General features: G+C 64.4%; 214 protein-coding genes and 1 tRNA gene (2 of these 215 only partly in view). 96 read left to right on the top strand and 119 right to left on the bottom strand.

Features of this window, described 5'->3' with window-relative positions; genetic code table 11:
• The 5 genes from H535_RS0103915 to tkt all read right to left on the bottom strand — a co-directional run.
• A protein-coding gene (locus H535_RS0103915; RefSeq protein WP_026818512.1) for a glucose-6-phosphate dehydrogenase assembly protein OpcA crosses the window boundary here: on the bottom strand, window positions 1–229 show its 5' end (the start). It extends 701 nt beyond the left edge of the window; the window shows 229 of its 930 coding nt (coding positions 1–229); it begins with the start codon at window positions 227–229; its stop codon lies beyond the left edge, outside the window.
• Window positions 226–1,770 (bottom strand): glucose-6-phosphate dehydrogenase, encoded by a 1,545-nt coding sequence (gene zwf, locus H535_RS0103910; RefSeq protein WP_026818511.1) that lies wholly within the window; start codon window positions 1,768–1,770, stop codon window positions 226–228. The genes H535_RS0103915 and zwf overlap by 4 nt, the downstream gene beginning before the upstream one ends.
• 4 nt (window positions 1,771–1,774) lie before the next feature.
• Window positions 1,775–3,400 carry a glucose-6-phosphate isomerase gene (locus tag H535_RS0103905; RefSeq protein ID WP_026818510.1) on the bottom strand — a complete coding sequence of 542 codons (1,626 nt, stop codon included), beginning with the start codon at window positions 3,398–3,400 and terminating at the stop codon, window positions 1,775–1,777.
• A 74-nt stretch (window positions 3,401–3,474) separates the two neighbouring features.
• The gene (gene tal, locus H535_RS0103900) at window positions 3,475–4,605 is read right to left on the bottom strand and encodes a transaldolase (protein ID WP_026818509.1); all 1,131 of its coding nucleotides are present in this window, start codon (window positions 4,603–4,605) and stop codon (window positions 3,475–3,477) included.
• Between the two features lie 28 nt (window positions 4,606–4,633).
• Window positions 4,634–6,847, bottom strand: coding sequence for a transketolase (tkt, locus tag H535_RS23340; protein WP_051298468.1), 2,214 nt, complete (start codon window positions 6,845–6,847; stop codon window positions 4,634–4,636).
• Window positions 6,848–7,072: 225 nt separating this feature from the next.
• On the opposite strand from tkt, the gene H535_RS0103890 reads away from it, so the two are divergent.
• A complete protein-coding gene (locus tag H535_RS0103890) occupies window positions 7,073–8,023 on the top strand; it encodes a heme o synthase (RefSeq protein ID WP_026818508.1) in 951 nt (316 codons plus the stop codon).
• 45 nt (window positions 8,024–8,068) lie between these two features.
• Complete coding sequence (locus H535_RS0103885) at window positions 8,069–8,956, top strand: dihydrodipicolinate synthase family protein (protein ID WP_026818507.1); 888 nt, start codon at window positions 8,069–8,071, stop codon at window positions 8,954–8,956.
• On the opposite strand, the gene H535_RS23335 is transcribed toward H535_RS0103885, so the two are convergent.
• From H535_RS23335 to H535_RS0103870, 3 genes are read right to left on the bottom strand one after another with little or no spacing between them, the layout of a single operon-like run.
• Window positions 8,953–9,957, bottom strand: a complete 1,005-nt coding sequence (locus H535_RS23335) for a COX15/CtaA family protein (protein ID WP_051298466.1) — start codon at window positions 9,955–9,957, stop codon at window positions 8,953–8,955. The two genes, H535_RS0103885 and H535_RS23335, sit on opposite strands and share 4 nt — an antisense overlap.
• A gap of 3 nt (window positions 9,958–9,960) precedes the next feature.
• The gene (locus H535_RS0103875; RefSeq protein ID WP_425387257.1) at window positions 9,961–10,656 is read right to left on the bottom strand and encodes an ABC transporter permease; all 696 of its coding nucleotides are present in this window, start codon (window positions 10,654–10,656) and stop codon (window positions 9,961–9,963) included.
• A gap of 53 nt (window positions 10,657–10,709) precedes the next feature.
• Entirely contained in the window at window positions 10,710–11,675 is a 966-nt protein-coding gene (locus tag H535_RS0103870) for an ABC transporter ATP-binding protein (protein WP_026818505.1), read from the bottom strand.
• Between the two features lie 155 nt (window positions 11,676–11,830).
• Here H535_RS0103870 and H535_RS23330 point away from each other — a divergent pair, with 155 nt between their 5' ends.
• From H535_RS23330 to H535_RS0103840, 6 genes are all read left to right on the top strand, one after another.
• A complete protein-coding gene (locus H535_RS23330) occupies window positions 11,831–12,562 on the top strand; it encodes a helix-turn-helix transcriptional regulator (RefSeq protein WP_081416423.1) in 732 nt (243 codons plus the stop codon).
• Between the two features lie 32 nt (window positions 12,563–12,594).
• On the top strand, window positions 12,595–14,058 hold the full coding sequence (sufB, locus tag H535_RS0103860) for a Fe-S cluster assembly protein SufB (protein ID WP_026818504.1): 1,464 nt from the start codon (window positions 12,595–12,597) through the stop codon (window positions 14,056–14,058).
• Window positions 14,058–15,329 carry a Fe-S cluster assembly protein SufD gene (sufD, locus tag H535_RS23325; RefSeq protein WP_035768222.1) on the top strand — a complete coding sequence of 424 codons (1,272 nt, stop codon included), beginning with the start codon at window positions 14,058–14,060 and terminating at the stop codon, window positions 15,327–15,329. Before sufB ends, sufD begins: the two co-directional genes overlap by 1 nt.
• On the top strand, window positions 15,329–15,718 hold the full coding sequence (locus tag H535_RS23320; protein ID WP_051298461.1) for a non-heme iron oxygenase ferredoxin subunit: 390 nt from the start codon (window positions 15,329–15,331) through the stop codon (window positions 15,716–15,718). Before sufD ends, H535_RS23320 begins: the two co-directional genes overlap by 1 nt.
• 5 nt (window positions 15,719–15,723) lie before the next feature.
• Window positions 15,724–16,491, top strand: a complete 768-nt coding sequence (sufC, locus tag H535_RS0103845; protein WP_026818503.1) for a Fe-S cluster assembly ATPase SufC — start codon at window positions 15,724–15,726, stop codon at window positions 16,489–16,491.
• A 62-nt stretch (window positions 16,492–16,553) separates the two neighbouring features.
• A complete protein-coding gene (locus H535_RS0103840; protein WP_026818502.1) occupies window positions 16,554–16,880 on the top strand; it encodes a metal-sulfur cluster assembly factor in 327 nt (108 codons plus the stop codon).
• Between the two features lie 292 nt (window positions 16,881–17,172).
• Here H535_RS0103840 and H535_RS23315 read toward each other — a convergent pair whose 3' ends face one another.
• The 3 genes from H535_RS23315 to H535_RS23310 are packed head-to-tail and all read right to left on the bottom strand — an operon-like array spanning window position 17,173 to window position 19,211.
• Window positions 17,173–17,850: an energy-coupling factor transporter transmembrane component T family protein gene (locus H535_RS23315; protein ID WP_051298459.1), complete on the bottom strand. Its 678-nt coding sequence runs from the start codon at window positions 17,848–17,850 to the stop codon at window positions 17,173–17,175.
• Window positions 17,850–18,557, bottom strand: a complete 708-nt coding sequence (locus H535_RS0103830; protein ID WP_026818501.1) for an energy-coupling factor ABC transporter ATP-binding protein — start codon at window positions 18,555–18,557, stop codon at window positions 17,850–17,852. The genes H535_RS23315 and H535_RS0103830 overlap by 1 nt, the downstream gene beginning before the upstream one ends.
• Before the next feature lie 6 nt (window positions 18,558–18,563).
• Window positions 18,564–19,211: a biotin transporter BioY gene (locus H535_RS23310; RefSeq protein ID WP_051298457.1), complete on the bottom strand. Its 648-nt coding sequence runs from the start codon at window positions 19,209–19,211 to the stop codon at window positions 18,564–18,566.
• 249 nt (window positions 19,212–19,460) lie between these two features.
• Here H535_RS23310 and abc-f point away from each other — a divergent pair, with 249 nt between their 5' ends.
• The gene (gene abc-f / locus H535_RS0103820; protein ID WP_026818500.1) at window positions 19,461–21,059 is read left to right on the top strand and encodes a ribosomal protection-like ABC-F family protein; all 1,599 of its coding nucleotides are present in this window, start codon (window positions 19,461–19,463) and stop codon (window positions 21,057–21,059) included.
• A 23-nt stretch (window positions 21,060–21,082) separates the two neighbouring features.
• Here abc-f and H535_RS0103815 read toward each other — a convergent pair whose 3' ends face one another.
• From H535_RS0103815 to H535_RS27575, 3 genes are read right to left on the bottom strand one after another with little or no spacing between them, the layout of a single operon-like run.
• A complete protein-coding gene (locus tag H535_RS0103815; protein WP_026818499.1) occupies window positions 21,083–21,901 on the bottom strand; it encodes an SURF1 family cytochrome oxidase biogenesis protein in 819 nt (272 codons plus the stop codon).
• Window positions 21,902–21,910: 9 nt separating this feature from the next.
• Window positions 21,911–22,156, bottom strand: a complete 246-nt coding sequence (locus H535_RS0103810) for a hypothetical protein (protein WP_026818498.1) — start codon at window positions 22,154–22,156, stop codon at window positions 21,911–21,913.
• Window positions 22,153–22,647 carry a DUF3099 domain-containing protein gene (locus tag H535_RS27575; RefSeq protein ID WP_051298455.1) on the bottom strand — a complete coding sequence of 165 codons (495 nt, stop codon included), beginning with the start codon at window positions 22,645–22,647 and terminating at the stop codon, window positions 22,153–22,155. Before H535_RS27575 ends, H535_RS0103810 begins: the two co-directional genes overlap by 4 nt.
• A 138-nt stretch (window positions 22,648–22,785) precedes the next feature.
• Between H535_RS27575 and fabG the strand changes: the two genes are divergently transcribed.
• From fabG to H535_RS0103790, 3 genes are all read left to right on the top strand, one after another.
• A complete protein-coding gene (gene fabG / locus H535_RS0103800; RefSeq protein ID WP_026818497.1) occupies window positions 22,786–23,520 on the top strand; it encodes a 3-oxoacyl-ACP reductase FabG in 735 nt (244 codons plus the stop codon).
• Between the two features lie 71 nt (window positions 23,521–23,591).
• Window positions 23,592–24,335 carry an SDR family oxidoreductase gene (locus H535_RS0103795; RefSeq protein WP_026818496.1) on the top strand — a complete coding sequence of 248 codons (744 nt, stop codon included), beginning with the start codon at window positions 23,592–23,594 and terminating at the stop codon, window positions 24,333–24,335.
• A 34-nt stretch (window positions 24,336–24,369) separates the two neighbouring features.
• Entirely contained in the window at window positions 24,370–25,296 is a 927-nt protein-coding gene (locus H535_RS0103790; protein WP_026818495.1) for an ROK family protein, read from the top strand.
• Window positions 25,297–25,374: 78 nt separating this feature from the next.
• On the opposite strand, the gene serB is transcribed toward H535_RS0103790, so the two are convergent.
• Complete coding sequence (serB, locus tag H535_RS0103785; protein WP_026818494.1) at window positions 25,375–26,292, bottom strand: phosphoserine phosphatase SerB; 918 nt, start codon at window positions 26,290–26,292, stop codon at window positions 25,375–25,377.
• Between the two features lie 67 nt (window positions 26,293–26,359).
• On the opposite strand from serB, the gene H535_RS23300 reads away from it, so the two are divergent.
• The 6 genes from H535_RS23300 (at window position 26,360) to H535_RS23295 (ending at window position 31,948) form a co-directional block, all read left to right on the top strand.
• The gene (locus H535_RS23300) at window positions 26,360–27,193 is read left to right on the top strand and encodes an ABC transporter ATP-binding protein (protein WP_051298453.1); all 834 of its coding nucleotides are present in this window, start codon (window positions 26,360–26,362) and stop codon (window positions 27,191–27,193) included.
• A gap of 76 nt (window positions 27,194–27,269) precedes the next feature.
• The gene (locus tag H535_RS0103775) at window positions 27,270–28,070 is read left to right on the top strand and encodes a sulfite exporter TauE/SafE family protein (protein ID WP_026818493.1); all 801 of its coding nucleotides are present in this window, start codon (window positions 27,270–27,272) and stop codon (window positions 28,068–28,070) included.
• A gap of 6 nt (window positions 28,071–28,076) precedes the next feature.
• A complete protein-coding gene (locus H535_RS0103770) occupies window positions 28,077–28,889 on the top strand; it encodes a TrmH family RNA methyltransferase (protein WP_026818492.1) in 813 nt (270 codons plus the stop codon).
• Window positions 28,890–29,033: 144 nt separating this feature from the next.
• Window positions 29,034–29,291, top strand: a complete 258-nt coding sequence (locus H535_RS0103765) for a type B 50S ribosomal protein L31 (RefSeq protein ID WP_026818491.1) — start codon at window positions 29,034–29,036, stop codon at window positions 29,289–29,291.
• Between the two features lie 115 nt (window positions 29,292–29,406).
• Window positions 29,407–30,465 (top strand): lipoate-protein ligase LplAB, encoded by a 1,059-nt coding sequence (gene lplAB, locus H535_RS0103760; protein ID WP_483771127.1) that lies wholly within the window; start codon window positions 29,407–29,409, stop codon window positions 30,463–30,465.
• 136 nt (window positions 30,466–30,601) lie between these two features.
• Window positions 30,602–31,948, top strand: a complete 1,347-nt coding sequence (locus H535_RS23295; protein WP_081416422.1) for an HNH endonuclease — start codon at window positions 30,602–30,604, stop codon at window positions 31,946–31,948.
• Window positions 31,949–31,956: 8 nt separating this feature from the next.
• Here H535_RS23295 and pepN read toward each other — a convergent pair whose 3' ends face one another.
• Both pepN and H535_RS0103745 read right to left on the bottom strand, forming a co-directional pair.
• Window positions 31,957–34,596, bottom strand: coding sequence for an aminopeptidase N (gene pepN, locus H535_RS0103750; protein ID WP_026818489.1), 2,640 nt, complete (start codon window positions 34,594–34,596; stop codon window positions 31,957–31,959).
• Window positions 34,597–34,605: 9 nt separating this feature from the next.
• Window positions 34,606–35,598 (bottom strand): YeiH family protein, encoded by a 993-nt coding sequence (locus H535_RS0103745; RefSeq protein ID WP_026818488.1) that lies wholly within the window; start codon window positions 35,596–35,598, stop codon window positions 34,606–34,608.
• Between the two features lie 108 nt (window positions 35,599–35,706).
• Here H535_RS0103745 and H535_RS0103740 point away from each other — a divergent pair, with 108 nt between their 5' ends.
• Genes H535_RS0103740 through H535_RS0103730 form a run of 3 tightly spaced genes read left to right on the top strand, consistent with a single transcriptional unit; the run spans window position 35,707 to window position 39,090 of the window.
• On the top strand, window positions 35,707–37,257 hold the full coding sequence (locus H535_RS0103740) for a circularly permuted type 2 ATP-grasp protein (protein ID WP_026818487.1): 1,551 nt from the start codon (window positions 35,707–35,709) through the stop codon (window positions 37,255–37,257).
• Window positions 37,258–37,315: 58 nt separating this feature from the next.
• Window positions 37,316–38,242 (top strand): alpha-E domain-containing protein, encoded by a 927-nt coding sequence (locus tag H535_RS0103735; RefSeq protein WP_026818486.1) that lies wholly within the window; start codon window positions 37,316–37,318, stop codon window positions 38,240–38,242.
• Entirely contained in the window at window positions 38,239–39,090 is an 852-nt protein-coding gene (locus H535_RS0103730) for a transglutaminase family protein (RefSeq protein ID WP_026818485.1), read from the top strand. The genes H535_RS0103735 and H535_RS0103730 overlap by 4 nt, the downstream gene beginning before the upstream one ends.
• Window positions 39,091–39,134: 44 nt before the next feature.
• Here H535_RS0103730 and glgC read toward each other — a convergent pair whose 3' ends face one another.
• On the bottom strand, window positions 39,135–40,379 hold the full coding sequence (gene glgC / locus H535_RS23290; RefSeq protein WP_035768218.1) for a glucose-1-phosphate adenylyltransferase: 1,245 nt from the start codon (window positions 40,377–40,379) through the stop codon (window positions 39,135–39,137).
• A gap of 93 nt (window positions 40,380–40,472) precedes the next feature.
• Here glgC and glgA point away from each other — a divergent pair, with 93 nt between their 5' ends.
• Window positions 40,473–41,678 carry a glycogen synthase gene (gene glgA / locus H535_RS0103720; RefSeq protein ID WP_026818484.1) on the top strand — a complete coding sequence of 402 codons (1,206 nt, stop codon included), beginning with the start codon at window positions 40,473–40,475 and terminating at the stop codon, window positions 41,676–41,678.
• 35 nt (window positions 41,679–41,713) lie between these two features.
• Here glgA and H535_RS0103715 read toward each other — a convergent pair whose 3' ends face one another.
• On the bottom strand, window positions 41,714–42,232 hold the full coding sequence (locus H535_RS0103715; protein ID WP_026818483.1) for a VOC family protein: 519 nt from the start codon (window positions 42,230–42,232) through the stop codon (window positions 41,714–41,716).
• 40 nt (window positions 42,233–42,272) lie between these two features.
• On the opposite strand from H535_RS0103715, the gene H535_RS23285 reads away from it, so the two are divergent.
• Window positions 42,273–42,713: a helix-turn-helix domain-containing protein gene (locus H535_RS23285; RefSeq protein WP_051298451.1), complete on the top strand. Its 441-nt coding sequence runs from the start codon at window positions 42,273–42,275 to the stop codon at window positions 42,711–42,713.
• 36 nt (window positions 42,714–42,749) lie between these two features.
• On the opposite strand, the gene H535_RS0103705 is transcribed toward H535_RS23285, so the two are convergent.
• Window positions 42,750–44,897, bottom strand: coding sequence for an acyl-CoA dehydrogenase family protein (locus tag H535_RS0103705; protein ID WP_026818482.1), 2,148 nt, complete (start codon window positions 44,895–44,897; stop codon window positions 42,750–42,752).
• Window positions 44,894–45,616, bottom strand: coding sequence for a TetR/AcrR family transcriptional regulator (locus tag H535_RS23280; RefSeq protein WP_211236515.1), 723 nt, complete (start codon window positions 45,614–45,616; stop codon window positions 44,894–44,896). Before H535_RS23280 ends, H535_RS0103705 begins: the two co-directional genes overlap by 4 nt.
• A 68-nt stretch (window positions 45,617–45,684) precedes the next feature.
• On the opposite strand from H535_RS23280, the gene H535_RS0103695 reads away from it, so the two are divergent.
• From H535_RS0103695 to H535_RS0103675, 5 genes are all read left to right on the top strand, one after another.
• Window positions 45,685–47,025, top strand: coding sequence for an acetyl-CoA C-acetyltransferase (locus H535_RS0103695; RefSeq protein WP_026818481.1), 1,341 nt, complete (start codon window positions 45,685–45,687; stop codon window positions 47,023–47,025).
• A gap of 8 nt (window positions 47,026–47,033) precedes the next feature.
• A complete protein-coding gene (locus H535_RS0103690; RefSeq protein ID WP_026818480.1) occupies window positions 47,034–48,374 on the top strand; it encodes a 3-oxoacyl-ACP reductase in 1,341 nt (446 codons plus the stop codon).
• Window positions 48,371–49,288 carry a MaoC family dehydratase gene (locus H535_RS0103685; protein ID WP_026818479.1) on the top strand — a complete coding sequence of 306 codons (918 nt, stop codon included), beginning with the start codon at window positions 48,371–48,373 and terminating at the stop codon, window positions 49,286–49,288. The genes H535_RS0103690 and H535_RS0103685 overlap by 4 nt, the downstream gene beginning before the upstream one ends.
• 182 nt (window positions 49,289–49,470) lie before the next feature.
• Complete coding sequence (locus tag H535_RS0103680; protein ID WP_245580144.1) at window positions 49,471–50,445, top strand: trypsin-like serine peptidase; 975 nt, start codon at window positions 49,471–49,473, stop codon at window positions 50,443–50,445.
• 82 nt (window positions 50,446–50,527) lie between these two features.
• Complete coding sequence (locus H535_RS0103675) at window positions 50,528–51,097, top strand: RDD family protein (protein WP_162144849.1); 570 nt, start codon at window positions 50,528–50,530, stop codon at window positions 51,095–51,097.
• Between the two features lie 400 nt (window positions 51,098–51,497).
• Here H535_RS0103675 and H535_RS28875 read toward each other — a convergent pair whose 3' ends face one another.
• A complete protein-coding gene (locus H535_RS28875; protein WP_155838522.1) occupies window positions 51,498–52,022 on the bottom strand; it encodes a hypothetical protein in 525 nt (174 codons plus the stop codon).
• A 149-nt stretch (window positions 52,023–52,171) separates the two neighbouring features.
• Window positions 52,172–52,257 (bottom strand) — tRNA-Leu (locus H535_RS0103660).
• A gap of 170 nt (window positions 52,258–52,427) precedes the next feature.
• Here H535_RS0103660 and H535_RS0103655 point away from each other — a divergent pair.
• Window positions 52,428–53,732 carry a M20/M25/M40 family metallo-hydrolase gene (locus H535_RS0103655; protein ID WP_026818475.1) on the top strand — a complete coding sequence of 435 codons (1,305 nt, stop codon included), beginning with the start codon at window positions 52,428–52,430 and terminating at the stop codon, window positions 53,730–53,732.
• Window positions 53,733–53,768: 36 nt separating this feature from the next.
• On the top strand, window positions 53,769–54,929 hold the full coding sequence (locus H535_RS0103650; protein ID WP_425387255.1) for an acyl-CoA dehydrogenase family protein: 1,161 nt from the start codon (window positions 53,769–53,771) through the stop codon (window positions 54,927–54,929).
• A gap of 79 nt (window positions 54,930–55,008) precedes the next feature.
• On the opposite strand, the gene H535_RS0103645 is transcribed toward H535_RS0103650, so the two are convergent.
• The gene (locus H535_RS0103645; protein ID WP_026818473.1) at window positions 55,009–55,242 is read right to left on the bottom strand and encodes a DUF5703 family protein; all 234 of its coding nucleotides are present in this window, start codon (window positions 55,240–55,242) and stop codon (window positions 55,009–55,011) included.
• A 113-nt stretch (window positions 55,243–55,355) separates the two neighbouring features.
• Complete coding sequence (locus H535_RS0103640) at window positions 55,356–56,210, bottom strand: metal-dependent hydrolase (protein ID WP_026818472.1); 855 nt, start codon at window positions 56,208–56,210, stop codon at window positions 55,356–55,358.
• A gap of 49 nt (window positions 56,211–56,259) precedes the next feature.
• Here H535_RS0103640 and H535_RS0103635 point away from each other — a divergent pair, with 49 nt between their 5' ends.
• Window positions 56,260–56,535, top strand: coding sequence for a hypothetical protein (locus H535_RS0103635; protein WP_026818471.1), 276 nt, complete (start codon window positions 56,260–56,262; stop codon window positions 56,533–56,535).
• Between the two features lie 18 nt (window positions 56,536–56,553).
• Here the strand turns inward: H535_RS0103635 and H535_RS0103630 are convergent, their stop codons facing one another.
• A complete protein-coding gene (locus tag H535_RS0103630) occupies window positions 56,554–57,492 on the bottom strand; it encodes an aldo/keto reductase (protein ID WP_026818470.1) in 939 nt (312 codons plus the stop codon).
• A gap of 92 nt (window positions 57,493–57,584) precedes the next feature.
• On the opposite strand from H535_RS0103630, the gene H535_RS0103625 reads away from it, so the two are divergent.
• Together H535_RS0103625 and mshC are read left to right on the top strand one after the other, a co-directional pair.
• Window positions 57,585–58,409 (top strand): undecaprenyl-diphosphate phosphatase, encoded by an 825-nt coding sequence (locus H535_RS0103625; protein ID WP_026818469.1) that lies wholly within the window; start codon window positions 57,585–57,587, stop codon window positions 58,407–58,409.
• A gap of 46 nt (window positions 58,410–58,455) precedes the next feature.
• A complete protein-coding gene (mshC, locus tag H535_RS0103620; protein WP_026818468.1) occupies window positions 58,456–59,766 on the top strand; it encodes a cysteine--1-D-myo-inosityl 2-amino-2-deoxy-alpha-D-glucopyranoside ligase in 1,311 nt (436 codons plus the stop codon).
• Between the two features lie 39 nt (window positions 59,767–59,805).
• Here the strand turns inward: mshC and H535_RS0103615 are convergent, their stop codons facing one another.
• On the bottom strand, window positions 59,806–60,636 hold the full coding sequence (locus tag H535_RS0103615; RefSeq protein ID WP_245580155.1) for a proteasome assembly chaperone family protein: 831 nt from the start codon (window positions 60,634–60,636) through the stop codon (window positions 59,806–59,808).
• A gap of 185 nt (window positions 60,637–60,821) precedes the next feature.
• On the opposite strand from H535_RS0103615, the gene H535_RS28870 reads away from it, so the two are divergent.
• From H535_RS28870 to H535_RS0103525, 18 genes are all read left to right on the top strand, one after another.
• The gene (locus tag H535_RS28870; RefSeq protein ID WP_051298446.1) at window positions 60,822–61,553 is read left to right on the top strand and encodes an HAD family hydrolase; all 732 of its coding nucleotides are present in this window, start codon (window positions 60,822–60,824) and stop codon (window positions 61,551–61,553) included.
• Window positions 61,554–62,726 carry a site-2 protease family protein gene (locus H535_RS28865; RefSeq protein WP_026818465.1) on the top strand — a complete coding sequence of 391 codons (1,173 nt, stop codon included), beginning with the start codon at window positions 61,554–61,556 and terminating at the stop codon, window positions 62,724–62,726. It abuts the gene before it with no gap.
• A 25-nt stretch (window positions 62,727–62,751) separates the two neighbouring features.
• Window positions 62,752–63,780, top strand: coding sequence for a tRNA (adenine-N1)-methyltransferase (locus tag H535_RS23275; protein WP_051298521.1), 1,029 nt, complete (start codon window positions 62,752–62,754; stop codon window positions 63,778–63,780).
• A gap of 282 nt (window positions 63,781–64,062) precedes the next feature.
• Window positions 64,063–65,802, top strand: coding sequence for a proteasome ATPase (arc, locus tag H535_RS0103595; RefSeq protein WP_026818464.1), 1,740 nt, complete (start codon window positions 64,063–64,065; stop codon window positions 65,800–65,802).
• A 28-nt stretch (window positions 65,803–65,830) separates the two neighbouring features.
• Entirely contained in the window at window positions 65,831–67,417 is a 1,587-nt protein-coding gene (dop, locus tag H535_RS23270) for a depupylase/deamidase Dop (RefSeq protein ID WP_035768215.1), read from the top strand.
• Between the two features lie 68 nt (window positions 67,418–67,485).
• Window positions 67,486–67,692 carry a ubiquitin-like protein Pup gene (locus tag H535_RS0103585; RefSeq protein ID WP_026818463.1) on the top strand — a complete coding sequence of 69 codons (207 nt, stop codon included), beginning with the start codon at window positions 67,486–67,488 and terminating at the stop codon, window positions 67,690–67,692.
• A 5-nt stretch (window positions 67,693–67,697) separates the two neighbouring features.
• Complete coding sequence (gene prcB, locus H535_RS0103580) at window positions 67,698–68,519, top strand: proteasome subunit beta (RefSeq protein ID WP_026818462.1); 822 nt, start codon at window positions 67,698–67,700, stop codon at window positions 68,517–68,519.
• A 3-nt stretch (window positions 68,520–68,522) separates the two neighbouring features.
• Window positions 68,523–69,266, top strand: a complete 744-nt coding sequence (prcA, locus tag H535_RS0103575; RefSeq protein ID WP_026818461.1) for a proteasome subunit alpha — start codon at window positions 68,523–68,525, stop codon at window positions 69,264–69,266.
• On the top strand, window positions 69,267–70,628 hold the full coding sequence (gene pafA / locus H535_RS0103570; protein ID WP_026818460.1) for a Pup--protein ligase: 1,362 nt from the start codon (window positions 69,267–69,269) through the stop codon (window positions 70,626–70,628). It abuts the gene before it with no gap.
• Between the two features lie 110 nt (window positions 70,629–70,738).
• A complete protein-coding gene (locus H535_RS0103565; RefSeq protein ID WP_026818459.1) occupies window positions 70,739–71,638 on the top strand; it encodes an FKBP-type peptidyl-prolyl cis-trans isomerase in 900 nt (299 codons plus the stop codon).
• Between the two features lie 44 nt (window positions 71,639–71,682).
• Window positions 71,683–72,078 (top strand): FKBP-type peptidyl-prolyl cis-trans isomerase, encoded by a 396-nt coding sequence (locus H535_RS0103560; protein WP_026818458.1) that lies wholly within the window; start codon window positions 71,683–71,685, stop codon window positions 72,076–72,078.
• A gap of 17 nt (window positions 72,079–72,095) precedes the next feature.
• Window positions 72,096–74,096 (top strand): helix-turn-helix transcriptional regulator, encoded by a 2,001-nt coding sequence (locus H535_RS0103555; RefSeq protein WP_026818457.1) that lies wholly within the window; start codon window positions 72,096–72,098, stop codon window positions 74,094–74,096.
• 37 nt (window positions 74,097–74,133) lie between these two features.
• The gene (locus H535_RS0103550) at window positions 74,134–74,493 is read left to right on the top strand and encodes a hypothetical protein (protein ID WP_026818456.1); all 360 of its coding nucleotides are present in this window, start codon (window positions 74,134–74,136) and stop codon (window positions 74,491–74,493) included.
• A gap of 51 nt (window positions 74,494–74,544) precedes the next feature.
• On the top strand, window positions 74,545–74,835 hold the full coding sequence (gene tatA / locus H535_RS0103545) for a Sec-independent protein translocase subunit TatA (RefSeq protein ID WP_026818455.1): 291 nt from the start codon (window positions 74,545–74,547) through the stop codon (window positions 74,833–74,835).
• A 5-nt stretch (window positions 74,836–74,840) separates the two neighbouring features.
• Window positions 74,841–75,683 carry a twin-arginine translocase subunit TatC gene (tatC, locus tag H535_RS0103540; RefSeq protein ID WP_035768213.1) on the top strand — a complete coding sequence of 281 codons (843 nt, stop codon included), beginning with the start codon at window positions 74,841–74,843 and terminating at the stop codon, window positions 75,681–75,683.
• Between the two features lie 61 nt (window positions 75,684–75,744).
• Window positions 75,745–78,558 (top strand): DEAD/DEAH box helicase, encoded by a 2,814-nt coding sequence (locus tag H535_RS0103535; protein WP_026818453.1) that lies wholly within the window; start codon window positions 75,745–75,747, stop codon window positions 78,556–78,558.
• A gap of 42 nt (window positions 78,559–78,600) precedes the next feature.
• Window positions 78,601–80,277 (top strand): amidohydrolase, encoded by a 1,677-nt coding sequence (locus H535_RS0103530; protein ID WP_051298444.1) that lies wholly within the window; start codon window positions 78,601–78,603, stop codon window positions 80,275–80,277.
• Window positions 80,278–80,671: 394 nt separating this feature from the next.
• Complete coding sequence (locus H535_RS0103525; protein WP_026818451.1) at window positions 80,672–81,427, top strand: polyprenol monophosphomannose synthase; 756 nt, start codon at window positions 80,672–80,674, stop codon at window positions 81,425–81,427.
• 50 nt (window positions 81,428–81,477) lie between these two features.
• On the opposite strand, the gene H535_RS0103520 is transcribed toward H535_RS0103525, so the two are convergent.
• The 3 genes from H535_RS0103520 to H535_RS0103510 all read right to left on the bottom strand — a co-directional run bounded on the left by H535_RS0103520 (window position 81,478) and on the right by H535_RS0103510 (window position 83,446).
• The gene (locus H535_RS0103520; RefSeq protein ID WP_026818450.1) at window positions 81,478–81,825 is read right to left on the bottom strand and encodes an RNA polymerase-binding protein RbpA; all 348 of its coding nucleotides are present in this window, start codon (window positions 81,823–81,825) and stop codon (window positions 81,478–81,480) included.
• A 201-nt stretch (window positions 81,826–82,026) separates the two neighbouring features.
• Window positions 82,027–82,929 carry an SPFH domain-containing protein gene (locus H535_RS23265; RefSeq protein ID WP_035768211.1) on the bottom strand — a complete coding sequence of 301 codons (903 nt, stop codon included), beginning with the start codon at window positions 82,927–82,929 and terminating at the stop codon, window positions 82,027–82,029.
• A gap of 46 nt (window positions 82,930–82,975) precedes the next feature.
• On the bottom strand, window positions 82,976–83,446 hold the full coding sequence (locus H535_RS0103510; RefSeq protein WP_026818449.1) for an NfeD family protein: 471 nt from the start codon (window positions 83,444–83,446) through the stop codon (window positions 82,976–82,978).
• A gap of 157 nt (window positions 83,447–83,603) precedes the next feature.
• On the opposite strand from H535_RS0103510, the gene yczE reads away from it, so the two are divergent.
• Window positions 83,604–84,239, top strand: coding sequence for a membrane protein YczE (gene yczE, locus H535_RS23260; RefSeq protein ID WP_051298442.1), 636 nt, complete (start codon window positions 83,604–83,606; stop codon window positions 84,237–84,239).
• 10 nt (window positions 84,240–84,249) lie between these two features.
• Here the strand turns inward: yczE and H535_RS0103500 are convergent, their stop codons facing one another.
• Window positions 84,250–85,104 carry a methyltransferase domain-containing protein gene (locus H535_RS0103500; RefSeq protein WP_026818448.1) on the bottom strand — a complete coding sequence of 285 codons (855 nt, stop codon included), beginning with the start codon at window positions 85,102–85,104 and terminating at the stop codon, window positions 84,250–84,252.
• Window positions 85,105–85,191: 87 nt separating this feature from the next.
• Between H535_RS0103500 and H535_RS0103495 the strand changes: the two genes are divergently transcribed.
• The 8 genes from H535_RS0103495 to betT all read left to right on the top strand — a co-directional run bounded on the left by H535_RS0103495 (window position 85,192) and on the right by betT (window position 94,925).
• Window positions 85,192–87,222 (top strand): S9 family peptidase, encoded by a 2,031-nt coding sequence (locus tag H535_RS0103495; protein WP_026818447.1) that lies wholly within the window; start codon window positions 85,192–85,194, stop codon window positions 87,220–87,222.
• Between the two features lie 28 nt (window positions 87,223–87,250).
• Window positions 87,251–87,715, top strand: a complete 465-nt coding sequence (locus H535_RS0103490; RefSeq protein WP_026818446.1) for a hypothetical protein — start codon at window positions 87,251–87,253, stop codon at window positions 87,713–87,715.
• Between the two features lie 80 nt (window positions 87,716–87,795).
• Window positions 87,796–88,038, top strand: coding sequence for a DUF2630 family protein (locus H535_RS0103485; protein WP_026818445.1), 243 nt, complete (start codon window positions 87,796–87,798; stop codon window positions 88,036–88,038).
• Window positions 88,039–88,208: 170 nt separating this feature from the next.
• Entirely contained in the window at window positions 88,209–90,611 is a 2,403-nt protein-coding gene (locus H535_RS0103475) for an ATP-binding cassette domain-containing protein (RefSeq protein ID WP_026818444.1), read from the top strand.
• Window positions 90,612–90,730: 119 nt separating this feature from the next.
• A complete protein-coding gene (locus tag H535_RS0103470; protein WP_026818443.1) occupies window positions 90,731–91,192 on the top strand; it encodes a VOC family protein in 462 nt (153 codons plus the stop codon).
• Window positions 91,193–91,222: 30 nt separating this feature from the next.
• On the top strand, window positions 91,223–91,693 hold the full coding sequence (locus H535_RS0103465) for a GNAT family N-acetyltransferase (RefSeq protein WP_026818442.1): 471 nt from the start codon (window positions 91,223–91,225) through the stop codon (window positions 91,691–91,693).
• A gap of 536 nt (window positions 91,694–92,229) precedes the next feature.
• Window positions 92,230–92,628 carry a DUF4260 family protein gene (locus tag H535_RS0103455; protein ID WP_026818440.1) on the top strand — a complete coding sequence of 133 codons (399 nt, stop codon included), beginning with the start codon at window positions 92,230–92,232 and terminating at the stop codon, window positions 92,626–92,628.
• A 269-nt stretch (window positions 92,629–92,897) separates the two neighbouring features.
• A complete protein-coding gene (gene betT, locus H535_RS0103450) occupies window positions 92,898–94,925 on the top strand; it encodes a choline BCCT transporter BetT (RefSeq protein WP_026818439.1) in 2,028 nt (675 codons plus the stop codon).
• A 119-nt stretch (window positions 94,926–95,044) separates the two neighbouring features.
• On the opposite strand, the gene H535_RS0103445 is transcribed toward betT, so the two are convergent.
• Window positions 95,045–95,728 carry an endonuclease/exonuclease/phosphatase family protein gene (locus tag H535_RS0103445; protein WP_026818438.1) on the bottom strand — a complete coding sequence of 228 codons (684 nt, stop codon included), beginning with the start codon at window positions 95,726–95,728 and terminating at the stop codon, window positions 95,045–95,047.
• Between the two features lie 141 nt (window positions 95,729–95,869).
• Here H535_RS0103445 and H535_RS0103440 point away from each other — a divergent pair, with 141 nt between their 5' ends.
• A complete protein-coding gene (locus H535_RS0103440; RefSeq protein ID WP_026818437.1) occupies window positions 95,870–96,331 on the top strand; it encodes a DUF3817 domain-containing protein in 462 nt (153 codons plus the stop codon).
• A gap of 65 nt (window positions 96,332–96,396) precedes the next feature.
• Window positions 96,397–97,653 (top strand): alanine racemase, encoded by a 1,257-nt coding sequence (locus H535_RS0103435; protein ID WP_026818436.1) that lies wholly within the window; start codon window positions 96,397–96,399, stop codon window positions 97,651–97,653.
• 24 nt (window positions 97,654–97,677) lie between these two features.
• Here H535_RS0103435 and H535_RS0103430 read toward each other — a convergent pair whose 3' ends face one another.
• Together H535_RS0103430 and H535_RS0103425 are read right to left on the bottom strand one after the other, a co-directional pair.
• Window positions 97,678–98,208 carry a hypothetical protein gene (locus tag H535_RS0103430; protein WP_026818435.1) on the bottom strand — a complete coding sequence of 177 codons (531 nt, stop codon included), beginning with the start codon at window positions 98,206–98,208 and terminating at the stop codon, window positions 97,678–97,680.
• On the bottom strand, window positions 98,205–98,777 hold the full coding sequence (locus H535_RS0103425; RefSeq protein ID WP_245580143.1) for a SatD family protein: 573 nt from the start codon (window positions 98,775–98,777) through the stop codon (window positions 98,205–98,207). Before H535_RS0103425 ends, H535_RS0103430 begins: the two co-directional genes overlap by 4 nt.
• 170 nt (window positions 98,778–98,947) lie before the next feature.
• Here H535_RS0103425 and H535_RS0103420 point away from each other — a divergent pair, with 170 nt between their 5' ends.
• Together H535_RS0103420 and H535_RS0103415 are read left to right on the top strand one after the other, a co-directional pair.
• Entirely contained in the window at window positions 98,948–99,325 is a 378-nt protein-coding gene (locus tag H535_RS0103420; RefSeq protein WP_035768208.1) for a DUF3054 domain-containing protein, read from the top strand.
• A 64-nt stretch (window positions 99,326–99,389) separates the two neighbouring features.
• Window positions 99,390–99,671: an Lrp/AsnC family transcriptional regulator gene (locus H535_RS0103415; protein WP_026818432.1), complete on the top strand. Its 282-nt coding sequence runs from the start codon at window positions 99,390–99,392 to the stop codon at window positions 99,669–99,671.
• Between the two features lie 29 nt (window positions 99,672–99,700).
• Here the strand turns inward: H535_RS0103415 and trpD are convergent, their stop codons facing one another.
• Window positions 99,701–100,759, bottom strand: coding sequence for an anthranilate phosphoribosyltransferase (trpD, locus tag H535_RS0103410; RefSeq protein WP_026818431.1), 1,059 nt, complete (start codon window positions 100,757–100,759; stop codon window positions 99,701–99,703).
• 161 nt (window positions 100,760–100,920) lie between these two features.
• Here trpD and ctaE point away from each other — a divergent pair, with 161 nt between their 5' ends.
• The 4 genes from ctaE (at window position 100,921) to qcrB (ending at window position 105,203) form a co-directional block, all read left to right on the top strand.
• Entirely contained in the window at window positions 100,921–101,559 is a 639-nt protein-coding gene (gene ctaE / locus H535_RS0103405) for an aa3-type cytochrome oxidase subunit III (RefSeq protein WP_026818430.1), read from the top strand.
• 87 nt (window positions 101,560–101,646) lie between these two features.
• Window positions 101,647–102,438, top strand: coding sequence for a cytochrome bc1 complex diheme cytochrome c subunit (qcrC, locus tag H535_RS0103400; protein WP_026818429.1), 792 nt, complete (start codon window positions 101,647–101,649; stop codon window positions 102,436–102,438).
• An 87-nt stretch (window positions 102,439–102,525) separates the two neighbouring features.
• A complete protein-coding gene (qcrA, locus tag H535_RS0103395; protein WP_026818428.1) occupies window positions 102,526–103,551 on the top strand; it encodes a cytochrome bc1 complex Rieske iron-sulfur subunit in 1,026 nt (341 codons plus the stop codon).
• The gene (gene qcrB, locus H535_RS0103390) at window positions 103,548–105,203 is read left to right on the top strand and encodes a cytochrome bc1 complex cytochrome b subunit (RefSeq protein WP_026818427.1); all 1,656 of its coding nucleotides are present in this window, start codon (window positions 103,548–103,550) and stop codon (window positions 105,201–105,203) included. Before qcrA ends, qcrB begins: the two co-directional genes overlap by 4 nt.
• An 83-nt stretch (window positions 105,204–105,286) precedes the next feature.
• Here qcrB and H535_RS0103385 read toward each other — a convergent pair whose 3' ends face one another.
• Window positions 105,287–106,123, bottom strand: coding sequence for a GntR family transcriptional regulator (locus H535_RS0103385; protein WP_425387254.1), 837 nt, complete (start codon window positions 106,121–106,123; stop codon window positions 105,287–105,289).
• A 128-nt stretch (window positions 106,124–106,251) separates the two neighbouring features.
• Here H535_RS0103385 and H535_RS27570 point away from each other — a divergent pair, with 128 nt between their 5' ends.
• Window positions 106,252–106,554, top strand: a complete 303-nt coding sequence (locus H535_RS27570) for an HPr family phosphocarrier protein (RefSeq protein WP_026818425.1) — start codon at window positions 106,252–106,254, stop codon at window positions 106,552–106,554.
• 41 nt (window positions 106,555–106,595) lie between these two features.
• Here the strand turns inward: H535_RS27570 and H535_RS0103375 are convergent, their stop codons facing one another.
• The 5 genes from H535_RS0103375 to H535_RS0103355 all read right to left on the bottom strand — a co-directional run bounded on the left by H535_RS0103375 (window position 106,596) and on the right by H535_RS0103355 (window position 111,680).
• Window positions 106,596–106,997: a cytochrome c oxidase subunit 4 gene (locus H535_RS0103375; protein ID WP_026818424.1), complete on the bottom strand. Its 402-nt coding sequence runs from the start codon at window positions 106,995–106,997 to the stop codon at window positions 106,596–106,598.
• The gene (ctaD, locus tag H535_RS0103370) at window positions 106,994–108,724 is read right to left on the bottom strand and encodes an aa3-type cytochrome oxidase subunit I (RefSeq protein ID WP_026818423.1); all 1,731 of its coding nucleotides are present in this window, start codon (window positions 108,722–108,724) and stop codon (window positions 106,994–106,996) included. Before ctaD ends, H535_RS0103375 begins: the two co-directional genes overlap by 4 nt.
• A 9-nt stretch (window positions 108,725–108,733) precedes the next feature.
• Entirely contained in the window at window positions 108,734–109,579 is an 846-nt protein-coding gene (gene ctaC, locus H535_RS0103365; protein WP_026818422.1) for an aa3-type cytochrome oxidase subunit II, read from the bottom strand.
• Window positions 109,580–109,756: 177 nt separating this feature from the next.
• Window positions 109,757–110,131 carry a HesB/IscA family protein gene (locus tag H535_RS0103360; RefSeq protein ID WP_026818421.1) on the bottom strand — a complete coding sequence of 125 codons (375 nt, stop codon included), beginning with the start codon at window positions 110,129–110,131 and terminating at the stop codon, window positions 109,757–109,759.
• A gap of 133 nt (window positions 110,132–110,264) precedes the next feature.
• Complete coding sequence (locus H535_RS0103355) at window positions 110,265–111,680, bottom strand: dipeptidase (RefSeq protein WP_051298517.1); 1,416 nt, start codon at window positions 111,678–111,680, stop codon at window positions 110,265–110,267.
• Window positions 111,681–111,803: 123 nt separating this feature from the next.
• Between H535_RS0103355 and H535_RS0103350 the strand changes: the two genes are divergently transcribed.
• A complete protein-coding gene (locus tag H535_RS0103350) occupies window positions 111,804–112,364 on the top strand; it encodes a DUF3043 domain-containing protein (RefSeq protein ID WP_081416418.1) in 561 nt (186 codons plus the stop codon).
• Here the strand turns inward: H535_RS0103350 and H535_RS0103345 are convergent.
• Window positions 112,354–113,430 (bottom strand): quinone-dependent dihydroorotate dehydrogenase, encoded by a 1,077-nt coding sequence (locus H535_RS0103345; RefSeq protein ID WP_026818418.1) that lies wholly within the window; start codon window positions 113,428–113,430, stop codon window positions 112,354–112,356. The genes H535_RS0103350 and H535_RS0103345 overlap by 11 nt on opposite strands.
• A 67-nt stretch (window positions 113,431–113,497) precedes the next feature.
• On the opposite strand from H535_RS0103345, the gene H535_RS23250 reads away from it, so the two are divergent.
• Complete coding sequence (locus tag H535_RS23250) at window positions 113,498–114,517, top strand: alpha/beta hydrolase (protein ID WP_035768205.1); 1,020 nt, start codon at window positions 113,498–113,500, stop codon at window positions 114,515–114,517.
• On the opposite strand, the gene H535_RS23245 is transcribed toward H535_RS23250, so the two are convergent.
• From H535_RS23245 to leuA, 3 genes are read right to left on the bottom strand one after another with little or no spacing between them, the layout of a single operon-like run.
• Window positions 114,493–115,320 (bottom strand): isoprenyl transferase, encoded by an 828-nt coding sequence (locus tag H535_RS23245; protein WP_035768203.1) that lies wholly within the window; start codon window positions 115,318–115,320, stop codon window positions 114,493–114,495. The two genes, H535_RS23250 and H535_RS23245, sit on opposite strands and share 25 nt — an antisense overlap.
• Complete coding sequence (recO, locus tag H535_RS0103330) at window positions 115,317–116,069, bottom strand: DNA repair protein RecO (RefSeq protein WP_026818417.1); 753 nt, start codon at window positions 116,067–116,069, stop codon at window positions 115,317–115,319. The genes H535_RS23245 and recO overlap by 4 nt, the downstream gene beginning before the upstream one ends.
• A gap of 12 nt (window positions 116,070–116,081) precedes the next feature.
• Window positions 116,082–117,824 carry a 2-isopropylmalate synthase gene (leuA, locus tag H535_RS0103325; RefSeq protein ID WP_026818416.1) on the bottom strand — a complete coding sequence of 581 codons (1,743 nt, stop codon included), beginning with the start codon at window positions 117,822–117,824 and terminating at the stop codon, window positions 116,082–116,084.
• Window positions 117,825–118,022: 198 nt separating this feature from the next.
• Here leuA and H535_RS0103320 point away from each other — a divergent pair, with 198 nt between their 5' ends.
• Complete coding sequence (locus H535_RS0103320) at window positions 118,023–119,972, top strand: M13 family metallopeptidase (RefSeq protein WP_026818415.1); 1,950 nt, start codon at window positions 118,023–118,025, stop codon at window positions 119,970–119,972.
• A 528-nt stretch (window positions 119,973–120,500) separates the two neighbouring features.
• Here the strand turns inward: H535_RS0103320 and era are convergent.
• From era to H535_RS23235, 4 genes are read right to left on the bottom strand one after another with little or no spacing between them, the layout of a single operon-like run.
• Window positions 120,501–121,442: a GTPase Era gene (era, locus tag H535_RS0103315; RefSeq protein ID WP_026818414.1), complete on the bottom strand. Its 942-nt coding sequence runs from the start codon at window positions 121,440–121,442 to the stop codon at window positions 120,501–120,503.
• On the bottom strand, window positions 121,439–122,749 hold the full coding sequence (locus H535_RS23240; protein WP_051298438.1) for a hemolysin family protein: 1,311 nt from the start codon (window positions 122,747–122,749) through the stop codon (window positions 121,439–121,441). The genes era and H535_RS23240 overlap by 4 nt, the downstream gene beginning before the upstream one ends.
• Window positions 122,746–123,219, bottom strand: a complete 474-nt coding sequence (gene ybeY, locus H535_RS0103305) for an rRNA maturation RNase YbeY (RefSeq protein WP_026818413.1) — start codon at window positions 123,217–123,219, stop codon at window positions 122,746–122,748. Before ybeY ends, H535_RS23240 begins: the two co-directional genes overlap by 4 nt.
• Window positions 123,220–123,224: 5 nt before the next feature.
• Entirely contained in the window at window positions 123,225–124,280 is a 1,056-nt protein-coding gene (locus H535_RS23235; protein WP_051298435.1) for a PhoH family protein, read from the bottom strand.
• Window positions 124,281–124,609: 329 nt separating this feature from the next.
• On the opposite strand from H535_RS23235, the gene H535_RS23230 reads away from it, so the two are divergent.
• Window positions 124,610–125,578, top strand: a complete 969-nt coding sequence (locus H535_RS23230; protein ID WP_051298433.1) for a GerMN domain-containing protein — start codon at window positions 124,610–124,612, stop codon at window positions 125,576–125,578.
• Here the strand turns inward: H535_RS23230 and H535_RS0103290 are convergent.
• The 3 genes from H535_RS0103290 to hrcA all read right to left on the bottom strand — a co-directional run bounded on the left by H535_RS0103290 (window position 125,550) and on the right by hrcA (window position 128,539).
• A complete protein-coding gene (locus H535_RS0103290) occupies window positions 125,550–126,311 on the bottom strand; it encodes a 16S rRNA (uracil(1498)-N(3))-methyltransferase (protein WP_026818412.1) in 762 nt (253 codons plus the stop codon). The two genes, H535_RS23230 and H535_RS0103290, sit on opposite strands and share 29 nt — an antisense overlap.
• A gap of 1 nt (window position 126,312) precedes the next feature.
• On the bottom strand, window positions 126,313–127,446 hold the full coding sequence (gene dnaJ / locus H535_RS0103285) for a molecular chaperone DnaJ (RefSeq protein ID WP_026818411.1): 1,134 nt from the start codon (window positions 127,444–127,446) through the stop codon (window positions 126,313–126,315).
• Window positions 127,447–127,525: 79 nt separating this feature from the next.
• Window positions 127,526–128,539 carry a heat-inducible transcriptional repressor HrcA gene (hrcA, locus tag H535_RS0103280; protein ID WP_026818410.1) on the bottom strand — a complete coding sequence of 338 codons (1,014 nt, stop codon included), beginning with the start codon at window positions 128,537–128,539 and terminating at the stop codon, window positions 127,526–127,528.
• Window positions 128,540–128,741: 202 nt separating this feature from the next.
• On the opposite strand from hrcA, the gene H535_RS0103275 reads away from it, so the two are divergent.
• Both H535_RS0103275 and H535_RS23225 read left to right on the top strand, forming a co-directional pair.
• Entirely contained in the window at window positions 128,742–129,623 is an 882-nt protein-coding gene (locus tag H535_RS0103275; RefSeq protein WP_026818409.1) for a DUF3097 family protein, read from the top strand.
• Window positions 129,624–129,874: 251 nt separating this feature from the next.
• The gene (locus tag H535_RS23225; RefSeq protein ID WP_051298431.1) at window positions 129,875–130,228 is read left to right on the top strand and encodes a DUF4870 domain-containing protein; all 354 of its coding nucleotides are present in this window, start codon (window positions 129,875–129,877) and stop codon (window positions 130,226–130,228) included.
• Between the two features lie 66 nt (window positions 130,229–130,294).
• Here H535_RS23225 and hemW read toward each other — a convergent pair whose 3' ends face one another.
• Window positions 130,295–131,524 carry a radical SAM family heme chaperone HemW gene (hemW, locus tag H535_RS0103265; RefSeq protein ID WP_026818408.1) on the bottom strand — a complete coding sequence of 410 codons (1,230 nt, stop codon included), beginning with the start codon at window positions 131,522–131,524 and terminating at the stop codon, window positions 130,295–130,297.
• Between the two features lie 31 nt (window positions 131,525–131,555).
• Complete coding sequence (gene lepA / locus H535_RS0103260; protein WP_026818407.1) at window positions 131,556–133,409, bottom strand: translation elongation factor 4; 1,854 nt, start codon at window positions 133,407–133,409, stop codon at window positions 131,556–131,558.
• A gap of 270 nt (window positions 133,410–133,679) precedes the next feature.
• Here lepA and rpsT point away from each other — a divergent pair, with 270 nt between their 5' ends.
• Complete coding sequence (rpsT, locus tag H535_RS0103255) at window positions 133,680–133,940, top strand: 30S ribosomal protein S20 (RefSeq protein ID WP_026818406.1); 261 nt, start codon at window positions 133,680–133,682, stop codon at window positions 133,938–133,940.
• Between the two features lie 129 nt (window positions 133,941–134,069).
• Here the strand turns inward: rpsT and holA are convergent, their stop codons facing one another.
• The 5 genes from holA to leuS all read right to left on the bottom strand — a co-directional run bounded on the left by holA (window position 134,070) and on the right by leuS (window position 142,279).
• Window positions 134,070–135,092: a DNA polymerase III subunit delta gene (gene holA, locus H535_RS0103250; RefSeq protein WP_026818405.1), complete on the bottom strand. Its 1,023-nt coding sequence runs from the start codon at window positions 135,090–135,092 to the stop codon at window positions 134,070–134,072.
• Window positions 135,093–135,146: 54 nt separating this feature from the next.
• On the bottom strand, window positions 135,147–137,789 hold the full coding sequence (locus H535_RS0103245) for a ComEC/Rec2 family competence protein (protein ID WP_162144848.1): 2,643 nt from the start codon (window positions 137,787–137,789) through the stop codon (window positions 135,147–135,149).
• A gap of 19 nt (window positions 137,790–137,808) precedes the next feature.
• Window positions 137,809–138,744: a ComEA family DNA-binding protein gene (locus tag H535_RS27565; RefSeq protein WP_051298430.1), complete on the bottom strand. Its 936-nt coding sequence runs from the start codon at window positions 138,742–138,744 to the stop codon at window positions 137,809–137,811.
• A gap of 67 nt (window positions 138,745–138,811) precedes the next feature.
• Window positions 138,812–139,711 (bottom strand): DegV family protein, encoded by a 900-nt coding sequence (locus H535_RS23215; RefSeq protein WP_162144847.1) that lies wholly within the window; start codon window positions 139,709–139,711, stop codon window positions 138,812–138,814.
• Window positions 139,712–139,780: 69 nt separating this feature from the next.
• Entirely contained in the window at window positions 139,781–142,279 is a 2,499-nt protein-coding gene (leuS, locus tag H535_RS0103230) for a leucine--tRNA ligase (RefSeq protein ID WP_026818403.1), read from the bottom strand.
• A 219-nt stretch (window positions 142,280–142,498) separates the two neighbouring features.
• Between leuS and H535_RS0103225 the strand changes: the two genes are divergently transcribed.
• A complete protein-coding gene (locus H535_RS0103225; protein ID WP_026818402.1) occupies window positions 142,499–146,017 on the top strand; it encodes a proline dehydrogenase family protein in 3,519 nt (1,172 codons plus the stop codon).
• A gap of 82 nt (window positions 146,018–146,099) precedes the next feature.
• Here H535_RS0103225 and glpK read toward each other — a convergent pair whose 3' ends face one another.
• From glpK to H535_RS0103210, 3 genes are all read right to left on the bottom strand, one after another.
• Entirely contained in the window at window positions 146,100–147,620 is a 1,521-nt protein-coding gene (gene glpK, locus H535_RS0103220; protein ID WP_026818401.1) for a glycerol kinase GlpK, read from the bottom strand.
• A gap of 99 nt (window positions 147,621–147,719) precedes the next feature.
• Complete coding sequence (locus H535_RS0103215; protein WP_026818400.1) at window positions 147,720–148,466, bottom strand: MIP/aquaporin family protein; 747 nt, start codon at window positions 148,464–148,466, stop codon at window positions 147,720–147,722.
• A gap of 89 nt (window positions 148,467–148,555) precedes the next feature.
• Window positions 148,556–150,361: a glycerol-3-phosphate dehydrogenase/oxidase gene (locus H535_RS0103210; protein ID WP_081416415.1), complete on the bottom strand. Its 1,806-nt coding sequence runs from the start codon at window positions 150,359–150,361 to the stop codon at window positions 148,556–148,558.
• A gap of 190 nt (window positions 150,362–150,551) precedes the next feature.
• Here H535_RS0103210 and H535_RS0103205 point away from each other — a divergent pair, with 190 nt between their 5' ends.
• From H535_RS0103205 to H535_RS0103180, 5 genes are all read left to right on the top strand, one after another.
• Window positions 150,552–151,475 carry a sugar-binding transcriptional regulator gene (locus tag H535_RS0103205; RefSeq protein WP_051298515.1) on the top strand — a complete coding sequence of 308 codons (924 nt, stop codon included), beginning with the start codon at window positions 150,552–150,554 and terminating at the stop codon, window positions 151,473–151,475.
• Between the two features lie 10 nt (window positions 151,476–151,485).
• Complete coding sequence (locus H535_RS0103200; protein WP_026818397.1) at window positions 151,486–152,328, top strand: aldo/keto reductase; 843 nt, start codon at window positions 151,486–151,488, stop codon at window positions 152,326–152,328.
• Window positions 152,328–153,248, top strand: coding sequence for an alpha/beta fold hydrolase (locus H535_RS0103195; protein ID WP_051298425.1), 921 nt, complete (start codon window positions 152,328–152,330; stop codon window positions 153,246–153,248). Before H535_RS0103200 ends, H535_RS0103195 begins: the two co-directional genes overlap by 1 nt.
• Window positions 153,245–154,327 (top strand): glycosyltransferase family 4 protein, encoded by a 1,083-nt coding sequence (locus tag H535_RS0103190; protein ID WP_026818395.1) that lies wholly within the window; start codon window positions 153,245–153,247, stop codon window positions 154,325–154,327. Before H535_RS0103195 ends, H535_RS0103190 begins: the two co-directional genes overlap by 4 nt.
• 359 nt (window positions 154,328–154,686) lie before the next feature.
• Window positions 154,687–156,540 (top strand): DUF222 domain-containing protein, encoded by a 1,854-nt coding sequence (locus tag H535_RS0103180; protein ID WP_155838514.1) that lies wholly within the window; start codon window positions 154,687–154,689, stop codon window positions 156,538–156,540.
• Window positions 156,541–156,628: 88 nt separating this feature from the next.
• On the opposite strand, the gene H535_RS0103175 is transcribed toward H535_RS0103180, so the two are convergent.
• From H535_RS0103175 to rpsD, 25 genes are all read right to left on the bottom strand, one after another.
• Entirely contained in the window at window positions 156,629–158,764 is a 2,136-nt protein-coding gene (locus tag H535_RS0103175; protein WP_051298424.1) for a primosomal protein N', read from the bottom strand.
• A 41-nt stretch (window positions 158,765–158,805) separates the two neighbouring features.
• Entirely contained in the window at window positions 158,806–160,011 is a 1,206-nt protein-coding gene (gene metK, locus H535_RS0103170; RefSeq protein WP_026818392.1) for a methionine adenosyltransferase, read from the bottom strand.
• 63 nt (window positions 160,012–160,074) lie between these two features.
• Entirely contained in the window at window positions 160,075–161,316 is a 1,242-nt protein-coding gene (coaBC, locus tag H535_RS0103165; RefSeq protein WP_026818391.1) for a bifunctional phosphopantothenoylcysteine decarboxylase/phosphopantothenate--cysteine ligase CoaBC, read from the bottom strand.
• Window positions 161,317–161,348: 32 nt separating this feature from the next.
• Window positions 161,349–161,627 carry a DNA-directed RNA polymerase subunit omega gene (rpoZ, locus tag H535_RS0103160; RefSeq protein WP_026818390.1) on the bottom strand — a complete coding sequence of 93 codons (279 nt, stop codon included), beginning with the start codon at window positions 161,625–161,627 and terminating at the stop codon, window positions 161,349–161,351.
• A gap of 48 nt (window positions 161,628–161,675) precedes the next feature.
• Entirely contained in the window at window positions 161,676–162,260 is a 585-nt protein-coding gene (gmk, locus tag H535_RS0103155) for a guanylate kinase (protein WP_026818389.1), read from the bottom strand.
• Between the two features lies 1 nt (window position 162,261).
• Window positions 162,262–162,579 carry an integration host factor, actinobacterial type gene (mihF, locus tag H535_RS0103150; protein ID WP_026818388.1) on the bottom strand — a complete coding sequence of 106 codons (318 nt, stop codon included), beginning with the start codon at window positions 162,577–162,579 and terminating at the stop codon, window positions 162,262–162,264.
• Window positions 162,580–162,782: 203 nt separating this feature from the next.
• Window positions 162,783–163,634 carry an orotidine-5'-phosphate decarboxylase gene (gene pyrF, locus H535_RS0103145; RefSeq protein ID WP_026818387.1) on the bottom strand — a complete coding sequence of 284 codons (852 nt, stop codon included), beginning with the start codon at window positions 163,632–163,634 and terminating at the stop codon, window positions 162,783–162,785.
• Window positions 163,631–166,942 carry a carbamoyl-phosphate synthase large subunit gene (carB, locus tag H535_RS0103140; protein WP_026818386.1) on the bottom strand — a complete coding sequence of 1,104 codons (3,312 nt, stop codon included), beginning with the start codon at window positions 166,940–166,942 and terminating at the stop codon, window positions 163,631–163,633. The genes pyrF and carB overlap by 4 nt, the downstream gene beginning before the upstream one ends.
• Complete coding sequence (carA, locus tag H535_RS23210; protein ID WP_035768193.1) at window positions 166,935–168,167, bottom strand: glutamine-hydrolyzing carbamoyl-phosphate synthase small subunit; 1,233 nt, start codon at window positions 168,165–168,167, stop codon at window positions 166,935–166,937. The genes carB and carA overlap by 8 nt, the downstream gene beginning before the upstream one ends.
• On the bottom strand, window positions 168,164–168,694 hold the full coding sequence (locus H535_RS23205) for a PH-like domain-containing protein (protein WP_051298423.1): 531 nt from the start codon (window positions 168,692–168,694) through the stop codon (window positions 168,164–168,166). The genes carA and H535_RS23205 overlap by 4 nt, the downstream gene beginning before the upstream one ends.
• The gene (locus H535_RS0103125; protein WP_026818385.1) at window positions 168,682–170,013 is read right to left on the bottom strand and encodes a dihydroorotase; all 1,332 of its coding nucleotides are present in this window, start codon (window positions 170,011–170,013) and stop codon (window positions 168,682–168,684) included. Before H535_RS0103125 ends, H535_RS23205 begins: the two co-directional genes overlap by 13 nt.
• Window positions 170,010–171,017: an aspartate carbamoyltransferase catalytic subunit gene (locus H535_RS0103120; protein WP_026818384.1), complete on the bottom strand. Its 1,008-nt coding sequence runs from the start codon at window positions 171,015–171,017 to the stop codon at window positions 170,010–170,012. The genes H535_RS0103125 and H535_RS0103120 overlap by 4 nt, the downstream gene beginning before the upstream one ends.
• Window positions 171,014–171,598 (bottom strand): bifunctional pyr operon transcriptional regulator/uracil phosphoribosyltransferase PyrR, encoded by a 585-nt coding sequence (pyrR, locus tag H535_RS0103115; RefSeq protein ID WP_026818383.1) that lies wholly within the window; start codon window positions 171,596–171,598, stop codon window positions 171,014–171,016. Before pyrR ends, H535_RS0103120 begins: the two co-directional genes overlap by 4 nt.
• A gap of 63 nt (window positions 171,599–171,661) precedes the next feature.
• Entirely contained in the window at window positions 171,662–172,072 is a 411-nt protein-coding gene (gene nusB / locus H535_RS0103110) for a transcription antitermination factor NusB (RefSeq protein WP_026818382.1), read from the bottom strand.
• On the bottom strand, window positions 172,069–172,632 hold the full coding sequence (gene efp, locus H535_RS0103105) for an elongation factor P (RefSeq protein ID WP_026818381.1): 564 nt from the start codon (window positions 172,630–172,632) through the stop codon (window positions 172,069–172,071). The genes nusB and efp overlap by 4 nt, the downstream gene beginning before the upstream one ends.
• Before the next feature lie 157 nt (window positions 172,633–172,789).
• A complete protein-coding gene (aroB, locus tag H535_RS0103100; protein ID WP_026818380.1) occupies window positions 172,790–173,881 on the bottom strand; it encodes a 3-dehydroquinate synthase in 1,092 nt (363 codons plus the stop codon).
• A complete protein-coding gene (locus H535_RS0103095) occupies window positions 173,878–174,411 on the bottom strand; it encodes a shikimate kinase (RefSeq protein WP_035768191.1) in 534 nt (177 codons plus the stop codon). Before H535_RS0103095 ends, aroB begins: the two co-directional genes overlap by 4 nt.
• Window positions 174,408–175,610: a chorismate synthase gene (gene aroC, locus H535_RS0103090; protein ID WP_026818379.1), complete on the bottom strand. Its 1,203-nt coding sequence runs from the start codon at window positions 175,608–175,610 to the stop codon at window positions 174,408–174,410. The genes H535_RS0103095 and aroC overlap by 4 nt, the downstream gene beginning before the upstream one ends.
• Before the next feature lie 5 nt (window positions 175,611–175,615).
• On the bottom strand, window positions 175,616–176,542 hold the full coding sequence (locus H535_RS0103085; RefSeq protein WP_026818378.1) for a shikimate dehydrogenase family protein: 927 nt from the start codon (window positions 176,540–176,542) through the stop codon (window positions 175,616–175,618).
• Window positions 176,543–176,545: 3 nt separating this feature from the next.
• Window positions 176,546–177,760, bottom strand: coding sequence for an endolytic transglycosylase MltG (mltG, locus tag H535_RS0103080; RefSeq protein ID WP_026818377.1), 1,215 nt, complete (start codon window positions 177,758–177,760; stop codon window positions 176,546–176,548).
• Window positions 177,757–178,347, bottom strand: a complete 591-nt coding sequence (gene ruvX / locus H535_RS23200) for a Holliday junction resolvase RuvX (RefSeq protein ID WP_051298422.1) — start codon at window positions 178,345–178,347, stop codon at window positions 177,757–177,759. The genes mltG and ruvX overlap by 4 nt, the downstream gene beginning before the upstream one ends.
• A gap of 2 nt (window positions 178,348–178,349) precedes the next feature.
• Complete coding sequence (gene alaS / locus H535_RS0103070; RefSeq protein WP_026818376.1) at window positions 178,350–181,043, bottom strand: alanine--tRNA ligase; 2,694 nt, start codon at window positions 181,041–181,043, stop codon at window positions 178,350–178,352.
• A gap of 92 nt (window positions 181,044–181,135) precedes the next feature.
• Window positions 181,136–181,375, bottom strand: coding sequence for a hypothetical protein (locus tag H535_RS0103065; RefSeq protein ID WP_026818375.1), 240 nt, complete (start codon window positions 181,373–181,375; stop codon window positions 181,136–181,138).
• Window positions 181,376–181,422: 47 nt separating this feature from the next.
• Window positions 181,423–181,797, bottom strand: a complete 375-nt coding sequence (locus tag H535_RS0103060) for a DUF948 domain-containing protein (RefSeq protein WP_026818374.1) — start codon at window positions 181,795–181,797, stop codon at window positions 181,423–181,425.
• A 159-nt stretch (window positions 181,798–181,956) separates the two neighbouring features.
• On the bottom strand, window positions 181,957–182,583 hold the full coding sequence (gene rpsD, locus H535_RS0103055) for a 30S ribosomal protein S4 (protein WP_026818373.1): 627 nt from the start codon (window positions 182,581–182,583) through the stop codon (window positions 181,957–181,959).
• A gap of 309 nt (window positions 182,584–182,892) precedes the next feature.
• Between rpsD and H535_RS0103050 the strand changes: the two genes are divergently transcribed.
• Window positions 182,893–183,756, top strand: a complete 864-nt coding sequence (locus tag H535_RS0103050) for a hypothetical protein (protein WP_155838512.1) — start codon at window positions 182,893–182,895, stop codon at window positions 183,754–183,756.
• Window positions 183,757–183,801: 45 nt separating this feature from the next.
• Here the strand turns inward: H535_RS0103050 and H535_RS0103045 are convergent, their stop codons facing one another.
• The 9 genes from H535_RS0103045 to H535_RS30250 form a co-directional block, all read right to left on the bottom strand.
• A complete protein-coding gene (locus tag H535_RS0103045) occupies window positions 183,802–185,253 on the bottom strand; it encodes a replication-associated recombination protein A (RefSeq protein ID WP_026818371.1) in 1,452 nt (483 codons plus the stop codon).
• 62 nt (window positions 185,254–185,315) lie between these two features.
• On the bottom strand, window positions 185,316–186,452 hold the full coding sequence (locus H535_RS0103040; protein WP_026818370.1) for an FAD-dependent oxidoreductase: 1,137 nt from the start codon (window positions 186,450–186,452) through the stop codon (window positions 185,316–185,318).
• A 1-nt stretch (window position 186,453) separates the two neighbouring features.
• Complete coding sequence (locus H535_RS23195) at window positions 186,454–187,230, bottom strand: class I SAM-dependent methyltransferase (protein WP_081416412.1); 777 nt, start codon at window positions 187,228–187,230, stop codon at window positions 186,454–186,456.
• Window positions 187,230–188,366 (bottom strand): type III polyketide synthase, encoded by a 1,137-nt coding sequence (locus H535_RS0103030; protein ID WP_425387252.1) that lies wholly within the window; start codon window positions 188,364–188,366, stop codon window positions 187,230–187,232. The genes H535_RS23195 and H535_RS0103030 overlap by 1 nt, the downstream gene beginning before the upstream one ends.
• 89 nt (window positions 188,367–188,455) lie before the next feature.
• Complete coding sequence (locus H535_RS0103025; RefSeq protein ID WP_026818368.1) at window positions 188,456–188,977, bottom strand: PaaI family thioesterase; 522 nt, start codon at window positions 188,975–188,977, stop codon at window positions 188,456–188,458.
• A gap of 40 nt (window positions 188,978–189,017) precedes the next feature.
• Entirely contained in the window at window positions 189,018–189,203 is a 186-nt protein-coding gene (locus H535_RS0103020; RefSeq protein WP_026818367.1) for a hypothetical protein, read from the bottom strand.
• A gap of 76 nt (window positions 189,204–189,279) precedes the next feature.
• Window positions 189,280–189,414 (bottom strand): hypothetical protein, encoded by a 135-nt coding sequence (locus tag H535_RS30160; RefSeq protein WP_281171214.1) that lies wholly within the window; start codon window positions 189,412–189,414, stop codon window positions 189,280–189,282.
• Window positions 189,411–189,587 carry a hypothetical protein gene (locus tag H535_RS28860; protein WP_211236514.1) on the bottom strand — a complete coding sequence of 59 codons (177 nt, stop codon included), beginning with the start codon at window positions 189,585–189,587 and terminating at the stop codon, window positions 189,411–189,413. The genes H535_RS30160 and H535_RS28860 overlap by 4 nt, the downstream gene beginning before the upstream one ends.
• Window positions 189,588–189,596: 9 nt before the next feature.
• Window positions 189,597–191,495, bottom strand: coding sequence for an alpha/beta fold hydrolase (locus tag H535_RS30250; RefSeq protein WP_342667710.1), 1,899 nt, complete (start codon window positions 191,493–191,495; stop codon window positions 189,597–189,599).
• 90 nt (window positions 191,496–191,585) lie between these two features.
• Between H535_RS30250 and H535_RS0102995 the strand changes: the two genes are divergently transcribed.
• From H535_RS0102995 to H535_RS0102985, 3 genes are all read left to right on the top strand, one after another.
• A complete protein-coding gene (locus H535_RS0102995) occupies window positions 191,586–192,005 on the top strand; it encodes a winged helix-turn-helix transcriptional regulator (protein ID WP_026818366.1) in 420 nt (139 codons plus the stop codon).
• A 421-nt stretch (window positions 192,006–192,426) separates the two neighbouring features.
• Window positions 192,427–193,056 carry an MBL fold metallo-hydrolase gene (locus tag H535_RS23180; protein WP_081416411.1) on the top strand — a complete coding sequence of 210 codons (630 nt, stop codon included), beginning with the start codon at window positions 192,427–192,429 and terminating at the stop codon, window positions 193,054–193,056.
• Between the two features lie 87 nt (window positions 193,057–193,143).
• Complete coding sequence (locus H535_RS0102985) at window positions 193,144–193,572, top strand: GNAT family N-acetyltransferase (protein ID WP_035768188.1); 429 nt, start codon at window positions 193,144–193,146, stop codon at window positions 193,570–193,572.
• 39 nt (window positions 193,573–193,611) lie between these two features.
• On the opposite strand, the gene aspS is transcribed toward H535_RS0102985, so the two are convergent.
• Window positions 193,612–195,411, bottom strand: a complete 1,800-nt coding sequence (gene aspS, locus H535_RS0102980) for an aspartate--tRNA ligase (RefSeq protein ID WP_026818364.1) — start codon at window positions 195,409–195,411, stop codon at window positions 193,612–193,614.
• Between the two features lie 99 nt (window positions 195,412–195,510).
• Between aspS and H535_RS0102975 the strand changes: the two genes are divergently transcribed.
• A complete protein-coding gene (locus tag H535_RS0102975) occupies window positions 195,511–196,749 on the top strand; it encodes an APC family permease (RefSeq protein WP_035768186.1) in 1,239 nt (412 codons plus the stop codon).
• Between the two features lie 61 nt (window positions 196,750–196,810).
• Here the strand turns inward: H535_RS0102975 and hisS are convergent, their stop codons facing one another.
• Entirely contained in the window at window positions 196,811–198,187 is a 1,377-nt protein-coding gene (gene hisS, locus H535_RS0102970; RefSeq protein WP_026818362.1) for a histidine--tRNA ligase, read from the bottom strand.
• 246 nt (window positions 198,188–198,433) lie between these two features.
• Here hisS and H535_RS0102965 point away from each other — a divergent pair, with 246 nt between their 5' ends.
• The 3 genes from H535_RS0102965 to H535_RS27560 all read left to right on the top strand — a co-directional run bounded on the left by H535_RS0102965 (window position 198,434) and on the right by H535_RS27560 (window position 201,642).
• Window positions 198,434–199,279 carry a peptidylprolyl isomerase gene (locus tag H535_RS0102965; RefSeq protein ID WP_051298508.1) on the top strand — a complete coding sequence of 282 codons (846 nt, stop codon included), beginning with the start codon at window positions 198,434–198,436 and terminating at the stop codon, window positions 199,277–199,279.
• A 56-nt stretch (window positions 199,280–199,335) separates the two neighbouring features.
• Window positions 199,336–200,871, top strand: coding sequence for a DUF349 domain-containing protein (locus tag H535_RS0102960; RefSeq protein ID WP_026818360.1), 1,536 nt, complete (start codon window positions 199,336–199,338; stop codon window positions 200,869–200,871).
• 96 nt (window positions 200,872–200,967) lie between these two features.
• Window positions 200,968–201,642, top strand: a complete 675-nt coding sequence (locus H535_RS27560; RefSeq protein WP_051298421.1) for a hypothetical protein — start codon at window positions 200,968–200,970, stop codon at window positions 201,640–201,642.
• Here H535_RS27560 and H535_RS23170 read toward each other — a convergent pair.
• From H535_RS23170 to pdxT, 9 genes are all read right to left on the bottom strand, one after another.
• Window positions 201,611–204,019, bottom strand: coding sequence for a RelA/SpoT family protein (locus H535_RS23170; protein WP_081416410.1), 2,409 nt, complete (start codon window positions 204,017–204,019; stop codon window positions 201,611–201,613). The two genes, H535_RS27560 and H535_RS23170, sit on opposite strands and share 32 nt — an antisense overlap.
• Before the next feature lie 204 nt (window positions 204,020–204,223).
• Window positions 204,224–205,237: a protein translocase subunit SecF gene (gene secF, locus H535_RS0102945; RefSeq protein WP_026818359.1), complete on the bottom strand. Its 1,014-nt coding sequence runs from the start codon at window positions 205,235–205,237 to the stop codon at window positions 204,224–204,226.
• Window positions 205,237–206,967, bottom strand: a complete 1,731-nt coding sequence (gene secD / locus H535_RS0102940) for a protein translocase subunit SecD (RefSeq protein ID WP_026818358.1) — start codon at window positions 206,965–206,967, stop codon at window positions 205,237–205,239. Before secD ends, secF begins: the two co-directional genes overlap by 1 nt.
• Before the next feature lie 5 nt (window positions 206,968–206,972).
• A complete protein-coding gene (gene yajC / locus H535_RS0102935) occupies window positions 206,973–207,473 on the bottom strand; it encodes a preprotein translocase subunit YajC (RefSeq protein ID WP_026818357.1) in 501 nt (166 codons plus the stop codon).
• Window positions 207,474–207,610: 137 nt separating this feature from the next.
• On the bottom strand, window positions 207,611–208,726 hold the full coding sequence (gene ruvB, locus H535_RS0102930) for a Holliday junction branch migration DNA helicase RuvB (RefSeq protein ID WP_026818356.1): 1,116 nt from the start codon (window positions 208,724–208,726) through the stop codon (window positions 207,611–207,613).
• On the bottom strand, window positions 208,723–209,388 hold the full coding sequence (gene ruvA, locus H535_RS23165; protein WP_051298504.1) for a Holliday junction branch migration protein RuvA: 666 nt from the start codon (window positions 209,386–209,388) through the stop codon (window positions 208,723–208,725). The genes ruvB and ruvA overlap by 4 nt, the downstream gene beginning before the upstream one ends.
• A 128-nt stretch (window positions 209,389–209,516) precedes the next feature.
• On the bottom strand, window positions 209,517–210,170 hold the full coding sequence (gene ruvC / locus H535_RS23160; protein ID WP_051298420.1) for a crossover junction endodeoxyribonuclease RuvC: 654 nt from the start codon (window positions 210,168–210,170) through the stop codon (window positions 209,517–209,519).
• Between the two features lie 7 nt (window positions 210,171–210,177).
• Window positions 210,178–210,936 (bottom strand): YebC/PmpR family DNA-binding transcriptional regulator, encoded by a 759-nt coding sequence (locus tag H535_RS0102915; protein ID WP_026818355.1) that lies wholly within the window; start codon window positions 210,934–210,936, stop codon window positions 210,178–210,180.
• Window positions 210,937–210,940: 4 nt separating this feature from the next.
• A complete protein-coding gene (gene pdxT / locus H535_RS0102910; RefSeq protein WP_026818354.1) occupies window positions 210,941–211,696 on the bottom strand; it encodes a pyridoxal 5'-phosphate synthase glutaminase subunit PdxT in 756 nt (251 codons plus the stop codon).
• Between the two features lie 98 nt (window positions 211,697–211,794).
• Between pdxT and asnB the strand changes: the two genes are divergently transcribed.
• The 4 genes from asnB to H535_RS0102890 all read left to right on the top strand — a co-directional run bounded on the left by asnB (window position 211,795) and on the right by H535_RS0102890 (window position 216,202).
• A complete protein-coding gene (gene asnB, locus H535_RS0102905) occupies window positions 211,795–214,455 on the top strand; it encodes an asparagine synthase (glutamine-hydrolyzing) (RefSeq protein ID WP_026818353.1) in 2,661 nt (886 codons plus the stop codon).
• 88 nt (window positions 214,456–214,543) lie between these two features.
• Window positions 214,544–215,227: a class I SAM-dependent methyltransferase gene (locus tag H535_RS23155; protein WP_035768181.1), complete on the top strand. Its 684-nt coding sequence runs from the start codon at window positions 214,544–214,546 to the stop codon at window positions 215,225–215,227.
• Between the two features lie 285 nt (window positions 215,228–215,512).
• Window positions 215,513–215,791 (top strand): type II toxin-antitoxin system Phd/YefM family antitoxin, encoded by a 279-nt coding sequence (locus tag H535_RS0102895; protein ID WP_026818352.1) that lies wholly within the window; start codon window positions 215,513–215,515, stop codon window positions 215,789–215,791.
• A gap of 3 nt (window positions 215,792–215,794) precedes the next feature.
• On the top strand, window positions 215,795–216,202 hold the full coding sequence (locus tag H535_RS0102890) for a type II toxin-antitoxin system VapC family toxin (RefSeq protein ID WP_026818351.1): 408 nt from the start codon (window positions 215,795–215,797) through the stop codon (window positions 216,200–216,202).
• 283 nt (window positions 216,203–216,485) lie between these two features.
• Here H535_RS0102890 and pdxS read toward each other — a convergent pair whose 3' ends face one another.
• Window positions 216,486–217,400: a pyridoxal 5'-phosphate synthase lyase subunit PdxS gene (gene pdxS, locus H535_RS0102885; RefSeq protein ID WP_026818350.1), complete on the bottom strand. Its 915-nt coding sequence runs from the start codon at window positions 217,398–217,400 to the stop codon at window positions 216,486–216,488.
• Between the two features lie 111 nt (window positions 217,401–217,511).
• Complete coding sequence (locus tag H535_RS0102880; protein WP_026818349.1) at window positions 217,512–218,198, bottom strand: winged helix-turn-helix transcriptional regulator; 687 nt, start codon at window positions 218,196–218,198, stop codon at window positions 217,512–217,514.
• A 162-nt stretch (window positions 218,199–218,360) separates the two neighbouring features.
• Here H535_RS0102880 and H535_RS0102875 point away from each other — a divergent pair, with 162 nt between their 5' ends.
• Entirely contained in the window at window positions 218,361–219,413 is a 1,053-nt protein-coding gene (locus tag H535_RS0102875) for a class I SAM-dependent methyltransferase (protein ID WP_162144846.1), read from the top strand.
• Window positions 219,414–219,432: 19 nt separating this feature from the next.
• Here the strand turns inward: H535_RS0102875 and pgsA are convergent, their stop codons facing one another.
• The 3 genes from pgsA to thrS are packed head-to-tail and all read right to left on the bottom strand — an operon-like array spanning window position 219,433 to window position 222,707.
• Window positions 219,433–220,056: a phosphatidylinositol phosphate synthase gene (gene pgsA / locus H535_RS0102870; protein WP_026818347.1), complete on the bottom strand. Its 624-nt coding sequence runs from the start codon at window positions 220,054–220,056 to the stop codon at window positions 219,433–219,435.
• Window positions 220,057–220,068: 12 nt separating this feature from the next.
• Complete coding sequence (locus H535_RS0102865) at window positions 220,069–220,635, bottom strand: HIT family protein (protein WP_026818346.1); 567 nt, start codon at window positions 220,633–220,635, stop codon at window positions 220,069–220,071.
• 35 nt (window positions 220,636–220,670) lie between these two features.
• Window positions 220,671–222,707 carry a threonine--tRNA ligase gene (thrS, locus tag H535_RS0102860; protein WP_026818345.1) on the bottom strand — a complete coding sequence of 679 codons (2,037 nt, stop codon included), beginning with the start codon at window positions 222,705–222,707 and terminating at the stop codon, window positions 220,671–220,673.
• Between the two features lie 376 nt (window positions 222,708–223,083).
• Between thrS and H535_RS0102855 the strand changes: the two genes are divergently transcribed.
• The gene (locus tag H535_RS0102855) at window positions 223,084–223,458 is read left to right on the top strand and encodes a type II toxin-antitoxin system VapC family toxin (RefSeq protein WP_026818344.1); all 375 of its coding nucleotides are present in this window, start codon (window positions 223,084–223,086) and stop codon (window positions 223,456–223,458) included.
• A 187-nt stretch (window positions 223,459–223,645) separates the two neighbouring features.
• Here the strand turns inward: H535_RS0102855 and H535_RS0102850 are convergent, their stop codons facing one another.
• From H535_RS0102850 to H535_RS23150, 7 genes are all read right to left on the bottom strand, one after another.
• Complete coding sequence (locus tag H535_RS0102850) at window positions 223,646–224,002, bottom strand: HepT-like ribonuclease domain-containing protein (protein WP_026818343.1); 357 nt, start codon at window positions 224,000–224,002, stop codon at window positions 223,646–223,648.
• Window positions 223,992–224,297: a nucleotidyltransferase family protein gene (locus H535_RS0102845; protein ID WP_211236513.1), complete on the bottom strand. Its 306-nt coding sequence runs from the start codon at window positions 224,295–224,297 to the stop codon at window positions 223,992–223,994. The genes H535_RS0102850 and H535_RS0102845 overlap by 11 nt, the downstream gene beginning before the upstream one ends.
• 99 nt (window positions 224,298–224,396) lie before the next feature.
• A complete protein-coding gene (locus H535_RS0102840) occupies window positions 224,397–225,338 on the bottom strand; it encodes a cytochrome b/b6 domain-containing protein (protein ID WP_026818341.1) in 942 nt (313 codons plus the stop codon).
• Between the two features lie 48 nt (window positions 225,339–225,386).
• Window positions 225,387–226,373, bottom strand: coding sequence for an electron transfer flavoprotein subunit alpha/FixB family protein (locus tag H535_RS0102835; RefSeq protein WP_026818340.1), 987 nt, complete (start codon window positions 226,371–226,373; stop codon window positions 225,387–225,389).
• On the bottom strand, window positions 226,370–227,134 hold the full coding sequence (locus tag H535_RS0102830; protein ID WP_026818339.1) for an electron transfer flavoprotein subunit beta/FixA family protein: 765 nt from the start codon (window positions 227,132–227,134) through the stop codon (window positions 226,370–226,372). Before H535_RS0102830 ends, H535_RS0102835 begins: the two co-directional genes overlap by 4 nt.
• Window positions 227,135–227,136: 2 nt before the next feature.
• On the bottom strand, window positions 227,137–229,653 hold the full coding sequence (locus H535_RS0102825) for a GcvT family protein (protein WP_026818338.1): 2,517 nt from the start codon (window positions 229,651–229,653) through the stop codon (window positions 227,137–227,139).
• A 150-nt stretch (window positions 229,654–229,803) separates the two neighbouring features.
• Window positions 229,804–230,686, bottom strand: the 3' portion of a protein-coding gene (locus tag H535_RS23150; protein ID WP_051298419.1) for a DNA polymerase III subunit alpha. It continues 2,630 nt past the right edge of the window; 883 of the gene's 3,513 nt are visible here — the last part of the coding sequence; its start codon lies off the right edge, out of view; its stop codon occupies window positions 229,804–229,806.

Below are 230,686 nucleotides of genomic sequence, written 5' to 3'. Positions count from 1 at the left end.
TGAGGACAGTTCCACCGTCCGGGTCGCCGGCGGCGAGCACGATGATCCGGCAGGGGTGCTCGCGGCTGGCGGCGTTCGCCGCCTCGATGGCATCTTCCTCGTGGCCCGAGCGGGTGATGACCACCAGGGTCAGCACGCGTCCCAAGGCGACAACGCCTCCGACGTCCCGCATGGTCATGATTTCCTTGGACACCTGCGAGGTGGTGGTGTCCGGCAGATCCACAATCACGGGCGCCTCCAGCTCCGGCCGTCGCGGGCCAGCAATTCCGCGGCAGCCGGTGGCCCCCAGCTGCCCGGGTCGTACGGTTGGGGTTGTTCGCCGCGCCGGCTCCAGTAATCCTCGAATGGGTCGAGGATCTTCCAGGACAGCTCGACCTCCTGATGGCGGGGAAAGAGCGGCGGTTCGCCGAGCAGCACGTCCAGGATCAACCGTTCGTAGGCTTCGGGGCTGGACTCGGTGAAGGCGTGGCCGTAGCCGAAGTCCATGGTGACGTCGCGGACTTCCATCTGGGTGCCGGGAACTTTCGACCCGAACCGGATGGTGGCACCTTCGTCGGGCTGGACGCGGATGACGACGGCGTTCTGCCCGAAGTCGTCATTCGAACCGTGGTGCCCGAAGATCATGTTCGGTGCCCGCTTGAAGACCACGGCGATCTCGGTGACGCGGCGGCCCAGTCGCTTGCCGGTGCGCAGGTAGAATGGCACGCCGCTCCAGCGCCGGGTGTTGATGTCCAGTCGGATCGCCGCGTAAGTCTCGGTGATGGACGAGTCAGGAATATCCGCCTCGTCCAAATAGCCCGCGACCTCTTCGCCACCCTGCCAGCCGCCGGAGTACTGGCCCAGCACCGAATGGGCCCCGAGATCGTCGGGAACTTCGACGGCGGCCAGGATCTTCTCTTTCTCGGCCCGCAGGTTATCGGCATCGAACGAAATCGGCTCTTCCATCGCCGTCAGTGCCAGCAATTGCAGCAGATGGTTCTGGATGACATCGCGGGCCGCGCCCACGCCGTCGTAATATCCGGCGCGGCCGCCGATGCCGATGTCCTCGGCCATGGTGATCTGCACATGGTCGACATAGTTGGAGTTCCACAACGGTTCGAAGAGCTGATTGGCGAACCTCAGTGCCAGGATATTCTGCACGGTCTCTTTGCCCAGATAGTGGTCGATCCGGAAGACCGCGTCCGGGGGAAAGACCGATTCGACAATATCGTTGAGTTCGCGGGCGGATTCCAGATCGTGGCCAAAGGGCTTCTCAATGACCACCCGGCGCCAGTTGCCGTCGTCGGCCGCGGCCAGACCATGCCGGGAGAGCTGCTGGCATACTTGTTCGAACTTGTCCGGCGGAATCGACAGGTAGAACGCATGATTGCCGCCGGTGCCGCGGTGCTCGTCCAGCTCCGCGATGGTCTTCTTCAGCTGTTCGAAGGCATCGTCGTCGTCGAAGGCGCCCTGGACGAACCGGATGCCTTCGGCCAGCTGGTTCCAGACATCCTCGCTGAACGGCGTCCGCGCATATTGCTGCACCGCGTGCTTGACCTCTGCCGCAAAATCCTCTTCGCTCCAATTGCGGCGGGCGAAACCCACCAGGGCAAAGCTGGGCGGCAGCAGACCGCGGTTGGCCAAGTCGTAAACGGCCGGCATCAGCTTTTTGCGTGCGAGGTCGCCGGTCACGCCAAAGAGCACCATCGACGACGGCCCGGCAATTCGGCTCAACCGCCGGTCACGCGGGTCGCGCAGGGGGTTTCGGGCAGCGGATTCCACGGAGGCCATCGGGCTACTGACCGATGCCGTGGTTGAGGAAGGACACCATATCCTTCAGCTGTGTCACTCCCGCTTCGCGGTCGGCCAGGTGTAATTGGAGCACCGGCCGGCCGTGCCCGGCCAGCACCTGGGCGTCGCCGGCGGCCTGGGCGGAGATCAGCTGCCCGAAGCTGAAGGGACGGTCGGGGATCGGTACGTCCAGTTCAGATGCCGCGGTGACCTGCAGGAACACGCCCACGGCGGGGCCGCCCTTGTGGAATTGCCCGGTCGAGTGCAGGAACCGCGGCCCCCATCCGAATGTCACAGGGCGTCCGCTGATGCGGGCCAGCGGGTCGCGGATTTCCTCCAGCGGCGCCCACGCGATCCGGTCGAAGTACGCCTGCACGCTCAGGTAGCCGTCGGCCGGCAGCTGTTCGATGAGTGCGCGGAGCGCGTCGTCGAGGCTGCTGGAGTTCCCCAGCCACGACGTGGCGCCGCGAACCTGGATCGCGCCGTCCACGAAGGCGGCAGCTGATTGTTCCGGGCGGGACTCGAGCAGGCCCCGTGCCGCTTCCTTGGCCGCCTCGACGTCGGGCTGGTCGAAGGGGTTAATGCCCAGCAGCCGACCGGCCACGGCAGTGGCATATTCCCACGCCAGCAGCTGGCTTCCCAGGCTCCCCGCCACGGCGATCTCATTATCGTTGAGCTCCACCGCCGTATCGGCCGCCACGAGGCGGACGACAAGCATGTCAGGTGCCTGCCACGAGGTTTCCGGGGCGTCGGGGCCCGCCACCACCGGCAGCAGTCCGGTGCCGAATTTGCCCGTGGATTCGGCAATCAGCTGCTCTGCCCAGTCCGCGAAGCCGACGATAGACGAGCCTTCATCGACGATGACGATCTTGTTCCGCAGCGGATCAGTGCCCGCCAGCGCAGCGCCGAGCACCAGCCCGATATTGTCCGACGCATCATCGCGGAGCACCTCCGATGCTTCCTCGGCATCATCGAGCAAGGCTTCGATATCGACGCCGGCCAGGCCGGAAGGCACCAGGCCGAAAGCCGTCAGCGCCGAATACCGGCCGCCGACGTTGGGATCGGCATTAAACACTTCCCGGTATCCGGCTTTGCGCGATGCCTCGTCCATCGGGGACCCCGGATCGGTGACAACAATGATCCGCCTGCCGGCGTCGATACCGGCTTCGGTGAACGTCTGCTCGAAGATCCGTCGCAGCGAGTCGGTTTCAAGGGTTGAGCCGGACTTCGACGAGACGACGACAGCCGTTTCGGCCAACCGGTCTTCCAAGGCGGCACGGACTTGTTCGGGATCTGTACTGTCCAGCACGGTCAATTCCACGCCCGCTGTGGCGGTGATCACCTCCGGCGCCAGTGACGAACCGCCCATTCCGGCCAGCGCAATCCGGGTAATCCCTTCCGCGGCGAGCTCTTCGCGCAGCTGCAGGATCCTCGGCACCAGCGGCCGGGAAGTGTCGGCCAGTTCCACCCATCCGAGGCGCTTGGCCGCCTCGGCTTCGGCATCAGGTCCCCACAAGGTTGGATCCTGGGCCGTGATCCGGGAGGCTGCCTGATCGGCCACCAGGGCACCAATATGCCGATCGATGCCGTGCTGCGCCGCGGAAGCGGCCATGATGGAAAGCGAACTCATGCTGGCTGTTCTCCTGCTGGTTGTGGGTCGTACGGTGCCGAACGCGCCGGGGGAGGCCCCCGGCGCGCGGGGACTCAGCGCCGGGCGTTATCCAAGGCCTGCTGCACGGTCTCCAGCAGCTCGGTCCAACTCTTGACGAACTTGTCCACGCCCTCGGTTTCCAGCTGCCCGACGACGTCGTTGTAGTCGACGCCGATCTTTTGCAGCTGATCCAGCACATTGTTGGCCTCTGTATAGGTGCCGGTGATGGTGTCACCGGTGACCTCGGCATGGTCGGCCGCAGCTTCCAACGTCTTCTCCGGCATGGTGTTGACCACGTTCGGGGCAACGAGTCCGGTCACGTACATGGTGTCGGGGTAGTCCGGATTCTTCACGCCGGTGGACGCCCACAACGGCCGCTGGGGCTTGGCACCCGCATCGGCGAGCGTCTTCCAGCGTTCGGTGCTGAACTGCTCCTCGTAGATCTGGTAGGCCAGCCGGGCGTTGGCGATGCCCGCCTTGCCGCGCAGCGCCTTGGCGTCGTCGGTGCCAATGGCGTCGAGGCGCTTGTCCACCTCGGCGTCGACACGGGATACGAAGAACGAGGCGACCGAATGGATCTTGCTCAGGTCCTTGCCGGCCTCCTTGGCGCGTTCCAGCCCGACCATGAAGGCGTTGATCACTTCGCGGTAGCGCTGCAGGGAAAAGATCAGCGTGACATTGACGCTGATCCCCTCGGCCAGGGTGGCGGAAATCGGCTCCAGACCGGCTTCGGTGGCCGGAATCTTGATATGGGCATTGCCCCGGTTCACCTTCTGCGCCAGCTGCTGTGCCATCGCGGTGGTCTTGGCAGCATCATTGGCCAGCCGCGGATCCACTTCAATGGAGACGCGGCCGTCGACGCCGTCCGTGCGTTTGGCGACGGGAGCGAACAGGTCGCACGCATCAGTGACATCGGCAGTGGTGATCTCGAAGACAGCGCTCTCGACGTCGGCGCCCGAAGCGGCCAGCTGCGACACCTGATCGGCGTAGGACTCGCCGTCGGACAATGCCGCAGCGAAGATGCTGGGGTTGGTGGTGACTCCGACGACGTTGCGCTCGTCGACCAGCTGCTGCAGGTTCCCCGAGGTGAGACGTTCGCGTGACAGGTCATCGAGCCAGATGGAAACGCCCGCGTCCGCCAATGCGCTGGTGGGGCGGGACTGGGAATTGGTTGTCTGTGTCATGAGATTCTCCTTCGTCTTCGTGACGTGGCTACGGCAGGTCGCCGGTGGTCGAAGCTGCGTGTCCGGAGGCTGCACCGGATGAGTGGTTCAACGGCAGGTCGCCGGACTGTACGGCCTGCAACGACTCACGGGCCGCCGCCACCACTGCCTCGGAGGTGATTCCGAATTCGCGGAACAAGGTCTTGTAGTCGGCTGAGGCTCCGAAGTGCTCAAGCGATACGGCCCGGCCGGCGTCCCCGATCAGGTCCCGCCAGCTTTGGGCGATCCCGGCCTCCACGGAGACCCGGGCGCGCACGCTGGAGGGGAGCACGGTTTCGCGGTACTGCTCATCCTGCTTGTCGAACCACTCAACGCACGGCATGGAAACCACCCTGGTTGCCACACCGGCGGCCTGCAGCTCCTCGCGGGCCTGCACGGCGAGCTGGACCTCGGAACCGGTCCCGATCAGGATGACCTCCGGCCGTCCGCCGTCGGCTTCGGCGAGCACATAGCCGCCGCGGGCAACACCCTCGGCCGAGGCGAACGTATTGCCCGAAGCCTCGCCGGTTCCCCGCTCGAAGGTGGGGATGTTCTGCCGCGTCAGCACAATACCGGCGGGGTTCTCCGTGTTTTCCAGGATGGTCCGCCAGGCAACGGCAACCTCGTTCGGATCACCCGGGCGGACCACGTCCAGCCCCGGGATAGCCCGCAGCGAGGACAGCTGCTCCACCGGCTGGTGGGTCGGACCGTCTTCACCCAGCCCGATCGAGTCATGGGTCCACACGTAGACAGCCGGAACGCCCATCAGGGCACCCAGCCGGATGGCGGGCCGCTGGTAGTCGCTGAAGATCAGGAACGTGCCGGCGAAGGCACGGGTGCCGGCGTGCATGGCGATGCCATTGACGATGGCGGCCGCGGCGTGCTCGCGGATGCCGAAGTGCAGCACGCGCCCGTACGGGTTCCCCGGGAACATGTCCGTCTGCTTGGACGCCGGCACGAACGACGGGGAGCCTTCGATGGTGGTGTTGTTGGACTCGGCCAGGTCAGCCGAACCGCCCCACAGCTCCGGCAGCACCGGCCCGATGGAATTGAGCACCTTACCGGAAGCCTTCCGGGTGGACAAGTCCTCTCCGGCTGGGAAAACGGGCAATTGATCCGTCCAGCCTTCGGGCAGCTGCTGTGCGGCCATGCGCTGCAGCAGCTTGGCTTCCTGGGGGTTGGTTTCCTTCCAGGCGGAGAAATCCTTCTCCCATTCGGCGCGTTCTTCCTTGCCCCGCGTCACCACCTGGCGGGCATGGTCGAGCACTTCGGCGTCGACCTGGAAATGCTGCTCAGGATCAAAGCCGAGGTGCTGTTTGACGGCCGCCACCTCGTCGGCGCCCAGCGCCGACCCGTGGATCTTGCCGGTGTTCTGCTTGGTCGGGGCGGGCCAGCCGATGATGGTGCGCAAGGCAATGATCGAGGGCTTGGTGGTTTCTTCCTTGGCCGCCTTCAACGCCGAATACAGGGCCGTGAGGTCTTCGGCGTAGTCGCCGGTCCTGGTCCAATCCACCCGCTGCACGTGCCAGCCGTACGCCTCGTAGCGCTTCAGCACATCTTCCGAGAAGGAAATTTCGGTATCGTCCTCGATCGAAATGTGGTTCTGGTCGTAGAGCACCACCAGATTGCCCAGTTCCTGGTGGCCGGCCAGCGAGGATGCCTCGGAGGTAACACCTTCCTGCAGGTCGCCGTCGGAGGCAATCACATAAATGGTGTGATCGAACGGGCTGGCACCCACAGGCGCCTCGGGGTCCATCAGGCCACGCGTCCGCCGCGCCGAATATGCGAATCCGACCGAGGTCGCCAGGCCCTGTCCCAACGGCCCGGTGGTGATCTCGACGCCGGTGGTGTGACGGTATTCCGGGTGGCCGGGAGTCTGCGACCCCCAGGTGCGGAACTGCTCGAGGTCCTCCACTTCCAGTCCGTAGCCGGACAGGAACAATTGGATATACAGCGTCAGCGAAGTATGTCCGGGGGAGAGGACGAAGCGGTCACGACCCGTCCAATCGGGATCCGAAGGGTCGTGCCGCATGAACTTCTGAAAGATCATGTAGGCGGCCGGAGCAAGGCTCATCGCCGTGCCGGGGTGTCCGTTGCCGACCTTCTCCACGGCGTCGGCCGCCAATACCCGCACGGTATCGACTGCCCGCTGATCAAGGTCGCTCCAGTTCAGTTGCTCTTCCAGATATAGCACGTTTCTACGGCCCCTCTCGTGAATGGACATATTCGCTCGCCTACAACCTTAGTCCTAAACGGATCTGCAGATCCTGTTCATGTCGTCGGGAGTGGTTTCCCGCGCACGGGCGGAATTGTTCTACGGAGCGTAGTAGTATGGTTGCGGAAGGCAGCACAATGGCCGGATTCCGCCACCGCAGCAGGTAGGATTGGAATGAGTGGAGGTGCGTCTTCCTCTCGAAGAAGTGACCGGCGAAGAACAGAGTGATGTCCCGTGCGAACCCAGCATGCGCCTGCAGTTGCCGCTTCTGTGGGCGGCAAAACGGGCTTCAAGGGTAAGGCCAAGGCTTATCTGGCCTTAACCAAACCACGGGTGATCGAGCTGTTGCTGGTGACCACGTTACCCACCATGATCTTCGCCCAACAGGGCTTCCCGGACCCGCTGTTGATCATCGCCACCTTGATCGGTGGCTCCTTCGCTGCGGGCAGCGCCGGGGCATTCAATTGTTACATCGACCGCGATATCGACAAGCTGATGAAGCGGACGGACAAGCGCCCGCTGGTTACGGGCGAACTGACGGAGCGGGAAGCGTTCGTCTTCGCCTGGATACTCGGGCTGGCCTCCGTGCTCATCCTGTGGGTCGGCGCCAATCCACTGACCGCCGGGCTGGGGGCGGGTGCCATCTTCCTGTATGTCGTGGTCTATTCGCTGATCCTGAAGCGCCGGACGTCGCAGAATATTGTGTGGGGCGGCGCCGCCGGGTGCATGCCCGTGCTGATCGCCTGGGCCGCCGTGACCAATACCGTGGAATGGCCCGCGTTCATCCTGTTCATGGTGATATTCCTCTGGACGCCGCCGCATTACTGGCCGCTGTCCATGCGTTACAGCGAGGATTACCGGAATGCGGATGTTCCAATGCTGGGCGCCGTCGCCGGCGCCAGGGTGGTTTCCGTGCAGATCGTGCTGTACGCATGGGCCATGGTGGCCTGCTCGCTGTTGCTGGTTCCGGTCGGGGGAGCCGGCTGGACCTACACGGTCGTCGCGGCCCTGGCCGGTTTCTGGTTCCTCTATGAGTCGCACCGGCTGCACCGGCAGGCCCAGCGGGGCACAACCACCGGCAAATCGGTGATGAAAGTCTTCCACGGGTCCATCAGCTACTTGACGCTGCTGTTCCTGGCGTTGGCCGTTGATCCCTTCATCGGTCCGGCGCTGTTCCAGGCCTGACACAGGTCTGACCCAAGCCTGCCACAAGCCGGATAGCATGGCCGGATGGACTTCACCGGCGTCGTCGCTTATCCGATCACCCCGTTTGCCGCCGATGGCGCGGTTAACTACGCCGAACTGAGGCGAATGACCAGTTCGCTGGTTGCTTCCGGCGTCGACTCGATCACCGTACTGGGCAGTTCGGGCAGTTTCGCCTACCTTGACCGGACGGAACGTGCCGGGGTGGTCGCAACCGCCGTGGAAGAAGCCGCTGGAACAGACAAGCAGGTGTCCGTCTACGCCGGTGTCAGCGCGGTGGGCACCCGGGAGATCCTGACCTTCGCCGCGGATGCCGAAGATGCCGGCGCTGCCGGGCTGGTCGTCTCCGCTGTCTCATATGTGCCGCTGATGGCCGAGGAAGTCGCGGCCCAGACGCGGACGCTTGCGGGCCGCACCGAGTTGCCAATCTGCCTGTATAACAATCCCGGCACCACCCAATTCGATTTCCCCGTTGAACTGGTCGGGGAGTTGTCCACACTGTCCAACGTTGTTGCGCTGAAAGATCCCGCCGGCACGCCTGAGACTTTCATGGCGCGTGCCGCCGCTGTACAGGAGACAACGTCGGAGGGCTTCGCCCATGGGATCAGCGGCGACCCGGCCATCGTGGATAACGCCGTTGCCGCCGATGCCTGGCATTCCGGGGCTGCCGCGCTGCTTCCCGAGCTGTACCTGACACTGCGGGCTGCCCTGGTCTCAGGCGACAATGCCGGCTTTGCTGCCTGCCGCGAAATCCTGACACCGGTGATTCACACACTTGCCGCCCAGCGCGAACTGAGCAGTCTGCACTCGCTGGCCCGGGCCTGTGGCTGGGACGCCGGTGACCCACGGCTTCCGCTGCTGCCGGTTCCGGGAAGTCAGCAGCGCGACCTGGCGCGGCTGATCGATCACGTCTAGCGGCTCAGGCGCGCCGTGCTGGACGACGGCTGCGTTTCAACCGGCGGAAGACCGCGGCCCAGGCCCTTGTCGATGGCATTGGTCGCGGCGCACACCAGCAGCGATGCTCCCAGCATGTGCAGCGCCACAAGCATGACCGGCAACCCGGTGAAGTGCTGGATGTAACCCACCATGCCTTGCAACAGGACGACGACGGCGAGCATCACCATGGCCTGCCGCAGCTGGCGGTGGTGATGCCTGCGGTAGACGAGAATAAGGGCCGCCGCCGTGGCGGCCACCAGCAGATATACCGGTGCGACATGTATCCGGGTCATCAATTCCGGATCGAGCCCGTTGCGCGGAGCGTCTGCATCACCGGCGTGGGGGCCGGACCCGGTGACGATAACACCGAGCATCACGGTTATGGCAGTGAGCACACCGATGGCAACGAGCACCTGCCGCACCGTCGTGGAGGCGCGGGTTGGACCATGGCCGTCGCCGGTGCCGGCCGGCATCGGGCGGGCACGGTTGACCAACAGAGTGGCCAAGGCAATCAGCGTCATGGAGACGATGAAGTGCCAGCCCACGACCCAAGGGTTCAACTGGGTCAGCACAGTGATTCCACCAATCAAAGCCTGCGCCGGAATGCCCGCCAGCAGTGCGATGGACAGGAAGAACAGGTCACGGCGTTGACGCCGGAACCGCCATACCGCCAGCAGCATGGCAAAGGCGATGAACGTCAGCACGAACGTCAAGGTCCGGTTGCCGAATTCAATGATCCCGTGAATGCCCATTTCCGGTGTATTAATCAGCGACTCGGCGGTGCACTGCGGCCACGTCGGGCAGCCCAGCCCGGACGCAGTCAGCCGAACGGCCCCACCAGTGACAACAATCAGCACCTGTGACACGAGCGAGGCAATTGCCAGTCCGCGCACGGTGCGCGTGACGCCTCCGGGCAGCCGGGCGGCCAGTGAACGGAGACCGGTTGCTTCGCCATTGCGGCCAGAGGAATGATCAGACATCGTTTAACTCCATTTGAACCATCGGACGGCCGCCACCCCGGAAAGCACTGTCCAACCGGCCAGCACCAGGAAGGCAGTGAAATTGAACTGTCCGGCAAGCAGGGCACTGCGCAGCGCCTCGCCCAACGCCCCGGACGGGAGCAATTGGACGAGCCCGGCCAATTGGCCGGGCAGGGCTTCGGGCGGGATCACGATCCCGCCGCCGGCCGCCAGCAGGATCCACAACAGGTTGGTGATGGCAAGGGTCGCTTCGGGCCGGACGGTTCCGGCCACCAACAGTCCCAGGGCAGTGAACGCCGCCGCCCCAAGGGCCAGCAGCAGTATAGCCACCGCAATCCCGGCCGGAGACGGGCTCCACCCCATCAGGAGTGCAACAGCGCTGATCACCAGCACCTGCAGGCCCAGCACCACGGCCACTGCCACGGCTTTGCCGGCAATCAGCCCGGTGCGGCCAAGCGGGGTGGTGGACAAGAACCGGAGCACGCCGTAGCGGCGGTCGAATCCGGTGGCGATGCCCTGGCCGGTGAATGCCGTGGACATCGCGCACAAAGCCAGCACTCCGGGTGTGGCAATATCCACCCGGCCGGTCCCCGGTGAGGTGAGCGGATCCAGTAGCGGAGTGACTGCCAGGCCGACAAGGGCCAGCAGGGGCAGCACAATGGCCAGGATCAGCTGCTCGCCATTGCGCAGCATGCACATGGTTTCGTAGCCGCCTTGCAGCGCGATCCGCCGCGCCAGGGGTGCCGGCGCGCTCACGGAAGTTCCTTCCCGGATACCTCGAGGAAGACATCCTCCAGGCTTCTGGGAGACAGCTGCAACGCCGTCGGCATGACCCCGGCGGCATCCCATGCCTGCGCCAGCACCGCGAGGTCGGCCGCCGCCAGCGGTCCGGTGACGGTATAGCTGCCGGGCCGGGTCTCCACGGCGGACAAATGGCCTGGCACTATCGACGCCACATCGAGTCCCGGCACTGCCTCGAAGGTCAGCACCCGTCCCGATTCGGTCGGACGGGTGGCATTGATCAAATCCGGAACGGTGCCGTGCGTGACTGTCCTGCCGGCGTCGACAATGTATACGTAGTCGGCCAGTCGCTGGGCGTCGTCGAGCAGGTGGGTGGTGAGGACAATTCCCAGCCCCTCATCCCGCAGCTCCCGGACCAGGTCGAAGACGATCGCCCGTGACTGGGGATCCAAACCGGCAGAGGGCTCATCCAGGAACAGCACTTCGGGATCACCGGCCAAGGCCGCAGCCATCGCCAACCGCTGCTTCTGTCCTCCGGAGAGCCGGCGGACCGGCGTGCCGGCGAAACTGCCGATACCGAGCCGGGCCACAAGTGCGTCGATATCGGCCGGCCGGCTGTACATGCCGGCAATGTGGCGCAGCAGGGCAAGCGGCCGGGCCGCCGGCGGGAGTCCGCCATCCTGGAGCATCACCCCGACGCGGGCCCGGAGGCTCGATGTCGCCCGTGCCGGATCCTCGCCCAGCAGGCTCACGGTGCCCCCGTCCCGGGACAGCAATCCCTGGGCGCATTCGATGGTGGTGGTCTTTCCTGCTCCATTGGCGCCCAGCAGGGCCGTCACCTGTCCGCGGTATGCTTGAAGGGCGACGCCGTCGAGCACTCGCACCATTTTGCCTTCCAGCGAAGGCAACGGTCCGAAATCCTTAACCAGCCCGTCGATGTTCAGACAGGGCGGATCGGAGCGGTTGGAACGGAGCACCCAACCATTCTACGTGACGTAGTACGGCCTGGCATTCCGGGTGCAGGTCCCGTGCGGCCACGGTTTTCCGGCGTGGTTTCGGGAGTGAGGACTTGAGGGCCCGGCGAAGGGTTGCCTTACTGGAACCGGGAATGAAATTACGTCATGATTGTGTTGTGTATTCCGTGAGTGATTCTTCGTCCGGGCCGTCGACCGCCCGGGAAGCAGAGGAACGCACCAGGGACAAAGTCCTCGGTGCGGTACTGGAACACGGCCCGGTGAGTGCAGCAGCACTGGGGGAGACGCTGGGATTCACCCCTGCAGCCGTGCGCCGGCACCTCGACGCGCTGTCCCGCGACGAAATGATCGAAGTGAAGCTGGTGAGCAAGGCCACCGGCGCCGGGCGCCCATCGCGCCGCTACGTGCTGACCAAACGTGGCCAGCAGCACCTGGGAGACGATTATCTGGACATCGCGCGGCAAGCACTGACTGAACTGACCAGGCAAGCGGGTCCGGCCGCCGTCGAGGAATTCGCGCGGCGCCGCTACGCAGATATGGAAGAGCGGTACCGGCCGGCTGTCGAGGCTGCCGGCACCGACGTCGAAGCCCGGACCGAAGCCCTCGCCGAGGCCCTGTCCAAGGATGGCTTCTCTGCCTCCTCCGCCTCCGTTCCGGCACCGGCGCACAGCAGCTCCGTGGAAGGGTTGGGGAGTGTGCAATTGTGCCAGGGGCACTGCCCGGTGCAGGACCTGGCCGCCGAGTTTCCGGTCTTCTGCGACGCGGAGACCGAAGTTTTTGCCCGCTTGATCGGCGTCGATGTGCGGCGGTTGTCCACATTGGCCAGCGGGGGACATGTTTGTACGACCCATGTTCCTACGGGTCGGGCAAGTACCAAGCCAGCGCGGTAAGCGTTGGTCAACCACCGAAGAGGAAGGCCGTAATGACGGAACAAACAGTTCGTGACACTGATACGTCCAGTCCAGTCATTAGCGACATTCTGGAGAAGAACCCGGAGCTCGAGGGCATCGGCAGCTACGAGTACGGCTGGTCGGATTCCGACGCAGCCGGAGCCGCAGCGCGCCGAGGGGTTGACAATGAAGTCGTGCGTGACATTTCGGCCAAGAAGGATGAGCCGGAATGGATGCTGAAGATGCGCCTGAAGGGGTTGAAATACTTTGACCGCAAGCCGATGCCCACCTGGGGCGCCGACTTGTCCGGCATCGACTTCGACAACATCAAGTACTTCGTTCGCTCCACTGAGCGGCAGGCGCAGAGCTGGGAAGACCTCCCCGAAGACATCCGCAATACGTACGAAAAGCTTGGCATCCCCGAAGCGGAGCGCAGCCGGCTGGTGGCCGGTGTCGCCGCACAGTACGAATCCGAGGTCGTCTACCACCAGATCCGTGAAGACCTGGAGGCGCAGGGCGTCATCTTCATGGACACGGACACGGCGCTGCGGGAACACCCGGAGATCTTCGAAGAGTACTTCGGCACCGTCATTCCCGTGGGCGACAACAAGTTTGCTTCGCTCAACTCGGCCGTATGGTCGGGCGGCTCGTTCGTCTACGTGCCCAAGGGCGTCCACGTCGAGATTCCGCTGCAGGCCTACTTCCGGATTAACACCGAGAACATGGGCCAGTTCGAGCGGACCCTGATCATCGCCGACGAGGGCTCCTACGTGCACTACATCGAAGGCTGCACGGCGCCGATCTACACCTCGGATTCCCTGCACTCGGCGGTGGTGGAGATCATCTGCAAGAAGAACTCCCGCGTCCGCTACACCACCATCCAGAACTGGTCGAACAACGTGTACAACCTGGTGACCAAGCGTGCCATCGCGCACGAAGGCGCCACCATGGAATGGATCGACGGCAACATCGGCTCCAAGGTGACCCAGAAGTACCCGGCCGTCTACCTGACCGGCGAGCATGCCAAGGGCGAGACCCTCTCCGTTGCTTTCGCCGGCGAGGGCCAGCACCAGGACACCGGTTCCAAGATGGTGCACATTGCTCCGAACACCAAGTCCTCCATCATCTCCAAGTCGGTGGCCCGCGGCGGTGGCCGTGCCGCCTACCGCGGACTGGTCCAGGTGCGTGAAGGCGCCGAACACTCGGCGAACACCGTGCGGTGTGACGCCCTGCTCGTGGACACCATCTCCCGTTCGGACACATACCCGTACGTGGACATCCGCGAAGACGACGTCACCATGGGCCACGAGGCCACGGTGTCGCGGGTGAGCGAAGAGCAGCTGTTCTACCTGCAGTCGCGCGGATTGCCCGAAGACGAGGCTATGGCGATGATTGTCCGCGGCTTCATCGAGCCGATCGCGCGTGAGCTGCCGATGGAATACGCGCTCGAGCTGAACCGTCTCATTGAACTCCAAATGGAAGGAGCCGTCGGTTAATGACTAACGACGCAGCGCAATCTGTAGCGGATCGAACATCTGCGCCGGGCCCAGCCATTGCCGGCATGAGCGAGGAAGGGGAGAACCTTTCCCCTGACAACGTCACCCCCGAGCAGCACGGGGCGAAGGCACATTCACACGGCGGTGGTGAAGGTGTTGCCGACAGCTCCCGCGCCGGGCGGCTGACCTCGTATAACCTGGAGGACTTCGCGCCGCTGACCGGCCGCGAAGAGGACTGGCGGTTCACCCCGTTGAACCGTTTGGCCGGGCTGCACACCGACGAGCTGACCGGCGCCGCGCCGACGGTCACCGTCGACGGCGGCGAGGCGGTGCGGGTCGAGACAGTCGGCCGTGACGATGCACGCATCGGCGTCGCGGCCATTCCCGACGACCGGGTCTCGGCATCGGCCTGGGCTTCCTTCACGGAAGCGACAGTTGTCACGATTCCGACCGAGTGCGAGCTCGACTCTGAAGTGACAGTCACGCTGACCGGTGCCGGCAAGGAACCGGCCGCATCGCATGTGGTGATCCAGGCGGAGAAGTTCTCCAAGTCCGTCGTCGTGCTGGACCACCGCGGTTCGGCCGTGCTGGCGGAGAACGTGGAGTTCGATGTCCAGGACGGCGCCCAGCTGACCGTGGTGACCATCCAGGACTGGGACGACGAGACTGTCCATGCCAGCGCCCAGCAGGCGAAAATCGGTCGGGACGCCAAGTTCAAGCACGTCACGATCAGCCTCGGCGGGGACCTGGTCCGCGTCACGCCGTCATCCCGCTTCGCTGCCCCCGGCGGTGACGTCGAAATGTACGGCCTGTATTTCGCCGACGCCGGACAGCACTTTGAACAGCGGCTGTTCGTCGACCACGCCGTCCCCAACTGCAAGTCCCGCGTTTCCTACAAGGGCGCACTGCAGGGCAAGGACGCACGCACCGTCTGGGTCGGCGACGTCCTGATCCGCGCCGCAGCCGAAGGCACCGACACATACGAAGTAAACCGCAATCTGGTGCTGTCCGACGGCGCCCGGGCGGACTCCGTGCCCAACCTCGAGATCGAAACCGGATTGATCGAGGGGGCTGGCCACGCCAGCACCACGGGTCGGTTCGACGACGAGCAGTTGTTCTACCTGCAGTCCCGGGGCATCCCCGAGGACGTTGCCCGCCGGCTGGTGGTGCGCGGATTCCTGAATGAAATCATTCAGCAGATCCGCGTCCCGGCAGTGGAAGAGCGCATGCAGGAGGCGATCGAACGCGAACTCGAGGCGGGCGACTACTGATGCCTGCCGGTGAGTTGGTGTGCCAGGAACAGGACCTCGAGGTCAACGCCGCCCTGCGCGTGTTGGTGAAGGGATATCCGGTGGCAGTTGTGCGCGACTCCGACGGTGAAATCCACGCCCTGGGCGACACCTGTTCACACGCGGACATATCCCTGGCGGAAGGCGACGTCGAGGATTGCTCGATTGAGTGCTGGGGCCACGGCAGCCAGTTCGATTTGCGCACCGGCGACCCGCTGAGCCCACCGGCCTTCGAACCGGTGCCGGTCTTCGGACTCGCAATCGAGGATTCGAACGTCTACGTCGACATCACAACGGTCACTAATGGGGCCAAAGCCCCGGACGAAGCTTTACTGGAAAAAGCCGCTGCACGCAGCGCGAAGGAGCAATAAGACAAATGTCTACTCTTGAAATCAAAGATCTGCACGTCAGCATCGAGACGGAGCAGGGCACCAAGCCGATCCTCAAGGGCGTGGACCTCACCGTGAACACCGGTGAGACGCACGCCATCATGGGACCCAACGGCTCGGGCAAATCGACCCTCGCCTCCACCATCGCCGGCCACCCGCGGTACATCGTGGAACGGGGCTCCATCACCCTGGACGGCGAAGACGTGCTGGCCATGACCGTGGACGAGAGGGCCCGCGCCGGTCTCTTCCTCGCCATGCAGTATCCGGTGGAAGTTCCGGGCGTGACTATGACCAATTTCCTCCGTTCAGCCAAGACAGCGCTCGACGGCGAAGCACCCAAGCTGCGCACCTGGACGAAGGACGTGAAGTCCGCGATGTCGCAGCTGCGCATCGAGGAAGACTTTGCTTCCCGGAACGTGAACGAAGGCTTCTCCGGTGGTGAGAAGAAGCGGATCGAGATCCTGCAGATGGAACTCTTCAAGCCCCGTTTCGCCGTACTGGACGAGACCGACTCCGGCCTCGACGTCGATGCCCTCAAGGTGGTTTCCGAAGGCGTCAACCGCGCCCAGGACACCGGCACCATGGGCACTATGCTGATCACCCACTACACGCGGATTCTGCGCCATATCAAGCCGGACTTCGTGCACGTCTTCGTGGACGGCCGGATTGCTGAAGAAGGCGGTCCGGAGCTGGCCGACCGGCTCGAGGAAGAGGGCTATGACCGCTTTGCTGCCACAGAGACGGCAACGGCGTAGCATTAAGGTATCCACCATCGACCTGGGGTCCAGCGTTACTGGAGCCGGACCAGGAGGACAAAATGGCTGAAGTACAGGCACAGACCAGCATTGAGGATGCCGAAGAGGCCCTCAAAGACGTGATCGACCCCGAACTGGGCGTCAATGTCGTCGACCTCGGCTTGCTCTACGGACTGGCTTACGGCGACGACGGCGCCCTGCTGATCGACATGACGTTGACGACGGCGGCCTGTCCGCTGCAGGACGTCCTCGAGGAGCAGATCGCACAGTGCCTGGATGGCATTGTCGATGATTGGCGCCTGAACTGGGTCTGGATGCCGCCGTGGGGCCCTGAGCGGATCACCGAAGACGGACGCGACCAGATGCGCGCCCTCGGCTTCAATATCTAACACAGCAAACGCCAGCTGAGGCCGGTGTCCCGTCGTGGGGCACCGGCCTCAGTTGTGCCCGGGCCCTGCTCCGTCTGGATAAGATCTCTGTCGAGTGGTCAGTACCTGCCTTTTTGCGGTGGGGTGCCCCGTCGAACGGTCATAAAGTGCCGCAATGGTGGGTGTCTTGGCGGCAGATATCGTCCAAGTGGCTCAGGGTACGGAAGATAGTGACCAACGGGCGCCGGGGCTCAGCCATCCCGGGAAAGATCACCTGCCATGATGCGCCGGAGAGTTCAACGGGGAGGCCGACTCAGTTTTGTCCTCCTGGCTTGCCCGGGTGCACCGCCTGGTCTGGTTCCGGCCCGGAACCGGTCTTCTCGCCCAGGCCGCGCGCTGCCAAGGCTTCACCAGTATGCTTCGCGTAGGCCACGGCGTTGATGACCACGGGGACCAGCAGCGCCCTGGGGCTGCGCTCCAATCCGCGGGCCCTGGCCGCATCCCTGACATCCGATACTGAACCGAGCAGGTACGGAATGCTGCGGATCATCAGCGAGAGGGTCAGCCCGAAGCGTTCCGGGTCAGCACCGAGGAGCCGGAACGGCTTCGCAGCGGAGACCATGCCATCCAGCAGCCGCTGACCCGGCGTCGTCAGCGGAATCAGCCTGGCCGCCAGCACACAGCTGAGAATGTTCAACACGACGACGGCGGCAACCACCGGATCGTGCAACCACCACTGGTAGGCGCCCAGCACCAGCAGCACTGGAGCCATGGTCAGCACCGGGCGCAACGCGGTCGTGAGTTTGAGCCCGGCCAGCAGGCACGTGCTGATCACGCCCAGCAGCACGACGGCGGTTACCGGCAGTTGCTGCACGGTCAGCACCAGAGCCGAGGCGAGCACGACGCCGGTGAACTTCAGCCACAACGGGGCACGATGCACCGGTGAGTCTCCCGGTGTGTAGCTGCCCAGCAGGTGCGCGTGCCCGGCCATCAGCGCGGCACTTCCGCGGTGGCCAACTGCCGGTAGAAGGAAACGGCTTCGCCGGGTGCGCCGTCGAACACCACCATTCCTTGATCGACCACCAGCACCCGGTCGGCGTCGGCGGCGAGTTCAAGGTCGTGGGTGGAGACAATCACCTGTTGGGGCAGGCCGGCAAGCAACCGGCCGATCTTGTCGCGGTTGCGAAGGTCCAGCAAAGTGGTGGGTTCATCGGCCACCAGGATTTCCGGGTCGACTGCCAGCACCGTAGCCAGCGCCAGCAGCTGGCGTTCCCCGCCGGACAGATCGTAAATGCTTTGTTCGGCCAGGGGCAGCAGCGAGAACCTCTCAAGCACCTGCTCCGCCACGGTGCGCCGCTGCGACCGGTGGGTGTGTGCACGCAGCGACAACTCGACATCCTCGAGCACCGTCGGCATCACCAGTTGGGACAGCGGGTCGGTAAAGACGAACCCCACCAGCCGGCGCACCTTGCCACCCTTGGCGGCGGTGCCGAGGTTGTTGACCAGCACCTGGCCCGAGGTCGGAGTGACAAGTCCATTGATCAGCCGCAGCAGGGTGGACTTGCCCGACCCGTTGGAACCGATGATGGCGATGCGCCGCTCGGTCAGTTCAAGGTTGATGCCGGTGAGCAGTGGTTTGCGGTCCTGTCCGGGCACAGGAACCGATACGTCCACCCGGTCGAATACTACGGAAGACACGCGGGTTTATCGGTCCAACAGCCGGGGAAAGGCTTTATGGACGCTGACGCCTACCGCCGCGGCGATCAGGTTCTTGGCGATATCACCGGGAAGGAACACGATGTCGGCCATCAGTGCCGCCCCCGGATCAAGGTTCAGGTTGAGCATCATTCCGGCGATTCCCAGCGGGTGGATGACCAGGATTGAACCGGCCGCACAGGCGAGGAACAGCAACAGGTACTGCAGTCGCCGGGCACGCCGGATCGCCACCGTTGACAGCCAGCCCGCGAGGGCGGCGGCAAGCGGGAACGCCAGCAGATAGCCCGCCGTCGGGCCCGCCAGTACGCCCAGTCCGCCGCTGAAGCCGCTGAAGATGGGAAGGCCGGCCAGTCCGGCGGCTACGTACAGGCCGATGGCCGCTGCACCCCGGCCGGGGCCGAGGACAACACCGGTGAGCATGACCGCCAATGTCTGCAAGGTAACTGGAACACCTGCGGCACCCACGGGAATCGCCGGGATCAGGGCAAAGGCAGCCGTCAGCGCCGCGAAGACGGCGATCAGGGACAGATCCGTGGCATTCCAGGAGCGCCGCGAAGTCCTCGCATGCGGCTGTTCCGGAGCGGCGGTGGAGCGCTCGGCGGAGGACGGACGGTGCCGTTGTCCTGATTGTGGCATGGGGATTCCTCGCTGTCGTGGCTGTCATGAGCTGCCGTGAATCAACAATGACCTGACGGTTTCACATCGACAATAGCGCTCTCCGGCGAGTGTTCAATTGTGGGAGTGCCACAAATCGTAGTCTCATCCGGTGGTCGAGCTTGTCGAGACGCGTTTGCCCGCTGGGCAGTGGCCGGTAGAATGGAAAGGTTGTTCATCGCGCCGCGGTGATGGCGTTCCACCCTATCCAATCTCCCGAAAGGTTGTGCCGTGATATCCGTCTCCAATCTCGAGTTGCGCGCAGGCGCACGATTGCTGATGGACGGCGTGTCGTTCCGGATCGACAAAGGCGACAAAATCGGACTGGTCGGACGCAACGGTGCCGGGAAGACCACTTTAACCCGGGTCCTCGCCGGACAGGGAACTCCCGCCGCCGGTGAGGTGGTCAGCAACGGAGATATCGGCTACCTGCCGCAGGACCCGCGCACGGGCGACCTCGAACAATTGGCACGGGATCGCATCCTGTCGGCCCGCGACCTGGACACCGCAACCCGGAAGCTGCGACAGGCTGAGGCCGAGATGGCCAGCGACGATCCGGCGGTGCGGGACAAGGCGATGGGCCGGTATAACCGTATTGAAAGCGAGTTCCTCAGCAGCGGCGGCTACGCAGCCGAAGCCGAGGCCGGCGCTATCGCCTCCAACCTCGCGCTGCCTGAACGGATCCTGGAGCAGCCTTTGAAGACCCTCTCGGGTGGGCAGCGCCGGCGGGTGGAACTAGCCCGTATCCTGTTCTCCGGCGCAGACACCATGCTGCTGGACGAGCCGACCAACCACCTGGACGCCGACTCCATTGTCTGGCTGCGCGAGTTCCTCAAGCAACACACCGGTGGACTGATCGTGATCAGCCACGATGTGGAGCTGATGGAGAGCACCGTGAACAAGGTGTTCTATCTCGACGCCAACCGCTCCGTCATCGACATTTACAACATGAACTGGAAGCGCTACCAGCAGCAGCGCGAGACCGACGAGCGCGCGCGGCGCCGGGAGCGGGCCAACGCGGAGAAGAAGGCCGGAGTCTTGATGGACCAGGCCAACAAGATGCGGGCCAAGGCAACGAAGGCTGTGGCCGCACAGAACATGGCCAAACGTGCCGACCGCATGCTGGCCGGGCTGGAGGAAGTACGGGCGACCGACCGGGTCGCCGCCCTGCGCTTCCCGGAGCCGGCACCGTGCGGCAAAGTTCCGATGACGGCGGACGATTTGAGCAAGTCGTACGGTTCGCTGGAAATCTTCACCGACGTCGACCTGGCGGTGGATCGTGGTTCCAGAGTTGTAATTCTGGGCCTCAACGGAGCGGGCAAGACCACGCTGCTGCGGATGCTGGCGGGCGTCGAACAGCCCGATACCGGCGAGGTGAAAGCCGGCCACGGCCTGAAGATCGGCTACTACGCCCAGGAACATGAGACCCTCGATACTGGCCGGACAGTGCTGGAGAACATGCGCACCTCGGCACCTGATATGAACGACACCGAGGTCCGCAATATCCTCGGCTCTTTCCTGTTTTCCGGCGACGACGTCGACAAGCCGGCCGGCGTGCTCTCCGGCGGAGAGAAAACCCGGCTGGCCCTGGCCACTGTCGTCGCATCGTCGGCGAACGTGCTGCTCCTCGACGAGCCGACGAACAACCTGGACCCGGCAAGCCGCGACGAAATCCTCGGCGCCCTGCGCCGGTACACCGGCGCCGTGGTGCTGGTGTCCCACGATGAAGGTGCCGTGGAGGCGCTGAACCCCGAACGCGTGGTGCTGCTGCCTGACGGAGTCGAGGATCTATGGGGCGACGAATACCAGGAACTCGTCTCGCTCGCCTAGCCTGTGCCGCGGATTGATTGTGGCTAGTGGTATCCCTGCGCGTCCAGCAGTGCGTCCTCTTCGTCTTCTTCCGTAGGTTTCTTCCGGGCCTTGGGCGGCGCGTCCGCCAGTTCGGGGGTGTTCAGCCGCGCCTGCTGCCGTGCCGCATAGCCGTATCCGACAAACACCAGCACGCCGAAGGCGAACCATTGCATGGAGTAGGACAGGTGCGGGCCGGTGTCGATATTCGGCCGTCCCAGCGGAGCGGGCCTGGTAGCGGCAGCCGGATCCTCGGACGCCATCAATCCATAGGCACTGGTGTAGACCGGGTAATCCAGAATCTTTTCGTAGGCGTCCAGATTGATTGACGCCAGCTGGCCCTTCGGCGCTCCGCGGTCCAGCTCCGGCTCCGCGGGCTTGAGGCGGACGGTCACTTCGACCGTTCCTTCGGCGGGTTGGGGAACGACGTCGGGATAGCCGGTGCGCTCATTGCCGATCGGCAGCCAGCCACGATTGACGACGACGGCCGAACCATTGTCCAGCCGCAGCGGCACCAGCACTTCGTACCCGGGCCGCCCGTCGAGAGGGCGGTTCCGGACCACCCGCTGGTGCTCGGCGTCGTACGTGCCTTCCAGCGTGACAGGTGTCCACTCCATCGCCGGGTCGAAGTCCTTGAAGTACGTGCGGGCCTGCTCAAAGCTGAGCGGCTCGGCGTCGTAATTGCCCTCGACTTTTTCGACTTCGGCGACGGCCTGGTTGCGGCGGTCGAATTGCCACATGCCCAGTGCGGCGCACGTCAAGGCCGCGACAATCGCCAGCGCAAACCATCCCAGCCATTTGGGAGTGAAGAGGAAGCGGTACACCGGAAGCTGCTACCTTTCCCCGTCGTTCAGGGGCAAGGTTTCTTTCCAAAGTCCGCGCTGCGTCAGGAATTCCTGCAGCCAGCCGGCATGTTCATCGCAGGCCACCCAGATCTTGCGGCGATCCGGTGTATGGATTTTGGGGTTGTTCCACAGCAGTTGCCATTCGGCCTCGGCCCGGCACGCTTTCCGCGAACAGATCGTCCGGTCCGGTCCCGTTGCTTCCGGTCCGCCGGACAAGGAGTCGAGAATGCTCATGATGTATGCCGGTGCTCCTGCCTGTCGCCGTATGAATGTGTCCCGCCGGTGCCCGAGGGTTCATCCTCGTCCACCACTTCACCGGGGACAACTCCGTCCTGCCCGCCGGTATAGGCGCTGTCCGCGCCGGCGTGTTCGTCCCCGGCGGGTGTCCCGTCGTCGGCGTCGGCACTGCCGGCACCGGTGCCCTCGACTTCGCGTGCCGGCGGGCCATCCAGCAGCGAGTCGCTGTGCTGCAGCTTGCTGGTGTCACTGCCGCCGTTGGCAATAATGACTGCGAAATAGGGCAACACAATGGCACCGACGATGAAGGCCCACTGCAGCCATCCGCTGACCACGAAGACCAGGATCAGGCAGACCACGCGGATGCCCATCGACACCGAGTACTTGATCATCCGGCTGCGCATCTCGTCCGTATGGGCGGTTCTGGCGTCGGTGATGTTGTGGACCGTCTCGGCTGATCCGGTCTTGCCATGTGGGTGCTTGCTCATCACGCTCCAAAGGGGACTTTTTAATTCTCTCACTGCCGGCGTCGTAGTTAAAGTCGCCGACGGCGGTGCGGGTGAATACACAGGAGCCGGGCCGCTAGGATTTTGGGGACACACGTTTTCCAACCGGAGGTACTTCGCATGCAGGACGGTCAGCAGGACAACGCAAACACGGGCCGCAGTGTCCTGGTCACCGGCGGGAACCGCGGCATTGGCCTGGCGATCGCCACCGCATTTGCCGAAGCCGGGGACAAGGTGGCCATCACCTACCGCAGCGGCGAAGTGCCCGAAGGGCTGCTCGGGGTCAAGGCTGATGTCACCGACTCCGCGTCCATCGATGCTGCGTTCACCGAAGTCGAACAACAGCATGGTCCGGTGGAGGTGCTGGTGGCCAACGCCGGTATCAACCGGGACACGCTGCTGCTGCGAATGAGCGAAGACGACTTCGCGGACGTGCTCGATACCAATCTCACCGGTGCCTTCCGGGTGATTAAGCGCGCCAGCAAGGGAATGATCCGGCTCAAGCGCGGCAGGGTAGTGCTGGTCTCTTCGGTGGTGGGCCTCTATGGCTCGCCCGGGCAGATCAACTACGCGGCGTCCAAATCGGGAATGGTCGGTATGGCTCGGTCGCTGACGCGGGAACTGGGTTCGCGGGGGATCACTGCCAACGTCGTGGCCCCCGGGTTCATTAACACTGAAATGACCGCGGAGCTGCCCGAGGAAACACAAAAGAACTATCTGTCTTCCATCCCCGCCGGCCGCTTTGCCGAAACGGACGAAGTGGCAAAAGTGATCCGCTGGGTGGCCAGCGACGAGGCTGCCTACATTTCCGGTGCTGTGATTCCGGTCGACGGCGGGCTCGGAATGGGCCACTGACGAAGCCGCGTGCCATCTACGTACAGTTACGGTGGCCACGTATACTTTCCACACGATACAGAAGGGCTCAGATGGGCAAGCTTGAAGGCAAAACAGCAATAGTCACCGGTTCCTCCCGGGGGATCGGCGCCGAGGTCGCCACCCTGCTGGCAGGCGAAGGCGCTGCCGTCGTCGTCAATTACCGGCAAAAGGCACCCCGGGCCAACAAAGTCGTGTCCGGCATCGAGGAGGCCGGAGGCCGGGCCGCTGCCGTGGCCGGAGACCTGACAACCCCTGAAGGTGTCAACGACCTCGTCCATTGCGCGCTGGACAACTTCGGCGGCCTCGACGTGCTGGTCCTCAACGCTTCGGGCGGGATGGAAGGCGGCATGGAAGAGGACTACGCCCTCAAACTGAACCGTGATGCCCAGGTCGATACGCTCAACGCAGCGGTGGAGCATATGCCGGCCGGGTCCCGGGTGGTATTTGTCACCAGCCATCAGTCGCACTTCATCCACACCGTTCCCACCATGGCGGAATACGAGCCGGTGGCCAAGAGCAAGCGGGCCGGTGAGGATGCCCTGCGCCAGATGCTTCCTGCCTTGGAGGAGAAGGGGATCTCGCTGGTCGTAGTGTCCGGCGACATGATCGAAGGAACCGTCACCTCCAAGCTGCTTGACCGCTCGAGCCCTGGCGCCATCGAAGCACGCCGGGCAGAGGCGGGGCGGCTCTACTCCGTCGAAGAGTTCGCCGCGGAAGTGGCCAAGGCTGTTACCGCCGACGTCGAGTCCGGCCATACCGAGTACGTCGGCGGAGCTGACTACTTCACCAAGTAAGCGGCCCGGACAATGACTTACGGCGGGAGAGTGTATGGCAACTGATGCAACAGGCGCACCGGCGTCATCAGTGCTGGAAATAGGCGGCACCCACGTCACGGCCGCCGTCGTCGAACATACCAATTGGACGGTCAAACCCGACTCGCTGTTCCGGCTGCCGCTGCAGGCCGCGGGAAGTGCCGGGGAACTGGTGGACGCCATGGAGCGGGCCGCATCCGGATCGGGCGACGCCGGCGCGGGCGGGCTGACCGTGGCGATCCCGGGTCCGTTCGATTACGAGCGGGGCGTAGGCGAATACCGGGACGTCGGTAAATTCGAAAGCCTGGCCGGCTTCGACCTCCGCACGGAACTGTCGGACAGGCTGAATCTGGACGGCAACTCGATTGCATTCATCAACGACGCTGAGGCGTTCGGCATCGGCGAATATGCCCTTGGTGCCGCCAGCGGATACCGGCGCGCCGTATGTATCACCCTGGGCACCGGTGTCGGATCAGTGTTCCTGGACAATGGCCTGCCGGTCAGGACCGGCACGGAGGTGCCTCCCCATGGGACAGCCCACCGTCTCGAGTACCGCGGCCGCCCGCTGGAAGAGACCGTGTCCCGCCGGGCCGTCCGCGCCGCCTATACGGCTGCAGTCAGCCCGGACCGCAAGGACGGCGATGCGGATGTGCACGAAATCGCATCCCTGGCACACAGCGGCGACCCGACGGCGGTGCGGGTGCTGGAGACGGCATTCGCCGGCCTGGGCGAGGCGCTGGGCGCATACGTTCACGCGTTCGGCGCGGGCGTGCTGGTGGTCGGTGGATCCGTGGCTCGTTCCTGGGATCTGGTGGCGCCGGCCCTGCGGAGCGGGTTGGTCGAAGCTGTACCGGAACTGCGCAGCCTGCCGGTCCGTGCTGCCCGCCATCCCGAACTGGCCCCGCTGTCAGGCGCCGCGTTCTGGTCAGCGCACCGGAGCTGACCTGCTCCGGTGACCCTGTGGTGCCGCGGTGCCGCGGTGCCGCGGTGCTGCGGCCGGGCGGGCACCTCGGCGGACCTGTCAGGCGTATTCGACGCCGGCCAGCGCCACTGCGGCGTCCAGCTGCGGGATGTTGATCTGGGCGTCTGCGGCGAGCCGCAGCGACTGTTTCGCGTTGTAGGCGATGCCGAACCCGGATGTTGCAAGCATGTCCACATCGTTGGCTCCATCGCCGACCGCCACCGTGGCATCCAGGGGAACGGATGCTTCGTGAGCCCAGCGACGCAGAGCGGCGGCCTTCGCCGCCCGGTCGGTGACCGGTCCCAACACCTTCCCGGTGAGCCGGCCGCCGTCGACCTCGAGCAGATTCGCCTGACGGTAATCGATCCGCAGGTCGTCGGCCAGGGGCTCAAGGATTTGGCTGAAACCTCCCGAGACCACTGCGACAGGGTGCCCGGCAGTGGAGAAGGAATGGATCAGGGTCTCTGCGCCAGGGGAGAGCCGGACCGCCCGCCGGACGTCGTCGATCACGGAGACCGGCAGCCCCTCCAAGGTCGCCACCCGCGCATAGAGGCTCTCGGTGAAATCGAGTTCGCCACGCATCGCCGATTCCGTCACTGCGGCGACCTCGGCCCCGACCCCGGCGTGATCGGCCAGCAGCTCGATCACTTCCTGCTGGATCAAGGTCGAATCGACGTCCATGATCAGCAGCTTCCGCCGCGCCCGCCGCAGCGCCGACGGCACGACGGCGGTAAACAGCCCGTCGACTACCTCCCCGTCCGCCGGGCCCGGCCAGCTCAGTTGCTCCACGGCCCGGCGCAGGTCCGGGGCGCCGCCGTCGTATGTGAGGTCGAGGACCCGCACATGATACTCGTCACGGTGCTGCATGGTCTCATGGTGCAAGGTGGCGCCGCGGGTGGCGAGCACCTCATCGATGGCCCCGATGTACGCGGCGGGAAGTGACGGCCCGAAGCTGATGGCACTGAACTGTTCGCTCATAGAAACCTCATGCTACCCGCCGTGGCGTTTGGCCAATCCGTCGGCTCGTAGCTTAGTGTCTAATCATATGAGTGACGTTCTCGAAATGGCTTCTGTCAGTGTGCAGCGCGGGTCGAAAACGCTGCTGGATAGTATCGACTGGCAGGTCGCCGAAGGCGAACGCTGGGTTATTCTGGGACCGAACGGCGCGGGTAAGACCACCCTGCTGCAAATCGCCGGAGCCCGTGTGCACCCCACCACAGGCGTCGCGGGCATCCTGGAAGAAGTCATGGGCGCAGTTGACGTCTTTGAGCTCCGGCCCCGGATCGGGCTGGCTTCGGCCTCGTTGACGTCCCAGATTCCCTCCCACGAATCCGTGCTCAACGTCATTGTCACCGCCGCCTACGGAGTCACCGGCCGGTGGCGGGAGAAATACGACCAGATGGACGAATCCCGCGCACGTCAACTGGCAGCGGGCTGGGGAGTGGCCGGATTGATCAATCGTCCCTTCGGCTCACTGAGCGAAGGGGAGCGGAAGCGAGTGCAGATCGCCCGCGCCTTGATGACCGACCCTGAACTGCTGCTGCTGGATGAACCGGCCGCGGGACTCGACCTGGGCGGGCGCGAGGACTTGCTGCAGCGGCTGGGCACCTTGGCCAAAGACGAAGAGGCGCCGGCCATGGTGCTGGTGACTCATCATCTGGAAGAAGTGCCGGCCGGATTCACTCACGCGATGCTGCTGCGGGAGGGAGCGATCGTGGCCGCGGGACCGCTGGACGACGTGCTGACCAGCCGGAACCTCACCGAAACCTTCTCGCTGCCGCTGCACATCCACAAAGATAACGGGCGCTTCACCGCAACTGCCGCCGTCGAAACCGCCTCAGCCGACGTGCGCGATACGCCCGGCCCTTCCGGGCGCTAAGCGGCCGGCGCGATACCTGATGGAGATTCCAGGCGACTTCTTTGCCTCCATAGCGGCGGCTTTCGGCGAATCCGGCCTGGACTTGCTGCGCGCAGGCATCGTGCTGCTCGCCGGGCTGTGGGCGGGCACCATCAACACGATCGTCGGCTCCGGCACGCTGGTCACCTTCCCGGTGCTGGTCACCCTGGGGTATGCGCCGGTGGTGGCAACCATCAGCAACGCCATGGGCCTGATCGCCGGCAGCGCCGCCGGCTCCTGGGGCTACCGCCGCGAGCTAAAGGGGCTGGGCCCAACGCTGGCACGGCTGCTGCCGCTATCGATTGCCGGCGGCATTGCCGGGGCGGCGCTGCTGCTGAACCTGCCGCCGACGGTGTTCGAGTCCGTGGCTCCGTTCCTGATCGTCATCGCCCTGGGTTTCGTCGTCCTCCAGCCCAAGCTGCAGCGCGCGGTACGCGCCCGGACGGAGAAGCGGGCAGCAGCCGGAACCGTGCCGCTCAGAAGCAGCGAACATCCGCTGGCGCTGTTCCTGTTGGTCTTCTTCGCCGGGGTCTACGGCGGCTATTTCGTCGCGGCCCAAGGCATCCTGCTCGTCGGCATCCTGGGCGTGTTCCTCTCCGGCACTATGCAGAACGCCAACGCCATGAAGAACATCCTGGTGCTCGCGGTGAACACCATCGCGGCCATCTCCTACATGATCTTCGCCTTCGACCAGATTGTCTGGCCGGTGGTGGCGCTGATCGCCATCAGCTCACTGGTGGGCGGCTTCCTCGGGGCCAAAGTCGGCCGCAGGCTCCCGCCGCTGCTGCTGCGCTCGATCATCGTGGCGCTCGGACTCGTGGCCCTGGTGGTCATGGTCGCGAACCTGGTCAACGGATAACCGCCGATGAACATCCACCACCTCGACACGGCCGCCGATCCACGGGTGAGCGACTACACGCAGCTGAAAGACGTCAAACTGCGCACCCGGCGTGAACCGGCCGAGGGGATGTACATCGCCGAGAGTTCGAAGGTGCTGCGCCGCGCCCTGGAGGCCGGTCACGAGCCACGCTCGTTCTTCCTGGCGGAGAAGTGGTTGGACGGCCTCAGCGACATTATGGAGCAGTATCCCGAGGTGCCGGTCTATGTCGGTTCCGAAGAGGTGCTGGAGGAGATTACCGGCTTCCACCTGCACCGGGGTGCGCTGGCGGCGATGAATCGGCCGGCGCCGCTCGACCTTGGCCAGGTGCTGTCCACGTCACGGCGGGTGGCGGTGCTTGAGGACATTGTCGACCACACCAACGTGGGGGCCATCTTCCGGTCGGCCGCCGCACTCGACGTCGACGCCGTGCTGATCAGTCCGCGCTGCGCGGATCCGCTCTACCGCCGCAGCATCCGGGTCAGCATGGGCACCGTCTTCCAGATCCCGTGGGTGCGGTTGCAGCAGTGGCCCGCGGACGTGGAGCTGTTGGGCCTTCATGGCTTCACGACGGCTGCACTCGCCCTGACGGCTGACTCGCGGAGCGTGGAGGATGTCGGGGCGGCCAATTATGACAAACTCGCGCTGGTGCTGGGCACCGAGGGCGACGGTCTGCGCCGACCCACCGTTGCCGCGGCGGATCTGGCCGTGCGGATCCCGATGAGCGGTGGAGTGGACTCGCTCAACGTGGCTGCGGCCAGTGCGGTTGCCTTCTGGGAGTGCAGGTTCCGCACGCAATAACTGCAGCCGGCCGACGTCGTGCTTTGCAGTTTTCGCCTTAGACGGTGGTAAGCGTTAGACTGAATTGCTGGTCATCGTGACCACTTCTTTTAACTTCCGCAAACAGTGCCTGGCAAAATCCAGGCAGCTACAGAAGGTATTACTGTGAAGACTGATATCCACCCCAAGTACGAAGCCGTCGTTTTCCGCGACCTGGCATCCGGAACCTCCTTCCTGACCCGTTCGACGGTCGGTTCTGACAAGACTGTCGAATGGGAAGACGGCAACACCTACCCGGTGATCGAGGTGGAGATCTCCTCTGAGTCACACCCCTTCTACACCGGTAAGCAGCGCATCCTGGACAGCGCAGGCCGTGTCGAGCGGTTCAACCAGCGCTTCAAGGGTTTCGGCGCCAAGAAGTAACCTCCCTTCATCGCAGAACAGGTCCGGGACTATGCTCCCGGGCCTGTTTTTTGGGTTCATGGCCCGCCACACCGTAGGTTTGCGATAACAACCGGATTTGGAGAGGACGGAATCTGTGGAACACAGGCACGGTGAGTATAAGGTCCACGGCGGCAAGATGGTTGTCGCCGACTTCAATATCGTCGACGACCGGCTGGCCGACGTCTCACTCAGCGGCGACTTCTTCCTCGAACCGGACAGCGCACTGGCGGATATCAACGCCGCCCTGACCGGGCTTCCGGTGGATGCCTCCGCCAAGGAGATCACAGCCGCTGTCGAATCCTCCCTGGCCTCTGACGTGTCAATGCTCGGCTTCTCGCCCTCAGCTGTGTCTGTGGCGGTCCGCCGCGCGCTGGCCAGGGCCACCGCATGGTCGGACCACCAGTGGGAAGTGATCCGACCACAGGCGCTGTCCACGGAGGTCAATGTGGCCCTGGACGAGGTGCTGACCGAAGAAGTCGGCGCCGGGCGGCGCAACCCGGCGCTGCGGATCTGGGAATGGAGGGAACCTGCCGTGGTGATCGGCAGCTTCCAGTCACTGAGGAACGAAGTCGACCCCGAAGGTGCCCGGCGCCACGGGGTCAAGATCGTGCGGCGGATCAGCGGCGGGGGAGCGATGTTCATGGAGGGCGGCAACTGCATCACCTATTCGCTGTACCTGCCGCAAACGCTGGTCGACGGGCTCAGCTTTGTGGATTCGTACCCGTTCCTGGACACCTGGGTGATGGCGTCCCTGGAGGAAATGGGCATCAAGGCCTGGTACCAGCCGCTCAATGACATCGCCACCGACGCCGGCAAGATCGGCGGCGCCGCACAGAAGCGGCTGGGCAGCGGAGGCATGGTCCACCATGTCACCATGTCCTACGACATCGACGCGGACAAGATGGTCGAAGTGTTGCGCATCGGTCAGGAAAAGCTCTCCGACAAAGGAACCACCAGCGCCAAGAAGCGGGTGGACCCGCTGCGCCGCCAGACCGGCATGAGCCGCGAGCAGATTATCGACACCATGATCAATACCTTCACCGCACGGTATGGCGCCGCCGAATCCACTGTCACCTCCGACGAGATGGCACGGGCCACCGAACGGGTGGGGACCAAGTTCGGGACCGAGGAGTGGCTGGCCAGGGTGCCGTAAGGCCCCGCTGACATGCCGCCGGGTCTGCTGGGCGTCGGTCGACGACTTGTCCTCCACAGCGGCCCAGCAAGCCGTCACAGTCCACATAGCGTTCTCCGGAGCTGCAACGCCGCGACCACCCCCATAGCGTTGACGTATGACCAGCCCGCCAGCGTCGAATGCCGATCAGGCCGAACTCCTTGACCTTTCCGTCCAGGACCTTTGTGCTTGGACCACGAGGCTGGCCGGCCTGGAATCCGCGTCGGACGCCGACACCATCGAATGCATCCGCGCCCTCGAAGAGATGAAATCCGCTGCTGCGGCGGCACAAGCCCGCATGTCCGCTGTCTTTGACGTAAGCCAACGGCGGCTGCAGGCAGAGCACGGAATGCCGGAGGGATATCGGGGCAAAGGCGTCGGCGCGCAACTCGCCCTGGCCCGGCGGGAATCTCCATCCCGCGGCGCCCGGTTCCTGAAGCTATCGACAACGCTGGTCCATGAAATGCCCCATTCACTGGCGGCCATGTCAGCCGGCAGAATCTCCGAATGGCGTGCCACCCTGCTGGCCAGGGAGACCGAATGTCTGAGTAAAGAACACCGTGCGGCAGTTGATCAGGAACTGGCTGCTGACGCCGAAACGCTGTCGGGCCTGAGCGACCGGCGGCTCATCGGCCTGGCGCGCAGGGCTGCGAACCGGCTCGAGCCTGCCTCCATGGCGGCCCGGGCCGTCAAGGCGGCCAACGAACGCAGCGTGACGTGCCGGCCCGCTCCCGACTCCATGTGTTACCTGACCGCGCTGGTTCCGGTGGCCCAGGGTGTGGCGGCCCTTGCGGCACTCTCCCGCGTTGCGGACGGTGCCAACACCGGCGGCGAGGAGCGTGGCCGAGGCCAAATCATGGCCGACACCCTCGTCGAACGCATTACCGGACAGGAAACTGCGTCCGCAGTGCCAGTACAGGTGCAACTGGTGATGACCGACCGCACGTTGCTGGCCGGCGACTCCGAACCTGCCATGCTGCCCGGCTATGGCGTCGTGTCAGGTGAAACTGCCCGGGGACTGACGCGCGCTGCACCCGGCGATGGCAAAACCTGGATCCGGCGCCTGTACACTGCGCCGGGCGACGGTGCCCTAGTGGCGATGGATTCGAGCGCACGCGCCTTTCCCGCCGGTATGGCCCGTTTCATCAGCACCCGGGACCAACTCTGCTCCACGCCATGGTGCGATGCTCCCATTCGCCACGTCGACCACATCGTTCCGAAGGCCGCCGGCGGTCCTACCAGCGACATGAACGGCCGTGGCCAATGCGCAGCCTGCAACTATGCCAAGGAAGCTCCAGGGTGGAGAGTGAGCCCCGACGAGAGGGCAGGACCCGATGGCCGTGCCGCGCAGCTCAGGCGGGTGCTGGCCCAGCCGCACGGGACAACGACGACAACCCCTACAGGGCACACCTATGTGCACACAACACTTCCACCGCCTGGCGCCCCGGGGCCGCGCGCCGGTTGAGAGCCTGATCAGGAACGGCTGGCAGTCGCTGCCGGTGTGGTGGCTGCCGATTTGGCCTGGGCAGCCAAGGCCCGCAACAGGTGATCGCGTTGTTCAATGACGATGCGACGCAGTGCCGCCGGCGCGTCGCCGTGATCCCGCAGCCACGCCTCGGCCTTCACTGCCACGGGATGGCTGGCCGGTGGGGTACTTCCTTGGTCCTGGCCGGAGGGGAAGAGCCCGCGCACGATTCGGCTGGCAAGTTCGATGCTCTTGGTCTGCCACACATCTTCAATGACGTCGAAGTAGCTGGCGGTGTAGGGATCGAGCAGGTGCCGCGGTCCCTGGTTGAAACCGTCAATGGTGGCACTCAGCAGCTCATTGGAGAGTTCATTGCCGTGTACGGCCTGGTTCCACGCCTCGCGTTTGACGCTTTCGAACGGCCTCGCTGCCATGGCGCTGGTGAAGCCGGCGCGTCCGGATGCCGTGTTGTCTGCCTCCAGTTCTTCGAGCAGCAAGGCCTCGGTAGTGCGGCCGTTGGCCGTCAGGGCCTGAAGGAATTTCCATCTCAGTTCAGGATCGAGTACTAGTCCGTCGATTGTGGCATCGGCGGAGAGGAGCTGCGCGAAGTACTCGGAATGACTGTCCGTGCTGCGGCCAAGTGCCGCGGCGGCGCGCGCCCAGGCCAGCTGTTGATCGCTACCGGCAGGCGCCAGCTGCATCTGCTCGACGACGGCTGCCATATGGCGGTCGCGTACTTCGTCCCTGGCTTCCACGCTGGTGTAGCGTTCGATGGCGGTACGGGCATTGAGCAGCAGGTTCTGTGTCACCCCGACATCTGTTTCGGCCGGTGCATGACGTTCAACAGCGGAGACATAGTCCTGCGCCGGCAGTACTGAGTCGCGTGCCATGTTCCACAGCCCGGACCAGCACAGCGCGCGTGCCAGGACGTCGTCGATGTCGCTGAGGTGTCCGCTGATAGTGGCCAGCGACACATCGTCAAAACGGACCTTGGCGTACGTGAGATCTTCGTCATTGACCAACAGCAGAGCCGGTCGCCTGGTGCCCGTGAGCTCACTAACCGGCGTTGTAGCGCCTGAAATGTCCGCCTCTGCGGAGTCTGTCCGGATCAGCCGATCGCCGTCGAAGTTGTAGCAGCCGAGCTTCAAGCGGTGTGGCCGTGGCTGCTGTTGCCCGCTGACCGGGTCAACGGCGTCCTGCGCCACTGTCACTTCTTGCACGACGCCGTCGTGCTCTTTCACCTTCGCTTCCAGCGTGGAGATGCCCGAGGTCTGCAGCCATTGCCGCGACCATTCGGTCAGGTCCCGGCCGGAGGAGGCGCTGAGCGCATCCAGCAGGTCGTTTAGCGATGTGTTGCCGAAGGCATGATCGGCGAAGTACTGCCGCGATCCGGCGATGAAGGATTCGAAGCCGACATACGCCACCAGCTGCTTGAGCACAGAGGCACCTTTGGCGTACGTAATGCCGTCGAAGTTCTGCTTGGCCGCTTCCAAATCCGTGATGTCGGCGACGATGGGGTGGGTGGTCGGTAATTGGTCCTGCAGATAGGCCCAGGCCTTGCGGCCGTTGGCGAAGCTGACCCAGGCGCTGTCCCACTCGGTGGCTTCTGCCACGGCCAGGGTGCCCATGTAGTCGGCGAACGATTCCTTCAGCCACAGATCATCCCACCAGAACATGGTGACCAGGTCGCCGAACCACATGTGCGCCATCTCGTGCATGATGGTGGTGGCACGGCCTTGGTATTGGGCGTCGGTGGCACGGGAACGGAAGATGTAGGCCTCGGTGAAGGTGACCAGCCCCGGGTTCTCCATAGCGCCAAGGTTGTATTCGGGCACGAAGGCCTGATCGTACTTGCCGAACGGGTAGGGGACACCGAACAGGTCGTGGAAGAAATCGAGCCCGCGCTTGGTCAGGTCGAAGATATTGTCTGTATCGAAGGAATCCGCCAATGAGGAGCGGCTGAAGACCGTCAGGGGGATGTCCAGCGTGGTGCCATCAGGCAGCTCCCGGCTCCACGCGTCGTCGGCGCTGAAGTAGGGGCCTGCCAGCACGGTGGTGATGTAGGTGGAGATCGGTTCCGTTTCCGCGAAGTCCCACCGGCTCAGACCGTTCACGGACGTCAGCTTCGTGCGCTGGGCCAAGGCGCCGTTGGAGGCCGTGGTCCAGTCGTCGGGAGCGATGACGTGGAAGCTGTAGCGCCCCTTCAAATCCGGCTGTTCGAAGTTGGCGAAGACCCGGCGTGCGTCAGCGGGTTCGTACTGCGTGTAGAGGTAGGTTCTGCCGTCGGCCGGATCGACGAAGCGGTGCATTCCTTCCCCGCTTCGGCTGTACAGTCCCGTGGCGGTGACAGTGACCTGGTTCTCGGCGGCGAGGTTCTCCAAGGCGATGCGACCGTCGGAGACGACTTCGTCGAGGTCCTGGGCCCGCCCGTTGAGCATGACGCTGTGCACACCGGCGCCGATGAAATCCAGGAAAGTTCCGGCGCCCGGCTCACCGCAGGTGAAGGTAATGATGCTCTGGGTGGTGAACCCGGCTGCGTCCGGATCCGGCGCTGTCCGCAGGTCGAGGGAGATATCGTAGCTCTGCACTGAAATCAGCTGGGAGCGGCGGGCGGCTTCGTTACGACTAAGGTTATGCACGGCCGCCATTTAACCACGTCACCCGCCAATGATGAGGATCAGCGCATAACCGAGCGCGGCGATCAGCAGCCATGAAAGCATCGCGGTACCCATCGCCTTGCCGCCCTGGGTGAGCAACTGTCGCACCCGGACAGCGCTGCCCAGCCCAAAGAGTGCAGCGGCCAGCAGCACGTCACGGACGAGGCCGGCAACGTCGAGCACCTCGGGACCGACGAGTCCGAAGGACCGGATGGCCACCATGGCGATGAAACCGGCCACGAACAACGGAATGATGGGCGGTTTCTTCCCGTGCTCGTTCCGCGGGGTCAGCGCCGCGACGGCCGTCACCATCGGAGCCAGCAGCAGCACCCGGGTCAGCTTGATCAGTATGGCCGCCGCCAGCGCAGCAGGGCCGGCCGTTTGGGCCGTGGCCACCACCTGGCCGACGTCGTGCACGGAGGCTCCGACCCACCGGCCGAAGGCAATGGGCTGAAGGCCGAGCGGTTGCATCAGCAGCGGCAGCACCGCGATGGCAAGAGTGCCGCACAGGGTGACCAAGGCGATTGGCACCACCGTGTCCTGCTGACGGGTACCGCGGGCATTGCTCATCGCTCCCACGGCCGAGGCGCCACAGATGGAAAAACCGGCCGCCATGAGCAGCGGTTGGTCTCCAGGCAGCCGGAAGGCCCTGCCGATCCCGTACGTTCCGGCGAAGGACAGCAGCACGACCCCGGCGATAGCCGCGAAAGTCTCCCAGCCGAGGTGGAGCACGTCCATCACGCTGAGTTTGAGTCCGAGCAGCACGACGCCGGCACGCATCATGTGTTTTCCCGCATAGGACAGCCCGGGTTGCAGCCTTCCGCCGGCCGCGACATGTCCGCCGGGAAGATTCGCGGCCAGGATGCCAAGCACGACGGCGGTTGTCATCACCGGCAGCGCGGGAATCAGGAAGTGGAGCAGGAAGGACAGCGCCGCTGCCGCCGCGCAGGCCAGCAGGCCGGGCCAGATGCTTCTCACCCCACCACTGTCCATGATCAGGGATGGATTTATCCAGTCGGGGGAGGCCCCTTATGCTCGCCGTGTTCCCCATCGTGGGGCTTCAGGATGTGTTCGACCGCCCATCCATGGCACGCTGAATGCATGTCCGACCTTTTCGAAGACTACTCAATGGCTGCGGAACTGACCGGGGCCTATGATGAGATGTTCGCCCCGGGACAGATTCCCCGGCACGCCTACGCACAGATTGCCGGGGCGCTGGAAGAACTGACTCTCACCGACGTCACCGCCCGCGCCGACTCCATGGCGCGGACATTCCTGGACCGTGGCGTCACCTTTGATTATGCGGGAGAGGAACGGCCGTTCCCGATCGATATCGTGCCGCGGATTATTTCCGGCGAGGACTGGGACATCGTCGAACGAGGCGTGAAACAACGGGTACGGGCCCTGGAGGCCTTCCTTGACGACGTGTACGGCAACATGAAAGTGGTCGCAGACGGGGTCATCCCCCGGCGGTTGATCACCTCAAGTGCGCACTTCCATCGCGAGGTGTCGGGTTTCGACCCGGTTGCCGGGGCCAGGGTGATGATTTCGGGCATCGACCTGATCCGAGACGCCAATGGCACGTTCCGGGTGCTGGAAGACAATGTCCGGGTGCCCAGCGGGGTGTCGTATGTGTTGGAGAACAGGCGGGCCATGGCCAAGGGATTGCCGGAGGCATTCGGCCAGCAACGCGTCCGGCCGGTGGAGGAGTACCCACGACGGTTGCTCTCCGCCCTGCGGAAGTCGGCTCCGCCCAGTGTGGAGGATCCAACAGTAGTGGTGCTCACCCCCGGGGTGTACAACAGCGCCTACTTTGAACACACGCTGCTGGCAGGTCTGATGGGCGTGGAACTGGTGGAGGGCCGCGACCTGATCTGCCGCGGGAACCGTGTGTATATGCGGACCACGGCCGGTGAGCAGCGCGTCGACGTGATCTATAAGCGCATTGACGACGAGTTCCTGGATCCGCTGCAGTTCCGTTCCGACTCGATGCTCGGCTGCCCCGGTATTGTCAATGCGGCCCGGGCCGGCGGGGTGACAGTGACCAATGCCGTGGGTAACGGGGTCGCCGATGACAAACTGGTGTACAGCTACGTTCCGGACCTGATCCGTTATTACCTGGACGAGGAACCGGTGATCGATAACGTGGATACCTACCGGCTGGAGGATGAGCAGTCCCGTGAATATGTGCTGGCTCATCTGGATGAACTGGTCGTCAAACCGGTCGGCGGGTCCGGCGGCAAGGGACTGGTGATCGGCCCGGACGCGTCCAAAGAGGAGCTGGAAGCGTTGCGGGCCAAGGTGTTGGCCGAGCCCCGCGAATGGATCGCCCAACCGGTGCTGCAGCTGTCCACTGTCCCGACGATGTCCGGTGACAAGTTCGCGCCACGCCATGTGGATTTGCGGCCTTTTGCCATCAACGACGGCGACGACGTCTACGTGCTGCCCGGTGGCCTGACCAGGGTGGCGTTGAAAGAAGGGTCGCTGATCGTCAATTCCAGCCAGGGCGGTGGTTCCAAAGACACCTGGGTTCTGGCTGACGGCGTTCCGGGGCCGGTGCAGCAGGGACAAAAACATGTGGCCGAACGGGCCAGCGGGCGGTCCACCGACAGCGACTGGCAAAACCAGCAGGCGGAGACGGAGCAGCAATGATCATCGAGCAACACAGCACCGGACGAGCCGGACATATGCCGGAAGGGGAGGTGGGAACATGCTGAGCCGCATCGCCGAATCGCTGTTCTGGATCGGCCGGTATGTGGAACGGGCCGACGGAACGGCCCGGATTCTGGACGTCCACTTGGAGCGGCTGAACCAGATGCCCTCCGATGAACAGCACATCATGTCCCGGGATCTGCTGGCCGTGATGGGCAACCGTCCCGACAATGAGGAATTCGACGTCAACGATCTGCTGCACGCACTCGCCTACGACAGGTCCAGTCCAACGTCGATCTCCGGTTCCCTGGGCGCTGCCAGGGAGAACGCCCGTCGTGCCCGGGAGACCGTGTCTTCGGCCCTGTGGGAGTGCCTGAACACCACCTGGTACGGATTGAACCAGCACCGCAAGGACGTGGTGGGAACCTACCGGTTCTGCAACTGGGTGCTGGAGCGCACCGCGATGGTCACCGGACTGGCGGACACGACGGTCAGCCATGACGAGGGCTGGCAGTTTTTGGTGCTGGGCCGCAGCCTGGAACGGGCGGATATGACGGCCAGGATGCTCTCGACCCAGAATGTGATGTCCTCGTCGATGTCCTGGGTGAATATGCTCCGGTGCGCCGGTGCCTACGAATCGTTCCTGCGCACCCGCCAGGCGGCGTTCGGGGATGACCATGCTGCTGAATTCCTGCTGCTGGACCGTCTGTTCCCCCGCTCCATTGTCTACGCCCTCAGCGACGCGGAGTCCTGCCTGGCAAGCCTTGAACCCACGTACCAGCGGGTGGGCTTTGGCAATGACGCCCGGCGGGTGGTCGGCCAGGCGCGGACGTTCCTCGAGTTCCACCAGACCGATGACCTGCTGTCCGAGCTGCCTGAACACATGGAGCGGGTGCAGAAGGCCACCGCACAGGCGTCGGACGCCATTTCCCGCAAATACTTCTCACAGGCAGAGGATCTGTCCTGGGTAGGTGAGCTTTCATGACCAGACTGCGCATAGTCCACCGCACCGGCTACGACTACGCCAACCGGGTGTCGATGTCCTACAACGAGGCGCGGATGACGCCGCTGACGGACCAGAACCAGGTGGTGCTGGAGTCATACCTGCAGATCAAGCCCACCCACGCCGTGGTGGGCAATTACCGGGATTACTGGGGCACCAGGGTGACGACGTTCGACATGCAGTTCCCCCATGAAATGCTCGACGTTTCGGCCACGACGACGGTGGAGGTTTCCCGCAGCGACCCGGCCGTGACCGAAGAGGCATTGCTGGACTGGGAGCAGTTGCATTCCGACGAGGTGGCTGACTCGTTCGCCGACTGGCTGCCGCAGACCCGGCTGAGCCACACCGGCGAGGAGGTGCAGCAAAAGGCCCGGGACGTGGTGGCCGGGAAGAATCCTTATGAAGCGGCGCATGCGGTGTTTGGGTGGCTCCGCGAAGAGATGGACTACGTGCAGGGGGTCACCGGCGTGCATTCGAATGCCGAGGAAGCCTGGGCTGAACGCAAGGGCGTGTGCCAGGACCTGGCCCACTTGGCCATCGGGGTGTTGCGTGGTCTGGGCATTCCCGCACAGTATGTGTCCGGGTACCTGCACCCGCGGCCCAGCGCCGGCATCGGGGAGACGGTCAAGGGCGAATCTCACGCTTGGATTGAATGGTACGACGGCGAGTGGCGGGGCTGGGACCCGACCAACGGAGGTCCGGTGGGTGACTTCCATGTGTCAATCGCACGTGGCCGCGATTATCGGGATGTGCCGCCGTTGAAGGGCATCCTCTCGGGCGGCGGCGGTTCCCAGCCGCATGTGTCGGTGGAAGTCACCCGGCTGGCGTAGCCCCGTTCCTGACCATGGCCCCTGAGGCGCCTGGTCCGCTGGTGCTATGCCTCGTCGGGAAACCGCTCACCCTTGCTCAGCACCGTCAGGCCCGAATCGGTGACCTTGAAGCCCCGCCGCCTGTCCAGATCCGGATCCACGCCAACCGTGGCCCCTGCCGGCACGTGGACATTCTTGTCCAGGATGGCACGCTTGACGATGGCGCCTTCGCCGATGGAAACGTTGTCCAACAGCACCGAGCCGTAGACCTGGGCGTGGTCGGCGACGAAGACGTCGGTGGAGAGCACCGATGAATCCACCGAGCCGCCGGAAATCACGACGCCGTCGGAGACGATGGAATCGACGGCATTTCCCTGGGTGCTCCGGCCGTGCACCAGTTTGGCCGGCGGCGAGATGCTTTGCCGGGTGTAGATCGGCCACTGCAGGTTGTACAGATTGAAGACAGGCAGCGCGGAAATCAGGTCCATGTGGGCCTCGTAGTAGGAGTCGATGGTGCCCACGTCCCGCCAGTACTGCCGGTCCCGCTCGGCCGTGCCGGGAATGTCGTTGTCAGTGAAGTCGTAGACCGCGGCGTCGTTGCGCTGCACAAAGTGGGGGATGATGTCGCCGCCCATGTCGTGGTTCGTCTCCAGCCGCTCTGCATCGTACTGCAGGGCTTCGACCAGGGCGTCTGCGTTGAACACGTAGTTTCCCATTGAGGCCAAAAACTGCGTCGGATCATCCGGTAATCCGGGCGTGCTCTCCGGCTTCTCCACGAAGGCGCTGATCCGTTTCTGGTCACTCGGGTCGACTTCGATGACGCCGAACTGGTTGACCAGCTCCCGCGGCTGCCGTACGGCTGCCACGCTCGCGGAGGCGCCGCTGGCGATATGATGTTCGACCATCTGGTCGAAATCCATCCGGTACACGTGATCGGCCCCGACGACGACGACAATGTCCGGTTGCGCATCCTGGATCAGGTTCATCGACTGGAAGATGGCGTCTGCGCTACCTTGGAACCAGTTCTTCCCGATGCGTTGCTGGGCTGGTACCGAGGCAATGTAGTTCTGCAGCTGGATGGACATCCGCCAGGTCTCGGAAATGTGCCGGTCCAGGCTGTGCGACTTGTATTGGGTCAAAACCACGATTTGCCGGTACCCCGAATTGACCAGGTTTGAGAGGGCGAAGTCGATCAGCCGGTAGCTGCCGGCGAAGGGGACCGCAGGTTTGGCCCGGTCTGCCGTCAAGGGCATCAGGCGCTTGCCCTCGCCGCCGGCCAGCACAATCGCCAGTACCTTCTTTTTCGCCATCTCAGTACCCCCTGGGCTGTTTGCAGCCGGCCGTTCAGCCTGCCAGTGCCTTCACACTAGGCCAGACGCGGCGTTTGCACTACCTTTGGGAGGGTGCGCGTAGATATTGTGACTAAAGAATTTCCGCCTCAGATCTATGGAGGTGCCGGCGTCCATGTGGCCGAATTGAGCCGCGTGCTGGCCGGGCGGATGGAACTTCGTGTGCACTGTTTTGGCGGCGCACGCGAGGCTGACTATCACGGAGCGCAGGTTTCGAACTATGAAGTCCCGGCCGATATCGCGGGCGCGAATTCCGCGGTGCAGACCTTGGGCGTGGACGTGAAGATGCTGCCCGGGATCGCCGGCGCCGACGTGGTCCACTCGCACACCTGGTATGCCAATATGGCCGGGCACCTGGCATCGTTGCTGCACGGTATCCCGCACGTACTCAGCGCGCACAGCCTGGAACCGCTGCGCCCGTGGAAAGCTGAACAGCTCGCCGGCGGTTACGCGCTGTCCTCCTGGGCGGAAAGAACGGCTTATGAAGGGGCGGCGGCGGTCATCGCCGTATCGGCCGGCATGCGGAACGACATTCTGCGTTGCTACCCCCAAGTCGACCCGGGCAAGGTCCATGTCATCCATAACGGCATTGATGTCGAACGGTGGCAGCCTGCAGCCAACGACGACGCGGACGGTGCCATGCGCGCACTCGGCGTCGACCCGGACCGGCCGAGCGTGGCCTTCGTCGGCCGCGTTACCCGGCAGAAGGGAGTTCCCTACCTGCTCAAGGCCGCGATTTCGCTTCCGCCGGAGGTCCAGCTGGTGCTGTGTGTCGGGGCGGCCGACACCCCGGAACTCGCTGACGAGGTCAACGCGCTGATCACCCGGCTCCAGGCTGAACGTGACGGGGTCGTTGTGGTTGAACGGATGCTGCCCCGTGACGAACTGATCCAGGTGCTCAGCAGCGCCACCGTCTTTGCCTGCCCTTCGATCTACGAGCCGCTGGGCATCGTGAATCTGGAAGCTATGGCGTGCGGCACCGCAGTGGTGGCCAGCGCCACCGGCGGTATCCCGGAGGTCGTCGTCGACGGCGAAACGGGAGCCTTGGTTCCGCTGCAGCAGGAATCCGATGGAACCGGAACTCCGATCGACGAGGAGAAATTCGTGGCCGACTTCGCCGCGGCGCTGAGCAGGGTGGTTGCAGACCCGGAGGCAGCCGCGCGGATGGGTGAAGCCGGCCGCCGCCGGGTCGAAGAACACTTCTCCTGGTCGACTATCGCGGAGTCGACTGAACAGGTATACGAGTCAGTGCGCGCCTGAACCCGTACGACGAACCCGTATCATCCGACCGGAGATCACGCCATAGAGGCCGCCCACTCGGCGACGCGCCGGGAGCTTTCCTCGTCGGACAGGTCCTCAACCCGGGTCATCACCGACCAGCGCACCCCAAAGGGATCGCGGATGCTGCCGAACCGGTCGCCGGAAACGAACGTCGTCACCTCTTCCCGGACCGTGGCACCGGCTGCGACAGCACGTTCGGTCACCGCGTCGACGTTGGGCACATACAGCCCCATCGAGTAGCAATCGTCATCGCCGGCCGGTGGACCGAGCAGGTGGAAGGCGGGGTTCGTCTCGCCGACCTGCAAGCGTCCGTTGCCGAAGTCGAGGGTTGCATGGACAACAACAGGAGACCCGTCAGGGCCGGGCATGTCCGTGCGGTCAGTGACGTCGGTGTCGAAGACGTTGCTGTAGAAGTCCAGTGCATCCGCGGCGCCTGTGACGGCGATAAACGGTGTCAGGGCAGTAAATCCATGGGGCGTGCCATCGGTGGTGTGGATTCCGCTTGCGGCTTGGACGATGTCGTTGGTGTTCATTGACGTCACGCCGCACTGCTGGACGGGAAGGTCCGGATTGATGATCCGGACCTGCATCGGTCGGTTGCCGAAGCCATGGCCGTCGGGGATCGCCAGGGGGGCATCGGGGCTGCTGGCGGATTACGTGCGCACCCGTGCGGCTAAGGTCGCCCGGGAAGCGGTCACGGAAGGCATGATCGCCAATGAGCTGGTGGATCTCATCGACGCGGATCCGGACATCCGCTCGGTGGGCGACCTGGCGGCGCGGCTGCATGTGTCGCAGCGGAGTGTTCAACGGCTCGCCGCCCGGTACGTTGGCATGTCACCGGTGTTGTTGCTCCGTCGGCGCCGACTGCAGGATGCAGCCGAACGGGTGCGGGCAGATCCTGCCGCGGACCTGGGCGCGCTGGCCTCCCGGCTGGGCTTCGCGGACCAGGCGCACCTGACGCGGGAATTCCGCACGGTCGTCGGATTCACGCCCCGGCGCTATCCCGGTGCGTGAGGCCCGGTGTGTGAGGCGGCGTCGAGCCTGTCCGCCCTAAGCCTTCTTGCGCGGGGCCTTCTTGTTGATCTTCTTGCCGGCGGCCTTCACCCGCTCGATTAATACCTTCTCGTCGATGGGTGCATGACCGCTGGCCCGCTCGGCCCTGAGGTGTTCCATCGCCTCCTGCTGGCGCTGTGCCTCTTCGCCGCTGGCAATCGGTGCCCGCAGATGCTGCTGGTCGTATCCGAAGGCATCCACCAGGTCGAGGGCGTGGGGACGCAACCGCGCTAACAGCCGGTTGATGTAGTCTCCCAGTGTCCTGGCGCGCTGATTCGAAAGACGCCCGTTCATCAGGTACCAGGACAGGTTGCGCTCAATCAGGCTCAGCCCGAAAAGGTCGCGCAGCCAGGTCAGCACCTGGCGCGTGCCGGGATCGGAAATCCCGTGCAGGGCGGTGGTGAATGCCTCCCACTGCAGCAGTTCTCCATGGGCGACGGCGGTTTCAATCAGTTCGTGCTGCTGGGTGTTGACTAGCTTCGCCGCCTCCGCGGTCGACATCCGGCTGGCCGGCTTCAGCTCACCGGCGATGCCGGCGATCATGGTCTCCACCCGGTCGGTCAGCAGCGAGCGCTGGGTCTCCTCGTCGCGCAGGGCGACGGCGGAGCGGCGTTCGTCGCCGCTGTCGGCGACGGCCTGCACCGCCCGGCGCAGGCCGGTCCGGTGCAGGGTCAGGTCGGCGGCCTGGTCCGCCACGAAACGGGCCATGATGCCAAAGTCGACGTTCTTGAACTCCTTGGCGTAGTCGGCGAGCAGGCGCTTGGCCACCAACTGCAGCAATACTGTGTTGTCACCCTCGAACGTGGCATAGACGTCCAGGTCCGCCCGCAGCGAGGTGAGCCGGTTTTCGGTCATGAACCCCGCCCCGCCGCAGGCTTCGCGGCTGGTTTGCAGGGTGTCCAGCGCATGCCACGTGGACAATGATTTCAAGGCCGCCGCGAGGGTTTCCAGGTCTTCGCGGTCTTCGTCGGAATCGTGGCGGCCGGAAAAGACGTCGTCGAACTTCTCCAGCAGCTCTTCGTGGGCGAACGCCGCTGCATAGGTTTCCGCCAGCCGGGGCAGCAGTCGGCGTTGATGGCGCTGGTAGTCCAGGATGACCTCTTCGGTGGTGTCCGAGGAAGCGTTGAACTGCCTGCGCTCCGAGCCGTATTGGATGGCGATCTTCAGCCCCACCTTGCTGGCTGCCACGGCCGCTCCGTCCAACGAAACCCGCCCCTGCACCAGGGTTCCCAGCATGGTGAAGAAGCGCCGCCCCGGGGTGGATATGGGGGAGGTGTAGGTCCCGTCGGAATCCACGTCGCCGTAGCGATTGAGCAGATTGGTGCGGGGGATGCGCACGTTGGTGAAGTGCAGCCGACCGTTGTCGATGCCGTTCAGACCGCCCTTGAACCCGTCATCTTCGCCGCCGACGCCGTCGAGGAAGGCGTTCGCCTCGTCGCGCAGCGGCACGTAAAACGCGTGGACACCGTGGTCGACGCCCTTGGTGATCAGCTGGGCGAAGACGACGGCGGCAACCCCATCGAGCGCGGCGTTGCCGATGTACTCTTTCCAGGCCGCCCGGAACGGGGTATTGATGACGAACTCGTCGGTGTCCGGATCGTAGGTTGCCGTGGTGGCGACGCTGGCGACATCGGAGCCATGGCCGGTCTCAGTCATGGCGAAGCATCCCGGGATCTCCATATTCATGATTCCGGGCAGCCATTTGCGGTGGTGTTCTTCATTGCCCAGATGCAGCACGGCTGACCCGAAGAGCCCCCATTGCACTCCCGCCTTGATCTGCAGCGACGGGTCGGCGACGACCAACTCCTCGAACCCGGCGATGTTCCCGCCATTGTCGTCGCTGCCGCCCAGGGATTTCGGGAAGGCCCGGTGCACTGCCTTGTTTTCCACCAGGTAGTGCAGCTGTCCCAGTACCCGCTTGCGGTGATCCGCCAGCGACTGTCCTTCAATCCGGTGTGTTTCATCACGGCCCACGAGTTCACGTGCCGTGCGGCGGACCTCCGCCCAACGGCCCAGCACGGCCTCGCCCAGTACCGCAACGTCCACGGACGGGCTGCTGTCGTCGTCGTACATGGTGTCCAGGCCGGCATGGTTGCTGTTGCCGGTGGTCTTCCTTGCGGAAGTAGCCTGACTGGCTTGACTCATTGACTCTCAGTTCCTCTGTTGTCTGACCGGCTTGGGATGCCGGTGTCTTGGGAGTTGTTGGAGATGCCGGCGAAGAGCCAGCGGGTGATGTTCTCGGCCATGTCTTCGCGGCCGGGCTTGTCCGGACCGTCAGCGGTGCCCAGCCATAATTCCCCGGCTGCCCGTACATGTCCGATGGCGGCGGTGGGCCAATACGCCAGCGTGGTCTGCAGGTAGGCGGCCGGCTGGTTTTGCAAGTAGGTGCGCATCGGCTCCTCCATCATTTGGCGGATGGAGGCGAAGAAATGGCTCATAGTTCCAGAAACCGGGGAGCCGGACGGATTGGAGAGGGCGTCGACGCCGTCGGTCCGGGTGACGAATGCATACACGTGCGGTGAGGTCTCGGCCATCTGCAGATAGGCCGACACCATGGCGTGCAGGCCCTCGCGGGGAGTGTCTGCGGCCCGGGCGGCGGCCACCAGTTTCTCCTGCATCTGGCCGATCACCAGCTCGCCCATGGCCTGCTGCAGTCCGGCCTTGTCGCCGAAATAGCGGTAGAAGACTGATTTTGAGGTCCCGGCCGAGGACGCGATCTCTTCCATGGATGCGCCGGGGCCCAGGCGATGGATGGCCTTCCGGGCCGACTTGATCAGGGCGGTGCGTCGCCTGCTGCGGTGGGCGTTCCAGCGCGAGGACCGGCCGTCCTCCGCGCTGTCCACGACGGGTGCGGAATTCTTCACGATACCCAGCGTATCAGGTACGCTGGGTATCGATAATATTCTTCACATCTCTTTTGAGGAGAGAATTAATGGCCAATCCCGAGCATCCGACGGAACCATCCACTCCTGCGGGAGGGGCAGGCACCGCCGCCCCGCGCAAAGCGGTGGTGATTGGTGGCAACCGGATTCCCTTTGCCCGCACGGGCGGAGCATATGCCCACTCGTCGAATCAGGACATGCTGACTTCTGCCCTGGACGGGCTGGTGGCCCGATTTGGATTGCAGCACGAGCGGATCGGTGAGGTGGCTGCCGGCGCCGTCCTCAAGCACTCGCGTGATTTCAATCTGACCCGCGAGGCCGTGCTGGGCTCGGCGCTGGCCGGGGACACGCCCGCTTACGATATCCAGCAGGCCTGCGCCACGGGGCTGGAGACGGTGGTCTCGATGGTGAACAAGATCAAGCTGGGCCAGATCGAATCGGCCATTGCCGGGGGAGTGGACACCGCCTCGGACGCGCCCATTGCGGTCAGCGAAGGGCTGCGCCAAGTGCTGTTGAACCTGTCCCGTGCCAAGACCATGAAGGACAAACTAACCGCTGCCGCCAAATTGCGTCCGAAGGATCTGGCACCCGAAGCTCCCACCACCGGTGAACCCCGAACGGGCCTGTCCATGGGGGAGCACCAGGCGTTGACCACGGCGCATTGGAACATCACCCGCGAAGCGCAGGACGAGCTTGCCATGGCCAGCCACCGGAATTTGGCCGCGGCCTATGAACGCGGATTCTTCGATGACCTGATCACCCCGTACCGGGGGTTGGCCAAGGACTCCAACATGCGGGCAGACAGCTCCATGGAGAAACTGGCCAAGCTGTCTCCGGTATTCGGCCGGAGCCTGGACCAACCGGCCACCATGACGGCCGGCAACTCCACTCCGTTGACCGATGGAGCTTCAACCGTGTTGTTGGGTTCCGAGGACTATGCCCGCGGCCACGACCTTCCGATCCTGGCCGACGTCGTCGATGCCGAAGCTGCCGCCGTCGACTTTGTGCACGGCAAGGAGGGGCTGCTGATGGCGCCGGTCTACGCAGCGCCCCGGTTGTTGGCACGCAATGGATTGAAGCTGGAGGATTTCGACTTCTACGAGATCCATGAGGCCTTTGCCGGCACCGTTCTCAGCGCCATCGCCGCATGGGAAGACGAGGAATTCTGTCGCACCCGGTTGGGCCTCGATGGCGCACTGGGCACTATCGACCGCAGCAAACTCAATGTCAATGGTTCTTCGCTGGCCGCCGGCCATCCGTTCGCGGCCACCGGCGGGCGGATTGTCGCCAGCCTGGCGAAGACATTGCACGAAGCCGGATCAGGGCGCGGGCTGATTTCGATTTGCGCCGCCGGCGGCCAGGGCGTCGTCGCTATTTTGGAAGCACGTTAGGGGAGGCAGTGGCAGATAAATACCTGAATCTGGTCAATTCGGCCCTCGGCAAGACGGCGGCGAAGAAGCTGGGGCTGCCCCGGCCGGCCCATTTGCGCCGTTACCAGCCCGGCGCGCCGCTGGTGCCCGGGCCGGTGCTGGTGGTCGGCGCCGGTGCCGGGGCCGACGCGGCGGCAACCACCGTGCTCGATTGGGGTCTGGACGTACGGCGTCACGCGGATCCCCGGGGGAAGTACGGCGCGGTGATCCTGGCCCTCGATGAGGTGGCGCATCCCGACGACCTGTCGGGCCCGGTGCTGGAAGCGGCCGCCGCGTTGAAGCGTCTGCGGCCCGGCGGCCGGATGGTCACCATTTCCCGTCCGGCCGAAGCTGAAAATGATCCCGCCACCGCAGCCGCACGGCAAGGAGTGGATGGGCTGCTGCGCTCCATCGCCCATGAATTGCGTGGAGGGGCCACCGGCAATGGCATTCTGCTGGGACCGGATGCCGCCCCGTCGTCGTCAAGCGTGGCCGGCGCCCTCCACTTCCTGCTGTCCGGACGCAGCGCGTATGTCGATGGCCAATTCCTCCGGGTCGACGGTGACGGAGCCACCATCCCGGCAGACTGGGACAAGCCGCTGTCCGGCAAGGTCGCCGTGGTCACCGGCGCCGCGCAGGGGATCGGCGCGGCCATCGCCAGGACCTTGCGCCGTGACGGAGCCGACGTCGTCGTCGTCGATATTCCCCCGGCGGGTGAATCGCTGGCCGAGGTGGCCAATGCGGTCCAGGGAACTGCGCTGCAGCTGGATATCACCGCCGACGACGCCGGCCGGCGGATCCTGGATCACGCGCTGGGCCGTCACGGCCGCCTCGACATCATGGTCCACAACGCGGGAATCACCCGCGACAAGCTGCTGGCCAACATGGATGAGTCCCGCTGGACGTCGGTGCTTCAGGTCAATATAGCGGCGCAGCTGCGGATCAACGAACAACTGCTCGGTTCCGGACAGCTCTCCGAGGCACCCCGGATTGTCTCGCTGGCTTCGACCAGCGGTATTGCCGGCAACCGCGGGCAGACCAACTATGCGGCCTCCAAGGCCGGAATCATCGGCATGGTCCGTGCCAGCGCCGGCCAGCTCGCCGACAGCGGCGGGACAATCAACGCCGTCGCACCGGGCTTTATTGAAACGGCGATGACCGCACGCATGCCAATGGCGACCCGCCAGGTGGCCCGCAGGCTGAGCAGCCTGCAGCAGGGCGGACGCCCGGGGGATGTGGCCGAAACCGTGGCGTTCCTGGCCAGCGACGCCGCCGGAGGGATTTCCGGGCAAGTGGTGCGGGTCTGCGGACAGAACATGGTGGGAGCATGAACACAATGAAGCTGGACCACGTGCCGTCGCTGCCCGGTCTCTACGGTACGGCGGTCGCTGCCGCCGCGCGGGACCGGGTGTTTAGGAAGCAGGCGGCCGAGCAGCTGCCATGGGTGCGGCATGAAGTTGACCGGGTGCCCGTCGATGTGGGCGAGCTGACGCGGTACCAGCACCTGCTGGGCGAGCCGGCCCGGGATTGCCTCCCGTCAGGATTCATTCATGCGCTGGCGTTCCCCGTTGCTATGAGCGTGATGACTGCCGACGATTTTCCGCTGCCGTTGCTGGGGATGATCCATCTGCGCAACCAGGTGGAGCATTACCGGACGGTGCTGTTCAGCGAGCGGCTCGACATTTCCGCATGGCCGCGGAATATGGCCGCCCACCGGTCGGGAACCCAGGTGGAGATGGTTGTGGAGGTCAGGTCCTCCGCCGAGCTCGTGTGGCGCGGTGTCTCGACGTACCTGGCCAAGGGAGTGCATCTTCCGGGGCTGGACGAAGCGCCGGAGGAGAACCCGCCGCGGAGCGGGTTCGCCCCGCCGGTGCCCACCGCGAAATGGCGGCTGGGGGCGGATACCGGTCGTGCCTACGCGGCAGTATCCGGCGATTTCAACCCGATCCACCTCAGTGCAATCACAGCCAAGGCGCTGGGGATGCGCGCCTCCATTGCCCATGGCATGTACCTCGCCTCCCGGGCGCTCGCGACTGCGCGTCCCGAGGGGGTGGAAGCCTTCAGCTGGGACATAGACTTCGCCGCACCGGTGTTCCTGCCGGCCACAGTTGCGCTGTCGGTACGGGGTCCTGAGGGGACACGGCATGGGGGCACGGGTGCGGGCAGCGGCACGGAGTATGTGGGATGGAATCCGCGGTCGGGACGGAAGCACTTCTCCGGATCGGTGACGCCGCTGCCTCATTAGGAAACGACAGAGAATGCCATACGTGCCCCGTTTTGTCTATAACGAATGGATAAATTGGAATAGATTACGGCAAATTCGTATTTCCTGGTGGCGCGTTTGCGGCATTGCGTGCTAGTCCTTTCAAGGGTCGAATTTATCGACAGTACGATTTCATCCATGAAAGAGGGACAAAATCCATGACTATGAGAGGGTCTGCAATAGCCGCATCGGCAATGATGGCGACGGCGTTGCTCGGTGGGGCGGCCGCGGCTCAAGCGGACAACTCCACTGCGTGGAGCAATGGCGCTTCCAAGGAGCAGGTCGAGAGCGAGTCATCGGTATCGTCCTACTGGACCGAAAATCGAATGGAGGATGCCAAGCCCGGCAGCACACTGATGCCCGATGGCAGGGAAGTGGGTATCGGCAACGATCCGGTGGCCGGAATCCCCACCACGATCAAGGGCCAGCAGGCGGAGCGTGATGCGAACCCCGGGGCGAAGACGGAGCCTGTGCAGCAGCACGCGGCTGCCGAAAACCCGGTGTCACACATTGGAAAGGTGTTCTTCACCCTGGGCGGTGCAGACTATGTCTGCTCGGCCAACTCGGTGGTGTCGGACAACGAGAACACGGTCGCCACCGCTGGCCATTGCCTGAAGGACGGCGCGGGTGCGTGGGCCAGCAAGTTTGCCTTTGTTCCCGCGTACCAGAACGGCGAGGCGCCCTACGGAGTGTGGGCCGCGACGGCACTCTACGCAACCTCGCAGTGGGAACGGTCCGGCAATATCAGCTACGACACCGGCTTTGCCGTGGTCTCCAATCCGAACGGAAGCGCAAGCTTGAGCGACACAGTGGGGGCTTCAGGAGTTGCCTTTAACCAGCCCCGCGGACTGGAGTACAAGGCGTTTGGCTACCCCGCCGGTCCTCCATATAACGGTGCCTATCTATACTCGTGCTCGGGAACAGCAATTCAGGATTCATTCGGTCAGTCCCAATCGCAGGGCATCCCGTGCGATATGACCGGTGGATCCTCCGGCGGACCATGGTTTATCGGCTCCAGCTCGACCGGTGTGCAGAACTCGGTGAACAGTTTCGGTTACTCCACCGTTCCGAACACCATGTTCGGGCCGTATTGGGGTGCGTCAATTCAGGATGCGTATTCCCGCGCGTCCAATTCCTGAACAAGGAAACTTGCGAAAGAGCGACGGGAAATAGAGCGGATACACTCCCGCATGCGCCATGTGCGGCGGCTATAGTTTCCCCATGGATGAACTTGCGGCGGACCGGGTGAAGGCCTATGCGCGGGACTGTATCGGCTACGCAGCGATCACCGCCGGCACCGTGCCTCTTGGGATCGTCGCCCATGCCAGAGGGTGGGGACGAAGGCGTGGATTTGTGATGGCTATGAGCGCGGTGCCCCCGGCAGTGGCGACGCTGTTCGCAACCTGGCAAGAGAGGGAACACGGGGCCACCAGGGGCAAGCGGCACTATGATCTGGTTGTGCTCGATCGAAGCCTAGCTCCGGCCGGGTATGGCCGACTGCTCCTTCGCAATACGGTCAAGATCGGTCTTCCATGGCAGCTTGGTCACGTCGTTGCCGTCGGTGCCGCCTTCGGCGGTTTCGAGGACAGGGACCGGCTGACGTGGTCCGCTGCCCTCGTCACCTATCCGTTGATCGGGGCGATAATGGCCAGTGTCCTCTTCGGGAAGGGCCGGGCGCTTCCCGACCGGCTGGCCGGCACACAGGTTGCCAAAAGCCCCGTGCAGGGCATTAGACGATCACTCGTCGGATCGCCGTGGCGGCGGAAATCACCGCCGGGTGCTCCAGCGTAAGTGCCTCGGGCTCGCCGGCCGATTGAAGTCTGTTGGTATTCCAGAACCCAAAACTGGCCCACTGTGGGTCATAGTACGACCATCAGGACAGCCCGTCATGGCCGGTCGCATCCCGGATCCCGCTGGCCCACTGTTGGGTGAAGGACCGGCCTTCACAGTTCCCCCCAGTGGCGGTGAAAGGAACTTCCAGAATCGCAGGTGTCCAGTGCGCGAATCGTCCGAGCGCTTCGGCAACGGCCCCTTCGGCGGAGTCTCCCAGGTAGAGGACGAGGTATTCATGCTGCGGTGCGGATCGTCTATTCGTCCGGCGCCCTGGCGGGGCCAGGTAAACATTGGATGCCCGTTTAGTAGCTGGATCGGTTGCAGCAGGCTTCCAGTTGAATACGCGCCAAAACTCCATTTATGCGAAAGCGCCTTGTTCGTAGGCCTTCATGGCTTCAATGACGGGGCCGGCCCCTTCGATCCGATACACGTCGATGGGCCGGGCGTTCAAGAACGGATCGTGCCCATTGAGCCATAGTGCGGCCTGCCCCGCTGTAAAAACGGTCAGCAACTGGCCGAGCATGGAATCCAGGTCAGCAAGCGGGGCGCGATTTTCCTCCGAGGGAGCCTCACTTCCTGTCGCCCAGCGGCTTGGCCGGTCGTTGCTTACCCCCAACAGGCCCGCAACCGTATTGTTACCCGGCACCTCGATAACACGGCGGGTAACTGCATCCGGAGAGTATTGGGACGACTGCTCGAGGGATTTGATAGGCAGCGTTGTTACGCCTTTCCGCGTTGATCGGAACCCGCGCTTCGCTCCTACCGTCGAAGCTGGTTTGGGCATCAGGACCCTGCCGTTTCGCACTGTCGCGCGGACCTTGCGGCCACCAGGCACGAGAACTTCGACTTCTTCCTGATCGCCCTTGTGTCTATTCAGTCCCATGCCCCAACAGTATGCGTTGGGAAGTTCTGCCTACACTACGATACGCCCGCTTGGGCTAAGCACTTGGGTTTCCGGCCGCCGGCTGCCGGGCACAACCGGGGGATGAAGAAAACCCCGGAAAATCCTTGGATTCCCGGGGTTCTCCTGTGTGCGCGAGGGGGGACTTGAACCCCCACCCTCTAATACGAGGACTAGCACCTCAAGCTAGCGCGTCTGCCTATTCCGCCACCCGCGCAGGTGGTCTTTCCCGCCGTCGTTCATTGCCCGACGCGAAGAAAGCAGCGAGAAAAACAATACCATGATCGACGCCGAAGTTCTGAATCCTCGGCGCCCTTCGGGCATCGACGGCGAAGGGATGGATAAGGTGGGGTATTCAGGCCATTTCAACGCAGCGAGGAGTCAGTCGTGAACCCTGCCACCGCCGAAGACGAAGTGACGCGCATTTGCCAGGATTTGATCCGGATCGACACCTCGAATTTCGGGGACGGGTCGGGGCCCGGCGAACGTGTTGCGGCCGAATACGCAGCGGCTCTGATGGAGGAAGCCGGACTCACGGCGCAGATTTTCGAGTCTGAACCCGGCCGCGCGTCCGTGGTGGCGCGGATGGAGGGCCAGGACTCATCGGCAGATGCGCTGGTGGTGCACGGTCACCTGGACGTGGTTCCTGCGATGAAGGAGGACTGGGCACGTGATCCGTTCGGGGCCGAGGAGGCCGACGGGCTGATCTGGGGTCGTGGCGCCGTCGATATGAAGGACATGGACGCGATGATCCTCTCTGTCCTCCGCGCCTTCGCCCGCACCGGCCGGAAGCCGAAACGCGACCTGATTTTCGCTTTCTTCGCCGACGAGGAGGCAGGCGGCAAGTACGGCGCCTCCTGGCTGGTGGACAACCACCCCGAGCTGTTCGAAGGAGCCACTGAAGCCATCTCCGAGGTCGGCGGGTTCTCGGCACAGATCGGCGGACAGCGGGCGTACCTGCTGCAGACTGCGGAGAAAGGGATTTCCTGGCTTCGTCTCACCGCCCACGGCCGGGCCGGCCATGGCTCACAGATCACCACCGACAATGCCATCACTAAGCTGGCGCGTGCAGTCACCAGGATCGGCGACTACCAGTGGCCGATCGAGCTGACGGCGACCACGCGGCAGTTCCTGGACAGCGTGACCGAGATGACCGGCGTCGAATTCGACCCGGATAATCCGGACAAGCTGCTTGCTGAACTGGGGAATGTCTCCCGCTTTGTCGGTGCCACACTGCAGAACACCGCCAACCCGTCGGTGCTCAAGGGTGGTTACAAGCACAACGTGATCCCGGGAACGGCCGAGGCACTGGTGGATTCGAGGACACTTCCCGGACAGGACCAGCAGGTGCTGGAGATCATCCAGGAGTTGGCCGGCGACGGCGTCGACGTCAGCTACGACCATAAGGACGTCCCGCTGGAGGTTCCCTTCTCCGGCAACCTGGTCGACTCGATGGTCGATGCGCTGCATTCTCAGGATCCGGGGGCCAAGGTGCTTCCGTACACGCTGTCGGGAGGTACCGACAACAAGTCCCTGAGCCGGCTGGGGATCACCGGGTACGGCTTCGCGCCCCTGCAGTTACCGCCGGAGCTGGACTTTACCGGCATGTTCCACGGTGTCGACGAACGGGTTCCGGTCGAATCCTTGAAATTCGGCACCAGGGTCCTGGACCGGTTGTTGAGTACGTATTAGAACCGCCGAAGGCGACGTAGCGGAAAGGACGCGCCCATGACGATTTCCGTCGATGAATTGCTGCCCGATGAATTGCTCGACACCATTCGCGGCAGGGCTGCCGGCTACGACGAAAGCAACGGGTTCTGCCACGAGGATATTCGCGACCTTGCCCGTGCCGGGTATTTGAAGATGTTCACGCCGGCCGACGACGGCGGGCTTGGATACGGGCTCGAGCAGGTTGCGGCGGCGCAGACCCGGTTGGCCACGGCGGCGCCGGCCACCGCATTGGCAGTGAACATGCATCTGGTGTGGAACGGCGTGGCCCATGCGCTCAAGTCCCGGGGCGATTCGAGCCTGGACTACGTGCTGGCCGAAGCGGCCGCCGGGGAGATCTTTGGCTTCGGCATCTCGGAACCGGGAAACGACTCGGTGCTGTTCGATTCGAAAACCACGGCGGAGCCCACCGGCGATGGCGGCTACCGGTTCACTGGCACCAAGATTTTCACCAGCCTGTCCCCGGTCTGGACCCGGCTCGGCGTATTCGGCAAGGACACCACCGGCGGGGAGGAGTCGCTGGTCTACGGATTCGTGGACCGCGCTGCGGCCGGCTACACGATCAAGGATGACTGGAACACGCTCGGCATGCGGGCCAGCCAGTCCTGCACGACCGTGCTGGAAGGGGCCGAGGTTCCGGCCGACCGCGTGTTTCGGAAAATGCCGGTGGGGCCGAATCCCGACGCGTTGGTCTTCGCCATTTTCGCCACGTTCGAGACGCTGCTGGCCGCCGTCTATACCGGCATCGGCCGGCGCGCGCTGGATATTGCGGTTGATGCCGCCCACCGCCGGACGTCGGCGAAGCATGACGGGCGCAGCTACGCCCAGGACCCCGATGTCCGGCGCAAGGTGGCCGCAGCGGCCATGGCACTGGAGGCGGTGCAGGCCCATGTTTCGACGACGGCCTCCCAGGTTGACGCACTGACCGACCATGGCCAGTGGTGGTTCCCGAAGCTGGTGTCGGTGAAGGTGCACGCCACCGAACAGGCGCGGGACATTGTTGATACGGCCATCCGGGTGGCCGGCGGTGGCAGTTATTTCCGTGGCAGTGAACTGGAGCGGTTGTACCGGGACGTGCTCGCCGGCAGTTTCCACCCCTCCAATGAAGACTCAGCGCATGCCACGGTGGCGAATGCGTGGCTCGGGCCGGTCGAAGACTGACACGCCCCGGGCGGATGTGTACCGGCGGCATCGTGTCAGCCGGCGGCATCGTGCGGCCGCCGTTGCGTCGTCGCCCCGGCTAAGCCGTGCGGGCGACCTTCATCACCTTGCGCCGCAACCAGTAGCGCCGTGCGCCACCGGTATAGATCACGGTCCGGGTTAGTTCCCATTTGCCGTATTCAGCATGCTCCGTCAGCCGCTGGCGGGCCTCCCGCAGAGGTTCCACCGGGCTGACCGTCAGCACCAGGTACTCGAACTGGCGCGCGTAGTCACGCTCGCGCTTTAACGAACCTGACTGAAATTGTTCCCTCACATTCCCCGCCGTTCCCAGCACTTCCTGTGCATTGCCAACAAGGGCGTCACCGCCTCGATTTTTTGGGACTCTACCTCAGATCCGAGCTTAATGCATCGGCCTCACCGGCGTGGCTACCAGCCGCTTAAGGCCGCCAACGTGGTGAAACTTTCCTGTCCGATGTGGACCAGGGACGCTCCGACTCCCGCGACGGCGTAGAGGCCAACAGGCACCAGCAGCGCCCACTCGCGGAGGGAACCGGCGTTGCCGAGTACAGGTATGGCCAGGTAGCCGTTGGGCCTGAAGATCCGGTTGACCAGCGGAAGAGCGGCGATGGCCGCCGGGGGCTTGACCCTGGCGGGCCAGAGCAGGTTGCAGCCGCCGGTGGTCAGCATATCCCCGAGGATGTGGACGACGACGCCGGCGGCCATGGCCAGCGGAAACCAGAAGCGCTGCTCTGGGGCGAACAGGGCGATGAACACTCCAAGGCTCAGACCTACCGTCCACGGTGATGCGCGCATCCGGTCCGGAATGATTTTCAGCGCCTTGGCGGCGAACGCAATCAGCAGCACCGATAACAAGCCGGCGCCGGGATAAACAACGCCCAGCCCGGGGACATGGACTGTCCACAGTCCTGCGGCAAGCGCCGCGGCGGTAAACGCGATGAGGCCAATGATCGAGTGGCTGCCGTGACGATGTCCCCCACTGATGGTTCCGATACCGGCGCACAGCAGGTTGGACAGCGGCGGCAGCGAGTGGGCGATGGACGCGTTGTGGTGGTCGGCGTCCGGGACCAGCGCGGCCCCGGCAGTGACCAGGGCACCGGTAACGACGCCGAGGTCGCTCACCTCCAGCAGGCCAAAGCCCAGCGGTATGGTCCCGCCGGGCGGCAGCAGCTGTGCCGCCCAGGGCGCAGGATCTATTTCAATCCGAGTGGTCAGCGCAACCCAGGCGGCAGCGCCGCAGGCCGCGTGGTGTGCTCCCATCATGGCGGGCAAGTCCTTTCGGCGAAGGTGGAATCAGGCTATCGTCTACTACATGAGCATTGATCCGCGTGTCGCGCTCCAGTCCTTGACGTCGGCGTTGGAAGAGCACCTGGCGGCGGCCACGAGCCGCCGGTCGGATGCTGATCCAGCCGTGGAATCAGCGTATATCGCCATTGCCGATGCTTTTGAGGCCTACGAGGAAGCGCTCTACGACGCTTACAGCGAAGTCACGCCGCTGGTGATTTATGACGACGATGATGATGACGACGAAGACGGCCCGGACGACGACCTGGGCGAAGAAGACGACCTCGAAGTCGTCCGGAACTAGAGGGTTCAGCCCGGCAGTTTAGTCCGGCAGGGCTGAGACTTCGTCGAGCACTTCGGCGATCTGCTCCGGCAGTGCGCCGGTGTTGGCCGAAACCGCCTCCTTGAGTTGCGCGGGCGTGCGGGCACCTACGACCGCCGCCGCGAGTGTGCGTTGTTGCAACAGCCAGGCGAGGGCAACCTCCATCGGCTGCCGGTCCAGTCCCCGGGCCGCCGTGAGTAATGCCTCAGTCACCCGTTCGGGCCTTCCGGCCAGGTACGGGGCGACGTACTCGGCCAGTCGGTCGCTGGCTGCTCTCGATCCCGTGGGCACGCTGCTGCGGTATTTGCCGGTCAGCACGCCGCGGCCAAGGGGCCCCCATGCCAGCGTGCCAACTCCAAGGGCTTCCGTGGCCGGCACGACCTCCCGTTCCACCGCGCGGCGCACGAGCGAATACTCCGTCTGATTGGCCACCAGGGGAACATTCGACAACGACACCGCGCGTGCCAGTTGCCACCCGTTGTGGTTGGAGACGCCCGCGTAACGCGTCCTGCCGGTGGCCACTGCCAGCTCGAGTGCGGAGAGGGTTTCCTCCAGCGGGACGTGCGGATCCCAGGTGTGTGCCAGCCACAGGTCCAGATGGTCGGTGCCGAGCCTCGCCAGTGTCGCATCGAGCGAGTCCAGCATGGCGCGGCGGGACAGATCCACCTGCCGGGCGCCGTTATGGCGCGAGATCCCTGCCTTGGACACGATGACGACGTCGGGCCGGGCCACCACGTCGCCGAGCATGGAACCAAGGATTGCCTCGCTGCGGCCATCCGAGTAGCCGGCAGCGGTGTCGATCAGTGTGCCGCCGGCTTCCAGGAACGTCTTGAGCGAGTCGGCCGCGGCCTCCTCGTCTGTTTCCTGCCCCCAGGACATGGTTCCCAGGCCGAGTTCGGAGACCTGCAGTCCGCTCGTGCCTACGTATCTTTGCTGCATAGCTGCAAGCCTACGGTGTTTTTAGCCACTTCCGCTTCAGCAGGCGGCCACGTTGTTCACACTGGTTACCGGTAGTGCCTTAGTGTCTGTATGTGACTTGGATTGAAGCGGCCATACTTGGCTTAGTACAGGGACTGACCGAATTCCTGCCCATCTCCTCGAGTGCGCATCTGCGGGTGCTTGGTGAATTCCTGCCCAGCGGAAAGGACCCGGGAGCGGCCTTTACCGCCATCACGCAGTTGGGCACCGAAACCGCCGTCGTGGTCTATTTCTGGCGCGATATCGTGCGCATCATCAAGTCCTGGTTCGGGTCGCTGCGCGGAACTGTGCCGCGCAGCGACCCGGACGCCCGCATGGGCTGGCTGGTGATCATCGGCAGCGTGCCGATTGGCGTGCTGGGACTGGTGTTCCATGATGCGATTGAGACGACGCTGCGCACGATGTGGCTCACGGCGACCATGCTGGTGGTGTTTGGCGTCTTCCTGGGCATTGCCGACAAGGTGGCCAGGCACCAGCGGAGCCTGGACCAGCTGACCTATAAGCATGGCATCCTGTACGGGCTGGCCCAGGCGATGGCGCTGATTCCGGGGGTTTCCCGTTCCGGCGGGACCATTACCGCCGGTCTGCTGATGGGATACACCCGGCAGGCGGCCGCGCGGTACGCCTTCCTGCTGGCCATTCCGGCTGTGTTCGCCAGCGGCTTCTATCAGCTGGCCACCAATTTCGATGACCTGGGGCCCTTTGGGCTGGGCGAGACGGCGTTGGCCACTGTCATCGCCTTCATTGTGGGATTCGTCATTATCGGCTGGTTCCTGCGCTACGTCTCCACGCGCAGCTATATGGTTTTCGTCTGGTATCGCATTGCATTGGGCCTGGTGATCTACTTGATGCTCGGTTTCAATGTGATCAACGCCTGACGCAATAGTTCGAGCATGGGAGAGGCGAGCCATTAGGGTTGAGGCTGTGATCTCTTGGAATTCTCCGACGCCGCCTGCCCTGCCCGGACAAGGCGGTGCCGCCAGCCTTTTCGATACCACCCGTTCCGCCGTCGTCCCGGTGTCCACGCAGGGGACCGCCAGCTTGTACGTCTGCGGGATCACTCCATACGACGCGACCCACATGGGGCATGCGGCCACCTACGTGGCCTTTGACCTGCTCAACCGGTTATGGGTCGACGCGGGACTGCGGGTGCAGTACGTGCAGAACGTCACCGACATTGACGATCCCCTGCTGGATCGTGCCAACGAGCTGGGCGTGGACTGGGAGGAGCTGGCCGCCGGGCAGACCGATCTGTTCCGCCGGGATATGGCGGCATTGAACGTGCTGCCGCCTGACTACTTCGTGGGCGCGGTGGAGTCGATTGAATGGCTCGTGCCCGCCGTCGAGCAGCTGGTGGAGGACGGGCTGGCCTACCCGGTGCACGGCGAAGGCGGCGAGCCCGACGGCGACATCTACTTTTCGGTTGACGCCGCCGGCGCTGAGCCGGCCAACAGCACTGGAGCCTGGTGGCTCGGCCAGATCAGCGGGTTGAGCAGTGAACAGATGATGCCGCTGTTCGGCGAGCGTGGCGGCGACCCCGGCCGGGGCGGCAAACGCAACGCCCTGGACCCGTTGCTATGGCGGGTGGCCAGGGCCGGAGAACCGCAATGGGAGGGCCGCTCCCTCGGTGCCGGGCGTCCCGGATGGCACATTGAATGCACCGTGATAGCGCAGCGGTTCCTGCCTGCACCCTTCACCGTGCAGGGCGGCGGCTCCGACCTGGTGTTCCCGCATCACGAAATGGGCGCCGGGCATGCCTACGCGATATCAGGGGTGTCCATGGCGGACTACTACGTGCACACCGGAATGGTGGGCCTCGACGGCGAAAAGATGAGCAAGTCCAAGGGGAACCTGGTGCTGGTTTCCTCGCTGCGCGAAGCCGGCGTGGAACCTGCCGCTATCCGGCTGGCGATTCTGGCGTCCCACTACCGCACGGACTGGTTCTGGACCGAGGATCTGCTGCTCGAGGCCCAGGAGCGGCTCTCACGCTGGCGCAAGGCAATGGCCCCGCGGGGCGATGCTGCTGCCGGCGCTGCCGCCGCAGGTGCCGGTGCAGCCGATACCGCGGCGGCCGTCGTCGAACAGATGCGCGGGGCACTGGCCAATGATCTGGATGCGCCGGCAGCGGTGGCCGCCGTGGACAAGTGGGTGCAGCAGGTGGATGCCGGAAGCACGGCCGCATCGCCCCTGGTGCGGGACGCCGTTGACGCGCTCCTCGGGATAAGCCTGAGGTAAGCCCGCGATAACCCTCCGGGCCTGCCTTCAGCCGGCGTGTTATTCCTTCCGGCGCTTCTTCAGGTAGCGCTCAAACTCGCGTGCGATTGATTCACCGGACGCCTCGGGCAAGTCCACCGTATCTTTGGCTTCTTCGAGCTGCTTGACGTACTCGGCAATTTCCGGGTCCTCGGTGGCCAGCTCGTCGACGCCGCGTTCCCAGGCTTCGGCGTCTTCGGCCATATCCTCGGTGTCGAGCGGGATCTGGAGCAATTCCTCCAGCCGGTTCAACAACGCCAGAGTGGCCTTTGGCGACGGCGACTGTGCCACATAGTGCGGGACCGCAGCCCAGACGGAGAGCGTCGGCAGGCTGGCCAAATGCGCCAGTTCAGACAGCACGCCGACAATGCCGATCGGGCCTTCGTAGTGTGAGGCCTCGATATCGACGCGCAACTGCAACTCGTCGTCCTCGCTGGAGGCGGAGACGGGAATGGGGCGGGTGTGCGGCACATCGGCCAGCAGAGCGCCAACCAGGATCAGGTAGTCCACATTCATTTCGGTCGCGTGCGCCAGCAGCTCTGCCGTGTAGGCGCGCCACTTATAGGACGGCTCCACGCCGTGGACGAACACCACGTCAATGCTGGTGCCCGGGACGGAGGCCTTGGTCAGGCTCGTGGAAGGCCATTTGATCCGCTTGCCACCACCGCTGCGTTGAATACTCGGCCGGGTGAATTGGAAGTCGTAATATTCGTCCGGGTCGAGGGTGGCCGCCTTGGCAGCCCCCCACAAATTATGCAGGTGCTTCAGTGCATCGCTGGCGGCATCGCCGGCGTCGTTCCAGCCTTCAAAGGCGGCGAGCATCACAGTGGTGCGGCCCCCACCCTGCTGCACATTCTGGTCCGTCGTCTGCGGCGCAAACCCGAAGAGCCCCGGGTGAGCGGGCTCCGGACCGTCCTGATAACTATTCACAACACCACACTACGGCCGGGGCGCGTGCTTGTCAGACCCTGGCGCGTAACTTCGCGCACGGCATAGCGGGTCATCAACGCCGCGCGTGGGACCGTAGACTTGTGGATATGCATTCCTCTGTTGACGCCGCCCCGAATCCTGTCCGTGATGGCACCGGACTGCAGGCCGTTCTCTGGGACATGGACGGCACGTTGGTGGATACCGAGCCGTACTGGATCCAGGGCGAAATCGAACTGGTGACCGCCCACGGCGGAAGTTGGAGCCAGGAGCAGGCCGAGGCGTTGGTCGGTCAGTCACTGGTCCACTCCAGCTCGGTCCTGCAGTCGGCCGGGGTGGAGCTCTCCACCCGGGAGATCATCGATCATCTGCTGGGCCACGTGGTGCGCTCAGTTCGCCGGCGGATTCCCTGGCGTCCCGGCGCCCGCCAGTTGCTGGCGGACCTGAAGGCCGCCGGCGTCCGCTGCGCCCTGGTCACCATGTCGGAGAAGCCGCTGGCCGAAGAAATCCGCAGCCAATTACCCCGGGACACCTTCGATTTCCTCGTCACCGGTGACATGGTGGAGCGCGGCAAGCCGCACCCCGAGCCGTATGAGACGGCGCTGGAGCTGTTGCAGCAGCGGAATCCGGCCGCGAGCGTTGACAATGTGGTGGCGCTGGAGGATTCATACCCCGGCGTGAGCTCGGCCCAGGCGGCCGGATTGATCACCGTCGGCATACCTCATTTCATCCCTCTGCCCGACGACGACGGGCGGACCCACTGGGACACCCTGGACGGGCGCAGCGTGGCCGATGTGCAGAATCTGGTCGACCAACGTTCCACGATGGCGCGGGTGGGGTGAATGAGCGGGACAGATCAGCCCGGACCGCCGATTCCCCGGGAGGGCATCCGGCTGGGCAGTGTGGGTGGAATCCCCATCATCCTTGCCTACTCCTGGTTCCTGATCGCGGGATTTATCGTCTTGGTCTTCGGACCGCAGGTGGCCGGTCAAATTCCGGGACTGGGCTGGACGGCTTATCTGGTCGCGTTCAGCTACGCCTTGCTGTTGCTGCTGTCGGTGCTGGTCCACGAGTTGGCCCATGCCCTCTCGGCGCGGGTCTATCACTGGCCGACGGCCAAGATCGTTTTGAACCTGTGGGGCGGGCATACCCAGTTTGAAAACTTCAGCGCCTCACCGGGCAAGTCCCTGGTGGTGGCGCTGGCCGGCCCGGCGGCGAACTTCCTGCTCGCCGCCGGAGGGCTGGCTCTGATGCCGCTGATGCAGGGCAGCCTGGTCGCCCAACTGCTGGCGGATATCTTCGTGTGGGCGAATTTCCTCGTCGCCGTGTTCAACGTGCTTCCCGGGCTGCCTCTCGACGGCGGACGGATCGTCGAATCGGCTGTCTGGAAGGCCACCGGCAGCCAGGAAAAGGGAACTGTGGCAGCCGGTTGGGCCGGCCGTGTCATAGCGGTGCTGATGGTTGCCGCAGTGATCCTGGTCCCGCTCAGCCAGGGGGTGAATCCTGGATTCCAGCTGGTGCTGATCACCGTATTGGTGGCGGGATTCCTGTGGCTGGGAGCATCGGGAGCCATCACCAATGCCAGGATGCGGCTGCGGCTGCCCGAAATCAGCGCCGGACGCCTGGCCGTCCCGGCGGTCGGGGTGGCCTCCTCGTCCTCGGCGGCCACAGTCAAAGCAACTCTTGGCACCCAGGAAGCGGGCAGCGCCGCCGTCGTGCTGGTTGGAAGCAACGGCAGGCCCGAAGCGGTCGTCGACACTGGTGCGCTGGACTCCGTTCCCGGGCCAATGGCGGCCAGCACCCCCGCCAGTGCAGTTGCCCGTGCCCTGGCACCGGGAGCCTACGTGCCCGCATGGGCGCAGGGTCAGGAGCTGGTCCAATACCTGGCCCAGCTGGCCGGCAGCGAGTACGCGGTCATCGACCGCGGCGGGCGGGTCACAGGACTGCTGCACCAGGCGACGGTGGTGGCCGCGATCACCGGAAAACAACAGCGCGGGTTCGATGCCGGCCGCTGAATCCAAGTCAACGAAGGACGTGTCGATGAACACCGGAGCCGATCAATCAGTATCCCAGGGCAGCGAGCGGCCACATGGCGCCGCCCAGCGGCGGGGTCCGTTCAGGGCAGGGGACAGGGTGCAGTTGACGGATCAAAAGGGCCGGCGGAACACCATCACGCTGGTCGCCGGTGGCTCCTTCCATACCCACCGCGGATACCTCGACCATGACAAGCTGATCGGCCGGCCGGAAGGGTCCGTGGTGGCGAACACCAGCGGCCACGAGTACCAGGCGCTGCGGCCCCTGTTGTCCGACTTCGTGCTCTCGATGCCGCGCGGCGCCGCGGTGGTCTACCCCAAGGACGCCGCACAAATTGTGACAATGGCCGACATTTACCCCGGTGCCCGAGTGGTCGAAGCCGGCGTCGGCTCGGGGGCGCTGAGTATTTCGCTGCTGCGGGCGGTGGGAGACTCCGGAACGCTGCACTCGTTCGAGCGCAGGGAGGAATTCGCCGATATTGCCCGAGGCAATGTGGAGACCATGTTCGGAGGTCCGCATCCGGCCTGGAAGATCACCCTGGGCGACCTGCAGGAGGAACTGCCCGCGGCCGAGGAGCCGGGCAGCGTGGACCGTGTAGTGCTGGACATGCTGGCGCCCTGGGAGTGCCTTGACCCAGTTGCCGAGGCCTTGGCCCCCGGCGGTGTGCTGATCACTTATGTCGCGACGGTCACCCAGCTGTCCAGGATCGCCGAGGCTATCCGGGAGGCCGGCTGTTTCACCGAACCCGACGGTTTCGAGTCAATGGTGCGTGGCTGGCACCTCGAGGGGCTGGCGGTCCGCCCCGACCATCGAATGGTGGCGCATACGGGATTCCTGCTCACCACCCGCCGGCTGGCGGACGGTGTCACCCCATTGGCGCAGAAACGGCGCAATTCCAAGACAGGGTTCAGCCAGGAGGATTTGAACGCGTGGACCCCCCAGGCAGTGGGGGAGCGGCCGGTCTCCGACCGGAAGCTGCGCCGCGCTGCCAGAGACGCCGCCCCCAAGGCGGACCCCGGGACGGATTCGCCGTGACCTCTGCGGTCGGCTGAAGCCGGGTCGGCCAGGTGCCGACGGAACAAAGCGGCGCCGGCGGCGCGTTTAACCGGTAGTCAGTGAAAATGGCTGCCACGCCGACTAGTGTCTAGGAGTAAGGGTAAGTTCCGTATCCGGCTGGCCGGCGAACTACAGCGCAGGAAGTAGGCGAGGCAGATGAATGAGCGGTCCGATTCAGATTCTTCAGAGTCTTCACAGGCACACTCCAACCAACCGGCGTCGTCATATGACCATTCAGAATCTCCCGATGTACAGGCCCCGGTGGATCAGAACCAGACGGATCCTGCCGTAACACAGCGTCAACTAAATGTGCTGCGGGACAAGCTGCGGCACGTGGACAAGCAGCTGGCCGCTGCCACGCGCAACAATTCCCGGTTGACGAGCATGCTCGAAAGCGCCAAGGAAGAGATCGTCAAGCTGAAGGCTGCCTTGGAACAGGAAGGCGCGGCCCCGTACAGCTTCGGCACCATCCTGCAGGTCAATCCCGCCGGAATCGTGCCCGACACCCCCTCCCGGGACAATGTCGGCAATCCGGAGAAGAGCCCGCATCTGGCCCAGGACAGCGTCGACATCTTCAATGCCGGCCGCAAGGTCCGGGTCGGGGTCAGCCCGCTGCTCGATTTCAAGGCATTGACCGTCGGGCAGGAAGTGCTGCTGAACGAATCACTGACCGTGATCGCCGGGTTGGGCTACGAACGCAGCGGCGAACTGGTCACCCTCAAGGAACTGCTCGGCGGGGACCGGGCTTTAGTGGTCGGCCGCTCCGACGAAGAGCGGGTACTGAAGCTTTCGTCGCCGTTGCAGAACCAGAAACTGCGGATCGGCGATGCGCTATCGATCGATGCCCGCACTGGCTACGCACTGGAGAAGATTCCACGCAGCGAAGTGGAGAACCTGGTGCTGGAGGAGGTGCCGGACATCTCCTATGAGAATATCGGCGGGCTCGGACCGCAGATCGAGCAGATCAGGGATGCAGTTGAACTGCCGTTCCTCCACCCCGACCTGTACCGCGAACACGGGCTGCAGGCCCCGAAGGGGATTCTGCTCTACGGCCCTCCGGGCTGTGGCAAGACACTGATCGCCAAGGCCGTGGCCAGCTCGCTGGCGGGCAAAGCGGCAGAGCGCAGTGGCTTCAGCGATACCAGTAGCTACTTCCTGAATATCAAGGGCCCCGAGCTGCTGGACAAGTATGTGGGCGAAACCGAACGGCACATCCGGCTGATATTTGCCCGGGCACGGGAGAAGGCCTCGGGCGGAAGCCCGGTGGTGGTCTTCTTCGACGAAATGGATTCCCTGTTCCGCACCCGGGGCAGCGGGGTGTCCTCCGACGTCGAAACCACCATCGTGCCGCAGCTGCTCAGCGAGATCGACGGCGTTGAACGTCTGGACAACGTGATTGTGATTGGTGCGTCCAACCGCGAGGACATGATTGATCCGGCGATCATGAGGCCCGGACGGCTGGATGTAAAGATCAAGATTCAGCGTCCCGACGCCGAGGGTGCCAGCGAGATCTTCGCCAAGTACATCACTGACGAAGTTCCCCTGCACCAGGCGGACCTGGCGGAGCACAACAACGATGCGGCGGCCACCGTTGATGCCATGATCCAGCGGACCGTCGAGTCCATGTACTCCACGGATAAGTCCAACGAGTACCTGGAGGTGACGTATGCCAATGGGGACACCGAGATGCTGTACTTCAAGGACTTCAACTCGGGGGCTGTGATCCAGAATGTGGTGGACCGGGCGAAGAAGAACGCGATCAAGGATTTCCTCACCAACGAGCAGCGCGGCCTGCGCATCGAGCACCTGCTCACCGCCGTGACCGATGAATTCCGCGAGCATGAAGACCTGCCCAACACCACCAATCCGGATGACTGGGCGAGGATATCGGGCAAGAAGGGTGAACGGATCACCTATATCCGCACCATCATCCAAGGCAAGGCCGGGCAGGAACCGGGCAAGACAATCGAGACAACTGCCAATACCGGGCAGTACCTCTAGGGGGATATTCGTGACCGTTCGCCGGGTGATGGGCACTGAAACCGAATACGGCATTCTGGCTCCGGGCGTGACCGGGGCGAATTCCACGGTGCTGTCCACCCAGATCATCAATGCTTATGCCGCATTGCAGAACAGCGGCTCCGGGCAGGCCGGAGGCGCCCGGTGGGACTACTCGGATGAAGCACCATTGACCGACGCCCGCGGCTGGCAGATGTCGCGCGACGAAGCCGACCCGTCGCAATTGACCGACAGCACCGGGGCACTGGACGCCGAGGCGGTGGCGCTGTCCGGCCGGCGGGGTGTGGAGAGCGACCTCTATAACGAGGGGCCGCTGAGCACCGGCGTACTGATGAATATGGTGCTTCGCAACGGCGCCCGGCTTTATGTCGACCACGCCCATCCCGAATATTCCGGGCCCGAGGTCACCAACCCGCGGGACGCGGTGATCTGGGACAAGGCAGGGGACGCCGTCGTGCTGGCCGCAGCGCGGCGGGTGGGACAGACCCCCGGGCTGGATCCCGTCAACCTGTACAAAAACAACACGGACAACAAGAGCGTCTCGTATGGCTCGCACGAGAACTACCTGATGCCGCGGCAACTGCCGTTCAACCGGATCAGCTCGGGCTTGATTCCCTTCTTCGTGTCCCGCCAGGTGATATGTGGAGCCGGCCGGGTGGGGCTTGGGCCGGACGGTTCCCGGCCGGGCTACCAGATCAGCCAGCGCGCCGACTTCTTCGAAGCGGAGGTCGGGCTGGAAACCACCATCCGCCGCCCGATCATCAACACCCGTGACGAGCCGCATGCGACATCGGACAAGTACCGGCGGCTGCACGTGATCATCGGAGACGCGAACCTCAGCGAGGTATCAACCTACCTGAAACTGGGCACCACATCGCTGGTGCTGGATTTGATTGAACATGACGCCGCGCCGGCCATCGAGCTGTCACAGCCTGTTCATGCGCTGCAGGCGATCAGCCACGATCCTTCCTTGCAGACGGCCGTACACTTGAAGGACGGCCGCACCTTGACCGCGCTTGAACTGCAGCGGATCTATTATGAGGCCGCGGATAAGCACTGCAACCGCGAAGGACCGCCCGACGACGATACGGCCGAAGTGCTGCGGCGCTGGGGTTCATTGCTGGACGTGCTCGAAGAGGACCCCATGGAGGCCGCGGCGCAGATTGACTGGGTGGCCAAGCTGAAGCTGCTGGAAAGCTACCGCCGCCGGGACGGCCTGGCGTGGGATGACGCACGGTTGGGTCTGATCGATTTGCAGTATGCCGATATCCGGCCGGAGAAAGGCCTCTACCACCGGCTGGCGGCACGTTCACAGATGGAACGGCTGGTCACCGATGAGCAGATCGCCGCCGCCGTGTCGGAGCCGCCCCATGACACCCGGGCCTATTTCCGGGGCAAATGCATTGACCGCTTCGGCTCCGAAGTGGTGGGGGCGAGCTGGGATTCGGTCATTTTCGAGTTGCCGAACCGGCGCCGTCTGCAACGCATTCCCACCCGGGAGCCGTTGCGGGGCACGCGCGAATTGACCGGCGGCTTGTTCGATACCAGTGCTACGGCTGAAGAGTTTATCGAACAGTTACTCGGCGCTGGGGCGTAGGGCATGGCACGATAAGTATTAACGGTCCGCTGCACCCGTGGCGGCACCGGGCGAAGGAGGAGGCCATCATGGCATCGCAGGAACGCAAAAGCACCAATCAGCGCGACGATCGCGACGAAGAGGTCACGGAGGAAGCACCCCCCGCCGCGCCGCCATCCGATGAAGCCACCGCATCAACCGAGGGCACTGAAGACCTGCTCGATGAGATTGACGGCGTGCTGGAAACCAACGCCGAGGAATTCGTCCGCGGGTTTGTGCAGAAGGGCGGACAGTAGAGACGATGAACGACGCGCAGCGATTTGACCGGATTGCATCGGCGGCGACGGTTTCGTTCAGCGACCACCTGAGCCGGCACAACCCCGAACTGCTGCCGTCGAACCGGACCATGAACGCGACCGCCGGAACGACGGCTCCCGAAACGCCGCATGCGACAACTGTGGTGGCCATGACCTTCGCCGGTGGCGTGGTGATGGCAGGGGACCGGCGTTCAACCATGGGCAACTTGATCGCCAGCCGCCATATTGAAAAGGTCTTCGCCGCCGACCAGTATTCCGTGCTGGGTATTGCCGGCACGGCAGGCATCGCCATCGACATCACCCGGCTGTTCCAGGTCGAACTGGAGCATTACGAAAAGATCGAGGGGACGCTGCTCAGCCTGGACGGCAAGTCCAACCGGCTGGCGGCCATGATCCGCGCGAATCTTCCCCTGGCGATGCAGGGGCTACCGGTGGTTCCACTCTTCGCCGGGTTCGACACCGAACGGCATGAGGGCCGGCTGTTCTCCTACGACGTCACCGGTGGCCGGTACGAGGAAGCCGAACACCACAGCGTGGGCTCCGGCTCCGCATTCGCGCGGGGCTCATTGAAGAAGTTGTGGTCGCCGGGCCTCGATGAGGCGACGGCGGTGCGGATCGCCGTCGAGGCCTTGTATGACGCCGCCGACGACGACTCCGCCACGGGAGGGCCGGACGTCGTCCGGCAGCTCTGGCCAGTGGTCTACAGCGTCAACAGCGCGGGCCACCGCAGAATCGGCGAGCCGGAACTTGCCGCCGCCGCCGAAGCCGTGATTGCAGAGCGGACCGCGGCCGGAAGGGAGGCGTAAGCCATGACGCAGCAGTTCTACGTCTCACCCGAGCAAATGATGAAGGATCGCGCCGATTTTGCCCGCAAGGGCATCGCACGGGGGCGCTCCGTCGTCGTCATCGGCTGTGCGGACGGAATCGCGTTGGTCGCCGAGAATCCTTCAGGCTCGCTGCACAAGATCGGCGAGATTTACGACAGGATCGCCTTTGCCGCCGTCGGCAAGTACAACGAATTTGAAAGCCTGAGGCAGGCAGGCGTGCGCTACGCGGATGTGCGGGGATATTCGTACCACCGCGAAGACGTCACGGCCCGGGGGCTGGCCAGCGTCTACGCACAAAGCCTGGGTGCGGTCTTCACCGCCGAATCGAAACCGTTCGAAGTGGAACTGGCCGTCGCCGAGGTTGCTGCCACGGCCGAGACGGACCACCTCTACCGGCTGACATTCGACGGCTCCATTGCGGACGAGCATGGTTTCATCGCCATGGGCGGCCAGGCCGAACAGGTCCGAGAAGTACTGGACGGACGATGGGACGCGCACGCCAGCTACGCTGACGCGGTTCAACTGGCAGTCGAGGCATTGAGCGCGGACCGGCGGGCCGACGTCGACGGGGCCGGCTCATCGGACTCCCACATGCTGGCGGCCGGGCTCCTTGAGGTGGCCGTACTGGACCGTGAACCCTTGACCGAGCGCGGGACCCGCAGGGCGTTCCGCCGGCTGAGCGATGCTCAGGTCGAAGACCTGGTGGCCAGACCGGTGGGCAGTTAGGTGGACCGCCGGATCTTCGGTATCGAGACCGAGTTCGGAATCTCCTACTCCGGCCCGCACGCACGGCCGCTGTCACCGGAAGAGGTGGCCCGCTACCTGTTCCGCAAGGTGGTCAGCTGGGGCCGGTCCTCCAACGTATTTTTGACCAATGGGTCCCGGCTCTATCTCGACGTCGGCTCCCACCCTGAATACGCCACGGCCGAGTGCGACGACTTGAGCCAACTCATCGCCCAGGACCGGGCCGGCGAACTGCTACTCGACGACTTGGTGGACGAGGCCCAGGACCGGCTGCACACCGAGGGGTTCCACGGCACGGTCTACCTGTTCAAGAACAATACAGATTCAGCGGGCAACTCCTATGGCAGCCACGAAAACTACCTGATCCCGCGCAAGGGGGAGTTCACCCGGCTGTCGGAAATCCTGATTCCATTTCTGGTCACCCGCCAGATCCTGGTGGGGGCCGGCAAGGTGCTGAAGAGCCCGCAGGGGGCTTTGTACGCCTTTTCACAGCGGGCCGACCACATCTGGGAAGGGGTGTCCTCGGCCACCACCCGCTCCAGGCCAATTATCAATACCCGCGATGAACCACACGCGGACGCGGAATACTTCCGCAGACTGCACGTGATAGCCGGCGACTCCAACATGAGCGAGACCACCACCATGCTGAAGCTGGGCACCGTGGACTTGCTGCTGCGGATGATTGAGGCGGGGGTGATTATGCGTGACATGCGGCTGGAGAACCCCATCCGCAGTATCCGCGAAATTTCCCACGACCTGACCGGGACCTACCCCGTGCGGCTGGCCAACGGTCGCCAGCTTTCCGCGCTCGACATCCAGCGTGAGTACTTCGAGAAGGCCACGGCTTTTGTCGAGGCAAACGGGGAGCACAACCCCCATGTGTCACGGGTGCTGGATCTGTGGCGGCGGACCCTGGAGGCCATCGAGTCCCAGGATTTTTCCGGTATCGACCGGGAAATCGACTGGGCGATCAAGAAGAAGCTGCTGGACGGTTATGCCCGCAAGCACGGGACGGGTCTCGACGCGCCGCGGATGGCCCAACTGGACCTGACCTACCATGACATTTCCCGCCGTCGCGGGCTGTTCTTCCTGCTGCAGTCCCATGGCGGGGCGGCACGGGTGGTGGACGATATCGCCATCAAAGCCGCCGTTGAGACACCGCCGCAGACGACGCGTGCCAAGCTGCGGGGCGACTTTGTCCGCCGCGCCCAGGAAACCGGGCGGGATTTCACCGTCGACTGGGTGCACCTGAAGCTCAACGACCGCTCCCAGCAGACGGTGCTGTGCAAGGATCCGTTCAAGAGTGTCGATGAACGAGTGGACGCCTTGCTGGCCGGTATGTAATCCCCGGGAGAATATTCGCCGCCCGAGGCGTTAAACTTCTCGAAGGCCCGTTGCCGGCGCTTCAGCGTCCACGGCCAGCTTCCATCACGACGAAGACGAAAGAATCACCTGTGCGCAAAATTGTTGCCCCCATGCTCGCGGCCGCGTTGCTGCTCACTGCCTGCAGCAACTCCGAAGAACCATTGCCATCGCTGAGCGTTTCCTCCGGCGGTGAAGGCGAAGCCCCGAAAGTGGAATTCGACACACCGCTGAAGGTCAAAGAACCGGTGGTGAAGACTGTTGAAGAGGGCGATGGCGCGGAAATTGACCCCGGCCAGACACTATCCGTGCGGATCAGTGCCTTCAACGCCAAGGACGGCTCCAACACTGAGGAGACCTACACGGCGGACTCCGGCAATGACCTGGAGCTCAACGACAAGATGAAGCAGGGCAATCCGCAGCTGTACAATGTGCTGGCCGATGCCCGGGTGGGATCCCAGTTCGCCTATGCGGTGCCGCCGGTTGGAGGCGGGCAGGGCGCCCCGGGCCGGCCCGGACAGCTGCTGGTCTTTACCGTGGAAAGCGCAAAGGAAACGAAGCAGCCGCTGGACAAGGCGAAGGGAAAGCCGGTTGAGCCGGTCGCCGAACTACCCACCGTCAAGGTCAACGACGACGGTGTCCCGCAGATCACTATCGACAAGGCGGATCCGAAGCCGGACGAGCTGGCCGCCCAGACCCTGATCAAGGGCTCCGGCGAAAAGGTGAAGAAGTCGGACACCATTACCGCGCACTACGTCGGCGTGCAGTGGAGCAACGGCAAGAAGTTCGACTCCAGCTGGGATCGCGGGCAACCCTCGGAATTCCCGTTGACCGGGGTGATTAAGGGGTGGACCCAGGGCCTGTCCGGACAGACCGTCGGATCGCGTGTGCTGCTGGTCATCCCGCCGGAACTGGCCTACGGTAAGGACCCGGCCCAGGGCCAGCCCGGTGGCACCCTGGTCTTCGTCGTCGATATTCTCGGAATCAAGTAAGCACAAACACCTGAGAACCCAACCATTCCAAGGCAAGGAGCCCTATGTCATTCGGACAGCGCCAGTACGATCGCATCAAGCCCGAAATCGACTTCCCCGAGCACGGAGTCCCTACCGAGCTGGTCTCCACCGACCTGATCACCGGAGACGGGCCGGAGGCCACCGCCGGTGACACCGTGTCCGCGCATTACGTCGGTGTGGCGTTTTCCAGCGGCGAGGAATTCGATGCCTCCTGGAACCGCGGTAGCCCGCTGGAGTTCAAGGTCGGTGTCGGCCAGGTAATCCAGGGATGGGACCAGGGAATCCTGGGCATGAAGGTGGGCGGACGCCGCCGGTTGGAGGTCCCGGCCGCCATGGCCTACGGGGACCAGGGGGCCGGATCTGCCATTGCCCCGGGCGAATCGCTGATTTTCGTCGTTGACCTGATGGGAATCCGCTGAAGTAGTAACCTACTCGCGTGTCTGCACTCCGCACCGAACGGCTGCTGAACTTGATCATCGCCCTGCTCGACACCCGGTGGGGCCGGACCAAGGACTTCCTGCGCCGCAACATTCCCCAGTACAAGGACCTGTCCAGCCAGGAGACCTTTGAACGCACCTTTGAGCGTGACAAGGCGGATCTGAGGGATCTGGGCATTCCCATCAGCGCCACCAGCGGGGACACAGCCTTCGAGGATGACACGGCCAATACGGTCTACCGGATCGCCAAGGAAGCGTACCGGATGCCACCGGTGCGCTTCACAGGCGAAGAGGCCGCTGTGCTGTCGCTGGCGTCCCGGCTGTGGCAGCAGGCGTCGCTGGGCTCTGCCGCTGCCCGGGCGGTGCGGAAACTGCAGGGGCGGGGAGTGGTCCCCGAGACCGACTCCATCATCGGAATCGAACCACGCATCCGCACCGCCGAGCCGGCCTTCGATGCCGTGTTCAAGGCAGTGGCACAGCACCGCACCATAGAGTTCAGCTACCTGGCGGCCAGCACCGGGCAGCAGCAGCGCAGGACCGTCCAGCCGTGGGGCATCGGCGAAAAATACGGACACTGGTACCTGGCCGGCTACGACCTGGACCGTCGCGACGAGCGCACCTTCCGGCTGTCGCGAATGGTCTCGGCCGTCCACTTGCGCGACGAAACCTTCGAGCGCCCGGGCCACTTCGATGTGCAGGAGTCTTTGGCCCGGTTGGATACATTGACCGCTGAAGAAACAGCCGTGCTGCACGTGCGGCCGTCGGCTGCCCATTCCCTGCGGTTGCGCGCCGGGACGGCCGCGGCGGCCGGCAGCAGTGACTGGGATGAAATCCGGTTCGAGTACACGGACACCGAGGTGATGGCCGACGAGATCGCCTCCTACGGTCCGCTGGTGCAGGTGATGGCGCCCGAGCAACTGCGCGCCGCCGTCGTGCGCCGTCTCACGGGCGTCGTGCAGGCGTCCGCGCAGCCGGTGCCGGCCATCTCCTTTCCCGAACCGGAAAAGGACCGGAAGACGAAGACGACCTCTATAGACCGGTTGCAACGGCTGCTGGACATGGTTCCGTATTTGCTGGACACCCCTGGTGCCGACTTGGCCGGCACGGCTGCCGGCTTCGGCGTCTCCGAACAACAGTTGGTCAAGGATCTCGAATTGCTGTTTGTCTGCGGACTGCCCGGACACGGCCCGGAGGACCTCATCGATGCCACCTGGGACGATGGCGTCATCGACGTGCGCAATGCCGACGAGCTATCCGAACCGGTTCATTTCAGCATTGAAGAAGCCTGTGCCCTGATCGTGGGCCTTCAGACGCTGGCAACTGTCCCCGGGGCTGGATCCGCCGACGCTCTGGAATCCGCGTTGGCGAAGATCACTGCCGCCGCCGGCGATTCCGGACAGCTGAAGGCGGCGGTCAAGGCGGACATCACCCCGCACATCGAAGCAACAACGATCGACGTCATCCATGGCGCTGTAGCGGCCCGGCAGCGGTTGCGGCTCAGTTACGTGGTCCCGCATCGTGACGAAGTCACCGAACGGGTCATTGAGCCCTTCCGGTTATTCTCCGCCGATGACCGCTGGTACGTGGAGGCGTGGTGCCTGCGGGCGGAGGCCGTGCGCAATTTCCGGCTCGACCGGATCCGCACCATCGAGCAGACCGGCGAATCAGCCACCGGTCGGAGGCCGGCCGAGACCGAGTTCCCGTCCAGCCTGTTCACCCCCGGCGAGGACGACGTGCAGATCACGGTGGTGATGAATCAACGCGCCCTGTGGGTCGCCGAACACTACAACGCCGATCGCACCGCACTGCTCGACGACGGCACAACGGCCGCCCGTTTCCGGGTGGGCACCACGTCGTGGCTGCCGCAGCTGACCGCCCGGGCCGGCGGCGACGTCAGGGTCGTCGAGCCGCAGCCGGTGGCCGCACAATGCCAGCAGTGGGCGGAGCAGGCGCTGGCATATTACGACGGCGGCACCGCCCCGGCCGGCAACCGTGCCTGAGGCGGCGGTACGGGGCTATGGTCGTTAGACTGAATCCATGGCCTGGTGGTTTTGGATTCTGTTGTGGGTGGCACTTGTCGCGCTCTCGTTGCTGTTCCTCGGCATTTTGGGCGTGAAGCTGTTCCGCTCGTTCACCGCGATGCTCGCCGAGCTGGAGGCGGCGGGAACGCGGCTGGGCAGCGCCGGCAGCGCCGGTGCAGCGGAAACTGATACTGCTGCGGCCGGTGCAGATGAAGCGGCCGCACACGGCGATCCCGAAGCCCTCTTCGGCAGTCCGCGTCAGGCCAGGGTCGACTACGTCACGTCCAAACTCCAACGACAACAGCAGCGCCGGCTCCGGAGGATGGAACGCAAACGCGTCCGCGGCCAACCCCAGGCGCTGCGTGACCTGCAGTAGCGCCAACAGGCGTAGGATATTAAGCGAGACGAAAGGACGTAACGCCGTATGATGGGAAAGCTCTTTGACAGCCCGTGGCCGATCATCATCATCATCATTGTGGCGCTGCTGTTGTTCGGAGCCCCCAAGCTGCCCGGAATGGCGCGCAGCATTGGTCAGTCGCTGCGGATCTTCAAGACTGAAGTCAAGCAAATGAAGGATGATCCGGACAGCGACAACCCTGATGACTCCGAGCCGGTTGAGGGTCGGGTGGTCCCTCCCAAGGATCATGCCGACGACTCCAAGCGGAAGAACGATGGTACGGCAGGCAGGACGGATCCGCCCACTGACCGTAGCTCCTAAGGACCATGCCACTTGCACTAGGCCGCGGCCGTAAGGCCAATCCGGAAGGCCGGATGGCCCTGCGGGAACATTTGCGGGAATTCCGCAACCGCATCATCAAATGCGCCATCGCCATCGTCGTCGGCGCTGTAGCGGGGTTCTTCCTGTATAACCCGCTGTTCAGCCAGCTGATCCAGCCCATCATGAATGTGGCCGAACGGGACGGACGTCTGGCGAGCATCAATTTCGACGGCGTTGCCTCATCATTCGACCTGATGGTCCAGACCTCGCTGTTCCTGGGGTTGCTGGTCTCAAGTCCGGTGTGGCTGTACCAGATGTGGGCGTTTATCACCCCCGGGCTGAAGGACAAGGAACGGCGGATCGCATTGGCGTTCATGGCCGTCTCGGTGCCGCTGTTTATCGGCGGCGTCTACATGGCCTGGCTGGTGCTGCCCAACGCGGTCCAGGCGTTGCTTGGTTTTACCCCCGAGGGCGGCTCCAACGTGATCACCGCCCAGCTGTACCTGACATTCGTGATGCGGCTGCTGCTGGCATTCGGGATTGCCTTCCTGCTGCCGGTGGTGCTGTTCGGGCTGAACCTGGTGGGCGTGCTCAAGGGCCGCCAGATCCTCAAATCCTGGCGCGTGACGGTGCTGTTGGTCTGCGTGCTGGGCGCCATGGCCGCACCGGGCCCGGACATCATGAGCATGTTCTATCTGATCGTCCCGCTGCTGTTCTTCTTCTTCCTGGCCACCGGTCTGTGCCTGCTCAATGACAAGCGCAGGGAACGGCGGTCGGCAAAACGCGAAGCCGAAACCGAAGCGGCCGCGGACACAGCGACGTCGGCGGACGATCTGGAGAACCTGTAGCGGTTCGGGCCCGCAGCGGACACTGCACCACGGGTGCTCCACTTCCCATTAGGCTGAATATATGTCTTCGCCATCGGAGCGGTACCAGGCCGCGACACTCAGGCAGGCCGAGTCCAAGACCCGGCTGTATCAATTCCGTACTATGCTCGACTTCGACCTGGACCCCTTCCAGACGGACTCCTGCGAGGCGCTGGAAGCCGGGCGGGGCGTGCTGCTGGCCGCCCCCACCGGGGCGGGCAAGACGGTGGTCGGCGAGTTTGCCGTGTATATGGCGCTTGAACGTGGGCTGAAGGCGTTCTACACCACCCCGATCAAGGCGCTGAGCAACCAGAAGTACACTGAACTGCTCCAGGTGTACGGGCCGGAGCGAGTGGGTCTGCTCACCGGCGACACCAGCATCAACCCGGAAGCCGACGTCGTCGTGATGACCACCGAGGTGCTGCGGAACATGCTCTACGCGGGATCTTCCACGCTGGCCGACCTGGCGTATGTGGTGATGGACGAGGTCCACTACCTGGCGGACCGGTTCCGCGGTGCCGTGTGGGAAGAGGTGATCATTCATCTGCCACCGGCGGTGCAGCTGATTTCGCTGAGCGCGACTGTGTCCAATGCCGAGGAATTCGGCGCCTGGCTGGACACCGTGCGCGGGGATACCGCTGTAGTGGTCACCGAGCACCGGCCGGTGCCGCTGTGGCAGCACGTCATGGTCGGCCACGACATCCTCGACCTGTTCGCCACCGACGTCTCCTTCGATGAGATGGCTGATGAACTGCGCCAGGGGGCGCTGCCGGAGTACGAGGTCAATCCGGAACTGGTCTCCCTGGCCAACGCCGAAAACAGGTTCAGCCGCGGACGGGGCCCCGTCCAGCGGGGGCGGGGCAGGAAGCGCCGCTTCGAGCAGGACCGCCGCCCGCCGCAGACCCGGACCCGGCGCGCCTCGCGTCCTGAAGTGATCCGGCGGCTGGACCGGGAGGCCCTGCTACCGGCCATTACGTTTATCTTCTCGCGGGCCGGCTGCGACGCCGCAGTGGCGCAGTGTGTCGACTCGGGCCTGTGGTTGACCGATCAGGCGCAGCGGCGCGAAATCCTGCAGCGGGTGGACGAAGCGAGCCAGGATATCGACGAGGACGACCTGGAAGTGCTCGGGTTCCGCACCTGGCGCGAGGGCTTGGTGAGGGGGTTCGCCGCCCACCACGCCGGTATGCTGCCGATCTTCAAAGAGGTGGTCGAGAAGCTGTTCGCCGACGGGCTGGTCAAGGCGGTGTTTGCCACCGAAACCCTGGCGCTGGGGATCAATATGCCGGCCCGCTCAGTGGTCTTGGAAAAGCTCGACAAGTTCAACGGCGAGACGCATGCGAATATCACGGCGGGGGAGTACACCCAGCTGACCGGCAGAGCCGGCCGCCGCGGGATTGACATCGAAGGACACGCGGTCGTGCTGTGGCAGCCGGGAACGGACCCGACGGCGGTGGCCGGGCTGGCTTCGAAGCGCACCTATCCGCTCAATTCCAGCTTCCGGCCGACGTACAACATGAGCATCAACCTGATTGCCCAGTTCGGCCGCTTCCAGGCCCGGAAGATCCTGGAGTCCTCCTTCGCCCAGTTCCAGGCCGACCGCTCCGTGGTGGGCATCGCCAAGCAGGTGCGCAGCCGGGAGGAATCACTGGCCGGCTACGAGGAGTCAATGCGGTGCCATCTTGGTGATTTCGGCGAGTACGCGGCCCTGCGCCGTGAACTGTCCGAGGCGGAGCATCAAGCCTCGAAGACCAAGTCACGGCAACGCCGCTCCGCCGCGGCCGATTCGTTGGAGCGGCTGCGTCCCGGCGATGTGATCGACATTCCGGCCGGACGGAATCCGGGACATGCCGTGGTGCTGTCGCCGGACCACGGCAGCCGGGAACCGCGGCCGTCCATCCTCACGGCCGAAAAGCAATTGCGCCGGGTATCGGTCCAGGACCTGAACGGACCGGTGCAGGTGCAGTCCCGGGTCCGCATCCCCAAGTCATTCAATGCCCGTGTGCCCAAGGACCGCAGGGATCTCGCCTCGTCCATGCGCAACGCGCTCCACGAGGCCAGACCTGCCCGCGAGGACGGCAACGTCGACTTCGAGTACAGCGGACTGGCTGCCCAGGAAGAGAAGATCTCCGACCTGCGGCGCCGGCTGCGGTCCCACCCCTGCCATGGCTGCAGTGAACGGGAGGATCACGCACGGTGGGCCGAGCGCTGGTGGAAGCTGCGCCGCGACACCGATGGCCTGATCCGCCAGATCCAGGGCAGGACCAACACCATCGCCAAGACCTTCGACCGTGTCTCGGAGGTGTTGGCTTATTACGGCTACACCCGGCCCGACGACGGCGACCTGGTGCTCACCGGGGACGGGGAGCGGCTGCGGCGGATCTACGGCGAGAAGGATCTGCTGGTATCGCTGAGCGTCCATGAGGGTGCGTTCGACGATCTGGACCCTGGCGAGCTGGCGGCGTTCATCACAGTGCTCGTCTTCCAGGCCAAGCGCGAAGAGCAGGGGATCCGCCCCAAGATGCCCAGCGTATCGTTGGAAAGCAGCGTCGACGTCGTCATCCGCCAGTGGTCCGAACTGACCGATATTGAGGATCAGTACAAACTGCCGTTGACCGGCGAACCGGAGCTGGGGCTGATCTGGCCGATGTACAAATGGGCCCGTGGCAAGCATCTGCAGGCCGCGTTGTCCGGTTCCGAGCTGGCGGCCGGCGACTTTGTCCGGTGGGCGAAGCAGGTGATCGATCTGCTGGACCAGCTGGCCAAGGTGGAGCCGTTGCCGCCGGGGCTGCGCCGCCGGTGCATCAAGGCCATCGCACTGGTGCGCCGCGGCGTCGTGGCCTACTCCGGGGTGGAATGAGCGCCACAGACAATGACGGAACGAAAGAACAGGAATACTTTGATGTCAGCCACGACCGGCGGCCAGCCGGTGTCCCCCCAGCAGTCGCCACAGAGCCGTGTGACCATGTACCGGAACGGATCTGTCTATAGCGCCGCGGATCCGTTTGCGACGGCCATGCTGGTCGACGGCGGGACCGTTGCCTGGGTGGGAACCGAGCAGGCCGCAGCATCCATCGCCGACAGCAGCATGGCCGTCGTCGATCTCGAGGGCAGCCTCGTTGCGCCTGGCTTCGTGGACTCCCATATCCATGTCACCGAAACCGGCATTGCCGACCAGACCCTGGACCTGGCACAGATGAAATCGCTGGCCGAGCTGCTCGATGCAGTCGCAGGCGCTGCCCGCAGCGGCGACGGGATGATCCTGGGGCACGGATGGGACGAAACCCAGTGGCCGGAGGGGCGGGCGCCGACGGCCGACGAACTGGACCGTGCTTCCGGGTCCCGGATCGTGTACCTGTCCAGGATCGACGTTCACTCGGCGGTGGTCTCCGGGACACTTGCTGCTGACCTTTCGCTGGCCAATTTCGACGGATGGTACGGCGACGGTCAAGTGTCGGGCCACGCACTGTCCGAGGCACGCGAGGCTTCCCGGACGTTCCGGCCGGGCGAACGCCGCCAGTTCCAGCAGCGGGCGCTGTCGAAGGCCGCGAGTGCCGGGTATGTCGCCTTGGCGGAGATGAGTGCACCGCATGTCGGGGCCGCGGAGGACCTGCAGTTGCTGATGTCCTACGACGGACAGGCCGAAGCGGATGGCGGGGCACTACGCTACCCGGCGATCCTTCCCTATTGGGGTGAAGCCGCTGCCGATGCCGACGACGCCCGCCGCATCCTGTCCAGCGTGGGAGTTCCGGTGAGGGGACTGGCCGGCGACCTCAATATCGATGGCTCCATCGGGTCACGGACCGCTTTGCTCCGCGACGACTACAGTGACCAGCCGGGGGAGCGCGGGTCTGCGTACCTGGACACAGACCTGGTGGCATCCCATTTTGCGGCGACTGCCGAGCTGGGCATCCAGGGCGGCTTCCACGTGATCGGTGATGCCGCCATGGATATCGCGGTTGAGGCGCTCCACAAGGCCGCCGCCCAGGTCGGCATTGACCGGGTGCGGGCGGCCCACCATCGGCTCGAACACGCCGAGATGCTCAGCGGCGCGGTGATCGAGCAACTGGCGCATTTTGCTGTCACGGCCAGTGTGCAGCCAGTGTTCGACGCGCTGTGGGGCAAGGACGACCTGTACCACAGGCGGCTGGGACCGGCGCGGGCAGGCGCCATGAACCCCTTCGCCTCGATGCTTTCGGCCGGGGTCCCGCTGACGATCGGCACCGACGCACCGGTCACCGAACTGGACCCCTGGGCGGCGGTGCGGGCGTGTCTGCAGCATTCCAACCCCGACCAACGAATTTCCGCCCGGGCAGCGTTCCTGGCCCACACCAGAGCCGGATGGCGGGCCGCCGGGGCGCACGACCCGCTGGCCGGGCAATTGGTCCCCGGCGCTCCGGCCACCTTCGCCGTATGGGATGTCGACGAATTGATGGTGCAGGCGCCCGACGAGCGGGTGCAGTCCTGGAGCACCGACCCGCGGGCCGGAACGCCGCTGCTGCCCGCTCTCGACGACGGCCAGCGCCCGGTGTGCCTGCAGACCGTGCGGGACGGGTGGGAACTGTACAGCCGGTGGTAGCGCCTCCGGCGGTCCCGTACAGCGTGCCGATCCCGGATAGTGGAAACGACACGCCGGAAGTGGCGGTTGATTGTAAAATATCCGCTTTATGCCGGTTGCCGACGACCCCGCGCTGACCTGCGGTTCCGCCTGAATCTGCAGGTCAGAGCCATGTTGACACGTCCTGCACAGCACGTAAGCTGAAGGCTCAACAGGTTCCGTTACCCCAGTGGGGAGGGGCCTGACCGTGGCTTGTGGCCGCGGTTTTTCTAACGGGTAGGTTCACACGTCAGTAGAAAACAGGGCCGTTGGAGCGATACGACTTCAGCGGCAATGGTCCGAAGGCGCGTGAACCTACCCATTTATGCGTTTCGCCTATACTGGCAGTTCTGTCCTTCAGGAGAAAGGCTCATCAGTGCGCGTCGTCACCATCATTCCGACGTACAACGAAATCGAGTCGCTCCAACAAACAATCACCCGGCTGCGCTCATCGGTGCCCGAGTCGGATATCCTTGTGATCGACGACAACAGCCCGGACGGCACCGGGGAACTTGCCGCGACGCTGGCCGCGTCCGACAGCCGGATTCACACCATCCACCGGCAGGGCAAAGAAGGTCTGGGCGCCGCCTATCTCGCAGGTTTCCGCTGGGCGGAGGACGCCGGGTATGACGTGATGGTCGAAATGGACGCTGACGGGTCGCACCAGCCCGAACAACTCCCGCAGTTGCTCGAGGCCGTCGAGGCCGGAGTCGATCTGGCCATTGGTTCCCGGTGGGTGCCCGGCGGGAGAGTGGTGAATTGGCCGCTGCCCCGCAAACTCTTGTCCCGGGCCGGATGTATGTATTCGAAGCTGGTGCTGCGCACCTCCGTCCGGGATATGACCGGCGGATTCCGCGCCTTCCGCCGGCAGACGTTGGCCATGCTCGATTTGAGCGCCGTTGAGTCCGTCGGCTACTGCTTCCAGGTGGATCTGGCCTGGAAAGTTTCCCAGCTCGGGCTGCGGATCACCGAAGTGCCTATCACTTTCGTCGAACGCGAGTATGGGAACTCGAAAATGAGCGGCCGGATAATTGTCGAGTCAATGCTGCGGATCACCCAGTGGGGACTGGTGACCCATGGCAAGCTGCTGAGGCGGCTGCTGCGGGGGCCGGACCGGCGGGTTAAGCGTTGAATGCCGGTGGCTCACGGAGCCACCGGCATTCCAGGAAACGTGCCGAAACTTCAGGCCGAGGTTGGTTGCCCCCGGCGCCGGCGAAGCTCATTGAGCCGATCCTCGAGAATCTGCTCAAGTTCCTCCGAGGAGCGGCGCTCCAGCAACATGTCCCAGTGGGTACGCACGGGCTTCTCGTTGGGATTGACCGGCTTCTCGCCGTCGACCAGCAGGGCTTCCTTGCCGGTCTTGGACACCCACACCGAAGGAATCTCCGCTTCGGCTGCGAAGGTGACGAACACTGACTCGCCATCGGCGCAACGATACTCGATGCGCTGCCGCGGTGCCGGCTCAACGCCCGACTCGGTCTCCATGCTCTGCGCACCGAGACGCATTCCTCGCAAGCTGCGGTCGCTCATCATCTCTCCTACATCGAATTTCAGGTCACTATGTGCAACGCCGGACGGGCCGAATATGTTCCGCGCGCCGCACAGTGGGAGCAAACATTCCATTATACGGCCCAACAGGACCGGCAGTGCACATCCTGTACATCCAGTACGTCCGGCACATCCAGTACAGGTGGGGTCGCCGGTCAGCGCACAGAGGTTGACGGCACCCGATCAGCGCACGCTGTCACCGGTGTCGGGTGTGCCCAGCACGTCGCCGATCCCCTTGAGCGCCTCGCCCACCTCACTGGGGATGATCCACAACTTGTTGGAATCCCCGTCCGCGAGCTTGGGCAGCGTTTGCAGGTACTGGTAGGCCAGCAGCTTCTGGGTTGGATTGCCCTGGTGAATGGCATCGAACACCTTGCCGATGGCCTGGGCTTCACCGTCCGCCCGGAGGATCGCGGCCTTGGCGTCGCCCTCAGCGGCCAGGATAGATGCCTGGCGCTGGCCTTCGGCGGTGAGGATCTCGGACTGCTTGGTGCCCTCGGCCGTGAGAATGGCGGCCCGGCGGTCCCGCTCGGCCCGCATTTGCTTCTCCATGGAATCCTGAATCGATTTCGGCGGGTCGATGGCCTTGAGCTCTACACGTGAGACCCGGATACCCCACCGGCCGGTGGCTTCATCCAGTACACCTCGCAGCTGGCCGTTGATCTGGTCGCGGGAGGTCAGCGCCTCTTCGAGGTTCAGCCCGCCGACGACGTTACGCAGGGTGGTGGTGGTCAGCTGTTCGACGGCCTGGATGTAGTTGGCGATTTCGTAGGTCGCTGCCCGCGCATCCGTGACCTGGAAGTAGACGACGGTGTCGATTGAGACGACGAGGTTGTCCTCGGTGATGACCGGCTGGGGCGGGAATGAGACCACCTGTTCACGCAGATCCAGCAGCGGCAGCAATCGGTCGACGAAGGGAATCAGAATCGTCAGGCCGGGGTTCAGCGTGCGCTGATACTTGCCCAGCCGCTCGACGACGCCGGCACGTGCCTGAGGGATGATGCGGACGGCACGCACCAGCACGATCACCACGAAGACGACCAGGGCAATCAGGACAATGGTGAGGGCGATCGAACCGGTGTTCATATTTTCTCTCTGTTGCAGGGCACCTGATGAGTCAGCAGGCTTCGGTTTACGGTCCGGAGGCGGTGGTGTCGCTGACGGCGGTGACTATTGCCGTTGCCCCTTCAATCCGGGTCACCGACACCTTCCGGCCGGCCGGGATTTCACCCTCTGAAGCGACCCGGGCCGACCATGTATCGCCGCCAATCTTGACGATGCCCGAAGCGGCCGAAACGGGCTCCAGGGTCAGGGCCATCTCGCCGATCAGCCGGTCGATATTGGAACGTTGTTCAGGCGGCCCCTTTTTCAAGTGCCGCAGGGCCACCGGCCGGACAAACAAAATCATGGCCAACGCAACGATGCAGAACACAATGCACTGGATGAAAAACGAGCCGGTGACAAAGGAGGCCGCCAGAGCTGCCAGGGCGCCAACAGAGAGCATCAGGAACATCAGGTCCAGGGTGATCATTTCGACGGCGGCCAGCACCAGGAACAGGACGAGCCACAGCAACCAAACGTTCTGCACGATCCAGTCGAGCATCGCTAATTCCCCTCAATCCTTCCGTTGACTTCGAGGTGAAGCCGACGGAACCTGATGTTCCCATCATGCCTGAAGTTTGTGATCCGGACCACCCATTGGAATAGCTGTTGGGTCGAAACGCTTATGCGAGGATATTGGCAGCGGAAAGTTGGAGGACATGCAGGCGATACTGGTCAGTGGTCATCTTGGCGTGCGTCTGGGACGACTGTTCACCGGCCTCTTCCTGTACGGCACCGCGATAGCCCTGATGATCCGCGCCAGCCTGGGCTCCTCCCCGTGGGACGTTTTTGGCCAGGGAGTGTCCCGCACCGTCGGCATCAGCTTCGGCGCCGCCACTATCGCCATCAGTGCGACGGTGTTGCTGTTGTGGATCCCGCTGAAACAGCGGCCCGGGTTCGGTACCGTTGCCAATGCGGTGCTGGTGGGCATCTTTGCCGATCTGGCCATGCTGGTGCTCGACACTCCCTCTCCGCTGTTGTTGCAGGCTGCCATGTTTTTGGCCGGATTGTTGATGCTGGCGCTGGCGAGCGCGCTGTATATCGGAGCCGGAATGGGGCCGGGGCCACGCGACGGGCTGATGACGGGGCTGGTGCGCGTCACCGGAGCGCCGGTATGGGTGGTGCGCACCTCGCTGGAACTTCTGGTCGTCATAGTCGGGTGGTCGCTCGGGGGAGTGGTGGGCATCGGCACCGTTGTCTTCGCCGTCTTCATCGGCCCGCTGGTTCAGCAGGCGCTGAAATTGCTCTCCGTTGAACTGGATAAACCGCCGCGGCGGACCGCGGCCCCGAACTGACCGGCGGCTCTCAGGCCGGTGCATATACCGACAACCGGAATGCGGCGGTAACGGTTGTCCGCTCCGGGTGGCCCCGCAGCTGACCGTCCAGCACCGCTCGATCCAAGTGGTGGGCCGACGGACCCATTAACGCGGCCAGCCGGATATCGGCCGGGGACAGTTCCAGGCTGAACTCGATATCCCGGTGCGACTCCGGGGCAAAGTGGCCCTCCAGGGCGCGGTTCAGTTTCGCGGTTTTCTCCGGCGGAACGTCCAGCAGGGAGGCCACCGACCTGATTTCCGCCAGGTGGCCGGGACGCGGGGTGACGACCAGCAGCCTGCCGCTGCCGGAGAGGACCCGGGCGAACTCCTCCACATGGCGCGGGGCAAAGACATTGACGATGACGTCGACGGCCCCGGTGGGCACCGGCAGCGGGCGCCATACATCCCACACGAGGCACAACGCGCCGGGAACGGCGCGGGCGGCACGGCGCAGCGCGAACTTCGAGATATCCATCGCCACAGCCCGGGCAGTGGGAAGATCCTGCAGCACGCGGTCGAGGTGGAATCCGGTCCCCGCTCCGGCATCGAGGATCGCCGGCCGCTGTTTGCCGCGGGATGCGGCAACCGTTTCATCGGCTATTGCGGTGGCCAGCCGGTCGTAATGGCCGGCGGACAGGAAGTCGGCGCGGGCCGCCACCATCTCCGCGGTGTCGGGGACGAATGAACTCGCCCGTCCGGTCAGCAGGTTGAAGTACCCCTGGCGGGCGCGGTCAAACCTGTGCCCCGAACGGCAGATGAGTCCCGCCGCTGACCCGCCGTCGTCGGCCGTGATCCCTGCGGCGCAAACGGGGCAGCGCAGCAGTTGAGTCAGCGTCGCGTCCATCCCTGTCATCCTATGCCTGCGCCCGGCCCGGCAGCGGATGCAGGAGCCAAATTGAAGCGGCGGCTGTGATGAGATTAGGCTCACAGTGTGAAAGCTAAACATCTGCACCTGCTCAACTCAGTCTCCGCACCCACCGTTCATCCCTCCGGGGACCGCGCCGTCGTTGCCGTGACCCGCCCGGATTTCGACGGCGACACGTATGTTGGACAGCTGTGGGAGGCGCAACTTGATCCGGCCGGGGCCGACGCGCGGCGGATCAGCCGCGGATTCCGGGACACGTCGCCCAAATTCTCTCCCGACGGCGCGACCCTGGCCTTCCTCCGCGCGGCGCAAGGGGATAAGCCCCAATTGCACGTGATGGACGCGTCCGGTTCCGAGGCGCAGGCGCTGACCGAACAGCATCTGGGAGTGAATTCGTTCGAATGGTCGGCCGATTCGACGCAGATCGTCTATACCGCCAGGGTCGCTGAACACGGCCGCTATGGCACCGTTGACGGTGTCGGCGCCGGGGCCGAGGACGCCCGGCACATCGATACCTTGAAGTTCCGGATGAATGGCACGGGTTACACCAGCGACAAGCGGAACCAGTTGTTCCTGGTGAACCTGCCGGCATTGGATGAGGAGCCGCCGGTCGAGCCTGTTGGACGGGCGAAGGAGGAGCGTCAGGCCAACGGGGACGAGGCATTTACGGCAGTGCCGCCGAGCATGCAGTTGACGGATGCCGATGCCGACCACGACGGGCCGGTCTTCAGCCCGGATGGCCAGCAGATTCTGTTCGCGGCCAGCCTCCACGCGGAGCGGGACACCGACCTGCGGAGCGACATCTATTCGATCGCCCTGGACGGTTCCGGACGGCAGCAGCTGACCAATCTGTCAGGTCCCATCATCGGCGCGTCCGATGCGCGGATCTCGGCTGATGGCAAGTGGCTGTTCTATCTGGCAAGTGAGCTTTCTCAGACTGGAATCGATTTTGTGGCCAGAAACGAGGGTCTCTACGCGGCGCCCATTTACCGTCCTGCTGAGGCGAAACGGCTGACCGACCCGGAAACGATAGACCTTGGCGGAACAGCGGGAGGCCTCCAGCTGATCGGCCCGGACTCGGTGCTGGTCGCCAACAACACCCGCGGCGCCGTCGAGCTGTTGCAGGTGGGGGCCGACGGCGGCACTGAAGTGCTTGCCGGCGGCTCGCAGGTGATGACCGGCGCGGGCGCGGGCGGCGGCGCCGTTGTCGTCAGTTATACGGATCCGGAAACCGCCGGCGACGTTGCCGTGGCGGAGGCGGACGGGTTGCGCCGGTTGACGGATTTTTCCGCCCGGCTGCGGGACGAGGCGGGTGTCACGCCCGTCCGCGAGGTGACGTACCACGCGGCCGACGGCTATCCGGTGCACGGATGGGTGATGCTGCCTGAAGGGGAGGGGCCGCACCCGGTATTGCTCAATATCCATGGCGGGCCCTACGCCCAGTACGGCTGGGGGCTTTTCGACGAGGCACAGGTGTACGTCGACGCCGGCTACGCCGTATTGCTGTCCAACCCGCGCGGGGCCGCAGGCTACGGCCAGCGGCACGGACGGGCCATCAAGGGGGCGATGGGCAGCGTTGACCTGATGGACGTGCTGGGGTTCCTGGAGGGTGCCCTCGCTGAATTCGGCCGGCTGGACCACACCCGGCTGGGCGTCATGGGTGGTTCCTACGGTGGCTACCTGACTGCCTGGACCATCTGCCAGGACCATCGCTTCACCGCCGCGATCATTGAACGCGGGTACCTCGACCCGCCGTCGTTCGTGGGCTCGTCCGATATCGGCTGGTTCTTCTCCAACGAATACACCGGCAGCGACCCGGAACAAGTGGCCAACCAGAACCCCTTCGCCCATATCGGCAAGGTGCAGACCCCGGCCCTGGTCATCCATTCCGAAGAGGACCTGCGGTGCCCGCTGGAACAGGCGCACCGCTATTACACGGCCCTGAAGCAGCGCGGGATCGAGACCGAAATGGTTGTCTTTCCCGGCGAGAACCACGAGCTGTCCCGTGCCGGGACTCCCCACCACCGCAGGCAGCGGTTTGAGGCTATTCTGAGCTGGTGGGCCAAGCACCTGCCCACGGCGCAGAATCACCTCTGACCGCGGCCGATTACCCAAGGGGGACACCATGGATTACCGGTACGACCCGATATATCAGCGTGACGGGGCAGACTCAGGACATAAACAGCAGCCGCCGGTGGCACAGCCGCAACCGGAGGCCGAACCGGAACCGGTGGAGGTCTCGCCGGTGACGGCCCAGGGCGAGCGTGTGCCTGACGACGGGCAGGCTCACGGAACTCCGCCCGGGGCGGCTGCCGGATCCAATCCCTATGTTCTGGTGCTGATGATCTCGGGACTGGTGCTCATTGCGGCCGGCATCGTCTCCATATTTGCGGGCGGGCAGTTGGTGAACATGCAAATGATGGCGACCTCGATGCAGACCCAGCAGAGCCCGTTCCAGCTGATGACCTACGGCCAGTCCCTGATCACTCTGGGCCCATTCCTGCTGGCGTTGGGTGTGGGAACTTTGTTGGGCGTGACGTTTCTCAAGGCTCAGGTATGGCAGAAAGTGAATCGTGAAGCGGCGCACTAATAGCGCGCCCTTTACCATGCGAGCAATACTAAGTAGCCTGTCAACGACGATGCGCGTGACATGGCGGAGGGACGGCTCAGGTGGACAATCAAAACATTCAACACCAGATCCAGGCCTTGGTGGAGCAGGAACGGCAACTTCGCGAATCCCTGGGTTCCGAAGAGGACAGGGAGGCCGGCCAGGCCGAACTGAGGCATGTGGAGGAACAGCTCGACCAGTGCTGGGACTTGTTGCGCCAGCGGCGGGCCAAGCAGCATGCCGGTGACGACCCCGAAGACGCCTCGGCACGTCCGGTGAACCAAGTGGAAGGTTACCGCCAGTAAATAACGGGGGCGACTGCGTCTTCCAGGACCCTTCGGGGGCTGCTCCCGATCCGGATCAGGAGCAGGCCCCGGGCCGGCGGGTCCGGCTCCAGTATGATCGAACCAACCGGCACCAGCGCCATCCCGCCAGCGGCGCGCCGCGGGTGACGAAGAGCCGACAAAGGAGAGACGTGAGTACAGCAACCCAAACCCAGCCGCCGGGCGTACATGTTGCCGACAGCCACGACCTGCTCCGCGTGCACGGCGCGCGCGAGAACAACCTGAAGAATATTGATGTCGAGATCCCGAAGCGCCGGCTGACCGTCTTCACCGGCGTGTCCGGTTCGGGCAAGAGCTCGCTGGTGTTCGCCACCATCGCCGCAGAGTCGCGCCGGATGATCAACGAGACTTACAGCGCGTTCCTGCAGGGTTTCATGCCGACCCAGGCGCGTCCCGACGTCGACGTACTCGAGGGACTAACGACGGCGATCATCGTCGACCAGGAGCGCATGGGCGCGAATCCGCGCTCGACGGTCGGTACCGCCACTGACGCCAACGCGCTGCTGCGTATCCTGTTCAGCCGGCTGGGGCAGCCGCATGTCGGATCCCCGCAGGCGTTCTCGTTCAATGTGGCCTCCATCAGCGGCGCGGGGGCCGTCACCTTCGAAAAGGGCGGAAAGAAGGTCAAAGAACGGCGGGATTTCAACATCACCGGCGGCATGTGCCCGAAGTGCGAGGGCACCGGACGGGTGACGGATTTCGACCTGACCCAGCTCTACGACGACGACAAGTCGCTGAACGAGGAAGCACTGACCATCCCCGGCTACACCATGAGCGGCTGGCAGGGCCGCCTGCTGCGCGGGGCGGGTCTGGACCTGGACAAGCCGATCCGGGACTACGCGCCGAAGGAACTGGACGACCTGCTCTACAAGGAGCCGACCAAGATCAAGGTCGAAGGCGTCAACCTGACCTACGAGGGGTTGATCCCGAAGATCCAGAAGTCGATGCTCTCGAAAGACCGGGAAGCGATGCAGCCGCACATCCGGGCCTTCGTCGACCGCGCCATCACGTTCACGGCCTGTGGCGAATGCGGCGGAACCCGGCTCAGTGAAGCTGCCCGCTCCTCGAAAATCAACGGGATCAGCATTGCCGACGCATGTTCCATGCAGATCAACGACCTGGCCGAGTGGGTTCGCGGGCTCGATGAGCCGTCCGTGGGTCCGTTGCTGACGACGTTGGGGGAGACGCTCGACTCGTTCGTCGAAATCGGGCTCGGCTACCTCAGCCTGGAACGGCCGGCAGGCACATTGTCCGGGGGAGAGGCCCAGCGCACTAAGATGATCCGCCATCTCGGATCGTCGCTGACCGACGTCACCTATGTCTTCGACGAACCCACCATAGGCTTGCACCCGCATGACATCGCCCGGATGAACGATCTGCTGCTGCGGCTGCGGGACAAGGGCAACACCGTGCTGGTCGTGGAGCACAAACCGGAGAGCATCGCCATCGCCGACCACGTGGTGGATCTTGGTCCCGGAGCCGGCACATCCGGTGGCGAATTGGTGTTCGAGGGCACTGTCGAGGGGCTCCGGGAGAGCGAGACGATCACCGGCCGTCATCTCGACGACCGGGCCAGCCTCAAGGATTCAGTACGCAAGGCGGACGGTGTCCTGGAGATCCGGGGCGCCCGGCAGAACAACCTGCAGGATGTCGACGTCGATGTCCCGACCGGCGTGCTCACGGTCGTCACCGGCGTGGCCGGTTCCGGAAAAAGTTCGCTGATCCACGGTCATCTCGCCGGCCGCGACGGTGTGATCATCATCGACCAGGCCGGCATCAAGGGGTCCCGGCGCTCCAACCCTGCCACCTATACGGGCTTGCTGGAGCCGATCCGCAAGGCCTTCGCAAAGGCCAATGGCGTCAAGCCGGCGCTGTTCAGCGCCAATTCAGAGGGTGCTTGCCCCACCTGCAACGGTGCCGGAGTGATCTACACCGAGTTGGGTGTGATGGAAACCGTCGCCACCACGTGCGAGGAATGCGGTGGAAAGCGGTTCCAGGCTGCCGTGCTGGAATACGAGCTCGGCGGCAAGGACATCAGCGAGGTGCTGTCGATGTCTGTCGACCAGGCCGAAGAGTTTTTCGGCGGGGGAGAGGCGCGTACGCCGGCCGCGCACAAGATTCTCGACCGGCTCGCCGACGTCGGACTCGGTTACTTGACCCTCGGCCAACCACTGACGACGCTCTCCGGCGGTGAACGTCAGCGGCTCAAGCTGGCCACGCACATGGGGGAGAAGGGCGGTGTCTACGTGCTTGATGAGCCGACCACGGGACTGCACCTGGCCGACGTCGAGCAGTTGCTCGGACTGCTCGACAGGTTGGTTGACTCGGGCAAATCTGTCATTGTCATCGAGCATCATCAGGCGGTGATGGCCCACGCCGACTGGATCATAGACCTTGGCCCCGGCGCCGGTCACGACGGCGGCCGGGTTGTCTTCGAGGGTACGCCGGCCGACCTTGTGGCCAGTAGGTCCACGCTCACCGGCGAGCACCTTGCCGCATACGTCGGCACCGGGTCTCCGGCCGCCGTGCCATAACCCCTTGCGGACAGTCATTGTCCTCAAGGGGTTATAGCCTGACGTTGCGGCAGACCGAGGAACTCGACCTGAGGCGCCTCGACCGCACTCTGGCAACTGCGACGAATTTGGAGGCCCCCATGAGCCGGGAAGTGCAGATCACCTTCGACGCCAATGACCCGCGGACGCTGTCGACTTTTTGGCGCGATGTCCTCGGATATGTTCATCCGGCTCCGCCCGGCATCGAGCTGCCTGGCGGCGCCGATCCGCTGGCCGCATGGGACGACTTTTTGGAGCAGGCCGGGGTGCCGCAGGAGCAGCGAAACTCGGCTTCGGCCCTCGAGGACCCGGGCGGCCAAGGGCCACGCATCTTCTTTCAGCAGGTGCCTGAAGGCAAGATTGCCAAGAACCGCCTCCATCTCGACGTGCGCACGGCTACGGACTTGCGGGGAGCTGAGCGGATGGCGGCGCTGGAGGAAGAGTGCACGCGGCTTGTTGCCCTGGGAGCAGAACGGATCCGGCGGCATGAGCCGGAACCTCCGATGAGCATTGGCTTCATCGTGATGACCGACCCTGAGGGCAACGAATTCTGCCTGGATTGATGCCGGTGCCGACGGGGCGGGCGCTGCAGGATGATCCGTGAGCGACGGGAAGAAGATCTTGACGGGCTATGCCTGATTCTGGAGAACTTGGACTATCCCTCAGGCATCCTTGCAGGAAATGACCTCAAAGAGTGGCTCAACGAGTACGATGCCGAACAGTCCTGGGTTTTCGACAGTGCGCCAGTGACGGTGGTGCCTACGAAGAATGTGGTGGGGCACATACAGATATATCGTCCCACTGAAAATGCTTCAGCATCCTATCTGGCCAAACATGCTAGTAAGGTTACTGATGACCTGCTTTCCATTGGCAAGCTCTTTGTCGGGCCCAACAAACACGAATATGGCATACGCAGACACCTGCTGAAAGAGGCAGTTAAATACATCCAGCGCCAAGGAAAGCTTCCGGTGTTGGATCTTCACGAAAATGAGTTTCTGTCAAAAGGATTCTGCGAAAAGTTCGGGTTTGAAGAAATTCCTTCAGTAGATTGCCATGTCTATTGAGATTTTTGCCAACAAAACTGAGTCAGGACACACGCCGTCGGTTCCGTACATCCGTTGGGTTTAGCTAAACGCCGATAATCCACATTATGTTAAGTAAAGCTGGAGTGGCTGCCTGTATCCTCTATTGTCACCGTAACCTTTGGCCCGGTCGCGGCCCGCACATCTATTGACGCCGTCGTTCGCTTGGCAACTTCCATGGCTTCCTTCAAGTTGTCGCACTCCACGCCACTACAGCCCAGGACTGCCGAGGCGCCACCGGAGCCGATTCTGAACTTTGGGTTACCGCCGGCCAAGAGCCGTGTGACATAGAGTTCAACCATGGGTTCCACCACCGTCTTTGAAGGAAGCAGTCAGCAGACCCATCGCAATTCTGGTATGGGCATCGTGCCTGGGTTTGTTGGCATGGCTCGTGGCGTCGTCCAGTTGGGTGGCATGTGGCCGCTACTCCCCTCATCGTATTGGCGGCAGTCATGGCGTTCTATGCGCTGTGATGGACGCAACACGACCGGACCCCTGACGCGCACCGGCGGCGCGGCATGAAGCCCAAAACGATTGAGCAACTCGAGAGTGGACTGATCGCGACCCTCTGCCTGATAGGGACGATCGTCATCGCCCCGGCCTGGTGGTGGTTCCCGCTGGCCGCCTTCCTGGTCTTCGACCTCTCGCAACTTGGCTATCTGCGCTCCCCTGCCACCGGTGCGACTTGGTATAACGCGGTCCATACCTACATCTGGCCCGCTGTTCTGGCCGCGGCCGCGCTGATATTCAACGTCCTCTCCCCTGTGCTGTCGATGTGGCTTGCCATCATCGCCTTCGCGTGGGCATTCCACGTGGGGGTGGACCGGATGCTGGGATTTGGTTTGAAGCTGCCCGACGCGTTTACGCACACTCATATGGGATGGATCGGTAAGGACCGAGACAAGGACACCTCATGATCAGGCCAATCTTTACAGGATCGTGAATCAACCTGTACCCGTTCTGCTTCAATGGCGATCATGGATGAAGTAGTCTAATTGTCGGCCGTCGTGAAGTTCACGACCACGGCTGATGACGGCGGGGGTGCTGGCGCTCCTCGTAGAGGGGGACAGTAGTATTCGCAGCGACTGCGATCCGCAGCCTGCCGCACCACGCCAAGCACCCGAGTTCACGGTCGCCGGGACGACCGCCGTTTGTGAACAGTCTGACGAAGGAGCTTACAAAGACGATGAGTGAACCCACCTCCCCAACTGCCAGGAAAAACGGTGGTGACCCTGATCTCGAGACGCTCAAGGGGTCGGCTCCAGTCCGGTGGCCTGTTTTCATCGCCTCGATTGTCGGGATCCTCTCGGTCGCACTGTGGACGCTGATTGTCCCGAAGCAAGCCGAAGCGGTCATCGGCACAATGGTGTCCTGGGTCTCCAATGGCCTGGGCTGGTTCTACATCTTATTGGCGACCGTCATCCTGGTTTTTGTCATTTACCTCGGGTTTTCCCGGTTTGGGCGTGTGCGTCTCGGCCCGGATCATTCCCGACCCGAGTTTTCAACCTTTTCCTGGGCCGCCATGCTGTTTGCGGCAGGCATCGGCACCGACCTCATGTTCTTTTCGGTTTCCGAACCGGTGGCACAGTATTTTAGTCCGCCTGTTGGACAGGGAGAGACTGTCGAGGCCGCGCGGGAAGCGACGTTCTGGACGCTCTTCCACTACGGGATCACCGGGTGGGGAATGTACGCGCTGATGGGGATGGCACTGGGATACTTCGCCTACCGCATGAATCTGCCGCTGGCGGTGCGGTCTGCTCTATACCCGCTGTTTGGGCGTCGAATCAACGGAGTACTCGGTCACGCGGTCGACACGGCGACCGTTCTCGGCACGACCTTCGGCGTTGCGACCAGCCTGGGCATCGGCGTGGTGCTGCTCAACGCCGGCTTGAACATCTTGTTCGGCCTCGCGATCGGGGCGGGCGCGCAAATCGGGCTCGTTGTCCTCGCGGTTGTGATGGCCGCGGTCTCGGCCACCACGGGTGTCGACAAGGGTATTCGCCTGCTTTCCCAAATCAATGTGATCCTCGCGGTGTCCCTGGCGGCCTGGGTGGTCATCACCGGAAAAACCGGATTCCTGCTCTCTGCCATTGTCACCAACGTTGGCGACTTCATCAGCATGTTCCCCGGAAAGACGCTTGAGACCTTCGCATTTCGCGACGTCGACGCGTGGATGTCGCTGTGGACGTTGTTCTTCTGGGCATGGTGGATTGCATGGGCGTCGTTCGTCGGCATGTTCCTGGCGCGGATTTCGCGGGGGCGGACCATCCGCGAGTTCGTGCTGGGTACATTGGTCATTCCATTCAGCTATATCCTGATGTGGGTCGCCGTCTTTGGTAATGCTGCATTGGAGCGGGTCCGCAGCGGCGATGAGGAATTCGCCGAGACGGCCGCGGCGGGTAACGGCCTCGGATTCTTCCGATTACTGGAGCAGTATCCGCTCTCCGGTGTGGTCATCGGCGTGGCGATCTTCGTCGGTTTGCTGTTCTACGTCACCTCGGCCGACTCGGGGTCGTTGGTGATGGGCAATTTGACCTCGTCGTTGCGTCACGTCAAGGAGGATTGCGCCCCATGGTTGCGAATAACGTGGGCCGGGGTCACCGGTTTGCTCACCGTCGGGATGCTTCTTGTCGGCGGAATCACGGCGCTTCAATATGCCACGGTCATCATCGCCTTGCCATTCTCGGTGGTCCTGATTTTGGTGATGATCAGTCTGCGGAAGGCGTTGCGTTTCGAGGCGACTCGGGCCGACTCCGCCCCGCGCAGTCGACCGCGTGTGCTGGCCGCACGGTTCGAAGAACGGGAAACGTGGAAGACCCGACTGGCCCGCGCCACCCACTATGTCGATATGGACGGGGCCCGCGCCCATCTTGACAACGTCGTCACGCCAGCCTTGCAGGAGGTCTCTGAAGAGCTCACTGAGCGTGGTGTTCCGGCGCATGTGCACACCGAGGGCGAGGCCGGCCACAATGCCGTAGAACTTACGACTGATTCGCCCCAGTTCCCGTTCGTGTATCGAGTGCAGGCCGAAAGCGTTCCGATGCCGGCTTATGGCGGTCGGATGGTCGGCCGTAACGAGTACGTGCGTTTGGAGGTGCACCTGTCCGACGGCGGACAGGACTACGATGTCATGGGCTACTCAACGACCCAGCTGATTCATGATTGTCTCGACCATTACGAACGGCACTTGGAATTCCTGCGATTAGCCGATTAGTGTCCTGCGGGCGGTGCCGGGAGCGCCCCGCCCGCAGGATTTAAGCTCCGACGTCGTACAGGTCGGGTTGGTTGGTGCCGTACGGCCTTCACCCTGGAATCGTGCATTCAGCTGAAGAGCTATTCGCCGGCCGGCATATATTCGGCAGTGATCAGGATCGGCCGGTGATCGGAATCGCCGCGTGGCAATGTCTCAACACTGCCGACGCGTATCCCCTGCGATGTGGCGAAATCGAAATGTCCGCGAAAGACGATGTACCGGGTGTAGGTCCGCTCATCGCTCAGCGAGAGATCGTAGCCCGACTGTTCCATGTGCGCGTTGAGATTCCTGGTAAAGAAGGGGTAGTTGAAATCCCCCACCATGAGTGTTGCGGCGGCCACTCCCCCCAAGCTGTGCAATTCCGAGTGGGCGTGATGTATTTGGTGCCGGCGCAAGGAGTTCGAAGCGGTCAGAGGGGCTGCGTGGAAGGTTCCGATCACCACTTCATGCTTCGTCTCGTTGTCCATCACTGATGTTCCGATGAGCCGCTCGTGGGCGGGTGAAAGTAGCCTGTCGTGCAGGGACTTCTTGAGCGCGAAGGATTGTGTCTCGTTGATGGTAAAGCGGTCTTTGCGGGCGTAGACAGCCAAACCCAGCCGGTTGGTCTTAGTGGTGTCCGCCAGCTGGAGGGTGCCGAGCATGTCAGGCAGATCCTCAGTCCGGCACTCCTGCAGGCAGATCAGATCGGCATCAAAGTCCCGGGCCAGGGCTTCCAGCTCGCCGCGGGCACGGTGCTTGCGCAAGTTGTAACTGATGACGCGTATCAGGAGAGCACCTTCTTCTGCAGTTCCGGATGGCAGGACCCAGACATCATTCTAAGCGGTGGCTGGCCCTTGCGGGGCAGTTCGCCTCGGGCACCGGAAGATCGATAGTTTGGTACTGATCATCCCCTATCTGAGGACTGCATGGCTCCCCGAACCTTATTCCGCACCGTCGCCCTGGCCGAAGCGGTGACATGGACGTTGCTGCTGATCGGTATGTTCCTGAAATACGTGACTGCGACGACGGAGCTCGGCGTCAGCATCGGCGGCGGGCTGCACGGGTTCGTTTTCATTTGCTACGTGATAGTCGGCTGCTTCACGTGGGTCAACGAGAAGTGGGAGCGCGGCACAGGCGTGCTGACGTTAGTGTCCGCGGTGATTCCCTATGCCACTATTCCGGCGGAGAAATCCTTGGACAGGCGTGGCCTGCTCTCCGCTTCGTGGCGGCTCGCTCCGGCGGACGTGGAAGCGCAGGGTCCACTCGAGACGCTGCAGGCGTGGGTGCTGCGGCATCCGCTCGCTGCAGTTGTGACGGCGCTGGTGGCAGCGGCAGCCGTGTTCTCTTTCCTGCTCTACCTCGGTCCCCCGGACACGTGGTTCGACTGAAGACGGCCACGGCCACGTGACGGTAGACTCGCCACAAGACTCCCAGCCGAGACGGAGACGGTGCGATGATCACAACGTTCGACGACGAGCGGATTGGCTTCCGCTACAAGGGGCTCCCTGCTGATGCCGCGGATCTGACCTGGGCCGAATTCGCTGCACAGCAACGTCCCCTCCTCAGCGGAGGTTTCAGCTGGCCGGCGATGACCTTGCGGCGGTCCGCCGTCGAGCATAATGCCGACCTGATGTCCCGGTATGCACGTTCCCATGATGTGCAGATCGCCCCGCATCTCAAGACGTCGATGTCCCCCGCGCTGGCAGGCATGGCCGAAGCGGCAGGAATTTGGGGCGTCACCATTGCCAACCCGTTTCAGGCGCGGGTGTTCATGGCCGCCGGAGCTGACAGTATATTCCTGGCCAACGAAGTGCTGGAACCAGCGTTTATCCGCGACATCTCGGCCTGGCAGGCCGGCGCGGACCGGCGCTTCATTTGCTATGTGGATTCGCTGCGGGGCGTGAAAATTCTCGACCGGAATGCCACAGAAGGTCTCGACGTCGTCATCGAGATCGGGCACTCCGGGGGGCGGGCCGGGGTGCGCTCCCTGGAAGAGGCGGCCAATGTGGCCAGGGCGGTCAGGCAGTCGAAGCACCTGAAGCTGCGGGGTGTTGGCGGCTATGAGGGCTCCGTTTCACATGGCCGGACTCAAGAAGACGTGGCGGCCGTGAAGCAGTACCTGGAAGGCATGGCCGAAGCGCTGCGGATCGTCGCCGGTGATTGCAGGGCGGACGCTCCGGCCATCGCCAGCGCCGGCGGCAGCCTGTATTTCGACTGCGTGTCCGAGGTGCTCGGTCCCGATAATTTCCCCGGTCTGGAGGTTTCGACCATCATCCGGTCGGGCGCGTACTTGACCCACGATTCGGATTTCTACGCCCGCCGCTCCCCCTTGGACAGCGGGCGCAATGAGTCCGTGGGCCAACTGCTTCCCAGTATTGAAGTGTGGGCGCAGATTCTCTCCCGCCCCGAGCCCGGCTTGATCATTGCAGGGGCCGGTCGCAGGGACGTGAACTCGGACTCAGGCCTGCCGCTTCCCAGAAGCGCTGTGCCGTTTGAAGGATCCGAACGACGGGACGTTTCCAATTGGAATGTGTTTGAGCTGAACGACCAGCATGCCTTCATCCAAGTGCCCGACGACGACCCGGCCCAGCCGGGCGACCTGGTGACCTTGGCGATCTCCCATCCCTGCACCCTGCATCAGCGATGGTCCGCTCCCCTGCTCGTCGACGATGACGACCGGGTGGTGGGAATCGCCCGTTCCTATTTTTAGGGGCCCTCCGCCCCTTCGGGCTTGTCAGGCGATGCTCATCCAGCCCACGCCGGTTACGGCGGCCGCCCACAATACGCTGGCGAAGGTGCCGAGAATAAAGCGCTCCGCCACACCGGCGGAACTGCCCAGTTCGGAGTAGCGGCCTAATCCCTTGACGGCCAGCACGACAGCCATGCCTTCCGGCCACCCGGCCAGCAGCGTGCCACTGATGGCCACGCGCTCCAGGAATCCAATCCAGGCCCCGCCGCGCAGCACCGGAGCTTCACTGACATCCTGGTGATTGTCGGGATGCTCGCGGTTGTAGGAAATCTGCAGAATGGCCACAGTGACCGGCCCGCCGCCCAGTCCGGCCGCCAAGACTGCCACGCAATAGGCAGCCGCTCCCGCCGTGGTGCTGCCGAGGACACCCGCCAGTGCGGACAGTCCAAGCAGGACGAGCAGCACGACCGGCAGAATGCGCGTCCGCACCGTTCCGGCTTCGTCATATTTCCGGAAGTACAGCGGTGCCGCGGCGATGGCCAGCACGGCCAGTAGAACCACACTGGCAATAGTCATTCCGCTGCCTCCTCCAGGCGCCGCACGGCCAGCTGGCGGACGCGCTGGTCCTCCTGCCACAGCCCGGCCCGCAGCCGGGCAGATACGGCCTGCTGGGTGATCCCCAAGCGGGAGGCGATCTCCTGCTGGGTGGCGCCCCCGGCCAGCAAGCTACCCGCCTCCACAGCCGCTGCTGAGCGTTTCAGCGACAAGGCCCCGAGTAGTTGCAGGACGGCGTCGACGTCGCCGCACGCCGGATGTTCACCACGGACACAGATGTGTCCGCCCGCGTGCTTGGCATCCTCCACCGCGGTCCGGGCATATTCAAGGGCCGGTCCGGCCGCTGCCCGGGTGCTGGCAGGCAGCGGCATCTTCACCTCCCCCACCCCGATCCCCACACTCCAGTGGTCGGTCTGTGCCAACTCCAACGCCAGTTGGACGACGGCGGAAGGATCATCCAGCAGCCCCTGCGTCTCGTCCCCTGCCGTGCGTTCGAAGTGCCGGACGACAGGAACGGAGCCGTGCAGCCGCTGCAGCAGCGGCTCCACCAGATCGTCGCTGGTGCGGGATGCTCGTTGGTCTATTGTCATTGCGTACATGATTTACAATCCCTAGCGTTTGTATCTATTGCTACAAGCGTATGAGTTTGTATCTTGGTTTACAACCCCTCCGGGTGGTACAGGATGTTCCAACTTCTTCGGTGTGCAGGGGACTCCGGCCTGACCAGCGTATCCGGTGCACCACCTATAGGCTGGTGGACATGCCCGTCATAGTTGCCGCCGTCGCCGATGTCATTGTCATCCTGCTCTTTGCGTCAATCGGCCGGGATACTCATGAACACGGAGTCTCGGTGGCAGGTGTGCTCGCCACTGCATGGCCATTTCTCACGGCGGCGGCAGCGGGGTGGCTGCTCAGTCGCGCGTGGCGCTCCCCTTTGACCATCTGGCCAACCGGCGTCGTCGTGTGGGTGGTGGCCGTGGCCGGTGGCCTGGTGCTCCGCGGGCTCACTGGAGGGGGCCTCGCCTTCGCCTTTCAACTGGTTACCGCCGGATTCCTGGGTGTGGTGCTGCTCGGCCACCGCTTGATAGGTACTCTGGTGTCGAAGCGTATTTCCCGTCAACGCCCCGGCCGATCATGAGTGATGAGCGCATGGCGGCGGCCGTTGAATGCGCAGCGAGACGTTCACTGAAGGAAAGGCCACCATGGTTACCGCTATCGTCCTGATCAAGACCGACGCGTCAAGGATTCCCGAATCGGCCGAGGAAATTTCCGGGCTGGACGGCATCAGCGAAGTCTATTCGGTCACCGGAGAGTGGGACCTTATTGCCATTGCACGGGTGCGCGAGCACGAGGAACTGGCCGACGTGATCGCCGACCGGCTCTCCAAGGTCTCCGGAGTTGTGGCAACCACCACCCACATCTCTTTCCGCTCATACTCGCAGCACGATTTGGACGCCGCTTTTTCGCTGGGGTTGGAAGGCTGAGTCATACTTGAGTCCAGGTCGGGCTGCTTCTACGCGGTGGCTTCTACCCAGCGCTGCAGCGCACCTGCCGCGGCGCCGTCGGCGATCGCCTGGCGTGCCCTCCAGGCCGCAGCTTTCATCCTTTCGTCAAGCGTGCCGGAAGCTGACTCGTCGAAGGCCACCAATCCAGCTGCCGCATTGAGCACGACGGCGTCGTGCACGGGCCCCGGTTCCCCGGCCAGCACCCGACGTGCCACTTCGGCGTTGTGGCCGGCGTCGCCCCCGCGCAGGTCGTCGACAGTTGCGCGTTTGATACCGAGGATCGCCGGATCGAAGATCTGCTCAGTGACCGAGCCGTCGCGGACTTCCCACACCCTGGAGCGGCCGGTGGTCGTCATCTCGTCCAAGCCGTCGTCGCCACGGAAGACCAGCGCACGGCAGCCGCGTGTTGCAAAGACCCCGGCCATCAGCGGGGCCATGACCGGATCCGCAACGCCGACGGCTGAGGCGGTCACATGGGCCGGGTTGATCAGTGGGCCGAGGAAGTTGAACGCCGTGGCCACGCCCAGTTGAGATCGGGCCGCTGCGGCGAAACGCATCGAGGGGTGGAACATCTGGGCAAAGCAGAAGGTGATGTTGGCCGCATTCACCGCCTGGGCCACACCCTCGATGGGCAGATCCAGCCGGACTCCCAGCGCCTCTAAAACATCGGCGGAGCCCGACGAGGATGAAGCCGCCCGGTTGCCATGTTTAACGACCCTGGCGCCGGCACCGGCACACACCAAGGCCGACATGGTGGAAATGTTGACGGTATTCAGCCGGTCACCGCCGGTGCCGACGATATCCAGTGAGGGGCCGGCAATTTCGATAGGCCGGGCGTTGTCCAGCATGGCTTCGACGAGGCCGGTGAGTTCGGCGACCGTCTCCCCTTTGGCCCTCAGCGCTGTCAGGAACGAAGCAATCTGCACATCCGAGGCAGCGCCTTCCATAATGGTGTTCATGGCCCAGCGGCTGTCTTCGGCGCTGAGATCCCGTCCTGAGATCAAGGCCGTCAGCAACCGGGGCCACGTCGGAGTTGTCTGGGGCTGGGGCGATGCTGAAGTGCTCACCCTTAGATGCTAGCTATGTATGAGGTTGAGCACCGAATACGGTCGAATATGGCGTTGTGTGATGAATGTACCGCTGGAATTTCGCGCCTTTGTAGAAAAAGTTCCCTTCAATCCTTGTGTCGGGTTGGGCTGGAGCAGCTTTTACGGCCATAATGGCTTATGTGACGACAGCAACCCATGCCCCCAGCTCCCCGGCGAACCCCACGCTGAACCGCCCGAACATGGTTTCCGTTGGAACCGTTGTATGGCTGTCCAGCGAGCTCATGTTCTTCGCCGGACTGTTCGCCATGTACTTCACGCTGCGCTCGACCGCACCTGAGATGTGGGCGACGGAATCGGCACACCTTAACGTTCCGTATGCGCTGGCTAATACCCTCATCCTGGTGTCCAGCTCATTCACCTGCCAGTTCGGTGTGTTTGCCGCTGAACGGCTGCAGCCCCGCCGCACCGGCGGGGTGTTCAATATTGCCCGATGGGGCATGGTCGAGTGGTTCCTGCTCACATTCCTTCTGGGTGCGATCTTCGTGTCTGTGCAGGCCTACGAGTACGCGCATCTGGTCTCCGACGGCGTATCGCTGTCCTCCAACTCGTACGGATCGGCCTTCTACATCACCACCGGTTTCCACGGTCTGCACGTGATTGGTGGCCTGATCGCTTTCCTGCTGATTATTGGCCGGGCCTATGCCGCTAAGAAGTTTGGCCACTTCGAAGCGACTTCCGCCATCGTCACCTCGTATTACTGGCACTTCGTCGATGTTGTCTGGGTGGCTCTGTTCATCATCATCTACTTCCTGAAGTAGTCCTTACTTGACTCTTTTTCTACAAGAGGCAGAATTTGAAAGAGCGCCGAGGCGCACGAAGCTCCGAGAGACCAAAGGAACCACCACGTGAAGGCATTATCGCAACGGCGACGTCACCCATTGGCAGCGATTGCGCTGCTGCTGATGGGGCTCCTGCTCACTGGTGGTCTCTACGCGGTTGCCAGCGGGGCCAATGAAGCCAAAGCCCAGTCGTCGCCCTACACCGCCGAAGACGTCGAGGAAGGCAAGAAACTCTTCGTCGCCAATTGCGCCACCTGCCACGGCATGAGCGGGCAGGGCACTGAAACCGGCCCATCGCTGGTCGGCGTGGGAGCCGCCGCCGTGCATTTCCAGGTGGGCACCGGACGCATGCCGTTGCAGATGCAGGGCCCGCAGGCAAAGGAGAAGCCTCCGCAGTTCAACGAAGAAGAGACCCGGCAGATGGCCGCTTACGTGGCCTCCCTCGGTCCCGGCCCCGCTATTCCCGGTGAAAAGGCGCTTGACACGTCCGATGCCGACCCCGGCAACGGCGGGCAGCTGTTCCGGGTCAACTGCGCAATGTGCCACAACGCTGCCGGCGCCGGCGGCGCACTGACGCGCGGCAAGTTCGCGCCGCAGCTGGCCGGTGTGGAAGATGTCCATGTTTATGAGGCCATGATCACCGGGCCGCAGAATATGCCGGTATTCAACGACGCGACGATCAGCCCGCAAGGAAAGCAGGACATCATTGCCTTCCTGAACACCATTGAGTCCACCCCATCGCCGGGTGGAGCCGATCTGGGATCCCTCGGACCGGTTTCCGAGGGGCTGTTCGTGTGGACGGCCGGCCTGGGGGTCATCATCGCGTTCACCATCTGGCTGACATCCCGCTCCTCGTAGCCATGACCGACCAATCAATCACCGCCGGTGCGACAGACGAAAGTTCACACTCAGCTATGAATAGTTCACTGCAGAATGAGGGGGATCATGGCCAAGCGAAATAGCGGCAATCCCAATACTCCGGAGCGGGTCACCGGCGATGCCCCCTCGCAGCTGGAGCGCCACCAGGATCCGGGTCTGCCGCCCCACCGTCCCCGCCTCGCGGACAAGGACCCGAAGGCTGCGAACCGTGCCGAGAAGCAGGTGTCGATCCTCTTCATCGTGTCGATCATCGGCACCCTGGTGTTCTTCATTGGATACTTCGGCGTTGATATCAGCAACGACGTGGAGGCCCTGAGGCTGCAGAACATGCTGCTGGGGCTGGGGACGGCCTTCGCCATGCTCGGCATCGGCACCGGCATTGTCCACTGGGCCAAGACGCTGATGCCTGACCACGAGGTCGTGGAGTCCAGGAAGCCCATCACCAAAGAAGCTGACCGCGCCGACGCCGAAAGGATCGTCGGTGACATTCTGGACGAGTCCGGCATTAAGCGCCGCCCGCTGATCCGCAACACCTTGCTCGGTGCGATGGTCCTCGCTCCCCTGCCAGCGATTGCGATCTTCCGTGACCTCGGCCCGCTGCCCGGTGACAAACTGTCCCACACGATGTGGGACGAAGGAGTCCGGCTCACCCTCGATCCTTCGGGCACACCGATTCGCGCCGCCGATGTGACAATCGGCTCCGCGGTGCACGTGATCCCTGAAGGCCTCAAGGAGGCCGAACACAAGCTCGAGGAGAAGGCCAAGGCCGTCGTGCTGTTGATGCGTCTCAACCCTGAGGACCTTGACCCGTCGGAGGGGCGCGAAGACTGGGGCTATGAGGGCATCGTCGCGTATTCGAAGATCTGCACCCACGTCGGATGCCCGGTCGCGCTCTATGAGCAGCAGACACACCACTTGCTGTGCCCCTGCCACCAGTCGACATTCGACCTGACCCAGGAGTGCAAGGTGATTTTCGGCCCGGCTGTGCGTCCATTGCCGCAGTTGCCCATCACCGTGAATTCCGAAGGTTACCTGGTCGCCCAGAGCGACTTCCACGAACCCGTCGGACCTAGTTATTGGGAGCGCGGATGAGCACCTCAACAGCACAGTATGAGCCAAAGACCAGGGTCGGACGGATCACGAATTTCGTAGACCAGCGTGTTGGCGGCTCCGGAATGGTCAAGGAATTCGGCCGCAAGGTCTTCCCTGACCATTGGTCGTTCATGTTCGGCGAGGTGGCGCTGTATTCATTCGTCATCCTGCTGCTCACCGGCACGTTCCTGACCTTCTTCTTCGACCCCTCCATGGCCGAGACCCATTACGACGGCAGCTACGTGCCGCTGAAGGGCGTGGAGATGTCGGTGGCGTACGCGTCGGCCCTGGATATCTCCTTCGACATCCGCGGCGGCTTGTTCATGCGTCAGATGCACCACTGGGCGGCACTGCTCTTCGTGGCTGCCGTGTCGGTGCACATGCTTCGGGTGTTCTTCACCGGTGCCTTCCGCAAACCGCGCGAACTGAACTGGGTCGTCGGCAGCGTCCTGCTGATCCTCGGCCTGGCCGAAGGGTTCACCGGCTACTCGCTGCCGGACGATCTGCTCTCCGGTAACGGGCTGCGGATTATCGACGGCGTCATCAAGGCTATTCCGGTGGTCGGAAGCTACATCTCGTTCTTCCTGTTCGGGGGCGAGTTCCCGGGCACCGTCATCATTCCACGGCTGTATGTACTGCATATCCTGCTGATCCCCGCCATCATCCTGCTGATGATCGCCATTCACCTGTTCATGGTGGTGGTGCACAAGCACACGCAGTTCCCCGGCCCCGGACGCACCAATAACAATGTGGTGGGTTTCCCGGTCGGCCCGGTGTATGCGGCCAAGGCCGGCGGCTTCTTCTTCATCGTCTTCGGTGTGCTGGCGCTGATGGCCGGGTTCTTCACGATTAACCCGATCTGGAACTATGGTCCCTACGACCCATCACCGATTTCCGCCGGTACTCAGCCTGACTGGTATATCGGATGGGTCGATGGTGCGTTGCGGCTGATGCCCGGTGTCGGTGAGTTCGTGATCTTCGGGTTTACCCTGAGCTTGAACGTATTGATACCAGCATTGGGGCCCGCCCTGCTGCTGTTCACCTTGATGTTCACCTGGCCCTGGCTTGAAGCCTGGGTGACCAAGGACAAGCGGGAGCACCACTTGCTCGACCGTCCGCGGAATGCGCCGACCCGTACTGCGATCGGCGTTGCGGGTGTGGTCTTCTACTGTGTGATGTGGGCGGCCGCAAGTTCCGACTTGATTGCGACGCACTTCAGCCTGTCTTTGAATGACGTGACCTACTGGCTGCGTGCGCTGTTCTTCCTGGGCCCAATCATCGGCTTCCTGGTGGCCAAGCGCATTGCACTGGCGCTGCAGCGCAAGGACCGCGAGATCGCCCTGCACGGGCGGGAGACGGGCCGTATTGTGCGGCTGCCCCACGGCGAGTTCATCGAAGTGCACGAGCCGCTGGATGAGTACCACCAGTACAAGCTGGTCAACTACGAGTCCCCCGAGGTGGTGCCGCCCCAGCCGAACGCCGAGGGCAAGATCACTACGGCCGAGAAGGCCCGCGGGGTGCTGTCCAGGATCTTCTTTGAGGACAGGGTGGCGCCGCCCACGCCTGCCGAAGTCGAAGCAGCCCACTCCCATGGCGGTCATGGCGAGGTCGAGGCAGAGCATGAAGATCAGGAGTCGCTGCCCCGGCAGTAGCACGACAGCCAGCAGCATTCAGCGGTATGCAAGGGGGGATCCAGCCAAGGCCGGGTCCGCCCTTTGCGGTGGTACGCCAGTGGTCAGCCGGTGCGCCGGTGTGCAGAATAGGCCCGTGGCGACCGGACACCCGGGCGCTGCAGTGGCACCCAGAGTTTATACCGATCCGCGCGGTAGTACGACACCGAATAGTCGACCATGGCGCGGGACACATAGGCGTGGCGGGAGATGCGCAGCAGCGGTGCACCCATCTCGACATTGAGCAGCCGTGCGATCGACGGCGACGCTGCCGTTGCTTCGATCATGTCCTCGCCCCATTCCATCACCAGCCCGAACCGTTCGCTGAGGACGTTGTACAAGGACGTCGGCGGAGGATCGTCGAGAATGCCGGGCACCCTCCAGGCGGGGATGAAGTTCTCGTCAACGCTCATGGGCTCGCCATCGGCGAGTAGTTGCCGCCGAAACCTGACAACCGGCTGCCCCTCATTGATGTGGAGCTCGCGGGCCAGCAACGCACTGGCGTTGATCTGCTCGAAACTCAACACGTGTGCGGCGGGCACCATGCCACGGCGCTGCATTTCCTCGCTGTACGAGGTGAGCTTTACCTGCAGATCCATTTTGCGATGGGCGACGAACGTGCCGAGGCCGACGATACGTTCGAGGACCTGCTCGTTGACCAAGGCGTCGACCGCCTGCCGTACGGTCATTCGTGCCAGCCCGAAGTGTTCGCTCAATTCCCGCTCCGACGGGATGGACTGTCCCGGTTCGCACTCCCGCTCCGCGAAGGCCCGGAGGATGTCGCGCAACTGTGCGTAGATCGCGGTCCCACCGGTACGGTCGATAGTGCCGGTGATGGAGGCGGCCGCGGCAGGCGGGATGTCGGTTTCCCGGTCCCTGGAAGTGCGTGCCAGGCCGGTCACCTCCTTCGTGCTGCGTAGCCGGCTGCCGGCTCCAGTTTACAGTGGCGCGGCCGGTCGAATGCCAGGTCCGGCCCGGACCTGCTATTTTCGGTGGGGAGTTAACATCACGTCAGTCGAGGGGGAACAGCATGCCGGTCCGGACCACGATGGTGACTGCTGAGGTGGGGTTGCATGCGCGCGCAGCGGCCGTGTTTGTGCGGGCAGTCATCGATAGCGGCCAACCAGTGACGATAGCCAAACCCGGGCACCCGGCGGTTGACGCACGTTCCTTGTTGGCAGTGATGAGCCAGGACTACGAATGCGGCTGCGCCGTCGAACTGGCTACACCGGATGAGGGCGACACCGCCGCGGCCGCTGAAGCGTTGGACTCATTGGTGCGGCTGCTCAGTTCACAAAGCGGAAAACTGAAAGACCCGGCCGGCCAGGAATGACTCCTGGCGGCCGGGTCCTTGTGTACCTGGTCCGATACGGGTCAGTGCGCGTGTGAGCCGCGGCTGTATTCGTACACCCAGCCGATGAGGGCGATAACGGTAAAGCCGGAGCCGATGTAGACGATCCACCAGCCGACGGCCAGTCCCAGGAACCCCATAGCAGCGCCCATACCCAGTGCCAGCGGCCACCAGCTCCACGGGCTGAAGTGGCCTTGTTCGCCGGCACCCTCGTGGATTTCGCCATCCATCCGGTCTTCGGGCCGGGCACCGACGCGGCGGCCGGTGAACCCCAGGTAGAAGCCAATCATCGCGCACAGGCCGGTGATGAGCAGCAGGCCCACAATACCGACCCATTCCGCCCATCCGGTCATGAACCCGTACACGATGGATGCGGGAAGGAAGAAAAAGATTCCCAGACCGAAGATGTACGTCTCTACCTTCATTTGGTTGCCTCTCCCCTGTCGGTGGATCCCGTCCCGGCCGCAACCGGTGGCGATGATGCGTCGTCGTATGTGGACAACTCCGGATGGTGGAGGTCAAGCGCGGGACGCTCGGAGCGGATCCGTGGCAGCGAGGTGAAGTTGTGCCGCGGCGGTGGGCAGGACGTTGCCCACTCCAGCGATCCACCGAAGCCCCATGGGTCGTCGACGGCGACCTTGTTCTTGCTGCGCCACGTGATGTAGACGTTCCAGAAGAATGGGATCAGCGAGGCTCCGAGGACGAAGGAGGAAATGGTGGAGAACTGGTTCATCCAGGTGAAGTTGTCCTCCGGCAGGTAGTCCGCGTAGCGGCGCGGCATGCCGATTACACCCAGCCAGTGCTGGATCAGGAAGGTGCCGTGGAAGCCCAGGAACAGCAGCCAGAAGTGGATCTTGCCCAGCCGTTCGTTGAGCATCTTGCCGGTCCATTTGGGCCACCAGAAGTAGAAGCCGGCGAACATCGCGAAGACCACGGTGCCGAAGACCACGTAGTGGAAGTGCGCGACCACGAAGTAGGTGTCCGAGACGTGGAAGTCCAGCGGCGGCGAGGCGAGGATGACGCCGGTGAGGCCGCCAAAGAGGAACGTGACCAGGAAGCCGAGGCTCCACAGCATCGGAGTTTCGAAGGTCAGCGACCCTCGCCACATGGTGCCGATCCAGTTGAAGAACTTCACCCCTGTCGGCACGGCGATCAGCATGGTCATGAAGGCGAAGAACGGCAGCAGCACGGCGCCGGTGACATACATGTGGTGTGCCCACACCGTCACCGACAGGGCGGCGATGGCGATGGTCGCGTAGACCAGGCCCTTGTAGCCGAAGATCGGCTTGCGGCTGAAGACCGGGAAGATCTCCGAGACGATGCCGAAGAACGGCAGCGCGATGATGTAGACCTCGGGATGGCCGAAGAACCAGAACAGGTGTTGCCACAGGATCGCGCCGCCATTCTCGGGGTCGAAGATATGCGCGCCGAACCTGCGGTCCGCACCCAGCCCGAACAGGGCAGCGGCCAGCGGCGGGAACGCCATCAGCACCAGCAGCGAGGTCAGCAGCGCGTTCCAGGTGAAGATCGGCATCCGCCACATCGTCATTCCCGGTGCGCGCATGCAAATGATGGTGGTGATGAAGTTGACCGCGCCGAGGATCGTGCCGAAACCGGCCAACGCCAACCCGAACACCCATAAGTCCCCACCGAGCCCGGGCGAGAACGTCGTATTGGACAGCGGCGCGTAGGCAAACCATCCGAACGAGGCGGCTCCCTGCGGGGTGAGGAACCCGGAGAGGGTGATGATGCCGCCGAAGAGGAAGAACCAGTAGGCCAGGGCGTTCAGCCGGGGGAACGCGACGTCGGGCGCGCCGATCTGCAGCGGCATGACCACATTGGTGAAACCGGCAAACAACGGGGTGGCGAACAGCAGCAGCATCACGGTGCCGTGCATGGTGAACAGCTGGTTGTACTGCTCCTTGGTCTGCAGGATCTGCATCCCCGGCTCGAAAAGCTCGGCCCGGATCACCAGCGCCATCACGCCGCCGAGGCAGAAGAACAGGAAGGAGGTGATCAGGTAGAGGTAGCCAATTGTCTTATGGTCGGTGGTGGTCAGCCAATTGACCACCAGCCGGCCCTTCGACCGCGGCACCACACGCGGAGCGGCCGTGGCTTCCGAATCGCTGGCGGAGTATTCGTAGGTAGACACCGGCTCCCCTTATTCCTTCTCTTGCGGGTAAGAATCGCGGTCGTACTCGTCGCCGAGATAGCCGCTTTCAAGCGTGGACAGATGCTGTTCGAACTCGGCCTGGTCCACGACCTTGACCCGGAACAGCATCTCGGAGTGGTATTCACCGCAGAGTTCGGCGCACTTGCCGTCGAACGTACCCTCGCGGGTGGGCGTGACGGTGACGTAGTTCGTCTTGCCCGGGAACATGTCGCGCTTCTGCAGGAACGCGGGTACCCAGAAGGAGTGGATGACATCCCGGGAGTTCAGTCGCAGCTCAACTGTCTGGTCCACCGGCAAGTACAAGGTCGGAAGGGTTTCTGCAGCGCCCTCTTCGCCATCCAGATGGGCCTGCATTCCGGCGTCGTACTTGTTGGCCTTGACGTAGTTGAAGTCCCAGGACCACTGCTTGCCGCGGACATCAATGATGACGTCGGGATTGTCGGCGCGGTCGGTGATCTGGCGCTGCTCAGTATCGGTGAAGTAGAAGAAGACCATGACCATGAAGATCGGGATCGTAACGTACAGGATCTCCAGCGGCAGGTTATAGGTGATCTGCCGGGGGAACCCGGTCTCGTTGCGGCGCCGCCGGTAGGCGACGATGCACCAAATGATCAGCCCCCATGTGAGTACACCGATGGCCAGCGCCGCGATCCATGAATTCACCCACAACTGGATGATTTCGTCGCTGTCGGTTGTCGTACCAGGCGTGCTGGGCAACCACCCATATTTCGCGGCTTCCGAACACCCGGTCAATCCCAACGCGCCAATCAGCGCCAGCCCCGTGATTTTGACGGATCTGGCGCGCCGGCTGCCGGTCTGGTTCTGCGAACTCACTACGCGGCCCTTCCTCTTGTCCAGTGCGATATTGAACCCTGCGCGCGGCCGTTCGGCGCAGGGAACATCATCAAGTTCTACTACTCACTGTAGAGCTTACCGTTAGTCCGGGATTTCCGCTGGCACGTTATTACGTGCGTCGCCGGCCCCCGCATGGCGGCTCTGCAGCGGCAGTTCCTAGTGGAAGGAATCACCACAGGCGCAGGAGCCGCCGGCATTCGGGTTGTCGATGGTGAAGCCCTGCTTCGAGATGGTGTCTTCGAAATCGATCTTGGCACCTGTCAGGTACGGCACGCTCATTTTGTCGACCACCACGTCAACACCCGAGTAGTCGCGCATGTGGTCGCCGTCAAGAACGCGCTCGTCAAAGTAGAGCTGGTAGATCAGTCCGGAGCAGCCGCCGGGCTGGACGGCTACACGCAACCGCAGGTCGGTGCGTCCTTCCTGCTCGAGGAGGCTGCGGACCTTGCCGGCAGCGACGTCGGACAATTCGACTTCGTGCTGCGGCAGTTCCGGTGCGGCGGTTGCGGTTTCGCTGGAAGTGGCAGTCATTTATATCTCTCCTTGCAGATTGACGTGGGATGTCCGTCGCGTTGGCGCATTCCACGTGCAGGCACGCATCCAGTCTACGTCCGGTGGCCCGATCACGGTAACTGCTGATGTGGCGGCAGTGTCCGGCGCGGGTTCATAGGCCGGTGCTGTTGATCCGGACCAGCAGCAATGCCTCGGCAAGCATGGCCTTGCGGAATTCGCCCAGATGAAGGGACTCGTTGGCGCTGTGCGCCCGTGAGTCGGGGTCTTCGACGCCGGTGACCAGGATTTGGGCGCGGGGATAGATATCCATCAGGTCGGCGATGAAGGGGATCGAGCCGCCGATACCACTTTCCACGGGATTCACCGACCAGGCTTGTTCGAGGGCCCACAGCGCATGCCGGGCGGCGGGTTCGGCCGTGTCGGTGGCGAAGGCCGCCCCGGTCTCCCCGGGCGTGAAAGTCACCCGGGCTCCGAAGGGCGCATGCCGTTGAACGTGGCTCCGCACCGCTTCCATAGCCTCGGCCGGGTCGCTGCCCGGCGCCAGGCGCAGGCTGAACTTGGCGCGTGCACGCGGCAGCAACGTGTTCGACGACGTCGCCACGGAAGGCACGTCCATGCCAATAATCGACAGGGCCGGCTGAGTCCACAACCGCGAGGCCAGCGGGCCGGTCCCGGCCAGCCGCACCCCGTCGAGCACCGAGGCGTCCGTGCGGTAATCGGATTCGGGGTAGTCCACTGCGGTGTCCTCGCTGCGGGCGAGTCCCTCGACAGCTACTGATCCATTCTCATCGTGGAGCGTGGCGATCAGCCGCGACAGCAATGTCGGAGCGTCCAGCACAGGACCGCCGAACATACCGGAGTGGACGGCGTGATCGAGCACCTGGACCTCGATGGTGCCGTCGACAAGCCCCCGCAGGCTGGTGGTCAGGGCCGGAACACCGACTTTCCAGTTGCTCGAGTCGGCGACCACGATCACGTCGGCGGCCAGTAGATCGCGGTGAGTCTGCAGGAACTGTCGGAATGTCGGGGACCCGGCTTCCTCCTCCCCCTCGATAAACAGTGTGACGCCGACCCCGAAGTCGTCTCCCAGAACGTCGTCGAGGGCTTCCAACGCCCCGATGTGAGCCATGATGCCTGCCTTGTCATCGGCCGCTCCACGGCCAAACAATCTCTCACCGGCGTGGGTCGCGGTGAACGGTTCGCTGGCCCACTCGGCGGCGTCTCCGGGAGGCTGCACGTCATGATGGGCGTAGAGCAGCACCGTGGGTTTACCCGGGGCCGCAGCACGCCGGGCGACGACGGCGGGCCCGCCGGAGACGCCGTCCTGGTCGACGCGCAGGATCTGCACATCTGTCAGGCCCGCTGCACGGGCCGTTTCGGCCACGGCTTCGGCGCTGCGGGTCAGCTCCGCCGGGTCAAAGGCATCCCATGCAATGCCGGGGATCGCGACAAGTGCTTTGAGTTGTTCGACGGCGGCGTCGAAACGGGTATCGATGCCCTCACGGAGGGCTGCGACGTCGACCCCGTCGGCATCGCCGCTGGTCCGGTTGCTCAATTCGTCATTCATAGCGGTCACCATACCGTCGTCCGGTTCGGAAGGCAGCCCGGGCCGCCGAACGCCGGACGGCAGCGGGCAAGGTAGTCTGGAAGGGTGTTTGGAAGAAAGAATGAAGCCCATACTGTCCCAGCGATGGCGGAAAACGGGGCGTCGTCGGATCCCGACCCGCACACCGGGCCGCAGAGCAAGGGCGCGCCAACACCCAAGCGAAAGACGCAGGAAGCGGCCCGGAAGCGGCCACTGGTGCCCAACGACCGCAAAGAAGCCAAGGCACGGAACCGGGACGCCCAGCAGCGCGAGCGGGCGAGGATGCGCCAGGCGCTCGACACCGGCGAAGAGAAGTATCTGCCGCTGCGCGACAAAGGTCCGCAACGGCGGTTTGTCCGCGATTACGTCGATGCCAGATATAACACCGGCGAGTTCCTGATTATCGCCGCGTTCGTCTTCGTGCTGATTACGTTCATCCCGATTCCCGGGCTGACGTTCTGGATCCTGATTGCCTTTTGGGCGATGTTTGCCGTCGTCTTTGTCGATTGCTTCCTGCTGTACCGCAGGGTGAAGCGGATGTTGCTGGAGAAATTCGGCGAGGTCCAGTCCGGCAGCCCGTGGTACGCCGTGACCAGGTCCGCGCAGTTCCGCCGGCTGCGGCTGCCCAAACCGCTGGTTAAGCGCGGCGAGTACCCTACCGTTTGACAGGTCCGGCCGCGGCGAGGCCTCGATTGATCCGGGCGGCCCAGAACGGGCCCTCGTAGAGGAACGCGGTGTAGCCCTGCACCAGGTCCGCTCCGGCGGCAAGCCGTCGGGCGACGTCGTCGTCGGTTTCGACTCCCCCGACCGAGACCAGCGTCAAACCCTGACCGGAGCTGTGCCTCAGCCGGCGCAGCACCTGCACCGAACGGTCCTTCAACGGGGCGCCGGATAGTCCTCCCACGCCGTAGGACATGACTTCCTCGGTGTCGGTCAGCAAGTCCTCCCGGCCGATGGTGGTATTGGTCGCGATGATGCCGTCCAGGCCGATCCCGGTGGCCAGGTGCGCCACGTCATCGATATCGCTGTCATTCAGATCGGGCGCAATTTTCACCAGCAGCGGGACGTGGCGGCCGGCGGCCTGGTCAGCCGTCTCCCTGACCTGTTCGAGCAGCGGACGGAGCGACTGTGCATCTTGCAGCAGCCGCAGACCCGGCGTGTTCGGCGAACTGACGTTGACCACCAGGTAGTCAGCGTGGGGCGCCAGCGCTTTCGCGCTGATCAGGTAGTCCTGCACCGCATCGTGCAGATCAACCTTCTTCGTCTTGCCGATATTGACGCCGATCAGCGGCCTGCCGGCTCCGTATCGTTGCTGCAGCCGGCGGCGTGCCCGGGCCAGTCGGGGTGCCACGGCCGCCGCGCCGTCGTTGTTGAAGCCCATCCGGTTGATGACTGCACGGTCTTTGACCAGGCGGAACAGCCGGGGCCGTGGATTGCCCGGCTGGGACTGGCCGGTGATAGTGCCCACCTCGACGCAGCCGAACCCCAGATCGGCCAACGCTTCGATGCCATGGCCGCCCTTGTCGAAACCGGCCGCCAGACCGAACGGAGAGGGGAATGCCAGACCCATTGCCTCAGTCTGCAGTTCCGGCGCCGGGCGGCTGATCCGCCGGAGCGCGTTTCCCGCCCCGAGACGGTGGGCCGCACGAATCAGGGTGAATCCGACCTGGTGGGCCCGCTCCGGTTCCATGCCGGAGAAAAAAAGACGAAAGAAGGCGGGGTAAAAGCGCATGGCTTAAGTGTTGCCGCCTCGCGGGTCCGGGGCAAACCCGCCGTCTGAGCACGGCTATGATGGCGGGATGGCGACGGGGAGCAGGACCGGACTTCAGTGGGAGCCTGATGTCCTCGGGGAAGGTTTCGAGAAGCTCGACCTCCCCTTGGGCCACGACGAGGAAGGGCCAGTGCATGCCACGTTGGTGCGCTTCCGGCCATCGACAGTGGGAGCCGGATCGGCGGGCCAGACCCCGGCTAACGTCGTGCTCTACATCCACGGTTGGAATGACTACTTCCTGCATACGGAGCTGGCGCGGTTCTGGGCGGAACTGGGCGTGGCCTGTTACGCCGTTGACCTGCGGAAACACGGCCGCAGCCTGCGCAAACACCATACGCCCGGGTACATCACCTCGCTCGATGATTACGATGCGGACCTGGACGCCGCCATCACAGCGTTGACGGCGGATCAAAGCCGGAGGAATGCCGCCGGCCCCCGGATCCACCTGATGGGTCATTCGACCGGCGGCTTGGTGTCTGCATTGTGGGCAGACCGGCATCCGGGACGGATCCACAGCCTGATCCTGAACAGCCCGTGGCTGGAACAGCATGGCAGTTCGCTGGTGCGCAATGCCGCTGCCTCGCTGGTGGAGCCATTGGCCAGAATGCGTCCTCAGGCCCGGCTGAAATTGCCCGAATTCGGTTCCTATTGGAGAAGCCTGAGTAACCAGGCTGATGGCGAGTGGGAGTTGATTCAGGATTGGCGCTGGGAATTCGGGTTCCCGGTCAGGGCCGGATGGGTCCGCGCGGTGATAGCGGGCCAGGCCAGGGTGGCCCTGGGGCTGAACATCGATGTCCCGGTGCTGGTGATGCTCTCGGACCGCTCGCTGGCAACTCCTGTATGGACCGAAGAGGCAAAGCGCTCCGACATCGTGCTGGACGTCAAACAAGTGGCCCGCCGTGCCCATGGACTGGGTCCCAGGGTGACTATCAACCGGGTCGAAGGGGCCATGCATGATGTGCTGCTCTCCGCCGGGCCGGTCCGCGCCGGCGCCTACGCCGATTTGCGGCAATGGGCGCGCGCCTACGTGCTGGCGGATTGGCCCTGAGCCGGTTCGGCCCTGCCCTTCTTTTTCGCCGCATCGACGGCGCCGCCATACCTGCGGTCGCGTCGGGCGAATATTTCGACCGCTTCCCACAGGGTGCGCCGGTCCACATCGGGCCACAGCGTGTCCATGAAGACCAATTCGGCGTAGGCGGCCTGCCACAGCATGAAATTGGAGGTCCGTTGCTCTCCGGAGGTGCGCAGGAACATATCGACGTCGGGCAGGTCCGGCTCATCCAGATATTTGGCGATGGTCTTCTCCGAGATACCTCCCGGGCGGATCCGGCCGGCCGCTGCATCGGCCGCCAGATGCGCGACGGCGTCGGCGATCTCGGCGCGTCCGCCGTAATTGACGCACATGTTCAGGTGGCACCGGTCATTGTCCCGGGTGCGCTCTTCGGCCGTTTCCAATTCACGGATCACCGAGCGCCACAATTTGGGGCGGCGGCCGGACCAGCGGACCCGCACTCCCCACTCGTCCAATTGGTCCCGTTGCCGCCTCAGGACGTCGCGGCTGAAGCCCATCAGGAAGCGCACTTCGTCCGGCGACCGTTTCCAGTTTTCGGTGGAGAACGCATACACGCTGACGTATTTGACCCCGATTTCGATGGCGCCGGCCATCACGTCCAGCAGGGCCGCCTCGCCTGCGCGGTGTCCCTCGATCCGGGGCAGCCCCTGGCGGTTGGCCCATCGACCGTTGCCATCCATCACGATCGCGACATGGCGGGGGACTAAGGATGCCGGAATGTCAGGCGGGACCGCGCCGGAAGGATGCGGCCACGGATCGATAGGCGGAGTCCGGCTCACACCCGCTCCACGAGTTTCATTGAACGGACCGCCCGTTCCAGATGCCATTGCAAGTACGCTGCCACCAACGTTGATGCCTCCTTGCGCTGTTGTTCCTCGGCTTTCACCGCCTGCGTCCAGTCTCCTTCCAGCAAGGCGGCCAGCAGCACGACGGTGCCTGGAGCCGGTGCTGCCGATCCGGGTGGCCGGCAATCATGGCAGGCGACACCGCCCAATGCCGGCGAGAACGCCGAATGTGGTCCGGGCGCGGAACACCTGGCGCATTCGGTGAAGCTGGGCGCCCAGCCGGCGGTGGCGAGGGCACGCAACAGGTAGGAGTCCAGAATCATTTCCGGCGGATACTCCCCCCGGCTGAGGGCGGCGAGGCCGCCGATCAGCAGCTGGTACTGCGCAGTTGCCGACTCGCTGTCGACGTCGGTCAGCCGCTCGGCGGTCTCGGTCATGGCGGCGCCGACGGTGTACCTGGAATAGTCGGCCGCGATGTCCCGCCCGTACCATCCCAGCGACACCGCCTGGGTGACGATGTCGAGGGTGCGCCCGGCCACCAGCTGCAGGTCCGCCACCATGAACGGTTCGAGCCGGGCGCCGAACTTGCTGCTGGTCCGCCGGACGCCTTTGGCCACGGCACGGATCTGCCCGTGTTTGGCGGTGAGCAGGATGATGATGCGGTCCGCCTCGCCCAGTTTATGCGTGCGCAGCACCACACCCTGGTCCCTGTAGGTGCGGGAGGCGAATGACTTGGACGGCACGGTCCTATTGTCTCACTTGGACTCGTCCAGGATGGCCCGGTTGACCGCGGAGATCACGGCTTTCAGCGAAGCGATGGTGGTGTTGGCGTCCAGGCCCACGCCCCAGAGCACCCGCTCCCCTACGGCACACTCGACATACGCGGCGGCCCTGGAACTGCCCCCGCTGGTCATGGCGTGTTCCGAATAGTCAAGCACGCGCACGTCCACCCCATCGCGGCTGAGGATCTGCAGCAGGGCGTCGATCGGACCGGTGGCGATGGCGGTGCGGCGTTCCGGCACCCCGTCAATGGTCATCGAAGCCGACATCGAGGTGGCGCTGTCTCCGGTGGTCTCCGTTGTCACTGACCCGAGCGTGTAGTGGCCCCAGTGCTGGCCATCCTTGGACTCGCCGGGCAGGTATTCGTCCACGAAGGCATCCCACAGTTCGTCCCCGCTGATCTCGCCGCCGGCGGTGTCGGTGCGCCGCTGCACGACGCCGGAAAACTCAATCTGGGCGCGCCGCGGCAGGTCGAGGCCGTGCTCGGACTTGAGCAGGTAGGCGACCCCGCCCTTGCCGGACTGGGAATTGACCCGGATGACTGCCTCGTAGCTGCGGCCGAGGTCCTTGGGATCGATGGGCAGGTACGGCACTGCCCACGGAATCTCGTTGACGGTCTTGCCGGCCGCGGCTGCATCGGCCTCCATGGTGTCGAAGCCCTTCTTGATCGCATCCTGGTGCGAGCCCGAGAAAGCCGTAAAGACCAGGTCGCCGCCGTACGGAGACCGCTCCGGCACCGGCAGCTGGTTGCTGTATTCAACGGTGCGGCGGACCTCGTCGATGGAGGAGAAATCGATCTGCGGATCGATGCCCTGGCCGAAGAGGTTCAGGCCTAGGGTGACCAGGTCGACGTTGCCGGTCCGCTCGCCATTGCCGAACAGGCAGCCTTCAATCCGGTCGGCACCGGCCATGTATCCCAGCTCCGCCGCGGCGATAGCGGTGCCGCGGTCGTTGTGGGGGTGCAGGGAGAGAATCACGTTCTCGCGGTTGGTCAGATTCCGATGCATCCACTCGATGGAATCGGCGTACACGTTCGGTGTTGCCATCTCCACCGTCGCGGGCAGGTTAATGATCACCTGACGGTCCTCGGAAATCTCCAGCACATCGGTGACGGCATTGGAAATCCGGGCCGCGAACTCCAGTTCCGTGCCGGTGTATGACTCCGGCGAGTACTCATACGTGATGTGAGTGTGCTTGAGCTGCTCTTCGTATTTACGGCACAGCCGGGCCCCGGTGGTCGCGATATCGACGATTCCGTCCTGGTCCTGGCCGAACACCACCCGCCGCTGCACGATGGATGTGGAGTTATACAAGTGGACAATTGCACGGTCGGCGCCTTCGAGCGACTCAAAGGTGCGTTCGATGAGGTGTTCGCGCGCCTGCGTCAGCACCTGGATAGTGACGTCGTCGGGGATCCGGTCGCTCTCGATCAACTGGCGGACGAAATCGAAGTCCGCCTGTGAAGCGGATGGAAATCCAACTTCGATTTCCTTGTACCCCATCTTGACCAGCAGATTGAACATCTTCAATTTGCGGTCGGGACTCATCGGATCGATCAGCGCCTGGTTGCCGTCCCGCAGGTCCACGGCGCACCAGCGCGGCGCCTGCTGGATGACTTTGTCGGGCCAGGTCCGGTCCGGCAGTTCCACGGTGATCTGGTCCTGGAACGGAACGTATTTTTGGGTTGGCATTCCGGAGGGCTTTTGTGCATTACGCAATGTGTTGGCCTTTTCTTCTTCGGGTGTCAAAAGGGTTGGCCGGCAACACGAAACTCCGCAGCGAGGGATCGGCCTGTCACTTCGGCGAGTGTGTGGCCCCGCTGCGGCAGCTAAGGAGAAGCAATCCTGCGCGCACAATTTCAGCCTAGCACGGCACGTAGGATGAGAATGAAAGCTACTGTGCGAAAGGTCGTTGCAATGCAGAATTCCGGGCTCGATATGTCCACCATTGATCACCAGGTCAGGGCGCAGGATGACCTGTTCCGCCATATGAACGGACGGTGGATCGACGGAACAGAGATCCCCGATGACAGGCCTCTGGAAGGGGCCTTCACGCAACTGCGGGATGAGTCGGAAATCGCCGTGCGCCGCATCATTGAGGATGCGGCCGACGCCGGTGGCGACGCCACGGCGTTGCAGACGAAAATCGGCGACCTGTACGCCAGCTTCATGGACGAAGACCGGATTGACGCCCGCGGTGCGGCACCCGTGGCCGATGATCTGGCGGCCGTGTACGCGACGACGTCGGCCGCTGAACTGATGGCCCTGATGGGCCGGTTGGCAGCCGATGGGGTGGCGGGCCTGTACCAGTTCTATATCAATAACGACGCCGGCGATCCCACCAGGTGCGTGTTCCACCTGGTCCAGGGCGGTTTGGGGCTGCCCGACGAGTCCTACTACCGCGAGGACAAATTCGCCGGCATCCGCGACCAGTACCTGGAGCACTTGGGGCGGCTACTGCCATTGGCCGGGGTGGGCGATCCCGCGGCGCCGCAGAAGGTGCTGGAACTGGAGACCCGGATCGCATCCCACCATCTGGACAGCGTCTCGTGCCGCAATCCGCAGTTGACGTACAACCTCGTCACCGCGGCCGACCTGGCGCAGATGTCGCCCTCGCTCGAAACGTGGTTCACCGCGCTGGGCGTCGATGAAGGCCGTCGCGCCGAAGTGGTGCTGGCCCAGCCGGACTTTATCCGCGGCGCCCAGAAGCTGCTGGCCGACGTCGCACTGGAGCACTGGCAGCACTGGCTGGCCGCTCAGCTGCTGCACAGCGCCGCGCCGTTCCTTGCCGCGGAATTCGTGGCTGAGGACTTCAGTTTCTATGGTTCGGCCTTGAGCGGCACGCCCATGAACAAGGAGCGCTGGAAGCGCGGGGTGGGCCTGGTCGAAGGCGCGCTGGGCGAAGCTGTCGGGCAGCTCTACGTGGAGCGGCATTTCCCGCCGGAGCATAAGGAACGGATGGAGGAGCTCGTTGCCAATTTGCTCGAGGCGTACCGGCAAAGCATCTCCTCCTTGGAATGGATGAGCGGCGAAACGATCGGCAAAGCCCTCGATAAGCTCTCGAAGTTCAACACTAAAATCGGCTATCCGGACGCGTGGATTGACTACACGGAGCTGCATATCGAGTCAGACGATCTGCTGGGCAACGTCCGACGGTCGGCCCGGTTCGAACTGGCCCGGCAGCTGGACAAGATCGGCAAGCCCATCGACCGGCAGGAATGGCTGATCACCCCGCAGACGGTCAACGCCTACTACAACCCGACCATGAACGAGATCGTCTTTCCCGCAGCCATCCTGCAGCCGCCGTTCTTCGACGCTGATGCCGATATGGCCGCGAACTACGGCGGGATCGGAGCGGTGATCGGTCACGAGGTCGGGCATGGGTTCGATGACATGGGTTCGCAGTTCGACGGCGACGGGGTCTTGCGCAACTGGTGGAACGACGCGGACCGCGAAGCGTTCGAGGCGCTCACTGCCCGGCTGGTGGATCAATACAACGCGCTCAGTCCGCGCGAAGCCGCCGGTCACACCGTCAATGGCTCACTGACCCTGGGAGAAAACATTGGGGACTTGGGCGGGATGCTAATCAGTTATAAGGCATACCGGATTTCGTTGCAGGGCCACCCTGCCCCGGTGATTGATTCCATGAGCGGCCCGCAGCGGTTCTTCGCTTCGTGGGCGCAAGCGTGGCGGCAGAAGATCCGCCCCGAAGAAGCCGTCCGGCGGCTGACGATCGACCCGCACTCCCCCAACGAATTCCGCTGCAATGCGGTGGTGCAGAACCTGGACGAGTTTCACGAGGCATTCGACGTCGGGCCGGCTGACGAGCTCTGGCTGGACCCCGGCCAGCGGGTGCGGATCTGGTAGGCATTGCGCACGTCGGCGGATCTGCGCAGCTGCCCGTCGGGCGGAGGTGAGCCAACCGGACCACGCCCGGAACCACCGGCAGCATGGCGCAACCCCGCGCGTGCGCGGGTTTGCGCCATGCCCGGAACGCTTCGAGGTTGTCTACCCGCTGGTGCCCGCACGTGGGCGGGGTTGCGGGTGCGGCATGCTGGGTCCGTCCGGTCCGAAGCGGTCTCTGGGCCGTACCGGACAGACCCTGTGCCCTGCCGATTGGTCACTTTCTCCCGGAATTAGCCTTGACCAAAGCCCCGGATTCCCTCGGTTGGACAGGATCTGCCGCTTCGACCCGCCCGGTCGGGCACTTAGCGTCCTCTCGGCGTCGGCGTCGGCGTCGGTGGCCGGGAACGGTGAACGGCGTAACCGCGGAAAGGAAAATCCCCGGTCACTGGTCCTCAGGAACCGGAACCCTGGGAACAGACCCGGCTACGGCGATACCGAGACCGGGCGGTCCTCGGACTCCGGCCGGGCCTTGGAAGACCCGGCGCGGCGCTAGAAGCCGAGCCGCACCAGTTGTTTGGGGTCCCGCTGCCAGTCCTTGGCTATCTTGACGTGCAGGTCCAGGTAGATCCGTTCGCCCAGCAGCGCCTCGATCCCCTTGCGCGCCGCCGTGCCGACCTCACGCAGCCGCTCGCCGCGCCGGCCAATGACGATGGCTTTCTGCGATGACCGCTCGACGAACAGATTGACCCGCACATCAAGCATTTGATTGTCTTCACTGCGCCCTTCACGGGGAACGATTTCCTCGACGACGACGGCCAGTGAGTGCGGGAGCTCGTCCCGGACCCCTTCGAGCGCGGCTTCCCGGACCAGCTCGGCCACCAGCACCAGTTCGGGCTCGTCGGTCAGCTCGCCGCCCGGATACAGCGGAGGCGAGAGCGGCATTTGCTCGATGAGCACGTCGGTCACGGTGTCAACCTGGTGGCCGTCTGCGGCGGAAACGGGAACGATGTCGGTGAAGCCGTCCGCGCCGAGAGTTTCGACTCCGAGCTCCTGGACCGCCGTCAACTGCTGAGCCAGTGCTCCCCGGTGGACCAGGTCGGTCTTCGTCACCAGCGCCACCACCGGCTTGCGACGCAGGGCACCCAGCTGCTGGGCAATGTAACGGTCGCCCGGTCCAATCTTTTCGTTTGCCGGCAGGCAGAAGCCGATGGCATCCACTTCACTGAGCGTATCCGCCACCAAGTCATTGAGCCGTTGCCCGAGCAATGTGCGCGGCCGGTGCAGCCCGGGCGTATCCACCAGGATCAGCTGTCCGTCGTCGCGGTGGACTATGCCCCTGATGGTGTGGCGTGTGGTCTGGGGCTTGGCCGACGTGATGGCCACCTTGCGGCCGACTAAAGCGTTGGTCAGCGTCGACTTGCCTGCGTTGGGCCGGCCCACCAGCACGGAAAATCCCGCGCGGTACCCTTCGACTTCTGTATCAATGATCATGAGGCGTTCACCGGTTCGTTGTGGCGTCCCGGCTGCTCATCGGCGTGTGCCGGTGCCGGCTCTGGCTGGAAAACTATAATATGACTGATCCGGTTACGGCGTCCCTCCGTACGTTCAGCCCGCAGCACGATTGACTGCACCTGCGCTTCGCTGCCGACGATAGGCACCCGGCCGAGGGCCTTGCTCAGCAGGCCGCCGACGGTATCGACCTCGTCGTCATCGAGTTCACGATCGAAGATTTCCCCGAGGTCCGCGACGCTCATCCGTGCGCTGACGCGGTACTTGCCGTCACCGAGATCTTCCACTTCCGGCGCCTCGGTATCGTATTCATCAACGATTTCGCCGACGATCTCCTCGATCAGGTCCTCGAGAGTCACCAGCCCGGCGGTGCCGCCGTATTCGTCGACGACGATCGCCACGTGGGTCGATTCGTGCTGCAGCTCCGAGAGCAGGTCGGCGACCGCCTTCGATTCGGGAACATAGCGCACGCTGCGGCACAGGTCGGCAGCGACGGGCATGGCGTCGTCGTCGTTGTGCCCGTGCATAGTTGCGGCCGCATCCTTGAGGTACATCACCCCGAGAACCTGGTCGGCACTGTCACCGATGACTGGAATCCGCGAGTACCCCGAACGCAGGAAGAGCGACATGGCCTGCCGCAGCGTGGCATCCGCATCGATGCTGACGACATCCATTCGCGGGACCATCACGGAGCGCACCTTGGTGTCGCCGAGTTCAAAGACGGAATGAATCAGTTCGGCTTCACTGTCTTCGAGCATGTCCGCTTCGCTGGCGCGGGTGACCAGTTCACGGAACTGCTCCTCGGTAAAGAACACCTCCGACGTCGTCTCGCCCGGGGTGACCGTGTTGCCCAGGGCGACCAGCCAACGTGGCACCGGGCCGAGCACCAGCCGCAGCACGCGGACCAGCCAGGACGTGGAGCGCACGATCGGCGTTGAGCGGACACGGCCGAGCTGGCGGGGCGAGACGCCGACCAGCACGAACCCGACCGCTGCCATGGCAACGGTGGCAAGCAGTCCGGCCAGCCATACATTGTCGAGCAGGTCGTGCAACAGAATCGCCACGGCGACTGCTCCTGCCATTTCGAACCAGATCCGCCAGAACCTGAGGGCATGCAGATGCGCGACAGGATCGGCGAGCACGCGGCGCAACGATTTACCGCCGCGCCGCGACATCAGGTCTTCGGCTTCCTGGCGTGGAAGATAGCTGAAGGCCGCTTCCGAGGCGGTCAGCACCGCTGCGACGACGATCGACAGCAGGCACATCAGCGTCATGGTGACTGTGATCACTGCATCGTCTCCAAGGGTGCGTCCCTGCCGGTGAAGCCGGAGAGCAATTGACGCTGCAAGGCAAACATCTCACGCTTTTCTTCCGGCTCGGCGTGGTCATAACCAAGCAAGTGGAGCATCCCGTGAGTGGTTAACAGCAGCAGTTCATCGGCGGCGCTGTGACCTGCCGCCGCGGCCTGCTGTTCGGCGACGGCGGGGCACAGGACAATGTCGCCGAGCACGCCGGATTCGCCGGGGGCACCGTGCGTGCCGGGGCGCAGTTCGTCCATCGGGAAAGACAACACGTCCGTGGGGCCGGGCTCGTCCATCCATTCGATGTGGAGTCTTTCCATTGCGTCGGCGTCGACCAGGATGATGGACAGTTCCGCCTGAGGATGCACGTGCATTTGGTCCAGCACGTACCGGCCCAGCCGGCTGAGTTGCTCGTCATCGACGGCCGTGGGGGTTTCATTATTGATTTCGATGCTCATGGGTTCTACCGCGGTTTCCATCCCTGGCGCTGGCCATTGCGCCGCGACGGCGTGTCCTGGCCCCCGTTCTGCTGTGCCTCGTCCCAACGTCCATACGCAGAGACGATTTCCGAGACCAATTGGTGGCGGACGACGTCGGACGCGTCCAAGTGGCGGAAGACGACGTCGTCAATGCCCTGCAGGATCTCGGAGACAATCCGCAGGCCGGAGCGCGTGCCGCCGGGCAGGTCCACCTGGGTGACGTCGCCGGTGACAACCATTTTGGAGCCGAAGCCCAACCTGGTGAGGAACATCTTCATCTGTTCAGGCGTGGTGTTCTGCGCCTCGTCGAGGATGATGAAAGCATCGTTGAGCGTGCGCCCCCGCATGTAGGCCAGCGGAGCCACCTCGATGGTGCCCGCGGCCATCAGGCGCGGAATGGATTCCGGGTCCATCATGTCGTGCAGCGCGTCATACAACGGCCGCAGGTACGGGTCGATTTTCTCGTTCAGGGACCCGGGCAGGAAGCCCAGCCGCTCCCCCGCTTCAACGGCCGGGCGGGTGAGGATGATCCGGTTGACTTCCTTGTGCTGCAGCGCCTGCACGGCCTTGGCCATGGCCAGGTAGGTTTTGCCGGTGCCGGCCGGGCCGATGCCGAACACCACGGTATTGCGGTCGATGGCGTCGACGTATGTTTTCTGGTTGACCGTCTTGGGCCGGATGGTCCTGCCGCGGCTGGACAGGATATTCTGCGTCAGCACGTCGGCGGGGCGGCTGGAGGTCTGCTCGCGCAGCATGGTGACCAATTGCTGCAGCAGTTCGGGAGTTATATTCGTCTGTTTGGCGGCCAGCACCCGGATCTCTTCTATCAGCTTGACGATTCTGTCCACTTCAGCACCGGGCCCGCTGATGGAAACCTCATTGCCCCGCACGTGGATCGTCACGTTGTGGAAGGAAGCTTCGATGAACCGGAGTGCCTCGTCCTGGGCACCAAGCGAGGAGACCATCTGTTCTGTCGAGTCGAACGAAATCACTTCCGTCGACACCCCGGTCGGGCCGGAATCGACTGGATATTCGGTCATATGAGCGGCCGTTTTCACGGCCTTGATCTCCCCTTACTCAAATTAATCTTCCAATGCCTCTTTAATGGTACGGCACGTTGCAATATTGCGCCCACAGCGGACATCGGCCACTGCCCGACCGGCCGCGGCGATCGTCATAAGGTCTCAGGAGAATATCAATCCGGTCTCAGTCCGATTGAGTCTTGAAAATAACCGGTCTGCTGGGGTGCCCCCTGTGCCAAGCTTGATAAAGAGCACGGGACAGCCGTGCCTGGACGGCATTCACACACGAAAAGAACGGCAGAACGATTAGCGGATTACGACGGGCGCGTGGGGGCGGCATCGGGTCAGTGAGCGGCTTCCACGGGTGGCTGGCGGCGCTGACGGTGGCCTCCCTGCTGCTGGTGGGTTGCACGGCGGAGCGGGTTGGCCCTGCCATGGAAACGTCGATGCCTGTTCCGACGACGATGGAAGCGCCCGATGCGGCCGCCCAGTCGTCGGCGCTGACCAATGTGCCGCTGGAATCGGCCGAGACAGCGGCGCAGACGCCGGTCTACTGGCTGGGTGAAAGCGGCCGCAGCGTGTACCTCTACCGCGAGTTCCGGGAGGTGGAGCACCAAGGTGATCCGATTACCACCGCGATCTCTGCCATGACCACTGCGCAACCGCTGGACGACGACTATTTCAACCCGTGGCAGCCGGCTTCGTCGGTCGCCGCTTCTGTTTCGACGGACGGTGTCATCACCGTCGATATGTCCGCCGATGCCTTTGCCCGCCCCCTGGACGCCGGAATGGCGCGGCGGGCGGTCCAGCAATTGGTCTATACGGCCACCGCGGCTGCGGCAAGCTCGGGGCTGACTTCACAGGACGAGCAGATCCAAGTGGTCATCCTGGTCGATGGTCATACCGGATATCGCGCGTTCGACCACGTCACACTGGGCGAGCCAATGGTGCGGGACGCGTCGTTGGCGGCTCCAGTATGGGTGATCGATCCTCAGGATGGAACCGTATTCAAAGGAAACAAGGTCACGATCAAAGGACGCGGAGTGGCACGGGACAATATCCTGGGGTGGGAGATAACCGCCGTCGGCGCGTCCGTCGCCCGTGAGGTGTCCCGGCCGATGACTGGTTCAGTGAAACTGGGGCCCGACGGCGCCGGCCCTTTCACCTTCTCGGTGACCTTGCCGAAGGGCAGTTATGAACTGCGGGTCTTCCAGGGGGATCCCGGCGCTTCACGGAGCCAGCAGCGGTTCGTCGACTCGAAAGACTTTGCGGTGGCGGCCGGACCTCCTAGTTCCACCGCTCCAGCAGATGGTTAATCACTGCGGTGGCGGCCGGACCGGCGGTGGAGGAACGCAGCACATGGCCTCCCAACTGCAACGGCCTGGCGCCTGCGGCCGTTAACGCATCGATCTCGTGGCTGCTGATGCCGCCCTCGGGGCCCACCACCAGCAGAATCCTGCCCGGAGACCCGGCTGACGGGAGCGCATCCCGCAGAGCGGTGATGCCGCTGGCGGCGGACTCATGCAGAATGAGTGCCAGGTCCGCGCGTTCACACAGAGCCGCTAACGCGGCGAGATGAACCGGATCACCCAGCTGCGGGATGCGTGCCCGCCGTGACTGCTTGGCGGCCGACCGGACGGAGGCTTCCCATTTGCTGCGTCCCTTGGCCGCCTTCTCAGCTTTCCACCGTACGATAGATCGTTCGGCCTGCCATGGAACGATACCGTCCACACCCAGTTCGGTGGCGGCCTCGATAGCCATTTCATCGCGTCCGCCCTTTGCCAGCGCCTGAACGAGGATGAGCTCGTGGACGTTGGCGGGCTCATCCTCGACCGATTCCACCAGCAGCTGAAGGCCCCCGGGCGTTGCTTCATCAACCGTGCATGAGGCACGCCGCCCCGCGCCGTCAACCACATCGATCGGTTCGCCCACAGCGAGTCGCCGCACGGTGCGGGCGTGATGACCCTCGGAACCGCCAAGGGTCAACAATGCTCCCGGCTGGAGCCCGGTCAGCTGGCCGGGCTCGGCGAAGAAGACGGGCTCGGTCATCCTAGAGGTTGCCGAGGCGGTCCCGGAGCCGGGCGAACATTCCGCTGCCACTGGAGACGAGCTTGCCGTCGCTGTACTGCTCTCCACGCGCCGAGGCGAGCTGGCGTAGCAGTTCCTCCTGTTCACTGTCGAGCTTGGTGGGGGTCTCCACGTGGAGGTGGACCTTCAGGTCTCCCCTGCCGTATCCGCGCAGGTGGGTCACGCCCAGTCCCCGCAGGGTGATAACTTCACCGGACTGGGTGCCTGGCTTGATGGTGAGTTCGCGTTCGCCGTCGAAGGTGTCCAGGTTGATGTCGGTCCCCAACGTGGCGGCGGTCATCGGAACGCTGATGGTGGCGTGCAGGTCGTCGCCGTCGCGAACGAAGTTCTGTTCACTCTCGACCTTGATTTCCACGTACAGATCGCCGCTGGGCCCTCCGGCGACTCCGGCTTCGCCCTGCTGGCCGAGCTGGATACGGGTTCCGGTGGCCACGCCCGCGGGTACTTTGACAGTCAAGGTGCGACGGTTGCGGACCCGTCCTTCACCGGAACATTCGTGGCAAGGGTCGGTGATGACGCTGCCGAAGCCCTGGCACGATCCGCACGGCGCCGTCGTCATCACCTGGCCGAGGATGGAACGCACGGCGCGCTGGACCTGGCCGGAGCCTCCACAAATATCGCAGGTCTTCGGCGATGTTCCGGGGCGGCTGCAGCTGCCGTCGCAGGTGGGGCAGACGACGGCGGTGTCCACCTCGATCTTCTTGTTCACGCCGAAGACGGCATCGCGCAAGCTGATGGGCACTGTGATCAGTGCGTCCTGGCCGCGGCGCATCCGCGAGGCGGGACCGCCGCCACCTCCGGCGCCGCCGCCGAAGAACGTCTCGAAGATGTCCTGGAAGGCGAAGCCTTGGCCGGAGAAACCGCTGCCGAATCCGTTGTCGGTGCCGTTTTCATTGCCGGTGGTGTCATACACCCGGCGCTTCTGCGGATCCGAGAGGATGTCGTAGGCATGGCCGACGCGTTTGAACTGGTCGGCCGCGTCGGGGCCCGGATTAACGTCCGGGTGCAGCTTGCGCGCCAGCTTGCGGTATGCCTTCTTGATCTCCTCGGCGCTGGCGTCCTGGGACACACCCAGTGCTTCGTAGTGGTTGCTCAACTCTCTGATCTCTTCCTGTATTGCTGGACAGCGGCCGGCGTAATGCTCCGCTCACTGTCATGGAAAGTTCTTCGACACCTCAGCCGGCCAGAATTCTGGACAGGTAGCGTGCGACCGCGCGTACCGCCGCTATCGTGGTGGGATAATCCATCCTCGTCGGTCCCAGCACGCCGATCTTGGCCAATTCGTCCGGTCCGTAGCCGGTGGCGACCACGGAGGCTTCAGTGAGCCCGCCGTACCGGTTTTCATGTCCTATCCGTACGGACACTCCCCGTGCGTCCTGTTCCATTTCGGTCAGCAGACGCATCATCACAACCTGCTCCTCCAAGGCCTCAAGAACGGGGCCGATGGAGAGTGGGAAATCTCCCGTCGAGCGGGCCAGATTGGCTGTACCTGCCAAGACCATTCTATCTTCACGGCCGATTCCCGCCAGTTGCTCCAGGGCATTGCCCAGTATAGCCGCCACAGCCCGGTCCTGTGGAGGCGCCGACGTCACCGCGGTGGTCAGCAATTCCGGCAATCGACTCAGCAGGGCGCCACTCGTGGAGGCCAGGAACGCGGCGCGCACGTGCTGGAGTGCGTCCTCGGTCGTTTCCTCGGGCAAGGTCACCATCCGTTGCTCCACCTTGCCCGTGGTGACGATCATCACCACCAGCACCTGGCGCGGGGCCAGCAGCACCAGCTCAATATGCCTCACTGCCGCGCTGGTCAGTTGCGGGTACTGGACGACGGCGACCTGATTGGTCAACTGGGACAACAGCCGCACAGTGCGGTCGAGTACATCATCGAGGTCGTCGGCCTGGTCGAGGAAGGTGTGGATCGCACGACGTTCGGCTGCGGACAAGGGCTTCACGGCCGAGATCCGGTCCACGAACATCCGATATCCCTTGTCGGTCGGGATGCGTCCGGCACTGGTGTGCGGGGCAGCGATCAGCCCCTCCTCTTCCAGCGCAGCCATGTCATTGCGGATGGTGGCGGAGGATACACCGAGGTGATGGCGGTCGACCAGCGCTTTTGACCCGACGGGTTCGCGCGAGTGGACGTAGTCCTCAACGATGGCCCGCAGCACTTCCAGCTGTCGTGGTTCGCTCACGCTTCACCTCCTGATCCCGCATTGCGCCGGCGATGCGGATAATCGCCCGACGGGGTTCCGCACTCAACATAGCTATTTAGCACTCAACATGCCCAAGTGCTAAGTCTAGTACGTTCAACCGGCGTTGCTAACATGGGTACGCCCTCGGCTTATTCCATCATTGTTCGTGCCGGCCCGTGCCGGAAGGCAATTCGAAAGAAGGTTGTGCATGTATGAATGGGGTCCCCAGGAGCTGGCCGCCGAGCCGAAACGGCAAGCCGCCCCCGAAGTTGCTGCCGAGCCCGGGGTGGTGCTTGAAGATGCCCAGACCGGCTGGGTGGGCGCGGTGGTCCGGGTGGAAAAGTCCGGAGGATTGCACGTTGTGGCTCTGGAGGACCGCCGGGGCAAAGTCCGTTCCTTCGGCCTCGGGTACGGCTTTATGATCGATGGACGTGCCGTGAAGGTGGTTGCCCCTGCTGCTGCCGCTTCAGATCGGTCCGCACGTGCGGCGCGTCCCGCACGCACCGCGTCCGGATCGGTGCGCCTGGAAGGGACGCGCGCCCGCACTGCACGGGCCAGCCGGATCTGGGTGGAGGGCAAGCATGATGCCGAACTCGTGGAAAAGGTGTGGGGCGACGACCTGCGGGTGGAAGGCATTGTCGTCGAACCATTGGGTGGTATCGATGACTTGGCCGGTGCCGTGAAGACGTTCTCACCGGGGCCGCAGCGGCGGCTCGGCGTACTGGTGGACCATTTGGTGTCGGGCAGTAAAGAGTCGGCCATCGCCAAACAAACCATGGCCTTGCGAGGAGCGCCGTCGAATGTCCTCATTGTGGGCCACCCCTATGTGGATGTCTGGCAGGCGGTCAAACCATCGGCACTCGGCCTTCGCCAATGGCCTCACGTGCCGCGCGGCCAGGACTGGAAAACCGGAGTCCTCAAGGGGCTGGGATGGCCGCATCAAGACCAGCACTCCGCGGCCCGCGGCTGGCAACGGATCCTTGCTGCCGTCAACAGTTATGCGGATTTGGAACCGTCGTTGCTGGGCCGGGTCGAGGAGGTCATCGACTTCCTGACCGCCACGCCCGAGGCTGCCCCGGATTGATCGGAGGGCCGCCGTGGCCCACAATGGTGCCTAAGCACTCCGGCAGGCAGTAGATTTGAACGACTGAATGACTTGAACGACACTGCACCCGCCGGATGGTCCAGTGTCCTACCGAACTCGAGGAACAGGTTCACGTGGCAGATTCCCCTGGGCGCGACGAGCAGCCCCGGCCGGATGGGCAGCATGGGACACCACAGCCCCGGCCGCCGGCCGGTGGCAGTGATCAGCGCGGCCCCTCTCCTTATCAAGGTATGTCTGCCGACGCGCAGTCGCTGACCTCGGCCGAGGACCGGCAATGGGCCACGATTGCCCATTTCGGCGGAATCCTCGGATGCGTACCGTCACTGATCATCTACTTGGTGTTGCGGGACCGCGGCCCGTTCACGGCACAGGAATCCAAAGAGGCGCTGAATTTCACCCTGCCGCCGACGGTGCTCGCGCTGTTCCTCTATCTGTTGGCACTGATTGACCCCATCAGTTCGGTCTGCGCAGTGCTGGCTGTGCTGATCTGGATTGCCTTGACGGTCTTCTCGGTCAGGGCCGGGGTGCGTGTCAACAAGGGCGAACCGTACCGCTACCCCGTCAACCTGCGCCTGATCCACTGACCCGGCGATGCCGGCCGCGCTTGGCTGGGCTGGCTGCGCCTGGTTGGGCAGGCTGCTGCCGAGCCGTTAGCCCGGCAGCAGCCTGCGCACCACGCCGTCGGCCAGTAACCGTCCTCTGAGAGTCAGCACCACGGTGCCGCCGAAGGCAGCACTTGGCTCAATCAGCCCCTCTGCGATCAGTGGCGCTATCTGCGATCTTCCCGCGCCGCCCAGGGCCTCGATGGCGAGTCCCTCGCGCAGCCGGGTGCGCAGCATCACATGTTCCATGTGGGTGGCTGTTGCGTCGAGTGTTTCGCGGCCGGCTGCCGGCGACCGTCCTGACTTGAGCCGGTTTGCATACGGAACCGGGTGCTTGGTGTTCCACCAGCGCACACCACCGACATGGGAATGGGCGCCGGGGCCTATCCCCCACCAATCGTCGCCCCGCCAGTAGGCCAGATTATGTTGGCACGCCTGCTGCGGGGTCCGGCTCCAATTGCTGACCTCGTACCAGTGCATTCCGTGTGCTTCCATCAATCGCTCGGCCGCCAGGTATTTGTCGGCGTGGTCGTCGTCGTCAATGGGCGGCACCTCGCCGCGGCGCATCCGGGCGGCAAGTTTCGTGCCATCTTCGATGATCAGCGAATAGGCGGAGACATGGTCGGGTCCGTAGCTCAGCGCTGCGGACAGCGACTCTTCCCAGTCATTAATGGATTCGCCCGGGGTGCCGTAGATCAGGTCAATGCTGACAGCGAGTCCGGCATCGCGCGCCCAGCGGACCGCTTGCGGCACCCGTTCGGGAGCGTGGGTGCGGTCGAGGACCTGGAGCACGTGCGGTACCGCCGACTGCATACCGAACGACACCCGGGTGAAACCGGCGTCGGCCAACTGCTGCAGGGACGCCGGGGTGACCGAATCCGGGTTCGCCTCGGTGGTGATTTCAGCGTCCGCAGCCAGCGGCCACAATGTGGCGGCGTGGCGCAGCAGGGCAGCGAGATCGTCCGCGGGCAGCAGGGTTGGCGTGCCGCCGCCGAAGAATACGGTCTTCAGCTGGCGTTGGGGCAGCCCCGACCCTGTCAGCACGCCGGCGGCAAGATCCAGTTCGGCCATCGCTGTGGCTGCGTATTCGTCCTGCGACGCGCCGGGGCCAAGTTCGGTGGCGGTGTAGGTGTTGAAATCGCAGTAACCGCAGCGTACCGCGCAGAACGGTATATGGATGTACAGGCCGAAGTTGCGTCCGGCAGCGCCCTGGCGGACCTGTGCAGGGAGCATGCCGTCGTCCGGGGCAGGATCCCCCTCGGGAAGTGTCGAGGGCATTACCGGCACCTGCCCCCGTCAATGGGCTGGTTCACTTCTTGGTTTTGTCTTTCGACGATTCCGATGATAAGGCGGCGATGAAGGCTTCCTGCGGCACTTCGACGCGGCCGACCATCTTCATCCGCTTCTTGCCTTCCTTCTGCTTCTCCAACAGCTTCCGTTTACGCGAGATGTCGCCGCCGTAGCATTTGGCCAGCACGTCCTTGCGGATGGCGCGGATGTTTTCCCGGGCAATGATCCGCGAGCCAATGGCTGCCTGAATCGGGACCTCGTATTGCTGCCGTGGAATCAGTTCACGCAGTTTCGACGTCATCAGCGTGCCATAGGAGTATGCCTTGTCCCGGTGGGTGATCGCGCTGAATGCGTCGACCTGGTCGCCTTGCAGCAGGATGTCGACCTTGACCAGGTCGGCGGCCTGGTCCCCGTCGGCCTTCCACTCCAGCGAGGCATAACCGCGGGTCTTGGATTTGAGCTGGTCGAAGAAGTCGAACACGATCTCGGCCAGCGGCATCCGGTAATTCAGTTCGACCCGTTCTTCCGACAGGTAGTCCATCCCATGCATGGTGCCCCGCCGACTCTGGCACAACTCCATAATGGCCCCGACGAATTCGTTTGGAGCAAGGACAGTGGCTGAGACCATTGGTTCGCGCACTTCGAGGATCTTGCCGGCGGGGAACTCACTGGGGTTGGTTACTTCGAACTGCTCGTTGTCCTCCATGGTCACCTCGTAGACCACGTTGGGGGCCGTGGCAATCAGCGAGATATTCGATTCGCGCTCCAGCCGTTCACGGATGATTTCCAAGTGCAGCAGTCCCAGGAAGCCCACGCGGAACCCGAACCCGAGGGCGACGGAGGTCTCGGGTTCGTAGACGAGTGCCGCGTCGTTGAGCTTCAGCTTGTCCAGCGCATCCCGCAGCACGGGATAGTCGGCCCCGTCGAGCGGGTAGAGACCGGAGAACACCATAGGCTTGGGCTCCTGGTACCCGCTCAGCTGGTGTTCGGCAGGCTTGGCCAGGTTGGTGACGGTATCGCCCACCTTGGACTGGCGGACGTCCTTCACGCCGGTGATCAGATAGCCAACTTCGCCGACGCCGAGCCCGTCTGTCGGCGCCGGCTCCGGGGAACTGACCCCGATCTCCAGCAATTCATGACTTGCCTTGGTGGACATCATCTGGATTCGCTCGCGTGGATGGAGTTTCCCGTCGACGACGCGCACATACGTGACCACGCCGCGGTACGTGTCGTAGACCGAGTCGAAAATCATCGCCCGTGCGGCAGCGACGGGGTCTCCCACCGGTGCGGGGATTTCGGCAACGATCCTGTCCAGCAATTTGTCGACTCCGGCGCCGGTCTTACCGGAGACACGGAGCACGTCGTCGGGGTCTCCGCCAATCAAATGCGCCAGTTCCTCGGCATACTTGTCCGGCTGGGCAGCAGGCAAGTCGATCTTGTTCAAGACCGGGATAATCGCCAGATCGTTCTCCATGGCCAGGTAGAGGTTGGCCAGGGTTTGCGCCTCGATCCCCTGGGCCGCGTCGACCAGCAGCACCGCCCCCTCACCGGCGGCCAGCGAACGGGAGACTTCGTAGGTGAAGTCAACGTGGCCGGGCGTATCGATCATGTTCAAGGCGTAGCTGGTTCCGTCTGCTTCCCACGGCATCCGCACGGCCTGGGACTTGATGGTGATGCCACGCTCACGCTCGAGGTCCATCCGGTCCAGGTACTGGGCACGCATGGTGCGGTCCTCCACCACGCCGGTGAGCTGCAGCATTCGGTCGGCAAGCGTTGACTTCCCATGATCGATATGGGCGATGATGGAGAAGTTCCTCAAGACCGCCGGATCCGTGGCGGCGGGCACCGGAGCAGTGCGGGCCAAGGGAGTCACTCAGTGTGTCCTTACGTCGACGAAAGCAGATACTTGTCTTAAGTGTCCCATGTTCCCGGTCCTATTGCTCCGCCGCTGGTGCCCTGGCCCGGAACCGGCGCGCGCAACTACTCGTGTCAGCGGCGATTCTGATAGGCTGTATAGCTGTGTGTCCGCGCTTGGTCGTCGGGCACGGAAAGCTGGATGCCGCCGGTATCCCCACGCCGCGCCAGTCCTCCAGCTTGAATGCCCTCACTGACCCAACACCGCCTGACAAAAGAGAGTTTATCCGTGGCAAACATCAAGTCCCAGAAGAAGCGCGTTCTCACCAATGAGAAGGCGCGCCAGCGCAACAATGCGGTCAAGGCTGAGCTGCGCACCGCAATCCGCAGTGTGAATTCCGCTGTCAAGTCTGCTGACAAGGAGTCCGCCGGGACCGCGCTTACCGCTGCCAGCCGCAAGCTGGATAAGGCCGTCAGCAAGGGCGTAATCCACAAGAACAATGCGGCCAACCGCAAGTCGGCTATCGCCCGTAAGGTCGGCAGCCTCTAAGGTGGAGCACCCTCAGGATCTTTATCTATGGTCGGCGCCAAAGGCGCCGGCCATAGGTGTTTAAACCGCGGTTGTTCCAGGTTTGTTCAAGCAACAGTAGTTTGAGCAGCGTTCCGGACGGCTCGGCGGTCATGGCCGCCGGTTCACCGATGTGGCAATGATCGTGACGGCACGTTCCAGCGCGTACACCGGATCCCGTGCGGCGCCTTTGACCTGGACGTCGGCGTCGGCAGTGACCCGGACCGCGCGGGTCAGTGCTTCAGGGGTCCAGCCGGAACCGTCCCTCTTGGCGTTGTCGACCTGCCAGGGTGCCATGCCGAACTCGCGTGCCAATTGTGCGGATGAACCGCGGGCACCTGCAACCTTTGCCACAGTCCTGAGCTTCATCGCCAGAGCCGCCACCAGCGGAACCGGGTCCACTCCGGTCGCCAGTGCATGACGCAACGTTGACAAGGCAAGGGAACCGCGCCCGGCCAGGGCCGCATCCGCGACCTTGAAGGCAGTTGCCTCAACTCTTCCGCCGTAATAGCGTTCGACGACATCCGGACCAACCGTCCCCTCCGTGTCGGAGAGCAACTGTGAGCATGCGGCCGCCAGTTCGGACAGACTGGATCCCACGGCGGCAACCAGGGCCTGGGCACCGCCTGGTTCGATACTTCGTCGGGCATCCCGGAACTCGCGATTAACGAATTCGACCTTCTCGGCGTCCTTCTTCAACGGCTGGCACTCAACCACAGGGGCTCCGCCGGCCTTGATGGCGTCGAGGAGTTTCTTGCCCCGCGCCCCGCCGTCATGGTGCAGCACCACTGTCACGTCCGGCACAGTCGAAGACAGGTATGTGGTGGCGTCGGTGAGAAAATCCTCGTTCATGGACGACAGGCCTGAGACTTCAATCAGCTTGGCCTCGCCGAATAGTGATGGGCTGGCTGCCAGCTCCAACTGGCCCGCTGCGTACTCGGATGCGTCCAGGGAGGTACGTTCCACGTCCGGCTCGGTCTGCCGCAATTGATGACGGATCCGTTCCATCGCCCGGATGGCCAGAAACTCCTCGCCACCGGTGATGAGGACAACCGGCGCGGGCTCGATGGCGCGCCAGGAGACCACGTTGCCAGCTGTCCTGGTGGCCCGCGTGCTGCCGGCTGCCGGAGTCACCGTAGTCCCGCTGTTCGAGGGGCGGGATATCCAGAAACGGTCATGGTTTCAACCCTACCTTTCCGACCAGGTGAGCAATGTACCGGCCTGCTTGCCAACATAGATCCGCCCGTCCCTGTCGGTGCGGCGGATCTCGCTGCCCACCTGCCGCAGCGCCGCAATGATGCCGTCGGAAGGATGTCCGTATTCGTTCCCCGCTCCCACTGAAATCAGCGCCAGCTCAGGCGTCAGCGCCCTGATGAAGCCTGTCCCGCCATTGGCGGCGCCGTGGTGGGCCACTTTCAGCACGTCCACGCTTTCCCGGCTCAGAGCCCCCGGGATCGGTTGTTGGCCCGAGGTGGCCAGCAGTCGGCGTGCACCATCGCGCTCCAAGTCACCCGTCAGCAGCAGCGATAAGGGGCCGCCCCGCTGCTGCTCCACGGTGACCCACATGACGATGCTGGAATTGTTCGCCGACGCCGCTTCGTTTCCGGCCGCGGGCCACAAGGTGCTCCACTGGACGGCACCCGCGTGGCCCGTGGCGCCCCGGCGGGCATCGGAAATATCCACGTCATGCTCCTCCAGCAGGTCAATCGTGTGGCCCGGCCCGCCGGCTGCCGACGATATCAGTGCCCGTTCGACCTCCCGTCCGGCCAGTACCCCTGCCACACCGCCGGTGTGGTCGGCGTGCATATGGGTCAGCACCAACAGCGGCACGGTGGATATGGACAGCCCGTCCAGGCACTGGTTCATGGCTGCGGGCTCCGGGCCGGTATCGACCACGATGGCCGAATGCTCATCCGTGCGGACCACCAAGCCATCGCCCTGGCCGACGTCACAGGCCACGATCGACCAGTCCGTTGGCGCACCGCCCGGTGGCGCGCTGTGAACGAACCATACTGCTGCCGCACCGAGTACGCCGCCGGGGATCAAGGCGGCCACGGGCAACGGCAGAGCCGCACGGCACCACCGATACACCGTGGAGGCGTACACACGGAGCCGGACCGGATGCGCCAACAGCCACAATGTCGCCATTGACGTCAGGGACAGCACGGCCATCAGGGTCGCCCCGGCGGCACCGCACGGCCATGGCGCCACGGCCCCCGGCGCGGAACTGAAGAAATGTGCCACGGCCCCCACCCAGGACGCTCCCGCGCCGGCAATCGCGAGCAGCACGGGCACCAAGGGCGGACACAGCAGCATAGCCAGCACACAGCACATTCCCGCGATCGTGATCAGGGGGATGAGAGGGGCCACCAGCACATTGGCCACTACCGAATACGTGGTCAGCTGAGGCTGCAGCAGCACAATCACCGGAGCGCAGAATGCCTGGGCGGCAATCGGAACTGCCACCGCCTGCGCAGCCCACAACGGCATCCAGCGGGACAGCCAGTGGGCGCAGGCTGGCCCGAAGACGATCAGCCCGCCGGTGGCCAGCACCGAAAGAATGAATGCATAGCTGCCGCTCAACCACGGATCGACGGCGAGCAGCACTATGACTGCAAGGCACAGTAAGGTTGGCGACTTCCGTCCCCGCCCGCTGATCACTGCGGCCACACCTATTGTTCCCATCACCGCTGCCCGCAATACGCTGGGTTCGGGCCGGACCAGCAGGACGAAACCGGCCAGTGCGGCCAGCGCAGCGGCGGCCGACAACCACCTGGGCAGCCGGGCAGCGCATCCGCAGAGAAAGACCGTGCCGATGACGATGGCACAGTTGGCCCCGCTGACGGCAGTCAAATGAGTCAGACCGGTTCGTCGCATAGCAGTTTCCAAGCCGGTTCCCAGGTTTCCGCGGTCCCCCAGCACCATGCCTGGCAGCAGCTGCGCCGCGTTGGAAGGCAGCTCCCGGGACTGTTGCCGGAACGCGCTGCGGACCGCTGCGCTGTACTGCAGCCACGGCCCGGCCTGTCCCAGCACCTGCGGTGCTGTCTTGGCGAACAACAGGGCGTCAATGTCATCTCCGCGCCCGGTAGCGCGCAGGTCACCGGCCGTTTCCACGCGTTGGCCCGTTTCGAGCTGTTCCCAACGTTCTGAAGCGATAATCAGGACCGGCGTGGCCGCCGTGAACTCGACCCCCTGGCTCGTTGCCCGTTGCAACGTGGCCTCCACCAGGTATCGATCCGCCCCGGTGTATTTGTCGGCCGTATCGCTGAGCCGAGGATCCGAGGTGAGCTTTGCCACCGCACCTATCGTCGCCCCGTTGGCGATGGCGGCGTCAACGGGGCCCGCCTGGCGCTCGGCGATGTTCGCGGCGGCCGACAATGAGACCATCGACAGAATCAGCAATGGCACCGGTAGCGGGACCAGTACCTGCGGCCACGCCCATCTGCGGGCACAAAGCAGGATCACGACGGCGATGAGCAGTGCCGTCCCGCCGATGGCATAGCCCGTCGAAGGCGGCAGCCGGATCGTGGTGGCCGCGGCGGCCCAACCCGTCAGCGCCGCCGGCAGCAGACGCAGATCCCAACTGCGCGCCGGCAACTCGCCGGGATCGGCGTTGGCGATGGCGTTCTTGAGCCGGCTGAGGCGGTCCCAAGGACGCCAATGACGTTCCCGGACACAGTGCATCGGTCGTTGGGGCGGACTTGAAATCAGCGTTGGTGAAGGCTGTTCCGCCTGGCCCCCTCCAGGCTCTCCAGCCTCGCCAGTGCGCTCCCGCTGTTCCGCACCATCCTTCGGGTACGGGCGTTCGGCGGCCGCTACGGCGGCTTCCACGAAGGGTTTCCACCGCGAATCAGAGACCATGCGACACGGTCACGAGCCCGGTGAGGGTGGCCATCATCTTCTCGCCGATTCCGGATACTGCATCAAGTTCGGCCACCGACCCGAAGGCGCCATGTTCCTTCCGCCAGTCAACGATGCGCCCGGAGAGTACCGGCCCCACACCCGGCAAGGTGCTCAGTTCGGTTTCATCAGCCGTATTGATATTGACCACCGGCGTGGGCTCGGCACCGGATTCTGCGTTGCCTGACGCCTCGGACACCGATCCGGAGCCTGTGGCCGGTTCGGACCCTGAAGCAGCCGTCCCATTGGCCGGCACTTCGCCCCGTTCGGGCACATACAACTGTTGGCCGTCCTGCACCGGGGCCGCCAGGTTTATGGCGCCCAGCTGCGCCTTGTTCCGGGGGCCGCCGGCGGCGGTGACGGCTTCGTGGACCCGGCTGCCCTGCTCCAGTGTGACAATGCCCGGGTCCTTCACGGCCCCGGCCACGTGCACGACCAGCTTGTCCCCCTGTTCACCGGCGGACCCCGCTGTGGCCGTTGGCCGGCCTCCGGCGACAGCGGCTCCGGTCTTTCGTTTGCGCTCTGATTGTCCGGCCGTTCCGCCGCTGTTCCCGACGCCGCTGCTTTCGCTGCCGCCGCTGTCGCTGTTCCCGATACCGCCGCCGGTGCTGCCGCCGCTGTCATCCTGCCCGCCCGGGGCACCGGCCGCGGCCGCGGCGCCCCCGGCGGTGGCGATCTTCGTCACTGTGCGTTCGGGCTCCGCGAATGCCCCCGTCAACCACAACATGGCAATCATTCCGGCGACCAGCCCGACAGCAACCCAGGCCGCTGCCCGCCCGACCCACCATCGAGTGCGGCTGCCGGACGCCATGGGTTCGTGTTGGTGCCCGACATCCTGATACCTGGACCGGGACGTCCGCCGCGTCATCCATTCATGCTTGCCCATAGCTTCACGCTAGGAACCCGGGCCGTCAGCCGGAACCGAGCTGCTGCCCCATGTGGACTGCGCCGGATCAAGGTTCGGTTGTGGAGGAGGTGTCTGTGGCGGGGCCGGGCACCACCACCCCCAGCGTGCCCAGACCGGTGTGAGCGGCAAGCACCGCCGGAAGCGTTGTCAGCTGCCCGCCGTCGGCGGCTCCACTGCGCAGTCCCAGTCTGATGGAAAGTTCCTGGGCCGGTTGCCGGTTATCAAAGTGGTGCACCGCCCATCGGGCTGCGTCGTTGGATCCGGACGCAGCCAGGGCCAGTTCCTCGAGCCGGCTCACGGCCTTCGCCGTTGACCTGACCCGTTCGACCGGAACCACCGTTCCGTCACGGAGCCCGAGAATCGGTTTGATGGACAGCACAGTTCCCAGCCAGGAGGCCGCCGCTCCGACCCTCCCGCCACGGCGCAGTTGTTCCAGTGAGGGAACGTAAAAGTAGACCGAACACGCTCCGCACGCCTGCCTTGCGGCCGCCGCTGCCGCCTCCATCGTGCCTGAGGCTTCAGCCACGGCGAGCGCCGCCTGCACCCCGTACCCCTGGGCCATGCCGACGGTCCGTGAGTCGATCACATTGACCGGCACCGGGGCGGTCGAGGCGGCCAGCCGGGCCGTATCGGCGGTACCGGACAGCGATGCCGAGATATGCACGGACACGATGCCGGTGATCCCCTTCGCGGCAAGCTCGCCATAGATCCGGCTGAACTGTCCCGGGGACGGTCGCGACGTCCGGACCGGGCTGCCGGCTTCGAGCGCTGCGCGCAGGGCGTCGCGGAGGTCGTCAACGCCTTCATCGAAAATATCGCCGTCGACCATCACCGGCATGGGCACCACCGCGAACCTGCCGCGGGCGGCAGCGTCCCGCACCCAGGAAGCCGGCAGTGCCGCCGCGGAGTCCGTGACCACCGCAATGCGGCCGGTGTCATCCGGCATGGGCCCGGTTGGCATCATGGCTCAGCGTCTGCAGGGTGGCTCGGTGCGGCTGCGTGCGGCTGCGTGCGGCTACGCCGGGACGATATTGACGAGCTTGGGAGCGCGTATGATCACCTTGCGGATCTGCCGCCCGTCCAGGCTGCGGCTCACGGCCTCGGACTCCAGCGCCAGCGCCTGCAACTCGGCTTCGCCGATATCGGCCGGAACCTGCAAGCGGTCACGGACCTTGCCCTGGACCTGGACCACCGCGGTGATGGTCTCGCGCACCAGCAGCTGTTCGTCGACCCGGGGCCAGCCGGCCGTGACCACTGACGCTTCCCTGCCGAGTTTCGCCCACAGGTCCTCCGCGGTGTAGGGCGCGAAGAGGCTCAGCAGCACGGCGACGGCTTCGGCGGCCTCGCGGACCGCGGGATCGGCTGGTCCGGGGCCGCTGTCGATGGCCTTGCGGGTGGCGTTGACCAGTTCCATGGCCCTGGCCACCACCACGTTGAACTTGTGGCTGTTGATCAGCTCGGCAGCCTCGTTCACCGTCCGGTGGACGGTGGCACGCAGTTCTGTATCCCCGCTGGCGCGGTCGACGTCGACGGCGCTGGTCACGTCCTGGCCGAGGCGCCAGGCGCGGGCCAGGAACCGGGCGGAGGCGGACGGGGAAACATCCGCCCAGTCCACGTCGTCTTCGGGCGGCGAGGCGAAAATCATGGTCAACCGGACGGCGTCGACGCCGTATGCGTCCAGCTGCTCCCCCAGGTCCACGCCGTTGCCCAGGGACTTGCTCATGGCCTTGCCGCCATTAATCACCTGCCCCTGGTTCAGCAACGCGCTGAAGGGTTCGTTGAACTGCACCAGTCCCATGTCCTGGAGCACCTTGGTGAAGAAGCGGCTGTACAACAGGTGCAGAATCGCATGTTCGACGCCGCCGACATATTGGGCCACCGGCATCCACTGGTTCACTGCATCGACGTCGAACGGGCCGTCGGCGAAGTGCGGCGATGCGAAGCGCAGGAAATACCAGGAGGAGTCGACGAACGTGTCCATCGTGTCGGTGTCCCGTTGGGCTTCGCCCCCGCAGTCCGGGCACGACACCCGGACCCAGTCCTCGGCGGCGGCCAAGGGCGAGGTGCCCTGCGGGGCCAGCGCCTCGCCGCGCATCCCCTCGGGCAGCGTCACCGGCAGCTGGTCCTCGGGCACCGCCACTTCCCCGCAGTCCGGACAGTGGATGATCGGTATCGGGGTTCCCCAAAAACGCTGCCGGGACAGCAACCAGTCGCGCAGCCGGAAATTGACAGTCTTCTCCCCCGCCCCGGCGTCTTCGAGCTTCGCTGTTGCCGCGCCGATGGCCGCGGTCTTATCCATGCCGTCCAGGAACCCGGAATTGACCAGCGTCCCTTCGCCAGTGGTGGCAACACCGGATTCGGCCGGGTCCGCCTCGCCGGTGTCCAGCACTGCCCGCACCGGCAGGTCGAACGCACGGGCGAAGTCCAGGTCACGCTGGTCATGGGCCGGTACGGCCATGATGGCGCCGGTGCCGTATTCGGCCAGCACGTAATCCGCGGCCCATACCGGCAGTTTCTCGCCATTGAGCGGGTTGACCGCGTACCGTCCCAGGAACACGCCGGTCTTGGGCCGTTCGGTCGACTGACGCTCGATTTCGGACAGCGACTTGACCTGTTCACGGTAGTCGTCCAGTTGCGCGGCCTGCTCGGCCGCGACCAGTTCCACGGCCAGGTCGGAGTCGGCCGCGACCACAAAGAACGTGGCCCCGTACAAGGTGTCAGGCCGGGTGGTGAATACTTCCACTTCCCGCCCCGGCAGTCCGGCGTCGGCCTCAATGGCGAAGCGCGCATGGGCGCCCTCTGACCGGCCGATCCAATTGCGTTGCATGGCCAGCACCCGGTCCGGCCAGTGGCCTTCAAGCTGGTCCATATCCTCGAGCAACCGGTCGGCGTACTCGGTGATCTTGAAATACCACTGGTTCAGGTTCTTCTTCGTCACCGCGGTGCCGCACCGCTCGCACATCCCGTTGACGACTTGCTCGTTGGCCAGCACCGTCTGGTCGTATGGGCACCAGTTGACGGGCGACTTGCGCCGATAGGCCAACGAGCGCTCGTAGAACTTCAAGAACAGCCACTGGGTCCAGCGGTAGTACTCCGGGTCTGAGGTGTGCAGCCGCCGCGACCAGTCCACGCTGATCGCGTACCGCCGGAAGGAGGCGGCCTGGGTATCGATATTGGCATAGGTCCACTCGGCTGGATGCGCATCGCGCTTGATCGCGGCATTTTCGGCCGGCAGCCCGAATGAGTCCCAGCCAATGGGGTGCAGCACGTCAAAGCCGCGCTGGCGCAGGTAGCGTGCGACGACGTCGCCCATGGCAAATGCTTCGGCGTGGCCCATGTGCAGGTCGCCGGAGGGGTACGGGAACATATCGAGCACGTAGCGGCGTTCGCGGGAACCGTCGTCGGCAGGTTCGAATACCCTCAGGTCTTCCCACACGGAGGGCCACTTTGCCTCCATCGCAGCAAAGTCATAGCTGTCCCGGGCCGGCTGCCCTGTTTCCGGTTGCGCACTCACAAATGCCTCGACTCTGTGTTTGTCCTTCAAATCGGTTTCGCTCCTGGTCCTGCTGCATGAACATGCAAAAGCCCCTCGACAGTGGAGGGGCACGCCGCACAGATGCACTGCGCGGCCGGCTAAAGCAGGAGCGTCTTCATATGCCTACTTTAGCGCAGGAGGGTGCCAGTGAGCCCGCCAGGGTGGTTCCACTGCCCTTTAGCGGTCTATCGTCAGATTATGACGAACAGTTTTGAAGCAAGTGAGCCTCGTCCCGCGGACCTCGCCGACGACGTCGTCAGTATGGTCCGCCGGTGGCTGCATCTGCCCGATGATATGACCGCCCCCGAGCCAGTTCAGTTGACCTCGGCGAAGGCGTCACGTTCCGCCGCCCTGTTGGCCGAGGTGCTCAAGGATCCGGCCGGGCTCGACTTCACCCTGGGGTTCGTGGACCGGGTGATCCGTCCCGAAGACCTGGGCGTGGCGGCCCACGAACTGTCCCGACTGGCCGCGGAAGTGCCTCGGTTCCTGCCCTGGTACATGCGCGCCGCAGTTAAGCTGGGCGGGCTGATGGGTCCGGCCGTCCCGTGGCTCGTGGTGCCCATCGCGCGGCGGGCGCTGCGCTCGATGGTGGAGCACCTGATTGTCGATGCCCGCCCGCACAAGCTGGCCGACTCGATCGCCACCTTGCAGGGAGACGATGACAGCGGTATCCGGCTGAACCTGAATCTGCTGGGTGAAGCGGTGCTTGGCGAATCCGAAGCGGACGCGCGGCTGGAGGGCACGAAGCAGCTGCTGGCGCGCGACGACGTCGACTACGTCTCGATCAAGGTTTCCTCTGTCGTCAGCCGGCTCAATATGTGGGCCTTCGACGAAACCGTCGAGATGGTGGCCGAACGGCTTTTTCCGCTGTACAAGATGGCCCTGGAGGCTTCGACGCCGAAGTTCATCAACCTGGACATGGAGGAATACCACGATCTGGACCTGACGCTGGCGGTCTTCAAGCGGGTGCTGTCGCGGCCGGAGCTGAAGAACTTCGAGTCGGGCATTGTGCTGCAGGCGTACCTGCCCGATGCCCTTGGCGCCCTGCAGGAGTTGACGGCGTGGGCGAAGCAACGGGTGGCCGACGGCGGTGCGGGCGTCAAGGTGCGGCTGGTCAAGGGGGCGAATCTGCCCATGGAGCATGTCGACGCGGCGGTGCACAGTTGGCCCCTGGCGACCTACGGCACCAAGCAGGACACCGATACGAACTATAAGCGGGTGCTCGACTGGGCGTTCCGGCCCGAGAACATGGACGGCATGCGTCTCGGCGTGGCCGGGCACAACCTGTTCGACATCGCCTTCGCCCGGATTCTGTCGCTGAGGCGCGGCGTGGCGGACCGGGTTGATTACGAAATGCTGTTGGGCATGGCCGAGGAACAAGCCCGGCAGGTCCGCAACGAGGTCGGCTCGCTGCTGCTCTACACTCCGGTGGTCCATCCCAAGCAGTTCGACGTGGCGATCAGCTATCTGGTGAGGCGCCTGGAAGAGAACGCCAGCGGAGACAATTTCATGTCCGCCGTCTTCGAGCTGACCTCGGAGCCCACCCTCTTCGAACGCGAGAAGGAACGCTTCCTGGCCTCGCTGAACCACGTCGACACCCTTGTCCCGGAGCGGAATCGGCAGCAGGACCCGCAACGGGCTCTCGAGCTGGGCAGCGGTGAATTCGACAACGAATCCAATTCCGACTCCTCGTTGCCGCACATTCGGCAGTGGGGCCGGCAGATTCTCGATGGCGTTCCCGGGTGCACCCTGGGCCGGCAGCTGGTTGAAGAGTCGTTCCTGGCCACCAACGACGACGTCGACGCGGCAGTGTCGCGGGCACTGCAGGCTCAGCCGGCGTGGTCGGCCCGCGGCGCGCCGGCGCGGGCGGAGGTGCTGCGCGCCGCCGCCCGGCAGCTCGCCCGGCAACGGGCCGGGCTGATCCAGGTCGCTGCCAGCGAGGCGGGTAAAACCATCTCCGAGACAGACCCGGAAGTCAGCGAGGCGGTCGACTTCGCCAATTACTATGCGCTGCAGGCCGAAGAGCTCGATAACATCGGCTCGGCCGGCTCGGCTGGCTATGACCCGGTGCCGCTGACGGTCGTCACGCCGCCGTGGAACTTCCCGGTGGCCATCCCGACCGGTTCCATGCTGGCCCCGCTGGCAACCGGCAGCGCCGTCATCGTCAAGCCGGCGCCGCAGGCCAAGCGGTGCGCCGCCGTCATCGTTGAAGCGTTGTGGGCCGCTGGGGTGCCGAAGGATGTATTGATCTTCGCCGACGTCGATGAGGGCCCGGTCGGTGAGCATCTGATTGCCAACGACGCCGTGGGCCGGGTGATCCTGACCGGCGGCTATGAGACGGCGAAACTGTTCCGCTCCTGGAGGCATGACCTGCCGCTGCTGGCCGAGACGAGTGGCAAGAACTCGATGATCGTCTCGCCCAGTGCCGACCTGGACCTGGCGGCCGAGCATGTCGCCAAGTCGGCCTTCGGCCACGCCGGGCAGAAATGTTCGGCCGCTTCGCTGGTGATCCTGGTGGGGCCTGCAGCGCAGTCGTCCCGTTTCCGCAACCAGCTGGTCGACGCCGTTTCGTCGCTGAGAGTCGGCTGGCCGGCGGATCCGCAGACCGAAATGGGCCCGGTGATCGAGCCGGTGGGCGGAAAGCTGGAAGATGCGCTGACCACCCTGGGCGACGGCGAGTGGTGGGCCGTTGAGCCGAAGCAACTGGACGAGTCCGGCAGGCTCTGGTCCCCGGGAGTGCGTGCCGGGGTGCAGCCGGGCAGCCACTTCCACCTCACGGAGTTTTTCGGGCCGGTGCTTGGGGTGATGACCGCCGACACGTTCGAGGAGGCCATCGAGCTGCAGAACGCACCGGTCTATGGCCTGACGGCCGGCCTGCACACCATGGATGCCGATGAACTGCCGGTATGGCTCGACAGGGTCCAGGCGGGCAATCTGTACATTAACCGCGGTATTACCGGAGCCATCGTGCGCCGGCAGTCATTTGGCGGGTGGAAGCGCTCATCGGTGGGCCCCGGTGCCAAGGCCGGTGGCCCGAATTACCTGATCCATATGGTTCACTGGCATCGCCGGCCGCTGCCCGATGACGGCCACGCCGCCGCCGGTGAGGCGATGACGGAAGTGGAACTGGTCCCCGCCGTCGCCGACATCATGCATGCCATGTTGTTCAGCGGTCAGGACCAGGCATTCCTCGCCCGGTCAGTCGTTTCCGACCAGGCTGCCTATGACTCGACATTCGGGCGCAGCATCGATGTCACGGCGCTGGGATTGGAACGCAACGAGTTCCGCTACCTGCCCACCGGCGTGACGATCCGGCTCAACCAGGCCGGCAGCCTGACCGATTTGGTCCGCGTTGTACTGGCTGCGGCCCGCTCCGGGGCCGGATTCGAGGTCAGCACGGCGCAGCCGCTACCCCAGGAACTGGCTGCCGCGCTGCCGCAGACCTGTACCGACCTGACCGCTGAGACGGATGAGGACTTCCACCGCCGGGCGGCGGCGGGCCGGCTCGGATATAGCCGGGTGCGGCTGATCGGCGGCGGCTACAGTGCGCTCTGTGAAGCCACCGCCGGGGACCCGGATCTTGCGGTCCACGATGATGAGGTGACGACGGCGGGCCGCCTGGAGCTGCTGCCGTTTTTGCTCGAGCAGGCGGTCAGTATCACGGCCCACCGGTTCGGCAATCCGGACCGGCTTTCCGAAAAGGTGCTGCAGGACTAAGTCCTCCGCGCCGGCCGGCGATCAGTGCCGCACGCACCCGTCAATACCCGGCCTCTTCGACCAGGCCCGGCGCCGTCGGCGCTCAGGCGTTCCTGACGTCCTCGTCGACCCAGTCGAACGTGCGGGTCACTGCCTTCTTCCAGAGGCGGAGCTGGCGGTCGCGTTCCGCAGCGTCCATCCGCGGCTCCCAGCGCTTGCCCTCCGACCAATTGGCCGCCACCTCGTCGGTGCTCTCCCAGAAACCGACGGCCAATCCGGCAGCATAGGCAGCACCGAGCGCCGTCGTTTCAATGATCTCCGGGCGAATGACCGGGATCCCGAGGATGTCCGCCTGGAACTGCATCAAGGCATCGTTGGCGACCATGCCGCCGTCGACCCGCATGTCCTCCATGTCCACACCGGCGTCGGCGTTGGCCGCGTCCAGCACCTCGCGGGACTGGAAGGCCGTGGCCTCCAGCGCGGCCCGGCCAATGTGGCCCTTGTTCACGAACCGGGTCAGTCCGACCATGGCACCGCGGGCGTCGCCGCGCCAGTACGGTGCGAACAGCCCGGAGAACGCCGGAACAATGTATACGCCGCCGTTGTCCTCGACCGAATCCGCGAGCTGCTCAATCTCGGGCGCTGACTTGATCATCCCGAGATTGTCCCGCAGCCACTGCACCAGCGATCCGGTGACCGCGATGGAGCCCTCCAGCGCGTAGACCGGCTTGGCGTCGCCGAGCTTGTAGCACAGCGTGGTGAGCAATCCATTTTTGGAATGGACGATTTCCTCGCCGGTATTGACGATCATGAAGTTGCCCGTGCCGTAGGTGTTTTTCGCGCCTCCCTTGTCGAACGCCGTCTGGCCGAAGGTCGCTGCCTGCTGGTCGCCGAGGATACCGGCGACGGGAACCTCACGCAGCAGCTGGTTACCGTGGACCTGGCCATACACCTCCGAGGAGGACTTGATCTCGGGCAGCATCGACTTGGGGACACCGAAAACGTCAAGGATTTCGTCGTCCCACTGCAGCGTCTGCAAATCCATGAACATGGTCCGCGACGCATTTGTGACATCGGTGATGTGCACGCCGCCGTCGGTGCCGCCGGTGAGGTTCCAGACCACCCAGCTGTCGGTATTGCCGAACAGCAGGTCGCCGGCTTCGGCGCGCTCGCGGACCCCGTCGACGTTGTCCATAATCCACTTGATCTTGGTGCCGGAGAAGTAGGTTGCCAGCGGCAGCCCCACCTTGTCCTTGAAGCGGTCAGCACCGCCGTCGGCCGCCAGCTCCTCGACGATGGACTGGGTCCGGGCGTCCTGCCAGACAATCGCGTTGTAGACGGCTTCGCCCGTGTTCTTGTCCCAGATCACTGTGGTTTCACGCTGGTTCGTGATACCCACCGACACAATGTCGTGGCGGGTCAGGTTGGCTGTCGACAGCGCAGTGCCAATCACCTCGCGGGTGTTGGTCCAGATTTCGGCCGGATCGTGTTCCACCCAGCCGGCATGGGGAAGTATCTGCTCGTGTTCCTTCTGCCCGCTTGAAACGATCTTGCCGTCATGGTCGAAGACGATGGCGCGGCTGCTGGTGGTTCCCTGATCGATGGCGATGATGTAGTCCGACATCTCTTAACTCCTTTAGTGAATGTGCTTCATCCTCACCGGTGGCGGTCGTTGCCTCCCGGCCGGTACATACAGGTTGTGGTCTCGACTGTACTGACTTGGTTATCCTGCCGGCGTGAAGGCGATGAGAGGCGCCATCAACCCGGCAATGGCGCCGCCCAGCAGCGGCCCGACCACCGGGATCCACGCATAGGACCAGTCGCCGCCGCCCTTGCCCTTGATCGGCAGGAACGCGTGGGCAATGCGGGGGCCGAGGTCACGTGCCGGGTTGATGGCGTAACCGGTGGGGCCACCGAGCGATGCGCCAATGCTGACAACCAGCAGGGCCACGGCGAGCGGGCCCAGGCCGCTGGGGGCATTGCCGAACATCAGGATCACGAAGACCAGCACCCAGGTCGCGATGATTTCGGTGACCAGGTTCCACGGAGTGGACCGGATTGAGGGGCCGGTGGCAAAGACGCCGAGCTTGGCGGCCGGATCGAGGTCTTCGTCGAAGTGCTTCTTGTGTGCCAGCCACATGAAGACGGCGCCTATGACTGCTCCGACCATTTCCGCGGCCCAGTACACCAGCGCGTTGGCGAAGGTCGCTTCAATCCCCTCGGCGAACATCGGGGTATCGGGATTGAGCAACAGGCCCAGCGTCACGGCTGGATTAATGTGGGCGCCGGACTGGGATGCCACATAGACACCGGCGAAGACTGCGAGTCCCCAGCCGAAGTTCACCATCAAGAACCCGCCATTGTTGCCCTTTGTCTTGGCCAGGGCGACGTTGGCGACAACGCCACAGCCCAGCAGCGTCAGCATGGCCGTGCCGAATGATTCGGCTAGGAACACTTCCCACAGAGACATCTTTGACTCCTCTAACTAGGTCGATAATGCGACTGGCGAAGGTCCACTGTCTGTGGAACCCCCCCCTTGCTCCCTGAGTTCCTGGTGGTTCAGGCGATCAGGTTCTGGATAAGTACACCATGGCGCTCGTTCAATACACGCCAGGTGTGCTCTATTTCGTAATTCTTCCGGACCGTGTCCCAGTTCAGCGGGCCGGACAGGGCCGACGCCAATTCCTCCAACAGCTCCGAAGTGACCAGGCCCCGGAACGCAAGCGAGGTCCGCCGGATCACCACATCCCACAGATGCACCACCTGCTCGTGTTCGGCCATGTACTGCACCTCGGCTGTGCTCAGTTCCCGGGTCGAATGGAACACCTGGTCCGGCTGGCTGCGCAGATAGGCCAACACGTCGGTCGCCCGCGTGCCGTAACGTTCGAACAGGATCCGCACCCGGTCCTCGGGCATGCCAGGGGCCGACGCGTTCGACACCCATGAATCAACGGCGTCGGCTGCGGGGTAGTCCCGGCCGCCGCCAATGGGCAGCTCGTCAGTGGATACCTTCCGCGTTCGGTTGAGCAACCCGAGCACCTCATTGGTGACGCGCTCGCCGAGGGCGCGGAATGTGGTCCACTTGCCGCCGACCAGGCTCACCGTTGTCCGGGTCCCCTCCGGTGTCTGCTCTTGACGCCGTTCCAGCCGGTAGTCACGGGAGACAAAGCCCGGATCCACGTCGTCATGGCGCGGCAGCGGCCGCACTCCCGAGAACGAATAGACAATTGAGCCGCGGTCAACGGTGATGGTGGGAAAGACATGCCCAATGAGGTCAATGAAGTAGTCGATTTCGGCGTCGGTGCACACCGCTTCTTCGCCGTCGGCCAGGTCGACGTCGGTGGTGCCGACGAGGACGCGGTCGCCAATGGGATAGATCAGCACGATCCGTCCGTCGGTGTGTTCAAAGAACACTTCGCGTCCGGCGCACGCCTGGAGCAGACCGTCGTGGTCCAGCACGATATGTGAACCCTTGGTGCCGCCCATGTAGCGGGTGGCGGCGCCCATTGCCGTGTTGGTCTGGTCCACCGCCGCGCCGGTCATGTTGAGTACGACGTCGGCGGTGAAGTCAAAGGTCTCCCCCGTCAGCTGGTCGCGCAGTTCGATTCCGTCGGGGGCCGAGGAGGCAACGCTGAGGTAGTTGGACGCACGGGCATGCAGGTTCGCGCCTTCCCCGTCGCGGATAACGTCCAGGGTGAGACGCTCAGGATTGTGCACCGAGGCGTCGAAGTATGTGGCGGCGTAGCGAACGTCCGGATTCAACAGCGGCATATCCCGCAATGCGCCCGCCCGGCCGGCAAAATGGTGGCGTGGAACTGACCCGCGGCGCCGGGAGAAGGTGTCATAGATGCTCAGGCCGAGTTTGATCAGGGCGGCTCCACGTTCCGTCCGCTTCCCCTGCCTATGCGTGAGCAGCCGCAGCGGGGCCGCGACCATACCGGAAAACGTGCTGAAGATAGGAATCGTGGTTTCCAATGGCTTTACGTAATGCGGCGCCGTTTTGAGTAACCCATTACGTTCATGGACGGATTCGGCCACGAGGCGTAGTTCCCCGTTTTCCAGATAGCGGATGCCGCCGTGAATCATGTGTGATGATGCGCCGCTGGCGCCACTGCAAAAATCCTCGCGTTCGACCAGGGCGACATCCACACCCTGCAGGGCGAGATCGCGGAAAGTTCCCGCCCCGTTGATTCCCCCGCCGATGATCAATACCTGCGCATGGGCACGTGATTTAAAGAGTTCAACGGACTCGCGGGTGTGCGGCCCCGATCCTGGCCGGTCATGCCCCCCGGACGTTGTTCGTTGACTTGCCAATGCTGCTCCCTTGAAACTTTCGCCGATCACGCCCGGGGCGTCTTCCTCCATTATTCTTGAGATGGCTGGAAATACTAGTCAACTCGATTGCACGAATGTGCACAGGAGAGCCTCGATGTTTGGTTCAACGCCTGCCCCCGCACCGTCCGCGGCCGGCCCGCGTCCACGCCGCGGCGGCCGTTTCCGCGCCGCAGGTCCCCCGCAGGATGCGCGCACTCTCGATTCGCTGCGCGCTGCACAGATGTATTACCTGCAGGACATGACCATGGATGCCATAGCCCGCGAACTGCGAACATCACGTTCGACTGTTTCGCGTCTGTTGACCATGGCGCGCGACACCGGTGTGGTGCAGATCCAGATCATGAATCCGCACGAACAGGCCCCCCAGCTTGAAGAGCACATCGGCCAGCGCTTCGGTGTCCAGGCACACGTGGTTCCTGTCACGGAGTCGGGTCATGAGGCCGAGGTCCTCGAGCGGGTGGCCATTCAGGCGGCGCGGACGATCGGACCGCTGCTGGATTCGAATGCCATCATCGGCGTGGCCTGGGGCTCCACCATCAGCGCCGTGAGCAGGCACTTGACCCGCAAGGTGATTCACGACGGCACAGTCGTGCAGCTCAATGGCGCCGGCAACACCCAAACCAGCGGAATCACCTATGCCAGCGAAATCCTGCGCCGGTTCGGTTGGGCCTATGGCGCGCGGGTGGAACAATTTCCGGTCCCTGCCTTTTTCGACCAGGCGTCGACCAAGACAGCCATGTGGGGTGAGCGCAGCGTGCGGCGGGTGCTCGATCTGCAGGAAAGGATGACGACGGCGATCTTCGGTGTGGGCTCGATTGGCGCCGAGATACCCAGCCATGTCTACACCGGAGGCTATCTGGACCGTGCCGCCCTGGACAGTCTGGCCGCCGACGAAGTGGCCGGGGACGCGGCGACCATGTTTTTCCGTGCCGACGGCAGCTATGACGGGATCGCGATGAACAGCCGTTCCAGCGGCCCGGACTTCGATGTATTGCGTGCGGCCGGGCGGCGCATCTGCGTCGTCTCCGGCCAATCGAAGATCAATGGACTGCGCGGTGCCCTCGCTGCCGGACTGGCCACCGATGTCATTCTCGACGACGTCACCGCGCGGAGCCTCGTCAATGACAGCGCCGCGAGTGGGTAGAGTCATTTCCATGCATAGTGTCCAGCCCGTGTCCCTCGCCAATGGCGTTAAGATGCCGCAGCTCGGCTATGGCGTGTACAAGGTGCCCCCGGACCGGACGGCGGAGCTGGTGACACTCGCACTGGAATCGGGCTACCGCAGTGTCGATACGGCGACCATGTATGGCAACGAAGCCGGCGTCGGAAGCGCTGTTGGAGCTGCGATCGCAGCCGGGGCCGACCGTGTCGGTCGGGAAGATTTGTTCGTCACCACCAAGATCGTCAACGACGCGCACGGCTTCGATTCCACCATCGAAGCGTACGAACAGTCGTTGGCCGAGCTGCAGTTGGACTACGTCGACCTGTTGCTGATTCATTGGCCCTGTCCGGCGAAGGGCCTCTATGTGGAGACCTACCAGGCGATGGAGACTTTGTACCACGAAGGCCGGGTCCGTTCGATCGGGGTGTCGAACTTCGAACCGGAGCACCTGGAACGGTTGATGGACCAGACTGAGGTGGTGCCGGCGGTCAACCAGGTGGAACTGCATCCTTACTTGCAGCAGCAGCAGTTGCGCGATTTCCACGCCGCGCACGGCATCGCAACGGAAGCCTGGAGCCCACTGGGCCGCGGCGCGGCGCTGCAGGACCCGGCCTTGCTGCAGCTGGCGGCCAAGCACCATGTCTCCATATCGCAGGTGATCGTGCGCTGGCACCTTCAGCTGGGACACATTGCCATCCCGAAGGCGAGCAGTGGCGAGCGGATCAGGCAGAACATCGCCGTGTTCAATTTCGAGCTGGATGAGCAGGATATGGCGACCATCAGCCGGCTGGACAGCGGCCGCCGGATGGGCTCGCACCCGGCCGAGGTGAATTGATGGTGGCCCCGCCGCTGACCGACCGGGCCACAACGCACAGCACCGCTGTGCTCGGTGCCACTGTCCGTTACTGGGACTACTCCCCTGCCGACCCCTCACGAAGCTATCCAACGATCGTCATGGTGCACGGCTTCCGCGGCGACCATCACGGGCTGCTCAAGATCGTCGCCGCCATGGACCAGGCACGCATCATCGTGCCTGATCTGCCCGGCTTCGGGGCATCGGAGCCGTTGGCCCAAACCCACAACGTCGCCAACTATTCACGGTGCGTCCGGCTGCTGATCGAGCAGCTGCAGCTTCCCGACGAGGTGATGCTGCTCGGGCATTCATTTGGCTCCGTCATCGCTTCTCACGCGGCCAGCGCCAGCGGCCGTCCGCCGGCGTCGTTGGTGCTGATCAATCCCATCTGCGAGCCGGCCCTGGAAGGCTCCAAGGCGTTCCTGTCCCGGGTGACGTCCCTGTACTACCGGCTCTGCGCATCGCTGCCGGAACGCGCGGGTATGTTCCTGCTGCGCAGCCGGGTCATCGTCAGGGTGATGAGTGAGCTGATGGCACACACCAAGGACCGCCGGCTGCGGCGCTGGATCCACGCGGAGCACCAGCGATACTTCAGCGCCTTCGCCAACCGGCAGGTGGTGCTGGAATCCTTCCAAGCCTCTATCACTGGAACTGTCCGCGACGTGGCCGACCAACTGGACATGCCCGTGCTGCTGATCGCCGCCGAAGACGACGACCTGGGGTCGGTGGCGGGACAACGGCGGTTGGCCGGTGCCATCAGCAATTCGAGACTGGAGATCCTCACCGGCGTCGGGCATCTGATCCATTACGAGAAACCGCGGGAGGCTGCCGGCCTGATGATGGAGTTCCTCGAAGCGGCGCAGGATGGTGGCCAGGCGGCGCAGGACGGTGGTCCACCATGAGGCTCCTTATCGATGCCCGGTTTACCCGGATGGAGCGGCATGACGGGATCAGCCGGTTCGGCGCCTCGCTGATCGCAGCCGTGGCCGCGCACACCGACGTCGTCATGTTGATCCACGACGAGCGGCAACTGGCGCTGTTGCCGGATGTCCCCTATGTGAAAATCAACAGTCCGCTGTCCCCGATGGAGCTGTTGGTGGCCCGGCGGGTCAACAAGCTGGCCCCCGACGTCGTCTTCTGCCCCATGCAGACGATGGGCAGCTGGGGCAGGAAATACGGTCTGATTCTCACGCTCCACGACCTGATCTACTACCAGAACCCCCAGCCGCCGGGCTTCCTCCCGGCGCCGGTGAGGATTTTGTGGCGGCTGTACCACAAGGCCTACTGGCCGCAGCGGGTGCTGCTGAACCGTGCCGACGTCGTCGCCACCATCAGCCACACCACTAAATCGCTGATGAACCAATACCGGTTGACCCGCCGTCCGGTGCGCATCATCGCCAATGCTCCCCAATCCGGCCAGACGCCCCGGGATCCCGACGCAGTCCCGGAGAAGAGCATCATCTACATGGGCTCCTTTATGCCCTACAAGAACGTCGAACTGCTGATCCGCGGTATGGCGGGCCTTCCGGACTACACATTGCACCTGCTGAGCCCGATCACACCCGGGCGGAGGGCTGAATTGGAGTCGCTGGTTCCTGCAGGAGGCCGCGTTGTCTTCCATAACGGTGTATCGGACGATGAATATCAACGGCTATTGAGAACGACGACGGCGCTGGCGATCCTGTCGCGGGCCGAGGGCTATGGCCTGCCGATCATCGAAGCCATGTCCATCGGGACGCCGGTGATTGCCAGCGATATTCCGATCTTCCGGGAAGTCGGAGCCGATGCTGCGGTGTATGTCGATCCGGACCGGCCCCAGGATCTCGCACCTGCCGTCCGGGACTTGTCAGAACCCGCGCAGTGGCAGGCGCTGTCCACGGCCGGGGTCGAGCGGGCCGGTGAATACAACTGGGATGTATCGGCGAAGCAGTTGCTGGAGCTTGCACATCAAGTGAAGCGCAACCGGGCCGAAGGCCGGTAAAGGCGGGCACGACGGGTCTGGGGCGACGGATCTGGGGCGACGGATCTGGAGTGAGGCGTCCGGGCAGAGGTCCGGGCATGCTCCACGGGCCCGGCAAGTCATCCGAACACGGCGTTACCGGCCGGAAGCTCATTGATGCGCCTCAACAGCGTCCTGATTCCTGTCGTGCGGATGAAGCCTCTCTGTGGCGCCCCCTTGGGCACCAGAGCTGTCCCGCCTGGCCGCTTTTTCGACCGCTGGCGATGGCCGCAGGTCGTCTCGGGCGACCCTTGTCCACTTGCCCTTGTTCGTTATCTGACCGTTATATTTGGGGGCCTGATTCTTCTAATAATGTCGTACCGCGGTGGTTGACTGAATCTATGACGGTTCGAGTGGATGTTGACGACGATGGCGGCGGTGGCGGTCCGGGTGCTGGTGCAGCCGGTGGCGCTGGTGCGGCTGCTGGCGAGGAGGGGCGGCCGAGTGTGGAGGCTGAGCTGGATGTGATCGTGGCGCTGTGTCGGGCCGCCGGGTTCAGTGATGAGCCGGTGCTGGCCCGGGGGATTGTGAACGGGCTGGACCATGTCGATGCCGATACCCTTGACTACCGGCAGGCGGTGAATCTGTTGGATGAGGCCGGCAAGCTCGCCTCCGCCGCCGAAGCCCTCAAAGCAAAAGCCGTCTCGAGGGTGTGTGCCACCGCCGGCGACCGGGTCGATGAAGAAGGGCCTCTGCCTCCGGCGGGTCCGGATGCCGATCAGTTAGCCTCGATGGCTGCTGAGTCGGAGATCGGCACCGTGCTGGATTTATCGAAGCGGGCGACGGAGAAGCTGATCGGGCACAGCAATTTACTCACGACCGGCTTGCCGGTCACCCTGGACGCCCTGGCTCAAGGGGTGTTGCATCCGCAGCAGGCCGAGGTGATTGCGGATCAGTGCGGGTCGCTGCCGCGCCAGGCGTATGCGGGGTTTGAAGCCGAGATGGTGGCGTTCGCCCCGGGGCGGGCGAAGCATCTGGTGGCGGCGAAAGCGCGTCGGGTGCGGGAGCGTTCGCACCCGGAGACGATCAAGCGGCGCAAGCAGAAGGCGGCCGCGGATCGGACGGTGCTGGTGGAGCCGGTCGAGGACGGCATGTGCTGGTTGAGCATGTATTTACCGGCCGAGGCCGCGGTGGCGGCGTTCAACCGGATAACCAGTCTGGCCCGGTCGCTGCAGGGACCCGACGAGGGCCGGGACTTGTCCCAGTTGCGGGCTGATGTGGCTGCGGACCTGCTCCATACCGGCACTGGCACCGGACTACCGCCAGCCGCACTGTCCGGCAGCGCCAATGATGCCTTCTACGGTTCGCGGCCGCCACCCGGTACCCCGAACGGCCCCGCAGCCTCCGAAACCGCCGGAACAGCCGGGTCGGCCGGAATCGCCGCAGATCCTCCCGTAGCCGGAGCTACCGGAGTCACTCCTCCCGCCGCCGGTTCGGCCGGTGGTGCCGGCCCCGGGGTGCCTGGTTCCAATGGTGATCCGCCTGCCGGTGGTGCTCCCCCGGGTTCGGGTCGCATCCCCAACTATGCCGGGATCAAGGCTGAGGTCACGGTAGTGGTGCCGGTGCTGACCTTGATGGGGTTATCCGATGAGCCGGCCGATCTGGAAGGTTACGGTCCCGTCGACGAGGACACCGCGAGACAACTGGCGGCCAATGCCCCGTCGTTCAAGCGGTTGCTGACCCACCCGGAGACCGGTGCCCCGTTATCGTATGGGCGGGACAGCTATGCGGTGCCGAAGGATTTGCAGAAGCTGGTGCGGTTGCGGGACCGGACGTGCCGCGGGTATGGGTGCAACAAGGCCGCCCGGCATTGCGAAATTGACCACTCTGTGCCGTGGCCGGTTGGGCAGACCGAACTGACGAATCTGAAACCACTGTGCAAACCCGGCCATGCCCTCAAGACCGCGGGACTGTGGTCCGATGTCCAGCATCGTGACGGGAGGGTGGACTGGACCTCACCGGCAGGACGCACATACACCAACACCCCCGACGGACCACTACCCGAAATGCGACCAGCCCCCGACGTCGCCGGCCTGCTTGAGACAGCCAAACACCAGGCCAAAAACCCCGACAGGGCGGAAAAGGCGCCAGCAACGAAACCGGCAACGAAGTCAGCAAGGAAGCAAGCAAAACAGGCAACGCAGGTGAGGGTGGCAAAGCCGGCCAACGACCCCGACGATGTGCCCCCCTTCTAAAGCAACCTGGGCCGTTCGGTTTGCCAGCGGATGCCCGCCCTGGGCGGTCAGACTGTTCCGTCAGGCGAGGCAATGACGCGAACACGATCTAAATCAGATCCGTCCCATCGCATCTAATGTGGACAATGCCTCCGCTGCGCTTGGCAGACATGGCTGCACGGGCGGCACGGAGGGCAGCGGTAACAGCAGCAGCCTTGGCATAGGAGAAGAAGATCAACGTCCGTCGATCGGGTACCTGTACCTCTTCCCCTGCCTCGATCCGTTGTGACACGGACGCAGGCTCCGGTGCTGGTGCCGGTCCTACGACGCGGATGGATGCGGGCAAGTCGGCTCGTTCAATCAGTTGATTCAATGCTGCGGATTGCCCGGTGATGGCAGCAACCCTGACGGCAGGAGGCAGTCCGAGTTCCTCGCGCTGAAGAAGTTCCCGTTCGGCAGCGCCTGCAGGATTCCACCGGACGAGGTGGCCGACAATACTTTGCTCATCTGCGGTAATGACGACTGTGCCTTTCTCATGTGCAGGCCGTACGAGTGCTGCTGCACTGAACCAGCGGTGGAGTGCTTCCTCCCCTGCCCTGAGCGATTCGCGGTTGAGCATGGATTGCCCATCCAGGAGCAAGGCTGCGGCATAGCCGGTTGGTGCGACGGGTTCGGCGCCCGGGGTCGCGACCACGAGGGCCGGGGCATCCGGAACCGACGTGTGGACGTGGTCGGCGGCAGAAGAAATCACCGGAACGGATGGAAATGCACGTCCCAGCTCTTCGGCGGTACGGCCCGCGCCTACCGTGGAGAGCCGCAGTTGCTGCCCGTTGCAGAAAGGACAAGTCCAAGCATTTGCCGGTCGGGCACACCACCTGCAGGTCGGTGGCGAATTGCGCGAAGTCTGGGCCAGTGGGCCGCTGCAGTGTGTGCAGCGGGCCGGCTCCCGGCAACGTTGGCAAGCGATATTGGGCGCATAACCGGTACGTGCGACCTGTACCAGGACAGGGCCGTTCCGCAGTCCGTCCTGTGCCACGCGCCAGGCAGCCTCCGGCAGCCGTGCCTTCATGGCAAGGGGATCCCGTGCGCGTTCGAAACTGTCGGCAGTATTAACCACTCGGGGCACAGTCTGCCGCACCGTGGGCCGTTCAGGTTGAATGGGCTGTGCCCAGCCATTCCGGACCAGCCGTTGGGCTTCGGTGCTCCGGGAGATCCCTCCGATGAGCACTGATGCCCCGGCCTGTGCGGCGCGCAGCAGCAGGACTTCCCTGATGTGCTGGTAAGGAGCGCGCTGCTCTGTGTGGAGATCATCGCCGTCATCCCAGCAGCAGACCAGACCCAGATCGGCTACAGGAGCATAAGCCGCCGACCTGGTGCCGATAACAACTTTCGTTCGGCCATGCAGGACACTGAGGAAGTTGCGGTACCGCGGGGTCGGGCCGTCGTCGGCGTGCAGGCGTGCGAAAGCCTCTCCGGGGATGACTGCTCTGAGAGCGGCCTCGAGCCGGTCGAGGTCTTTCTGATCCGGGACTACGGCTATTGCGCCGGCATTACTCTGGTACGCGGCCACCAGTACTTCCGCGAGTTCATGCGGCCATCCTTGCGGGCCGTATCCGCGCACCGAGGTGAAGACTGCCCGCGGGGCATCGCCACGATGGAGGCGGCGGACAAAGGTGTCGCCATTGGTATAGGCCGACAATAGCGAAGTTGAGGGCGTGGTGGGCTGGTCTGTTCCCGCCGTGGTGGGCTGGTCTGTTCCCGCCGTGGTGTCCGGTTCGAACTCCTTCTCGACGCCGGCAACCCGTGGAGGTACGGCTACGCGTACCACGTCGCTGACAGTCCCGGCCCAACGTGCCGCCACTTTGGAAGCGAGTTCGAAGACGTCCTCGGACAGCACGGGCTGGCTGGAAACGACTTTGGCGAGCAAGCTGAGCCGCGCCCCGGTGGATGGCTCCGCGATGCGGCGCACCAGGAATCCAGCCAGCAACTGCCCGCCGAACCGGACCTTGACCCTGACGCCGGGGCGGGCGCGTTCGTCGAGTTCGACCGGCACGAGATAGTCGAAGAGCCTGTCCAGATGTGGCAGCGGCGAGTCGATCAGCACCTGGGCCACAGGGAGCTCCGGCGCAGCGTCCCGGCTCTTCGGGGGGCGGGCAGAGGGAGTGTACCCCTGCAACAGGGACAGCTGTTCACCGGCGTCGTCCACGGTCACCTCCTCTGTCCAACCCTGCAGCCTTCTATCCATCCTTGCGGCCTATTGCATCACAGGGGGCCGACAGAACAGGATCAGGCGTTGAACCAGGACTTCAGTTCAGCAACGCGGTTGGTGCGCTCCCAGCTGAACTCCGCCTCGTCACGGCCGAAGTGCCCGTGGGCGGCGGTTTTCTGGTAGATCGGCCGCATCAGGTCCAAGTCGTGGTTGATGGCCAAAGGACGCAGGTCGAAGATGTCCCGTATCGCCTGTTCAATCCGGGCAGGGTCAACGGTTTCAGTTCCGAATGTCTCGACGTACACACCAACCGGGCGGGCTTGACCGATCGCGTAGGCGACCTGGATTTCGGCGCGGCGGGCAAGTCCGGCTGCGACCACATTCTTGGCGACCCAGCGCATGGCATAGGCGGCCGAGCGGTCCACTTTCGACGGATCCTTGCCGCTGAAGGCCCCACCGCCGTGCCGGGCCATTCCGCCGTAGGTATCAACGATAATTTTCCGTCCGGTCAGTCCGGCATCACCGACAGGTCCGCCAATGACGAACGCACCGCCGGGATTGAGGATGTGGCGGACGTTGGCCACGTCAAGGTTCGACGTCTCCAGCACGGGGTCGATCACATGCTCGGCCAGATCGGCACGGAGGGTTTCCAGGGAGACGTCGGCCTCATGCTGGCTGGAGACGACGACGGTATCGACGGACACTGGAACGTCGCCGTCGTACCCAATCGTCACCTGGGTTTTCCCGTCGGGACGCAGATAATCCAGCACCCCTGTTTTGCGGACTTCGGTGAGCCGTTCCGAGAGCCGGTGGGCCAGCGAGATGGGCGCCGGCATCAGCGACGGGGTCTCATCGGTGGCGTAACCGAACATGATCCCCTGATCGCCGGCGCCCTGGGCGTCGAAGGGGTCCTTATTGCTGCCTTCGCGGGTCTCCAGGGAGGTGAATACCCCGCTGGCGATTTCGGCCGATTGCTGTCCAATGGAAATTGAGACTCCGCAACGCGCACCGTCGAAACCGCTGTCCGAGGAGTTGTAACCAATGTTGAGGATGGTGTCCCTGACGATCTGCGGGATCTCCACGTATCCGTCGGTGGTGACCTCGCCGGCCACATGCACCAGCCCGGTGGTGACAAGTGTTTCGACGGCGACGCGTGAGTTGCTGTCTGCGCGAAGCATGGCGTCCAGGATCGCATCGCTGATCTGGTCGCAGATTTTGTCCGGATGGCCTTCCGTGACCGACTCGGATGAGAACAGACGCAAGGCGGAATTAACTGAAGTCACTGAATCACTCTACTGGGTTCCGGCACAGTTCCCCGTCGCGTGTGACGGCGCATTGAGCGCGCCTCAGCGTCCGTCCATCTCCGCTGCGGCGCGGGCTATCACCGCGGAGGCTATATCGTTCTTGGATCCGGCCGCCTGCTCGACGTCGGCGGTGCTGCGGCTGAGGATATGCACGGCCGATTCGTCCTGGCCGAAGACCACTCCCTCACCGACCTCGTTGAGCACCAGCAGATCGGAGCCCTTCGATTGCAGCTTTTGCCTGGCATAGCCGAGCACATCAGACCCGTCATCGCCGGTTTCGGCGGCAAACCCGATGATCACGGTGGATTTCGGCAGGCGCCCCTGGTCGCGTTGGGTCACGAGTTCGGCGAGGATGTCCGGATTGCGTACCAGTTTGATGACGGGATCGTCGCCGTCGTCCCGCTTCTTAATCTTGCTGCCGGACAATTCCGCCGGCCGGAAGTCCGCCACCGCGGCGGCCATAATGACGACGTCGGCCGCGGCTGCGGCGGCAATGGTCGCCTCCCGCAGCTCCAGGGCCGATTCGACAGTGGTGAGCCGGACGCCGGCCGGTGGCGGAACATCCATGCGCGCGGCGATGAAATGCACATCCGCACCGGCGTGCGCGGCCGCTTCGGCGAGGGCCACTCCTTGCTTGCCGGAAGATCTGTTGCCCAGGAACCGGACCGGGTCGATCGCCTCCAGGGTTCCGCCGGCCGTGATGACGACTCGTTTTCCGGCCAAAGAGTCGGCCGAAGAGCCGGTCAAGGGACCGGCCGGCGACTCCACAACCCGCAGTGCCGCGTCGTAAATGTCCTCCGGCTCCGGGAGCCGGCCGGGACCGGAGTCAGTGCCGGTCAAACGCCCGGAGGCCGGATCCATCACGGTGACGCCGCGGCTGCGCAGCTTTCCGACGTTGTCGCGGGTGGCCGGGTGTGACCACATTTCGGTGTGCATAGCGGGGGCCATGAACACCGGGCAGGCCGCCACCAACAGTGTGTTGGTCAGCAGATCGTCAGCCATTCCAGCGGCGGCACGGGCCATCAGGTCGGCCGTGGCGGGGGCGACAACTATCAGATCTGCTTGTTGCCCCAGCCGGACATGGTTGACCTTATCGACGTCGTCGAAGATGCCGTCCGGAACCTTTTGCCCGGAGAGCGCCTCCCAGGTCGCCCGTCCGACGAATTCGTCGGCGGCACGGGTGGGGATCACCGTGACCGTATGGCCGGCCTCGGTGAACCGCCGCAACAGGGACGCGGACTTGTAGGCGGCTATGCCGCCGCCCACTCCCAGTATGACTCGCACAGTATGACCCGCACCGACGCAGCCGGAGGCGGCTATTCGGCGTCGGCGGCCGGTTCAGCTGCGGACACCGGTGTGGAAACCAGCATCCCTTCGTCGATCTCCCGCAGGGCGATGGACAGCGACTTTTCGTTCAACTTGGTGTCAACGAGAGGTCCGACGTACTCGAACAGGCCCTCATGCAGCTGGGCGTAGTAGGCATTGATCTGCCGGGCGCGCTTGGCGCCATAGATGGCCAGTGCGTACTTGGAATCGGATGCTTCCAGCAGCGAGTCGATCGGCGGGTTGATGATGCCTTCGTTGGATGTCGACACAAAATCTCCAAATTCTGTTGGGCCGGCCACCACCGCGGCCGTTCCTTCTCAGGGGTGCGTGGTGGGTGTCAGCCCCATGAGTGATACAAGCTCCGCTGCCGCCCGGGGGACATTGTCGTTGATGACCGTGTGGTCAAACTCGGATTCGGCAGCAAGTTCCAGTTTAGCGGTTTCCAGCCTTCTTTGCTGTTCATCGGTTGTTTCTGTGCCCCGTCCCACCAGTCGGCCGACCATTTCCTCCCAACTGGGCGGGGCCAAAAACACGAAATTGGCCTCCGGCATCTGCTCTCGGACCTGGCGTGCTCCCTGCAGGTCGATTTCGAGCAGCACGGCCTTCCCGTCGGACACGGCCTGTTCGACAGTACTGCGCAGCGTGCCGTAACGGTTCTTCCCGTGAACCACCGCCCACTCCAGCATCTGGCCGGACGCCACGAGTTCATCGAAGCGTCCGGGGGTGACAAAGAAGTAGTGCACCCCGTCTTCTTCGCCCGGCCGGGGCGCACGTGTGGTGGCCGAGATAGAAAGCCGGACATGCGGATAGTGGTCGCGGATATACGTCGACACTGTGCCCTTGCCAACGGCAGTGGGCCCGGCCAGCACGGTCAATCCGTGCCGGTTCTTCGCAGTCTCCACGTCAGCGGGCTCCCAGGTAGTTGACCAGGGCGCTCCGCTGGTGGACGCCCAGCCCCCGGACGCGGCGGGTGGGGGCGATTCCGACGTCGGCCATGATGGTGCCGGCGCGCACCTTGCCCACGCCGGGAAGCGACTCCAGCAGATCCGATACCTTCAACCGTCCGATCGCCTCATCCGCCGCACTGTTGTCGATTACTTCAGCAACTGTGGCTTCGCCGGCTTTGAGCTTCTCCTTCACCGCTGCCCTGGTGGCCCGGGCGGCCGTCGCCTTATGGCGGGCGGCCGTACGTTCGCTGTCGGACAAAGGTTTGAGACTCACGTCAGGACTCCTGGGACGCAGTACCGTTCGACGACGGTGGGTCGACTGGTTGGACTAGCACCGAACCTATCCGCAAGAAGCTACCAAAATCAACATTGAGATCAGCGCTGGGCAGGCAGTGCGGCATGGGGCCTGTTCAGCGGCGGGCAAGCAGTGCAGGATGGGGCGCCCGTGGCGGGCGCGCAACACGTTGCCGAGTCCGTTCAGCGCTGGGCACGCAACTCGTCGCGGAGCCGCTCGGCCGCCTCACGAAGTTGTTGCCCGCCCGGCCCCGCGGCGAGTACCGAACGGCTGGCGGAGGCCAGCACCCGGCCATAACCGGCCCCGAACGTGGCGGCCAAATCCGCCGGCGTCGCGCCTTGGGCACCGAGGCCCGGTGCCAGTATCGGACCGTTGAACCGGTCCGGATTGATCGATAGCCGCCGCAGTGCCTCACCCGTTGCGGCACCAATCACCACACCGACTGACCCACGGTCGAGACCTTCGTTCTCCGCTGCCGCGTCCTTGACGATCCGGTGTGCCACCGAATAAGGCTCCCCGCGGTGCTGCACCGAGGCGCCTTCCGGGTTGGAAGTCAGCGCCAGCACGAAGACACCCCGCCCGGATTCGCGGGCTGTGTCCAGGGCCGGGCGCAGCGAGCCGAATCCGAGGAACGGGCTGAGGGTGACAGCGTCGGCGGCCAGCGACGAGCCATCACGGAGCCACGCATCCGCGTAGGCAGCCATGGTGGATCCAATGTCTCCGCGCTTGGCATCGGCCAGTGTCAGCACCCCGGCCTCCGCGGCGGCGGTCAAGGTCTCCTCCAGCACCGCCAGGCCGGCTGAGCCGTGGCGCTCGTACAGCGCCACCTGCGGTTTGACGATGGCTGCGCAACCGGCCACCGACTCGACAACCCGCTGCGAAAAGGTCTCGAGCCCGGCCGGCGTGTCTTCCAGCCCCCAGTCGGCCAGCAGCCGCGGGTGGGGATCGATGCCGACACACAGCTGCCCCTTGTCCGCAACGGCACGATGCAGGCGGTGTCCGAAAGGTGCGGAAGGCACCGGCACCGGAGTCATCCTGCTGCCGATTCTTCGAAGGCCGTCGCGAGCCGGGCGGCGTGGCCCTGCAGGCTGGTGACGTCCCACTTGAAGGTGCGCATCGCCTCTATCGCCTGTACCGCGGCTCCGAATTCGGCCACGGTGGTGATGATCGGCCGTCCCACCGATGTCCCCGCGGCGCGGATTTCGTAGCCATCGCCGCGGGCCTGGCCGCCGGAGGGAGTATTGAAAATCATATCCACCTGCCCGGCGTTGATCAGGTCCACGATGGTGCCTTCCCCGTCCGCGCCCGGGCCTTCGGCAACCTTGCGCACGGTGGTGGCATGGATGCCGTTGCGCCGCAGCACATCCGCGGTGCCACCGGTGGAGAGGATTTCAAAGCCGAAGTCGGTCAACCGCTTGACCGGCATGATGATCGACCGCTTGTCGCGGTTGGCCACCGAAACAAAGATCTTGCCCGACGTCGGCAGCGCATTGTTGGCTGCGGCCTGGCTTTTGGCGAAGGCGGTGTCGAAGTACTGGTCGATGCCCATCACTTCGCCGGTGGATCGCATTTCCGGGCCCAGCAGCGAATCGACCACCGTGCCGCCGGGAGTGCGGAACCGGCTGAAGGGCATCACCGCTTCCTTCACGGCAACCGGCGCATGGGCCGGCAACCCGCCGCCGTCGCCGGCTTCCGGCAGGATCTTGTAGACACTGCGCAGGTGGGCGATACTCACGCCGGTTCCGATGAGCGCGGCGGCCTTGGACATCTGCACGCCTGTCGCCTTGGAGACAAAGGGCACCGTCCTGGAGGCCCGGGGATTGGCTTCCAGCACGTAGAGCACGTCGGAGGCGAGGGCGAACTGGATGTTGATCAGCCCGCGAACGCCGACGCCGGAGGCAATAGCCTCGGTGGCCTTCCGCACCCGGTCAATCAACTCCGTGCCCAGCGTGATCGGCGGCAGCACGCAGGACGAGTCGCCGGAGTGTATCCCCGCCTCCTCGATGTGCTCCATCACGCCGCCGAGGTACAGCTCGTTGCCGTCATACAGGGCGTCGACGTCGATTTCCACCGCATCCTCGAGGAAGCGGTCGATCAGCACCGGATGCTCCATGGTGATCTCGGTGGCATTGGCAATATAGCGTTCCAACGCGTCCTCGTCGTAGACGATCTCCATCCCGCGGCCACCGAGCACATAGGACGGGCGCACCAGCACCGGGTAGCCGATCTCGTCGGCGATCTTCTTCGACTCCTCGAACGAGACCGCCGTCCCGTTCTTCGGTGCCAGCAGCGACGCCGACTCCAGTACGTGGCTGAACGCCCCCCGATGTTCGGCCAGGTCGATGGCCTCCGGCGAGGTGCCCAGGATGGGGATGCCGGCGTCGGACAGTGCCTGGGCCAGCTTCAACGGAGTCTGTCCGCCCAGCTGGACGAAGACGCCCATGACTCCCCCGGTGCGTTGCTCGGCCGCGATCACCTCGAGGACATCTTCGAGGGTCAGCGGTTCAAAATACAGCCGGGTGGAGACATCGTAGTCGGTGGAAACCGTCTCCGGGTTGCAGTTGATCATCACGGTCTCATAGCCGGCATCCCCCAAAGCCATTGAGGCGTGCACGCACGAGTAGTCAAACTCGATGCCCTGCCCGATCCGGTTGGGCCCGGAGCCGAGAATGACCACCGACGGCTTGGCGTGCTGCTCGACTTCGTCCTGGAAGTCATAGGAGGAATAGTGGTACGGCGTGTAGGCGGCGAATTCCGCGGCACAGGTATCAACCGTCTTGAACACCGGCCGCACGCCCAGGGCATGCCGGACTCCGCGGACGACGGCGGGGGGCATGTGGGCGAGCCGGCCGATCTGTTCGTCGGAGAAACCGTGCCGCTTGGCCAGCCGCAACACGTCCTCGCTCAGACCCTGCGACTGACGGATCGTTGCTGCAACTTCGTTGAGCAGCTGCAACTGGTCCAGGAACCATGGGTCGATTCCCGTGGATGTGTACAGCTCTTCGATGCCGGCGCCACCGAGCAAGGCCCGTTGCACCTGGGAGAGCCGGTCCGTCGTCGGGCGGGCCGCAGCGGACACCAGCTCCGGCACGTCCGTTTCATGGACCGCTTCGAAGGTCAGCGAGGCGTCGCTCTGTTCCAGCGACCGCAGGGCCTTCTGCAAGGCCTCGGTGAAGTTGCGTCCAAAGGCCATCGCCTCCCCGACCGACTTCATCGTGGTGGTCAGCGTCGGATCCGCGGCCGGGAACTTCTCGAACGCGAACCGCGGGACCTTCACGACGACGTAATCCAGCGTGGGCTCGAAGGAGGCCGGGGTCTTGCGGGTGATGTCGTTGGGGATCTCATCCATCGAGTAGCCCAGGGCCAGCTTGGTGGCGATCTTGGCAATCGGGAAGCCGGTCGCCTTCGAGGCCAGCGCGGAGGACCGCGAGACCCGCGGGTTCATCTCGATGACGACGACGCGGCCGGTGTCGGGTTCAATGGCGAACTGGATGTTGCAGCCGCCGGTGTCCACGCCGACTTCACGGATGACATTGATCGAGATATCGCGCAGCCGCTGGTATTCGCGGTCCGTCAGCGTCAGCGCCGGCGCGACGGTGATCGAATCGCCGGTGTGCACACCCACCGGGTCGACGTTCTCGATCGAGCAGACCACGACGACGTTGTCGTTCGTGTCCCGCATCATCTCCAGCTCGTATTCCTTCCAACCCAGGATGCTCTCCTCGAGCAGCACCTCGTTGGTCGGACTGTAGCGGATTCCGGCGCCGGCAATCCGGCGCAGGTCCTCGGCGTCGTAGGCCAGCCCGGAACCGAGCCCGCCCATGGTGAACGAGGGGCGGACCACCATCGGGTAGCCCAGCTCTCCGGCCGCTTCGAAGGCTTCGTCCAGGGAATGGACGATCTTCGACCGGGCCGATTCGGCGCCGCAACGGGCCACCACCTCCTTGAACGCCTCGCGGTCCTCCCCTGCTTGGATGGCTTCAACGTTCGCGCCGATCAGCGCCACATCGTATTTGGCCAGCACCCCGTTGGATTCCAGCGCGATGGCGGCATTCAGCGCGGTCTGTCCGCCTAGGGTGGGAAGCACCGCGTCGGGGCGTTCGGCGTCGATGATCTTCTCCACCACCTCTTCGGTAATGGGTTCGACATAGGTCGCATCGGAGAACTCGGGATCGGTCATGATGGTGGCCGGATTCGAGTTGACCAGGATGACCCGCAGGCCCTCCTCCTTCAGCACCCGCAGCGCCTGCGTCCCCGAGTAGTCGAATTCGGCCGCCTGCCCAATGACGATCGGGCCGGAGCCAATGACCAGGACGCTGTTCAAATCGGTTCTCTTAGGCATGCTTCTCCTGGCTGGTTTCGGCGGACGGGGCTGCGCCGGTGGTAGTGGCGGACGGGGCTGCGCCGGTGGCTAGCGGGGTCTTCATCAGGTCGATAAAGCGGTCGAAGAGGTACGCCGCATCGTGGGGGCCGGCGGCCGCTTCAGGGTGGTACTGCACCGAAAAAGCCGGCACGTCGAGGCAGTTGAGACCTTCGACGACGTCGTCATTGAGGCAGATATGGCTCACTTCCACCCGGCCGAAGCCGGCCTCGGGCGCCTCGACGGGACCGTCCAGCGGTGCGTCGACGGCGAAGCCGTGGTTCTGGCTGGTGATCTCCACCTTCGATGTGGCACGGTCCAGCACCGGGACGTTGATGCCCCGGTGGCCGTAGCGGAGTTTGTAGGTGCCGAAGCCCAGGGCACGGCCCAGCAGCTGATTGCCGAAGCAAATCCCGAAGAAGGGGATCCTGCGCTGCAGCACCTGCCGCAGCAGTTCGACTTGAGCGGTGGCCGTGGCAGGGTCGCCCGGCCCATTGGAGTAGAAGACCCCGTCGACCCTCAGGTCCTCGATGTCGGCGAGGGTGGCCGAGGCGGGCAGCACATGTACGCGCACTCCCCGCTCGGCGAGCCGCTGCGGGGTCATGGACTTGATCCCCAGGTCGACGGCGGCGATGCTGCCGACGGCATCGGAGTGCCAGCCGTGGTCGGCCGGTTCGATGACGTAGGGCTGGTCAATGCTGACCTCCTCGGCCAGCTGCGCGCCCTCCATGCCCTGGGAAGCGAGCACCGTCTCCAGCAACCGGGCGGCCGGCTGCTCAGCGTCCTCACCGGAGAAGATCCCGGCCCGCATCGCACCCCGCTCCCGCAGGTGCCGGGTCATCGCGCGGGTATCCACACCCTGGATGCCCACGATGCGCTGCCGGCGCAGGTCCTCGTCGAGGCTCATTTCGCTGCGCCAGTTGGACGGCCGGCGCGCCGGATCGCGGACGATATAGCCGGCCACCCAGATGCGGCGTGATTCGGCGTCGTCGCGGTTCACCCCGGTGTTGCCGATGTGCGGGGCGGTCTGCACCACCAGTTGCCGGGCGTAGGACGGATCGGTGATGGTCTCCTGGTAGCCGGTCATCCCGGTGGCGAAGACGGCTTCGCCCAACGCCGTGCCGGTCGCGCCGTAGCTGGAACCGTGGAAGCTGGTGCCGTCCTCGAGGACCAGCACTGCGGCGGTGGGAGTATCTGCTGGTGTCACTTTTTGTCCTTGTTCGTGCTGGAATCGTCGGTGCCGTGTTCGTCGGGGAGAAGATCAGTCAGGGCCTGCTGCAGCGGTTTGCTCTCTGCGGCGAGCCGGGTGCGGAACGCTGTGTCGACGCCGGCTCCGGCCAGCATCCACCGCAGCACGACCAGCCCCTCCTTTTCCACGAATTTGCCGGTCATCCCGCTTTCGGAGCGCACATCGACCAGATCTGCCACGGGGATGAAGACGTCGGTGGCCCCGGTTCGCTGCAGCAGCACCCCCTGGGCGTGGATGCTCAACGTGGCGTTGGACTTCACCCCCAGGGACTGCACCGCCACACGGTCCAGCCAGTCTCCGGCGGTGGTCGTCACGACATATTGGCCGGCCACCTGCGCCATCGCCGGTGAGAGCACCGCCGGTACCTCCGGCAGTGTCCCGATGTGCTGCTGCCGGCGGAGGCGATTGCGCCATCCGAGGCCGATCAACGCCAGCAGCACCACGATGGTGCCGCCGCCGAGCAGCAAGGCTGTCATTTGCTCCATGCGGCCGCCTCCTGCACCGGAGTATTCAACCGGCCGTCGAGGACGGTCGGGTGGCCGCCGAAGAACGTGGCGATCACGGCCCCGGGCAACTCGCGGCCCGCAAACGGACTGTTTCGTCCCTTAGTGGCCATGGCCGATGGTTCCACCTGCCGGCGCGCGGAAGGGTCGACCAGGGTGATGTTCGCCGGTTCGCCGACGGCCAGCGGGCGGCCCTGTCCCGGTACCTGGCCGATGGCGGCAGGTCCGGTGGACATGATCCGCCCGACGGCATCCCAGTCCAGCATCCCGGTGTCGACCATGGTCTGCTGCACCACCGATACGGCGGTCTCCAGACCGGTCATGCCCATCGCGGCCTGGGCCCATTCGCAGTCTTTGGCCTCCGACGGGTGCGGGGCATGATCGGTACCCACGACGTCGATCGTCCCGTCGGCCAGGCCCGCCCGCAGGGCCTGCACGTCAGCGTCCGTGCGCAGCGGTGGATTGACCTTGTACACCGGATCGTAGCTGTGCACCAGGTCCTCGGTGAGCAACAAGTGGTGCGGGGTGACCTCCGCGGTGACCTTGATGCCGCGCTGCTTGGCCCAGCGGATCAGTTCCACCGATCCGGCGGTGGAAACGTGGCAGACGTGCACCCGGGATCCGACATGCTGTGCCAGCAGCACATCCCGGGCGATGATGGACTCCTCGGCCACCGCCGGCCAGCCGGCCAGCCCGAGCACGGCGGACACCGCGCCCTCGTTCATTTGCGCGCCCTCGGTCAGCCGCGGTTCCTGGGCATGCTGGGCGATGACGCCGTCGAACGCCTTGACATACTCGAGCGCCCGGCGCATCAGCAGCGGATCGGCGACGCAGATCCCGTCGTCGGAAAAGACCCGCACCCCGGCACGGGATCCGGCCATCGCTCCGAGCTCAGCCAGCCGCTGGCCCTCGAGACCGATGGTGACGGCGCCGACGGGTCGCACATCCACCCAGCCGGCGCGCAGTCCCAGATGGTGCACCTGCTCGACGACGCCGGCAGTGTCGGCCACCGGCGAGCTGTTGGCCATGGCGTGTACGGCCGTGAAGCCGCCCTGCGCGGCAGCAGCCGAGCCGGTCTCCACCGTTTCGGCGTCCTCCCTGCCCGGCTCACGCAGGTGGGTGTGCATGTCCACCAGCCCGGGCAGCGCAATCAGGCCCGAGGCATCGATCACTTCCGCGTTGCTGCCGGCAGCCTCGGCGCCGACGGCGGCAATCCGTCCGTCTTCAATCAACAGATCCGTGCCGGAGCCGGCGCCAAGGCCGGCTCCGCTGATCAGATAACGTCCCGTCGAATCGCTCACGTGGAGGTGCCTTTCTGCGTGGTCTGAACGTCTGCCGTGCCTCGATGGTGTTCGCCGGAGAGCAGCAGGTACAGCGCCGCCATCCTCACGGACACGCCGTTGCGCACCTGGTCCAGGATCAGCGACCGGTCCGAATCCGCAGCGGCCGCGGAAATCTCCAGCCCGCGGTTCATTGGCCCTGGATGCAGAATCACCGTATCGCCGGCCGCGGACTGCAGCGCCGCCAGGCGGGCCTCGTCAAAGCCCCAACTGCGCGAATATTCCCGCGTCGAAGGGAAGAAGGCCTGGTTCATGCGTTCGGCTTGGAGTCGGAGCATCATCACCGCGTCGACGCCGCCGCGCAGGGTTTCATCCAGGTCGTAGCTGATCGTGCAGGGCCAGGCATGCGCCCCCACCGGCAGCAGGGTGGGCGGAGCAACCAACGTCACCTCGGCACCGAGGGTCTTCAGCAGCCAGAGGTTGGAACGGGCGACCCTGGAATGCAGCACGTCACCGACGATAGCCACCCGCATGCCGGTCAGGTCGGTGCCGCTGGAGCTCCGGCCGGCGAGCTGCGCGGCGTGCCGGCGCAGGGTGAACGCGTCCAGCAGCGCCTGGGTGGGATGTTCGTGGGTGCCGTCCCCGGCGTTCAGCACGGCAGCATCGATCCAGCCCGAGGAGGCGAGACGGTGCGGCGCCCCCGAGGAAGGATGGCGGATGACGACGGCGTCGGCGCTCATCGCCTCAAGTGTCTGCGCGGTGTCTTTGAGGGACTCGCCCTTCGACACCGAGGAACCCTTGACGGCGAAATTGATCACATCCGCCGACAGCCGTTTGCCGGCGGCTTCGAAGGAGGTCCGGGTGCGGGTCGAGTCTTCGAAGAAGAGGTTGACCACGGTGCGGCCGCGCAGCGCGGGCAGCTTCTTCACCTCGCGTTGCCCGACGGCGGCCATCTCCTCGGCCACGTCGAGCACGCCGACGCTGTCGGCATGGCTGAGTGACGATGTTGACAGCAGGTGCCTCATGGCCGGTCCTCGATGACGACCTGGTCTTCGCCGGCGTCCGTTTCGGCCAGTTGCACGCGGACCTTCTCCCGGGTGGAGGTGGGCAGGTTCTTGCCCACATGGTCGGCACGGATCGGAAGTTCACGATGGCCGCGGTCGACCAGCACTGCCAGCCGGACGATGCGCGGCCGGCCCAGGTCGACGATGGCGTCCAGCGCCGCCCGGATGGTGCGGCCGGAGTAGAGCACGTCGTCGACCAGCACCACCACTTTGTTGTCGATGCCGGTGGGCGGCAACTGGGTCGGCATAGGAGAACGCGTGGGATGGTGCTGCAGGTCATCGCGGAACATTGTCACGTCCAGCTGCCCGGTGATCGCCGGGGGGTCCACGGCCGGATCCGAAGTTGCGAGTTTGCGCCCCAGCCGCTCGGCGAGAGGAAAGCCTCTGCGGGGTATCCCCAGCAGCACCAGGTCGTCGGGGCCCTTGTTGGCCTCGAGGAGCTCGTGGGCAATGCGTGTCAGGGCGCGGTCAATATCCGCAGCCGAGAGCACAACACGCGACCGTGGGTCGCTCCGCTGTGAAGATCCGGGCATGCTCGTCATGGGCGCTGCCTCCTTTCCCGCCTCACTGGACGGCCCTTAAAGGTTGCTTGCGTAGCTAAAGTATCATGCCAGCAGGCCGGGTTTGAGCTGTTGCAGCCGTCCCAGCAGCCCATTAATGAATGTTGGTGATTCGTCGGTGGAGAGCATCCTGGACAGCGCCACAGCTTCGCTGACGGCGACCGAATCCGGAACGTCGTCGTTGTACAACAACTCCCAGGCTCCGATGCGGAGGATAATCCGGTCGACCGACGGCATCCGCTCCAGCGTCCACCCCTGCGAATATGTCTGCAGGTGCTCATCAATGGTTTCCTGCAGGGCCACGACTCCCTCGACCAGGTCGGCGGTGTAGGGGTTGATGACCTGTTCGGTTTTCTCGCGGCGCCCGCGCAGTACTTCGATCGGAGCCGCTTCACGCTGCTCCGCTTCGAAGAGGATATCGACGGCCCGGCGGCGCGCCTTGGAACGTGCACTCACTCGTTGACGCGTCCCAAATACTCACCGGTGCGGGTGTCGACCTTCACCTTGGTGCCGTTGTCCACGAACAGCGGGACGCCGATCTGGTAGCCCGTCTCGAGCGTCGCGGATTTGGTGCCGCCGCTGGAACGGTCGCCCTGCAGGCCGGGTTCGGTGTAAGTGATTTGAAGCGTGACCGACGGCGGCAGTTCAATGTACAGCGGCGTGCCTTCATGGACGGCGATATTGACGTTCTGGTTCTCCAGCATGAAGTTGGTGGCGTTGCCAACGACGCCGCCGGGGACCATGATCTGGTCGTAGTCGGCAGTGTCCATGAAGATGAAGTCTTCGCCGTCCTGGTACAGGTACTGATAATCCCGGCGGTCAACGTTGGCCATGTCAACCTTGGCGCCGGCGTTGAAGGTCCTGTCCACGGCCTTGCCGGACACGACATTACGGAGCTTGGTGCGGACGAACGCACCGCCCTTGCCGGGCTTCACGTGCTGGAACTCCAGGACGCTCCACAGCTGCCCGTCCAAATTCAACACGGTTCCGTTCTTGATGTCGTTGCTTGTCGCCACAAGTGTCTCTTTCGTTGAGGATCATTGTCTCGAACCGGCTGGTGCGACGCCGGCCGGTGCTTCAACCGGCCGGTGCTTCAGGGGCGCAAAAAAGGTCCGGCTGTCTATTCTACCGGGTCTCGGTGCGGCGTGGGACGCCTTACTCGACCACCGGGTCTCACGCTGCGATTTCCTGGTACGCGGCGAACAGCAGCGAGGTATCGGGGACATCGAGCACACCCGGTTTGGCCAGGTCATCGAGCACCACGAACCTGAGCAGGTCCCCGCGGGCCTTCTTATCGCGGCGCATGCCATCGAGCAGGGTGGGCCACCGGTCACGGCGGTACGTCACCGGCAGGGTGAGCGACTTGAGGATGCTGTGATGCCGGTCCACCACTGTGTCGTCGAGCCGGCCCACCATCCGGGCCAGCTCCGCGGCGAACACCATCCCGATGGACACGGCGGCACCATGACGCCATTGGTAGCGTTCGGCCAGTTCGATCGCGTGGCCCAGGGTGTGGCCGTAATTGAGCATCTCACGCATCCCGGATTCACGCAGGTCATTGGAGACCACGCCTGCCTTCACTGCGATGGCGCGCTCCACCAGGTCCCGGACCACTGGATTGGAGGGGTCTTGAACGGCCGCCGGGTCGGCCTCGATGGCCTCGAGAATCTCCGGATCGGAAATGAAGCCGCACTTGACCACCTCGGCCATTCCGGACAGCAACTCATTGCGGGGCAGCGTGCCCAGGGTGTCCAGGTCCGCCAGCACCCCGGCGGGCGGATGGAACGAGCCGACCAGATTCTTCCCTTCGGCGGTGTTGATGCCGGTCTTTCCCCCGACGGCGGCGTCAACCATCCCAAGCAACGTGGTCGGCATATGGACCACTTTGATGCCCCGCAACCAGGTGGCGGCCACGAAACCGGCCAGATCGGTGACGGCGCCTCCCCCGACGGCGACAATGGCATCGGATCGGGTGAAATCATTCTGCCCCAGCACTTGCCAGCAGAACGAGGCGACTTGGATGTGCTTGCCCTCTTCAGCGTCCGGGATCTCTGCGGTCACGGCTGTCAGTCCCGAACCGGCAAGGTCCTCGCGGACCGTGTCACCGGTGGTGCGCAACGCCCGCGGATGGATCACCAACACCCTGTGGACCCGCTCCCCCAGGATCGGCGCCAGCCGGGACAGCAGGCCGTGCCCGACCACGACGTTGTAGTTGTCCGACGGCGCGCGCCCGGAGACATTAATGGTGGTGTCCTCGACAGTCACTGTAGATAGTTCCTTTCCTGCAGCAGGGCCATCAGCCGTGCTGCCAATTCGTGCACGTCTCCGCGCCGGGTATCAAGGGTGAGGTCGGCCAGTTGCTCGTAGACCGGCCGCCTCAAGTCAAACAGCCGCACCCACGACGTGACAGGGTCTTCGGCCAGCAGCGGCCGGTGGCCCTTGCCACTGATCCGCGGCATGACGGTTGCCAGGTCGGTCACCAGGTAGACGACGACGGCGGCGCCGCTGGAGAGCAATTGGGCGGTGCCGGTATCCAGCACGGCTCCGCCACCGACCGAAATCACCGTCCCGGCGTGCTCGCCGGATTCCAGCAGCCGCGCCAGCGTGGCGGCTTCCTTATGGCGGAAGAACCGCTCGCCGTATCGTGCGAACATCTCTGGTATCGGCCCATGGGCCCGGGTGACAATGCGGTCTGTGTCCGAAAACGCCACCGACAGCTGGTGGGCCAGTTCCTGCCCGATCGCAGACTTTCCCGAGGCCATCGGACCGATCAGTACAATCGGCGGATTGGTCATTGCATACCCGAGGAGTCCAATGAACCGTCGATCGCGGCCAGGTAACTGTGCAGGTTCCGACGCGTCTCTGAAATGGAATCGCCGCCGAATTTCTCCATCACGGCCTCGGCCAGCACCAAGGCCACCATCGCTTCGGCCACCACCCCGGAAGCCGGAACCGCGCACACGTCCGAGCGCTGGTGGTGGGCCTTGGCTTCCTCGCCGGTGCTGATGTCGATGGTGCGCAGCGCACGCGGGACGGTCGCGATGGGCTTCATCGCCGACCTGACCCGGAGCACCTCGCCAATGCTCATGCCGCCTTCGATTCCACCGGCCCGGTTGCTGGCCCTCGAGATCCGTCCGTGCTCATCCCGGACAATCTCGTCGTGTGCCGCAGACCCCCGGCGGGCCGCGGTACGCAAGCCGTCACCGATTTCGACACCCTTCATGGCCTGGATTCCCATCAGGGCCGCTGCCAGCCGCGAATCGAGGCGCCGGTCCCAGTGCACATAGCTGCCCAAACCGGGCGGTAGGCCGTAGGCAAGCACTTCGACGACTCCGCCGAGGGTCTCGCCGTCCTTATGCGCGGCATCGACTTCGGCCACCATCGCCTGTGAGGTGTCCGGATCGAAGCACCGCAGCGGATCCTCGTCGAGGGCAGCGACGTCTTCCGGGACCGGAAGCGGGCCGCCCTGCGGCACTTCCACAGAGGCCAGGGACACGGTGTGGCTGACCAGTTCGATGCCCAGGGACTTGAGCAGCTGCGCCGCCACGGTGCCAAGTGCCACGCGGGTCGCAGTCTCACGGGCGCTGGCCCGCTCCAGCACCGGACGGGCCTCGTCGAAGGCGTACTTCTGCATTCCGGTGAAGTCAGCGTGTCCGGGGCGGGGCCGTGTCAGCGGCGCGTTGCGGGCCAGGGATTCAACGTCGGCGGGATCGACCGGGTCGGAGGCCATGATCTTTTCCCACTTGGGCCATTCGGTATTGCCTACTTGGACGGCGACCGGGCCGCCCTGGGTCAGCCCGTGCCGGACCCCGCCGGTGACAGTGACCTCATCCTGCTCGAACTTCATCCGGGCCCCGCGGCCGTAACCCAGCCGGCGGCGCGCCAGCGCGGCCTGGATCATGCCGGTCGTCACCTCGACGCCGGCGGGCACACCTTCGAGTATTCCCACCAGGGAGGGGCCGTGGGATTCTCCTGCCGTAAGCCATCGCAACATGGGAACTATCCTGCCATGTCCGGCGGCCGCGGGTCCCTCCGGGGCAGGCGGACCGCGTCACACATTGCATTTATGACGCCGGGCTCGTCGTGGAAACTGCTGCCGGTGAACATCCGCACCTGTTCGAGGCCCTGATAGAGGAGCATTTCCAGTCCAGGGACTATCACGCCGCCACGGCCCCGCCAGGTCTGTGCCAAGGCGCTGGGCCAGGGCTCATAGGCCACATCCAGCAGGATCCCCGCTCCGCCGTCGACCCGGCCCTGCAACCGGGGCGCTGCGGCCATGGCGTCGGCCGCGTGCGGGGGCAGCGTGGAGATCACCAGCCGGGCTCCGGACAACACTGCGGCGCTGTCCTGCATCGGCACGACGGAGACCTGAAGCCCCGCCCTTTCCGCGAAACGGACAGTATCCGCGGCGCGGGCAGGATCACGGACACACAGCGACACCCGGTCGACCCCGAGCGCCGCCAGCGCCGCAGCGGCCGCCAGCGAGGTGCCGCCCGCCCCGAGAATGACCGCGGACCGTTCAGTAGTCCCGCCGGCGTGGTTTATCGCCCGGATCATGCCTGTGACATCCGTATTATGGCCGGTCAGAGTCGGGCCTGCGGCACCGGCGTCGAACGTGACGGTGTTGAGTACTCCCAAGGCCGATGCCGTCTCCGAGAGACGGTCGACGTACTTCACCATGGCCGACTTCAGCGGCATGGTCACGGATAAACCGCGCCAGCAGCTATCGGTAGTGTCCTGATCATCTGTAGTGTCCGGATCCCCGCGGAGCCCATCCATATAGGCTTCCAGCTGTTCCGGGGTCATCTCCACCGCGCTGTAGGCGATGTCAACACCGAGATGGCGGTAGGCGGCGTGATGCAGCGCAGGCGACTTGGAATGACCGATCGGTGACCCAAGGACGGCCGCGCGCGCGGGACCTGTCACTTGCTATTGACACCTGCCCTGATGGTTATCGCACCATTGCTGGAACTTGTTGACGTTCTTCACGTGCCCGGCATGGCGTTCTGCGAACAATGTCTTTCCGGTATCCAGATTCACGGTGACCCAGTAATAATACGGATTCTCGGGCGGATCCGCCGCCGCCTTAATCGCGGGCAGCGACGGAGAACCGATCGGCCCGACGGGCAGTCCCGGGTTGGCGTAGGTGTTGTACGGGTTGGACTTGTCGTTCTTTTCTTTGTCAGTGACCTGGTAGCTCTTGCGGCCCAGCCCATAGGTCACCGTGGCATCGGATTGGATGAACCGGCCGATTTCCTTGATCGGCTCATGCAGCCGGTTCTGGATGGCCCCCGCAATCTCTTCATAGCTCTTCGGATTGCCTTCGTGCTCAATGATGCTGGCGACCGTTAGAACCCGGTACTGTTCTTTTTTGCCTTCGACGCCGGCCTTCTTCAAGTTCGCGAATGTTTTGTCGACCAGCATGTTGATGATGTCGGCGGCGCCTGCGTCCAGCGGGAATCGGTACTCGCCCGGCGACAGGTAGCCTTCGAGGCTCGGAGCCTGCTTGGGAAGGCCGAACCGGGTGGGGTCGGCGGCCAGCTTCTCGAATTTCTTCACCGGGATTCCGGAGGCCTCGGACAAGACCTTGAACACCTGCGGCTGGCGCAGCCCCCGGTCCACCGCGGCATAATGCACGGCCGTCTGGTCCGTGTTCAGCAAGGAGGCCACAGCCTTGGCCGCCGGCATCTTCTGCTTCAATTCATAGGTGCCCGGCTGGATCACGTTTCCGCTGTCGTCGGCGGCCAGCGCTTCCATGAAAGCGCCGGTGCTCGCGACGACGCCGCTGTCCACCAGATTCTCCGCGATGCCGATCGAGGGGGCGCCTTGCTGCACCTGGACCTTCACCGACCCGGTGCCGGGACCCGGGTAATCGGCCATCGAGTCGTCACCGCCGGTGAAGAACGGCACGACGAACGAAACGGCGAAGACGACGACCGCCGCGAAGAAGACCAGTGCGGCCGTCAGCGCGATCGTCCGCCGGCGGCGGCGCTTGCGCCGCTCCCGGGCGGGCCGCTGTGCCCGGCGGGAGCTCAGGGGCATGTGTTCGGCGGTGTGTTCGTAGAGGAACTCGTGGGGGTCGGGCGCCTCGCCTGCCTCCTCATCGGAGTCAGCCGGAGTGTCGCCGGGGTGTACACGGCTCACTGATCGTCTCCTTCCCGCCTTGCAGGATGCACCGGACTTTCAGATTCCTCCGGAATCGGACCGTTTGGCCCGGCTGGCGCGTCACCGCCACCGGGGCTCACCACGTCCCCCACGTCCATGCTGAGTGATCGCTGCATATCAATGGCTTGTTGAAGGATGCCAACTGCAGCTGCCTGATCCACCACTTTACGATGATTACGTCCCGATACACCAGCGGCATGCAGGGACCGGTGTGCGCTGACCGTGCTTAACCGTTCGTCGATCAGCCGGATTTCGGCGTCGATTCCCGCCTGGCCGGCAGCGGCGGCCAGTAGTGAAGCATATTCCCGTGCCATCTGCGCGGAGGCGCTTTCGCCCCCGCGCAGGGTGCGTGGCAGTCCCACGAAAATCCGGGTGGCATTCCGTTCGGAGGCTTCGCGGATGACCACGCGGACGTCGGAATTCTTCTTCGCATCACGCTTCAGGGTCTTAACCGGCGTGGCGATCATGCCGTGCGGATCGCACACGGCAAGTCCCACTCGCACGAGCCCGACGTCGACACCGAGTTGCACTCCGGGCGTCAGGCCACCGGCCGATGACACAGTAATGCTCAGCCCCGCCGGGCGATCGCATCGGTAATGGCGGACAAGGCGGCAGCGATTTGGCCGGGGTCGGAACCGCCGCCCTGCGCGACGTCGTCCTTGCCGCCGCCGCCACCGCCCAGGATGCCGGCCGCCAGCTTGACCAGGGAACCTGCCTTGACGCCGGTGGCGCGGGCTTGTTCGTTCGTCGCCACCAACACCAGCGGACGGTTCTTCGACCGTCCGGCCACTGCGACAGCCGAGGGCCCGGAGCCCAGCCGGTTGCGCAGGTCGAGTGCCAGCGACCGCAGATCGTCCGCGCCCGAAACCTCGCCGGCGTCGTGGGTCACCAGCCGCACCCCGGCCACGTCACGGGCCGAGTCCAGCAGGGCTGCGGCGGAGGCGGCCAGCTGTTCCTGGCGCAGCCGGTCCAGTTCCTTCTCGGCCGTCTTGAGCTTGTTCAGGGTCGCCGAGATCCGCTCGGGCAGCTGGGCCGAGGGAACCTTCATCATGTCGGACAATTCGGTGACCAGGGCGCGTTCGGCGGCGAGGTGGCGGAAGGCCTCCATCCCGACGAACGCTTCGACCCGGCGGTTCCCGGATCCCACGGACTGCTCGCCGAGCAGCGTCAGGGAGCCGATCCTGGAGGTGGATCCCACGTGCGTGCCGCCGCACAGTTCGCGCGACCACGCACCATCGATTTCCACGACCCGGACCTGGTCCCCGTAGGCCTCGCCAAACAGTGCGGTCGCCCCCATGTCCTTGGCCTGCTGCAGCGGCATCACCTTGGTCTCGACGGGAAAATCGTTGCGGATGGCAAGATTGGAGACTTCCTCGACCTCGCTGGCCGCCGCCTGGCTCAGGCCTTCGCCCCAGGCGAAGTCGAACCGCAGGTAGCCGGCCTTATTGAACGATCCGCGCTGCATCGCTTCCGGGCCGAGGACCTGGTGCAGTGCCGCATGGACAATGTGGGTTCCCGAGTGTGCCTGTTCGGCGGACTGCCGGCGCTGGGGATCGACGGCGGCCAGCGCCTGCGAGCCGCTGCTGACTTCCCCTTCGCGGACAGTTCCTTTATGCACGATCAGCCCCTTGACCGGGCTCTGCACATCGCGCACTTCGACCACGTATCCGTCGCCGGTGATCATGCCGACGTCGGCGGCCTGTCCGCCGGCCTCCGCGTAGAACGGGGTGGCATCGAGGACAAGTTCAATGTCTTCGCCGGCACGGGCGGCCGGGACATTGGCGCCGTCCTTGATCACACCGCGCACTGTGGATTCGGTGGTGAGTTCGTCATAGCCGGTAAAGGCCGTATTGCCGGCGGCGAGCAGGGTGTTGAACACCGACACATCCGCGTGCCCGAGCTTCTTTTGCTTGGCGTCGGCCTGCGCACGCTCACGCTGTTCATTCATCAGGGTCCGGAATCCGGCCTCGTCGACCTTCACCCCGGCTTCTTCGGCCATTTCCAGCGTCAGGTCGATGGGGAAACCATACGTGTCATGCAGGGTGAACGCGTCCGACCCGGACAGCGCCGAGCCGGCGGCCTTGGACGCGGCGACGGATTGCTCCAACCGGGCAGTACCCGAGGCGATAGTGCGCAGGAACGATTTTTCCTCGGCGTAGGCGACGCGGCTGATCCGCTCAAAATCGGATTCCACCTCGGGGTAGGTCTGTTTCATCGCGTCGCGGGAGACGGGCAGCAGGTCCGGCAGGCAGGCCTGCTCGACGCCGAGGAGCCGCATGGCGCGCACCGCCCGCCGGATCAGCCTGCGCAGCACGTAGCCGCCACCCTCATTCGAGGGTGTGACGCCGTCGCTGATCAGCATCAGCGCCGAGCGGATATGGTCGGCCACCACCCGCATCCGCACATCATCGGCGTGGTGGGGGTCGTCGTCCGACTCGGCGCTGGTGTATTCCTTGCCGGAGAGCGCCGCCGCCGCATCGAGCACCGGACGCACCTGGTCGGTCTCGTACATATTGTCGACGCCCTGCAGCACGAGGGCCAGTCGTTCCAGGCCCAGGCCGGTGTCGATATTCTTGCTCGGCAGTTCGCCGACGACGTCGAAGTCTTCTTTGCTGCGTACCTCGGAGAGCTGGTACTGCATGAACACCAGGTTCCACAGCTCGATGTACCGCGTCTCGTCCGCTACGGGCCCGCCTTCGATGCCGTAGGCCGGCCCTCGGTCGTAGTAGATCTCCGAGCAGGGTCCGCCCGGCCCGGCCTGGCCGGCATGCCAGTAGTTGTCGGCCTTGCCGGTGCCCTGGATCCGCTCGTGGGGCAGGCCGATCTTGTCGTGCCAGATGGCGCGCGCTTCGTCGTCGCGCTCGTCGCCGTCCTCATAGACGGTGACCCACAAACGCTCCGGGGCCAGGCCGTATCCGCCGGCCTCGACCGGTGAGGTCAGTAGTTCCCAGGCAAAGGTGATGGCGTCGTCTTTGAAGTAGTCGCCGAAGGAGAAGTTGCCGCACATTTGGAAGAAGGTGCCATGCCGGGCGGTCTTGCCGACCTCTTCGATATCGGCCGTGCGGATGCACTTCTGGACGCTGACGGCGCGGTTGTATGGAGGAGTCTGGCGGGCGGTCAGATACGGTATGAACGGCACCATACCGGCCACTGTGAACAGCAGGGACGGATCATTCGAGACAAGGGACGACGACGGGACAACGCTGTGCCCCCTGGCCGAAAAGAATTCTGTCCAGCGCCGTGCAATCTCGTGCGACTTCATCTATCAATATACCTTCCGCCTGATACCGCCGGATCGTGACCCGGCCAGCTGGTGGCCGCTCCCTGTCGGACAATTCCCGTGCGGGCACTTCCCTATTGGCTGGACCCTGTCCGCTGTTCCGTGTCGATACCGAGCGCGATCCGCAGGTCGGCTTCGCGTTCGCTCATGCCCTGCCGCATCGTCTCTGCGAATCCGGAGACACTGTCGGCCAGCGAACCCATCGCCCGGTTGATCCCTTCCGGTCCGTACTTTGCCTTGGCCTCGGAGGCTTTGCGCACGGCAATAATGCCGATCGTCACGCCGATGCCGACCCAGATCAGACGCTTGGTCATGGTGCCTCTCCTGCTGTGAAGATTGAGTTGGACATGTTGGGCGGTGGCTATCTGCTGCGGGGTGGTGTATGCCGGCCGCCCCGGCCTCCGAAGGCCGAACGCACACCGTAGGAGAAAGCTGCCACCTTGATCAGCGGCGCTCCCAGCGTGGCCGCAACCAGTGAGGACAGCGCCGATACATTCGCGGAGGCGTCCGAGACATTGTTGGTGATGCCGTCGACCTTGCGCAGTTGCGAGTTCGTGGTGGACACCGTCGTGGTGACCTCGTCGAGCAACGGCGTGGTCTCGTCACTCAGTGAGCGGATGGTGGTTCGCAGCTCGTCGAAGACCTTGCCGAGTTTCAACACCGGTATGGCCAACAGGGCGACGAGGATGGCAAAAACGCCGGCGGCGATGAGGCCGGCAATATCTCCACCAGACATAGCGGACTGCTCCTTTTTCGTATAACGATGTACCGGCCAGCGCCGCAGGCCGCAACGGCTCGGTGCACTGGTGACGCTATGTACCTTACCCACATGACAGCCCGCGGCGCTTGCCGCGGGCTGTCGAGTGTGGCGCTGCAGCTGGATTCAGCGTGGCTCTTAGCGGGCGTAGTACTCGACCACGAGCTGCTCTTCGCAGGTGATCGGAACTTCCGGCCGCTTCGGACGGCGGACCAGCCGGGCGTGCAGCTTCTCCAGCTGGACGTCCAGGTAGGCCGGCACATCCGGGAGCACGTCACGGTGGGCGCCGGCCGCAGCCACCTGCAGCGGAGTCATCTTCTCGCTGCGCGGGTGGACGTGGATCAGCTGGCCCTCGGACACACGGTAGGACGGGCGGTCAACCCGTCCGCCGTCGACCATGATGTGGCGGTGAACCACCAACTGGCGCGCCTGGGCGATGGTGCGGGCAAAGCCGGACCGCAGCACCAGCGCATCGAGACGCATTTCCAGCAGCTCGACCAGGCTCTCACCGGTCAGGCCATGGGTGCGGCGTGCTTCCTCGAAGACGCGGGTCATTTGTGCTTCGCGGATACCGTACTGGGCGCGCAGCCGCTGCTTCTCGCGCAGCCGCACCGCGTAGTCGCTGTCCTGCTTGCGCCGGGCGCGGCCGTGTTCACCCGGCGGGTATGGGCGGCGTTCAAAGTACTTGGCGGCCTTGGGGGTAAGTGCCAGGCCCAAGGCCCGGGACGCCCGCGCTTGGCGGCGGGCACGTGCTTGTGCAGTCACGTTGTCCTTCCATATATACTGTCAGTAGAGGTTAGGCTAGCCTCACCGATTACCGAGGCGGGTCCTTCCGGACCACGCCTGCGATCGGTTCCCTTTATGGCTCTACACCGCAGGGGAACGGATCGGCTGCACATGCCCGTCGTATTGGCCCACGCAAAGGAGGACACCACGATGGAACACCGGCAACCAAGTGCCGCTGAGGTAGCGCGTACATTATTGACGGGTGCGGGGACCGCCACGCTCGGGTCAGCCGCTACCCAAAGTGCCGTGCCGGTGCTTCATGCCGAGACCGCCGCAGGTGCGTACATCTTGGTTGGGGACACACACACGCTGGCCGGGCTTGGCCTTGATTCACCCGTCAGCGACCTACTCTACCGTGAAGTATGCCCGCTGCGCGACTTGGCCGGTCCTGGATCGAAGATGCGCCCCTCGGAACAGGCGGGCTCTACCGACGCCGCTGCTGAGGCCGGCTCCTCTGAAGACTCCGACGCGTCCCGGTGCTTGCTGCGTTATCCGGTCACCTTGGAGATTTCGTCGATGGCACCGGTCGCCGACATCCACATTGAGCGCAGCTCCGCCCGTTACTTTGGGAAAATCACCCCGCTGCCCGCCGCGGCGGTGCCCGGCGCGCTGCAGGCCGAATGCTCAGGTGTGCGCTTGTCCGAAGTGCTCGGATACCGTCCGGATGCCAAACTGTTCGCTTTCAGCCCGGAGCGGGCCCGGCTCACAGATGGATCCGGCCGTCACGATGTGGAGGCCGAAGACGTGCTGTCCGCGGTTCCCGACCCGCTGGCCCGGTGGGAAGGTCCGCTGCTGCGTGGCATTGAGGACCAATACGGTCCGGCGGTGCTGGATACCGTCAGGGCGCTGGACCTGGACACTGAGACGCTGGGTATCGGGAGCATGGGCACAGTGGAGTCGGTCCGGATGATCGGTGTGGACCAGTATGGCTTGACGCTTCAGTGCCGCTGGGATGCCACAGCGTGCATCTGGAGGGCGTTGCTGCCCGACGACGCCCCAGGCGGCTGTCCCGGCCGCACCGTCGACGGCGCTGGCGGATGCCATTCGACCACCGCGGTGATCCGGTTGCCGTTCGCCGGGCCGGCCGGCACCTCGGATGCCGTGCTGCGGCAGGTGCAGTCGCTCGTGTCGGGCCCTGTTCCGGCCCTCTGAGACTGGACAACCGGCGCGACGGGGAGTCCAGCGACCGCGGTAGGGTCACCCGCCGCGGATGATCCGCCGCAGCTTTTCCACCCGCGCCGCCACCTCGCGCTCCGAGCCGAACTGGGTGGGCTGGTAGTAATCGCGGCCCACCAGGTCATCGGGAGGATACTGCTGGGCTGCCACAGCATTCGGGGCATCGTGCGCATACCGGTAGCCCTTGCCATGGCCCAGCTGCTCAGAGCCGGGATAGTGGGAGTCCCGCAGATGCGCCGGGACAGTGCTTCCCTTTCCCGCCCGGATATCGCTGACTGCCGCGTTCAGCCCCATGTAGGCGGCATTCGACTTCGGTGCCGTCGCCATGTGCACCACGGCTTCGGCGAGCACGATCCGCCCCTCCGGCATACCGATCAGCTGGACCGCCTGGGCCGCGGCAACAGCCGTCTGCAACGCCGTCGGGTCGGCCATGCCCACATCCTCCGAGGCCGAAATCACAATCCGCCGGGCGATAAACCGGGCGTCTTCACCGGCTTCGAGCATCCGGGCAAGGTAATGCAGTGAAGCGTCGACATCCGAACCTCTGATGGACTTGATCAAGGCGCTGGCGACGTCGTAGTGCTGGTCCCCCGCCCGGTCGTACCGGACCGCCGCTACATCCAGTGCCTGTTCGGCATGCTCCAGTCCGACCCGTATCGGAGCCGCGCCCCGGGACGGTCTGGCTGGACCTTCTTCGGTGTTCCCATCTTCGCCGGGCTGCTCGCCGGAATGTTCGCTCAGCGCCATGCGCGCGGCCGCTTCCACGGCGGTCAGTCCCCTGCGGGCATCTCCGGCGGCCAGCCTGACCAGGTGGTCCATGGCCTCGTCCGTGACTTCCACCTCGCCGGCCAGCCCCCTTGGATCCCGGACGGCTTTGTCGAGCAGGGCCTGGATGTCGGCCGACGTCAACGGTTGCAGGGTCAGCATTAAAGAACGCGAAAGCAACGGCGCCACCACCGAAAACGACGGGTTCTCGGTGGTGGCGGCTATCAGAATCACCCAGCCGTTTTCGACCCCGGGCAGCAACGCATCCTGCTGGGCCTTGTTGAACCGGTGGATCTCGTCCAGGAAGAGCACGGTGGTGGTGCGGTGCAGGTCCCGGGCCGTCAAGGCGTCGTCCATCACCCGCCGCACATCCTTGACCCCGGACGTGACGGCCGACAGCTCGACGAATTTCCTGCCCGGTCCGCGGGCGATCACATGGGCCAGCGTGGTCTTCCCGGTGCCCGGCGGCCCCCACAGGATGACCGACGTCGAACCGGCTGAGCCGCTGCCCCGATCCCCCGCCGCCAACGCCCGCAGCGGGGACCCGGCGCCCAGCAGATGTTGTTGGCCGACGATGTCGTCGAGGTTCCTGGGGCGCATCCGCACTGCCAAGGGGCTCTTCGGGCCGGACCCGGCCGGTCCGGGCCCCTGATAGGACGTATCGGCTGAGCCGTCGCTATCACTGTCCTGATTGAATAGATCGCTCACTCTTCACAGGTTACTTCCTGTATCGGCCGCGTCCTCCATCGCCGCTGACAAGACCGTGTCCGTCACAGCCAACGCATCGAATATGCCCGCGCCAGTGCCGCCCGCGGACCGGCCGTGAGCAGGGCGCGAAGCAGCAGGTCGCGACCGCGCAGTCGGTACCCGTCCACCGGCCGGCCCATGGCCATGTTGAGCTGAGCCACCCGTGCCGCGATCGCCGCGGAGCGCATGCGCCTTCCCTGGAACCGGTCCAAGGCCTTCGCCTCCCCGCTCCCGTTCGCGGCGTCGGGCAGGAGCGGTGCCAGGGCGGCGGCGTCCAGCCATCCCAGGTTCATTCCCTGCCCGCCGATCGGGCTGACCTGGTGGGCCGCGTCCCCGACCAGCACCACACGCCCGGCCACCATGCGCCCGGCCGTTTGCGTGCGCACGCCGAAGCCGCTGAGCATCCTGTTGCCGGAGGCAGCCACGGCGGTGCCGGTGCGCGCCTGGATCAGTCCGGACAGCAGCTCAGGGGTTGGATCGGTGACGGGGCTTTGCAAGCGGACGACCCAGCGCCGGCGTCCATGGGGCAACGGGAAGGACTCCACCACTCCCTGCGGCTCCAGCCAGATGACAGCGGCCCGTCCGTCGGGTGTTTCGTCAATGAAGTCGCCCATCAGGTACTGGTCGCCGTGCACGGTGGTGCGCACATCGATTCGGCAGGCGGAGCGCACCAGGCTGTTGCCGCCGTCGGCGCCGATGACCATGCGGGCATTCAGCCCGCTGCCGCCATGGCCGGTGGCGACCTGCAGCCGGACATGGTCCGCTTCCTGCTCCAGCCCGCGGACCTGGACTCCGCGCCGCAACGACCCCGGACGGAGCTGTTCGAGCCGGGCGGCAATCAGGGCCTCGGTGCGGTGTTGATCGAGGGCGACGATGTACGGGTGGGCTGCGGATACGCCGTCGAACCCCAGCGAGCCGAAGGTGCGCCCGTCGCTGCGCAGCAAACCGTGCCGGATCCTGGTCCCCTCGGACACTATGGCGCGGGCGATGCCGACGCCGTCGAAGGCCTCCAGCGCCGGCGGGTGGATTCCGATGGCCCTCGAATGGCGTATCGGCTCAGTGCGTTGTTCAAGCACCTGGACGTCGAGGCCCTGGTGCGCGAGCAGCGCGCCGGTAAACAACCCGACAGGTCCTCCCCCGACGACGACGGCGTCCAGCATTTCAGCCTCCCGGAGCCGCCCTGCCGGCCTGGCCGGTCGGGTCGCCGCCCGCCCGATCTGCCACGCCACCCGGACCGGGACCGTCGAAGATGAGCAGGTTGCGGTAGGGACGTTGGTGGGCGACCTGCCATCCATGCGGGGCCAGCGCGGACAGTTCCGCCGTGGTGTAGCTGCGGCGCAACGAGGTCAGCCCGTCCGCCCGGATAAAGGAACGGCGGAACACGGGCCATGTCGCGGTCGAGAACAGCGCATACGCCACCGGACTGCGTTGCAGGTCCGCGTGGACCACCCGCATCCGGCACATCCGCTCGCTGTCGGCCAGCAGGCCGTCCAGCTCGTCGCCGTTCAGGTGGTGGAGCATGTGATTGGAGATGATGACGTCGAAGCGGTGGCCGGCTGCGGCAAGTTCACCGCTGTAGGCCCGCCGGTACGCTAGACCGGGCATCGCCGGTTTCCTCGCCGCGTGGTCAAAAGCCCTTTCGTCCGGATCGATACCGAGGATGGAACAGGCGAAACCGTCGAGCAGGGCCCACCGCGCCAGCGCCCGAGTCACGTCCCCGCCTCCGCACCCGATATCGAGGATGCTGTTCACCGCCTCACGGCGCAGCAGCGGCCGGATCCATGAGCGATAGGTCAGGCGCCAGCGGCCGATCACCGTGTTGATCAAGTGGAATTGATCATAAGTGCGTTCCAGCAGGTGCGGATCGGCGCCGGGATCGTCCATCAGCTCGGTGGCATCGGTGTCCCGCCGGACCAGCCGACCTGGCCACACTGCCATCAGCGGGTCCCGGCCTTATCCGGGGACAGCTTGGTCATCAACGCCGACTCCACCGTCAGCCCGGGCCCGAAGGCCATGGCGCACACCTGCTCTTCGGACTCGGCTGAGCTGTCGTCGAGAATATTCTTGAGGATGAACAGTATTGTCGCGCTGCTCATGTTGCCGTACCGGCGCAGGATTTCCCTCGACGGCGTGAGCTGGTCCGGCCGCAGTTCGAGGTTCGATTCGACTTTGTCCAGGATGCTGCGCCCGCCCGGATGCACGGCCCAGTACTCCACATCCTTGTACGGCCGTCCCGCCAGGGCGGCCTGTCGTGAAAAGAGCGGCCCCAAGGCGTCGTGGATATGTTCACCGATGATTTTGGGAACGTAGCTGCTCAGTACCATTTCGAAGCCTTCGTCGCCGATGGTCCAGGCCATGTCCGCTTCCCCCACGGGGGTCAGCGCGGTATCGAACGCCTCGAGCCGGAGGCCGGCCCCCGCACCAGGCGTACCGGAGACGATGGCGGCCGCCGCGCCGTCGGCGAAGACCGAGGAAGCGATAATCTGGTCTGGGTCGTTGGAGGAACGCACGTGCAGAGTGCACAGCTCGGCACTGACCACCAGCACGACGGCGTCCGGATCGGCCTCGCAGAATGACCGGGCGGCCCGTAGCGCCGGAAACGACGCGTAGCAGCCCATGAAACCCAGATGGTAGCGCTGCACGCGCGGATCCAGCCCGAGCTGACGGACAAGCATATAGTCCGGTCCGGGTTGGTAGAAGCCGGTGCAGGAAACGGTGACCACATGAGTGATGTCATCGGGGCCGATACCTTCGTCCGCCTCCAGCGCCTGCCGCGCCGCATCGATATAGAGCTTGGTCGCCTCCTGGGTATACAGCTCGTTCCTGACCCGGGTCCCGGGGACCAGCAGGGTGCCCGAGTCCCGGTCGTAGAAGTCGCCGCTGTTGCCGCCGTCGCCCCGGGTCATGTCGAACCCGTCAATGACGGTGTGCCGCTGGTCGATGCCCGACTGGTCAAAAGCGGCCCGCAGCAGCCGTTCGCCCAACCGGCTGACGGAGGGCTGGCCCGCGAAACGGTCCCTGGTGGCCGGCTGTTCCAGCACAGTCGAGGGCACCGAGGTCTGTATGGTTCGCACGAAAACCGACATGCCTTCATCTAAGCATGCTGACTTCTATTCAGAGAACAGCGTGGCCATCCCGAAGTTCCGGATCCGGAGTCGCGTGGTCACAGCGCCGGGTCGGGGTGGATGATCAGGCAGCTGCTGGAGGCGGTCGCCAGGACCCGTCCCCCGGCGTCGCGAACCTCGGCGTCGGCGAAGGCCGCGTTCCGACCGCGGCGGGTGACCCAGCCTCGGGCGGTGACGGTGCCGGAGTCCGCGGTGATCGGTCGCAGGAAGGACACCTTGATTTCCAGGCTGGTGTAGCCGACGCCGGCGGGCAGGGTGCTGTGGACCGCGCAGCCGCAGGCGGAGTCGAGGATGGTGGCGAAGAAGCCTCCGTGCACCGACCCGATGGGGTTGTAGTGGGATTCATCGGGCTCGGCGGTCATCATAACCTCGCCGTCGCTGACCGAGACGATCTCCAGGCCGATGTGGCTGCTCATCGGCGGCGGCGGTACCAGGCCCTCGGCCAGGGCGCGTAACTGCTCGAGGCCGGACCGCTCAAACAGTTTCGCCGTGTCCATCTCGGGGCTGTGGTACCGCAGGGTGCGCGAGCGGATCCCTTGTTGCCGGTGTCGTGTCGTCACAGATTCGCCTTCTTTCGTCGGTGTTGGGTGTCTCCGCAGGTTATGCCACGGGCACGATCGGTGTGTCGACCAGGTCGGCGGCCCCGCCCTGGAGCCCGTTGAACGCTCTCGCGTTCGCCTCGTGCGGAACCCCCGGCGCGATGGCGCTGACATCGGACAGCCGCTGGTACGGCTCGTTGTCATTGGTGGGACCCTTCGGTTGTCGGGCGTGATCCAGCGGAATCACCCGTATGCGCTCTGGAGAGCAACGCGGGTACCGGGATGGTGCCCCGTTTGGGCACAGACTCCCGTCGGGCTGTAGCTCAGGCCAGGGTCAGCACCGTCTTGCCGGCGCCGGACTTGGTGGACTGTGCAGTGGCAGCCCGGTCGAGGGGGAACGTCGCGGCGATGGTGGGGGTGAGCTGGCCGGCGATGGTCAGCGCGGCCAGGGCTGTCATGCCCGCGCCGTCTGCTTCGACGAACAGTCCGGCCAGGCGGATTCCCCGCTCGCGGCATGCACTCGGACGAGGACTTCCCCGATACCGGGTTCGGGCACTTCGATGGTGGTGGACTTGAGGACCTCGGGGCCGCCGAGTTCGTCCTGGCTGATGGCCCGCATCGTGTTGTTCATGTTTTCTCCTTACCGGTGGACAGGTGAATGGTGTTCCAGCAGGGCTTCGGTGAACTGTTCCCAGTACTGGAAGATGCCGCCGTGGCCGGCGTTCGGGTAGATCACGAGCTTGCTGTCCGGGATGCGGCGGTGCATGTCCTCGGACAGTTCCGAGGGGACCATCCGGTCGTGGTCGCCGTTGGCGATCAACGTCGGGGCAGAGACCGAGGACAGGTCCTGGGGCTCGGCCCTGCCCCAGGCCTTGATAGCCTTCAGCTGGGTTCCGAAGGCCTGCCGGGTGATGGGGGCGTCCCGGTCCATGACGCGTTCATCCAGCCGCTGCAGGTACTTCCTGGCCGCCGCTTTGCCGGTCTTGTCCCTGTTGAAGAAGAGGAACTCCTTCGCATCGGTGCGCGCTGCTGCGCCGCGGACCATGTCCCAGTACACATACGCCGCTCCGGTGGGCCGGTTGATGCCGGCCCCGCCTGCTGGGCCGGTTCCGGCCAGCGTGAGGCGCCGCACCAATCCGGTGCGGTCCAGCGCGATCTGCTGCGCGATGAAGCCACCCAGGGAGAAGCCGACGAGGTCCACCTCGGTGAACCCCATCGCCTCGATGAAGCCGACGGCGGCCTCGGTCATCCCCTTCACGGCAGGGGGCAAGGTTCCGCTTGACGCGCCCACGCCGGGCAGGTCCACCGCAATGACGCGGTGATGGCGGGCCAGCGCGTCCATGAGGCGGGGATCCCAGTTGTCCAGTGTGGCCCCCAGATGTGTCAGCAACACAACAGGTGTGCCGCCGGAGGCACCGAGCTCTCGGTACGCCAACGTCTCGCCGCCCGCGACGATCCGCTTGGTCGGAGCCGTCACCCACGTCGGTGCCGTGGTCTGCGATCGCCCGTCGACCTTCATTCCCTCGGCATCGCGGTGCGCAGCCGAATCGGTGCTGACGAGTACCTTGCCGCGAATGCCTCCGGACAGCAGCGCTCCTAGTGCTGCCGTGGTCTGGTCGAACGGCAGAATCCGGTCGATGACCGGTCGGATGGTGCCCTGGTCCACGAGTTGGGCAATGGTGCGCAACTGGTCGCCATTAGGCTGGATGAACAGGAAACGGTAGTTCACGCCCAACCGGCGGGCTCGCCGGCGCATGCCGCTGCTCAGGCCGCGGATCACAGCCTTCACCACCGGGCTGACCCCCGCCTGCGCCGCAAAGTCCGGGTCCGGCGGCCCGGTGATGCCGACAACGGTGCCGCCTGTCCGCAGAACGCCCAGGGACTTCTTCAACGTATCGCCGCCCTGGCTGTCCAGGACGAGGTCGACGCCGGAGAGCTTCTCTGCGAAGTCCTCGGTGCGGTAGTCGATGACGATGTCCGCGCCGAGTTCCCGGACCAGGTCGGCATTGGCTGCGCTGACCGTGGTGGCCACGGTAGCGCCCAGATGCCTGGTCAGCTGAATGGCCACCGAACCCACGCCCCCCGACCCGCCGTGGATCAGGACGGTTTGGCCGGCATGCAGTTGCCCCATCTCCACGAGTGCATTCCACGCGGTCAGGCCGTTCACCGGCAGGGACGCGGCCTCCGTCATGGTCACCGTGCTTGGCTTCGACGCGAGGGCCTTCTCATCGATGGCAATCAGCTCGGCGAAGGCCCCCATCCTGGCCAGGTCCGCATAGGCGAACACCTCCATCCCCGGTTCGAACTGGTTGGCCAGGGACCCGGTGGCCACCACCTCACCGGAGAACTCGCTGCCCACGACCATCGGGAGCTTGAACGGGAAGACCTGCTTGAACTCCCCTGAACGAAGACGCTCATCGCCGTGGTTGACGCCCGAGGCCTTCATCCGCACCAGAACTTCGTGGTCGCCCAGGACCGGTTCGGGCACGTCTGCCTGGCGCAGCGGGGACCCATACCTCTGTAAGACGAACGCCTTCATGCCAACTCCTGCAGGGATCTTCAGTGGTTGTAAACTGTCACCAGTGACCCTATCAGGCTGGTAACACAGTGCAACTACTTGGAGGTTGTCTTGATCACGTCGCCACGTTCGGGATGTCCGGTCAACCGAGCCCTCGAAGTCGTCGGAGATCAGTGGAGCCTGGTGATCCTGCGGGATGTCATGGCCTACGACCGTCGCAGCTTTCGTGAACTGTTGACTGCCAACGACGAAGGGATCAGTGCACCTGTGCTGTCCAGGCGCCTGGCGGATCTGACGAGTGCGGGGTTCCTATCCAAAACCGAGGCCCCGCGTGGAAAGCAAGGACGGTACTCGCTGACCGAACTCGGGATCCGAACGATCCCACTGATGGCGGAGTTGGCGAACCTGGGCGTCGCCATCGATCCATCCACCGCAGCACAGAAGCCGGAGTTCATGCGCTCAGGCAATAACGACGAACTGGACTCCAGGACCGATGACCTGCGGAAACAGCACATCAATGCGGATGCGTGACCGACCTGTCTCTCCCGCCCGATGACCTGGGGTCTGACTGCGCAAACGCATGAGCCCTCACCTTCTATTAGATAACCTGCTCTGGAGATTTGTGCGACGGTCGTGCCTTCGGCCCGTGCCTCTGACCCGAATCCGCGGGTAGGGGAAATTTAGGCTTGGAATCCTGGTAACGGCAGGGCGGTCACCTGATTTTCTGCTTTCGGACATGGCTGTAGCCCGGCTCTCGTGCCGGGTGAACGGAAACTCCGACCGCGTCTCGGATGGTCCTTCCTCATGACGGCTGGACAATGGCGTGGGCGCGGCGTCAGCCGGGTCGGGGCAGTTGCTGCAGCCTGGGTAAGACCGTGGCCAGCAGGTTCGGCCCGGGCGGCCGAGCCGGGCCACGGTCCGGCGGCCGCGGCCGTTGCCGTGATCGGTCCCGGTGATTTCCTGGATCCAGGAACTGACAGCGCAGCCCATTGTGGCAGGCTTCTCGACGCATCCCGATTGGGATCACGTGCTCTGGCACGCCGAGCTCGGCCAAGCTCCCCGTTACGGCACAGCCCCCTGTGCGACCTTTATGCGAGATGTGCGGTCGAACGAGGACTGGAAGGCCCGCGCCTACGACGGGCTACCGCCGGAAATCGCCGACGAGACACCGCTGGACCTATACGGCCTCATCACCGGTCTGCCCGCACAAACCGTGCAGATTCCTTGGGATGGCCCAAAAGTCCGGATCATCGAACATCCGGCGCATGCACCGGGCCATGCGGCGCTGTTCATCGAAGAACGCGGGATTCTCGGCGCCGGCGACATGCTTTCTGATCTCTTCGTTCCGATGCCCGACGTGGAAAACGCCGCGAATCCGATTGACGACTACCTGATTGGACTGCGGTTGCTTGAGGACGTGGCGGACGACGTTGATGTCGTCATCCCCGGTCATGGGTCCGCCGGCGGAGCTGATCAGGTACGCGCGCGGATCACACAGGATCGCGCGTACGTGCATGCTTTGCGTGACGGCCGTAAACCCAGGGACCTAAGGATCGAATCACCTAAGCCTGGCTGGGAGTGAGTAAGCGATATGCACACCGGGCAAGCCCGGAGCCTCGATGAACGTGGATCCTGCACGAAGCCGACCTCGGCGGCGTATGCTTAGCCCATGAACGATTCCCGGGTCCATCTGGCCGCTGCCACTTCTGTCCCGCTGCGCGATCTGGTCCGGCTCTATGCGGCCGTTGGCTGGACTGCCTATACCAAGGCCCCGGAATCCCTCGCCGCCGCCATCAGCGGATCGTCATACGTCATCACCGCGCGGATGAACGGCGAACTGGTCGGGCTGGCCCGGGCCGTCTCGGATAACGCCACCATCTGCTACATTCAGGACATCCTGGTCGATCCTCAGTATCAGCGGTCAGGCCTGGGACGGCAAATGGTGGAAGCCATCCTCGGCCAGTACCCGGACGTGCGCCAGAAGGTGCTGGTCTCCGATGCCGAACCCGGCCAGCGTGCCTTCTATGAGTCCCTCGGATTCACCGAGGCCTCCGACATGGACCCGCCCATCCGCGCTTTCGTGAAGTTCGACGACTAGAGGGCTGGGGCGGGCCGACGGATGGCGCCGCTTCCATGGTCAGCTCTTGGGGCCGCCAGCTGTGCCCGCACCGGGCTTATCGACAACGGGTTTGGCGTCGACGCCGGCCTCCTTGCGCTGTTCTGCGGTGATCGGCGTCGGGGCACCGGTCAACGGGTCGTAGCCGCCGCCGGACTTCGGGAAGGCGATGACGTCGCGGATGGAGTCGGAACCGGCGAGCAAGGCAACGGTCCGGTCCCACCCGAGGGCGATTCCGCCGTGTGGCGGTGCTCCGTATTTGAAGGCTTCCAGCAGGAAACCGAACTTTTCCTCCGCCTCGGCGTGATCCAGGCCCATCACATCGAACACCCGTTCCTGCACGTCGCGGCGATGGATACGGATTGACCCCCCACCGAGCTCGTTGCCATTGCAGACGATGTCGTAGGCATAGGCCAGAGCGGATTCGGGGTCCTTGTCGAAGGTGTCCTGGAACTCCGGTTTGGGCGCGGTGAACGCGTGGTGGACGGCGGTCCACTTGCCACCGGCGATCGCGACGTCTCCGGAGGCTTCGGCGGTCTCGGCCGATTCGAACATCGGAGCGTCAACGATCCATACGAAGGCCCAGTCGTCTGGATCGATCAGCCCCTTGCGGTGGCCGATTTCGACCCGGGCCGCGCCCAGCAGCGCCCTGGATGGTGCTGCCTCGCCGGCGGCGAAGAAAATGCAGTCACCTGCGCGTGCACCTGTCTTCTCCGCCAGGGACGAGCGTTCGTCGTCGCTCAGTTGTTTCGCCACCGGCCCGGACAGTTCGCCGTCGTCGCCGATCAGCACATAGGCAAGTCCCTTGGCGCCGCGCTGCTTGGCCCACTCCTGCCAGGCATCGAGCGCACGGCGCGGCTGCGCCGCCCCGCCAGGCATCACCACGGCGCCCACGTACGGGGCCTGGAAGACCCGGAAATCGGTTCCGGCGAAGTAGTCGGTCATCTCGGTCAGTTCGAGGCCGAAGCGCAGGTCCGGCTTGTCCGTGCCGTACTTGGCCATCGCGTCCCAGTAGGTCATCCGCTGGATCGGGGTTTCGATATCGACGTCGATCAACGTCCACAGTGCCTTGATCAGTTGCTCGCCGAGCGCGATGATGTCGTCCTGCTCGACGAAACTGGCCTCGATGTCCAGCTGGGTGAATTCGGGCTGCCGGTCGGCGCGGAAGTCCTCGTCCCGGTAGCAGCGGGCGATCTGGTAGTACTTCTCAAAGCCGCCGACCTGCAGCAGCTGCTTGAACAGCTGCGGGGACTGCGGCAGCGCGTACCAGGATCCCGGTGCCAGGCGGGCAGGGATCACGAAGTCGCGGGCGCCCTCGGGCGTCGAGCGGGTCATCGTGGGCGTCTCGATCTCCACATAGCCATCCTGGTGGAGCAGTTCGCGGGCCACCCGGTTGGCTTCGCTGCGCAGCCGGATGTTGGCGGCCGGCCCCGGACGGCGCAGGTCCAGGTAGCGGTGCGCCAGGCGCGCCTCTTCGCCGACCTCTACATGCTCGTCGATCTGGAACGGCAGCGGATCAGAGGTGCTGAGGACTTCAACGTCCGTTGCCATCACTTCGATGTCACCGGTGGCCAGGGCAGGGTTCTCATTGCCGGCGGGCCGCCTTTCCACGCTTCCGGTCACGCGCAGCACATACTCGTTGCGCAGCGCGTGGAACACTTCCTCTTCGCGGACCACTATCTGTGCAACACCCGAGGCATCCCGCAGGTCCAGGAAGGCCACTCCCCCGTGATCGCGGCGCCGCGCGACCCAACCGGTCAGTGTGACGGTCTGTGAAATGTGGTCGGAGCGCAAAGATCCGAGCTCGTGTGTGCGCAGCACAACAGTCCTTTCGCGTAAGGTAATAGGGGCAACGTCATTCGAGTTTACCGTTGATGCGCGGCCGCGGATGCCAGCGCTTCGGACTGCTTGGAGGCAGCGATGAGTGGTGCAGCCGGATTGAGGCGCCAGCTGGGTGGTTTCGACGCCACCACTGTAGGAATCGGGTCGATGATCGGCGCCGGAGTTTTTGTGGTCTTCGCTCCTGCTGCCGCCGCCGCAGGATCGTGGCTGCCGTTGGCGGTGCTCATTGCCGGCTTCGTGGCCTATTGCAATGCCACCGCCTCGGCCCAGCTGGCCCGGGTCTATCCCACCAGCGGCGGGACTTACATGTACGGCCGCGAACAGCTTGGCCCCTGGCCGGGATTCATCGCGGGCTGGTCTTTCATTACCGGCAAAACCGCTTCATGCGCCGCCATGGCCCTGACGTTCGGCCTCTATGTGCTCCCAGGCTACGAAACCGCCGCGGCGATCGCCGCCGTCGTGCTGCTCACCGCGATCAACCTCACCGGCATTACCCGCACAGCCCTGGCGGCCCGGATCATCGTTTCGTTTGTGATGGCCATCCTCGCCTTCCTGGTGGTGGTCGCCTTCAACCCCACCAGTGCCGCCCCGGCCGAGGGGTTGCATCCCGGTTCCGCTGCCGGCGTGCTGCAGGCCTCCGCGCTGTTGTTCTTCGCCTTCGCCGGTTACGCCCGGATTGCCACCATGGGCGAGGAGGTGCGGGAGCCGAAGCGCAACATTCCGCTGGCCATTGTGGGGGCGCTGGCCGTGGTCCTCGTGCTGTACCTGCTGCTGGCCTTCGGCTTGATGAATGCGCTCGGTGCGCCGCTAGCGGACACCGTCACCCCGTTGCTGGACCTGGCCGGCGACGTCGGCGGGTCGGTGGGCACTGTCACCGTCACCGTGGCGGCTGCGGCAGCCAGTCTGGGTGCATTGCTGGCGCTGATCGCCGGGGTGGGCCGCACCAGCCTGGCCATGGCACGCCACGGGGACCTGCCCCGGCCGTTGTCGAGGGTCGGATCCAGGTTCGCAGTGCCATTCGTCGCGGATATCACCGTCGCCGCCGCGGTCATCGTGCTGCTGCTGACCACCGATGTGCTGACGGTGATAGGTTTTTCCAGTTTTGCCATACTGATCTACTACGCAGTGACCAATATCTCGGCGCTGACGCTGGCCGACCGGCCGTGGTACTGGCCCCGGATATTGAACGTGGCCGGGCTGGCGGGTTGCCTGGTGCTGGCGTTCACGCTGCCGACGTCCTCGGTGCTGGTGATGCTGGCGATTTTGTTGGCGGGAGTGATCCTGCGCGCCGCCGTGCCGCGCAAACAGGGCGGCTGAATAGACCGGCCAAGCAGGGCTTCCGCGGGGGCCCGGCCCGACGGTCCGCGGGAAGCCCGCCTCAGCCGCCGGGAATGACGGAGGGGGCAAGGTCTTCGGCCGGTGGTGACCAGACGTAGGGGTCGGCCGTCGTCTGGTCGCCGCTGCGGATGTCTTTGACCTCATGGGTGCCGTCGTCGTTGGTAAACCAGACGAACGGAATGCCCCGGCGGTCGGCATACTTGATCTGCTTGCCGAACTTCGCGGCCGTGGCGGCGACTTCGACTGCTATGCCGCGTGTGCGCAGTGCGTCGGCGACGTCCTGGGCGGACGACCAACTTTCGTCATTGTTCAGCGACACCAGCACGGCGGTCGGTACCGGGCGGGACGCGGTGGCCAGTTCCTGATTCAGGATCCGCTGCACCATCCGGGTGACGCCGATTGACAGTCCGACGCCGGGGAACGTGGTGTTGCCCTTGGTGGCCAGTGAATCGTACCGCCCTCCGGAGCAGATGGAGCCCAGTGATTCGTGGCCCAGCAGCACAGTTTCGTAGACGGTGCCGGTGTAGTAATCGAGGCCGCGGGCGATACTGAGGTCGGCCAGCACCCGCCCCGGCGCCCGCTTGGTCGCTTCCGAAATCACCTGCTCCAACTCGGCCAGGCCCTCGTCCAGCAGCTCATTGGTGACACCGAGCGCCCGCACCTGTTCGACAAAGGAGGTGTCTTCGGCCCGGATGGAAGCCAGCTTCAGCGCGGCCTCCGCCTGGTCGCCGGTGGCACCGAGTTCGCTCTGCAGCAGGCCGGCGACCTTTTCCGGACCGATTTTGTCCAGTTTGTCGATGCTGCGCAGCACCCCGGCGGTGTCCTCGAGCCCGATCCCCCGGTAGAAGCCTTCGGCCAGTTTCCGGTTGTTGATCCGCAACTGGAAGTCCGGGATGGGCAGGGAACCGAGCGCATCGACAATCACCAGCGCCAGCTCGACGTCGTACCGGAACGGCAGCTGCGACTGACCGACCACGTCAATATCCGCCTGGGTGAACTCCCGGGCCCGGCCCTCCTGGGGGCGCTCGCCCCGCCAGACCTTCTGGATCTGGTAGCGGCGGAAGGGGAAGACGAGGTGGCCGGCATTCTCCACCACGTAGCGGGCGAAGGGGACGGTCAGGTCAAAGTGCAGGGCGAGTTGGTCGTCATCGGGCCTGCCGCTTGCCCCTGCCGGCCGGCCGCCGTCTGATTCGCCGTCCGTTCCATCCTCTTCCTGCAGCCGGGAGACACCATAGACTTCCTTGTCGATCTCTCCCTTGCGCAGCAGCTGCCCGACGGTTTCCACCGCCCGGGTCTCGATCGAAGAGAATCCGTGCAGTTCAAAGACACGGCGCAGGGTGTCGAGCACGTGCAGCTCCACCAGCCGTTCGTCCGGAAGCAGTTCCGGGAACCCTGAGAGGGAAGCTGTACGTGCCATAGATACCTGACTCCTTAATATGGGATGCGTATACCGGGTTGACTGCTGGTGATTACCGAATTAAGCGGCACGGCGCCACGCGCCTACACTGGTCCCGGCGCGTTCATTTTATGTGGTGGAGGTTCCCGACCGCGAACCGGCGTGCGCGAGGCGCCGGTATCGGCCGGGCGGGTGCTTGCCAACTGAGCCGACACAGGAGGGGATGTGGCCCAAAACCGACAGCAGCAACGGCTCCGGCTGGCCCGCATGGAGGCCAAGCGGGAGCTGCGGCTGGCCCAGGTGCAGCGCAGGCGGAGGGACAACATGCTTGCCTCGCTCAGTGCGCTGGTCGTTGTCGTGCTGGCTGTCGTCCTGCAGTTGACCACCTTCGTCAACAATCCGACTGTGGCCGAAATGGCGGCTATTGAAGAGTCAATGGAAGTGCCGTCGTCCAGCCGCGCCCCGACCCCGGGCACCAGCGCGACTGCCACGCCGTCGTCGTCGCCGTCACCCTCATCGGCACGGTCAACCTCAGCGGCACAGTCACCGACGGCGGCCAGTGCCGGCAAGACCAACAGCGGCCCCGTGCCGCCGGCTTCACTGGCAGCCGGTCAGTCTTTCACGGGAACCATCGCCACCAACTTTGGCGCGATCGATGTCAAACTCAACGGCGACAAGGCGCCGCAGGCGGTCTCGGTGTTTAAAACCCTGGCCGAAAAGAACTACTTCAAGGGCAAGAGCTGCCACCGGTTGACCACAGGCAAGCAGCTGAAGGTGCTCCAGTGCGGGTCCAAAAACGGTGACGGCGCGTCGGATCCGCAGTACCAGTGGGGCCCGGTCGAAAACACGCCGGCCGATGGGAAGTATCCGGCCGGAACTATCGCCGTCGCCCGCGGCTCCGGGGAATACTCGCACGGTCGGCAGTTCTTCATCGTGTACGAAGACAGCACCATACCGCCGCAAACCGGCGGGTATACGGTGATGGGGCAGGTGACTGGCGGACTCGACGTCGTCAAGGAGATCGCTGCCGCCGGGATCAAACCCGGCAGCGGCTCTTCGACAGATGGCGCGCCGGCGGGGCCTGTGACGATAGACTCATTCACATTGAACTAATAGGTTCTTCGCACTCGCGAGTGCGGGGGCGGACCCGACGCGAAAGACTTATAGCGGTGACAGACAGTCAGAAACCCGACGAAACACCCCAGGCCGCGCAGGCCTCCGAAACTGCTGAACAGGCTGGACCTCAGGCCCGGCCTGAGCAGCACGAGCAGCCGCAACAGGCGGAGCAGCCCGAGCAGCCCGAGCAGCCTGAGCGAAAAGAGCAGCAGCCGGCTCCGAAACCGAAGCCTTCGCCGCGTCCCGGGCCACCGCCGACCCCGGCTGCCATAGCGCCGAAGGTTGGCACAAGCGCCGCTCAGCCCGCGGCCCCGGCAGCTGCACACCATACGACGACGGTCGCCGAGGCCGCCAAGTGGGCACGGGTCGACGATGAAGGCCATGTCTTCCTGCAGGAGGACGGAACCGAGCACAGCGTCGGCCAGTATCCCGATGCCACGGCGGAGGAAGCGCTGGCATATTTCGCGCGCAAGTATGACGACGTCGCCGCACAAATTGCGCTGCTGGAGCAGCGGGTGACCGCCAAGGCCCCGACTACGGACATGAACAAGGCGCACGAGCACCTCCAGGAGCAGGTGACCGAGCGCGCGATCGTGGGCGACGTCCCTGCGCTGCAGAGAAGGCTGGACCGGCTGCGCACCGACATTGAGTCGCTGAAGGAGACCGAGCGCGCCGAACATGAGGCGGCGAAGGCCGCCGAGACGGCGGCGCGCGAAGCCATCGTCGTCGAGGCCGAGAACATCGCGGCCGCTGATCCGGCCACATTGCAGTGGAAACACAGCAGCGCCCGGATGAACGAATTGTTCGAAGAGTGGAAATCCGCGCAAAAGAACGGCATGCGGCTCGGCCGCAGCACCGAGGACGCCCTCTGGAAGCGGTTCCGCTCGGCCCGCACCCAGTTTGACCGTCACCGCAGGGCGTTCTTCTCCCGGCTGGACAGCGAAAACGCCGAGGCCAAAGCCGCCAAGGAGGAGTTGATTGCCCGGGCGGAAGAGATGTCCTCTTCAACGGACTGGGGCCGCACTACCGGTGAGTACCGGAAGCTGATGGATGAGTGGAAGGCCACAAAGCGCGCCAACAGGAAAGACGACGACGCGCTGTGGGCCCGCTTCCGCGCGGCACAAGACACGTTCTTCACGGCCCGGAAGGAGGCCAACGCGGAACTGGACCAGGAGTTCGCCGCGAACCTGAAGGTGAAGGAGGAACTCATCCGCGAGGCGCGGGCCCTGCTGCCGGTCAAGGACCTCAATGCCGCCAAGAAGTCCCTGCAGTCCATTCGCGACAGGTGGGAGCGGGCCGGAAAGGTCCCCCGCACCGACATGTCGCGTGTCGAGGCCGGACTGCGCGAGGTCGAGGATGCGGTGCGCGGGGCGGACGAGGATCACTGGCGCAAGAGCGACCCGGAAACCAAGGCCCGCACCAGCAATGCGTTGAACCAACTGGAATCGGCCATCGCCGGCCTCGAGGACGACTTGGCCGCCGCCCGTGCCGCCGGCGACCAGAAGAAGATCGCCCAGGCCGAGGAAGCGTTGCACGCCCGACAGCAGTGGCTGGACCAGATCCAGAAGTCGGCCGAAGATCTGCACTGACACCGCCCGCGCCGCCGGTGGCCCGGCGTCGAGCTTATCCACAGTCGCCGCGCCGGCGGATTGTGCCCGTGGACCGAAGCGCGGCAGGCTGGACCTATGCCTTTGAACGCTCAGCCCGCCGGACGGCGCGTCGTCCCGCTGGTGCCCCATGAGACGGCGTCCGGTGACGACGTGCTGCAGGTGGACGGGCCATTTTCGGCCAGCGAGCTGCAGGCCATGGCGCACGATGGACTGCTGGTTCATCTCTGTGGTGCCACCTACCTGCGAGCCGGAGCACGCCCGGGCCCGCAGATCCGTGCCCGGGCGATGGCCGCTGAGCTGCCTGCCGCGCTGCGGGACAGAGCCGTGATCGGACGGCAGAGTGCGTTGTGGATCTACACCGGTGGGCAGGTTCCGGCGAAAATCAATCTGCTCATCGACCACCGGCGCCGCACGTCCGCGCTGCGGCCCTTCAGTGGCTGCCAACTGCACGAAGTACGCCTGGCCGCCGATGACGCCGCTGCGGTCGGCGCCGCGGAAACCGCCGTCACCACGCCGCTGCGCACAGCCGTGGACATGGCGCTGTACGCTCCGGAGGCCGAATCCGCCGCAGCGGTGCAGGCGCTGACTTCGCATCCGATGCTGGATTGCCCGCTCGAAACCGTCGGCGCCAGGCTGGAGTCACTGGTGAGGGTGCCTCGCAAACGCGCCGCGCTCGCCCTGGTTGATGCATTGATCGCCGCGCGTGACCCGGCGACGACTACTGCTGTTCCCGGGCCGGCGAATCGGTAGTGCGGTAGACGTCGAAGACGCCATCGATCCGCCGTACGGCACTCAGCACATGGCTGAGATATTGCGGATCGGCCATTTCGAAGGCGAACTTGGACAGAGCCACGCGGTTGCGTGCAATATTCACGCTGGCCGCCAGAATATTCACATGGGACTCCGAGAGCACCCGGGTCACGTCCGAGAGCAGGCTCTTCCGGTCCAGTGCTTCGACCTGGATTTCGACCAGGAAGACACTCGACTGGGTCGGCGCCCATTCGACTTCGACGATCCTGTCCGGCTGATCCAGCAGCTGCTGGGCATTGGTGCAGTCACCGCGATGGACCGAAATACCGGATCCGCGGGTGACGAACCCAATAATGGGGTCGGGCGGAACGGGGGTGCAGCACCTGGCGAGCTTGACCCAAACGTCCTCCACTCCCCTGACCATGACACCCGAGTCGGTGGATTTGGAGCGCCGCTGGGCCAGCGGCACATCGATCCGGTCGGTTTCCTCTTCGGCCTTCTTCGGGCCACCGCCGAGGGACTCCACCAGTTTGTCGATCACGCTGGCGGCTGAGACGTGGCTGTCCCCCACTGCCGCATACAACCCGGAGATGTCCGCGTACTTCATATCGTGCGCGACGGCGGTCAACGCATTGTGGGTCATCATCCGCTGCAGCGGCAGATTCTGCTTCCGCATCGCACGGGTGAGCTGGTCCTTGCCCTTTTCTATCGCTTCTTCGCGGCGTTCCTTGGTGAACCACTGCCGGATCTTGTTACGCGCCCGCGGGCTCTTGACGAAGCCTTGCCAGTCCTGGCTGGGACCGGCGCCTTCGGCCTTGGACGTGAAGACTTCCACCCAGTCGCCGTGGTTGAGCTCGCTGTTCAGCGGCACGAGTTTACCGTTGACCCGCGCCCCGATGGTCCGGTGCCCCACTTCGGTGTGCACCGCGTAGGCAAAATCCACGGGGGTGGACCCGGAGGGAAGCGCCATTACCTCGCCCTTGGGGGTGAATACGAAGACCTCCGCGGCGTTGATTTCGAAACGGAGCGCATCGAGGAATTCGTCCGGGTCAGCGGTTTCCTGCTGCCAGTCGGCCAGCGACCGCAGCCAGTCCATATCTCCGGCCTTGTGGTCGGTTCCGCTGCCGCCTTGATTCTTGTACTTCCAGTGCGCGGCGACACCGTACTCGGCACGGCGGTGCATATCGTGGGTCCGGATCTGGATTTCCACCGGCTTTCCCGCCGGTCCGATCACCGTAGTGTGCAGCGACTGGTACATGTTGAATTTGGGCATCGCGATGTAGTCCTTGAACCGCCCCGGCAGCGGATTCCAGCGCGAATGCAAAGAGCCAAGCGTGGCGTAACAGTCCCGGACGGAGTCGACGAGCACCCTCACGCCCATCAGGTCGTGGATGTCGTCGAAGTCTTTACCGCGCACGATCATTTTTTGGTAGATCGAGTAATAGTGCTTCGGGCGGCCGGTGATCGTGGCCTTGATCTTCACCGCCTTGAGATCTTCGGCGATCTGCTCGCGTACCGTCGACAGGTACTTTTCCCGTTCCGGGGTCCGTTCCCCCACCATCCGCACGATTTCCTCATATACTTTGCCGTGCAGGGCGGCGAAGGAAAGGTCCTCGAGCTCCCATTTGATGGCGTTCATCCCCAGCCGGTGCGCCAGCGGGGCGAAGATTTCCAGCGTCTCATGGGCCTTGCGGGCGGACGATTCGGCGGAGACGAACCGCCAGGTCCTGGCATTATGCAGCCGATCGGCCAGTTTAATCACCAGCACGCGCACATCTTTGGCCATCGCCACGACCATCTTGCGCACCGTCTCGGCCTGGGCGGCCTCGCCGAAGGTAACCTTGTCCAGCTTGGTGACACCGTCGACCAGCATCGCCACTTCCGGGCCAAAATCCACCCGCAACTGCTCCAGGGTGTAGTCCGTGTCCTCCACCGTGTCGTGCAGCAATGCCGCGGCCAGGGTGGTACCGGTCATTCCCAGCTCGGCGAGGATGGTGGACACCGCCACCGGATGGGTAATGTACGGGTCGCCGCTCTTCCGTTTCTGGCCGGTGTGGTGGCGCTCGGCGACCACGAACGCGCGCTGGATGAGGTCGAAATCCTCTTTGGGGTTATTGACCCGCACCGTGCGGAGCAAGGGTTCCAGAATGGGCGAATACCCGCTCGGCCCCCGGCCGGTCAGCCGGGCGATGCGCGCTCTGGTGCGTTCCCGCCGGCCCGGGAACGTCGGCCGCGAGCCCGTCGCCGGCGTGTTCCCGGCACCGGTGGCGGTCGCCGTGCCTTCGGTTGTTGCTCCAGTTGGTCCTTCGGCTGTGTCTTCGACGGCGGCGCCGCTGCCGACAGCATCCGCCCCCGGGCCTGGCCGCGCGGGAACCATCGGCTTGCGAGGGCTCTCACCGGCCTCGTCGAGCGCTCCGGAGGTGCCACGCAGTGCCGACTGCGAATCGGGCCGTTCTGCCACTGGGCTCCCTTCTCCGGCGTACCGGCAGACACAAACGCATACAGAATCGACGGATTCCCGCCGCGTCCACATCCCCAGTTTATGCCTGTGAAGGGATATGCATAAACCCGCGGATGAACCTCACGCCGTGGCGGTTTGCTGGTCGGCCTCCGCGGCTTCCCGGCTCCGGCGCTGGCGGACTTTTTTGGCCTGCTTCTGCAATTCGGGTTCGCGCTCGCGCAGCCAGGAATACATAGGTGCGGCCACGAAGATCGTCGTTGCCGCACCGATCAGGATGCCGATGAACAGTGCCAGCGCCAGGTCACGAAGCGTTCCGGCGCCCAACAGGAAGACACCTATGACCAGGATTGAGGCCACGGGAAGCACCGCCACCACCGAGGTGTTGATAGAGCGCACCAGCGTCTGGTTCACCGCGAGATTCACCTGTTCGGCGAAGGTCCGCTTGGTGGACTTGTCGATCTCGACGGTATTTTCCCGGATCTTGTCGAAGACCACCACTGTGTCATACAACGAATACCCCAGGATGGTCAGGAAGCCGATAATGGCCGATGGCGTCACTTCGAAGTCACTCAGCGAGTACAGTCCCGCCGTGGTGATCAACACCGTCACCATGCCGCTGATGGAAGCCACCGACATCTTCCATGTCCGGAAGTAGATCGCCATCAGCACCGATGCCAAGGCCACGAAGATGACCAGCCCCTGGATCGCCTGCCGGGTGACATCCTGCCCCCACGCGGGACCGATATAGGTCGATGTCACTTCCTGCTTCGAGACGCTGTACGCCTCTCTGAGCGCGTCGCGGACGTCAAGGGTCTGCTCATCGTCCAGCTGGTTCGTCTGCACCCGTATGGTGTTGTTGGAAATGTTGGTCACCCTGGGCTCAGCCTCGGGAACGACGGCGGTGACGGCCTCTTCGCCCTTGGAGATGTCCTCGTTGGCGACGTTGGACACGGTGAACTGCGAACCGCCCTGGAAATCAATGCCGAGATTGAACCCGCCCTTGAAGATCGGAATCAGGATCGAGATGACAATCAGCACCAGGGTGATTGAAAACCAGATCTTGCGCTTCCCGATGAAGTCATAGGAGCGTTCGCCGGTGTAGAGCTCATTACCGAATGTGGAAAACCGGGCCATTACTTGCCTTCCTCTTCAGAGCCCTTGGAAGAGCCGGCCATCGATTCCTGTCCGTTGGCGGCCTCCGCCTTGCGACGCTCGGCAATGGTCTGCCGGCGACCGGCTTCGCCAGCGGCGGCAGCGTTCTTGCCGCTCTTCGGCGGTGTCCGGTCCGTTGCCGTCCTCACCCGTCCGGCACCGCGGTACAGCGGAACGACGCCGAGCCGCTCCGGATCCAGCCCCGAGAGCCTGTGGCCGCCTGCGAAGAAGCGGGTGCGCGCCAGCATTTGGAGCGTCGGGTGGGTGAACATGAATACAACTATCAGGTCCGCGACAGCTGTCAACCCCAGCGTGAACGCGAAGCCACGCACGTTGCCGACGGCGACAAAGTACAGCACGATGGCGGCCAGCAGGTTCACTGCCTTGGAAGCCAGCACCGTTTGCTTGGCGCGCCGCCAACCGTTCTCCACGGCCGAGACCAGCCCACGTCCGTCCCGCAATTCGTCACGGATCCGTTCGAAGTAGACGATGAACGAGTCAGCGGTCTGGCCAATTGCCACAATCAGGCCCGCCACGCCGGCCAAGGACAGTCTGTAGTTCTCGGTCCAGCCCAGAATGCAGATCGCCAGGTACGTCATCACACCGGCCACCACCAGCGAAGCCACCGTGACGAAGCCGAGGGCACGGTATTGGAGCAGCGAATAGACCACGACCAGCAGCAGGCCGATGGCTCCGGCAATCAGCCCCGAACGGAGCTGATCCTCGCCAAGTGTGGCCGAGATTTGCCGTTCGCTTTGAATGTCGAAGCTGATGGGCAGTGCACCGTATTTGAGCTGCTCGGACAACGCCCGGGCCGTGTCTTCGGTGAAGCCACCGGTGATTTGGGCGTCGCCGTTGGAGATGACGCTGTTGGTCTGCGGCGCGGAGATCACCTTGCCGTCGAGCACGATGGCGAACTGGTTCTTCACGCCTTGCATCGAGACCAGGCGGCTGGTGACTTCCTCGAACTTGGCGGTGCCCTTGTTATTGAAGTCGATGTTGACGGCCCACTGGCCCAGGCTGGCGCCGGTGGAGTTCTGTACCTGCCCAAAGCCGGCATCAGTGATCAAGTCGCCTTGCACCTCGACAGGTCCCAGAATGTACTTGGTCCCGGTCGTCGGGTCGCACGACACTACGGCCTCGTCAAGGGGCTTGTCCTTGACCGGAGCCTGGGCCGCCTCGCCGGTGCAGTCCAGCGCCTCGTACTTCTTCATCAGTTGCGCGTCGATCCAGTTGGAATCGCTCGCCCCGGTGGGTTCTGCCGACGGAGTGGGCAGCTGGTCTTCGGGAGTGCGCTCCTTTGGCGGCACCGGATCACCATTGCCGACCTTGAGCACGGGACGGAACTGGAGCTGAGCCGAGGTCTGGATCAACTCACGGGTCTCGGCCGAAGGAATGCCGGGCAGGCTGACCACCACGTTGTCGCCGGACTGAGTGGTGATTTCGGCCTCGGTGACGCCTGACCCGTTGACACGCTCGCGGATGATCTCCACTGCCTGCTGGAGCTGCTGATCAGTGATCTCTTTATTGCCGGCTACTTCCGGCGTAAGGATCATCTGAGTGCCGCCCTCCAAGTCGAGGGCGAGCTTGGGTGCCCAACTCGCGTTGCCCCAGACTGTCCCTCCGACGAGGAGGCCGGACAGCACCAGGAAGACAACACCGAGCCATACCAGGACACGTCTGGCTACGGTGGCCGGACCGGTTCGAGCCATAGTGTTCAGCGGTCCTTGTCGTTGTCATCCTCGTGAGGGCGCCGGGCACTCTCGTCAGGACGATCAGCGGCGCTGTCGGCCCGATCGGTGTCGCTGTTCGGACCGGCGTCCGATCCGGTCAGGGCGGACGCGTCGTCGGGCACGACGGTGTCCTGGCTGTCCTGGTTGTCCTGGTTGTCCTGGTCTTGTTCGACCGTTGTCAGGATCTTGGTCACTGACTGGCGGTGAACGGTGGCCTGGGTTCCGGGCGAAAGTTCGAGGACCACCTTGTTCTCGGCTTCATCGAGCGAAATCACGGTGCCGAAGAGCCCGTAACTGGTCATGACCTCCACGCCGGGAGCCATCTTCGCCTGCTGTTCCTGCATCTGCTTCTGGGCCTTTTTGTTCCGGCGGAACATCATGAAGATGAAAATGCCGAAGATGGCCAGCATAATCAGCAGGAAGGGGTCGAATGGCAATGAACCCTCGGAACCCTGGTTGGATTGGGCCAAAACGTGTACGAACAAGGTTGTGTTCCGTTCCTCTACATCTGTGGTCTGTGCATTGTGCCACCTGGCACAATCGTCCGTCCGATGGCTCAACCTGTAATGAGTTGGGCACGACAACGGTGCCGGACGTTATACCAGTCTAAGCTGATAAGTGCTTAAATTCCGTCTTCGCCGGTCTCCTGCATCCATTCTGGTCTATTTTCGCCGCTTCCCGGAGACGATGAGAACAATTCAGCCTGCCCGGCCATCGACATGTGAGCCGGTAGCGGAAGTTCCAAATGTTCCCACGCGGTCACCGTGGCAATGCGACCCCTGGGGGTGCGCCCCAGCAGACCTTCGCGCACCAGATACGGCTCGGAAACCGTCTCGACCGTCTCCGGCTCTTCCCCCACGGCGATGGCCAGTGTGGACAACCCTACAGGGCCACCGCCGAACTTGGTGATCAGCGCGTTCAGCACCGACCGGTCCAGCCGGTCCAGTCCCCTTTCGTCGACCTCGTACATGTCCAGCGCCGCCGAGGCTGTGCGGGAGTCGATTTGCTCGACGCCATGGACCAGTGCCCAGTCACGGACCCGCCGCAGCAGCCGGTTGGCAACACGCGGGGTGCCCCGTGAGCGGCCGGCGACTTCGGCAAAGCCGGCCGAATTCACCTTCAGGTCCATCAACAAGGCCGAGCGCCGCAACACCAGTTCCAGCTCGTCGACGGCATAGAATTCCAGTTGGCCGGTGAATCCGAAGCGGTCGCGCAGCGGCCCCGGCAGCAGGCCCGCCCTGGTGGTGGCGCCGACGAGGGTGAATTGCGGCAGGTCCAGCGGGATCGCCGTCGCGCCGGGCCCCTTACCCACCACGATGTCGACGCGGAAATCTTCCATGGCCATGTACAGCATTTCCTCGGCCGGCCGGGACATGCGGTGGATCTCGTCCAGGAACAGCACTTCGCCTTCGCCAAGCGACGACAGGATCGCCGCCAGGTCCCCGGCGTGCTGGATGGCCGGTCCCGAACTAATCCGCAGGGGTGCGTTCATTTCCGAGGCCACAATCATGGCCAACGTGGTCTTGCCCAGGCCGGGAGGGCCCGAGAGCAGCACGTGGTCGGCGGAACGGCCGCGCATCCGGGAGGCTTCCAGCAGCAGCGACAGTTGCCGGCGCACCCGTGGCTGGCCGACAAAGTCGTCCAGGTTTTTCGGCCGCAGGGCGGCTTCCAGCGCGCTTTCGTCAGGCTCTTCGGCTGAAGAAACCAGAGGATTTGCGGCCGTGTCGTCTTCGCTCATCGGCCTGCCGGTGCCTTGGAAGGAGCAGAAGCAGCAGGAGCAGCAGAGGCACGAGAGCCCTTGGAACCATCCTGGCCCAGCATGCGCAGGGTCAGCCTGAGGATCTCGCCGACGTCGCCCCGGGCGGCGACCTCCGGCGCATCCTTGGTGGCCTGCTCGATGGCGGACGTGGCGTCCTTCTCGGACCATCCCAGGCTGGTCATAGCGTCAAGCACCTGGGGTTTCCAGCTTTCACCGGTCTGGGGCTGTGCCGTGTCGTCGAGGGGGACCAGTTTGCCGGCCAGTTCGAGCACAATCCGCCGTGCGCCTTTGGGACCAATGCCGGGGACCTTGCTGAACGCCTTGTCATCGCCGTCGGAGGCAGCAACACGGATCGCCTCCGGCTGATGGACCGCGAGCACGGCCAGCGCGAGCCGGGGGCCGACGCCGCTGACGCCGATCAAGGTCTCGAAAACTTCGCGTTGCTCGCCAGTTTCGAAGCCGTACAGCGTCATCGAATCCTCGCGCACCACCATTGACGTGCACACCCGCGCCTCACGGCCGGCATGGAGCCCGCTCAAGGTCTGCGGTGTGGCCTGCACCAGCATGCCGAAGCCGTTCACATCGATAATGGCTGAGTTCAAGTGGACCTCGGCCACCGTGCCCTGCAGTGAACTGATCATCGCGGCAGCCTCCCATATGGCATCGTCCAACGGCAATTACCGAACATATTTACTAACCCTACCGTCCGCCGCCGTTAATATTGCCGCCCGCCACACCCTGTGCGGCTATCCGCGGCTATCAGGTGCTATCAGGGGCGGCCGGGCCTGGACTGAGTGGATTTGCTCGATATGCCCGGCCTGCGTGCTCTCTCCGACCGTTCTGCTTCCATCCAGGCACGCTGGGCGGCCGTCAGCGACCCCGCCCGCTCAGCGCCACTGGCACCACCGCCGGAACTGCCGGCGCCACTGGCACCACCGGCACCGGCACCAGCACGCCAGGCGTGGGTAATTGCCAGGGCCAACGCGTCCGCAGCGTCTGCCGGACTCGGTGGTGTGGCCAGCCGCAGAATCCGGGTCACCATCTTGGTCACCGCCGTCTTGTCGGCCGAACCGTGACCTGTCACTGCAGCTTTGACCTCGGTGGGAGTGTGCAGCGCGACCGGAATTCCATGCCGTGCGGCCGCGACAATAACAACGCCGGAGGCCTGGGCCGTGCCCATCACGGTGCTGACGTTGAGCTGACTGAAGACGCGCTCGACGGCAACGGCGTCGGGTTGATGAGTCTCAAGCCATTCGTCAGCCGCGGTCGAAATCGCGAGCAGTCGGCTGTCCAGCGGCTGGGCCGCGGCCGTTCCGGCCACCCCGACCGCAACGAGACCGGCACGCCTGTTGGCCTCGACGTCCACCACCCCGAAGCCGCACCGGGTCAGGCCCGGATCCACGCCGAGCACGCGCAAAGTCACGGCGGCGCTACTCCTCTTCGTTCAGCTGTTCGCGGACGTCGTCGTCGATGTCGGCGTTCGAGTACACGTTCTGCACATCGTCGAGGTCCTCCAGCGCGTCGACAATGCGCAGGAACTTCCGGGCATCCTGCACGTCCAGGTTCACCTTGACCGATGGAACGAACGCTGCCTCGTCGGATTCGTATTCGATGCCGGACTCCTCAAGGGCCGTCCTCACCTCTATCAGGTCCGTGGCTTCGGAGATGACCTCGAAGGAGTCGCGCTCGTCCTTGACCTCTTCGGCCCCCGCGTCGAGCACCGCGAGCAGCACGTCGTCCTCGGACAGGTCATTTTTGGGCAGGCTGATGACTCCCTTGCGGGTGAACATGTAGGACACCGACCCCGGGTCCGCCATGTTTCCGCCGTTCTTGGTCACCGCAGTCCTGACCTCCGAGGCGGCACGGTTCTTGTTGTCTGTGAGGCACTCGATCAGCAGCGCCGCGCCGCTGGGCCCGTAGCCTTCGTAGATAATCTGGTGATATTCGACGGCCTCGCCGAGCAAGCCGGCACCACGTTTGACGGCCCGGTCGATGTTGTCGCTGGGCACTGACGTCTTCTTCGCCTTGGTGATGGCCTCGACGAGTGCTGGATTACCGGCCGTGTCAGCGCCACCGGCCCGGGCCGCCACCTCGATGTTCTTGATCAGCTTGGCAAACGACTTGGCCCGGCGGGCGTCGATCACAGCCTTCTTGTGTTTGGTGGTTGCCCATTTGGAGTGGCCCGACATACTTTTACGCTTCTCCTCTGATCATTCGGATGAAAAGTTCGTGGATCCGCCGCTCCCCCGTCACTTCCGGATGGAACGAGGTGGCCAGCAAGGTGGATGTCCGTACTGCCACAATTCTAACGGTCCCGCCCTGCTGCGCCGCAGAAGACGCAGCAGCGGTCGCAGTGGCCGCAGTGGCCGCAGTGGCCGCAGATGGAACGTCGACTGTCGCCAGCACCTGCACGCCCGGACCTGTCCGATCGGCCCACGGCGCCCGGATGAAGACGGCCCGCACCGGTGCCGGTGCAGCCCCCTCAGAAAGACCGCCCTCGCCGACGCCACCTTCCGGATCCAGCTGCGCGAAGTCCAGATCCACCTCGAAGGACTCACGCTGCCGGCCGAACGCATTGCGCCGCACGGTCATATCCAGGCCGCCGAATGTTTGCTGCGGCTCCCCTGTACTGCTGCGCGCGGCGTCCACGATATCGTCTGCCAGCAGGATCATTCCCGCGCAGGATCCGTAGACGGGCATTCCCGCCGCGATCCGCTCCTTCAGCGGTCCGGCCAGGTCGAAGATCCTGCTGAGCCGGTCGATGGTCGTTGATTCGCCGCCGGGAATGATCAGCCCGTCCATCATCGCCAGTTCGGTTGGCCGGCGCACCGGAACCGCCTGCGCACCCATCGAAGCGAGGACACGGAGGTGTTCGGCATTGTCGCCCTGCAACGCCAGTACTCCGACGCGCAGGCCCCGTGCGTCGGGCGGCGCTAGTGGATTCGTCACTCAGTCATCATAGAGCCCGTGTTGGGTGGTGGACGGTATGGGCCCCGATAACCATTAGCATTGACTGCAGACTCATCAGCAATAGACGAGGTAGGACTATGTGCGGAATCGCCGGCTACTGCGGATTCGAAGAGGATAAGCCTCTTCTCGAATCCATGAACGAGTGCATTCAGCACCGGGGCCCCGACGGCGAGGGGTACTACAGCGAGGGAACAGTTGGACTGGCCCACCGCCGGTTGTCGATTATCGACGTCGCACATGGGCAGGAACCGATGATCAGCGCCGATGGCGACGTCGTGCTGATCTACAACGGCGAGGTGTACAACTATCTTCAGCTGAAAGCGGAACTTGAGGAACTCGGCCGCACCTTCCGGACCGTATCGGACACCGAAGTGGTGCTGCAGGCCTACGAAGAGTGGGGCGACGAGGCGTTCGACCGCTTCAACGGCATGTTCGGTTTTGCCATCTATGACAAGAAGCGCTCCAGGGTCGTCCTGGTCCGGGACCATTTCGGGATCAAGCCGCTCTACTATGCCAACGCCGGAACGGACGACAAGCCACAGATCCTGTTCGGGTCCGAGATCAAATCCATCCTCGCCGCCGACAAGATAGAGCACCGCCCCAACGAGCGGATCCTCTTCCGGTACCTGCAATTCCGGATTCACGACGACGAGCCGGAGACCTTCTTTGCCGGCATTCGGAAACTGATGCCGGGCGAGAAGATGGTCATTGATACCTCCTCCGGCGAATTCCACATCAGCCCTTACACCCGGTTGAAGGAAGAACTCGCGGAGCTGTCCAGTGTCGAGACTCCCTACAGCCGCGAGGTCATCAACGAATACCGGCGCCAGTTCACCGAAGGTCTGCGGCTGCGGCTGCAGTCCGAGGTGCCTGTGGGGACCGCGTTGTCCGGAGGACTGGACTCGTCCGCCGTCGTCGTCACCATTAATAAACTGATGGCTGAGCACGCAGAGGCCACCGATTCGCTGGGTTCCACACAGCAGACGTTCTCCGCGGTCTTCCCGAACTCAATCAACGACGAAGAACAGTACGCCGACGCCGTACTGGATATGTGCGAAGGCAATGTCACCTCGCACAAGATCCTCCCGGCGGCAGAGGAGTTTGCCGCCGATTTAGAGGATTTCGTCCGCACCCAGGAGGAACCCATCATCTCCTCGGGGCCCTACGCCCAGTACCGGGTGATGCAGGAAGCGTCGAAGCACGTGACGGTTTTGCTTGACGGCCAGGGCGCCGACGAGATGATGGCCGGCTACATCCCGTACTACTTCGCCTACCTGCGGCAGCTGAAGACCCGCGGCCAGTACCAGAAGCTGGCCCGGGAAGTGTTTTCAGCGCTTGACATTTTCTACCGGCTGGGCCGGTTCCGGCTGCGGGGCATGGTCACCAGGCGGAAGAGCCTGTCCATCGGCTCGCTGCTGAACAAGGACTTCACCGGCAAGTATGCCAACGAGAAGTTCGCCAACATTCCCGACAACCTCAAGGCCCGGCTGATCGACGACCTGTTCTACAAGTCGTTGCCCGCCGTGCTGCGCTATGAGGACAAGAACACCATGCGGTTCTCGCTCGAGGGCCGTGTCCCCTTCCTGGACAAGGAAGTGGTCAAGTACCTGTTCAGCCTGGATGACGAGTCGATCATTAAGGGCGGCTGGAACAAGCGCGTGCTGCGCGACGCCACCCGTGGCCTGCTGCCGGAAATGATCAGCAACCGGCGCAACAAGATCGGCTTCACCACTCCGGAGGCCGAATGGTTCAAGCTGATGAAGGAACGGATCTACGAGATCTTCCTGTCGTCGTCGTTCGAACACCGGCCCTACTGGGACCACGACGCCGTGCTGTATGCCTTCGAGGAGTACCTGCAGGATAAGAACAGCGCTTCCACGATGGTCTTCTGGAGGTTGCTCAACACTGAGATGTGGCTGCGGGAGTACTTCGACGAATCGGAAGTCAAGGAAGGCAGCGAACCGAAAACGGACTACGAGCCGAATCCGGGCAAGGAACTGGATCTCACGCTCGACGACGGCGCGGGCTACCGCCGCTATCCGCTGCGGACGGACGTCTTCTACCGCGAGACGGACTTTGACCCGGCGGTGCTGGGCTATGTGCAGCGCTTCTTCAATGGCTTGCCGGAGTCCGGCGGGGACCATGAGGCGGTGGCAAAGGACAAGCGGTGGTACTTGTTCGTCAGCGAGAAGATCGTTGCCATGACCCAGGGCAGGTCCATTCCGGTGTGGGATATCAAGGTCTCCTCCGCCGCCCGGCTGTTGAGCAAATTCGTCAGCCGCAATCCCGGCGGCATCGGCCTGGCCAGTCCCTGGTCGATGCAGTTGGCGATCGACGAAGTCGGGCTGGGCCGGATTCTGTACGCCTCCGGGCGCAGCGTGCTCGGTAAACTGCAGGGCCGCAAGGGCGTCTTCTACGATGTGGTGGGGCACAACATCAACGCCATTGACGGCGCCGCCGGCTACCAGGTCGGGACCTCCACCCACTCGGTCAAGCTCGCCCCCGAGGATCCCGACGGCGTCGCGGCCCGGCTGAGCCGGCTGGTGGCGGCGCAGCTGCCGGCTCAGTACGCGGACAACTTTGCCGGGACGGCCATTATGGACGCCAATGACCTGGGCTGCGTGGCGCTGGGCCACGACACCGAGCTGGACATCCCCACCCTGGAGGCGATCTTCGCGGACAACCCGCAGGGCCAGACGACACAAACCACGCCGATGTCGATCGTCTTCCGCCACTGAGCCGGGCTATGGACAGGGACCGGGGCCGGGTGTCTACTGGAAGATAGTTCCGGCGTCACGCCGGACCGGACTATAGAGCGGTGGCACCGTGAACGGATCCTCCGGCGGCTGCTCCGGACCAACCGGGAATGCGCAGACGGCCTTCGACCATGGACTGGTCGGCCGATTCAACGCATGGTTCTTCACGTTCTTCGCCGGCTACATCAACCACGCTGCGCATGCGCACAAGACCGAAGCGTTCGGGGGTATTGGCACCGGCACCATCGTGGAGATCGGCGCGGGCACCGGAGCAAACCTGTCCTACCTCGAACCCGGCACTCACTTGTACGCGGTGGAGCCGAACCGCAGGATGCATCCACGGCTGAAACGCCGATGCCGGCAGGCGGGCATCGGCCTGACGATACTTCCCACTGGCGCCGAACATATTGACCTGCCCGATGGATCCGTTGACGTGGTGATGTGCTCCCTGGTGCTGTGCACGGTGGGCATGCCGTCCCAAGTGGTGGCGGAGGCACGCCGGATCCTGCGCGCAGGCGGTACTTTCCGCTTCGTGGAGCACATTGCGGCCCCGGACGGCAGCGTCCGCGGCAGGGCACAGCGGATGATTCGGCGGCCGTGGGGCTTCGTTTTTGAGGGATGCGATCCCCACCGGGACACCATCGCGACGGTGAACGGCGCCGGATTCGCTGCCGTGCAGGCTCACCGGCAGCGATTCCACCACTCCGTCTTTTGGCCGGTCAATACCGCTGCATGGGGCATAGCCGTCCGCTAGGGTCTCGACAGGCTCGACCACCGAACTCGACAGGCTCGACCACCGAACTCGACAGGCTCGACCACCGAACTCGACCGGCTCGACCGCTGCTGCACTTACCAGCCGCGTTCGGCCAACCGGTGCGGTTCGGGAACGTGGTCCACGTTGATGCCGCGGCCCGAAGTTGACGAGTTCCCCGTCCCACCGTCCGTAGTCGCAGGGTCGGCATGCATGCAGACAAGGTTTGTGCGGCGAGCATTCTGCACCGCACAACGGAATGTCAGACTTAAGTAGTACACTTGGTGCATGCGAACGATCACCAAGCGCGAGCTCAATCAGCAAACCGCTGCCGTCCTGGACAAGGTCGCCGGCACCGACGATGTGGTGGTGACCGAGCGGGGCAAGCCGCGCTGGCGGGTCAGCGCCGTCAGGGAATCGGACACGGCGCTGGCGCGGTTGGAGCGCGAAGGGCGGTACACCCCTCCGGCATCAGAACCTGCACCGTGGCCGGCGGCCCCCGGCGGGCCCGCGTACTCGACGGATGAGGCCGACGCACTGTTCGACGAGATGCGAGGAGATCACTGACTCGTGCCTGATGCCCTGATCTACCTCGACTCCTCGGTTGCCCTCCGCACGATCCTGGACGTACCCGAGCGCAAACGACTGCAGTCCTGGATGCAGGTCCCGGGGACGACCTTTGCCTCCTCCCGCCTCCTGCGCACGGAGGTGATCCGAGTCCTACGACGCGACGACAGGCCGCTCGCTGACGGGATGCCGCTCCTTGACCGCGTCGGCATGCTGGAGATCAGCCGGGAGACCCACACCGTCGCCGAATCCATCGAGCGGCACGTCAAGACCCTCGACGCCCTGCACCTGGCGACGGCGCTCCTGATCGGCGATCCGGTCACGGTGGCGACGCACGACCAGACGCTGAAGACTGTCGCCGGACATCTGGGCCTGAACATCACCGACCCCGTCGAATCACCCTCTCGCTGAGTTCTCGGATGCGGTGGGCCCGAGGTGGACGAAATGCGAGCTTGAGCTGCCGAGGAGGATGAGATCTCACGATGCCATCGACGACACCCTTAGCCGCGCGAATCGAAGATCACCCCCATAGGAGCACGACATAAGCGACAGCGTCGAGCGTTCCGGCGCATGTGACGGTCGAGCGATGCGGTCCTGATCACCGTAACGGCGGCTCCCGACTCATGGAGCGTCGTGCATCAGTTCTCGCTGGGTTAGCTGGTATCCGACGCCAAACCGGCTCAGCGATCTGGCACTACCAGCCGCGTTGGGCCAGCCGGTGCGGTTCGGGCACCTGGTCCACGTTCAGTCCCACCATGGCTTCGCCGAGCCCGCGGGAGACATCGGCGAGCACGTCCGGGTCGTCGTGGAATGTAGTGGCCTTGACGACGGCGGCGGCGCGGGCTGCAGGGTTATTGGACTTGAAGATTCCGGAGCCGACAAAGACACCGTCGGCGCCGAGTTGCATCATCATGGCCGCATCGGCCGGTGTCGCGATCCCGCCTGCGGTAAACAGCACCACGGGCAGCCTCCCGGCGGATGCCACCTCGCGGACCAGCTCGAACGGTGCCTGGAGTTCCTTCGCCGCGACATAGAGTTCGTCCTCGGGCATGGAGGACAGACGTTTGACCTCGGCGCGGATCTGGCGCATGTGGGTCGTGGCGTTCGAGACGTCACCGGTGCCGGCTTCGCCCTTGGAACGGATCATCGCCGCGCCTTCGTTGATTCGGCGCAGCGCTTCGCCGAGGTTGGTGGCGCCGCAGACGAAGGGAACCTTGAAATTCCACTTGTCCACGTGATTCGTGTAGTCGGCCGGTGTCAGCACCTCGGACTCGTCGATGTAGTCGACGCCGAGGGATTGCACGATCTGTGCCTCGACAAAGTGGCCGATCCGTGCCTTCGCCATCACCGGGATTGACACGCTGTTGACGATGCTGTCGATCATGTCCGGATCACTCATCCGTGACACGCCGCCTTCGGCGCGGATGTCGGCGGGTACGCGCTCCAGTGCCATCACGGCGACGGCGCCCGAGTCTTCGGCAATGCGCGCCTGTTCGGCGGTGACGACGTCCATGATGACGCCGCCCTTCAACATTTCCGCCATGCCGCGCTTGACCCGGTTGCCACCCGTGACAGGAGCGGACGACGGCGGTTGTTCAGTGCTGGACACGTGCAAGCCCCTAAGTGTTGAGAAGGTTGTTCCACTTCCATTCTATGCCGCGCTCACCGGCGCCGGGCACAAAGGTTACTTCATCGAACGATAATCGTCCCGGCGGCCCTGTCACCCGACCAGTGGAGGCCGGGTGGCCGGCGCGAAGACGGACAACTTCAGCCACTGCGGAAGGGCCCTGCGGGCCTCGCTGTTGCCCGCAAACGTCAGCTCCCCGGCCCGCACGGCCGAGTTCCAGGTGACATCGCCACGCCAGATGCGGACCAGGGTCAGCAGCGTGGAGTTCGTGGTGATGAGGACTTCATATCCGGGATCGGCATCGCACAGGTCCGTCACGGTGCCGCCTTCGATCACCACCCACCAGGTGGCGGAACGCGGCTCCACGTCGGTGAAATGAAAGCACAGCACCGTCCGGCTATCCGGCACGGCATCAAGGTCGATGTTGCGGTGGATGTCCCACATCAGCAGGTGCGGGTCGAGGTCGCCCTCCCCCAGTTGCGTCATCCAGTGCATGCCCCAATTACCAATAGCCATGATCACCGGGGCCAGCTCACGTCCTCCGGGCGTCAGTTCGTAGCGGATCCTGTTGCCGGAATCATCGCGCAACACCAGCCCGGCCCGCGCGAGGCTGCGCAGCCGCTTGGATAACAGCGCCGGAGACATCTTAGGGACCCCGCGGCGCAAGTCATTGAAGTAGTGGCTGCCCGCCAACAGCTCCCGGATGATGAGGATTGTCCACCGTTCATCCAGGACCTCCATGGTCTTGGCAACCGGACAATACTGGCCATAACCGGTCATACGACCGCCTCCCCTGACGCATTTTCATAGTACCGCCGCGACCGGGTGGGCGACCAGTACAGATTCAGTACCCATCCGATTCACATCTGGAACTGGAGGCCAAACGCGCCCCGGCGCATGCTGGAGAAACAGACAACTCGGGAATGTTTTGGAGGGATCATCATGACGACGACGTCAGCGCCCGGTGCCCGGGATGCAGTTCCGGACACGCAGACACAGGCGGGTGTGCTCTTGGCCCATACGGCCGGGTTTATGGCTCATCGCACGATCGATATTGGCCTTCGGAGCGGCTTGCTCAGGGGAATCGGGACCTCCCCTGGCGCCACGGCCGACGAACTGGCCGAGACGCTGAATCTGGACGGATTCTACGTGTCGGTATGGTGCCGGGCCGCATTTGCAGCCGCCGTGCTGGAGCGTTCCGGCGATGGCTACGTGCTGGCACCCCACGTTGAAACCCTATTGCTGGACCGCACTTCACCGGCATACATCGGGGCCACATATCAGTTGATGCGGCAACCGGAGATACTTGACCGGTTTGAAGCGAACCTGGCCACCGGTGAACGGCTCTGGTGGGACGAGACGAGCCCGGACTGGATTGCATCAGTGGCCGGCACGGGACTGCCGTTTTACACGCGCCTGATACCCGCAGGGCTGGACCAGATCCCCGGCGCGGCGGATGCGCTGGCACGCGGATGCAGGGTGATGGACACGTCCTGCGGTACAGGCTCCGGCCTGATCCGCCTGGCGGAAGCCTATCCGCTGTGCCGGATCACCGGCGTCGACGGCGATCAGCATTCTATTGACCGGGCCGCCCGGGCCGTCGAGGAGGCAGGCTTGTCCGAGCGGGTCCGTGTTGTCCGCAGTGCGTTGGAGGAGCTGACCATTGCAGAACCGGTGACCGTGGTCATCAACAACATCTCGATGCACGAATGCCGGGATATTGACGTGGTGACAAAGAACGTGAAGGAGTCGCTGGAGCCGGGCGGCTGGTTCGTGATCTCGGATTTCCCGTTCCCGGCCAGCGATGAAGGACTCCGGTCTGTGCCCGGGCGGATCATGTGTGGCATTCAGTTCTTCGAAGCCCAGATTGACGACCAGTTGCTTCCGCGTCAGGCCTACGACCGGCTGTTGACCGCCCACGGTTTCGAAGAATTGGGGTCATTTGTGCTCAGCCCGGTCCATGCGGTGACTTATGGGCGTAAACCGCTGCACTAGGCGCGCCGCCGGACTCGGCTCAGTCCGTGCCACGGTGCGGCGCCAGCGCCTGGCACCGCACCGTGAGGATACGCTGCAGCACCGTGATGAGACTGGCGACGGTGAGCAGTGCCATCACGGTCAACAGCACCTGCTCGGGCAGGCCGAGACCGGTGAAGCCGGTGGTGACCAGCACCACGACGAGCCGTTCGGAGCGCTCAGCGATTCCCACATTGGCCGTCATGGACAGTCCTTCGGCGCGGGCCTTGGCATACGACACCAGGCTGCCCAGCACCAGGCAGGCGAGGGCCAGCACCGCAATCCGGTAGTTGGCGCCTCCGGTGAAGTACCAGATCACCAATCCGGCGAATACGGCCGCATCGCCGAACCGGTCCAGGGTGGAATCCAGGAAGGCGCCCCAGTGGCCTTGATGGCCCGACATCCGGGCCATCAGGCCATCGACAATGTCCGAGAACACAAACACCGTAATGAATACTGTCCCCCAGAACAGCTCGCCCATTGGGTAGAAGATGAGCGCGCCGGCCGCCACCCCGCCGGTTCCGATCACCGTGACCACGTCCGGCGACACCCCCATTCGCACCAGCAGACGGGCCAGCGGGGTGAAGATGGCGGCAAAGAACGCGCGGGTGTATTTATTCAGCATTCATTCGCCCCTTTAGCGGCCGGTGTCGGAGGTTTCCGGTGCCGGCCATGCCTCCGTCAGTTGGCCGCGTACTTCATCGAGGGTCTGGGTGATGGCCTTGGTCTGGGCGATGATGGGCAGGAAATTCCCGTCGCCTCCCCACCGGGGGACGATGTGCTGGTGCAGGTGTGCGGCAATCCCCGCCCCACCGCTGGTTCCCTGGTTCATCCCGAGATTGAAGCCGGTGGGTTTGGCCACCTGGCGCAGCACACGCATGGCCGTTTGCGTCAGTTCAGCGATTTCCACCGTCTCGCCGCTGGTGATGTCCGTGTAGTCGGGCACATGCCGGTACGGGCACACCAGCAGATGGCCGGGGTTGTAAGGAAACAGGTTCAGCACCACATAGGCAGTTTCGCCGCGGTGGACGATCAGCGAATCCTCGTCCTTGCGGGCCGGAGCAGCACAGAAGGGGCACTCACTGTCCTTGAATTGATCCTGGCCGCCCTTGACGTAGGCCATCCGGTGCGGTGTCCACAGCCGCTGGAAGCAGTCGGGCACGCCCGGAATCTCGAAATCGTCCGTGATGGATTCGGCTCCCATCTGATCGGCTGTCTGCTTCGGCGTGGCCACAGATACTACCTTTCCCGGTTGGCTACCGCTTCAACAATGCGGCCGACGGCGTCGTCGACGGGCACCGCGTTCTGCTGGCTGCCGTCACGGAAGCGGAACGAAACCGCCCCGGCATCGCTGTCCTCGCCGCCGGCGATCAGCACGAACGGCACCTTGTCCTTGCTGGCATTGCGGATCTTCTTGGGGAACCTGTCCGTGCTGATATCCACTTCCGCACGGATACCGGCGGCGCGGAGCTTGTCGACGATGTCGTACATGTAGTCGTTGAACGCCTCGGCCACCGGAATGCCCACGACCTGCACCGGGGCCAGCCAGGCCGGGAAAGCGCCCGCATAGTGCTCGGTCAGCACGGCCAGGAAGCGTTCCACCGAACCGAACAGCGCACGGTGGATCATCACCGGCTGCTGCCGCGAACCATCGTCGGACTGGTACTCCAGCTCGAAACGCGCCGGGGTGTTGAAGTCCAACTGCATGGTTGACATCTGCCACGTCCGGCCGATCGCGTCGCGGGCCTGCACGGAGATTTTAGGGCCGTAGAATGCGGCGCCGCCGGGATCCGGAACGAGCTCCAGCCCGGACGCCTGGGCCACTTCAGCCAGTGTGTTGGTTGCTTCGTCCCAGATCTCGTCGGAGCCGACATACTTATCCGGGTTCTTGGTGGACAACTCCAGATAGAAGTCCTCCAAGCCGTAATCGCGGAGCAGCCCGAGGACGAAGTCGAGGGTGGTGGACAGCTCCTGCTTCATCTGGTCGCGGGTGCAGAAAATATGGGCATCGTCCTGGGTCATGCCCCGCACCCGGGTGAGGCCGTGGATGACACCGGATTTCTCATAGCGGTACACCGAGCCGAACTCGAACATCCGCATGGGCAGTTCCCGGTAGGAGCGGCCGCGGGATTCGAAGATCAGGCAGTGCATCGGGCAGTTCATCGGCTTGAGGTAGTAGTCCTGGCCGGGCTTGACCACGTTGCCGTCGTCGTCGGTCACCTCGTCCACATGCATAGGCGGGAACATGCCGTCCCGATACCAGTCCAGGTGCCCGGAGACCTCATAGAGCCTGGACTTGGTGATGTGGGGCGTGTACACGAACTCGTACCCGGCGTCGGCATGGCGCTGTCGGGAGTAGTCCTCCATCGCCTTCCGCACGATTCCGCCCTTGGGGTGGAAAACCGGCAGCCCCGACCCAAGTTCCTCGGGGAAGGAAAACAGGTCGAGTTCGGCCCCGATGCGGCGGTGGTCGCGCCGCTCCGCCTCGGCAATGCGTTCCTGGTAGGCCTTCAGATCATCCTTGGTGGGCCAGGCGGTGCCATAGATGCGCTGCAGCTGCTTGTTCTTTTCGTCGCCACGCCAGTAGGCGGCGGCCGAGCGGGTTAGCGCGTAGGCGTTGGAGATGATTTTCGTGTTCGGCAGGTGCGGTCCGCGGCACAAGTCTTCCCAGACGACGTCGCCGCTTTTGCGGTCCACGTTGTCGTAGATCGTCAGCTCGCCGGCGCCCACTTCCACGGAAGCGCCCTCGGCCCCGTCCAGTTCGGCATCCAGCTCGGCCTCGGCTGACTCACCCTTGAGCCCGAGCAGCTCGAGTTTGTACGGTTCGTCGGCCATCTCGGCGCGCGCCTTGTCACCGGTGACCACCCGGCGCCGGAACTGCTGGTTGCTGTTGACGATTTTGAGCATCATCTTTTCCAGCTTTTTCAGGTCCTCGGGCGTGAAGGGGTCTTCGACATCGAAATCGAAGTAGAACCCATCGGTGACGTAGGGGCCAATCCCCAGCTTGGCGTCCGGGCGCAGCTGCTGGACGGCCTGTGCCATCACGTGTGCGGCCGAGTGCCGCAGTACGTTGAGGCCCTCCGGTGAGCCAATCGCCACCGGATCGACCCGGGCCCCGTCCTCAACCAGTTCGGTGTCCAGGTCTTTGAGCTCATCATTGACCCGGATGACGACGACGTCGCGCTGGTCGGCGAACAGTTCGGTTCCGGTAGTGCCCGCCGTCACCTGGTGCTCTTCGCCGTCGACGATGAGGGTGATGTGTTGGGGCACTGCCACGGGAGTCTCCTCGATGCTAGGTGATGTCGCGCGCCGGAGCACGACGCGATGGCCCCCGTACGACGAGGGTCCCTTTGATGGTATCGGCATCGGTTGGGCCCCACCAACATCGCCCCACCATCGCGGCACGCTGCCGAACTCCGCCAGGTGATTGCGCTTTTTGCCGCCGGAACGTCCACAAAGTCCTCTCAGAGGCGGCGGAAGCTCAAGGTGTATCGCTGAGACCCGGTACTTGGTGCGCGAGCTCTCCCATTTGGCGCAGCGCACCCAGGCTATAGAGGTCAATTCCGCCATCATCCTCGAAACACAAAGGGGCCGTTGCGGCCGACGTTCCGCGTGAGAGCATTGTCAGCGCTTTACATGCCGGTCGTGGCGAGTGATCGTTGTCGACGTCGGCGTCATCGTCGAATTGTTGGTGAACGATATCGAGCCACAGCGCATCGGAGCCGAAGCATTGGCTGCGCCGTATCTGCTGGACAGTGAGGTGGCGAATGCCCTTCGCCGACTGGTCCTTCGCTCGGTGCTGACCGAAAATCAGGGCGCGAAGGCGATGGATGGTTTCGGCGAGCTCTATCTGGAGAGGTTTGGCGCCCGGCCGCTGCTACCCCGGATGTGGGAACTGCGGCATAATCTCAGTGCCTACGAAGCCACCTACGTCGTGTTGGCCGAAGTGCTTGACCTATCACTGGTGACCACGGATACGCGAATGGTCAACGCAACAGGTCCGGGATGTAGTATTCGTCTGCTCTAAACCGGGTTTACGTGGTCCAAAGAGCATGTCGGGACCACGGTCCCAGCCACCGGCTGCATTCCGCCGACGAAAATGAGATTGATGCTGGCACCGATGCCCTGGATCCAAGCCGAGGGCGATAGCACCTCGCCGCGAAACCCGACGCCACCCATGACCGCTACGTGGGATGACTGCAGCGCACGGAACGTCAGACAGTTGGCGGACCGTATTCGGCTAGTAGCGACTCGAGGACAGGGATCAGCGTGGGAATGTCGTGCTCCAATACCGCCCACACGCGCACGTGATCGACATCATCGTAGCGGTGCACGATGACGTTTCTCGTGGCGACAATTGCATGGACTTGGGGCACTCTGTTGGCGCTTTCGACATCGTCGCGGCGAATGCGGTTCAGCGCCTCGCCGATAATCTCCAACTGCCGCTCAACTGCTGCCTGTCGGATCCAGTCGGCGAGGTAGCCATCGCGAGTCAGCCCGTCGACAATGGCGCGCGCCTTCTCCGCCGCCCGCAGAGCATCCCACAGGTGTGCAGGCGTCTCAGGCCGCATAAACATCCTGCGCCGTGCCGAACGCCGACTCTGCGAAGTACGGGTTGCGAACGTTACGAGCGTCGGTCAGGTCTACCGGCAGGCCAACGATCCGCTCCAGCTCCGCACGAAGCCCGAAGAGCGCCTGGAAAGTGCGCTCCGCGTCAGGCTTGTAGTCGACGAGGAAGTCGATGTCGCTGCGCTCAGGATCGAAGCCGTCGGTCAGCACCGACCCGAACACCCTCAGGCGCGCCACTCCGTACCGCTCACAGGCACGCGCAATCGCCGCACGATCCTGCAACTTAACGGCCATCATGTCCTCAGTATCCCATCACCACCGTCACGACGACAGGGCTTGCACAGAAATGCTGGCCACTCCCCCGTATCAGCATCAGCGGGTGGCAAGTCGCGTCGCTCATCGCCGGGTCACCTTGCCGGTGAGCTGCGCCGCAGACTGCATGAACAGCGGCCGCGCGGCGATCCACCCCAGGACCACGATGATGGCCGCCACGACGAAGATCCAGAAACCGATCCAGTTGACGGTGTCCTGCCCCTGGCTGCTGAACATGTAGTTGAGGTTGCGCCGCATGCCGGTGGTGAACACCAGCACGACATGGACGAAGATGAACAGCACGAAGTAGAACATCACCGGCAGGTGGACCGCCCGGGCGGCCTCTATCGGATAGAAGCGGTTGATTTTCCAGTTATTCCTCCATAGTGAGGACAGTCGGATTCCGGTGATGATGGCCAACGGGGCCGCAATAAAAATCGTCACAAAATATGCAAGCAGTTGAAGTGCGTTATAACTATTCCAGGCGGATTCCATCGGCCAATTAAGCGACAGGTACTGCAGCCCTGCCGAGATGGCATTGGGAAAGATCTCCCATCCGCCGGGCACGACCCGTTTCCAATGCCCGGTGGAAAAGAGCAGGACGTAGAACACGACGCCGTTAAGTATCCATAAGGTTCCCAGACTGTAGTGCAACCACAGATAGATGCTCATCTTGGCCGGCGGATTCTGACGACTGCGCGGCCCTACCGTGCGTGTCCAGTACGCTTCCGGCGTCTGCTGGGTGCGGACCATCCACCCTGCGCGGACGATCAGCACGATCAGAAAGAGGTTGAAGAAGTGCTGCCATTGCAGCCACCAGGGAAAACCGGCCGGGGTCCCTTCTGCGGCGCGGCTGTGGCCGGAATATTGGCTTAGGAAGTCCTGTCCGGCCGCACTGTCCAGAAACCATCGGGAAGCAATCACGGCCGCGGCCGCGACGACGATCACGACGGGAACGATCCAGACCAACTTGGACCACTTTGATTGGCGGAAACCAGCGCCCGCCTTACTCGCCGACGTCTTCACTGCTCTCCTGTCGATCAAGAATCACCGTCTGTAAAAATCTACCAGCCCCTATTCTGCCGCATCCGGTGCAGTCCGCCGCCGCAGTTCCTCGTTGATGGCCGGAACCACCTCATGCAAATCACCGACGATGGCGTAATCGGCCCCGGTAACCATCGGGGCATCGGCGTCTGTGTTGATGGCGACAATCGTCTTGGCCGACTGGCATCCCGCCCAATGCTGGACTGCCCCGCTGATGCCGCAGGCGATGTAGACGTCGGGCGAGATCCTGCTGCCCGTCTGGCCGATCTGTTCGTAGTGCGGTCTCCACCCGAGGCTGGTCACCACCCGTGACGCTCCCAGCGTGGCACCCAGCAGATCTGTCAGTTCCAGCAGATCGTCGAAATCATCCGCCCCGCCCACGCCACGGCCGGCGCCGACGACGACCCGTGCACCGGTCAGCGCCGAGGTGTTGTCCGCCTCGCCCTCTTCGACCCGGACCACAGCTGTTGCCAAGTCCGCCTCGGTGAGCTCTGGCTCGAACTCCCGCCACGCCGGGTCGCTTGGCCGGGCGGCGTCGGCCGGTTCAACGGCGTGCCCGGCGACGGTGATCACGGTGGGACTTCCGTCCACCCGCATCTGCTCGAACGCGGCGCCTCCCATCACCTGCCGGGAGACGGTCACCGGATCGGTGTCGACGACGTCGACGACGTTGGCGGCCATTGATGTTCCGGCGCGGGCGGCAACGTGGGCGAGGATTTCGCTGCCGCGCGGAGTGCCTGCAGCCATCACGTAGTCCGACGGGACCGCGGCCAGGGCCGTTGCCCAAGCGCCTGCGCTGTAGCGGTCCATCCCCGGCCCGCCGGCATGATGGACGCTCTCCACGCCCTGGGCGGCCAACTGGTCCCGAACCGTCGCGGCGGCTTCGAGGGAGCCCGTCACCATAGCTTCGACGCTCTGCGTTCCGAGCCGCCCGGCCAGTTGACGGGCGAAGGTCAGTGTCTCCAATGAGGTGACGGCAGCGCCATCGGCACCTGTTTCCACGAGGACAAGTATCATCGGTTCAGCACTCCACTCCTGGCCAGCACGTCGACCAATGCCGGTGCGGCATCAGGTCCCTCACCGAGCATGTGCACGGTGCTGGGTTTCGGTTCCGGCAGGGTCAGCCGCACCCGGCCGGATCCTGCCGGTTCCAGCGGCGCGGCCTTCTGCTCGATCTTGAGCCGCTTGGCCTTCATCCTGCCCCGGATCGATGGATACCGTGGTTCCACGCCTCCCTCCTGCACCGCGATCAGTGCGGGCAGCGGGATTTCGAATACGTCAACGCCCTGCGGGCCGGCGCCTCGCGCCAGCACCGTTGCATCACGGATTTCGGCGGTGTTGATTCCGGTCAACACCGGCCTGTCCAGTTGGTAGGCCAGCCGCACGCCGACCTGGAAGTCTCCGGTGTCGGCGGCGTCATTGCCCACCAGAATCAGCTCGAAGGACATCTGAGCCTGCCGGACCTCGGAAGCTATCGCGGCGGCCACGTCCGCCGGGCCAAAGGCCTCGGGATCGGCCTCGATCAAGGTTGCGGAGTCGGCGCCCACGGCCACGGCGTACCGAAGCTGTTCGGCGGCTCCGGCCGCGCCAATGCTTAGCACCCGAGCATGCCCGCCGGTGTCCTTGGCCAGACCGACGCCGAGTTCGATCGCGCACTCGTCATGGGCGCTGAGCGTGTAGCCAACATGCCGGGCGTCGATCGAGTACTGATCGTCGCTGAGCAGGATTTCGCCCGAGATTTCCGGGACACGTTTGATACAGATCAGCACATTCGTCATTCTCAGCTCCGGATCCTCGTGTTTTCGGGGTCGAACAGCGGGGTCGAGTCGGTGGCCGCCACCGTGATGGGGAACAAGTCCCCCATGTAGTCAACGGCCAGCCTGGTACCGACCCGGGCCTGTTCGGGCGGGAGGTAGGCCATCAGCAGATGCACGCCGAGCGACGGTGCCGATCCGGCCGACGTGACGTAGGGATGTCGTCCGCGGCCATCGACAAGTGGTTCACCGTCCGGACCACAGATGTGTTCGCCGCCGAGCATGTACCGGTCGGTGCCGGTGCTGGACCGGTGGTCGTCGACCTGCAGTGAACAGAGGATTGTTTCAGGCGGCTCGGCACGTTGCCGCAGGTAGGCATCGCGTCCGATGAAATCTGCTGTCTTGACTCTCGGCCGCGTCATCGACGCCTCCACCACGGTCCTCTCGGCGTCCAGCTCCGCACCGAAGGAACGATAACCTTTCTCCATCCGCCCCGTGGTGCCGTATACCCCGTTGCCCACGGGGACCAGCCCGTCCGGCCGCCCGGCTTCGACCAACAGCGACCACAGTCGTGCACCTTGCTCCATCGGCACGTAGAGCTCCCAGCCCAGTTCGCCGACGTAGGATATCCGCGAGGCGAGTACGTTCAGCGGGCCGATTTCAATGCTCCGGCAGGTGGCGAACTTGAACCCATCCGGTCCGATATCCGCGTCGGTGACCCGGCCGAGGATATCGCGTGCCCGCGGTCCCCACAGACCGATGGTGGTCATTTCCGAGGTCCTGTCGATTATCTGCGTCGTCGCCGGGTCGACGCGCCGGTCGGAGAACCACTTGCGATCGATGTTCCCGCTGCCACCGCTGGTTACGACCCGGAATTGATCTTCGCCCAGGCGCATCACGGTCAGGTCCGAACGGAACCCGCCTACCGCGTCCAGGACGGGAGTGTAGACGACCTTGCCCTCGCCCACATCCATCTGGGCCACGGCCACCCGCTGGACGGTATCGAGCGCCCCCGGCCCGACCACGTCGAAGATCGCGAACGCGGACAGATCGACGATTCCGGCGCGTTCGCGCATGGCCAGGTGTTCGGCGTTGATGATCGGTGACCACCATCGTGAGTCCCATTCAGCGTCGCGCCTCATCACGGCGTCGCCGTACTCGGCCAGCAGGGGCGCATTCGACTCATACCATTGCGGGCGTTCCCAGCCCACCGCTTCGAAGAATTCCGCTTCGAGCTCTTCTTCGGCCCGGTGCATTGGGGACAACCGCACGTTCCTGTTGCTCAGCCACTGTTCACCGGGGTGCACGATGCCGTAGGTCTTGTTGAAGCCTTCGGCGGACCGGGCGTCCACGTTGGTCCTGGTGCGCTGGCACGGATAGAAACGGGCGATATTGGAGCCGTGGGTATCGTATTCGGGCGTTCCGGTCGTCATCCACTCGGCCATCATCCGCCCGACTCCCGGGCCTTCCTTGACCCAGACAGCCGCGGCGGACCAGAGGCCGTCGACCTGGGGGCTCTCGCCGAGGAGCGGGCTGCCGTCGGGGGTCATGGACAGCAGCCCGTTGATGGCGTAGCGGATTTCGACGTCCGTGTTGCCTAATACGTCAGGCATCAGCTCGAGCGCCTGCTCCAGCTGGGGATCGAAGTCCTCTTCGGTGAACGGCATTTCGGTGGGCGAGAGTTTCGCCTGCGCGATGGAGGGTATCTGCTCGGCATCGTGCAGGATGGGCCGGTGCGCATAGGAGCCGACTTCCATGTCGCCGCCGTGCTGGCGCTCGTAGCAGCCGGTGTCCATGTCCCGGACGATGGGGAAGGAAATCTCGCCGCTGGTATCGGCGAACTGCGGGACCGGGCCGACGCTGATCATCTGGTGCACGGTGGGGCTCAGCGGGATCGTCGCACCGGCCATGGCCGCCAGCTTCGGCGACCAGACCCCGCAGGCGACGACGACGGTGTCGGTCTCGATGTCCCCGGCGTCGGTGTGCACCCGGCGTATGTGGTCTGACTCGACATCCATGCCGGTGACTTCAACGGTTGGGAAGACCTGCAGCGCCCCAAGTTCGGCTGCTTTTTCGCGCATCAAGGTGCCCGCGCGCTGGGAATCGACGACGCCGGCTCCCGGAGTCCAAAACGCCCCGCGGATAATCTCCGGATCAAGGTACGGGACACGTTCGGCCACCGTCTCCGGGCTGACGAGTTCTGATTCGATCCCCCAGGCCCGGGCCGAAGACAGCCGTCGGGTAAGTTCCTGCATCCGTTCGTCGGTGCGGGCGACTTCGAAGCCGCCTGATTCGGTGAAGACACCCAATTCTTTGTACTGGCGGACGCTGTCCAGGGTCAGGTCTGTGATTTCCCGCGAATGGTCCACCGGGAAAATGAAGTTCGAGGCGTGCCCGGTGGAACCTCCGGGGTTCGGCAATGGCCCCTTGTCGATCTGCACAATGTCCCGCCAGCCCAGACGTGCCAAGTGATAAACGATGGAATTTCCGACGATTCCGGCGCCGATAACGACGACACGTGCATGTGCGGGAACTGTACTCATGGCGCCACCTCTGTTTGTCACGACTCATATTCCGCGGAGGAAAACGATATCTGTGGGGCAAGTCGTTCTACCTGAACTGTGGCGTGATTGCTGGACACTGTCAAGGGATTCCGTTTCACACCCAAACCGCGTCAGAGGCCCGTGGAAAGGCTATTTGAGCGGCCCGGCAGCGGTTTCCCGGCCGAGCCGGGAAGATCGCTCCGGCAGTGGCAACGTGTCGGCATCCGACAGGTCCCAGGCAGCGGTCGCCTGCAGGCCGATCCCCTTTGGCCCGGTGCGCCGGGTGATTCCTTTAACCAGCAGCAGCTCGGTGCCAAAAAGCAATGGCCCGGCTTGCTGCTGCGCCTCGTGGAAGAAGGTGCAGTCAACACACCCCGTACCGTCATCGACACTGATAAAGACCACTCTCCGTCCGCCGCGCATGGGCGGAGTTTGTGTGGCCACCCGGATTCCGGCGACCATCACTTCGGTGCCGTTACGCAGCTGCAGCAGTTCCTCCGCCTGCCTGACTCCCAGCTCCTCCAGCAGGGGGCGGTAACTGTCCATCAGGTGGGCACTGGCATCGACTGACAACAGATCCAGCTCCGTGCGGACCTTCTCGGTCATGCCCGGTTCCGGCAGTTGCGGCTTCAAGCCGCTGAGTTCAAGGTCGCCGAGCGGAAGGGTCAATTGGCCGGCAGCAGGCTGGTGTTTGCGCTGGGCGGGCCGGGACGGGGCACTGTTTAAATGGTGGATCAGGTCCGCCCGGCTGCCTTTACCCTGCATCGTGCGGTTCAGCGCATCGAAGGCTCCCAATTGAGCCAACCGCTTCAAATTGGCCCTGCTCACCCGTGCGCGGGTGCGCAGGTCAGCCAGCGAGTCATACGGTTGTCCGGCGACAATGCGCTTCAGTTCAGTCCGGGATAACCCATAAATCCCGGCCAGGCTCAACCGGATCCCGAGCCGGCCGCCGGAACCGGGCTCCCCGTTCCCGACCGGTGGTCCCCCGTTACTCTCCCCGGCCGCAGGTCCCCCGCACCCGTTCCCGACCGGT

It is taken from the genome of Arthrobacter castelli DSM 16402, assembly GCF_000430705.1.
Classification (GTDB): Bacteria; Actinomycetota; Actinomycetes; order Actinomycetales; family Micrococcaceae; genus Arthrobacter_C; species Arthrobacter_C castelli.
The sequence above is the reverse complement of the archived record's forward strand: the minus strand, read 5'-3'. Positions and strand labels throughout refer to the sequence as shown.

Excerpts from the sequence above, each read along its gene's own strand:
- H535_RS0103435 (WP_026818436.1), top strand. The coding sequence starts at position 96,397 with ATGATCACAACGTTCGACGACGAGCGGATTGGCTTCCGCTACAAGGGG.
- sufC (WP_026818503.1), top strand. The coding sequence starts at position 15,724 with ATGTCTACTCTTGAAATCAAAGATCTGCACGTCAGCATCGAGACGGAG.
- betT (WP_026818439.1), top strand. The coding sequence starts at position 92,898 with ATGAGTGAACCCACCTCCCCAACTGCCAGGAAAAACGGTGGTGACCCT.
- secF (WP_026818359.1), bottom strand. The coding sequence starts at position 205,237 with ATGGCCCGGTTTTCCACATTCGGTAATGAGCTCTACACCGGCGAACGC.
- tatC (WP_035768213.1), top strand. The coding sequence starts at position 74,841 with ATGCCACTTGCACTAGGCCGCGGCCGTAAGGCCAATCCGGAAGGCCGG.
- hisS (WP_026818362.1), bottom strand. The coding sequence starts at position 198,187 with ATGGCACGTACAGCTTCCCTCTCAGGGTTCCCGGAACTGCTTCCGGAC.
- H535_RS27570 (WP_026818425.1), top strand. The coding sequence starts at position 106,252 with ATGCCGGTCCGGACCACGATGGTGACTGCTGAGGTGGGGTTGCATGCG.
- H535_RS0103745 (WP_026818488.1), bottom strand. The coding sequence starts at position 35,598 with ATGGACAGTGGTGGGGTGAGAAGCATCTGGCCCGGCCTGCTGGCCTGC.
- H535_RS27575 (WP_051298455.1), bottom strand. The coding sequence starts at position 22,647 with ATGAGCAAGCACCCACATGGCAAGACCGGATCAGCCGAGACGGTCCAC.
- H535_RS0102875 (WP_162144846.1), top strand. The coding sequence starts at position 218,361 with ATGACGACGACGTCAGCGCCCGGTGCCCGGGATGCAGTTCCGGACACG.
- H535_RS0103585 (WP_026818463.1), top strand. The coding sequence starts at position 67,486 with ATGGCATCGCAGGAACGCAAAAGCACCAATCAGCGCGACGATCGCGAC.
- H535_RS23250 (WP_035768205.1), top strand. The coding sequence starts at position 113,498 with ATGGCGACGGGGAGCAGGACCGGACTTCAGTGGGAGCCTGATGTCCTC.
- H535_RS0103875 (WP_425387257.1), bottom strand. The coding sequence starts at position 10,656 with ATGTGCATGCTGCGCAATGGCGAGCAGCTGATCCTGGCCATTGTGCTG.
- H535_RS0103650 (WP_425387255.1), top strand. The coding sequence starts at position 53,769 with ATGACGATTTCCGTCGATGAATTGCTGCCCGATGAATTGCTCGACACC.
- H535_RS23285 (WP_051298451.1), top strand. The coding sequence starts at position 42,273 with ATGATCCGGACCTGCATCGGTCGGTTGCCGAAGCCATGGCCGTCGGGG.
- H535_RS0103490 (WP_026818446.1), top strand. The coding sequence starts at position 87,251 with ATGGATTACCGGTACGACCCGATATATCAGCGTGACGGGGCAGACTCA.
- H535_RS23315 (WP_051298459.1), bottom strand. The coding sequence starts at position 17,850 with ATGGCCGGGCACGCGCACCTGCTGGGCAGCTACACACCGGGAGACTCA.
- prcA (WP_026818461.1), top strand. The coding sequence starts at position 68,523 with ATGACGCAGCAGTTCTACGTCTCACCCGAGCAAATGATGAAGGATCGC.
- H535_RS0103350 (WP_081416418.1), top strand. The coding sequence starts at position 111,804 with ATGGCGGAAAACGGGGCGTCGTCGGATCCCGACCCGCACACCGGGCCG.
- H535_RS0102845 (WP_211236513.1), bottom strand. The coding sequence starts at position 224,297 with ATGATGGCCGTTAAGTTGCAGGATCGTGCGGCGATTGCGCGTGCCTGT.
- H535_RS0102975 (WP_035768186.1), top strand. The coding sequence starts at position 195,511 with ATGAGTGGTGCAGCCGGATTGAGGCGCCAGCTGGGTGGTTTCGACGCC.
- H535_RS23195 (WP_081416412.1), bottom strand. The coding sequence starts at position 187,230 with ATGGCAGTGTGGCCAGGTCGGCTGGTCCGGCGGGACACCGATGCCACC.
- H535_RS0102965 (WP_051298508.1), top strand. The coding sequence starts at position 198,434 with ATGGAGGCCAAGCGGGAGCTGCGGCTGGCCCAGGTGCAGCGCAGGCGG.
- H535_RS0103740 (WP_026818487.1), top strand. The coding sequence starts at position 35,707 with ATGTCCGACCTTTTCGAAGACTACTCAATGGCTGCGGAACTGACCGGG.
- H535_RS30160 (WP_281171214.1), bottom strand. The coding sequence starts at position 189,414 with ATGACAGCCCTGGCCGCGCTGACCATCGCCGGCCAGCTCACCCCCACC.
- H535_RS0102835 (WP_026818340.1), bottom strand. The coding sequence starts at position 226,373 with ATGATACTTGTCCTCGTGGAAACAGGTGCCGATGGCGCTGCCGTCACC.
- H535_RS0103120 (WP_026818384.1), bottom strand. The coding sequence starts at position 171,017 with ATGAGGCACCTGCTGTCAACATCGTCACTCAGCCATGCCGACAGCGTC.
- pyrR (WP_026818383.1), bottom strand. The coding sequence starts at position 171,598 with ATGACGAGCATGCCCGGATCTTCACAGCGGAGCGACCCACGGTCGCGT.
- H535_RS0103550 (WP_026818456.1), top strand. The coding sequence starts at position 74,134 with ATGGCCTGGTGGTTTTGGATTCTGTTGTGGGTGGCACTTGTCGCGCTC.
- H535_RS0103770 (WP_026818492.1), top strand. The coding sequence starts at position 28,077 with ATGAACATCCACCACCTCGACACGGCCGCCGATCCACGGGTGAGCGAC.
- H535_RS0103735 (WP_026818486.1), top strand. The coding sequence starts at position 37,316 with ATGCTGAGCCGCATCGCCGAATCGCTGTTCTGGATCGGCCGGTATGTG.
- ybeY (WP_026818413.1), bottom strand. The coding sequence starts at position 123,219 with ATGAGCATCGAAATCAATAATGAAACCCCCACGGCCGTCGATGACGAG.
- H535_RS0103640 (WP_026818472.1), bottom strand. The coding sequence starts at position 56,210 with ATGATGGGAGCACACCACGCGGCCTGCGGCGCTGCCGCCTGGGTTGCG.
- H535_RS23215 (WP_162144847.1), bottom strand. The coding sequence starts at position 139,711 with ATGCCGGATGACACCGGCCGCATTGCGGTGGTCACGGACTCCGCGGCG.
- H535_RS0103500 (WP_026818448.1), bottom strand. The coding sequence starts at position 85,104 with ATGGACGCGACGCTGACTCAACTGCTGCGCTGCCCCGTTTGCGCCGCA.
- glpK (WP_026818401.1), bottom strand. The coding sequence starts at position 147,620 with ATGTCGGACTACATCATCGCCATCGATCAGGGAACCACCAGCAGCCGC.
- H535_RS0103420 (WP_035768208.1), top strand. The coding sequence starts at position 98,948 with ATGCCCGTCATAGTTGCCGCCGTCGCCGATGTCATTGTCATCCTGCTC.
- H535_RS0103425 (WP_245580143.1), bottom strand. The coding sequence starts at position 98,777 with ATGACAATAGACCAACGAGCATCCCGCACCAGCGACGATCTGGTGGAG.
- H535_RS0103095 (WP_035768191.1), bottom strand. The coding sequence starts at position 174,411 with ATGACCAATCCGCCGATTGTACTGATCGGTCCGATGGCCTCGGGAAAG.
- H535_RS0103360 (WP_026818421.1), bottom strand. The coding sequence starts at position 110,131 with ATGACTGCCACTTCCAGCGAAACCGCAACCGCCGCACCGGAACTGCCG.
- H535_RS0103430 (WP_026818435.1), bottom strand. The coding sequence starts at position 98,208 with ATGACTATTGCCAGTGTGGTTCTACTGGCCGTGCTGGCCATCGCCGCG.
- H535_RS0103715 (WP_026818483.1), bottom strand. The coding sequence starts at position 42,232 with ATGAACACCAACGACATCGTCCAAGCCGCAAGCGGAATCCACACCACC.
- sufB (WP_026818504.1), top strand. The coding sequence starts at position 12,595 with ATGACGGAACAAACAGTTCGTGACACTGATACGTCCAGTCCAGTCATT.
- tal (WP_026818509.1), bottom strand. The coding sequence starts at position 4,605 with ATGACACAGACAACCAATTCCCAGTCCCGCCCCACCAGCGCATTGGCG.
- era (WP_026818414.1), bottom strand. The coding sequence starts at position 121,442 with ATGATCATTGATACAGAAGTCGAAGGGTACCGCGCGGGATTTTCCGTG.
- H535_RS0103465 (WP_026818442.1), top strand. The coding sequence starts at position 91,223 with ATGATCCGTGAGCGACGGGAAGAAGATCTTGACGGGCTATGCCTGATT.
- pgsA (WP_026818347.1), bottom strand. The coding sequence starts at position 220,056 with ATGCTGAATAAATACACCCGCGCGTTCTTTGCCGCCATCTTCACCCCG.
- H535_RS27565 (WP_051298430.1), bottom strand. The coding sequence starts at position 138,744 with ATGGGCAAGCATGAATGGATGACGCGGCGGACGTCCCGGTCCAGGTAT.
- H535_RS0102985 (WP_035768188.1), top strand. The coding sequence starts at position 193,144 with ATGAACGATTCCCGGGTCCATCTGGCCGCTGCCACTTCTGTCCCGCTG.
- H535_RS0103520 (WP_026818450.1), bottom strand. The coding sequence starts at position 81,825 with ATGAGCGACCGCAGCTTGCGAGGAATGCGTCTCGGTGCGCAGAGCATG.
- H535_RS0103840 (WP_026818502.1), top strand. The coding sequence starts at position 16,554 with ATGGCTGAAGTACAGGCACAGACCAGCATTGAGGATGCCGAAGAGGCC.
- H535_RS0103675 (WP_162144849.1), top strand. The coding sequence starts at position 50,528 with ATGGATGAACTTGCGGCGGACCGGGTGAAGGCCTATGCGCGGGACTGT.
- H535_RS0103060 (WP_026818374.1), bottom strand. The coding sequence starts at position 181,797 with ATGTCTGGTGGAGATATTGCCGGCCTCATCGCCGCCGGCGTTTTTGCC.
- H535_RS27560 (WP_051298421.1), top strand. The coding sequence starts at position 200,968 with ATGCCTTTGAACGCTCAGCCCGCCGGACGGCGCGTCGTCCCGCTGGTG.
- H535_RS23235 (WP_051298435.1), bottom strand. The coding sequence starts at position 124,280 with ATGACCGAATATCCAGTCGATTCCGGCCCGACCGGGGTGTCGACGGAA.
- H535_RS0103440 (WP_026818437.1), top strand. The coding sequence starts at position 95,870 with ATGGCTCCCCGAACCTTATTCCGCACCGTCGCCCTGGCCGAAGCGGTG.
- H535_RS0103225 (WP_026818402.1), top strand. The coding sequence starts at position 142,499 with ATGACGAACAGTTTTGAAGCAAGTGAGCCTCGTCCCGCGGACCTCGCC.
- H535_RS0103905 (WP_026818510.1), bottom strand. The coding sequence starts at position 3,400 with ATGAGTTCGCTTTCCATCATGGCCGCTTCCGCGGCGCAGCACGGCATC.
- H535_RS0103290 (WP_026818412.1), bottom strand. The coding sequence starts at position 126,311 with ATGACCGAGCCCGTCTTCTTCGCCGAGCCCGGCCAGCTGACCGGGCTC.
- H535_RS0103790 (WP_026818495.1), top strand. The coding sequence starts at position 24,370 with ATGGCAACTGATGCAACAGGCGCACCGGCGTCATCAGTGCTGGAAATA.
- H535_RS0103065 (WP_026818375.1), bottom strand. The coding sequence starts at position 181,375 with ATGACCAAGCGTCTGATCTGGGTCGGCATCGGCGTGACGATCGGCATT.
- H535_RS0103630 (WP_026818470.1), bottom strand. The coding sequence starts at position 57,492 with ATGCAGCAAAGATACGTAGGCACGAGCGGACTGCAGGTCTCCGAACTC.
- H535_RS23205 (WP_051298423.1), bottom strand. The coding sequence starts at position 168,694 with ATGGAGCAAATGACAGCCTTGCTGCTCGGCGGCGGCACCATCGTGGTG.
- ruvA (WP_051298504.1), bottom strand. The coding sequence starts at position 209,388 with ATGATCAGTTCACTGCAGGGCACGGTGGCCGAGGTCCACTTGAACTCA.
- H535_RS0103635 (WP_026818471.1), top strand. The coding sequence starts at position 56,260 with ATGAGCATTGATCCGCGTGTCGCGCTCCAGTCCTTGACGTCGGCGTTG.
- glgC (WP_035768218.1), bottom strand. The coding sequence starts at position 40,379 with ATGGCGAAAAAGAAGGTACTGGCGATTGTGCTGGCCGGCGGCGAGGGC.
- H535_RS23310 (WP_051298457.1), bottom strand. The coding sequence starts at position 19,211 with ATGCCACAATCAGGACAACGGCACCGTCCGTCCTCCGCCGAGCGCTCC.
- H535_RS0103190 (WP_026818395.1), top strand. The coding sequence starts at position 153,245 with ATGAGGCTCCTTATCGATGCCCGGTTTACCCGGATGGAGCGGCATGAC.
- sufD (WP_035768222.1), top strand. The coding sequence starts at position 14,058 with ATGACTAACGACGCAGCGCAATCTGTAGCGGATCGAACATCTGCGCCG.
- H535_RS0103560 (WP_026818458.1), top strand. The coding sequence starts at position 71,683 with ATGTCATTCGGACAGCGCCAGTACGATCGCATCAAGCCCGAAATCGAC.
- H535_RS0103535 (WP_026818453.1), top strand. The coding sequence starts at position 75,745 with ATGTCTTCGCCATCGGAGCGGTACCAGGCCGCGACACTCAGGCAGGCC.
- H535_RS0103375 (WP_026818424.1), bottom strand. The coding sequence starts at position 106,997 with ATGAAGGTAGAGACGTACATCTTCGGTCTGGGAATCTTTTTCTTCCTT.
- H535_RS0103810 (WP_026818498.1), bottom strand. The coding sequence starts at position 22,156 with ATGAGCATTCTCGACTCCTTGTCCGGCGGACCGGAAGCAACGGGACCG.
- H535_RS23170 (WP_081416410.1), bottom strand. The coding sequence starts at position 204,019 with ATGGTTCCCGCGCGGCCAGGCCCGGGGGCGGATGCTGTCGGCAGCGGC.
- carB (WP_026818386.1), bottom strand. The coding sequence starts at position 166,942 with ATGCCTAAGAGAACCGATTTGAACAGCGTCCTGGTCATTGGCTCCGGC.
- H535_RS0103510 (WP_026818449.1), bottom strand. The coding sequence starts at position 83,446 with ATGCTCGACTGGATCGTGCAGAACGTTTGGTTGCTGTGGCTCGTCCTG.
- yczE (WP_051298442.1), top strand. The coding sequence starts at position 83,604 with ATGCAGGCGATACTGGTCAGTGGTCATCTTGGCGTGCGTCTGGGACGA.
- aroC (WP_026818379.1), bottom strand. The coding sequence starts at position 175,610 with ATGTTGCGATGGCTTACGGCAGGAGAATCCCACGGCCCCTCCCTGGTG.
- H535_RS0103195 (WP_051298425.1), top strand. The coding sequence starts at position 152,328 with ATGGTGGCCCCGCCGCTGACCGACCGGGCCACAACGCACAGCACCGCT.
- H535_RS0103695 (WP_026818481.1), top strand. The coding sequence starts at position 45,685 with ATGGCCAATCCCGAGCATCCGACGGAACCATCCACTCCTGCGGGAGGG.
- H535_RS0102865 (WP_026818346.1), bottom strand. The coding sequence starts at position 220,635 with ATGGGAGCCGAATCCATCACGGACGATTTCGAGATTCCGGGCGTGCCC.
- H535_RS0103415 (WP_026818432.1), top strand. The coding sequence starts at position 99,390 with ATGGTTACCGCTATCGTCCTGATCAAGACCGACGCGTCAAGGATTCCC.
- qcrA (WP_026818428.1), top strand. The coding sequence starts at position 102,526 with ATGGCCAAGCGAAATAGCGGCAATCCCAATACTCCGGAGCGGGTCACC.
- H535_RS30250 (WP_342667710.1), bottom strand. The coding sequence starts at position 191,495 with ATGAAGGCGTTCGTCTTACAGAGGTATGGGTCCCCGCTGCGCCAGGCA.
- H535_RS0103795 (WP_026818496.1), top strand. The coding sequence starts at position 23,592 with ATGGGCAAGCTTGAAGGCAAAACAGCAATAGTCACCGGTTCCTCCCGG.
- H535_RS28870 (WP_051298446.1), top strand. The coding sequence starts at position 60,822 with ATGCATTCCTCTGTTGACGCCGCCCCGAATCCTGTCCGTGATGGCACC.
- H535_RS0103345 (WP_026818418.1), bottom strand. The coding sequence starts at position 113,430 with ATGCGCTTTTACCCCGCCTTCTTTCGTCTTTTTTTCTCCGGCATGGAA.
- fabG (WP_026818497.1), top strand. The coding sequence starts at position 22,786 with ATGCAGGACGGTCAGCAGGACAACGCAAACACGGGCCGCAGTGTCCTG.
- H535_RS0102825 (WP_026818338.1), bottom strand. The coding sequence starts at position 229,653 with ATGAGTACAGTTCCCGCACATGCACGTGTCGTCGTTATCGGCGCCGGA.
- secD (WP_026818358.1), bottom strand. The coding sequence starts at position 206,967 with ATGGCTCGAACCGGTCCGGCCACCGTAGCCAGACGTGTCCTGGTATGG.
- H535_RS0103210 (WP_081416415.1), bottom strand. The coding sequence starts at position 150,361 with ATGGAGGAAGACGCCCCGGGCGTGATCGGCGAAAGTTTCAAGGGAGCA.
- hemW (WP_026818408.1), bottom strand. The coding sequence starts at position 131,524 with ATGCCCTCGACACTTCCCGAGGGGGATCCTGCCCCGGACGACGGCATG.
- H535_RS0103355 (WP_051298517.1), bottom strand. The coding sequence starts at position 111,680 with ATGAATGACGAATTGAGCAACCGGACCAGCGGCGATGCCGACGGGGTC.
- pyrF (WP_026818387.1), bottom strand. The coding sequence starts at position 163,634 with ATGACTCCGGTGCCGGTGCCTTCCGCACCTTTCGGACACCGCCTGCAT.
- dop (WP_035768215.1), top strand. The coding sequence starts at position 65,831 with ATGGGCACTGAAACCGAATACGGCATTCTGGCTCCGGGCGTGACCGGG.
- H535_RS0103705 (WP_026818482.1), bottom strand. The coding sequence starts at position 44,897 with ATGAGTCAAGCCAGTCAGGCTACTTCCGCAAGGAAGACCACCGGCAAC.
- H535_RS0103885 (WP_026818507.1), top strand. The coding sequence starts at position 8,069 with ATGGACTTCACCGGCGTCGTCGCTTATCCGATCACCCCGTTTGCCGCC.
- H535_RS0102880 (WP_026818349.1), bottom strand. The coding sequence starts at position 218,198 with ATGACCGGTTATGGCCAGTATTGTCCGGTTGCCAAGACCATGGAGGTC.
- H535_RS0102895 (WP_026818352.1), top strand. The coding sequence starts at position 215,513 with ATGCGAACGATCACCAAGCGCGAGCTCAATCAGCAAACCGCTGCCGTC.
- H535_RS0102830 (WP_026818339.1), bottom strand. The coding sequence starts at position 227,134 with ATGACGAATGTGCTGATCTGTATCAAACGTGTCCCGGAAATCTCGGGC.
- H535_RS23320 (WP_051298461.1), top strand. The coding sequence starts at position 15,329 with ATGCCTGCCGGTGAGTTGGTGTGCCAGGAACAGGACCTCGAGGTCAAC.
- tatA (WP_026818455.1), top strand. The coding sequence starts at position 74,545 with ATGGGAAAGCTCTTTGACAGCCCGTGGCCGATCATCATCATCATCATT.
- H535_RS23275 (WP_051298521.1), top strand. The coding sequence starts at position 62,752 with ATGAACACCGGAGCCGATCAATCAGTATCCCAGGGCAGCGAGCGGCCA.
- H535_RS0103175 (WP_051298424.1), bottom strand. The coding sequence starts at position 158,764 with ATGGATAGAAGGCTGCAGGGTTGGACAGAGGAGGTGACCGTGGACGAC.
- zwf (WP_026818511.1), bottom strand. The coding sequence starts at position 1,770 with ATGGCCTCCGTGGAATCCGCTGCCCGAAACCCCCTGCGCGACCCGCGT.
- H535_RS0103530 (WP_051298444.1), top strand. The coding sequence starts at position 78,601 with ATGTCAGCCACGACCGGCGGCCAGCCGGTGTCCCCCCAGCAGTCGCCA.
- H535_RS0103200 (WP_026818397.1), top strand. The coding sequence starts at position 151,486 with ATGCATAGTGTCCAGCCCGTGTCCCTCGCCAATGGCGTTAAGATGCCG.
- H535_RS28860 (WP_211236514.1), bottom strand. The coding sequence starts at position 189,587 with ATGAACAACACGATGCGGGCCATCAGCCAGGACGAACTCGGCGGCCCC.
- pepN (WP_026818489.1), bottom strand. The coding sequence starts at position 34,596 with ATGGCGGCCGTGCATAACCTTAGTCGTAACGAAGCCGCCCGCCGCTCC.
- H535_RS0102915 (WP_026818355.1), bottom strand. The coding sequence starts at position 210,936 with ATGTCGGGCCACTCCAAATGGGCAACCACCAAACACAAGAAGGCTGTG.
- H535_RS0103180 (WP_155838514.1), top strand. The coding sequence starts at position 154,687 with ATGACGGTTCGAGTGGATGTTGACGACGATGGCGGCGGTGGCGGTCCG.
- H535_RS23225 (WP_051298431.1), top strand. The coding sequence starts at position 129,875 with ATGTCTGCCGACGCGCAGTCGCTGACCTCGGCCGAGGACCGGCAATGG.
- H535_RS23295 (WP_081416422.1), top strand. The coding sequence starts at position 30,602 with ATGACCAGCCCGCCAGCGTCGAATGCCGATCAGGCCGAACTCCTTGAC.
- tkt (WP_051298468.1), bottom strand. The coding sequence starts at position 6,847 with ATGTCCATTCACGAGAGGGGCCGTAGAAACGTGCTATATCTGGAAGAG.
- H535_RS23300 (WP_051298453.1), top strand. The coding sequence starts at position 26,360 with ATGAGTGACGTTCTCGAAATGGCTTCTGTCAGTGTGCAGCGCGGGTCG.
- serB (WP_026818494.1), bottom strand. The coding sequence starts at position 26,292 with ATGAGCGAACAGTTCAGTGCCATCAGCTTCGGGCCGTCACTTCCCGCC.
- H535_RS0103685 (WP_026818479.1), top strand. The coding sequence starts at position 48,371 with ATGAACACAATGAAGCTGGACCACGTGCCGTCGCTGCCCGGTCTCTAC.
- H535_RS23335 (WP_051298466.1), bottom strand. The coding sequence starts at position 9,957 with ATGTCTGATCATTCCTCTGGCCGCAATGGCGAAGCAACCGGTCTCCGT.
- asnB (WP_026818353.1), top strand. The coding sequence starts at position 211,795 with ATGTGCGGAATCGCCGGCTACTGCGGATTCGAAGAGGATAAGCCTCTT.
- H535_RS0103320 (WP_026818415.1), top strand. The coding sequence starts at position 118,023 with ATGCAGAATTCCGGGCTCGATATGTCCACCATTGATCACCAGGTCAGG.
- H535_RS28865 (WP_026818465.1), top strand. The coding sequence starts at position 61,554 with ATGAGCGGGACAGATCAGCCCGGACCGCCGATTCCCCGGGAGGGCATC.
- H535_RS0103455 (WP_026818440.1), top strand. The coding sequence starts at position 92,230 with ATGAAGCCCAAAACGATTGAGCAACTCGAGAGTGGACTGATCGCGACC.
- ruvB (WP_026818356.1), bottom strand. The coding sequence starts at position 208,726 with ATGAGCGAAGACGACACGGCCGCAAATCCTCTGGTTTCTTCAGCCGAA.
- H535_RS0103205 (WP_051298515.1), top strand. The coding sequence starts at position 150,552 with ATGTATTACCTGCAGGACATGACCATGGATGCCATAGCCCGCGAACTG.
- H535_RS0103470 (WP_026818443.1), top strand. The coding sequence starts at position 90,731 with ATGAGCCGGGAAGTGCAGATCACCTTCGACGCCAATGACCCGCGGACG.
- prcB (WP_026818462.1), top strand. The coding sequence starts at position 67,698 with ATGAACGACGCGCAGCGATTTGACCGGATTGCATCGGCGGCGACGGTT.
- H535_RS0103215 (WP_026818400.1), bottom strand. The coding sequence starts at position 148,466 with ATGTCTCTGTGGGAAGTGTTCCTAGCCGAATCATTCGGCACGGCCATG.
- H535_RS0103730 (WP_026818485.1), top strand. The coding sequence starts at position 38,239 with ATGACCAGACTGCGCATAGTCCACCGCACCGGCTACGACTACGCCAAC.
- H535_RS0103680 (WP_245580144.1), top strand. The coding sequence starts at position 49,471 with ATGAGAGGGTCTGCAATAGCCGCATCGGCAATGATGGCGACGGCGTTG.
- alaS (WP_026818376.1), bottom strand. The coding sequence starts at position 181,043 with ATGAAGTCGCACGAGATTGCACGGCGCTGGACAGAATTCTTTTCGGCC.
- H535_RS28875 (WP_155838522.1), bottom strand. The coding sequence starts at position 52,022 with ATGGGACTGAATAGACACAAGGGCGATCAGGAAGAAGTCGAAGTTCTC.
- H535_RS0103040 (WP_026818370.1), bottom strand. The coding sequence starts at position 186,452 with ATGCTGGACGCCGTCGTCGTCGGGGGAGGACCTGTCGGGTTGTTTACC.
- H535_RS0102850 (WP_026818343.1), bottom strand. The coding sequence starts at position 224,002 with ATGCGGCCTGAGACGCCTGCACACCTGTGGGATGCTCTGCGGGCGGCG.
- H535_RS23265 (WP_035768211.1), bottom strand. The coding sequence starts at position 82,929 with ATGAACACCGGTTCGATCGCCCTCACCATTGTCCTGATTGCCCTGGTC.
- qcrB (WP_026818427.1), top strand. The coding sequence starts at position 103,548 with ATGAGCACCTCAACAGCACAGTATGAGCCAAAGACCAGGGTCGGACGG.